This window comes from Mesorhizobium sp. M4B.F.Ca.ET.214.01.1.1 (genome assembly GCF_004791545.1).
GTDB lineage: Bacteria > Pseudomonadota > Alphaproteobacteria > Rhizobiales > Rhizobiaceae > Mesorhizobium > Mesorhizobium abyssinicae.
This window is the reverse complement of sequence record NZ_SRUX01000017.1, coordinates 1-180,416: the sequence shown is the minus strand read 5'-3', so window position 1 is coordinate 180,416 and position 180,416 is coordinate 1. Positions and strand designations below refer to the sequence as shown.

Here is a 180,416-nt window from a genome sequence, read left to right as displayed (position 1 = left end):
CTTGAATTTCTCACAAGGGCAGATTTAGAAGCGAACTTCTTCGTCGCCAGCGGCGAGCCGCCCTCGTTGGTGAGGCGTATATAGTCGCCACCTCTTCATACTGTCAACAGCCTTCTCAGATGTTTTTGAACTTTTTGCGACAGAAGTTTCGGCCCCTGCCTGTTGATAGCCGGCTGCCCCTACGGAACGGGGATAACGCGGATGGCGGCCACCAGGGAGCCCTATTGCCGCCGCATTGCGGTTCGACACCGGCACCAACGAAGGAGGCGCCCGCGCACCCCCGCGCGAGGCCTTCTATAGGGACTGTGGGAAGACCAGTTATAAGAGACGCGCGGTTGGGGATTTCGGCCTAGGCTTGGCGTTTCGTTGACTTAAACCGCCGTGACAGGCAAGTGTCATGCGCACAACAAAAGCGACAAGCCGTTCCGCCCGGGGAAGAAGCAGCCTTTCTGGATGCCAGATACGGAAGATGTCATAGCCGAACTCGGCAACGAGCCGCCGCTGATCGCGGATGGCCGGAGCGGCCCGCCCGATCGGCGCGAGGTATCGGCGCGCTGGCTGTCGGGCACTTTTCTCACCGGCGTGACCTCCAGCGTCCTGATGGGCGTGGCGCTGTTCGCCGCGCTCGACGGGCGTCAGCAATTGGCGACGCCGCCCGAGATCGCCGAGCTCGCCCATATGGAGAACGGCGGCGATTCAGGCGAGATGGCCAAGACCACCAGGCTGGTGGCGCCGCGTCAGATCGCCAAGGCCAAGGACCGCCGGCGCATGGAAGTGTCGATGGTCACCAAGGTCGGCGACCGCGACGTCATCCACACCATGCCTTTCGTGCAGATCAAGATGGCGCTGGCCGCCGGCCACACGACCAACCGCCCCTACCCGCCCTTCGACCCGATGCAGGTGTTCAGCGACGACGGCGACGACAATGCCGGCCAGCCGGCGCCAGCGGCCGTCGCCGGCCAGATCTATGGCGCCAAGGTCGAAAGCGAGATGTCGCTGAAGACCGTCGATTTCCCGATCGAAACGGCGTCCTTCGACGAGAAGAGCGACCTGTCCGCCGACGAGGTGGAAAAGGTGGTGCGCGAGGCCGGCACCGATCTCAGCGACGGCGCCATCCAGGTCGCCTCCTTGCACTATGTCGATCCGCAGCGGTTCGGCGATGCCTTCGCCGAAAGCATGGCCGGCTCCTATGACGTGAAGATCGTGCCCGAGAATGTCTCGGTCTCGCCGCGCGTCGAGGCGGACGATCAGACGCCGGCCTTCGCCGAGGAAATCATCCCCTTCACCAAGGACACCGACATCGCCGAGGCCTTTGCTGATTCGGGCTATACCGGCGGCGACGCCACCGGCATGGCCGAGGCGATCGGCAAGCTTTTGAACGCCCCGGCGCTGAAGGCCGGAACCGTGCTGCGCGTCGGGCTCGAAATCCATGGCGATGCCGCCAAGGTGGTGCGCACCAGCGTCTATGACCGGACCCAGCACATCGTCACCATCGCGCTCGACGATCGCGGCCAGTACGTGCCGGCGCAGGAGCCCGAGCCCAATCCCGAACTGCTGACCGCATTCGACGATTCGCCGCCGGTGATCGTGCGCGGCAACCTGCCCAACATCTATGACGGCATCTACCGCGCCGCCTATTCCTACGGCATGTCGAAGAAGCTGACCCAGCAACTGGTCAAGCTGCTCGCCTCGGATGTCGACTTCCAGTCGCGGCTCAGCCCCTCGGACAGAATCGACGTGCTGTTCTCGCAGCCGGACGGCGACGACCAGGCCTCCGACGAATCCGAATTGCTCTATGTCTCGGCGACCTTCGGCGGACAGCTGCGCAACTTCTATCGCTTCCAGATGCAGGACGGCAGCACCGACTATTTCGATGAGAACGGCTCCAGCGCCCAGCAGTTCCTGCTGCGCAATCCCCTGCCGGCGGGAAAATTCCGCTCCGGCTTCGGCGCCCGCCGGCATCCGATCCTCGGCTATGTCCGCATGCACACCGGCGTCGACTGGGCCGCCCCGATCGGCACGCCGATCATCGCCGCCGGCAACGGCACCATCGAGAAGGCCGGCTGGGCCGGCGGCTATGGCAAGCAGATCATCATCCGCCACGCCAACGGCTACGAAACCTCCTACAATCACCAGACCGCCTTTGCCAAAGGCATCGAGCCAGGCGTCCATGTCCGCCAGGGCCAGGTCATCGGCTATCTCGGCCAGACCGGCCTCGCCACCGGCCCGCATCTTCACTACGAGCTGATCGTCAACGGCACCAAGGTCGATCCGATGCGCGTTCGTCTGCCGGTCGGCAAGGTGCTGAAAGGCGACGACCTGGTTGCCTTCAAGCGCGAGCGCGAGCGTATCGACGACCTGCTCAAGCAGGAAGACAACAATCCGCTCAAGGTCGCCAGCGCCAAGGTCGAAGGATAGGTTGGCGAGCGAATCCGCCTGTCGCCCGCGACGAATCAGTTTCGTGGCGAATCAGCCTGTGGATCATCCGCTCGGCGTGGCCACGGCAGCGCCTGGCCGGAAACCGTCATCCAGGCGATGACGGCCGCAAGCAGGCAGAGCAGCGTGGTGACGGCGGCGACGGCCGCGAAGGCCGCGTCGCTGGCGGCGAGCCTTGCGGCTTCGAGATCCGATGCAAGCCCTGCCGGCGCCTGTTGTCCGAAACCCGGAATGCCGGGCGCAGCGCCGGTGTTCAGTGCGTAGACCCAGGCCGCGAGCGAACCCATCGCCGCAACCGCGATCAGGCCGCCGATGCGCGAGACCGCATTGTTTATGCCCGAGGCGGCGCCGGTGTCCTTGTCCTCGACCGCCGTCATGATCGCGGTCGACAGCGGCGACACGACCAGCGCCATGCCGAGCCCCATCAGCGCCATCAATGGAAAGGTCCCGGTCCAGAAATTATGGATGCCGGCATGGGTGAGCAGCGCCAGCCCGGCAAAGGCAAAGGCAACGAGCAGGCTGCCGGCGGCGATCGGGAATCTCGGCCCGATCTTGTCCGACCACTGGCCGACAGGTCCCGACAGCAGCGCGATCGATGCCGACAGCGGCACGAAAATGAAGCCGACCTCGGCCGTGCTCAGCCCCCAGCCGGCAATCAGCAGCATCGGCAGGTAGAACAGATTGGCCGACAGCGCGAAATAGAGAAAGAAGGTCGCGAGATTGGCGCCGGCGAAGGCGCCGATCCGAAACAGCGACAGGTCGATCATCGGCTCGCGATGCTGGCGCTCGAAGAAAACGAACACGACAAGCAGCACCAGGCCGGCTGCGATGCTCGGCCAGGACATTTGGCCGCCGCCCTCGGCGCTCATCGAGGTCAGGCCGTAGGCCAGCAATCCGAACGCCAGCGTGGCGAGTCCGGCGCCGCCGAGGTCGAGGCTGCGCTTTTCCGTCGCGTCATCGGCCGGCACCTTGGCCAGGAGAAGATAGATCGAGATGAGGCCCAGCGGCAGGTTGATGGCGAAGATCGCTCGCCAGATGCCATTGCCGAAGGTGGACAGCACGAGGCCGCCCAGAACCGGACCGAGCGCGGTCGTCAGCGCCGAGGCCGCGGCCCAGACGCCGATCGCACGGCCGCGCTCCTTCTTCGGATAGGCCTTGGCGATGATGGCGAGGCTGCCCGGCACCATGATGGCGGCGCCGATCCCCTGGATGGCGCGGAAGCCGATCAGCACGCCGGCATTGGGCGCCAGCGCGCAGGCCAGCGAAGCGGCGATGAACAGCGCAATGCCGGTCACGAATGCGCGCCTGAGCCCGAACCGGTCGCCGGCGGCACCGCCTGCCAGGATCAGCGCCGATAGCGTCAGCGCATAGGCGTTGGAAATCCATTGCACCTCGGCCAGGCTGGCGCCGAGATTTTCCCGCAGCGCCGGCATCGCGATGGCCAGGACCGAGCCGTCGATGAAACCGAGCGCGGACGCCAGGATCGCGGCGATCAGCACGAACTTGCGCTGCGCCTGCGGGCAGAACGTGCCGTTCGCACGCTGCGCGGTCGAAAGCGAATCGGCGATGTTTTCGTCCGAAGCTGACATGACAGCCTGCTTAGCTCTGCGGTGAGGTCGCGGCAACAAGCCACAAGATTGCTGTTCTTGAAACCAGATTGCGCTGGCAGGACGGCCAGGAGGGCCGGCACTTATGATGCAAACGAAGCGTCGCGTGCTAGGTTCCGACCCGCCAACCGAACCAGCGCCAAAAGGGGAAACCATGAAGCGACCGCTCGAACCATCGGCAGAAGGACGCGGGCGCATCGTTGGCATAACCGACGGCGTCTTCGCCATCGCGCTGACCTTGATCGTGCTGGAAATCAGGGTGCCGCCGCATGAAGCGGTGCATTCGGAAATCGAACTGCTTGCCGCGATTGCGGCACTCGCCCCGCGCTTCCTGACCTATGCGCTGAGCTTCCTGACCCTGACCATCTTCTGGTTCGGCCAGCAGGCGCAGCATGGCCTGATCGCAAGATCGGACCGGCGGCTGGCAACGCTCAATCTCTGCTTTCTGGCCTTCATCGCGCTGCTGCCGTTCTCCACCGACCTGCTGGCCGATTTCCTCGAATACCGGGTCGCGGTGCTCGTCTACTGGCTGAATCTTCTGATGCTTGGCGTGACGCTTTTCGCCAGCTGGTGGTACGCGCAAAAGAATGGCTTCATCGCCGAGGAGGTCGACGCGGACACGACCCGCACTGTCTATCAGCGCATCATCAAGGCGCAGATCCTGTGGGCGGTCGGCGCGGCACTTTGCCTGTTCAGCCCGCTGCTCAGTATCGCGTTCATCCTGCTGGCGCAGCTGGTGTATGCCGCCGCGCCGCGCGCCTCACTGCTGCGTAAATTCATCGGTTGAGGTCCCGCCGACATCGATGATCGTGGGTCCGCCGACGAACTCCACGGTGACGCCCGGTGACACCAGCTTGGCAAGTTCCCGCGCATCCCAGTTGGTCAGGCGCACGCAGCCATGGCTTTCGGTCTTGCCGATCTTGGACGGGTCGGGCGTGCCGTGGATGCCGTAGGTCGGCTTGTCCAGCGCAATCCACACCGAGCCGACAGGCCCGTTCGGCCCCGGCGGAATGGTCAGGATCTTGTCGTTCTGGCCCTGCTTGAAATTGATGCTCGGGTTGTAGGTGTAGTTCGGGTCGAGCGCGATACGCGACACGGTGTGGATGCCCGACGGCGATGGCGTGTCGGACGAGCCGATGGTGGCCGGATAGGCGGCGACCAGCTTGCCCGCAGCATCATAGGCGAAGACTTCCTTCTTGCCCTTGTCGGCCACGATACGGGCGACCGGCGTCGACACCAGCCTGCCGAAATTGGCAACCTTGATGATCGTGCCGGGGCGGTTGAAATCGAGGCCCTGATTGATCGACTTCAGATAGTTCTCGTCCATATGGAAACGCTCGGCCAGCGCTTCGGTGACGGAGGTGTAGCCCATGCGGTCGAGCTGCGCCTTCTGGCTGTAGTCTTCCGGGATCGACGCGACGTAGGGGCCGGCCGCGTCCTCGGGCGTGATGGTGTAGGAGGCGAACGCATCGCCGCCCGACTGCGCCAGCGCCGACTGAATGCCGACGGCGTCGGTCGAGCGCAGATTGCTGCCGGTGATCTCGTTGTAGGCGGCCAGCGCCTTGTCGACATTGGAGCCGAATCGCCCGTCGATCACGCCCGGCGACGCGCCGGCGCGATCGAGCAGCACCTGCAGCGCCGCCACATCCTGGCGCGCGCCGAGCGACAGCGACGGGTCGACGGTGGCCTTGCCGCCGGTGTCCGGCGGCAGGGAAGCCTGCGTATCCGGATTGGCCGGCTGGTTCGGGTCGATCGACGCCTCGTTCAGCGGTTGGCGCTTGACGGTATTCGGCTTCGGCGCCTCCGGGTAGGTGGCGGTGTTGCCTTCATCATCCGGCACCGGGGGAAAGGCATCCACGGAATTGTCGCCATAGGGATCGTATTCGTCGGCCGGCGGCGGAATCACCCTGCCTTCCTCGTCCAGCTGCCTGCGGCGGAAGCGGGCCATGTCTTCGGGATCGTCGAGATAGTAGCGGTCGTCATCCTCGACCGGCGCGCGGCCGAGCTCCTGCATCCGCAGCTGCCGGCGCAGCGCCCTGCGATCGAGCCTGGTGCCCGGTGGCTGGATAGCGATGACCTTGCCGGTATCTGCATCGACTATGACGCGGTTTCCCCTGGCGTCGTAATAGACGTCGATGTTGCCGTCCTGGGCGAGAAGGATGCCGCCGGGAGCGCGGGCCTCCCTTTCCGCGCCGTCGCCACTCGGCGCCGCGAACGCGCCGGAAGACACCAATCCGGCGACAACAGCCGAAAGGCAGACGATCGTGCGCAACATTGTGGCCAACTCTCCGGTCCGTAATTGCCGCCGCGCGGCATGTCCCTTTGTGGCGAGCCCTTCGCCAGCAAACCATTTACCGAGCTTAAGGTTCCAACATGAACCGGGCATGAAGATGGCGGACTGCCGGCTGCTACAGGCCCAATTCCCTGCGTGTCTGTCTCGTCAGCTTGAGGACGACCAGGCGGTGACTTTCGCCGAGATAGTCCTTCAGCGCCGCATCATCCATGCTCTGGCTTGTCTGGCGCTGGATCCATTTCATGCCGCGCGAGGCAAGATAGGGCGCGGGCCTGCAGCCTGGCTGCTCCTTCAGCACGTCATAGGCGATGTCGGAACATTTGAAGGTGACGAAGAGCTGTTTGCCCTCGTTCCAGCCGCCAATGGCAAACACCTTGCCGCCGACCTTCCAGACGTGAGCGCCGCCCCACTGGACGACATGGGTCGCCCGGGGCAGCGAGGCGCAGAAGCTGTTGTAGTCGTCTAGCGTCATGCGGGCCCCGCCATTTCAAACAAGAAGAACGGCGAAGCCCATTCAGGCTCCGCCGTTCCGGTAAGGCAAGGCGGTTCAGGCCGCCGCCTCGGTCGCCACGACCGTCGGCTTCGAGCGGAAGTTCAGCCGGTCGGAACCTGCGGTGACCTTGACTGTCGAGCCGTCGAGGATCTCGCCGAGCAGGATCTTCTCAGCCAGCGGATCCTGCAGCTCCTTCTGCATCACCCGCTTCAGCGGCCGCGCGCCATAGGCCGGGTCGTAGCCTTTGGCCGCCAGCCACTCGATCGCGTCATGATCCAGCGACAGCGTGATCTTGCGGTCGGCGAGCAGGTTCTCCAGCCGCTTGAGCTGGATCTCGACGATGCGGTCCATGTCCTGCCGGCGCAGCCGGTGGAACAGGATCACCTCGTCGACGCGGTTGAGGAACTCCGGCCGGAACGAGGTCCTCACCACGCTCATCACCTCGTCGCGCACGGCATCGACATCCTGGTCCTCGCCGAGGCCGACGAGATATTCGGCGCCGAGGTTCGAGGTCATGATGATCAGCGTGTTGCGGAAGTCGACCGTGCGGCCCTGGCCATCGGTCAGCCGGCCGTCGTCGAGCACCTGCAGCAGCACGTTGAAGACATCCGGATGCGCCTTCTCGATCTCGTCGAACAGCACGACCTGGTAGGGCCGCCGCCGCACCGCTTCGGTCAGCGTGCCGCCTTCCTCATAGCCGACATAGCCGGGAGGCGCGCCGATCAGCCGGGCGACCGAGTGCTTTTCCATGAACTCCGACATGTCGATGCGCACCAAAGCGTTTTCGTCGTCGAACAGGAAATTGGCGAGCGCCTTGGTGAGCTCGGTCTTGCCGACGCCGGTCGGGCCGAGGAACATGAACGAGCCGATCGGCCGGTTCGGATCCTGCAGGCCCGCGCGAGCGCGCCGCACCGCTTTCGACACCGCCTGCACCGCTTCGCCCTGACCGACGACCCGCTTGCCGATCTCGTCTTCCATGCGCAACAGCTTGTCGCGCTCGCCTTCCAGCATCTTGTCGACCGGAATGCCGGTCCAGCGCGACACGATATGGGCGACGTGGTCGGGCGTGACCACTTCCTCGACCATGCCGGCCTTGCCGTCCTGCGTCTCGGCCTCCTTCAGCTTCTTCTCCAGCTCCGGGATCTTGCCATAGGCAAGCTCGCCGGCGCGCTGGAACTCGCCCTTGCGCTGGGCGATGGCCAATTCGTTGCGCGCCTCGTCAAGCTGCTTCTTGAGGTCGGCGGCGAGGCCGAGCTTCTGCTTCTCGGCCTGCCATTTCGAGGTGAGCTCGGTGGACTCCTCCTCCAGCCCGGCAAGCTCCTTTTCCAGCCTGGCGAGCCGGTCCTTCGAGGCGTCGTCCTTCTCGACCTTGAGCGCTTCGCGCTCGATCTTGAGCTGCATGATGCGGCGGTCGATCTCGTCCAGCGCCTCCGGCTTCGAATCGACCTGCATTCGCAGCCGCGAGGCGGCCTCGTCGACAAGGTCGATCGCCTTGTCCGGCAGGAAGCGGTCGGCGATATAGCGGTTCGACAGCGTCGCCGCCGAGACCAGCGCCGAATCGGAGATGCGCACCTTGTGGTGCTGCTCGTACTTCTCCTTCAGTCCGCGCAGGATCGAGACCGTGTCCTCCACCGTCGGCTCGTTGACGAACACCGGCTGGAATCGGCGGGCCAGCGCCGGGTCCTTCTCGACATGCTTGCGGTACTCGTCGAGCGTGGTCGCGCCGACGCAGTGCAGCTCGCCGCGCGCCAGCGCCGGCTTCAGAAGGTTGGACGCATCCATGGCGCCGTCCGCCTTGCCGGCGCCGACCAGCGTGTGCATCTCGTCGATGAACAGGATGATGCCGCCGGCGGCGGCCGTGACCTCGTTGAGCACGGCTTTCAGCCGCTCCTCGAACTCGCCGCGATATTTGGCGCCGGCGATCAGCGCGCCCATGTCGAGCGCCATCAGTTGCTTGTCCTTTAGCGATTCCGGCACGTCGCCATTGACGATGCGCAGCGCCAGGCCCTCGGCGATCGCCGTCTTGCCGACGCCAGGCTCGCCGATCAGCACCGGATTGTTCTTTGTGCGGCGCGACAGCACCTGGATGGTGCGGCGGATCTCGTCGTCGCGGCCGATGACCGGATCGAGCTTGCCGGCGCGAGCGTCGGCTGTCAGATCCCGCGCGTACTTCTTCAGCGCATCATAGCCCTGCTCGGCGCTCGCCGAATCGGCGGTGCGGCCCTTGCGGACATCGTTGATGACCTGGTTCAGCGCCTGCGCGGTGACGCCGGCCTTGGACAGGATGTCGGCGGTCTTGGCCGACTTCTCCATGGCGAGCGCCTGCAGCAGCCGTTCGACGGTGACGAAACTGTCGCCCGCCTTCTTGGCCAGGTCCTCGGCGGTCGCGAACACCTTGGCCAAAGGCTGCGCCAGGTAAAGCTGGCCGTTGCCGCCTTCCACCCTGGGCATCGCCTCGAGCGCCGCCTCGACGCCCAGCTTGACGTCGCGGGCATTGCCGCCGGCACGCTCGATCAGCGACGCGGCCAGGCCCTCGTCGTCATCGACGAGCACCTTCAGCATATGTTCAGGCGTGAATTGCTGGTGGTTGCGCGAGAGCGCCATTGTCTGGGCGGACTGGATGAAGCCGCGCACGCGCTCCGAGTATTTTTCAAGGTTCATATCTGTCTCCTTCCATCACCGGCCCGCTTTGCGGCACCGGATCAGATTGCGGTGACGGACCCGCTCATTCGAGCCGGATCCTGTTCACGCGAGATATGGTGAAGGGGCACAGGGCTCTCAAGGCGTCCAGGCGGCGCGGGATGCATATTATTCCAGCGCCGCGCAAAACGAAAACGGCGGAGATTTCTCTCCGCCGCTTGATGACCTGAAAACCGGACCCGTTCAGTTGTTGACGTCGGCAGCAACCGGATCGCTGGAGGCGCCGTCGGCCGGCGCCGGATTGTCCTCGGCCGGTGCGGCATTGCCTTCGACAGGGGCGGCATTCACCGCTTCGGCACCGGCATTGTCGCTGCCGGTTTCCACCTGGCTATCGGCCTGGTCGGCACCGGTTTCGTCGGCATTGCCGCGTGCACGGCGCGGACGGCGCTGGCGGCGCGAGCCGCCATTGTCGGAGGCCGCTTCGTTGCGCTCTGCCTGGGCAGCGAGAGCCGCCGGCGAAAAACTGTCGAACAAAGGTGCCTGCTCGGCCGCGACGGCCGGCTCCGCCGGGGAGGCGCTTTCCGGCTGCGCCGGCGCCTCGTTGCGGCGGTTCTGGTCGAAGCGCTGGCCGCCATTTTCGCCGCGCTGGTTATAATCACCGCGCTGGCCGTTCTGGCCGTAGCCGCCGTTCGGGCGGCGGTCGCGGTGGCGCCCGCCATTGTTGTCGCGCTGGCCATTGTCACGGCCGTCGCGCCCACCGCCATCGCGGCTGCCGTTGTCCTGGTTGAAGGCCAGTTCGCCTTCGATCACCGGCTGCGGCCCGCCGCCATGGTTGGCCTGCGCAGCCGGGGCTTCCGCGGTATTGCTGTTGCCGATGTTGTTGTCGAACTCGTCGCGATCCTCGTCCGCATCGTCGTCGAAATCGTCGCGGTTCTGCTGGACGTTCTGGATCGGCATCTGCGCCTGCGCGGCGGCAATGATGCGATTGTAGTGCTCGGCGTGCTGGAGGTAGTTCTCCGCCATCACCCGGTCGCCGGAGCTTTGCGCGTCACGGGCGAGTGCGGCGTATTTTTCGGCGATCTGCTGAGCCGATCCGCGGATCTTCACGTCCGGGCCGTTGCTCTCGTAGTTGCGCGTCAGGGGATTGGGGCCCTTGCGGTTGTTGTTGTTGCCACCGCCGCCGCCATTGTTGTTGCGACCGCGCATGCGCCTGTTCTGCTGTTGTGGCCTCATTCGACTCTCTTCAGTGTGAAATTTTCGAAAACTTTTTTACGAACGGAGGCGCTCATGCAGCCAGCCGTTTCGTTTCTTCACCGGCGTTCGCCCGCATCAATTGCGTTGGCGCCACGTGCCATCCTGTTCCGGTTACATCACTTGCCGGACGATTCCCGCACGAAGCATTGGCGTCGATTGCGCAAGAAGGCAGCTATTTCCAAGGAAAACCGAATCGCTAAGAGCACTGCCTGCTTCGTCTCATCCGGTTACTTCGACCCTAGCTGCATTCCCGGGCATTGCCAAGCCCTATTTCGCACTGCATCAGGGGTTTGCGCGTTCGAACACCAGAACCCTGTCGTTTCCGCCGAGGTCGCAGAACATACCGGACAACCGGTAGCCGGCTGCCAAGAAGATGTCCGTGACTTCGTTCCGTTGCGTGTGGCCGATCTCGACCGCAACCCTGCATTCGGCTTCCAGAAACCTTGTCGCCTCAGCGGCGATGATCCGGTAGGGACCAAGACCGTCCGCGCCGCCATCAAGGGCCAGATGCGGATCGAAATCGCGGACCTCGTCCTGCAGATTTCCTATGTCTCGACTGAGTATATAGGGAGGGTTTGCGGCAATTACATGGTACCGGCCGGAAACTTTTGCAAACCAGTCGGATTCAAGCGTTTCGAACCTGTCGGCCAGGCCCAGTTCGCAGGCATTGCGCATGGCGGTGGCAAGCGCGCCCGCGGCAATGTCGACACCAGTGGCGACAGCGCCGGGAACGGCGCTGAGCAGGGCCAGCGCGATGGCGCCGGTACCGGTGCCGAGATCGAGGATGCGGCATTCGCCAAGCCGCTCCGCTGTCGCCCTGGCGAAGGGTAGGATCGCCTCGACCAACGTCTCGGTGTCGGGCCGCGGCTCCAGCGTTTCGGGTGAAAGCCCAAGCCGCAGGCCGTAGAACTCGCGAAACCCGAGGATACGGTGAACCGGCTCGCCTGCGACGCGCCGTCGCAGGGCCACATCGATTGCCGCAATCGCGTCCTCCCGCACCGTTTGCGACGGCTCGGCGATGGCCTGGGTGCGGGTCGTTCCGGAAAAATGCTCGACCAGCAGCCAGGCATCCAGCGCCGGATCGGCCACGCCGGCGGCGGCAAGACGATGACGCGCCTCCCGCAGCAGCGGCCCGAGCGTGCCGGGCAAAATGTCAGCCATCGAGGCCGATGTCGGCGAGCAGCTTCGACTGGTGGTCGGCGATCAGCGCATCGACGACCTCGTCGAGCTCGCCCATCATCACCCGGTCGAGCTTGTAGAGGGTGAGGTTGATGCGATGGTCGGTGAGGCGCCCTTGCGGAAAGTTGTAGGTGCGGATGCGCTCCGAGCGGTCGCCCGAGCCGACCTGCGACTTGCGCGATTCCGAACGCTCCTCGTCCGCCTTGCTGCGCTCCATATCATAGAGCCGAGCGCGCAGGATCTGCATGGCCTTCGCCCGGTTCTGGTGCTGCGATTTCTCCGCCTGCACCACCATGATGCCGGTCGGCAAATGGGTGATGCGGACGGCCGAATCGGTGGTGTTGACGTGCTGGCCGCCTGAACCCGAGGCCCGCATCGTGTCGATGCGGATGTCTTCGGCGCGGATTTCGATGTCGACCTCTTCGGCCTCCGGAAGCACGGCGACGGTCGCAGCGGAGGTGTGGATGCGCCCGCTGGCCTCGGTCGCCGGCACGCGCTGCACGCGATGTACGCCGGATTCGAACTTCAGGTGCGCGAACACGCCCTTGCCCGAGACCGTAGCGATGATTTCCTTGAAACCGCCGGCATCGCCGTCGCTGGCCGACACTGTCTCGAACCGCCAGCCGCGTTCGGCGGCATAGCGCTCATACATGCGAAACAGGTCGCCGGCGAAAAGAGCGGCTTCATCGCCACCGGTGCCGGCGCGGATTTCGAGGATGGCATTCTTGTCGTCGGCGGCATCCTTGGGCAGAAGCAGGATCTGGATATCCTTCTGCAGCGCCTCGATGCGCTCCTCCACCCCTGGCAGATCCGCCTCGGCGAGCGCCCGCATCTCGGCATCGGTGCCCTTGTCGGCGAGCATCGCTTCGAGGTCGGCCTGCTCGTGCTCGGCCAAGCGCAATTCCCTGACCTTGGCCACCATGTCCTGCAACTCGGCATATTCAGATGCCATCTTAACATAGGCATCCGGCGCCGGGCCGGCCGACATCTGCGCTTCGAGCATCTCGAAACGCTTGACGACTTGATCCATGCGGTCGCGCGGCAGGTTGATCATGGCGGATTCTATAGCGGAATGGAGCGGTCGTCGGCAAAAGCCTGCAGCAGCGCCCGCATCGGCAGCCCTTGCGCCGGCGCCATCAGATTGTCGGCGAAGAAGGCCTGCAATTCGTCGAGCGGCAGTTCCGTCAGCATCGCCTTGACCGGGCCGATCGAGGCCGGCGACATCGAGATCGAGCGGAAGCCGAGGCCGATCAGCGCCATCGCCGATATCGGTTTTCCGGCGAGTTCCCCGCACAACGTCACCGGCGTGTGGTTGCGGGCGCCGGCATCGGCGATCTGCTTCAGCACCCGCAGGAACGGCGCCGACAGCGTGTCGAAACGGTCGGACAATTGCGTGTTGCCGCGATCGACCGCCATGACGAACTGGAACAGGTCGTTGGAGCCGACCGAGACGAAGTCGACCGCCTTCATCAGCTCGTCGAGCTGGAACAGCAGCGACGGCACTTCGAGCATCGCGCCGAGCTTCAGGCTGGTCGGCAAGTGGTGGGCAAAGCGCGACAGATGCCTGACCTCGCGATCGATGATCTCGCGCGCCTGGGCGATCTCGCCGAGTTCCGTCACCATCGGCAGCATCAGCTTCAGCTCGCGGCCGCCGCAAGCTTTCAGCAAGGCGCGGATCTGCGTCCTCAGCAGGCCCGGGCGATCGAGGGTGAGCCGGATCGCCCGCCAGCCAAGCGCCGGGTTCTCCTCCTGCAGAGCGCCCTTGAAGTAGGGCAGCACCTTGTCGCCGCCGATGTCGATCGTGCGGAAGGTCACCGGCTTGCCGCGCGCCGCTTCGAGCACGTCGCGGTAGAGCCGCTCCTGCGCTTCGGCGCGCGGGAAGGTCGAGGCGACCATGAATTGCAGCTCGGTGCGGAACAGGCCGATGCCGGCCGCGCCAGACTCGGCAAGCTGCGGCAGGTCGACGGCGAGGCCGGCGTTCATTAGGAGGTCGACCGCAACACCGTCCTTGGTCACCGACGGCTTCTTGCGCAGCTCGCGATAGACCTCCTGCCGGCGGGCGCGGAAGCGCACCTTCTCGGCATAGGCGGCCTCGAGGTCGGGCTGCGGCCTGAGATGGATCGTGCCCTCTTCGCCGTCGACGATGATGGCATCGCCGTTTTCCGCCATCGAAACGGCGCCCTTCATCTGCCCGGCGACGGGAATGCCCATGGCGCGCGCCACGATGACGACGTGGCTGGTCGCCGCCCCATCCTCCAGCACCACGCCGCGCAGCTTGTCGCGCGGATAGTCGAGCAGCTCGGCGGCGCCCATCGAACGGGCGACGAGGATGGCATCCTTCGGCAGCGACGCCGCGACATCCTCCGGCCCGCGCCCCATCAGCTGGCGCAGCAGGCGGTTGGCAAGGTCGTCGAAATCGCTCATCCGCTCGCGCAGATAGGGGTCGGTCATGTGCAGCATGCGGGCGCGCATGTCGCTCTGCACCTTCTCCACCGCTGCTTCCGCCGTCAGGCCGTTGCGGATCGCTTCCTCCAGCCGGCGCACCCAGCCGCTGTCGTTGGCGAACATGCGGTAGGCCTCGAGCACCTCGCGGTGCTCGCCCTCGAAGGCGACCTCGCGGCGCTCCAGCATGTCGTCGATGGACAGCCTCAGCGAGCCGAGCGAGGCCTGCAGCCGGCGGACTTCCTCCTCGCTGTCCTCGTTGAACAGATTGGTGACGACGATGCGCGGCTCGTGCAGCACGACATGGCCGAGCCCGACGCCTTCGTTGAACGAGAGGCCAGTGAAGCTGACCGGGCGGCGGAGGTCGAGCTCCAGGCCCGGGCGGGTCAGCCTGGCGAGATCGCCGGTGGCGATCATCTCGGCGATGACCATTGCCGTCGTTTCCAGAGCCTCGACTTCATCGTCGCGGTAGTGGCGCATGGTCTTGTTCTGCACCACGAGCACGCCAAGCGTCCGCCCTGCCCTGAGCACTGGCACCCCGAGGAAGGAGTTGTAGATCTCTTCGCCGGTCTCCGGCAGGTAGGCGAAGGCCGGATGCTCCTGCGCGTTGGAAAGGTTGAGCGGCCGTGCGCTGGCGGCGATGGTGCCGACGAGACCCTGGCCGAGCCGCAACTGCGCCAGGTGGACGGCGTTCGGATTGAGACCTTCGGTGGCGTAGAGCTCGAGCACCGAATCGGCGCGCAGCACATAGAGCGAGCACACCTCGGCGACCATGTTGGAGGCGATGTCGCGCACGATGCGGTCGAGCCGCTCCTGCGGCTCCAGCGGCTCCTGCATGAGCTCGCGGAGCCGCTTCAGCAGAACGCGCGGGCCACTGGCCGTATCACGCATCGCGGCTTCTTCTCCAATAGAGTCCTTGCCGGCGCAGTTTCCGCCGCGCCCGGCACTCACGCAACAACTGATTCAGTCTTGCTATTGCTTATCCAGACCGTAGACGGAATGCAAAGTGCGAACCGCCAATTCGGTATACGGACCGTCGATCAGTATCGAAATCTTGATCTCGGAAGTGGTGATGGCGCGGATATTGATCGCCTTGTCGGCCAGCGCCTTGAAGGCGGTGGCGGCGACACCCGCGTGGCTGCGCATGCCGATGCCGATGACCGACACCTTCGACATGCCGGCTTCCGACTGCACCACGTCATAGCCGACATCGGCTTTCAGGCGCTCCAGCACCGCAAGCGCCTTGTCGACGTCGCCCGACGGCACCGTGAAGGTCATGTCGGTGAACTTGCCGTCCTCGGAGATGTTCTGGACGATCATGTCGACATTGATGTTGGCTTCGGCCAGCGGCCCGAAGATGCCGGCGGCAACGCCGGGGCGATCGCCGACGCGGCGCAGCGAAATCTGCGCCTCGTCCTTGGCGTAGGCAATTCCGGTGACGACCTGCTGTTCCACGATCTCTTCCTCGTCGCAAATAAGCGTTCCGGGCGGATTGAGCAAATCCCCCATTCCGGGCGCGTCGGGATCGTCGAAGGACGACCGCACGAAGGTACGCACCCTGTGCACCATGGCAAGCTCGACCGAGCGCACCTGCAGCACCTTGGCGCCGAGCGAGGCCATTTCGAGCATTTCCTCGAAGGAAATCTTGGCCAGCCGCCGCGCCTTCGGCTCGATGCGCGGATCGGTGGTGTAGACGCCGTCGACATCGGTATAGATGTCGCAGCGGTGGGCCTTGACCGCCGCCGCGATCGCCACGGCGCTGGTGTCGGAGCCGCCGCGGCCGAGCGTTGCGATGCGGTTGTCCGGGCCGATGCCCTGGAACCCGGCGATGACGGCGACCTGGCCCTCGCCGAAGCGCTTGATCAGGAAGCCGCCGTCGATGTCGAGAATGCGCGCCGCGCCATGCGCGTTGTCGGTCTTGATCGGGATCTGCCAGCCCTGCCAGGAGCGGGCATGAACGCCCATGTTCTGCAGCGTGATCGCCAGGAGACCGGCCGTGACCTGCTCGCCGGAGGCGACTACGGCGTCATATTCGCGCGCGTCGTGCATCGGCGAGGCCTCGCGCGTCCAGCCGACCAGTTCATTGGTCTTGCCGGCCATCGCCGAGACCACGACCGCGACCTCATGGCCGGCGTCGACCTCGCGTTTGACATGGCGCGCCACGTTGCGGATGCGGGCGATGTCGGCGACGGAGGTTCCGCCGAATTTCATCACGATGCGCGCCATGGAAACGAAATGCCTTTGACTGGATGCTGGGCCGTGGGGCCGAAAAACACGCCGGCCCAGGCCGGGTGCTGAATGCGCGGCCTCCTTAGCCAAATGATCAGGATTTCGCAAGCGATGGCGCGCAACAACGATTCCCGCTGAAAATATCGGGGTTGCTGACAGATTTGAGCACCAGGTCATGCGATAGATGAGCCTGGAAGCCCGACAACGAGGAGGATAGATGGCCGAGACCCTGGAAATCGTCACCTTCCGGCTGAAGCCCGGAGCCGAAGCGGGCTTTGTCGCCGGCAACGGCCTGCTCAGCGACTGGCTGGCGCGGCAGCCCGGTTTCCTCAGCCGCTGCCTGGCCAGGCAGGACGACGGCGGCTGGGTCGATCTGGTGCGCTGGCAGAGCCGCGAGCAGGCGCTTGCCGCTGCCGGTCGGATCATGGCCGAGATCGGCGATTGCCAGGCGATGCGGGCCATCGATCCCGCCAGCGTCGACATGAAGCATCTGGCGGTGGCGCTCGCCGTCTGACCTTGATCCCGCTGCCGGCGAATTCCTGGCCTGCTGGTACGCCGATCCTCATTCCAGCCGCGCCGCGCTTCGCCACAGGCCGGGGTAGTCGAGGACGAAACCAGCCGGTGAAACTTCCAGGATCGCGTTGTAGCCGAACATCGGCGCATCATAGCCGTAACGAGTATCGTCGAGCCGCCAGTAGCTCTGCTCGAGGCGCATCAGCCTGAGTTCGGGAAAGGCCAGATAGGCGGCCGGCGCGGGCGTCGACATGCCGACCCCGAGGTCGAAGCGGCGGATCGCCAGGAGGTTCGTGGCGGGCGTGAAGCCGAGATCGACGTCGATCAGGCCGGCGACCTCCGCCTGGCCGGCGCCGTTCAGCGTCCAGCCGCCATCGGCAAGCCGCTCGATCTCAAAGTGCAGGGTTTCCGCGCCGAGAAAACCGTCGACGCGCGCCGAGCGCGTCCGCCAGCCGGAATCGCAGTCGGCTTCATAGGCGAGGCTGCACGGCTTGCCGTTATGGACGAAGAGCGCATGGCCCCTGAGCTTCCAACCGTCGTCCGCCTCGGAAAGCAGGCAGGCATCGTGCCCTTCCAGCTCGAGCCGCCGCCATAGGATCGAAGTGTGCGGGCGCATGATCACGCTCCTGTTTGAAACATCATGCCTCATCATTCGTCCGTCAGGGCAATGCCGTTGCCGTTGCGGGCCGACGAAACTGCCATGTGCTGACAGAACGCCTCCGCCCGACCGCCGGCGCGCGCAGACTCGCTGTTCGCTCGTGGCAGCAGTCGAAAAAAGCCGCCTTGACATTCGCGGCCCGGCAACCGACTTCCTAGCACTTTGATTTTGCGCATGATCCTTTCCGAAAATCGAATGCGATTTTCGGGGTCATGCGCCAGGAGATCCGCCCATGCCAGAGCCCCGACGGTCGACGATCGATGCCGGAGAAGTGGAACGCTTTTCCGCGCTGGCCGCCGAATGGTGGAACCCCAACGGCAAGTTCCGGCCGTTGCACAAGTTCAATCCGGTGCGGCTTGGCTATATCCGCGACCAGGTGGCGGCGCGCTTCGGCCGCGATCCGCGCGCGGCCAGACCGTTCGAAGGCCTGCGCTTCCTCGACATCGGCTGCGGCGGCGGTCTGCTGTGCGAGCCGATGGCGCGGCTCGGAGCCGAAGTGGTCGGCGCCGATGCCTCCGCCACCAACATCGAAGTGGCGAAGCTTCACGCGGCCGAGGTCGGCGTCAGCGTCGATTACCGCGCCACCACGGCTGAGGACCTCGCCGACGCCGGCGAGACATTCGACGTCATCCTCAACATGGAAGTGGTCGAGCATGTCGCCGACATCGACCTGTTCGTGGCCAAATGCGGCCAGATGGTCAAACCCGGCGGCATCATGTTCGTCGCCACCATCAACCGCACGCTGAAGGCGCTCGGCCTCGCCATCATCGGCGCCGAATATGTGCTGCGCTGGCTGCCGCGCGGCACCCACCAGTTCGGCAAGCTGGTACGGCCGGAGGAACTGGAAAAAGCCCTCGGCGCGGCCAGCCTGACCATCATCGATCGCACCGGCGTCGTCTACCATCCGCTGGCCGACCGCTGGCAGCGGTCGAAGGACATGGACGTCAACTACATGGTCTTGGCCGAAAAAGCCTCGGTCTGACCTCGCCCTGTCAGGCTGCCTGGCTCCGCATCTTCAAGCTCGTCTGGTTCTGCGCCTTTGTGGTGATGAACACGCCGATCGTGATGATCACCGCACCCATCCACGTCAGCAACTGATAGTGCTCACCAAGGAAAACCGTGCCGGCAAACAGGCCGACCGCGGCCGCGACATAGCCGATCTGGCTGAGATAGACCGGACCGCCGACCGCTTGCAGCCGGAAGAAGAAGGCAAACATCGCCGAGGCCGACGCCACCTGTCCGGCGACCACCAGCGGCACGCTGCCGAGCGGAGCGAATGCCTGCCAGCCGAATAGCGTCAGAATGCCGATCAGAAGCAGGGTCGCCGAGGCCAGATGGCTGCCGACGGCAAGCTCGATCGGACCGGTGTCTTCGGGCCAGTCGACGGTGCGGTAGATGTTGCCGGCAGCGAGGCTGACCGGGATCAGCAAACCGACCGCCACCCAGAAGAACTCGGCCGGCTGGCCGGCCTCGCCGCGCGTGACCGCCACCATCACCGCGCCGACGAAGCCGACCGCGATGCCGACGACACCGAGCAGGTTTGGCCGCCTGACGCCGAGCAGGATCGAGAACACCAGCGTGACGACGGGCGAGAGCGTGAACATGATGCCGGTGTAACCGGCTCCCAGATGCGGGATGGCCGAGAACATCAGCAAATTGGGGACCGCATAGGACACGGCGGCGGTGACGAAGAAATAGCGTAATTTGTGCGCCGTCAACCGGATGCGTTCGCCGCGCAGCAGAAGCGCCAGCAACAGCACGCCGCCGGCGCCGAGCGAGATGACGAAAGCCCAGACCATGGCCGGAACGCCGGCCGCCGTCGCCAGTTTGCCGAACGGCAGCGTCAGGCCGAGCAGGCCGCCGGTGACGACCAACAGGCCGGCCGCCGAATCCCAGAGAATTTTCATCGGATGGTCCCGTCGTTCAATCGCAGCGCTTGGCCGCTATTGTGTTTTGCGATAACATAGTGCAAAGATTCTTTATGTCAAGATACTTTTCGGTGAGATAGATGGATCGGGCGGCAAGGGCGATCGAGCAGTGGCAAAGGGAACGGCCGGATCTGGACGTCTCGCCTATGGCCGTGATCGGACGGCTGAACGAAGCCGCCTCGCTGATCTCGCGCGAGCGCCTGGCGCCGCTGTTTGCTCGCTTCGGATTGCAGCAAGGCGAGTTCGACGTGCTGGCGACCCTGCGCCGTTCCGGCACGCCCTACGCCTTGACGCCGACCGATCTCTACGAGGCGACGATGGTGACCTCGGGCGCCATGACCGCCCGGCTGGACCGGTTGGAGAAGGCCGGTTTGATCGAACGCGCGCCGCATCCAAGCGACCGCCGCGGCGTGGTGGTGCGGTTGACCGAAAAGGGTTTGGCCTTGACCGACGAGGCACTCGCCGCCCATGTCGCCAACGAACATGAAATCCTCGCCGGACTGACCGCGCCAGAGCGGGAGACACTGGCCAGTCTGCTTGGAAAGCTGATCGGAAGCCTGAGCTGAATGCTCAGTTGCGGTCGTCGGGAAAGCTGGGGATCGGCATGAACTCGACGCCATCCTCGACCAGACTCTTTGCCTCGTCGACCGTCGCCTCGCCATAGATGCCGCGCGGATCGGTCTCGCCGAAATGGATCTTGCGCGCTTCCTCGGCGAATTTGTCGCCGACATAGTCGGCATTCTCGCGCACCTTCTCGGCCATTGCCTTCAACTGCGCCAACGCCTGCTTCTGCGCCTCGCCCATGGCGAGCGCGATCTTTTCCTGCTTGCGCCCGGTCGAGACGGCCGGCGCCATCAGCGCCTTGTCGACCTTGTGCGAGCCGCAGTTCGGGCAGTCGACGAACCCGCGCTTCTTCTGGGTGTCGAAATCGTCGTTGCTCCGGAACCACGCCTCGAATTCGTGCTCATGCTCGCAGATCAGGGAGAAACGGATCAAGAGGCGGCACCCCTGAGGCGGGGCGCCTCGCCGGCATTGACCGAGAACTCGCGCGCATTCTTGAGATTGGGGATCTTCCTGCGCGCGGCAAGCGACTGCGCCGGGTCGATCTCGGCGACGATCACCGCCGGCTGGTCGTGCGCCGCTTCCGCGACAATGCGGCCCCACGGGTCGACGATCAGCGAATGGCCATAGGTCTCGCGACCGTCCTCGTGCAATCCGCCCTGAGCAGCGGCAATCACATAGGCGCCATTCTCGATGGCGCGCGCGCGAAGCAGCACATGCCAATGCGCCTCGCCGGTCTGCCGGGTGAAAGCGGCGGGCACCGACAACAAGTCGGCGCCGGCCAGCGCCTCGGCGCGGAAGAGCTGCGGGAAGCGCAAATCGTAGCAGACGGCAAAGCCGAGCTTCGCGCCGCCGATCTCGGCGACGACAGCTTCGGTGCCCGGCTCGTAAGCGGCGGATTCGCGCCAACTCTCGCCATTGTCGAGATCGACGTCGAACATGTGGATCTTGTCGTAGCTGGCTATCGTCGCCCCATCCGGCGCGAACAGCAGGGCGCGGTTTGCCAGCTTGCCGTCGGCGCGCAGGATGGCGGTCGAGCCGATATGCAGGAAAATGCCGAGTTCCCTGGCCAGCTTCCTGGCGGTCGAGACGATGATGTCCTTGTCCTCGGAGGTGAAGGAAGCGGCACGCGCCTCCTTGTCGCGCACCAGCGCGCCGGTCATCTCAGGGGTCTGGACATAGCTGGCGCCAAGGCCTGCCGCCTCGCGCACCAGGCGCTCCAGATCGACCGCGTTGCGCTCCGGGCTCTCGCCCGAACGCATCTGCACCGCCGCTGCCTTGAAAACACCCATGGTCAAGCCCTCGAACCGTTGGCAAGCAACACATCGAGCCGGCCCTCCGCCTCCAGATCATGGAGGTCGTCGGAGCCGCCGACATGCGTGTCGCCGATGAAAATCTGCGGAAACGTGGTGCGGCCATGCGCCCGGGAAATCATCTCCTGGCGCAGTTCCGGCGAGAAGGAAGCATCATGCTCGGTATAGGCGACGCCCTTGCGGTCGAGGAGCCGCTTGGCTGCGGTGCAATAGCCGCACATCATCCGGGTATAGATCGTCACATCGATCATCAGTCAGCAATCCTGCCTCTGCATGCGCGCCTGGAGGCGCGTGGCGCTTCCGGGATAACGACATGCACGAAAACAACAATTCTCGCTTTATATAGTCGCGGACTCGTCGGCCCGAAAGTCCCCCGGCAAAACGCGCGCGAAGGTCAGCACGTCGACGGCTCCGGCGCCGCCCTTCTTCAGCGCCTTGGCCACCGACCTCACTGTCGCGCCGGTGGTGTAGACATCGTCGATCAACAGCACCCGGCGGCCGGCGATCTCGATCTCCGCCTCGGTCGGCACGCGGAAGGCGGCGCGCACATTGTCCTCGCGGTCCTGCCGCTCCAGCCCGACCTGCTGGCGGGTGAGCTTCACGCGCCTCACAGCCGAAGGCGAGAAAGGCAGGCCGCTGAGGTGCGATACCGCCCTGGCCAGCTCGGCCGACTGGTTGAACTGCCGCCTGAACAAGCGCCGCCAGTGCAACGGCACCGGCACGACGAGATCGGCCTCCGCGATCAGCTCGGCTCCGGCGCGCAGCATCCAGCGCGCCATCCATGGCGCCAGATCCGTGCGGTCCTGATACTTCAAGCCTTGCACCATCTGGCGCGCCACGCCGGAATAGACGACCGCGGCCCGCGCCCGTTCGAAGGGCGGCGGATCGGCGATCGCTTCGGCCGAGAGGAAGCCTTCGCCCATGTCATGGGTGAACGGCGTGCCCATCACCGCGCACCAGGGCCGTTCCAGCAGCCTGAGCTTCGGCCAGCAGGTCCCGCACAGCACGCCGGGCTGCGAGACATGGCGACGGCAGCCGGCGCAGACCGGCGGAAACAGGATGCGCGCCGGCAAGGCCAGTGCCCGCCGCGCGATGGTCCCGAGTTCAACGGTCTTGATCTTCGGCATTGGATCGGCCACGTGGTTTCGTCGCCGCTCCACTATAATCGGAGCGCGGAAAACAGGAACCTGCCCGTTGCAGCCTATCATCGACACCTCGCTCTGGCTGGCGCGCAAGCGCCGCGCCCTGGCCCACTCCGTGGGCGGCGCCGATTTCCTGATGCGGCGGGCAGCCGATGACCTTGCCGACCGGCTCGGCGCTGTCGAGCGCAGCTTCGGCAAGGCGGCCGCGCTGTTTTGCCAGACGCCGGCGGCAGCGGATGTGCTCGCCGAAAGCGGCAAGGCGGCGGAGATCGCGCGCGTCGAAGCGGACGCGGCTTTCCTCGCAGACAGGGCAGGCCTTGTCGCGCCGCTGGAGACGGTGCCGTTCGAGGCCGAGAGCCTCGATCTGGTTGTCTCGCTGCTGTCGTTGCAGGCGATGAACGATATTCCCGGCATGCTGGCGCAGATCCGCCGGGCGCTGCGGCCAGACGGGCTTTTCCTCGGCGCCCTGGCCGGCGCCGGCACGCTTTCCGAATTGCGCGAGAGCCTGCTCGCCGCCGAGACCGAGCTCTACGGCGGCGCCAGCCCGCGCGTCACTCCCTTCACCGATGTCCGCGACGCCGGCGCGCTGCTGCAGCGCGCCGGCCTGGCGCTGCCGGTCGCCGATGTCGAGACGGTGACGGTCCGCTACGACACTATGTTCGACCTGGTCGCCGACCTCAGAGCCATGGGCGAGACCAGCGCGCTCGTCGACCGCAGCCGGCGGCCCGGCACGCGAAAATTCCTCGCCCGCGCCGCCGAGATCTACGCGCAACGGTTTTCCGACCCCGACGGCCGGATCAGGGCGAGCTTCTCGATTGTATGGCTGTCAGGCTGGGCGCCCGATGCTTCGCAGCAAAAGCCGCTGAAGCCGGGCTCGGCAAAGGTTTCGCTGAAGACGATCCTGGAAGACCCGCAGTGGCGTTGAGACCGATCAGTGCTGGGCGAAGGCGTTGACGAGCTGGCTGTTGGTGTCGCTGAACAGCCACTGTATCGCATTGGCTGCCCTGCCGACGCCGCCGACGATGGCAAGCGACAGCACTGCGGCGATCAGGCCATATTCGATGGCTGTCGCGCCTCTCTCGTCGTGGACGAACTGTTGCAGAAGCTTTTTCATGGTCATCGATCCCTCTTGCCAGGACCATAGCTCCTACCTGTTAAGAAAGGTTAACGGCAAAAGCTTAACAGGCGGTGAAACGGGTCGTCTCTGCGAAATTTGTTAACTATATCAACACTCCCCGCTGCGCGAGCCGTCACTGCGGATCACGCAGACCGAACTGGGCAGAGGCTGCAAGACGCTGCGGCGCAGCGTATAGGTGTCGCGATGGCCGATCGTACCGGTGCTCATCGTGTCGACGCCGGCAAAACCGTCGCGGGCTGACCGGGTCTGGCTGTCGAGCAAAGGCGCGGCGATTAAGGCCAGCGCCACCGCGGCCGAGCCGAACAGAAGCGTGATGCGCAATATGCCCATGCCGGCATCGGCGGCGCGAAAGCCGCGCTCCGGCCGGATCGAGTCCCAGTCTTTGTCGAGGCTCATGCAATCGCTCCCCACGCGAATCGGCCGGGACCCGGCTTTGCCTCAATTTTCCACACCGGGATAAATCTTCCATTAACGCTGGCTAAAACCAGCGCCCAGGCTCTCACAGGAGGTCGATGAGGAACTGGATCAGCGGCGCGTCGGCCGGCGGCATCGGATAGTCGCGCATCTGGCGCGGCCGCACCCATTTCAGCCCCTGCCCTTCCCTTGGCTGCGCGATTCCGCGAAAGCGGCGGCAGACGAAGAGCGGCATCAGCAGGTGAAAATCATCGTAGCTGTGGCTGGCGAAGGTGAGCGGCGCGAGACAGGGGATGTCCGTTTCGATGCCGAGTTCCTCCTGGAGCTCCCGGATCAGGCACTCCTCCGGTGTTTCACCGGGCTCGACCTTGCCGCCCGGGAATTCCCACAGGCCGGCGAGTTGCTTGCCTTCGGGCCGTTGCGCCAGCAGCACGCGACCATCCGCGTCGACCAGCGCGCAGGCGGCGACGAGAAGCAGGCGCTTGCCGGCTGACTTGACCTCGCTCATGCGCCGGGCGGCCGACGATAGTGGTAGCGGTAGACTTCCTCGAAGCCCAGCGAGCGGTAGAGCCCTAGCGCCGGCGCGTTGCCGGCTTCGACCTGCAGCCAGGCCTCCCGCGCGCCGCGCAGCCGCGCCCATTTCAGCGCCGACAGGATAAGGTTGCGGCCGTGGCCTTGGTTGCGCACCGATCTGTCGGTGGCGATCTCGAACAATCCGGCGAGGTCGCCGTCATGGACGCAGATCAGCGTCGCCAGCGGCTCGTTGCCGTCCTCGAGCGCGAACAGCCCGGCCTCGGGCTGGATGGCGCCGATGATCTCCGACAGGCCTGGCCTGAGCGACACGTCCGAGCCGCTGACCTTCAGCGACGCGCCGATGAAGCGGCTGATGTCTTTCAGCGGAATCTGGTCCATGGCCGTGTCGAGCCGGGCGTCGGCCAGCGGCAGCCGCATCACCAGGGATTCGTCGAAGCTGCTCCAGCCTTCGCTGTCGAGATGTCTGGAAAGGACAGGGCCTGACAGCGGCGATATGCGGAACGTCAGCGGCCGGCCATAGGCGTCAAAACGCCGGCTGGCGCGGCCGATGCGCTCGGCGATGTGCTGGGTGTCGCCGGGGTCGAGCGGATTGACGGAGTTCAGCCGCTTGGCCGGATGCCCGGCCGTCAGCCGTACCACCCAGGTGCCGTCATAATGGACGGCGGCCGCCGGCCAGGCGCGGAAACCGGCCGCCTCGTAGCGGCGGACGGTCGCGAGCATGCTTGCCGGATGTCTGGACACCAACGCCCTCAGCTCCGGTAATCGCCGTTGATGGCGACATATTCCTTGGTGAGGTCGCACGTCCACACCGTCGCCTTGCCGCGGCCGATGCCGATATCGGCGCGGATGCGGATATCGTCGCGCTTCATATAGGCCGAGGTCGCTTCCTCGGAATAGGCCGGATCGCGCTCGCCCTCATGCGCCAGCCTGTTGTCGCCGAACCAGATCGACAAAAGGTCGCGGTCGGCGGGCTCGCCGGCCTTGCCGACCGCCATGACGACGCGGCCCCAATTGGCGTCCTCGCCGGCGACGGCCGTCTTGACCAGCGGCGAATTGGCGATCGACAGCGCGATGCGCTTGGCCGAACGGGCCGACTTGGCGCCGGTGACGGTGACTTCGACCTGCTTGCGCGCGCCCTCGCCGTCGCGCACCACCTGGAGCGCCAGCGTCTTCAGCACCTTGCCGAGCGCACGGCGGAACGCGCCGAGCCGCGCGTCCTTGGCATCGCTGATCGCGGGCGCGCCGCGCTTGGCAGCGGCGCCCGTGGCGAACAGCAGCAGCGTGTCGCTGGTCGAGGTGTCGCTGTCGACGGTGACCGCGTTGAAGGTCTTGGCGGTGCCGCGCGACAACAGATCCTGCAGCACGGGTGCGGCGATCGGCGCGTCGGTGGCGATGAAGGAGAGCATGGTCGCCATGTCGGGCGCGATCATGCCGGCGCCCTTGGCGATGCCGTTGATCGTGACGTCGGCGTCGCCAAGCTTCACCGTCGCCGTCGCCACCTTCGGATAGGTGTCGGTCGTCATGATGGCCTTGGCCGCCTCGGTCCACAGGTCGGGCTTGCCGTCCTTGACCAGCCCGGCGAGCAGATGGCTGAACCTGGCCGTATCGAGCGGCTCGCCGATGACGCCGGTGGAGGCCAGGAACACCTCGCTCGTGGCGCATCCGGCCGCCTTGGCCGCCGCCTCGCCGGTCAGCGCCGTTGACGCGCGGCCCTTCTTGCCGGTGAAGGCATTGGCGTTGCCGGAATTGACCACCAGCACGCGCGCCTTGCCGGCGCCGAGGTTCTGCCGGCAGAAATCGACCGGTGCCGACGGGCATTTTGACTTGGTGAACACCCCGGCGACGGCGGTGCCCGGATCGAAGACCATGGCCAGAAGGTCGGTGCGGTTCTTGTATTTGATCCCCGCCTCGGCGGTGGCGATGCGCACGCCCTCGATCGCGGGCATTTTTGGATATTTCTTCGGCGCGAGCGGCGAAATCGTTGCGGACATGAGGACCTCGGGCGGCGGAAACGCTGGGGAAGGCCGGTTTGCCCGATACGACGCGCCGGCGCAAGGGCGTTTTCGTCGCTCCTGCCGGCCGCGCCAACCCGCTCAGCACGCCTACACGGCCGCGCATTTGGGGAGGCCCCGGAACGGGCCGTATCGTTTCACCGAGAAGCCTTGTATCCTGCGGGCAAGACATATCGGCAAGGACAAGGCAGATGGGCGAGGCCGCCGGAACCGGGCGCAGATCGATCGGCGCCAGGCGCAATCCCGACAGCGCCGACGCCATTCTCGACGCCGCCGAGGCGGTGCTGGCGGAGGCCGGCTATTCCGGCTTCTCGATCGAGGCGGTGGCGCGCCGGGCGCGGGCCGGCAAGCCGACCATCTATCGCTGGTGGCCGAGCAAGGCCGCCCTGCTGCTCGACGTCTACCAGCGGCAGAAGCGGGTCGACGTCCCCGACACCGGCAATCTCGAGGACGATCTTGTCGGTTTCCTGAAGAACCTGTTCGCGCACTGGCGCCTGACAGCGTCGGGCAATGTGTTCAGATCGCTGATCGCCGAGGCGCAGTCGGATAGCCACGCTGCGGCGGCCCTCGCCGGCTACGCGACCGGACGCCGCGCCCACACCGGCCAGGTGATCGAGCGCGCCAAGGCGCGCGGCGAGGTCGCGCCCGAAGTCGATGCCGGCATCGTCGCCGACCTCATCGCCTCCTATGCCTGGAGGCACCTTCTTACCAACCGGCTCGACGAGGACAAGGCGACGCTGCGCACTGCCGTCCGCTATGTGATCTCCGGCATTTCCGCCAAGCGCTGAGCGGCCGGGCTCGGGCTGCCGGCACGACACGCTTGCTTCCATCCTCAAACGAAAAGGGCGCCTAACGGCGCCCTTCACATGACTGATGAGCTGTCGCGGGCCTTACTTGCCGCTTTCGATCGTCTCGACCGCCTTCTTCAAGTTGGCGTCGGGGATCTCGACCTTGGCGTCGGCGCGCAGCTGCTTCACCAGCGCGAAATACTTGTCGCGGATGACGGCCTGCTTGGCCTGGTCCTTGACCTCCTCGAAGGCCGGCGGCTGCTTGGCGCGCTTGTCCTCGAGCTTGATGACGTGCCAGCCGAACTGCGACTGCACCGGCTCCTTGGTGTATTTGCCGACCTCGAGCGCGAACGCCGCCTTGTCGAACTCGGGCACCATCTGCCCCGGTCCGAACCAGCCGAGATCGCCGCCGTTGGACTTGCCGCTCGGATCGCTGGTGTGCTCGTTGGCAAGCTTCTGGAAATCGGCGCCGCCGTCGAGCTGCTTGATGATCGCCTCGGCCTCTTCCTTGGTCTTCACGAGGATGTGACGGGCGTGCACCTCGTTGACCGGCGGCGTGTTGGCGATCTCCTGGTCGTAGCGGGCGCGAATCTCGGCGTCGGTCACCTTGTTGACGACGCCCTTCTCGACCATCTCGCCATGCAGCGCGCGCTGCTGCAGGAACGCCATGCGGCGCTGGAAGTCGGCATCCTTGTCGAGGCCGGTGGCGACCGCCTGGGCCGCCATGACGCGGATCTCTATGGCCGCCGAAAGGGCGGCCGCGCGGCGCTGTTCCGGCGGCAGTTGCTGGAACTGCTGCGACAGCTCGCCTTCCGCGAGCCCAAGGTCCGCCTCGGTCAGCGGCTGGCCGTTGATCGTCGCGACCACGGCGTTCGGATCGACAGGCTTGGCGGCCGCGGCCGGGGCAGCCGGCTGGGCCGGGGCGGTTTCCTGCGCCATCACCGGCGACAGCGACAGAGCCGACAATCCGAATGCCAGGCCAAGGCTGGCGAGCGACGCACGGCGGAACGATAAGGTCATCAAGATTAACTCCGGTGGGGATTGCTTTGGCTGAATGGCTTCAGATCGGCCAGATTGTGGCGGAATTTGGCGCGGTCGGCAGGACCAGCGCGGCGTTGACATCGTTTGAGCCCCCTCTTATCTGTCCAACGACTTTGCGTCCAGAACCGTTTTCCGGGCGCTTTTTGCGTTTGTCCGCGTTTCACGCGGATTTGATGGGGCCGCCCGGTGCCTGTCGCAACGATTAAGAATGCTATCGAAAGGGCCATTGGATGGTCAGTCTCGGCGGTCTCGCCCGTAAGGTTTTCGGCTCCTCCAACGATCGCCGGGTGAAGGCGACCCGGCCGCGGGTCGAGGCCATCAATGCCATGGAAAACGAGATGCGGGCGCTTTCCGACGCCGAGCTTCGCGGCCGCACGGAAAAGTTCCGCCAGGATATCGCCAATGGCGCCTCGCTCGATGATCTCTTGATCCCGGCCTTCGCCACTGTGCGCGAGGCCGCGCGTCGCGTGCTCGGCCTGCGTCCTTTCGACGTGCAGCTGATCGGCGGCATGGTGCTGCACAATGGCGGCATCGCCGAGATGCGCACCGGCGAGGGCAAGACCCTGGTCGGCACCCTGCCCGTCTATCTCAATGCGCTCGCCGGCAAGGGCGTCCACGTCGTCACCGTCAACGACTACCTCGCCACCCGCGACTCCGAATGGATGGGCCGCATCTACAAGTTCCTGGGCCTCACCGTCGGCGTCATCGTCCACGGCCTCTCCGACGAGGAGCGGCGCGCCGCCTACGCCGCCGACGTCACCTACGCCACCAACAACGAGCTCGGCTTCGACTATCTGCGCGACAACATGAAATACGAGCGCGCGCAGATGGTGCAGCGCGGTCACAGCTACGCCATCGTCGACGAAGTCGATTCCATCCTGGTCGACGAGGCGCGCACGCCGCTGATCATCTCCGGTCCGCTCGAGGACCGTTCGGAGATGTACAACACCATCGACGCCTTCATGCTCAAGCTCGGCCCGGCCGACTACGAGATCGACGAGAAGCAGAAGACCTCGATCTTCACCGAGGAGGGCACCGAGAAGCTCGAGAACATGCTGCGCGACGCCGGCCTTCTTAAGGGCGAGTCGCTTTACGACGTCGAGAACGTCGCCATCGTCCACCATGTCAACAATGCGCTCAAGGCGCACCAGCTGTTCCAGCGCGACAAGGACTATATCGTGCGCAACGGCGAGATCGTCATCATCGACGAGTTCACCGGACGCATGATGCCCGGCCGCCGCTATTCGGAAGGCCTGCACCAGGCGCTCGAGGCCAAGGAGCACGTGGCGATCCAGCCGGAGAACCAGACGCTGGCCTCCGTCACCTTCCAGAACTATTTCCGCCTCTACGACAAGCTCGCCGGCATGACCGGCACGGCGCTGACCGAGGCCGAGGAGTTCGGCAACATCTACAATCTCGAGGTCACCGAGATCCCGACCAACCTGCCGGTCGTGCGCAAGGACGAGGACGACGAGGTCTACCGGACCGTCGACGAGAAGTACAAGGCGATCGTCAAGGAGATCAAGGACGCGCGCGACAAGGGTCAGCCGATCCTGGTCGGCACCACCTCGATCGAGAAATCCGAGCAGCTCGCCGAGCGCCTGCGCAAGGACGGCTTCAAGAGTTTCGAAGTGCTCAATGCCCGCCACCACGAGCGCGAGGCGGCCATCGTCGCCCAGGCCGGCAAGCCCGGCGCCATCACCATCGCCACCAACATGGCCGGCCGCGGTACCGACATCCAGCTCGGCGGCAACGCCGAAATGCGCATCGCCGAGGAACTCGGCGACCTGCCTGAAGGGCCGGAGCGCGAAGCCAAGGAAAAGGCAATCCGCGACGACGTCGCCCGCCTGAAGGAAAAGGCGCTCGCCGCCGGCGGCCTCTACGTGCTCGCCACCGAGCGCCATGAGTCGCGCCGCATCGACAACCAGCTTCGCGGCCGCTCCGGCCGCCAGGGCGACCCCGGTCGCTCGAAATTCTTCCTGTCGCTGCAGGACGACCTGATGCGTATCTTCGGATCCGAGCGCATGGACGGCATGCTGCAGAAGCTCGGCCTCAAGGAAGACGAGGCGATCATCCATCCCTGGATCAATAAGGCGCTGGAGAAGGCGCAGAAGAAGGTCGAGGCGCGCAACTTCGACATCCGCAAGAACCTGTTGAAATATGACGACGTCTCCAACGACCAGCGCAAGGTGGTGTTCGAGCAGCGCATCGAGCTGATGGACGGCGAAGGCCTGTCGGAAACGGTCGCCGAGATGCGCGACGGCGTCATCGAGGAGATCGTCGCCAAGAACATTCCCGAAAACGCCTATGCCGAGCAGTGGAATGTCGCCGGCCTCAAGGCCGAAGTGGCCGAGTTTCTCAACCTCGACCTGCCGGTCGAGGAGTGGGCCAAGGAAGAAGGCATCGCCGAGGACGACATCCGCGAGCGCATCACCGCCGCCGCCGAGACGGCCGCCAAGGAACGCGCCGAGCGTTTCGGCCCCGACGTGATGAGCTATGTCGAGCGCTCGGTGGTGCTGCAGACGCTGGACCACCTCTGGCGAGAGCACATCGTCAATCTCGACCATCTGCGCTCGGTGGTCGGCTTCCGCGGCTACGCCCAGCGCGATCCGCTGCAGGAATACAAGGGCGAAGCCTTCGAGCTGTTCCAGGGCATGCTCGGCAATCTGCGTCAGGCCGTTACCGCGCAGCTGATGCGTGTCGAGCTGGTCCGCCAGGCCGCCGAAGCGCCGCCGCCCGAGGCCCCTGACATGTTCGGCAGCCATATCGACGGCACGACTGGCGAGGACGACTTCCAGGGCGGCGAGACGGCGCTCCTGGTGCGCCAGGAATCCAATGCGATCGTCGCGGCGGAGGATCGCGACCCGAACAACCCCGCCACCTGGGGCAAGATCGGCCGCAACGAGGCCTGCCCCTGCGGCTCCGGCAAGAAATACAAGCACTGCCACGGCGCGTTCGCTTGAGAGCAATTCCAGGAAAAGTGTGAAGCGGTTTTCCGCCCGGAATTGCGTCAGAACAAGGCGACCTTCCCTTCTCCCCGTTCACGGGGAGAAGGTGGCCCGAAAGGCCAGATGAGGGGCAGCGCGGCCGTTCGCGATCACACCAGTCCTGAAGCGCGCGCGGCGGCGGACGCCTCGCCGCGCGAGACCGCGTCCAGCTTGCCCAGCACCGCCGAGACATGGTGATCGACCGTCTTCGGCGAGATGGTCAGATGCTCGGCTATCCGCTTGTTGGAGAAGCCGCGCTCGATCAGCTGCAGCACCTCCATCTGGCGCTGGGTCAGGCCAGCGCTGTTGGCGCGTGTCGCCTGGCGCGGCCCTCTCGCAATATGGCTGACGCCGCTGCGCCGCATCAGGGCGCGGACATGCTGCGCCACCGGCCTCGCGCCAAGACCCTCCAATATTTCGAGCGCCTCGCGCAACGCCGGCTCGTCGCCATGCAACAGGGCGAGCGCGCGGTCGAAGGGAGCGCCCATCCCGGCCCATAGCGCCGCGGCGCCGCGCCACTCGCCGGCGAGCAGCATCCGGTGCGGTCCCGCCATTCCCGCCGTGTCGCCGGGATCGCTTTCGAGTGACAGGAGCAGCCGCCAGATGGCGAGTTCGCCGAACACCGCCCGCGTCGGCGACAGGCTGTCGGCCAGCTCGATCAAGCCAAGCGCTTCCTGCCTGTCGCCTTGACCGAGCCATGCCCGTTCGGCCATCACCGCCGCGTAGGGCGCCAGCCGCTGCAGCTCCATGCCCTTGTCGAGGAACCGCTTCATCTCTTCCAGCACCGGCTCGGCCGAGGGATCGCCCCGCCTTATGCGCAGTTTTGCCAACGCCACCAGCGAGGGATAGCGCACCAGCGCGGTCGTCGCGTCATTGTCGATGACGTCATGCGCAACAGTGGCTGCGTCGTCCCACAGGCCGCGCCGCACCAGGAGCTGCGCCTGCACGCCCCGCATGTAGTCGCGCCAGGTCGCCAAATCGTTCTCGACGCAATAGGCGATGCCGCGCTCGAGAAAGGACTGCGCCTCGGCGAGGTCCAGTTGGTTCATCTCGATGCAGGCGCAATTGGTGAAGGCGCGCGCCGCATGCTCCTGGAAGTTCTGTTCGAGCGCGAGCTCGAGACTGCGTGCGAGATGCAGCCGGCCGCTGGCCAGATCCAGCCATTGTTCGGCCGAACCCAGATTGTTGAGGGCGTGGCAGACGATGTCCGGCCTGTCCAGCCGCTCCGCCAGCTCGACCGCCCTGCCGCCGAGCAGCAGCGTCTCATCGAGTTTCTCGGCCAGCATCGCCAGTTGCGAGAGATTGGAATAGGCCATGGCAAGCTCTGGTCCGGCGGGCGCCGCTTCCAGCAGTTCCACCGCCTGCGCGCCGAACAAATCCGCCTGCTCGCGGTCGCCGACGAGATAGGCGAAGCGCGACAGGCACCGCAGGCTGTCGCCCTCCCTGAGCCTGTCGCCCAGGGCCTGCTGCAGCCGGCGCGCATGGCCTTGCGCCTCGATGGCCGCGTCGATGCGGCCGATGAGATGACATTCGAAGGCATAGCCCTCATAGAGCCTGGCGCGGTCCTCCATCGACATGGCGTCGGCGTAGCGCAGGGCGACCTCGTAATGCCCGGCGGCATCGCGATGCGCGCCGACGCGCGAGGCCTCGCGCGCCGCCAGCGGGGCAAGCTCGCGCACCGCCTGCAGGTTCTGCGCCTCGACCGCATGATGCACCAGCCTTGCGGTGGCGACGTCGGCGTTTTCCTGCAATGCCGACAGCGCACGCTGGTTGAATGCGCGCCGGTGGCTTGGCGTCAGCATCATCTCGATGGCGCGGCGGGCGATATCGTGCCGGAAGGCATAGCCGTCGCCCAGATCGTCGAGCAGGCCGTTCGACACGCATTCGGCGAGCTGGCCGGCACTGGCGACACCGCACAGGCCGCGCAGCGCCCAGGCATCGGCGCGTCGGGGAAACACCGACACCGCATCGAGCATCGAGCGCGCGCCGGGCGACAGGCGTTCTGCCCGCGCCAGCACCGCGTCGCGCACGCTGGCCGGCGGCGTCGCCACGTTTTCGGCCGCCAGCAGTTCGGTGACGAAGAAGGCATTGCCGGCGGTGGCCCGGTAGATGGCGTCGCCATCGCGGCCCGCGGCATCGGCCAGCGACAGCACCGCCGCCTCGCTGAGCAGCGGCACATCGATGCGCTGGACATTGCCGGATGGAATCTCGCCCAGCGCGCGGCGCACGCGCATTTGCCCCTCGCTGCGGTCGGTGCGCGCCGTGAACAGCAGCAGCATATGCGTGTTGGCGAGGCGCCGGCCCAGGAAACGCACGAAGTCGAGCGTCGCATCGTCGGCCCAGTGCATGTCCTCGATGATCAGCAAGCCTGGCCGCGACCTCGCCTCGAAGACTTCGAGCGCGTCTGAAAACAGCGGCAGCCGCTGTCCCTGGCGGTCGTCGATCGCCCGCGGCAAGGCCCATTGCGCATCACGTGCCAGATCGTAGAGGGGCCCGAGCGGATCAGGAATCGAAAGGTCCTCGCAGGCGCTGCGGAAAACGGCCGCGCCTTGCCCGACGCGCGCGAGGAAAGCCTCGACGAGCGCCGTCTTGCCGGCGCCGGCCTCGCCCAGCAATGCCGCCACATGGCCGCGACCCTGCATCGCCTCCGAGAGCAGCTGATCCAGCTGCCCGAGTTGCGCCTGCCGCTCCAGAAGCATCGTCATTGGCCCATGGTCTCGTCGCCGCCCGGTCCATCCCGCCAGCATACCCAGCCCCGGTATCCGCAGTGTGGCTCCGAGACCAAACGTCGAAAACATAGGGAATCTTCCCGGCAAATATGGGGAAAGGTTCCGATGCGCGTCTTCAACGAGCGTGGTTCTTATCCAATCGCGCTCAAACCGGGCGTGAATCATTTCACAGGAAGGAAGCCATTCCATGCCTCGCTATCTGGTTGAACGGACATTCCCCGACGGGCTCACCGTGCCGATGAACGACGCCGGCGCCACCGCGCTCGGCGGCGTCATCATGCGCAATGCCGAAAAGGGTGTGACCTGGGTGCAGTCCTTCGTGTCGCCGGACAAGAAGCACAGCTTCTGCATCTACGACGCCCCCTCGCCTGAGGCGATCCGCAGCACGGCGCAGAAGAACGCCCTGCCGGTCGACAAGATCACGGAGGTGCGGGTCCTGGACCCCTACTTTTATCATTGATCCAAGGAAGGGCGGACCCGACCATGAGCGTGAAATTGTCCTGGGCGATGACGGTGGGGGCGATGATGGCGGCCGGTTTTCCGGGCTGCTCGATCTCGAAACGGCAGTCCCCATCGCGCTAGCCGGCCGCGCAACCTCCCGGCGCGGTCTCGCATGGCGGATCGTGTCCGCGCTGTTCTCGCCATTGCGAAACCGGCGCCTGCCGCCGCAGGACGATCATCTGAGGCGCGACATCGGGCTCGGACTGCGCGAGCTGCCGCGCGACTACTGGGAATATTGATGGCACCAGCGGTGATCCGCCATCACGGCGGGATCGTTCGATCCCGCCGCCTTCAATGACATGCACAGCGCGGCAGGGTGCGGTCTTCCACCGGCCGGCATTGCTGCTCTCGCGTCCTAGACGAAACGGAGAAGGAAATGACCATTCAGATCTGGACCAGGGGCCTCATCGGCATCCTGACGATAGCCGCGGCCAGCGCCGCCCAGGCGGAGAATGCCAACCCGCTGGCCGACAAGGTGCGGGCGGGCGACAGCCGCTTCGAGGATGTCGCGGTGGCGAAAGCCGAGGGCTATGCGCCGATCCCCTGCGCCAGCGGCATCACCGGCGGCGCCATGGGCATCCACTACGTCAACGCCGCTTACCTGAAGGACGATGCCGTCGACCTCGCCAGGCCCGAGGCGGTGATGTACGAGCCGGTGGCCGACGGCACGCTGAAGCTGATCGCCGTCGAATACATCACCGCGAAGGGTCCGGCTTCGCTCGAGGGTCAGCTGTTCAACTTCAACAGCGCCCCCAACCGCTACGGCCTCGGCGCGTTCTACGAGCTGCATGTCTGGGCCTGGAAGCAGAACCCGACCGGCACCTTCGCCGACATGAACCCCAACGTGTCGTGCGACGCGATGAAGGGAATGTGAGGCGCCTCTTCCTTCTCCCCGTTTCACGGGGAGAAGGTGGCCCGAAGGGCCGGATGAGGGGCGGCGCCGGCGCCTGATGTCTTCTATCGCCTCAGCCTTCTCCGGTTTCGCCGCACGGCAATCCTTCGAAAGCTCTCGCCGCCCCTCATCGCCTGCTGGCACTTTCTCCCCGTATGGTGACGGGGGAGAAGGAAGCGCCCACCCAACCGTTTCTTAATGTGTTTTCGCTAGACCGAAACGCAGGAAACGAGGCGGAAAACGGAGAATAATCGGGGTGCGCTTTTCCGCGGCGACGACTGCCGGGCGGTTTTTGCCGCAGCGCTTGGCGCTGCGCGTGAGCCCGTTGCTTGGCCGCATCGATGCCGTGCTGTTCACCGCCGACGAGCGCGGCGAGGCCGGCCGCATGTCGCTGATCGCCTTCACCATCCGCATCATCAGCGCCGTCATCGCCTTCGTCAGCCAGGTGCTGATGGCGCGCTGGATGGGCTCCTTCGAATACGGCATCTTCGTGCTGGTCTGGGTGACGATGGTGATCGTCGGCAACCTCGCCTGCCTCGGCTTCCACACCTCCGTCATCCGCTTCATCCCCGAATATCGCGAGCGCGGCCTGCTCGCCGAACTGCGCGGCATCGTGATGGCGAGCCGGCTGTTCGTGCTGGTCGCCTCGACGGCCATCGCCGGCCTCGGCGCGCTCGGCGTCTGGCTGTTCTCGCCCTGGATCGAGAACTACTATGTCGTGCCGTTCATCCTCGGCGTCATCTGCCTGCCGATGATCGCGCTGGGCGATCTCCTGCAAGGGCTGGCGCGGGCGAATTCATGGGCGCTGTTCGCGCTGTCGCCGACCTATCTGGTGCGGCCGGTGCTGATCCTGGTGTTCATGGCGCTGATGCTGGCGGCGGGCTATGCGCCCGATGCCAGGACCGCGATCTTCGCCTCGATCGCCGCTACCTACGCCACCACGCTCGGCCAGTTCTTGGGCGTCACAGCGCGCATCGACCGCAAGCTGGCGGCCGGCCCGATGAAGGTCCATTTCGCGCAATGGTTCATGGTCTCGCTGCCGATCTTCCTGGTCGAGAGCTTCTTCTTCCTGCTCACCAATGCCGACGTGCTGATGGTCGGCGCCTATCTCGATCCCGATGACGTCGCCGTCTATTTCGCCACCGTGAAGACCCTTGCGCTGGTGCATTTCGTCTATTTCGCCGTCAAGGCCGGCGTCGCCCAGCGCTACGCCCAGTTCACCCATGGCGAGCCGGAGCGGCTTGCCGCCTTCGCCCGCGAGACGGTGTCGTGGACCTTTTGGCCCTCGCTCTTGATGGCGCTGCTGGTGCTGGCGCTGGGGCAGCCGATGCTGGTGCTGTTCGGCCCCGAATTCACCGCCGGCTATCCGCTCTTGTTCCTGCTCGTCTTCGGCGTCGTGGCGCGCGCCGCCGTCGGCCCCTGCGAGAGCCTGCTCACCATGAGCGGCAACCAGAACATCTGCGCCGGCGTCTACGCCATGACGCTTGCCTTCAACATCGGCCTCAACGTGCTCTTGATCCCGTTCTTCCACCTGTGGGGCGCGGCGATCGCCACCAGCCTCGCCATGGTCTTCGAGGCCAGCGCGCTCTCCTTCACCGTCTGGCGCAAGCTCGGCATCGTCATGTTGATCTTTGCGACCGCCAGGAAAGGGACCGCCTGATGGCCGCCATCCCGTTGCTCGAGGAAACCAGCGGCGGTCCGGCCGGCGCCATGGTGCAAGGCCTTGCCGGCCTGGCGCGCGACGCCGACCCCGCCCATATCGAGATCCTTGCCAACAACCGGCCGGAGCGCAAGCTTGCCATCTATCCGGCTTCCGCCGGCTTCGACCTGGTCGAGGAACTCGACTATCTCTGCACCCGCACCCTCGAGCCCAACGTCTTCTTCAACCCGCGCTTCCTGGCACCGGCCATGCCGAGGCTCGAGGACCGCGAGGTCAAACTGGCGGTGATCCGCGACGGCGACGAATACCGCAACCGACTGCGCCTGCTGGTGCCGTTCTCGGTCGAGCGGCCGGCGATCCCGCTCGGCGTACCCGTCATGCGCACCTGGTCGAGCCCGTTCGGCCCGCTCGGCACGCCGCTGGTCGACCGCGACGATCCGGTCGGCGTCATTGAGGATTTCGTCTCGATGCTGTCCAGGCCGCACCTCAAGATGCCGAAGGTTTTCGTGCTGCCCGACATCCGGCTGGACGGACCGGTGGCGAGCCTGTTGACCACCTTCGCCGACACGCGCGGCCTGACCATGGTCACCACCGGCAAGATGGACCGTCCGGTGCTGGAAAGCGAGGCTGACGCCGAGGATTACCTCAAGGCGTCTCTGCGCTCGCACCATTACCGCGAATTCCGCCGATTGAAGCGCCGCCTTGCCGACCTCGGCCAGCTCGAACATCTGGTCGCGCGCGGTCCGGACGATATCCGCCATGCCATCGAGGCCTTCCTGACGCTGGAGGCGGCCGGCTGGAAGGGCCGCGAGCGCACGGCCATGGCGATCGACCGCTACCGCGCCGCCTTCGCCCGCGAGGCCGTGCACCGGCTGGCCGAGCAAGATCTCTGCCGCATCCATTCGCTGACGCTCGACGGCCGCACCATCGCTTGCCTGATCGTCTTCGTCGAGGGCGGTGTCGCCTACACCTGGAAGACCGCCTATGACGAGACCCTGTCGGCCTATTCGCCGGGCACGCTGCTGATGATCGAGGTGACCAGGCAGAATCTCGACGACCCCAACATCGTGGTCACCGATTCCTGCGCCGTGCCCGACCATCCGGTGATGAGCCGGCTGTGGGTGGAGCGCAAGCCGATGGGCACGCTGGTGCTCGGGCTGTCGCCCGACGCCGACCGCCTCGCCCGCCAGGCGGCCTCGCAACTCCATCTCTACCGCGAGACCCGCAACATGGCGCGCATCCTGCGCAACCGCATGCGCAGCCTGTTGAAAAGGCGCTAGATGAACGCCGGCGCACGGTTTATGGCTGCCGGCGGCCAAATCGGGCCGGCCTCCGCGATAAAGCATTCCAGATGATACGAGCCTTCCTGCGTCATGCCGGCCTCGCGCCGGTTCTCCTGCTTGCCCTGCTGCCGACGAAGGTTTTCGCCGGCTCCTGTCCCGAGGACTGCAGCGAGCCGCCGCCCGTCGACATCTACAGCCATACCGCCGCCGGCGACCTCAGTCCCGCAACTGCGGGTGCGTTGCCGCGCGTCTATGTGCCGAACCGGTCGTCGAACAGCGTCTCGGTGATCGACACGGTGACCCTGAAGGTGGTGGATAGGTTCGGCGTCGGCAGCAAGCCGCAGCATGTCGTCCCGTCCTGGGATCTGACGACGCTGTGGGTGGCCAACAACGGCACCGGCAAGAACGGCAGCCTGACGCCGGTCGATCCGAAGACCGGCAAGCCCGGCCAGCAGATCCCCGTCGACGATCCCTACAACATGTACTTCATGCCCGACGGCAGTTCGGCCATCATCGTCGACGAGGCCTTGCGGCAGCTCGACCTGCGCGACCCGCAGACCATGGCGCTGAAGTCGGTCATCGCCACGCCCGACTGCGCCGGCATCAATCACGCCGATTTCTCGGTCGACGGCTCCTACGCCATATTCACCTGCGAATACGGCGACGGCGGGCTGCTCAAGGTCGACCTGAAGAACCAGAAGGTGCTTGGCCGGCTCGACCTCTCCAGGATGGGCATGCCGCAGGACATAAGGCTCTCGCCCGGCGGCAAGGTCTTCTACGTCGCCGACATGATGAATGACGGCGTCTTCCTGGTCGACGGTGACAGCTTCAAGGAAATCGGCTTCATCGCCACCGGCATCGGCACGCATGGCTTTGTCGTCAGCCGCGACGGCAAGCGGCTTTACGTCTCGAATCGCGGCTCGCACAAGATGGAGCAAGGCCGCGCCAAGGGTCCCGGCAGCGTGACGGTGATCGACTTCGCGACCCGCTCGGTCGTCGCCCAATGGCCCGTTCCGGGCGGCGGCAGCCCCGACATGGGCAATGTCAGCGCCGACGGCAGGCAGCTATGGCTGTCCGGCCGCTTCGACAGCGAGGTTTACATGTTCGACACCACGTCCGGCGCGGTCACCAGGATCCCGGTCGGAGCGGAGCCCCACGGCCTGACGGTGTGGCCGCAGCCAGGACGGTACTCGCACGGGCACACGGGGAACATGCGGTAGGCCATTGCCCTTTTGAGGAGCGGTGACCGCGTCAAGACAAATGCATTCTTCCGCAGCGATCTGCCTAATGATTCGGCAGAATTCCGGAAATATTGAGTAAAATTGCCCCGGCTTCACGCTTTAATTGTATTAGCGATTCCTCATTCTCTTCGACCGAAAGATTTAATCGGCGGAAATGACAATTTTCCCTGTACTATATGGTCATTCCTTGGAACGATAATTTGAACTACAACGTTGGTCCGTAAGCGGTCGCTTGAACTCCCATCGAGCGGCTCGAACAGGCCGGCATTCCGAGGAAGGATCGTCCGATGACCAGTGTCGTCAACGCCAAAGGCATTCCCCTTCCCTACACCGGCGCTTCCACCCATTGGTACTCCGCAACCGGAGCCGGACCGGAGCTGCGCGGCACGTCCGGCAACGATTCATTCTGGGGCGACACCAGCGTCAACGTCACCATGTATGGCGGCGCTGGCGACGACTATTACCACCTCTATTCGACGATCAACCGGGCCGTCGAGCTGCCCGGGCAGGGCATCGACACGATCGACACCTGGATGAGCTACAAGCTCCCCGACAATTTCGAGAACCTGGTCGTCACCGGCGCCAACAAATATGCCTTCGGAAATTCGCTCGACAACATCATCAAGGGCGGCACCAGCAGCCAGACGTTTGACGGCGGCAAGGGCAACGATGTCCTGATCGGCGGCGGCGGCGCCGACACGTTCATCATCACCAAGGGCAATGGCAGCGACCTGATCGCCGATTTCGGCGCCGACGACACCGTTCGCCTCAACGGCTACGACTTCATGTCGTTCGACGACGTCAAGGCGCACATGATCCAGTCGGGGCCGAACCTCCTGCTGAACCTCGGATCGGATGAGGTGCTGGTGTTCAACAACACCACCGTCGACAAGCTGTCGGCCGGCCAGTTCGATCTGCCGATCGACAAGTCCGGCATGACGTTGTCCTTCTCCGACAATTTCAACACGCTCAGCCTTCACAACAGCCAAGGCGGCACCTGGGATACCAATTTCTGGTGGGGGCAGCCGAACGGCAGCACGCTCACCCAGAACAACGAGCTGCAATGGTATATCGACGCCAACTACGCCCCGACGAGCTCGGTCCATCCGTTCAGCATCAACAACGGCGTGCTGACGATCACCGCCGCACAGGCGCCGGCCGACATCAAGCCGCTGATCAACAACTATGAATACACCTCCGGCATCCTGACGACGCACGACACCTTCTCGCAGACCTATGGCTATTTCGAAATGCGGGCCGACCTGCCGGAAAACACCGGCGCCTGGCCGGCCTTCTGGCTGCTTCCGGAAGACGGCTCGTGGCCGCCGGAGCTGGACGTGGTGGAAATGTACGGCCAGAGCCCGAACGCGCTGCTGATGACCGCGCACACAAATCAGACGGGGACCCACACCAAGGTCGGGTCGACGGTGAATGTGTCCGACACCGACGGCTTCCACACCTACGGCCTGTTGTGGACGCCGGACAAGCTGGTGTGGACCTATGACGGCGTGCAGGTGGCGGAGGTGGCGACGCCGTCCGACATGAACAAGCCGATGTACATGCTGGTCGATCTCGCGATCGGCGGTCAGGCCGGCGCACCGCCGGACCATCTCGCCACGCCGGCCGAAATGAAGATCGACTATATCCGCGCCTACACGCTGGACGATTTGCAGCAGAGCCACCTGAGCACGACAGGCGAACACACTGTCTAGGCGGACCGGCGCCATGTCCCGGGGTCATGATCCGTTGGTCGATGCGGGAAAGGCCGGAAGCTCGAGCCTTCGTGCGGTGTTCGTGCGCGCCGTCACCGATGTCGGCCTGTTCTCGCTGCTGATCAACATCCTGCTGTTGGTCATCCCGCTCTATTTGCTGCAGGTCTATGACCGCGTACTGCCCTCCTCCAGCGTCGAGACGCTTGCCTATCTGTCGGTGATCGCCGTTCTCGCGCTCGCCTTCCTCGGCTTCCTGGACGCCGTCCGCGCCATCTACTCGCAGCGCATTGCAGCCACCGTCGACCGGACGCTGGGCGCAAGCACATTCGCCGCCTCGCTCGGCGCCAGATATGCTGGCGGCCTGTCGCCGCTGCGCGATCTTGCCTCGGTCTGCGCCTTCATCAGGTCGCGCGGCGTGGCGGTGCTGTTCGACCTTCCCTTCGCGCCCGCCTTCCTCGCTCTGCTCTATCTCATCCATCCGGTGCTGTTCTGGCTGACGCTCGCCGGCGCCGTGCTCTTGCTTCTCCTGGTGGTGGCGAACCAGCTTGCGATCGGCAGGAACGATGCCTTGTCCGCCGAGCGCTCGGCGCTCGCCAGCCGGGCCGAGCAGGCCTTCGAGCGCAATGCCGAAACGCTGCGCGCCATGGGCATGATCGAGAACGCCGCCCGGGTCTGGGGACGGCACGTCGGGGAAGCGCTCATCCTGCATGACCGCTCCTCGAGCGCCAACGCGATTTTCAGCGGCGCGTCGCGGGCGCTGCGCATGATGCTGCAGCTGGCGATCCTCGGCGCCGGCGCCTGGCTGGTGCTGCAGGGACAGATGACGGCCGGCATGATCTTCGCCTCCTCGCTGGTGTCGTCGCGCGCGCTGCAGCCGCTCGACCAGTTGATCGGATCCTGGCGGCAGATCGTCGACGCAAGGCGGGCGTGGAAGCGGCTGGCGACAGCGCTTGCGGCGCATCCGGCGAAAGCGCGCAAGCTCACCCTGCCCGATCCCTCCGGCGCGATCTCCGCGCAGGATGTTTTCTTCATCGCGCCGAATACCCCGCTAGGCGCGGAGCCCATCCTCAAGCGGCTGAACTTCCAGATCGGCGCCGGCGAAGCGGTCGCCATCGTCGGCCCGAGCGGCGCCGGCAAATCCACGCTGGCGCGATTGCTTGTCGGTGCCGCCCAGCCGACCGGCGGCTCGGTGCGGATCGACGGCGCTGACCTCAGGACGTGGGACGAAAACCAGCTAGGCCGGCACATCGGCTATCTGGCGCAGGAGGTGGAGCTCTTTCCCGGATCGATCGGAGACAATGTCGCCCGTTTCGACCCTGAAGCGGCCGACCCGGCGATCATCGCGGCGGCAGGGCGCGCCGGGGCGCATGAGCTGATCCTGGCGCTGCGCGACGGCTACCAGACCGTGGTCGGTCCATCGGACAGGACGCTGTCGGGCGGCGAGCGCCAGCGGATCGGCCTGGCGCGCGCCTTCTACGGCAATCCGCGCATCCTCGTGCTGGACGAGCCCAGCACCCATCTCGACGGCGGCGGCGAGATGGCGCTCGAGGCGGCGCTTGCCGCAGCGCGGGCAGCCGGCGTGACGACGATCGTGATCACGCATCGTCCTTCGATCGCCGCGGCCTGCGACCGCGTGATGCTTTTGCGCGGCGGCGTGATCGAGGCTTTTGGTCCGAGCGGCGAGGTGCTGCGGCAGCCGGTGACCGGCAAGGGCCCGGCCGCACAGCCGAACACGGTGGTGACCGGATCCTTCGCCTCGACCATCCGTCCGCACAGCATCCGCTTCGGGTCCTAGCCATGGCCGTCGGGCGCCTCACCCTCGAAACGCAGCCCCGCACCGACTTCCGGCGCGTGGCCTTGACTGGCTACGCGGCGACAGCGCTGCTGGCCGGCTGCTTCGGCTATTGGGCCGTGAGCGCGCCGCTTGCCGGCGCGGTGATCACGCAGGGCACGATCGCGGCGACCGGCGGCAACATCCTCATCCAGCATTCCGAGGGCGGCATCATCAATCAGTTGCTGGTCCATGAAGGCGACCGCGTGCGGCAGGGTGAGCCGCTGATCCTGCTTGATCGAACGGCAGCGCAGGCCGACCTCAACCGGCTGACGAGACAGTCGATAGCGCTCAGGGCGAGTGCTGCACGGCTGGAGGCCGAGCGCGACGGACTGGACGGGCTGGCGCCGATCATCGGCGCCGCGCCGGTGCCTTTCCAGCAGGACTTCGAAAATCTGGTGCGGGAACAGCGGAAGGAATTCGCCGCCAGGCTCGCCCGCTTCCGCTCGGAACAAGCGATCCTCGCCCAGCGTGTCGCCATGCATCGCCAGTCCGTCATTGGCTTGAACGCCCAAAAGCAGGCCGTTCAACAACAGGCCGAGGTGGTGAAGAAGGAGCTTGGCATCAAGACCAGCCTGCTGGACCAGGGCCTCACCAATCGCACCGAATATTCGCAGCTTCTGCGCTCGCAGGCCGATCTCGTCGGCCAGGCCGGAGCGCTGGAAGCCAATCTCGCGGCGGCCAACACGCAGATCGTCGAAGCCGAGCAGCAGATCGAGCGGGCGACCACGCAGCGCGTCGAGGAGGCCCTTACCAAGCTGGACGAGGTTCGCACCAATCTGGCCGACATCGAGGAACAGATGCGCGCCGCCGAGGCGGTGCTTCAGCGCACGACGATCAAGGCGCCGGCGGCGGGCATCGTGGTGTCGTCGACCTATAATTCCACGGGCAGCGTGATCGCCCCCGGCGAAAAGATCATGGAGATCCTGCCCACCGCGTCGGGTCTCATCGTCGATGCCAAGCTGCGGCCGAAGGACATCGACGACGTGCGTGTCGGTCAGCCGGCGAAGCTGCGGTTGGCGGCCTTGAACACGCGGCTGACGCCGGAGGTCTCGGCCGCCGTGACGCAGATTTCCGCCGATCGGCTGATCGACCAGGCGACGCACGAGCCCTATTTCCGCGCCAGGCTGAAGATTGCCGACCAGCTGCCGCCCGGCGTGAAAGCGGAGCAGCTTTATCCGGGAACGCCGGTCGAGGCGTTCATCAACACCGGCGACCGGACCTTCTTCGAGTATCTCGCCCGGCCAATGCTCGATTCCTTCGCGCGTGCTTTCACGGAGCGGTAGGTTTGCCGGCCGCAGATCTTGCCCGCACCGGGGCATTGCGGCCCCCTCCTTTTACCGCGCTGAGGCCCGCTGACCCGAATTGTCTATCCGCGCTAGCTCAAGCGGGCGATTTGGCGGCGGTCCATATCGGCTACAAATGACCTGTCGCTTGACGCTGGGGTCATTGGGTGGGCACCCGTCACCGGGTGGGCACGTACGTCAGGCCAGGTGTGCGGTTGGGGTTACGGAAGTCGCAACGTTTTGAAGCTCCGTCCCCGGCCGCACCTTGAGACATCCGCCCGGCTGGCCCCGGGCGGCATCAGCCGTCGTAAGACTGACAGGCCCCCAAAGCTCGCCTGTCAGGGTCCTGTCATTGCCCAGTCGCCATTTGGTTGTGCTGCCACCCGCGAAGGCAGCTCAAGGCAGCGGGGACCAACCCCAAGCCCCCCACCCGGTCCCCGCTGCTCAAACCGCCGTCAACGGTGCCCAGTCAGGCTGCAGCGACGCTCGCGCGGATCTATGGACGTCCCGGGGGCTGCTCCTGCGGAAATTGATCTTCATGGACGATTGCCGCGGCCCGTTCGAGTTTGCCTTTCACCTCGAAACCGATCCAGTGTCCGTCCATCAGGTGTGTCTGTCTCGGACAGGCGAGGAAATAGCTGCCTGTCTGCTGCGCAACAAAGTTGAGCTGTCGCTTCTCATTGATTTTGATCCCCTCCAGCGGGGTGGTGTACGCTCCCCAGATCGCATCCTCGGCCTTCAACTTCACTGGCATCTCCGACTGGGCATAGACTCTGGTCACCATCAGGCCGTGCCAGAAATTCGAGGAGCCATTGATGAAATCGATCTGCACCGACCAGTCTTCCGGCACGATGATCGTGAGATTGCCGCCCCAGTAGCCGTTGAAGTCGATGATGTCGGTCCGGATGTTGTCCCTGCGGTACCGCTCGATCTGGTTCCAGTCGGCTACGATCTCGATGGCCACCTTCTTGGCCGCGGGATCGTTTTTGATCCAGCTTGGGACGAAAGGCTCCCCAGCCAGTGCAATTCCAGGCGACAATCCCAAGGCGAAGACGAGGGCAAGGTGGGCAAAACGCGCCATCGCGAGGTTCCTCCCAAGCGTGGTGCCCGAGTTGACCACAATCGCGGTCGACCGGGCCTATCCCTTGAGGACCAGAATACCATCACAACAAGAACCCCACCAGCAAACCGCGCCTGCTGCAGCGGAACAAAGCCGTCCTCGCCGGAGGCGGTCAACTATGATCAAGCTCGGGCGTTCAGGTGCGGTTCTTGGAACATCTCCCGCGGGGTCTGCTCGACCTCGCTATGCACCTCTCGGGAGTCCAGGTCCTTGAAGGTCTTGCAACGACTGGCGGTCAATGGTGCCCCTAGCCGGGATCGAACCAGCACTCCTTGCGGAACTCGATTTTGAGTCGAGCGCGTCTACCAATTCCGCCATAGGGGCTCAGGCCGGGCGGCCTGGATGGGCGCGGACTATACGGTTGCGGGCCTGTTCGTCAACTGGCGAGTTTCCCGATCCGCATCTTGCCCGCGACCAAACTTCACCTTTCGGTTTCGTGAAGGTGCTGCCATTGTGCGGCGCGGAAAATCTTTCTAGACAAGCGGCGCGCCGATGCATGTCGCCCGACATGCCGGGCCCAGAGCCTGAAGGGCGGCGAAATCACAGGAGAGCCGATGCTTCGCGGACTTTACGACTGGACGCTCTCGCTGGCAGCGCGCAAATCGGCCGAATGGTGGCTGGCCTTCATCGCCTTCGTCGAAAGCTCCGTCTTCCTGGTGCCGGCCGACGTGCTCTATCTGCCGATGGCGCTGTCGAAGCCGGAGCGCGCCTATCGCTATGCCTTGATCGCCACCGTCGCCTCGGTGCTGGGCGGCATTTTCGGCTGGTTCATCGGCCACTACGCCTATGAGGCGGTGGCCAAGCCGATCCTCGAATTCTACGGCAAGTACGACGAGTTCGAGGCATTGCGGACGTCTTCCGGCATCGGCTTCATCATCCTGATGCTGATCACCTCGGGCGCCGCGCATTTGCCGCCGATCAAGGTGGTGACGATCCTGTCCGGCGTCATCGGCGTCAATCTGCTGCTGTTCATCGGCCTTGCCATCGTTGCGCGCGGCGCCCGCTTCCTGCTCTTGGCCTGGCTGCTGCGTCGCTATGGCGAATCGATCAAGGAGTTCATCGAGAAGCGCCTCGGCATGATCGTCGGCGCCGGCGCCGCTGCCCTTATTTTGCTCTATATCCTCGTCAGATACGCCCACGCCTAGCGCAATTCCAGGAAAAGTGCGTAGCGGTTTTCCGTCCGGAATTGCGTCAAAACAAATCTGGAGCCGGATGATTTCAGGACGAATCGACCTGAAATCTGAATCCGGCCCTAAAGCAAAGAGATAGAGCATGATGTCGCCCGAAAAGCGCTTCACACTTTTCGGCATCATGCTCTAGCGACCAAGCCAACGGACCACCTTCGATGACAGCGATCATGAATGCCGACACCGGACGCCAGCGGACGCGGGCGGCGCTGTTTCTCGCCGTCGCCATGGCCGCCACCGTCGGCTCGGCGCTCGCCTTCCAGTACATTGGCGGCTACATCCCCTGCCATCTCTGCCTGGAGCAGCGCACCCCCTACTACATCGGCGCGCCGTTGATGCTGCTGGCGGTGATCGCCTCGCTGCTCAAGGCGCCGGCGTGGCTGACGCGCGGCCTGCTTGGCCTCGGCGGCCTGCTGATGCTCTACGGCCTCTATCTCGGCGTCTATCACTCCGGCGTCGAATGGGCCTGGTGGCAGGGCCCGGCAGACTGCACCGCCGGCGCCGGCCCGGTCGACACCGGCGGCAAGGGCGTGCTCGACGCGCTCGACAAGTTCGTACCGCCCTCCTGCGACAAGGCGGCGCTGCGCATCCTCGGCCTGTCGCTGGCCGGCTGGAACGCCATCGCCAGCTTCATCCTCGCCGCTGTCGCCTTTCGCAGCGCGTTCGCGCGGGATTGAATTGAAGAGCGCAACACGGAGTTCGTCCAGAAATTCGCCAGCCCGGATTGGCTGGTGCGGCTTTCGAGAACCGGAGCGGAGCGTACTTAAGTACGTGAGCACCGGAAGCGCAGAAAGCTGCGGCAGACGGCCGGGCTCGCGGATTTGTGCCGAACTCTAAGGCTCCAGTTCGACATCCCAGTAGAGATAATCCATCCAGCTTTCATGCAGATGGTTGGGTGGGAACAGGCGGCCGTTGTTGTGCAGGTCGTGCACCGTCGGCTGATAGGGCTTTTGCAGCGGCCACATCTTGGCATGCGCCGGCATCATGCCGCCCTTCCTGAGGTTGCAGGGCGAGCAGGCGGCAACGACATTCTCCCAGGTCGTGGCGCCGCCGCGATGGCGCGGGATGACATGATCGAAGGTCAGGTCGTCAGGCGTGCCGCAATACTGGCACTGGAAACGGTCGCGCAGGAAGACGTTGAAGCGGGTGAAGGCCGGATGCCTCGACGGCTTCACATAGGCCTTCAGGCTGACGACACTGGGCAGCTTCATCGAGAAGGTCGGAGAGGAGACGGCATGCTCGTACTCGGCGACGATGTTCACCCGGTCGAGGAACACCGCCTTGATGGCATCCTGCCATGACCAGAGCGACAGCGGGTAATAGCTGAGCGGACGGTAGTCCGCGTTCAGCACCAGTGCTGGAAGCCCATCCGGAGATACGGCAACCGTCACGTCGTTGACCTCCTTGGCTCCGCGCATGACCCCGAAAATCGAAAGGATCATGCGCAACTTCAAAAGTCTTACGGCGTCTTTTTCGCATCCAACCGGATGCGCGGCGCCGTAACCGATCGGCGCGGATACTGTAAGCCCGACATGACAGGGATGTGAAGCGGATTGTCGCGCGCCCGAAATGTCAAAAACGCATGATTTTAGGGCTTTTTTACGGATTTACGCCGGTGGCGCGGCGTCCCTGCCCCGCGTCTCACGGTAGTAGGCCCAGAAAAGCCGCGACGCGACACCTCGCCACGGGCTCCATGATTCGGCGAGGCGGATAAGCGTTTTCTCCGGCGGACGCGGGTCGATGCCCAGCGCGTGGCCGACCGCGCTCTGCAGCGCGACGTCCCGCGCCGGGAAGACGTCGGGATGGCCGGCGGCGAACAGCAGGTAGCATTCCGCCGTCCACGGACCGATGCCGGGCACCGCCGTCATCGCCGTGATCGCCTCATTGGCATCGAGCCGGCAAAGATGATGGAGGTCGAGACCTTCGGCGACAGCGCTGGCGACAGCGATCAGGCCGCGCTGCTTCGGCCGCGACAGCCCGGCCTCGCGAAAGATGTCCTCGCCGGCGGCAAGCACCGCCTCCGGCGTCAGTGGATCGAGCAGCCGCACCAGCCGGCCGAAGATCGCGTCTGCGCTAGCGCGCGACACCTGCTGCGAGACGATGATCGAGGCCAGGCTCCTGAACCCAGGCTCGGAAAGCCTGAGCGGCACCTCGCCCGCCATGCCGCGCACCTTCTCCAGCCGCGGGTCGAGCAGGCAGAGCGCGTCCAGCCCTTGCGCGATATCGTCGAGACTGGCGATGCGTTGCATGCTTGCTTGTTTCCAGGACGCGCACGAAGTGGCAATTGATGGCCGTGCAAAGTAGCAACCGGCGAAAGCGCCGCACAACCCGATTGCCGCCAAAGAGATGACGCTGCTGACATTCCGCTTCGCGCCGAGCCCGAATGGCGACCTGCATCTCGGCCACGCCTATTCGGCGCTGCTCAACCAGAGGTTGGCGGAGACGGCGGGTGGGCGTCTGCTGCTGCGCATCGAGGACATCGACACGACGCGCTGCACGCCGGAATTCGAAGCCGGCATCTATCGCGATCTGGAATGGCTGGGGCTGGAGTGGGAGCGGCCCGTGCGCCGCCAGTCGGACCATTTTGCGGAATACCAGGCGGTGCTCGACCGGCTGGTCGGCGAGGAGCTCGTCTACCCTGCCTTCATGAGCCGTGGCGAGATCAGGGCCTATATCGCCGACAGCGACAAGCGTGGCCGCGACTGGCCCCGCGACCCCGATGGCGTGCCGCTCTATCCCGCCATGGACAAGGCCTTGCCGATCAGCGAACGCAAGCGGCGGATCGCCGAGAACGCCCCCTTCGCCTGGCGGCTGGATATCGAAAAGGCGATGGCGCGTGTCTCGAGCGACCTGTCCTGGACCGAATTCAGCGATGCGACGCTAGGGGCCAGGCGGCGCATCGAGGCGCGGCCGCGCGACTGGGGCGACGTGATCCTGGCGCGGCGCGACATCCCGACCAGCTACCACCTCGCAGTCGTCGTCGACGATGCCCTGCAAGGCATCAGCCAAGTCGTGCGTGGCCAGGACCTGTTCCTGGCGACCAGCGTTCAACGCCTGCTGCAGGACCTGCTCGGCCTCGATCAGCCGGCCTATTTCCACCACCGCCTGATCCTCGGCCCTGATGGTCGCAAGCTGTCGAAGAGCCTTGGCGACACCGGCCTCGCCGCGCTCAGGCAAGCCGGCGCGTCGCCGGACGACGTCCGGCGGCTGGTCGGTCTCTAGGATTCTTCGAGGTGGGTATGCTGAGATTCAGGTCAGGCCGCCTGGCATAAGTGGTACGGCGTCCTTAGCGCGTCCAACAGGACGCACGGCGCCGTACAGGCACAGGAGCCTGCCGTTCGCAGGCCGGCCTCACCTGAATATCACCAACGCGCCAGGCCGGCCTTTATCAGCGCCATGCTGCTGATGAAGGTGAAGGCGCCGCCCAGGCCCCAGGCGACCGCGATCTTGAGGTCCCTGAGGCTGATGCCGTGTTCATTGGCGACGATCACCGCGAGGAAGAAGCCGGCCGTGAACAGCAGCGTGTTGCCGGTCGAGCCGAAGCCGTCGTCCTGCATGATGGCGTCAAGCGCGGTGCCGAAGAAGAAGCCGAAGACGGCGACGGTCGCAACCGTCATCAGCAGCCAGCTCGTGTCGAGATGCAAAAGCATGCCTGCCCATGGCGCGCTGAACGCCATGCCCCTTGATCCATCGACAACTTGTCGGTTGCCGTGGCGCCCTATGTTGAATTCGGATGAGCTTATGGATCAATCGTTTCGTTTTGATTGCCGGATTGAACGGCATTAGAGCAATCTCGCTAGTCACCTCTTCACGAAGCAACAGGCCCTTCCCCGAACATGCACAGCATCAAGCGGTTCATACCCGCCTCTTTCGTCGTCCTTTGGGCGACCGGCTTCATCGGCGCGCGCTATGCCATGCCCTGGGCCGAGCCCTTCACCTTCCTCGCCGCGCGCTTCATCCTGGCCGCCATCCTGCTCGCAATTCTGACGATCGTGCTCGGCTCGAGGAGGGCGAGTCGAGCCGAGGCCTGCCATGCCGCGCTTGCCGGCGTGCTGATGCACGGCGTCTATCTCGGCGCCGTGTTCTGGGCGATCCACAGGGGCATGCCCGCCGGCTTTTCGGCGCTGATCGTCGGCCTGCAGCCGCTGATTACGGCGGTGCTTGCCGGCAAGTTCCTCGGCGAGGCGATCCTGCCGCGCCATTGGACGGGCCTCGCCGTCGGGCTCGTCGGCGTCGTCATCGTGCTGTGGCCGAAGCTCGGAGCCGTTGGCGGCGGCGTCACCGCCGCCACGCTGACCGCCTCACTGATCTCGGTGCTGGCCATGAGCGCCGGCACCGTCTGGCAGAAGCGCTTCGCCTCCGGCGGCGACCTGGTGACGGCGACGATGTGGCAGTATGTCGGCGGCGCCGCGCTGATGGCGCTCGCCTCGCTCGCCTTCGAGACGCGCATCGTCACCCTCAATGGCGAGCTGATCTTCGCCATGGCCTGGCTGGTGCTGGTGCTCTCGATCGGCGCCATCTTCCTGTTGATGGTGATGATCCGCGACGGCGAGATGTCGAAGGTCGCCTCGCTGTTCTACCTGGTCCCGGCGGTCACCGCGGTCATCGCCTGGGCGCTGTTCGGCGAGCATCTCAATCTGCTGCAGATCGTCGGCATGGCGATCGCCACGCTCGGCGTCGGCCTGGCGACCGCGCGGCGGCCAGGACATGATCCGGAACAGGCTCAACTGACGCGGGCGCGCGCCTCGAGATAGCGGCTGATCGCGGCATTGAGTTCGCCGCCGAGGATGAAGATCGCCGAGACGATGTAGAGGAAGACCACCGCGATCATGATCGAGGCAAGGCCGGCATAGGTCGTCACATAGGACGAGAAATGGTCGAGATAGGTGGCGAAGATGGTCGAGCCGATCAGCCATGCCGCGAGCGTGAAGATGATGCCCGGCACGATCGAAAGCAGGCGGCGCTTGCCCGCCGGCAGCCAAAAATGCACCGAGAACAGGCCGATGACGATGACCGTCGAGGCGATGACGTAACGCCATAGCGTGATCGTGCCCATATAGGGCCTGATCCAATCGAGATGGGCCTCGGCCAGCCGCGCCAAAAGCGGCGCGAACACCAGGAGCACGCTGATCGCCAGGAAGCAGGCGGTGGCGATCAGCACGAAGATGATGCTCTGCACGCGACGATAGATGATGCCGCGCGTTTCCGACACGCGATAGGCGCGGTTGAGCGAGGTGCGCAGCGCCTCGATGCCGTTCGAGGCGAAATAGGCGGCAAGCAGCACGCCGTAGGTCAAAAGGTCGGTGCGCCGCACGGTAAGCACGTTCAGCACCTCGCGCGCGATCGGCTTGGCGATCTGCTCCGGCCAGGTGTCAAAGACGAGGTGCACGGCGGTGTCGGCGAAGGCCTGCGCGCCGAGGAAGCTCGCCAGGGTCGTGGCGAAGATCAGAAACGGAAACAGCGCCATCAGCGAGGTAATCGCCAGATGGCTGGCCATCGCCCAGCCGTCATCGGTGTTGAAATGACCGATCGCGTCATAGAGCACGCGGCGCAGGGCGACGATCTTCCGCAACACGTACCGCGTTCCCTTCGATTGTCTCGACGCCGCGAATATGGGAAGTGAATGCGGCAAATGGCAACCCTAGGTCAAACCACGCCGTGAACGCGCCGCGCACCATCATCGTCACCGGCGCCTCTTCCGGCATCGGCGCCCATTGCGCGCGGGCGCTGAAGGCGGAAGGCTGGCGGGTGTTCGCGACGGCGCGCAAGCCGGCCGACATCGCCGCGCTCGAGGCCGACGGCATCGAGACCTTCTATCTCGACTATCGCGAGCCCGCCTCGATCGAGGCGCTGGTCGCCTCGGTGCTGGAGCGCACCGGCGGAGGGCTAGACGCGTTGTTCAACAACGGCGCCCACGCGCAGCCGGGCGCCGTCGAGGACCTGCCGGTTTCAGCGTTGAAGGAGCAGTTCGAGGCCAATCTCTTCGGCTGGCACGACCTCACCCGCCGCATCGTGCCGGTGATGCGCCGCCAGGGCCATGGCCGGCTCGTCCATTGCTCTTCGATCCTCGGCCTGACGCCGGTCCGCTTTCGCGGCGCCTATTCGGCCTCAAAGCATGCGCTGGAGGGCCTGATGCTGTGCCTGCACCAGGAGCTTGAGGGCAGCGGCATCCATGTCTCGCTGATCGAGCCGGGTCCGGTGACGTCGAAGATCGCCTCTAACGGGCTGTTCTGGTTCCTGAAGAACATCGACCACGAGCACTCCGTCCATCGCGCCGCCTATGAGGCGCAACTGGCGAGGCTGAGGGCCGGCGGCAGCGTCTCGCGCCTGAAACCGGGACCGGAAGTGGTTCACACCGCCTTGCGCCATGCGCTTCTGTCGCGGCGCCCGCGCCCACACTATGTGGTAACGGTGCCGGCAAGGATCGGCGTGGTCCTCAAACGCATATTGCCGGCGTCGATGCTCTACCGCCTGCTTGCCAAACGCGCCTGAACGGAACTGATTGGAAACAGACTATGGCAACCGTCTTCAATATCCTCGCCGTCCTCGTCATGCTCGCCGTGGTGTTCGTGCTGATCCGCGGCCTGATCAACATGTTGCGCGGCGGCTCCAGCATGACCTCCAACAAGCTGATGCAGGCGCGCGTGCTGTTGCAGTTCATCGCCTTGGTGCTGATCATGCTGGCGGTGTATTTCACCCGCAAGTGAGGGTATCGGTCGATCGAGCGGTTCAGCTTTTCATAGAATCGCCGACCCGCTCTATCTATTTGTTTTGACGCAATTCCGGACGGAAAACCGCTACGCACTTTTCCTGGAATTGCTCTCGGGAGGGCAGCGCTTGGTCAAGCTCAACAAGATCTACACCCGCACCGGCGATGACGGCACCACCGGCCTCGGCACCGGCGAGCGGCGGCTGAAATCCGACCTGCGCATCGACGCCTACGGCACGGTCGACGAGGCCAATGCCTGCATCGGCATGGCCCGCATCCACACCGTTGACGGCCATCCCTCGATCGACGCCATGCTGTCGCGTATCCAGAACGACCTTTTCGATCTCGGCGCCGATCTCGCCGTGCCGGATGACGGCAAGCCGCTCGCCTATGAGCCGTTGCGTATCGTCGCCTCGCAGACCGATCGCGTCGAGAAGGACATCGACCTCCTCAACAAGGAACTGCAGCCGCTCAAATCCTTCGTGCTGAACGGCGGCACGCCGGCGGCGGCCGCACTTCACCTTGCCCGCACGGTGGCGCGGCGGGCCGAGCGGATCATGGTGGCGCTGGCGCAGGACCCCGGCGAGCCGGTCAACCGCGAGGCGATCAAGTACATCAACCGCGTCTCCGACTTTCTGTTCGTCGCCGCCCGTGCGGTCAATGACAATGGAAAGGCCGACGTGTTATGGGTTCCCGGCAAGAACCGCTGACTCCACGTGGAAGCGGAAGGGCCAGGGTCTCATGTTCATCCCGCTATACGACACCAACAGGCTGCGTCACATCCACCTGCAATATGTGACGATCGGCCTGATCGTCGCCAACGTGCTCGTCTATTTCGCCACCACGCTCGGCGGCGAGGATTTCACCAATGCCGCGGTGCTCGGCCTCGGTTTCATCCCCTCCGTCGTCCATGACAGGGTCGAGCTTTCGCCCGAATTCGTCGTCATCCCGGAGAGCCTGAGCTACCTGACCTATTCCTTCCTGCACGCCGATATCTTCCATCTCGGCGGCAACATGCTGTTCCTGTGGGTGTTCGGCGACAATGTCGAGGATGCCCTCGGCCATATCCGCTATTTGATCTTCTACCTCGCCTGCGCCATTGCCGGCGCCTTCTTCCAAGGGTTGGTGGCCTGGGATTCGCAAGTGCCGCTGATCGGCGCCTCCGGCGCCATTGCCGGCGTCGTCGCCGCCTATCTGATCCTCTACCCAAGGGTGAAGGTCTGGGTGCTCGCCTTCGCCCGCATTCCCTTGCGCATCCCCGCCTTCATCCCGCTGATCCTGTGGATCGTCTTCCAGATCGTCATGTTCGCCGCCGGCGGTGAGGACCAGGTCTCCTGGGCCTGCCACATCGGCGGCATCATCGCCGGCTCCGTCCTGGTGCTGGTCCTGCGCAACCGTGGCGTGCCGCTGCTGGCCGGCGCGGACGGGGAACCCGAACCTGCGCCAGACGTCGAGCAGGCGCCCGTCCCGGCCGAACCAGCCGCCAGCGCTCCAGCTGCGGCGCAGCCCGCGCCACAGTGGGGTCGAGGAGCCGCTTCAAGCCAGGACTGAACCGATTTGAGTGCGTCGCGGATATTGACGCGCCCGATTCCCGCCACTACGGAAACGCCACCGCAACGGCGGATGAAGTCCAGAATTCCGTCTGGAATGTCGGCTTTCGACAACTCTGACCCGGTGCGCGCTGCTATAGCGCGCCCAAAATCTTGAAAGAGGTGACAGGAAAATGAAGATCCTTGTGCCCGTGAAGCGGGTTGTGGATGCCAACGTGAAGGTCCGGGTGAAGTCGGACGGTTCGGCGGTCGAGCTTGCCAATGTGAAGATGGCGATGAACCCGTTCGACGAGATCGCGGTCGAGGAAGCGATCCGGCTGAAGGAAGGCGGCAAGGCGGAAGAGATCATCGTCGTCTCGATCGGCCCGCAGCAGGCGCAGGAAACGCTGCGCACCGCGCTGGCCATGGGCGCCGACCGCGCCATCCTGGTCAAGACCGAAGAGCAGACCGAGCCGCTCGGCGTCGCCAAGGTGCTGAAGGGCGTGGTCGACGCCGAGCAGCCCGGCCTCGTCATCCTCGGCAAGCAGGCGATCGACGACGATAGCAACCAGACCGGCCAGATGCTGGCGGCGTTGCTCGGCTGGGCTCAGGGCACCTTCGCCTCCAAGGTCGAGCTCGCCGGCGATCATGCCAAGGTGACGCGCGAGGTCGATGGCGGCCTGCAGACGGTGGAGCTGAAGATGCCGGCGATCGTCACCGCCGACCTTCGCCTCAACCAGCCGCGCTATGCTTCGCTGCCCAACATCATGAAGGCCAAGAAGAAGCCGCTCGACGAGAAGAGCCCGGCCGATTACGGCGCCGACGTCAAGCCGCGCCTCAAGGTGATCAAGACCGAGGAACCCGGCGGCCGCAAGGCGGGCGTCAAGGTCAAGAGCGTCGCCGAGCTGGTCGAGAAGCTCAAGAACGAAGCCGGCGTGCTGTAAGCGATCGGGAAAGGAACACGACAATGGCTATTCTCCTAATCGCAGAACACGACAACGCCAGCCTTTCCGACCAGACCGCCAAGGCGCTGTCGGCGGCGCTGCAGATCGGTTCGGACGTGCATGTGCTGGTTGCCGGCAAGGGCGCCAAGGCTGCCGCCGACGCCGCCGCCAAGCTCAAGGGCGTCGGCAAGGTGCTGCTCGCCGAGGCCGACGAACTGTCCGAGCGCCTTGCCGAGCCGCTCGCCGCGCTCGTGGTTTCGCTCGCCGGTTCCTATGACACGATCATCGCGCCGGCGACCTCGGCGGGCAAGAACGTCGCGCCGCGCGTCGCCGCCCTGCTCGACGTCGCGCAGGTGTCCGAGATCATAGAAGTCGTCTCGTCCGACACCTTCAAGCGTCCGATCTATGCCGGCAACGCCATCCAGACGGTGCAGGCAACCGACGCCAAGAAGGTCATCACCGTGCGCACCGCCTCCTTCCAGGCGGCGCCCGAGGGCGGCTCGGCTTCGGTCGAGACGGTCAGCGCTGCGGCCAATCCGGGTCTGTCCTCCTTCGTCGAGAACAAGCTTTCCGAGACCGACCGTCCGGAACTGACCTCGGCCAAGATCATCATCTCGGGCGGCCGCGCGCTTGGTTCCTCGGAAAAGTTCCAGGAGGTCATCCTGCCGGTTGCCGACAAGCTCGGCGCCGCGGTTGGCGCTTCCCGCGCGGCGGTCGATGCCGGCTACGCGCCGAACGACTGGCAGGTCGGCCAGACCGGCAAGGTGGTCGCCCCCGACCTCTACATCGCCGTCGGCATTTCCGGCGCCATCCAGCACCTCGCCGGCATGAAGGATTCCAAGGTCATCGTCGCCATCAACAAGGACGAGGAGGCGCCGATCTTCCAGGTCGCCGACTACGGCCTCGTCGGCGATCTCTTCGTCATCCTGCCGGAACTGCAAAAGGCGCTTTGACGCTCTCTGCGGAAGCGTATTAAATTGTGAAGGGCGGGGTAGACGAAGTCGCCCCGCCCTTTTAGTTTGCACTGCACAAAAAGCAGGCCGCAAAGGCCTTTTTCGACGGGATCGCTGTTATGAGCAAGATCGAGACGATCGGCATCGTCGGCGCGGGGCAGATGGGTGGCGGCATCGCCCATGTCTCGGCGCTATCCGGCTACAAGGTGCTGATCTACGATATTTCGCCCGACCGCATCGAGAAGGGCATCGCCACCATCAGCGGCAACATGGCGCGCCAAGTCGGCTCCGGCAAGCTCGAGGAGAAGGCCCGCAACGAGGCGATGGGACGCATTTCGGCGGCCGCCGCGATGGCCGATCTGGCCGGCGCCGATCTGGTAATCGAGGCGGCCACCGAGGACGAGACGGTCAAGCGCAAGATCTACGCCCAGCTCTGCCCGCAGCTCAACCCCGAGGCGATCCTGGCGACGAACACCTCGTCGATCTCGATCACCCGGCTGGCCGCGCAGACCGACCGGCCCGAGCGCTTCATCGGCATACATTTCATGAACCCGGTTCCGGTGATGAAGCTGGTCGAGCTGGTGCGCGGCATCGCCACCGAGGACCAGACCTTCGAGGCCGCCAAGGCCTATGTCAGGCACCTCGACAAGACGGTGACCGTCTCCGAGGATTTCCCCGCCTTCATCGTCAACCGCATCCTGCTGCCGATGATCAACGAGGCGATCTACACGCTCTATGAGGGCGTCGGCACGGTTGACGCGATCGACACCGCCATGAAGCTCGGCGCCAACCATCCGATGGGGCCGCTGCAGCTGGCGGACTTCATCGGCCTGGATACGTGCCTGTCGATCATGCAGGTGCTGCATGAGGGCCTGTCGGATTCGAAATACCGCCCCTGCCCGCTGCTGGTGAAATATGTCGAGGCCGGCTGGCTCGGCCGCAAGACCGGCCGCGGCTTCTACGATTATCGCGGCGAGCATCCGGTCCCGACGCGCTAGGGCAATTCCAGGCCGCCGGATTGCCTGAAAGCCCGGCGCTCCTCAGGACGCCGCGGCGAACGGCTTGGGCGTTTCCGCCTGTCCATCTTGGGTTTCCTCGTCCGGCGCCATGGAAACGCAGCCTCGCCCGGCGGCCTTGGCGGCATAGCAGGCGGCGTCGGCCCGCGCGATGATCTCGTCCACCGCGCCGCAGCCGGGGCGGATCGGGGCGAGCCCGATGCTGGCGCCGATCGAATGCGGCCGGCCGTCCCAGGTGAAATTCAGGCCGCGGATCGCATCGATGATCGAGCGCGCCGCGATCTCGCCTCTGGCGGCCGAGCCTGACTTCAGGATGACGGCGAATTCGTCGCCGCCGAGGCGGGCGACGATATCATCGGGGCCGATCACGCGACGGATGGCATTGGCGACCTGCTTCAGCAGGGCGTCGCCGGCGGCGTGACCGCCGGTGTCGTTGACCTGCTTGAAATGATCGAGGTCGATGAACATGAACTGATGCTCGCCGTCGCCGGCGGATCCTGTCGCGCCGGCTTTGCCGCCGTGATCGACCATCTCCTCCATGACACGGATGAAATTGGAGCGGTTCGCAAGGCCGGTGAGCGCGTCATGCGCAGCCGCATGGGCGAGCTGGCGCTGCAGGGCGCGCGCATCGGTGAAATCCTGGAAGACGATGACAAGCCCGCCGAACTCGGCGCGCTCGTTCATGATCGGCGACACAACCTGCCGGATGCTGCAGCGCGTATCGTCGCGCCGGATAAGCACCGCGCGGCTGTTCTGGTCGGCGGGGCTCGGGCTGCTGGCCGAAGGCCGCGCCACGCCGATCCGCTGTCCGGTTTCCTCGTCGACGGCCCAGTAGACATGGCCGAGCGTCTTGCCGAGCGCCTCGCCGGCCGCGACGCCGGTCAGCTTTTCGGCGACCGGGTTCATGAAGGTGACGCGATTGGCCGCATCCGTGCAGATGACGGCGTCGCCGATCGACTGCAGCGTCACTTTCAGCCGTTCCTTTTCGTCGGCCAGCATCGCCGCTGAGACGATGAGCCGCGCTTCGGCCTCCTTGCGCTGGGTGATGTCGGTAAGGCTGCCGATGGCCCGGGTCAGCCGCCCATCGCCGTCACGCTCCAGGGCCTTGCCGCGGTCGAGGACCCATATCCAGTGGCCATCCTTGTGGCGCATGCGGTACTCGGCCTCGAAAAAGGGCGTCTCGCCGGCGAGATGAGCGCGATCGGCATCGGCCACGACCGAACGGTCATCCGGGTGGATCATCGTCAGCCAGCGATCGGGATCGCCGTCCAGCTCACCATCGGCATAACCGAGCAGCTTCACCCAGGTGGCGGAATAGGTGGTGCCGCCCTTGCGCAGATCGAAGTCCCAGACGCCCTGACCGGCGCTGGCCAGCGCGAAATTCCAGCGCGTTTCGGCCTCCGCGATGCGCGCCTCGGACTTCTTGCGGGCGTCGATGTCCTCGATCTGCGACACCAGGTAGAGCGGCCGGCCGCTGTCGGCGTCGCGGATCACCGAGCCGGCAAGTTGCGCCCAGACCGGTGTCCCGTCCTTCTTGAGGTACCGCTTTTCGAAGTGAAATGAATCGATCTTGCCTTCCTTCAGGCTCACCATGGTTTCCCGGCCGATCTGCAGGTCGTCCGGATGGGTGATCTGGAAAAAGGTCAGCGCCTCGATTTCCTCGCGGCTGTAGTCCCCCAGCATGGCGGCAAAAGCCGGATTGGTCTGCACGATGCGGCCGTCGAGCCCGACGATGGCGACGCCGATCGCCGAGTCCTCCATGGCGCGGCGGAAGCGCTGCTCGCTCTCGGCGATCTGGCGGCGGTCGTCGACGATCTGGCGGATGAAGAAGGCGGCAAGGAACAGCGACGCCGCGATCATGGCGTCCGATACCTGCAGGCTGAGCTTGAGCGTCTCGGCGCTTAGATCGAGGCGCGACGACAGCATCGAGGCCGCGGCGGCGACAAGGCCAACCGCCATCAGGATCAATGCCGCGTATCTGCCGGCCCGCGGGCCCTTCCAATTCCACCGCGTCACAACGCGTTCCACCCCAATGCGCAATTGCACGTCGATGCAACCCTCGCGGATCGATTTTAAGGAAAGGTTGCATGGGGGACGGAAGCGGCGATGCCAACCGGCAAACAATTGCCCGCATGATTAAGGATCGGTATGCGCCGCTACCAGCGTACGAAAAACCGGCCGCCAAGCGCGCCGAGACCGGTGAGGATGACGACCGCGAGCGTATACCAGGTGGCGACGAAAAGCGGCGAGTCGTCGAAGCAATGCGCGGCATAGAAGGTCGCTGAAATCCCGCCGGCGAGCAGGCCGGCGACCGCGCCCGCCAGCACCGGCCGCGTCGGGGCGCCATGGCGCAGCACCCAAAGAAAGACGGCGAGCGGCCCGAGGCCGATCAGCGGGATGAACGCCATGCAGATCATCATGTTGGAGCCGACCAGTCGCGTGCCCCATTCGGCGCGGGGCACCGCGAAAAGCTCGAGGATCACCGCCACGCCCACCAATGCCGGCGCGAGCGCCATCCAGGCCGTTGCCCTGGCCGTCGGCGCGCCGGGGCTCGACAGGGCCCTGATCAGGCCAAACGCGCTGACGCCGAGCGCGATGGTGAAGACGAATTTGGACAGGAAACGCATCGTGTGCATGGCGACCATCAGGTCCGGACGCGGGCCGATGGTCAGCCAGAACATGGCGGCCGCGACCACCGCCGCCACGGCGACGGCCATCCGCCAGGCGGAGCCGAGCGGCATCGCCTTGCTGCGGACGTCGGCGTCGAGCGCCTTGATGAGATCCTCGGTCCTCATGTCACTCCCGCCCGAAGCGTTTGGCGATGGCGGCAAGGCCGCGATGCAGCGACACCCTGACCGCCGTCTCCGTGATGCCGAACTTCGCCGCCGTCTCGCCGATCGAGCGGCCCTCGACCGACACCGACGAGACCACCGAACGCTGTGCCGGCGGCAGGCTCTCAAGCACGCGGTTGATGTCGCGTTCGCTCACCGTCTCCGTTTCCGGCTCGGCGAAGGTCTCGGCGATCTCGTCGATCTCGACCTCGATGCGCCGCCCGCGCCGCCGGAAGGCGTCGATCAGCTTGAAGCGCGCAATGGCGTAGATCCATGGCAGCACCGGCGCGTCCTGGCGCCAGGTATGCCGTTTGACGTGAATGGCCAGCAAGGTTTCCTGCACGACATCCTCGGGGTCGACCCCGCCCTGAACGATCTTGCGCCGGGCAAAGCCGCGCACGAGAGCGGCCGTCCGGGTCAGAAAGTCGGCGTAAGCCCTTTCGTCTCCCGCGATCGCGGCCTTGAGCAACCGGGAAAGCTCGGCCTCGTTGTTGCCGGTCACAAGAGTTTTCTCCCCCGATGTTCGCGCCTCGGCGCTGATTTGTTACGTGGCCGAAGAAATAATGTCCAAGCCAAAGTGCCGCAAAATCACGAAAGGTTGCGCCCCGGCGACCGAATGAAGCAGGCCTGCAATGTTGACTAGCTTAATCAGGTATTGGTAGGTGCAGCCGTGCCAACCAAGACCATCAGATCGAGGACGACGCCCATGAGATTTGCCCTTTCCACGCTTGCCGGCGCCACGGCGCTGGCGCTCGGCCTGCTTGCCGCTCCGGCGCTGGCGGAAGATGCCGGTATCGTCGTCTACAACGCCCAGCACGAGAGCCTGGCGAAGGAATGGGCCAAAGGCTTCACCAAGGAAACCGGCATCAAGGTGACGCTGCGCAATGGCGGCGACAGCGATTTCTCCAACCAGATCGTCGCCGAGGGCGCGGCCTCGCCGGCCGATGTGTTCCTGACCGAAAACTCGCCGGCCATGGCGCTCGTCGAGGCTGCCGGCCTGTTCGCGCCGGTCGATGCCGAGACGCTGGCGCAGGTGCCGCCGGAATACCAGCCGGCCACCGGCAAATGGGTCGGCGTCGCCGCCCGCAGCACGGTCTTTGCCTATGACAAGACCAAGCTCAAGGAAGACCAGCTGCCCAAGTCGCTGCTCGACCTTGCCGATCCGAGCTGGAAGGGCCGCTGGGCCGCGTCGCCTTCGGGCGCCGATTTCCAGGCCATCGTCAGCGCGCTGCTGCGGCTCAAGGGCGAGGCCGCCACGGCCGACTGGCTGAAGGCGATGAAGGAGAACTTCACTGCCTACAAGGGCAACAACACGGTGATGAAGGCGGTCAATGCCGGCGAGATCGAAGGCGGCGTGATCTACCATTATTACTACTTCGGCGATCAGGCCAAAACCGGCGAGAACAGCAAGAACATCGCGCTCCACTATTTCAAGAACCAGGATCCGGGCGCCTTCGTCTCGATCTCCGGCGGTGGCGTGCTGGCTTCGAGCAAGCATCCGAAGGAAGCCCAGGCGTTCCTGAAATGGGTGACCGGCAAGGGTGGCCAGGACGTGCTGAAGAACGGCACCTCCTTCGAATACGCGGTCGGCAAGGGCGCCGAGTCCAACCCCAAGCTGGTGCCGCTGGCCGACCTGCAGGCGCCGAAAGTCGATCCGACGACGCTGAACTCCAAGAAGGTGACCGACCTGATGACGGCAGCCGGCTTGCTTTAGTTCGCGTTCGTCCTAAAAGGGCAACCGACTGCGCTCCTGCGGGACTTCGCTTTCCGCGGGAGCGCTCTGTTTTAGAGATGGCATCGTCTATGACGACAAGCTGCGTTTCTGGCTGCGACAAGCGCACCTTCGGCCACCTTCGTCCGCGGGCCGAAGCGGCGCGGCATCGGGTCTGATGCAAGCGGCGGTCGACCTCACCCGATCAGGCCTGCCGGCCGCCGGACGCGCGCGGCAACGGCGCTCGGCGTCCTGGATCCTGCTCGCCGCCGCCTTGATCTCGCTGCTTGCGCTGCTGCCGCTGGCCTTCATCGTCTGGATCGCGGTACAGACCGGCTGGGAGACCGTCTCGGCGCTCATCTTCCGCGCACGTGTCGGCGACCTCCTGATCAACACCATCATGCTGGTGGCGCTGGCGGTTCCGATCTCCATCGTCCTTTCGGTGGCGCTGGCCTGGCTGACCGAGCGCAGCGACCTGCCCGGCGCCCGCCTGTGGGCATGGCTGTCGGTGGCGCCGCTCGCCATTCCGGCCTTCGTCCACTCCTATGCCTGGATCAGCCTGGTGCCGGGACTGCATGGCCTGTGGGCCGGCGTGCTGGTTTCCGTCATCGCCTATTTCCCGTTCCTCTATCTGCCCATCTCGGCCGCGTTGCGCCGGCTCGACCCCGCACTGGAAGACGCCGCCGCCGCGCTTGGGCTCGGTCCGTGGCGGGTCTTCGCGCGCGTCGTGCTGCCGCAGCTCAGACTGGCCATCTGCGGCGGTTCGCTGCTGGTCGGCCTGCATCTGCTGGCCGAATACGGCCTCTACGTCTTCATCCGCTTCGACACCTTCACCACGGCGATCGTCGACCAGTTCCAGTCGACCTTCAACGGGCCGGCCGCCAACATGCTGGCCGCCGTGCTGGTGACATGCTGCTTCGTGCTGCTCGGGCTTGAGGTTCTGGTGCGCGGCGAGGAGCGCTATGCCCGCGTCGGTTCGGGCGCCGCCCGCCAGCAGCAGCGCGCCAGCCTCGGCCGCGCCACGCTGCCTTGCCTGGCCCTGCCCGCCATCGCCGCGCTGCTTTCGCTGGGCGTGCCCTTCGTCACCATCGGCCGCTGGCTGATCGCCGGCGGCGCCGAGGTCTGGCGCCTCGACGAGATCGGCCTGGCGCTCGGCCAGACGCTTGTCCTGGCGCTCGCCGGCGCGCTGCTCGCCACCATCGCCGCCATGCCGATGGCCTGGATCTCGATCCGCGCGCCCGGGCCGTTGCAGCGCCTGCTCGAAGGCTGCAACTATATCGTCGGCTCACTGCCCGGCGTCGTCATCGCGCTGGCGCTGGTCACCATCACCGTGCGCATCGCCATGCCGCTCTACCAGACCCTGTTCACCATCCTCTTCGCCTATGCGCTGATGTTCCTGCCGCGCGCTTTGGTCAGCCTGAGGGCTTCGATCGCGCAGGCGCCCGTCGAACTGGAGCGGGCCGCATCGAGCCTCGGCCGGGCGCCGCTCAAGGCGCTGTGGTCGACGACCATCCGCCTGTCGGCGCCGGGCGCCGCGGCCGGCATGGCCATGGTGGCGCTCGGCATCATGAACGAACTGACCGCCACCCAGATGCTGGCGCCGAACGGCACCCGCACGTTGGCGATGGCATTCTGGTCCTACAGCGGCGAGATCGACTATGCCTCGGCCGCCCCTTACGCCTTCATCATGGTGGCGATGTCGCTGCCGCTGACCTGGCTGCTCTATGTCCAGTCGAAGAGGATGGCCGGACGATGAGCTTCCTCGAACTCAGCGGCGTGGCCAAGCACTACGGCCCGGTGGCGGCGCTGGCCGGCGTCGACCTCAGCGTCGCCAGCGGCAGCCGCACGGCGATCGTCGGGCCGTCCGGCTGCGGCAAGACCACCTTGCTCAGGCTTATCGCCGGTTTCGAGGCGCCGGACCGGGGCAAGATCGTGCTCGACGGTGAGGTGCTGGCCAATGGCGGCGCCGCCGTGCCGGCGCACCGGCGCGGCATCGGCGTGGTCGCCCAGGACGGGGCGTTGTTCCCGCACCTCACCATCGCCGACAATATCGGCTTCGGCCTGGCGCGAAACGCCGACAAACGCGCCGAGCAGATCGTCGAGCTCGCCTATATCGTAGGGCTGGACAAGGCGATCCTGAGGCGGCGTCCGCACGAGCTCTCCGGCGGCCAGCAGCAGCGCGTGGCGCTTGCCCGCGCCATGGCCATGAAGCCGCGCCTGATGCTGCTCGACGAACCGTTCTCGGCGCTCGACACCGGCTTGCGCGCCTCGATGCGCAAGGCGGTGGCCGAACTGCTGGAACTCGCCGGGATCACCACCATTCTGGTCACCCACGACCAGGCCGAGGCGCTGTCCTTCGCCAGCCAGGTGGCGGTGATGCGCGACGGCCTGTTCTCGCAGGTCGGCACGCCGCGCGAGCTCTATTTTCAGCCGAAGGACAGGATGGTCGCCGAGTTCCTCGGCGACGCCATCATCCTGCCGGCCAGGATCGCCGACGGCTTCGCCACCTCGCCGCTCGGCCGCATCGCCGTCGACACCGCCGAGCGCCGCGATGTCGCCCGCATCATGCTGAGGCCGGAACAGGTGATTTTGAAACGGACCTCGCGCGAAGGCATGTCGGGAACGCCGGACATGCTGTTCGGCGAGGTGACCGAATCAGAATTCGCCGGTTCGATGTGCACGATAGCGGTGCGGCTCCTGAACAGCCCCGATCCGCCCGACGCGGCGGCGATCGGCAACACGCCGCTGATCCTGCGCAAGCCCGGCATCGACGCGCCGGCGCTTGGCGAGATCGTGCGGCTGACCGTCTCCGGCAAGGCGCATGTCCTTGCCTGAAGCTTGCCGCGGTCGTTACCCTACGCGCTGACCGGTCGCCGGCGACCACAGCGGCCAGTTCTCCAGGAAGTCGCAGCTGTGCACGACGACGCGCGCGCCGTCGATCAGGATGATCGAGTAGGCGGGTGGTGCCTGCTCGACCTTCTCGTCGCCGACCAGGTCGAGCATGAAACGGGCATGCAGGCCACGCTGCGCGGAAAACGGAATGCCGGCGACCGTGCCGGCGATGTCGCGATGGACATGGCCGAAGAAGACGTAGCCGACATTGCCGTGCCGCATCAGCACGTCGAGCAGCCGATGCGGCTGTTCGAGCCCGAGCGGATCGAGCAGCTCGAGGCCAAGCTCGACGGGCGGATGGTGCAGGAAGACATAGGCCCGGCGGCCCGCAGCCTCGCCGAGCCTGGCATCCAGCCAGGCCAGCCGCCTGTCGCACAATTCGCCGGTGACGCGACCCTCGGCCAGGCTGTCGAGGAACAGCAGCGATGCCTCCGGCGTGTCGAAGACCGACTGCACGAAACCATTCTCGTCGGTTGGGTTTCCGGCAAAAGCCGCGACCAGGTTGGCGCGCCTGTCGTGATTGCCGGGCAGCAGCCGGTAGGGGACTGAAAGCCGAGCCAGGCCCGATTTGAGGTCGGCATAGCTCTGCGCCTCGCCGGATTCGGTCAGGTCGCCGGTGAAGACGCAAAGCGCCGCATCGCCGTGGTGGGCATTGATATGGTCGATGCAGCGGTCGAGCCGCTCGTGCAGGTCGGCGCCAAAGCGGATCTCCCCGCGCCGGCCGAGATGGACGTCGGTGACCTGGATGATTTTCATTGCGCGACCTTTCTTCGACACGACAGGGAGTTGCCTTGGCGTCCTCGCAGCCGAGCGAGCGCGTGATCAGAGCGCCGGCACCGGCATCGATGCCTTGAAGACGTCGAGGCGGCTTCCCGTCTCGGACGAGAAGAAATGCAGGTCGGCTTCGGAAAACTGCAGCCCGACGGCGCTGCCCGGCGCCGGATGGGCGGTCTCCGACGTCACCACCGAAAACGCCGCGCCGTCGAGATCGACATAGATGACCCGCCCGGCGCCGAGCTCCTCGACCAGATCGACGGTCGCGTCGAGCGCGCCCGGCGTTCCCGGCGCCACCAGGCGCACGGCCTCCGGCCGGATGCCCACCGCGATCTTGCTGCCGACCGGCAGGCCCGCGCGCGAGACGTTGAGCTTGCGGCTGCCGCCGAGCAGCGACAGGCCATCGAGCGTCACCTCGCCTTCCAGCATGTTCATCGCCGGCGCGCCGACGAAGGTGGCGACGAAGCGGCTCGCCGGGCGGCTGTAGACTTCCGCCGGCGTGCCGACCTGTTCGACACGGCCGCCATTCATCACCACCAGCCGGTCCGCCAGCGTCATCGCCTCGACCTGGTCGTGGGTGACGAAGACGGAGGTGGCGCTCAGCCGCCGGTGCAGCTTGCGGATTTCGGAACGCATCTGCACGCGCAGCTTGGCGTCGAGGTTGGAAAGCGGCTCGTCGAACAGGAAGACCTTGGGCTCGCGGATCATGGCCCGGCCCATGGCGACGCGCTGGCGCTGGCCGCCGGAGAGCGCCATCGGCTTGCGGTCGAGCAGGTGCTCCAGCTCCAGGATGCGGGCGACCGCCTGGATGCGCTGGGCGCGCTCGGCGACTGGGACACCCGCCACCTTCAGCGAATAGCCGATGTTCTGCGCAACGCTCATATGCGGATAGAGCGCGTAGTTCTGGAACACCATGGCGCAGCCGCGCTCGCGCGGCTCCAGCGTGTTGACCACCTTGCCGTCGATGGCGATCGTGCCGCCGGAGATTTCCTCCAGCCCGGCGATCATCCTGAGCAGCGTGGACTTGCCGCAGCCCGACGGGCCGAGGATGACGACGAATTCGCCGGACGCGATGTCGAGGTTGACGCCGTGCACGACCTGCATCTTGGCGTAGCTTTTCCTGACGTCGCGGATGGTGATGGAGGCCATCTTTGTCTCCTTACTTTTCTGTCGCGATGAGGCCGCGCACGAACCAGCGCTGCATGGCCACCACGACGACGAGCGGCGGCAGCATGACGATCAGCGTGCCGGCCATGGCGATGTTCCATTCGGGAATGCCGCCGACATTGGGAATGAGCTGCTTGAGTTCGGTCACCGCCGTGGCGTGGCTGGCATCCGTGGTGATCAGCAGCGGCCACAGATACTGGTTCCATGCCCACAGGAACATGATGGTGCCGAGCGCCGCCATGTTGTTGCGCGACAAGGGCAGCAGGATGTCGATGAAGAAGCGCAGCGCCCCGGCGCCGTCCATGCGCGCCGCCTCGGTCAGCTCATCGGGCACGGTCAGGAAGAATTGCCGGTAGAGGAACGTGCCGGTGGCGGTGGCGATCAGCGGCATGATCAGGCCGGTGTAGGAATTGAGCAGCCCGAGGCTGAGCGAGACCTGCACGCCCGATACCTTCTCGATCAGCCAACTCAGGCCCGTCACGTCGAGGATCGCCTGATAGGGCGACATGACGTTGGCGACCACGGCATAGGTCGGCACGATGCGCACTTCGAGCGGCAGCATCAACGTGACGAAGATCAGCCAGAAGATCAGCATGCGGCCGGGATAGCGGAAATAGACGATGGAAAAGGCCGTCAGCGCCGAGATGATCACCTTGCCGGCGGCGACGCCTGCGGCCATGACGAAGCTATTGAACAGCTTCGGCCCGAGGTCGGCCGTCGTCCAGGCTGTCTTGATGTTGACCCAGAACTCGCTGCCCGGCAGCAGCGACATCGGCACGTCGTTGACCTCTTTCAGACTATGCGAGGCGGCGATCGCCACGATCACGAACGGCGCCACGCAGAAAACGAAGCCGACGAACAATATCAGGTGAGTGAAGAAATTGAGGATCGGGGTGCGCTCGACCATGTCCGCCTCACCTGTAGTGCACGCGCCGCTCGATGAAGCGGAACTGGAAGATGGTGAGCACGATGATGAGCAGCATCAGGATGATGCTCTGCGCGGCGGCGCCGGAATAATCCAGGCCTTTGAAGCCGTCGGAATAGATCTTGTAGACCATCAGATTGGTCGAATTCGCCGGACCGCCCGCCGTCATGATGTCGACGATGCCGAAGGAGTCCTGGAAGCTCTCGGTGATGTTGATGACCAGCAGGAAAAAGATCGTCGGCGTGATCAGCGGGAACTGGATATCCCAGAACCGCCTGAGAACGCCGGAGCCGTCCATCGCCGCCGCCTCGATCAGCGAGCGCGGGATGGCCTGGAAAGCGGCGAGGAAGAAGATGAAATTGTAGCCGACATACTTCCACGAGAAGGCGGCGATGATCGATGCCATTGCATCGGTGCCGTCGAGGCCGGGATCCCAGAAGCCCGGCCAGACCTGGTTGACGACGGCCATGAAGCCGGCCTCCGGCGCCAGGATGAAGCGGAAGGCCATCGCCAGCGCCGGCGCGGCGATGCCGTAAGGCCAGATCAGCACGACGCGGTAGAGACGCGAGCCGGCGAGCTGCCGGTCGGTCAAGGCTGCCAGCACCAGGGCGATGACCATGGCAAGGCCGGTGCTGCACGCCGCGAAGACGAGGCTGGCGGTGATCGAGTTCCAATAGTCGGCGTTGGCGAGGATCGAGCGGAAATTGTCGAGCCCGACCCAGATGTTGCCGCCGCCCCACGGCTGCTGCAGCGTCAGCGACCAGTAGACCGCCTGGCCGGCGGGCCAATAGAAGAAGGTGAAGATCAGGAGCAACTGCGGCACCGCGAACAGGATGCCGATCGACCATCTTGAGAAAGTGACGCGTTTTTCCATCGATCCGCCGACGCCGTTGAACCGCCAGCCCGCTTTCCCGGGGTGAGACTAAGGCATGTCTGCCGAAAGTGGGACCCGGTTTCGGGACAAGGACATGCGTAAAATCAAAACTATGCGAAATGGCCGCCCGTCGTTTCCCGGCGGGCGGCCCATGGCGGTATCCGAGATCAGGGCAGCGTCTTGTCCGGATAGGTCTGCTGGAAGCGGTCGAGGATCGCGTCGCCGTTCTTGACCAGCGTGTCGATGCCCTCCTGGACGCTGACCTTGTTGGCGAAGATGGCCTGCATCTGGGTGCCGAACTCGGCGCGGATCTGGGTGAAATTGCCAAGCCGGATGCCGCGGGTGATCTCGGTCGGCTCGGACGCGGTCAGGCTGGCGATGGCGACCTCACGGCCCTTATAGGGCGCCTTGTCGTAGAAGCCCTGGGATTTCATATAGTCGAAGCCCGACTTGGTCACCGGGATGTAGCCGGTGTTGGTCGACCAGAACAAGGCCGTCTTGGGGTCGTGGATGAAGTTGAGGAAGGCGGCCGCGCCCTTGTATTCCGCATCCGACTTGCCCGAAAGAACCCAGAGCGAGGCGCCGCCGACCAGCGAATTCTTGCGCTCGGTGCCGGCATAGGCGGGAAGCTCGGCGACGTCCCACTTCATGCCTTCCTTCTGCGTCTTGCCGACCGTGCCGTGGTCGCCGACCGAGGTCATGATGACCTGGCAGGTACCGGACGCGAAGGCCTGCACCATGTCCTGGCCGAGGTCCTTCGACCTGATCTTGATCAGGCCGGCGTCATACCACTTCTTGAGATCGGTGACGTACTGGACGAACTTGGTCTTGTTCATCTCGAGACGGGCGTTGAGACCGTCATAGCCGTTATTCTTGGTCGCGATCGGCTGGTTGTGGATGGCCGAGAACTGCTCCATCAACTGCCAGCTTTCATTGGCGGAAATGTTGATCGCCATCGGGCAATCGTAGCCGGCGTCCTTCAGCGCCTTGAGGTCGGCGCCGACATCTTCCCAGGTCTTCGGCGCCTCGGTCTTGCCGATCTTGGCGAAAGCGTCCTTGTTCCAGTACATCAGCGGGGTCGAGGAATTGAACGGGAAGGACAGCATCTCGCCCTTCGACGTCGCGTAGTAGCGGGCAATGCCGGGGAAGTAGTCGCTGTAGTCGATCTTGTAGCCGTTCTCCTCCATCAGCTTGTCGGCGGGCTTGTAGGCGCCAGACAGCATCATCGTGGCGGTGCCGACGTCGTAGACCTGGACGAGGGTCGGCTGCTTGCCGGCGCGGAAGGCGGCGATGGTGTTCTGCAGCGTGGCGTCGTAATTGCCCTGGCTGGTGCAGACCACCTCGTAGTCCGCCTGCGAGGCGTTGAAGTTCTTGCACAGCGTGTCGACGACGCGCGCGAGGTCGCCCGAAAGGCCGAACCAGAAATCGAATTTGACGGGAGCAGCGGTGGCGGGCTGCGCCAGCGCGATGCCGAGAGCGCCGGCGGCAAGGGCGGCAAAGCCCTGCTTGATGATCGACATGGAATTCATTCCTCTTGAGTGGCTGATGACATCAGGCTTTGCGCAAGTCCCTTGGCCGCTCTCATAGAGAAGGTATGTGACAGTTCTGTTGTGCCTTTTCAGGCCCGTGTACAGCCCGTCCCTCTCCTCCTTCGACGGCCGCGCCGGTATGAACCTTCACGTCGGCGCCCTGGGTAGCTAGGGCGCCGCGGGGCGGCGTAAAGGCCCGGACGACGCAACTGATTATCCGGCTAAGATGGGGGAGCGAATGCCGGTCTCGCAGACGCTGGCGCTCGTCGGCGACCGGCCGGCGATGCGCGAGAGACGCCGGCACAACCAGCGACACGCGCGGTGGTTGCATGCGCAATAACCGATTCTTCAACCGTACCGCTCTAATCAATTTCATTGCTTGATTGTTGCGGGAAGATCAGGTGAAGCGCGATGTTGACTGTCTATAATTGTATCGTGCACGAGCACGATTTGAGACTGGTCGCGCTGGCAGCCCTTATTTGCGGCATTTCTTCCTTCTCGGCGGTCAATCTGCTTCGCCACGTCGACCGCTCGACCCACAGAAACCGCTATGCCTGGCTGATGATTGCCGCCACCTCGACCGGGTTCGGCATCTGGGCGACGCATTTCATCGCCATGATCGCCTTCTCGCCTGGAATACCCAACGCCTACAACACCGAACTCTCGGTGCTTTCGCTTGCCGCGGCCGTCCTGCTGACGGCCGCCGGCATGTGGATCGCCACCTTGCGCGGCGGCATCGACCACTACCTGGTCGGCGGCGCCGTGCTCGGCGCCGGCATCGGCACGATGCACTACACCGGCATGGCGGCGTTCGAGGTGCAGGGCCGGATCGTATGGGACCACCTGCTGGTCGGCATCTCGCTGGTCGCCGGCATCGCGCTTGCGGCGCTGTCGCTCTTCGTCGTGCTGCGCCGCCCCTCGACACTGGGGACGATCGGCGCCGCCGTGCTTTTGACGCTGGCGATCTGCACCTTGCACTTCATCGCCATGGGCGCCGTGTCGATCTATCCGGATAGCTCGATCGCGATCTCGCAGTATACGATCGAGCCGATGTCGCAGGCCTTCGCCGCCGCCGCCGCCAGCCTTGTCATCCTCGTGCTTTCGGCGGCGGCGCTGTGGATCGACCTGCGCTTCCGCCGCCATCAGGCCGAGGCCGAGCGCATGCATGGCCTGGCCAACGCGGCGGTCGAAGGCCTCATCGTCTGCGACGGCACCCGCATCGTCAGCGCCAACGACAGCATTGCGGCATTGTCCGGCATCGCATCGGCGACGCTCAATACCATGGTGCTTGGCGACCTCTTCGGCGAGCGCGCCGCCACCGCCATGGCGGAAGCCGATGGGCAGGCGCGGGAAACCGAGCTCAAGAGCCATGACGGAACAGCGATCCCCGTCGAGCTCATCGCCAGGACCATCGACTATTGCGGCAAGCCGCACGGCGTGGTCGCCGTGCGCGACATCCGCGAGCGCAAGAAGGCGGAGCAGGAGATCATCCGCCTCGCCCACTACGATCCGCTGACCGGGCTCGCCAACCGCCGCTCCTTCAACAGCCGGCTGGAGGCCGAGATCGCCGCGGCGGGCCGTGGCGGCAAGGGCGGACAGCTCGCGCTCATGCTCCTCGATCTCGACCGGTTCAAGGAGGTCAACGACCTCTTCGGCCATGCCGCCGGCGATGCGATGCTGCAGAAAGTGGCGCAATGCGCCTCGGCCAAACTTCGCCACGGACAGATGCTGGCCCGCCTCGGCGGTGACGAATTCGCCATCATCGCCCCGAACCTGCCGGATCCGCAGGCTGCCGGCCGCATCGCCGAGGCGGTGCTTTCGGCCATGCGCGAGGAGAACCGGTTGTCGCCCGGCGGCGGCCTGGTGTCGGCCAGCATCGGCATCGCGCTCTACCCGCTGGACGCCGACGAGCAGGCCTCGCTCGTCAGCCACGCCGACACCGCGCTCTACCGCGCCAAGGCGGAGGGCAAGGACACATATCGCTATTTCGAAGCCTCGATGGGCGCCGAGGCGCGCGACAGGCGGGTGATGGAGCACGACCTGCGCCAGGCGGTGGCGCGCGGCGAATTCCGCCTCGTCTACCAGCCGCAAAAGGAGATCAGTACCGGCAGGATGATCGGCTTCGAGGCGCTGCTCCGCTGGCACCATCCCGAGCATGGCGACATCTCGCCTGCCGTATTCATCCCGGTGGCCGAGGACAGCGGCGCCATCATCCAGATCGGCGAATGGGTACTTTCGGCCGCGTGCGAGGAAGCCGCCCGCTGGAAAAACCCGCTGATGGTCGCGGTCAATGTCTCGGCCGTACAGCTGCACAATCCGAACTTCAGCCGCAAGGTGCATGAGGTCCTGTTGCGGTCCGGCCTGGCGCCGGGCAGGCTCGAGCTCGAGATCACCGAGACGGCGCTGGTCAAGGACATGCCGCGCGCGCTGGCGGCCTTGCGGCAGATCAAGGCACTCGGCGTCCGTGTCGCCATGGACGATTTCGGCACCGGCTATTCCTCGCTCTCCAACCTGCGCGCCTTCCCCTTCGACAAGATCAAGATCGACGGATCCTTCATCAAGTCGGTCGACAGGAACGGCCAGGTCGCGGCCATCGTACGCGCCGTTCTCGGGCTCGGCCGCGGTCTCGGCCTGCCGGTGCTCGCCGAAGGCGTCGAGACGCTGGGCGAGCTCAAGTTCCTCGATGCCGAGGACTGCGAGATCGGCCAGGGCTTCTATCTTGGCAGGCCGGGCCCGATCGAGGCGTTCGGTGAGCTGACCGGCGTGCCTTCCGAGAAGGAGGACGACGGCGCCGGCAGGTCGCGCGGCGGCGGCAGCATCCTGATGCTGGAACCGGCGGCGGCCCTGCGCTCAGCTTGACGGGCCGAGCGCGGCTTCGACCAGCCGCCTGGCATCCGCTCCCGACCATTCGGCCGGGCCGTTCATATGCGCGATCAGGCAGCCCTCGCCGTCGATCAGCATGGTGACCGGCAGGCCGAGCGCCAGGCCGCGCGTCTTGACGTCGTTGAACAACGCCAGCGTCGGATCCCGGTAGTAGCCGAGCGTTGCGACGCCGATGTCGCTGAGGAACTTCTTCGGCTTGGTGTCGTCGCCGGTGTCGACATTGACCGCGACGACCTGGAAGCGGTCGCTGCCCATCTCCTTCTGCAGCGCGTCGAGTGCCGGCATTTCGGCGCGGCACGGCGCGCACCATGTCGCCCAGAGATTGAGCAGCAGCGTCTTGCCGGCGTGGTCGGCAACCGTCATCGGCTTGCCGTCGGGGCCGTTGAAGGCAAGGCTCTTCAGCGACTGCGGCGGATCGGCCGGCAACAGCGCCGCGACCTGGCCGGTAGCCTTGGCGGCGACCTGCTTGGCGCGCTCGGCCTTGGCCGCGCAGGCGGCATCGTCCTTGCCATCGGATGCCGCGACCTGCGTTGGAACGTTGTTGCCAGAAGCGCTCTCGCTGACATATACCGCCACCGCGCCAGCCAGCACGCCCGCCACCAGGGCGGCGAGGATCAGGCGCGGGGCCGGGAATAATCGACTGCGGTCTGCCATTTTCTTCAAAACTGCTCCGGAGCACGGGTTATAGCGATGAGCGACAAGAAGACCAGCAACCAGATGTGGGGCGGACGTTTTGCCTCGGGTCCGGCCGCGATCATGGAAGCGATCAACGCGTCGATCTCGTTCGACCGCAAACTCTACGCACAGGACATAAGAGGTTCGATCGCCCATAGCGAGATGTTGGCTGAAACGGGCATTATTTCGGCGGCCGATCAACAAAAGATCGCTGACGGGCTGAACACGATCCTGAAAGAGATCGAAGCCGGCACGTTCGAGTTCTCGACCAGGCTGGAAGACATCCACATGAACGTCGAGGCGCGCCTTGCCGATCTCATCGGGGCCGCTGCCGGCCGCCTGCACACCGCCCGTTCGCGCAACGACCAGGTAGCGGTGGATTTGAGGCTCTGGGTCAAGGACGAGTGCTTCCGTGTCGCCGAGGCGCTGAAGGGGCTGATCGCCGCCTTCCTGGAGCGCGCCGAGGAGCATGCGGCGACGGTGATGCCGGGCTTCACCCACATGCAGGCGGCGCAGCCGGTAACCTTCGGCCACCACTGCATGGCCTATGTCGAGATGTTTTCGCGCGACCTGTCGCGTGTCCGCGACGCCATCGAGCGCATGGACGAGAGCCCGCTCGGCGCGGCCGCGCTTGCCGGCACCAGCTTCGCCATCGACCGCCACCAGACGGCGAAGGCGCTTGGCTTCCGCGAGCCGATGCGCAATTCGCTCGACGGCGTTTCCGACCGCGACTTCGCGCTGGAGTTTCTCGCCATGGCCGCGATCTGCGCCACGCATCTGTCGCGGCTGGCCGAGGAGATCATCATCTGGTCGACGCCGCAATTCGGCTTCGTCCGGCTGTCGGACTCATTCTCTACCGGCTCCTCGATCATGCCGCAGAAGAAAAACCCCGACGCCGCCGAGCTGGTGCGCGGCAAGACCGGCCGCGTCAACGGCCATCTCGTCGGCCTTTTGACGGTGATGAAGGGCATGCCGCTGACCTACGGCAAGGACATGCAGGAAGACAAGGAATCGGTCTTCGACGCCGCCGAGACGCTCGACTTGATGCTGGCGGCGATGACCGGCATGGTGCGCGACATGACCGTCAACGCCGCCGCCATGAAGAAGGCCGCCGGCTCGGGCCACGCGATCGCGACCGACCTTGCCGACTGGCTGGTGCGCAATCTCGGCCTGCCCTTCCGCGAGGCGCATCACGTCACCGGCCGCGCCGTGGCGCTGGCCGAGGACAAGAAGGTCGGGCTGGAGAAGCTTTCGCTCGAGGATCTGCAGTCGATCCATCCCGGCATCACGCAGGGCATTTTCTCCGTGCTTGCCGTGCAGAACTCGGTGAAGAGCCGCACAAGCTTCGGCGGCACCGCGCCGTCCGAGGTGCGCAAGCAGATCCGCTACTGGAAAAAGCGCCTGGCCAAGGCGTGAGAGGCTGATTGATGCAAACTGACAAGATTTTAGAACGCTACAGCCACCAGAAATCCAACCTGAGCCTGGCTCTTCTTTCCGACAACGACGGTGGGGATCCAAAGATTCTCATACAAGGCTCGAAGCGGGCGCTGCACCTTCTCGCAGAACTTCTCCTTGCAGTTGCTGATGAGAAAGCCAACGACGGCTTCGGTATGGGGCCAAGAAGTGCCGGAAGTTTCCACTTTTCCGCCACGTCCGAGTTTGGTGTGTATGTCCATCGGCTGGACGAATGACGAATTCTCGGGGCTTGATTTTGCCGGGATGCAATGCGCCGAAAACTCGGCTAAAAGCGCAGCACGCAAACAGTTTCGGACGGATGGATCGATGACCGCAAGCAGGATTTTGGTGACGCTCGCGCTGCTCGCGGCGATGGTTGCCGTCACGGCCTGCGGCCGAAGGACCGGCCTCGACACGCCTTACGAGGCGGCCGTGCAGGCGCGCAAGGATGCCGAGAAGGCCCATCAGCCCGTGCCGCCGGAGCCGGAAAAACCGGTCGAGGACAAGAAGTTCATCCTCGACCCGCTGCTCTAGAGTCGATGAGCTGGGTTTGGTCTTTCCAAACCCGATCTCGTCGTACTCAAACTTGTTCGGAACCACTCTCGTGAACCATTTCGACTATCGCGACGGCGTGCTGCATGCCGAGGACGTCGCCCTGCCTGACATCGCGGCACAGGTCGGTACGCCGTTCTATTGCTATTCGACGGCGACGCTGACCAGGCATTTCCGCGTCTTCAAGGAGGCCTTCGCCGGGCTCGACACGCTGGTCTGCTACGCCATGAAGGCGAACTCCAACCAGGCGGTGCTGAAGACGCTGGCAAGGCTTGGCGCCGGCGCCGACGTGGTCTCGGAAGGCGAGTTGCGCCGCGCCCTTGCCGCCGGCATTCCGGCCAGCAAGATCCTGTTCTCGGGCGTCGGCAAGACGGCGAGGGAGATGGATTTCGCGCTTTCGGCCGGCATCCTCTGCTTCAACGTCGAATCCGAGCCGGAGCTGGAACTGCTTTCGGCCCGTGCCGCCGCGCTTGGCAAGGTCGCGCCCATCTCGCTGCGCATCAATCCGGACGTCGACGCCAGGACGCACAAGAAGATCTCCACCGGCAAGGCCGAGAACAAGTTCGGCATCGCTTGGCAAAGGGCGCGCCAGGTCTATGCCCGCGCCGCGCAACTGCCCGGCATCAGGGTCACCGGCATCGACACCCATATCGGCAGCCAGATCACCGAGCTGCAGCCTTTCGACGATGCCTTCGCGCTCCTCGTCGAGCTGGTCGGCACGCTGCGCGCCGACGGCCACGCCATCGAGCATGTCGATCTCGGCGGCGGTCTCGGCATTCCTTACCGCGTCGACAACAGCCCGCCGCCGCTGCCCGACGCCTATGCCGACATCGTCAGGAAGCACGTCACCAGGCTCGGCCTTAAGGTGATGTTCGAGCCGGGTCGGCTGATCGTCGGCAATGCCGGCATCCTGGTCTCCGAAGTCATCTTCGTGAAGGAAGGCGACGCCAAGAACTTCCTCGTCGTCGACGCCGCCATGAACGACCTGATCCGGCCGACGCTCTACGATGCCTTCCACGATATCCGCCCGGTGCTGCAGCAGCCGGCGGCGGCGCCGCGCATGACGGTCGACGTCGTCGGCCCGGTCTGCGAGACCGGCGACTATATCGGCCTCGACCGCGATCTGCCCAGGCTGAAGGCCGGCGACCTGATCGCGATTGCCACCGCCGGCGCCTATGGCGCGGTGCAGGCGGGCACCTACAACACCCGCCTGCTTGTTCCGGAAGTGCTGGTCGACGGCGACCGCTTCCACGTCGTGCGCCCGCGCCAGACCTATGATGAGCTGATCGGACTGGATTCCATTCCCGACTGGCTGAAATAGGCAGGCGGCCATGAGTTCATTCCGGCTGGCGCGTGGACGACAGCCGGCACGGTTAGGAGGCGAACCATGACCAATCCGAGCATCATCACCCGCGAACGCATCGCCGCGATGGAGCCGCGCATCCGGCCCTACGTGCGCCACACCCCGGTGCTGCGCGTCGACATGGCCGATTTCGGCCAGGCGCCGCTTGCTGTCGATCTCAAGCTCGAATGCCTGCAGCATTCCGGCTCGTTCAAGGCGCGGGGCGCCTTCACCAACCTGCTCGAACGCCCCGTGCCGAAGGCCGGCGTCGTCGCCGCCTCCGGCGGCAATCATGGCGCGGCGGTCGCCTATGCCGCCATGCGGCTCGGCCACAAGGCGACTATCTTCGTCCCCGAAGTAAGCCCGCCGGCCAAGCTGGCGCGCATTCGCGGCTATGGCGCCGAACTGGTCGTCGGCGGCGCGCGCTACGCCGAGGCGCTGGCCGCCAGCGAGGACTTCGCCGCAAGCACCGGAGCACTGCAGATCCATGCCTTCAACCAGCAGGAAACGCTGGTCGGGCAAGGCACGCTCGGCCTCGAGATCGAGGCCGACCTGCCCGAAATCGACACGCTGCTGGTCGCCGTCGGCGGCGGCGGCCTGATCGGCGGCATCGCCGCCTGGTTTGCCGGCCGCATCCGGATCGTCGCCGTCGAGCCGGAGGGCGCACCGACGCTCTATCGCGCCTTCGAGGCCGGCCGGCCCGTCGATGCGCCGGCCGAAGGCATCGCCGCCGATTCGCTGGCCCCGAAGCGTGTGGGCGAAATGATGTTCCCGATCGCCGAGGCCTATGTCGAGCGCTCGCTCCTAGTCAGCGACGATGACATCATCGCCGCTCAGAAAGCGCTCTGGGACCGGGTGCGAATCATTTCCGAGCCGGGTGGCGCTGCAGCCTTCGCGGCGGTGCTCTCCGGCCGCTACCAGCCCTCGCCGGGCGAGCGCATCGCGGTTCTGGTCTGCGGATCCAACACCGATCCCGCAAAATTCTGACCATAAACCGGAAAGAACGGTTCACGTTTTTGGAACCCGCCTCGCCTTTGCCGTGTTTGCTGGTAAACTTCCAGTCCTGAGGTTCGGGCTATCCCGCCCGGACGGGAAGGGCCGATGACGCAACGACCCACTTCCAGCGGCGATCGTGGCCTGGCCGGGCGTCTTGCCCTGAGTCGGCTGGCGACGGGGACCTCCATGCTGGTCGAGCGCGGTTGGCCGCTGCTTCTGCCGCTGCTCGTCCTTGCCAGCCTGTTCCTCAGCATCTCCTGGCTCGGCCTGTTCCCGCTTCTGCCCGACGTTGCGCGCATCGGCGTGCTGATCGTCTTCGCCGGCGCCGCCCTTGCCGCGCTCTATCCGCTGCGCTTCTTCCGCTGGCCCTCCGCCGCAGAGATCGACCGGCGCATCGAGGCGGCCAACGAATTGTTGCACAGTCCGGTGCAGGTGCAGACCGATCGCCCGAGCGGCCACGAAAGCATCTTCTCGCAGGCGCTGTGGCGCGAGCACCAGAAGCGCATGGCCGAGCGCTTGGGCAGTCTTGGCGCCGACCGGCCGCGCGCGCGTGTGCCGGAGCGCGACCGCTGGGGCCTGCGCGCCGTGGCGGCGCTGCTTCTGGTCACCGCCTTCGCCTTCTCCTTCGGCCCCTCCGGCGGCCGCGTAAGCGACGGTTTCGTCGCCCGCGCGGCGCGCGACGCCGTTCCGCCGCGCATCGATGCCTGGGTGACGCCGCCGGCCTATACCGGCAAGCCGCCGCTCTTCCTCACCGCCGACGCCAAACAGGCGGCGGCCACCTTCACCGTGCCGCAAGGCAGCGATGTCTCGCTGCGCGTCACCGGCGGCTCGGGCGAGGAGACGCTGAGCTTTGCCGACAAGGACGGCAATGCCCGCGCCATCGACCCGGCCGCGCCGCAGGCCGCCAAGCCCGTGGCGACAGCGGCGCCAAAGGTGCGCCAGTTCACCGGCAAGCTGACCGGCGACGGCACGCTGACGCTGAAATCGGGCGAGGACGACCTCGGCCGCTGGGCCTTCGCCGTTATTCCGGACAAGCCGCCGACGATCCGCTTCGCCGGCGAGCCGAAGCGCGCCGTCAACGGTGCCTTCGAGCTCAACTACCAGATCGACGACGACTATGGCGCGGCCTCGGCCAAGGCGGAGTTAGCGCTCGCCGACACGCAGGCGCCCAACGCGCATCCGCTCTATGGCCCGCCCGACATGCCGCTGGCGCTGCCGCGGCGCGGCGGCAAGGGCAACGCCGCCAAGACCAGCAAGGACCTGACCGAGCACGTCTGGTCCGGCGGCAGCATCAAGCTGACCCTCACCGCCACCGACGACGCCGGCCATACCGCGACCAGCGAGACCAAGACGCTGGTGATGCCGGAGCGGCCCTTCGCCAACCCCCTGGCGCGGGCGGTGATCGAGCAGCGCCGCATGCTTGGGCTCGACGCCAATTCGAAGCCGCGCGTGCTCGAGCTGATGGACGCGATCACACTGCGCCCGGAGGACACGTTCGACAACATGGCGCATTACCTCGCCATCATGAGTGCCCGCAGCCGGTTGAAGATGGCCGACAATGACGACCAGCTGCGCAATGTCGTGTCCTATCTCTGGGAAATCGCGCTCGGCATCGAGGAGGGCAATCTGTCGGCGGCCGAGCGGCGGCTGCGTCAGGCGCAGCAGGCTCTGCAGGATGCCATCAACAGGGGCGCCAGCGACGAAGAGATCGACAAGGCGATGAAGGAACTGCGCGAGGCGATGAACCAGTTCCTGCAGGAATTCGCCGAGCGCGCCAAGCAGAACCCGAATGCGCCGCAGATGCAGCAGAACGGCCAGGAACTGCGCCAGAGCGACATCGAACGCATGATGGACGAGATCGAGAACCTCGCGAAATCCGGCGACCGCGACCGCGCCCAGCAGTTGCTGTCGCAATTGCAGGACATGATGAACAACCTGCAGGCCGGCCGTCAGCAGCAGGGCGGCGAGCAGGACAGCGAGATGCGCCAGCAGATGGACAAGCTGGGCGAGATCATGCGGCGCCAGCAGGAGATGATGAACGACACCTTCCGCATGGACCAGATGCAGCGCGGCCAGCGGCAGCGCGGCGAGAACCGCGACGAGCAGCTCGGCGAAAACGGCGGCGGCCAGGACGAGGACAGGCCGGGACCGGGACAGGACCGCGATCCGCTCGCCCGCCCGAAGCCGATGACGCCGCAGGAATTCGCCGACGCGCTGAAGCAGTTGCAGGAAGGCCAGGGCAAGCTGCAGAACGACCTCGAGCAGTTGAGGAAGGGCCTGGAAGGCATGGGCATGGAGCCCAACGAAGGATTTGGCGAAGCCGGCAAGTCGATGGGCAATGCCGAGCAGGCGCTGGGCGAAGGCGACGGCGACCAGGCCGTCGGCCATCAGGGCCGCGCGCTGGAGGCGCTGCGCCGTGGCGCCAAGGACATGATGAAGCAGCTGCAGGCCATGCAGGGCGACCAGGGCGGCAGCGAGCAGGGCGGCCGCCAGCAGGACGCCGACCGCGACCCGCTCGGCCGACCGCGCGCCACGCGCGGGCCCGACGACGGCAATTCGGTGAAGGTGCCTGACGAGATCGATGTCCAGCGCGCGCGCCAGATCCTGGAAGCGATCCGCAAGCGGCTCGGCAACGCGCTCAGCCCCGACATCGAACGAAGCTATCTAGAACGGCTGCTGGAACTGAAATAGCCCGCCTCCTCCCAACGGTCGCAACGCCATGCCGAAGCTCGGTGCCGTCACTCCGATTTTGCGCATATTCGACGTCGCCAAGGCGCATGAATTCTATCTCGGCTTCCTCGGCTTCGAGGTGCGGTTCCAGCACCGTTTCGACGACAATGCGCCGCTTTACACCGGCATTGCCCGCGACGGCTGCGAGTTGCATCTGAGCGAGCATCATGGCGACGGTTCGCCGGGCTCGCATGTCCGTGTCGAAGTGGCCGACATAGCGGCGCTGCATCGCGAGCTGACGGCGAAGAAATACCGCTACGCCAGGCCGGGGTTGGAAGAGACGCCCTGGGGAACGAGAGAGGTCACGGTCGACGACCCGTTCGGCAACCGTCTGACCTTCTCCGAGAGCACGCCGGCAGGGTAGGGCGGAGCCGCCGCCCACCGGATTGAAGCAGCGCAAGTCAGCCGTCGAGGAGCGCGCCGGGCGTCAGCGTGAACGCCTCGCGGATCGCATTCTCCATGCTGTCGATCGCTTCGCCGGCGGCGGCCGGATTGCGATGCAGAACGACATTCGAGGAATCGATGTCGCCGAAGCCGTCGGCCGCGGTCAGCTCGCGGCAGCCGGCCGGGATGTTGCTGCGCGAGATCGGCGCGATCGCCAGGCCCGAGGTGACCGCGAGCTTGAGGCCGCCATTGGTGTCGCTGGTATAGGCGACGCGATAGGCAAGGCCGCGCTGTTCCAGCGACTTGATCGCGAAGTCGCGGCACCATCCCTCGCGGCTGTAGAGCGCGATCGGCACCGGCCGCTCCTCGTGCCTGTGGTGCGTCTCGGACGTTACCCAGACTGTCGGATCGTGCATCAGCACCTCGCCCCCCGCGAGATCCTGCCATTCGAACACAACGGCAAGGTCGAGCTCGCCGGCGGCAACCGCCGCTGTCTGGGCGCCCGAATGCGCGTAGCGCACCGTCACCTCGACCTTCGGGTGGCGCTTCGAAAACGCGCCGAGGGCGCGCGACAGGATGGCATGGCCATATTCTTCGGGAATGCCGATGCGCACCGGCCCGCCAAGCGGCGCCGCGGCAATCGACGCTGCCGTCTCGTCGAGCAGCGAAACGATGCGCCTGGCATTGCCGATCAGCTCGCCGCCGCGCCGCGTCAGCGCCACGCCGCGCGAGCCGCGCTCGAACAGGCTGTCGCCGACCATGCCCTCGAGCTTCTTCATCTGCATCGACACGGCCGACTGGGTGCGGCCCGCCTGCTCGGCCGCCTTGGTGAAATTGCCGGTTTCGGCCACCGCGACGAAGGTGCGCAGGAGGTCGCTGTCGAGCGTCGGCTTCATCGCATTTCACCATAAGCAATTTTGATTGCTGGCATCATTCCAATTCGTTTGCAACATGTCAAACGCCGGAGGATAGTCGCCTCACCCATTGGATATGCGGCCCTTCAAACCGGCTGCGGACCAATCGAGTCCTCACTCATACCCGCTGCCCGAAACGGTGGCGGGTTCTTTTTACCGCATGCGTCGGTTTGGGATCGCGCGAACCGGGGAGCAGAATCCTATGCAGAACAGGATGGTGCTTGGCATCCTGAGCCTCTGTCTGGGCGTTCTGGTGTTTTCGCTCCAGGATCCGCTCGTCAAGGCGGTCTCGGGCCTCTACCCGGTCACCGAGGTCATGGCGATCCGCGCCATTGTCGCCCTGCCGATCCTGATCGTTATCGTGCACGCCGATGTCGGGTTGAAAGCACTGCTCTCGAAGCGCTCCGGCCTGCTGACGCTGCGCGCCTTCATCCAGTTCAGCTCCTACACGTCCTACTATCTGGCGATCGCCGCCCTGCCGCTGGCCGACGCGGTGGCTCTCTATTTCATGGCGCCGCTGTGCATCATGGTGCTGGCCGGGCCTTATCTCGGCGAGCGGGTGTCTTGGCAGACGCTGGCGACCGTGCTGATCGGCCTGCTCGGCGTCCTCGTCATGCTGCGGCCGGGCGCCGGGCTGTTCGACTGGGCGGCGTTGCTGTCGCTCGGCTCCGCCTTCCTCTACGGCTTCTCGCAGCTGATGGCGCGCAAGATAAGCGACACCGAATCCTCCACCGTCATGGCGTTCTACCAGAATGGCGCCTATCTGACGGGCGCAGTGTTCGTCGCCGGCCTGTTCCGGTTGGCCGGGATTGAGCACGCCGTCCACCCCAGCCTCGAATTCCTGGTGCGGCCGTGGATCTGGCCGGCATTTCCCGACCTTCTCAAGATGGCGGCCTGCGGCTTCGTCGCCTCGGCCGGCATGATCCTGCTGTCGCAAGCCTACCGGCTGGCGCCGGCCAACCGCGTCGCCACCTTCGAATATACCGGCATCATCTGGTCGCCGCTGTGGGGATTCCTGTTCTTCGCCGAGGTGCCGCACTCGACGACCGTGCTGGGCGCCGCCCTCATCATCGGTGCCGGCCTGCTTGCCTTCCGTACCGAGCGGCGCAGGGCGGCTCCGCCGCTGCTTGTGCCGACCGGCGACACGGCGTGAGCGCCGGCCACGGTTACCGCCGATATGCTGAAGGGCGGCCTGCGGCCCGGAGCCTCAGGCGAAGCAGCTCAAGGCGCGGCCGACGCGAGCGCGAATTTCAGCGAGCGTAAAGGGCTTCTGCATGACATCGAGGATGATGCCGTTGAGCTCCTCGGCGCGCTCGCGCTGATCGGCGTATCCGGTCATCAGCATGATCTTCATCGACGGGAACAGCGCCGCCGCCGCGGTGGCCATCTCGATGCCGTCCATCTCCGGCATGCGGATATCGGAGACGACGAGGTCATAGCCACCCCGCGCCGCCTTGATCAGCTCAAGTCCCTGGGCGCCATCGCAGGCGATGGCCACGCTGTGCCCGTCACGTTCGAGCGCGCGGGCGGCGAGGGTGCGGACGGACTCATCGTCCTCAACGATCAGAAGCTTTGCCATGGCGAGATACATGGCGGGGAAACGTTGACGTTTTCTGAACCGGAACATTGGTCCGGGGGAAATCCAGGGCATGCCGTGTTCGGCGATTCAGTGCTGCCTGATTTGGGGCATGCTTCAGGGGGTGTTGAGATTCAGGTCAGGCCGCTGTTTGCGGCCGGCCTCACCTGAATATCGACATGCCCTAGGCGTCGCCCTTGACGACGCCGACGAAGGGCAATTCCCGGAAAGCATGCGCGACATCCATGCCGTAGCCGACGACGAAATAATCCGGGCAGTCGAAGCCGACATAGTCGGCGTTGAGCGTGGTCTGGCGGCGCATGCGCTTGTCGAGCAACACGGCGATGGCGCAGCTTCTGGCGCCGCGCGACAGCATCAGGTCGCGGGCGAAGGAGAGCGTCTTGCCGGATTCGAGGATGTCGTCGATCAGAAGCACATCGCGGCCGGCGACCTCGTTGTCGATGTCGCGCAGCACCTTCACCTCGCCGCTGGTGGTGCCGGCGCCGTAGCTGGAGATGAAGATGAACTCGACCTCGGGCGACAAGCCGACATCGTGCATGGCGCGGATCAGGTCGGCTGCGAAGACGAAAGACCCCTTCAGCACCGAGATCACCAAGAGGTCATGGTAGTCGCGCCCGGCGATCTCCTTGGCGAGCTCGAGGTTGCGGCGGGCGATCGCCGACGCCGAAAACAGGACCTCGATGTCCTTGCCGCGCACAACTGGCATTTTCGCCCTCCAGGCGTTTTGCCTACAGGACCGCGACCTTCAGGGCCTGCGAAAGCGCTGTAGAACTTCTTGGTTTCTGCGCCGGGTCGCGCGGTTTTGTTTCGCCTTAGCCAGCAAAAGTGACTGAGACGGCTTTGACGCCGTTTCTAGGCACATCGAGGCGGCTGGAAAAGCCAAATCTTTCGCCGGGCGCCAGCGAGCGCCCGGATGTCCCCAGCGTATAGCGGATGATCTGGCTGTCCTTGCCGGTGACACGGATTTCCAGGGGCGGCATTTGCACCGCCTGCGCCCCGTCATTGGCGGCCTCGCCGTCGACGAACAGCACAGGTTTCGGCCCTGATGCGTCGATGCGCGAGGTGATGCCCGAGATGCTAAGCGCGGCCGCCGGCTGCGCGACGGCCCAGAACGGCGATTGACGGACCAGCGCATGGCCGCCGGAGACCCAGAAGGCGGCGAGCGCGGCGCCGACACCGGCAATCCAGAATAGCGGTCCGCCACGCGACGCCGGCCGCCGTTCGGCCACGGCCTCCGGCTTGCGCAGCATGCCCATGCCTTCGATGGCGGCCGTGCTGGTCGCGCGCGAAGGCGGGGCCGGCGGCGCTTCCGGCCTGGCCGAAGGACGCGGCAGCACCTCGTAATCGGCGTCGACGACGTCGATCACCGGCGCGCGCGCTTCCTGCGCGGCACTTGTCCCCAGCCCGGTCATGATTTCGCCGGAAACCGGGCGCGCGGTTCGTTGCTCAGCCATACGGCCTGGTAAGCCCCTGTTCGCTGTTCGTTTCTTTTGGGTAAACGCAAATGGTTAACGCTTCCCCACCGGAACCCCGGTGATGCACCGAAAAGCATCGAAAATTAACCAAGGGTTAACCATGCGGGCCGATGGTCTTTTGAGAGAAAGGGCTGGCGTTTCGCCGCCGAAAGTTCCAGGTCGTCGAACGTGATCCGCTTCGAAAATGTCGGCCTCCGCTATGGCATGGGTCCGGAGATCCTCCGCGACATTTCCCTGCACATACCGGAGCGCTCCTTCCAGTTCCTGAGCGGGCCCTCCGGCGCCGGCAAGACGACGTTGTTGCGCCTGCTGTTCATGTCGCTGAAGCCGACGCGCGGGCTGATCACCATCTTCGGCAAGGACCGCTCGCGCATCTCGCGCAGCGAGCTGCCGCATCTGCGGCGCCGCATCGGTGTCGTGTTCCAGGATTTCCGCCTGCTCGACCACATGACCACCTATGAGAACGTCGCCCTGCCCTTGCGCGTGCGCGGGCGCGAGGAGGCGAGCTACCGCACCGACGTCACCGAACTGCTGAAATGGGTTGGGCTGGGTGAACGCATGCATGTGCTGCCGCCGGTGCTGTCGGGCGGCGAGAAGCAGCGCGCCGCGATCGCCCGCGCGCTGATCGAACAGCCCGAGATCCTGCTCGCCGACGAGCCGACCGGCAATGTCGACCCGCCGCTGGCGCGCCGGCTGCTTCGGCTGTTCATCGAGCTCAACCGTCTCGGCACGGCGGTGGTGATCGCCACCCACGACCTCGGCCTGATGGAGCAGGTCGACGCGCGGCGCATGATCCTCGCCGGCGGAAGGCTGGACATCTATGACTGAGCTCTCCGCCGACCATCTGCATGACCAGCCCGCCGAGATGGCTGGCGTGGTGCAGCGCCCCCAACGCAGGATGGCGCCGATCGTGCCGGCGCAGAACATTGCCGGACGGGCGCTGGTGCTGGTCATAGCTATCATGACCTTCCTGTCCTGCCTCACGTTCGGCGCCGTGACCCTGGTGCGCGACACCGCGTCGGTCTGGGAGAACCAGATCTCGCGCGAGGCGACGATCCAGATCAAGCCGGTCGACGGCCTCGACATGGAGGCGGCATTGGCCCAGGCCTCCCAGATCGCCAGCGAGTTTCCCGGCGTCAAGGGCACCAAGATCATCGACCGCGACGCCACCGCGCGGCTGCTGGAGCCGTGGCTGGGCACAGGTCTCAACATCGATGAATTGCCGGTGCCGCGCCTCGTCGTCGTCACCATCGACGAAAACAGCCCGCCCGACTTTGCCGCCATGCGCGCCGCGATCACGCCCAAATTGCCGACCGCGGCGCTCGACGATCACCGCACCTGGGTCGACCGGCTCGTCACCATGGCCCGCACGACGGTGACCATCGGCATCGCCGTGCTGGTGCTGATGCTGTCGGCGACCGTGCTGACCGTCGTGTTCGCGACGCGCGGCGCCATGGCAGGCAACGGCCACATCATCGAGGTGCTGCATTTCGTCGGCGCCGAGGCGCGCTTCATCGCGCGCGAGTTCCGTTGGCATTTCCTGGTCACCGGCATGAAAGGCGCCGCGGCCGGCGGCGCCGCCGCGATTTTGGTCTTCATCGTCTTTTCATGGTGGTCGTCGCGCAACATGGCGACGCCCCAGGCCGACCAGGCAACCGCGCTGTTCGGCAATTTCGCCATCGGCTCGGCGGGCTATCTCGGCGTCGGCCTGATGGTGCTGGTGATCGGCGCGCTGACGGCGGCGACCTCGCACGCGACGGTTGTAACCTATCTCAGCGACATCGACATGCGCCAGCCGGATGGAGGCTAGGCACGGTTTCAGAAAGCGAAAGCCGGTTCTTCGAGACGATCACGCCATGCAAGAGTATGATCACGCAAGGGAAACTGCCGTAACGCAATGTGCGCCTTCTCATCTATCAAAGGCCGCATTTCAGGATTAACCATAGGATGATGGACGCGCAGGACACGACCGGAACGGCTGGACGGATGCCAGTTGTTGGTGCCCGTGCGCACGGGCGTGGCAATCTGGCCCGCCTTGCCATCGTCCTTCGGATCTTTGCTTTCTCCGTGCTGGCACTTGCGGCTCTGTTTGCCGGCGGCTTCGGCTGGTTCGCCAGCACGGTCAGCCACATGACGACGCCCGCCAACCCCGCCAGGGCCGATGCCATCATCGTTCTCACCGGCGGCCAGTCGCGCCTCGACGCGGCGATGGACCTGCTCGCTTCCGGCAAGGGCGAGCGCTTGCTGATCAGCGGCGTTCATCCTTCCGCCAGCCGCCGCCAGTTGCAGGCCGCGACCGGCGGCGACAAGGCGCTGTTTTCCTGCTGCGTCGACATCGACCGCGCCGCGCTCGACACCATCGGCAATGCCGAGGAAAGCGCCAAATGGGTGGAAAGCCACGCCTATGGCAGCGTCATTCTCGTCACCAACAACTACCACATGCCGCGCAGCCTGCTGGAGATGGGGCGGCTGCTGCACGGCGCCAAGCTGGAGCCCTATCCGGTGGTCAACACCAATCTCGGCAATGGCGGCTGGCTGACCAAGCCGGAAGCGTTGCGCGTGCTTTTGACCGAATACAGCAAATATGTGCTGGCTCTGGCGCGCGGCATCGTCCCGCTGCGCCAGACTGCCGACGGCATCGCCCTGGCGGAAGCCTCGGTGGTCAAGAGCGACAAGCCGCCAGCCCGCATCATCCCTTAGCCTCGACCGCGCGCAGGCGCTCGACCTCCTGTTCGAGGGCCGCAATGCGCCTGTCGCGATCGGCGAGCGCCGCCGCGACGTCCGCAGCATCGAAGCGCTGCGGTATGTGCTGCTGGCAGTTGGCATCCCAGGTCGAGACGGTGAACAGGATCACCTGCTCGGGACGCGCCTTGTAGCCTTGCGGCATCAGGCTCGCCGTCAGTTCGGCGTCTCCCTCGACGACGCGCGCCCTGCCCCAGATCTTGATGCGCTGCCGATGGGCATAGTCGATCAGGAACAGGAAGGCCTGCGCGTTGTCGGCGAGATTGCCCTGGGTGATGAACTGCCTGTTGCCCGTGAAGTCGGCGAAGCCGATCGTCTTCTCGTCGATCACCTTGAGGAAGCCCGCCGGCCCGCCGCGATGCTGGATGTAGGGCTGGCCCTCGCCATTGGCGGTCGCCAGGAAGACGCTGGTCTGCGCCGCGATGAAGGCGGCAAGATCCGGCGTGATCGTATCCCGCCAGCCGCCGCGCTCCTCGACCCGGGAATAGGCATCGCGCGAGCCCTTGCGCGCCTGGATGGCCTTGACGCTCGGCGTGAAGGCGACGTCGCTGGTGAAAGCATGGGCGTTCATATGGCGCTGTCCTCCAAGGGCTGGTAACCCGCCGAATATAAGCCTTCCATATTTCGGATGCAGATGGCATATCTGGAATAGTTCCTTCCATTTTCTGGAAAGATCATGGATCGCCTTGAAGCTATGTCGCTTTTCGTCGCCGCGGTGGAGGCCGGCAGCCTTTCAGCCACGGCGCGCCGCTTCGGCATGCCGCTCGCCACGGTCAGCCGCAAGGTCTCGGAACTGGAACGGCACCTCAACACGCGCCTGCTCGCCCGCTCGGCGCGGCGGCTGACGCTGACCGCTGCCGGGCAGACCTATCTCGCCGCCTGCCGCCGCATCCTGGACGAGGTCGGTGAGGCCGAGCGCGCCGCGGCCGGCGAATACAGCGCGCCCAAAGGCGAACTGGTCGTCACCGCGCCGATCGTCTTCGGCCGCCTGCACGTGCTGCCGGTGGTCGCCGATTTCCTCGCCGCCTATCCCGAGGTCGATATCCGGCTGACGCTGTCGGACCAGATAACGCAGCTGGTCGACGAGCATATCGACCTTGCCGTGCGCATCGGCGATCTGCCCGATTCCAGCCTTGTCGCCATCCGTGTCGGCGCGATCCGCCGCGTCGTCTGCGCAAGCCCACCCTACCTTGCGGCCCATGGCACGCCGCAAACCCCGGGGGACCTGGCCGTGCACAGCTGCGTTACCTTCGACAACCTCTCGGCCCCTGCCACCTGGGTCTTCGCCGGCGGCAAGAGCGAGATCACCGTGCCGGTCCATTCCAGGCTTCGCGTCAACACCGCGGAAGCCGCCATCGACGCCGCGACCGCCGGGGTCGGCTTGACCAAGGTGCTGTCCTACCAGGTCGCCGCCGCGATGCGCTCCGGCGCGCTGCAGGCAGTGCTGCGCGAGTTCGAGCCGCCGCCATGGCCGGTGAGCCTCGTCCATGCCGGGCAGGGCCTGCTGCCGGTCAAGCTGCGCGCCTTCCTCGATTTCGCCGCCCCGCGCCTGAAGGAGCGCCTGACGCAAGCGATGTGGTAGGAAATCGGGATCGGCCCTCGCTCGCTGGCCGTTTCCTTTTTGCCCGCGCTTGGTGTAACCAACGCACTCTTCCTCACCGGGCCTTCCCGCATGCTCTATTTCCGCTCGCTGGCGTTCAACCTCGTCTTCTACCTCAGCCTGGTCGTCCAGATGATCTTCTGGACCCCGTACTATTTCCTGTCGCCGCGCCACCGGGCCTGGTTCGTGCCCAAATTCTGGTCGCGCACCTGCATGTGGCTCTACGACAAGATCGCCGGCACGAAGAGCGAGATCACAGGCGTCGAGAACTTGCCCGAAGGGTCCTTCATCCTGGCGCCGAAGCATCAGTCCTTCTGGGATGCGATCGCCTTTTTTCCCTATCTCGATGACGCGCTCTACATCCTGAAACGGGAGCTGACCTGGATCCCCTTCTTCGGCTGGTACATCATGAAGATGCGGATGATCCCGGTCGACCGCGGCAGTCGCTCCAAGGCGCTGAAGGCGGTCGTCGCCGCCACCAGAGCTGAAATGGACCGCAATCCGCGCCAGCTCATCATCTACCCCGAAGGCACGCGCCGCGCTCCGGGCGACGAGCCGGCCTACAAATATGGCATCGTCGAGATCTATTCGCAGCTTGGCGTCCCGGTGGTCCCGGTCGCCCATGTCGCCGGCCTCTACTGGCCGCGCCGCAAATTCCTGCGCTATCCCGGCACCATCAAGGCCCGCTTCCTGCCGCCGATCCCGCCGGGACTGGCCAAGGACGAGTTCATGAAGCGGCTGATCGGCGAGACCGAGGCTGCCTGCGACCAGCTCCTCGTAGAGGCCTCGCGCGCGCCGAATCCGCCGCCGATGCCGCCGACGGCGGCGAAGCGGCTGGCGGAGCTCGCGGCGGCCGGAAAGGCCAAGGCCTGAGCCGCAGCTCCGTTTCGCCGGCCTAAGGCCACGCCGCCAATGCCGTCGTCAGCACCAGCGTCGCCGCGAAAGCCAGGTTGATGATCCGCGAGGCCAGCGGCCGCCGCAGGAAGCGGGCGAAGGCCGCCCCGGCAAGTAGCCACAGCACATGGATGGCGACGATCATCAGCGTGAGCACCAGGAGCTTGGTGACAACCCCGAGACCGGCGACGCCCGACGAAGCGCCGGCGAACACGGCGGCGATCGCCACATAGGCTTTCGGATTGGCGACAGCGAGCAGGAAGCCGCCCGAGAATGTGGGAGGCGCCATCCCGTTCTCGCGCGCCGCCAGCGGTGGCGCCGTCGCTATTCTGTAGGCTAGGTAGAGGATGTAGATCGCGGAGGCGATCGCCAGCACCGGCGCCATGCCCGGCAGCGAGGCAAAGATCGCCGTCACGCCGGAAGCCACCACCAGCAACACGAGCGTGGTGCCAACGATGATGCCCGACGTGTAGCGCAGCGAGCCGCGCAGGCCGAAAGCAGCGCCTATTGCGGTGACGCTGATCGTCGCCGGCCCCGGACTGCCCATCACGACGGCGGCGGCAAGCACCAGCACCAGCACCTGCTGCCATGGCTGCGAGAGGGTCAAAATTCCGGCCATACGCGTTTTCCGCATCGTGTCGCGATGCGCAAAACGTTATGGCGCAGGGGCCGTCGCCGTCTTGAACGATCGTGTCGAACCGTCCGGCAAGGGCCGCCCCGCTTGCGGCGCGCCGGCAGCGCCGGGCTGGAGCAATTCCAGGAAAAGTGTGAAACGGTTTTCCGTCCGGAATTGCGTCAAGACAAAGAGATAGAGCGGTTCGCCGTTTCCGTGAAACGCTCTAGGCGCTCGCCCGGTCCAGCGCCGCGATGTCGTCGGCGCCGAGCTTCAGCGACGCGGCGCGCACCAGGCTGTCCACCTGCGCTGTCGTCGTGGCGCTGGCGATCGGCGCGGTGACGCCCGGCCGCGCCATCACCCAGGCCAGCGCCACCTCGGCCTGCTTGGCCGAATGCCTGGCCGACACCGCGTCGAGCGCGGCGAGGATGCGCATGCCGCGATCGTTGAGATAGCTGGCGACATCCTCGCCCCGTTCGCTTTGGCCGAGGTCCGCCTTGCCGCGGTATTTGCCGCTCAGGAATCCCTTGGCCAGGCTGAAATAGGTGATGACGCCGATGTCCTCGGCCACGCAGAGATCAAGCAGCGGTCCGTCGAGCGACGAACGGTCGTACAAATTGTATTCGGGTTGCAGCACGTCATAACGCGGCAGGCCGCGCAGGCTCGCCACATCGAGCGCCGCGCGCAGCTGGCCGGCATCGAGATTGGAGCAGCCGACATGGCGGACCTTGCCCTTGGCAAGCAGGCCCTGATAGGCGCCGAGCGTCTCCTCGTAGGGGGTGGCCGGATCCGGCCAGTGCGACAGATAGAGGTCGATCGCGTCGGTCTGCAGCCGCTTCAGCGAGGCGTCGACCGCCTTTTCGATATAGGCGGCGGACAGGTCCCGCCTGCCCTGGCCCATGTCCGAGCCGACCTTGGTGATGACGACGATCTTGTCGCGGTTGCCGCGGCTTTTCATCCATTTGCCGATGATGGTTTCGGATTCGCCGCCCTTGTTGCCGGGAGCCCAGCGCGAATAGACGTCCGCCGTGTCGACGGCGTTGAGGCCGGCATCGGAAAAACGGTCGAGCAGGTCGAAGGAGGTGTTCTCGTCGGCTGTCCAGCCAAAGACGTTGCCGCCCAGGACCAGCGGCGCGATGGAAAGGTCGGTGCGACCGAGACGGCGTTTTTGCAAGACTGATCTCCGTGATGCTTGGGATAATGCCGGGCAGGCCCGGCTGGGGGGCAGCAGCTAACCTAGGTCCTGGATTGCCGAGGTCAAAGGCCTGGCCATTCTTTTCCGGCAGGCCAGCGCTTCACAAAGGCGCGACCCGCCGCGCCACGTCCTCCAGCCAGTGGTCGCGGATGCTGAGCGCCTTCAGGTGCTCCAGAGTGCTCAGCACATAGTCCTCGTTGCGCCCGGATTGACCGACGGCGCCGCGAACGATGCTTGCCGCATGCGCCGTGTCGAGCGCGCCGGTGCATACTGCTCATGCGCGCGGTCGACGATGTAGGCAACCGCCTCGACCCTGCCGTTCGCTCCCTTCCCTGCCCCGTCGAGCCGGATGTCCAACGTGCGTTCGAGATAGACGCTGGTCACCAGCTCGCGCTCGCGCAGATAGGCGAGAACCTCGCCGCGCAGGTCGCCCGGCACCCGGAATGCCAGCCCGACGCAGGAGCCGCCGCGGTCGAGGCCGAGCACCAGGCCCGGCCGCTGGCGCGTGCCGCGATGCACGAAGGAATAGACGCAGAGCGCCCGGCGGTAGCCGTAAAGGCGCGCGCGGCGCGTCTCGACATGCGCGAAACCCGGGCGCCAGATCAGCGACCCATAGCCAAAAACCCAAAAATCGCCCATATCGCCAAGCCTGATCGCGCGAGTCCCGACTCCAGGCCGGAATCGGTGTTTTACGTCTTCCTGCTTGTTGCGTAACAACCGCCCGCCCGCAATATCAGGGGTAATGAGAGCTGCAGCATGACGTCAACTGACGAGCGCCCGCCGAACTTTCGCCGCCGGCTGTTCTGGCTCGCTGCCTTCATTGCCGTGCTGTTCGCCCTCTACAGCGCTGGCTGGTTCTATCTGGCCGATCGCGTCAGGACCGAGGCCGACAAGGCGGTTGCCTCGCTCAACGTCAACGGCATCGAGGCCGGTTGCGCCAACCTGACCGTCAGCGGCTATCCGCTCAGCTTCGCCATCTCCTGCGACACGCTCGCCTATGAGGACGATGCCAGGAACGTCGCCGCCTCGACCGGCAGCTTCAACGCGGTGGCCGAAATTACGCAGCCGCTGTCGCCAGTCGCCGATCTGCGCGGTCCGCTCAGGACCTCAATGCCCGGCATGACGCCGCTGTGGATCGACTGGGACAACCTGCGGGCGGACGCGAAGCTCTCCTGGCCGCTGCCGCGGCGCGTCGCGCTGAAGGCCGAGGGCCTGTCCGGCCAGACCGATCCGGCCGACAACAGCGATCCCGTCGAGCTGTTCTATGCCGGAAAGGCCGCCGGGCAATTGCAGCCGAACGGCCTGGACATCGGCTATGTCGGCAGTTTCAACGATCTCGAGATCGACGCCGACGCGATCGGCGGGCGCGTGCTGCCGCCGCTCGACGGCAGCGGCGAGGCGACGCTGAAGAACGGCGTCGCGCTGATCAGGACGCAGCCGAAGAGCCTGCGCGGCCAGTCAGTCGACATCGCCAAGCTCGACCTGTCGTCGGGCGAAGCGCGCATAACCGTGTCCGGGCCGCTGTCGGTCGATGCCGAAGGGCTCATCGATGCCGAGCTGACGATCAAGCTCAGGGATCCCAAGGCGGTGGCGGCGATCCTCGGCGGCGCCATCCCCGAGCGCAAGAGCGAGATCGAGCAAGGTTTTGCCGGCCTGGCGATTCTCGGCAACGAGCCGTCCATGCCGCTCAGGATCGTCAAGGGCAAGGCCTCGCTCGGCTTCATCCCGCTCGGCAAGATCAAAGCGGTCGATTAGAGCATGGCCCCAATAAGTGGGAACCGGTTTTTGGACAAGACCAGGCTCAGACAAGGGATAGCGATCTGATGGAGAAGCCGGTCAAGCTCCTGAGCGTCGGCGCGTTCACCCTCGATACGATCCTTCGCCTCGACACGCTGCCCGCGCATCAGGGCAAGTTCATCGCCTCCGATGGCGTCCAGATCGCCTCGGGCATGGCAACCAGCGCCGCTTGCGCCGCCCGCCGTCTCGGCGCCGAAGTCTCGCTTTGGGCAAGTGCGGGCGATGATGCCGTCGGCGACCAGCTGGTTGCCGAGATCGAGGCCGAGGGCGTCGATTGCAGCCTGGTCCGACGTGTGGCCGGCGCGCGCTCGGCGCTGGCCGCGATCCTCGTCGACGCGCATGGCGAACGCATCATCGTCCCGTTCTACGACCGCGAGGCGCAGGCCGACCCCGATGAATTGCCCGCCGATCTCTCCGCCTTCGACGCCGTGCTGGTCGACGTCCGCTGGCCGGGCGCCGCGGCGCTCGCCCTGAACGCGGCGCGCGCCAATGACCGGCCTGCGATCCTCGATGCCGATACCGCACCGCTGGAGGTGCTGGAGCAGTTGCTGCCGCTGGCCACGCACATCGTCGCTTCCGAACCCGCGGCGCGCATCGTCTGCGGCCATGCGCTCGATCCGGAAACCGCCTGCGGCGATCTCGCCAGCCGCACCGATGCGTTTGTCGCCGTCACCGGCGGCGCGGCGGGAAGCTGGTGGCACGACCGTTCCATCGGCTCGGTCCGCCATGTCGCGGCGCCGAGGATCAAGGCGGTGGATACGCTGGCCGCTGGCGACGTGTTCCACGGCGCCTTTGCCGTCGGCCTCGCGGAAGCCATGCCGCCCGAGCAGGCCTTGCGCTTTGCCAGCGCCGCCGCGGCGCTCAAATGTCAGCGCTTCGGCGGCCGGCTCGGCGCGCCGGACCGGGCAGAGACGCTTGCCATGATGGCCGCCCATTGGCCCCGTCGAGCTGACTAAGCCTTCGTTTCCGGATGTTCGATAGCCTGGCGGCCGAAGTCCGGCACGTCGATATCCTGCCCGGCGTCGATAATCGAGCGGCGCACCGCCCGCGTGCGCGTAAAGAGGTCGAACAGTTTCTCGCCGTCGCCCCAGCGGATCGCCCGCTGCAGGAAGGCGAGATCCTCCGAGAAGCGCGCCAGCATTTCCAGGATGGCGTCCTTGTTGTGCAGGCACACATCCCGCCACATGGTCGGATCGGAAGCCGCAAGACGGGTGAAATCGCGGAAGCCGGAAGCCGAATATTTGATGACTTCCGTCTTGGTCACCGATTCCAGATCGTCCGCGGTGCCGACGATGTTGTAGGCGATGATGTGCGGCAGGTGCGAGACGATGGCCAAGGTCATGTCGTGATGCTGCGGATCCATCGTGTCGATGTTGGAGCCACAGCGCCGCCAGAATTCCGACAGCGTCTCCAAGGCCGCGGGATCGGTGCCTGGCACCGGCGTGAAGATGCACCAGCGATTGTCGAAGAGATCGGCGAAGCCGGCATCCGGCCCTGACTTCTCCGTGCCGGCCAGCGGATGGCCGGGAATGAAGTGCACGCCTTCCGGCACATGCGGCTGCATCTGCGCGATGACGGACGCCTTGGTCGAGCCGACATCGGTGAGAATGGCGCCCTTCTTCAGCGCCGGCGCGATTTCTTCGGCGACCGCGCCGGAGGAGCCGACCGGCACCGAAACGATGACGAGGTCCGCATCGCGAACCGCTTCCTTCGCGTCGATGGTGTAGGAATCGCCAAGGCCGAGTTGCTCCGCCCGTGCCAGTGTGGCGGGGCTGCGCGTCGAGATCGCGACATGCCGGGCCAGTCCCTCGCGACGGATGACGCGGGCCAGCGACGAGCCGATCAGGCCGATGCCGACCAGCGCGATCTTTTCGAACATCGCAGATGTCATGGCGCTCAACTTTTCAGGAAGGTCGTGAGGGCGGCAATCACGCCGCGATTGGCTTCTTCGATGCCGACGCTCATGCGCAGCGCGTTGGGAAAACCGTAGCCGGAAACCCGCCGCAGTATGTACCCGCGCGCCGTGAGATAGTCGTCCGCCGCCGCCGCCGAATGCTTGCCGTCCTCGGGGAAGTGGATCAGCACGAAATTGCCGACGCTCGGCGTCACGCGCAGGCCGAGCTTGGTCAGTTCGTCGCTCAGCCAGGCGAGCCAGGTTTCGTTGTGCGCCACGCTGCGCTCGACATGGGCGCGGTCGCGAATCGCCGCGATGCCAGCCTCGATCGCCGTCGCGTTGACGTTGAAGGGGCCGCGCACGCGGTTGATCGCGTCGACGATATGCATGGGCCCATACATCCAGCCGATGCGCGCGCCGCCAAGGCCGAGCTTGGAGAAGGTGCGGGTCATCACCACGTTCTCCGCGCTTCCCGCCAGTTCGATGCCCGCCTCGTAGTCGTTGCGGCGCACATATTCGGCGTAGGCCCCATCCAGCACCAAGAGCACGTTCTTCGGCAGGCCGGCATGCAGCCGGCGCACTTCCTGGAACGGCACGTAGGTACCGGTCGGATTGTTGGGATTGGCGAGGAAGACGATGCGGGTCCGCGGCGTCACCGCGGCCAGGATCGCGTCGATGTCGGCCCGCTCGTCGGTTTCCTTGACCGCGACCGGAAGCGCGCCGGCCGCCTGGATGTAGATCTTGTAGACCATGAAGGCGTGTTCGGTGAAAACAGCCTCGTCGCCGGGCGCCAGATAGGTCTGCGCGAGCAGGCCGAGAATCTCGTCGGAGCCGTTGGAGCAGATGATGTTCGCGGGGTTGAGGCCGTGCACCTCGGCGATCGCCTCGCGCAGCCGCCTTGCCGTGCCGTCCGGATAGACATCGAGCTTTCCGGCAACCTCGCGCGCAGCCTCGATCGCCTTCGGCGAGGGCCCCAGCGGGTTCTCGTTCGACGACAATTTATGGACCCTGGCAACACCGGCCGGCGCCGTGCTCTTGCCGGGCACATAGGCTTCGATGTCCATGATGCCCGCGCGGGGCGTCGGACGTGCCTTGTCTGGTGTCTGGTTCATGTCGCAAAAATCCGTCGAGAGAGCCTCCGTCCGGAGGCCGCAGCGGAAATACTAGTCGTGGCCCTGAATGTCGAGAGGCGGCAAGGGCGCGAAAAGCCTGGCCGTTGACGCCGAGCCGCGCTGGCCCTAGAAGGGCAGCGACAGTTCCGTGGTGATTTGGCCGGTCGGCTTGCAGCCACGTTAAACAATTCGCTAAAGGGCCGTTTGCATCCTGTAACCGGCTTTGCGAATGCATTGCCGGTTTTTTGTTGTCCGCCGCCGGCCGGACATTCGCCTGGTCCGGAAATCGGAATCGGTTTTCGGAAACCACGGTGCGTGATGTAAGAGGATGCAATGGCCGTTCTGCGCGCCGCAAAGACCAATAACGAGGTCGACCAGCCGTCGAGCCCGGTGTTGCGCTTTGGCCCCGACAAGCCGCTCAAGCTCGATGCCGGTGCGCTGCTGTCGCCGTTCCAGATCGCCTACCAGACCTATGGCACCCTCAACGACGCCCGCTCCAACGCCATCCTGGTCTGCCACGCGCTGACCGGCGACCAGCATGTCGCCAGCACCAATCCGGTCACCGGCAAGCCTGGCTGGTGGCAGGTGCTGATCGGGCCGGGCAAGATCATCGACACCAACCGCTTCTTCGTCATCTGCTCCAACGTGCTGGGCGGCTGCCTGGGCTCCACCGGCCCGGCCTCGACCAATCCGGCCACCGGCAAGCCTTACGGCCTCGACCTGCCGGTGATCACCATCCGCGACATGGTGCGGGCGCAGCTGATGCTGGTCGACCACTTCGGCATCGAGAAGCTGTTTTGCGTGCTTGGCGGCTCGATGGGCGGCATGCAGGTGCTGGAATGGGCCGCGAGCTATCCGGAGCGCGTCTTCTCGGCGCTGCCGATCGCCACCGGCGCGCGCCATTCCTCGCAGAACATCGCCTTCCATGAGGTTGGCCGGCAGGCTGTCATGGCCGACCCCGACTGGCATGGCGGCAAATACTTCGAGCACGGCAAGCGTCCGGAAAAGGGGCTGGCGGTGGCGCGCATGGCGGCTCACATCACCTATCTGTCGGAAGCGGCGCTGCACCGCAAATTCGGCCGCAACCTGCAGGACCGCGAGGCGCTGACCTTCGGCTTCGACGCCGACTTCCAGATCGAAAGCTACCTGCGCCATCAGGGCATGACCTTCGTCGACCGCTTCGACGCCAACACCTACCTCTATTTGACCCGCGCGATGGACTATTTCGACCTCGTCGCCGATCACGGTGGACGCCTCGCCGATGCCTTCGCCGGCACCAAAACGCGTTTCTGCCTGGTCTCCTTCACCTCGGACTGGCTGTTCCCCACCGAGGAAAGCCGCTCGATCGTGCATGCGCTGAACGCCGCCGGCGCCTCCGTCTCCTTCGTCGAGATCGACACCGATCGCGGCCATGACGCCTTCCTGCTCGACGAGCCGGAACTGTTCGCCGCCATCAGCGGCTTCATCGGCTCGGCCGCGCGGGCGAGAGGGCTGAACGCATGACCCCGGAAAGTTGCAGACTTCCCGGATCAGGATCATGCGCCGAACGGGAGACCAGCCGATGAGCGTCAACCGCGCCCAGCGCGTCGACCTTGAAGTCGTCGCCGATCTCATCCCGCCGCAGTCACGGGTGCTCGATGTCGGCTCCGGCGACGGTCTGCTGCTCGAATTGCTGCAGGAAACCAAGCAGGTCGACGGCCGCGGGCTGGAACTGTCGCAGCGCGGCGTCAACGAATGCGTGGCGCGCGGCCTCTCGGTCATCCAGGGCGATGCCGACAAGGATCTCGAATTCTATCCCGACAAGGGCTTCGATTTCGTCGTCCTGTCGCAGACGCTGCAGGCGACCCGCAATCCGAAGCTGGTGCTCGACGAGTTGCTGAGGATAGGCAACCGCGCCATCGTCTCGTTCCCCAATTTCGGCCACTGGCAGGTGCGCCTGTCGCTGTTCGTCAAGGGGCGTATGCCGGTGACCAAGGATCTGCCCTATTCCTGGTACGACACGCCCAACATCCACTTCTGCACCATCCGCGACTTCGTCAATCTGTGCGAGGAGCTTGGCGCGACGGTGGAAAAGGCGACCGCGCTCGACGGCAACGGCCAGAAGATAGGCCTCTCCATGCCGTGGTGGTTCTGGAATTTCTTCGGCCAGCAGGCAGTGTTTCTGCTGCGACGATAGCAACGATCGCGGCGGTTTCCTTCGCCGACACCAGCACTTCCGCAGATCCCGACGCGACGAAGATTCTCGCAAAAGGAGCTTTCCTGCTTGCTTCTGTTATTTGACAGCGAAAGCCGACCCCTATAGCCACGTCCATTCAAGCAACCTGGTCGAACAATATGAGCGGCGATCGTCCGACTTATTCAATCGTCGTGGAAATGGAGAACGCCAAGTCGATCGACTGGGCGGAGATCGGCGTTGGGCTGAACGCCCTGGCGCGCGAGATCGCCGCGGTTTCCGCGACCGGCTTTGCAAGACCGAAAGTCATCATCTCGCATGGCGGGGAGGAAGAGGACGCGGACTCGCTCCAGCGCAACTTCCATACCCAGGCGCCACAGTTGGAAGAGGTGGCGGAGATAAGCTTCGCAGCTTGTCCCGGCGGCCGCTACTACGACCTCAAGAATAACGGGATCAAACAAACCGAGGGCGAACTGGTCGTCTTCCTGGACTCCGATACCGTTCCGGAACCGGACTGGCTCGCAACCCTGCTCGGCCCGTTTCAGGATCCCGGGATCGTCTGCGTCAACGGCTACACCTATCTCTTGTGCGACGACTTCTTTTCGAGAACCTTTGCCATGATGTGGTTCTTTCCGATGGCCGAGGGTGACAAGAGGTTCGCCGCGAAACGGGCGCTCAACGCCAACAACATCGCCTTCCGGCGCGAGTGGATTTCCAGCCACCCGTTTCCGCAAAACAATGGCTTCAAAGTCTCTTGCACCTTGCTGATGCACGAGCTGCGCCGCCAAGGTCACCAGCCGAGCAACATCAACGCCCGCGTCTACCACTATCCCCCGCGGGGCTGGCGGTTCTTCTTCTGGCGGGCACTGGTGACCGGCCGGGATGCCGACAGGAAATTCGTCGCGCAGCGCTCGCCCACGCGCGGCGCGCGCATCGTCAAGTCGTTCAGCCGCTGGTTCACCATGTCGTGGCGCACGACGCGGCGCATCGTGAGCCATGCCCGCCAAGCAGGCATGCCGGCCTGGCAGATCCCGTTCTCCCTGATCGTCGGCCAGGCGTTCTATGCCTTGGTGTTCTGGGGCCAGTTCAGCTTTGCCGCGGGGATCGTTGGCGACAGGGTCGAGCTGGTGCCGGACTATGTCGGGCACAGCTGAGGCCGGTGTTGCAATTGGGGCGCGGCGTCTCGAAATCTGCCGATTGCAGGCACGGACGTGGGCGGTCGAGGTGACACAGAGACTGCTTTTTTGTAGCGTCCCGCTGAACGCAAGCTTGGGCGGGCATGGAAGGCGGCAACAAATCCATCCGAATATCCCAAAGTCCGGGGCCTGATCGCATGCCGAAAGCGCCCGAGCCGGCCCCGCTCATCACAGTGATCACGCCGACCCACAACCGGCGCAGCCAGGTTGTGCGCGCCGTGGAAAGCGTGCTGGCGCAGACCCTTCCCCGCTTCGAGCACATCGTCGTCGACGATGGCTCCACCGACGCAACGGCGGCAGCACTTGCCGAAATCCGCGATCCCCGGCTGATCTATGTCGGCGCGAAATGGCGCGGCGCCAACGCCGCGCGCAATGCCGGCATCGAGCGCGCGCGGGCACCGATTGTCACTTTCCTTGATTCGGATGATGTCTATCTGCCGGACCGGCTGGAGCGGACGCTGGCGCGCTTCGACGAGAACCCGTCGCTCGAGGTCCTCATCAGCTCCTTCGTTTCGGTGAAGGGCAACCGGACCACCAAATGCGTCAACCGCGAGGCATTCCTGAGCCGCAACATGCTGGAACGGGCGCTGGTCTCCCAGACCATCTTCATCGCCGGTTCCGCGATAACCGCCCGGCACGAATCGCTGCTGGCGATCGGCGGCTACGACAGCGACATCGCGCGTATGCAGGATCGCGAATTGCTGCTGCGCTTCGCCCGCCGCGGCGGCGCGCTGCTCACCGAGGAAATCGACTGGAAGAAATACAATTCGGAAAATTCGATTTCCGGCCGCCGCGACGGCTATGTCGAGGCCTATGCGAACCTCATCGACAAGCACCCCTACATCGCTGACCGCTATCCCGAAATCCCGCCCTATATGATCGCGCGCCAGATCATCGCCGATACGATGAAGGGCAGGGTTTCGCAGGCATTCGCCGGTTATCTGGCCAACCGCTCGTCCAAGTCGCTCGGCTACTCGCTGCCGCAACTGTTGCGCGGCTATGTCGACGGCCGCCGCCGCCGGCGTGACCTTTATGACGAGTTCCGCCAGAAATACGGCGCGCGGCCCGCCTGATCTTGTCGTGCCCCGAACCTGTCGGCTTAGAGCAATTCCAGGAAAAGTGTGTAACGGTTTTCCGTCCGGAATCGCGTAGAACCAAATAGTTAGAGCGGTTCGGCGATTCCTTGAAACGCTGAACCGCTCTAGCGATCGAGTTCCGGGAAATAGGGATCGGAATAGAAACGGCGGTCGCGCTCGCCCTGCAGGCAGTCGATGGGCGGCTCGGCATCGATCCGGACCGCCGCCGTGTCGGCGATGCCGCTCACCTCGAGGATCAGCTTGCGCCGGATGGCGGTCGAGAACTCGGAAGCCGCGTAGATCGGCAGCACGAAGGAGCCGGGCCCACCGGTGACGCATTGGGCGTAGTAGCGGTCGAGATGGCTGAAGGTGGGCGACGGGCTGATCAGGATCGGCAGGCCGTTGACGACGATGCCCCTGGCCAGTGCCGCGTCGCGCTCGGAGGTGACGGGCGGACCGGTGTTGTTGGGTCCGTCGCCCGAGATGTCGATGACGCGCCGCTCGGCCGCGAAGGCGGTTTGCTCGAAAAGCCCGGTGCCAAAGGCGAGCGCGCCGGAGATCGAGGTGCCGCGGAAGCTGCGGAACGGCCGCGCTGCGATCCTGTCGGCGAACACATTGGCGCTGTCGCTGCCGTCGATGATCTGCCAGGCAAGCACCGCGTCGTCGCGGATGGTGCCCGCCCACTCGAAATAGGCGATCGCGATGCGGCCGTTGGTTCCCGCGCGCACCGCCCTGATGAAGTCCGGATGCCTGAGCGCCTCGACGTAGCCGGCGCGCTGCAACGCGAATTCGCGCTCGTCCATCGACGTCGAGATGTCGACCGCCAGCACCAGCTCGACGTCCACGGCGGCAGGTGCGGCGGGCACCGGCACAGGCGCGGCCTGGGCGCAGCCGAGACAGGCAAGCAGGCTGAGCATGTCGAGCATGGCCGCGTGCGTCCGGTTTGACGGGCCTGATCTTCTGCGGTGATCGCGGCGAAATAAAGCTTGGCTTTTACTTCTTCCTGCGCGGCGCCAGCGGCGGCGGCTCGATCGCGCCGGCCCTGACCCGCGCCGGCTTGAGCGCCGATCGGCCAGCATCCTTCACGATCGTCAGCGAGCGCGGGAAGAACTGGTTGTTGTGCTGGCCACGGCCGATGTTGAGGATGGCGGCGTCCGGCAGCCGCTTCTCCAGCATCGCCAGCACGCGCCGCAGCGTCGCGCCGTCGAACGTGTCCATCGCCTCGTCGATGATCACCCATTTTGGCCGCCTGAGTGCCAGCCTGGCGACGGCAAGCAGGCGCTGCTCGTCGTCGGCGAGTTCGTGCTCCCAGCGCGCCGAACGGTCGAGCGAGGAGGCAAGCCGTTCGAGGCCGACCTCCGTCAGCACCGCCGCGATCTCGGCATCCTCGACCGTGATGCCGTCGGCATGGTTAAGCACCTCGCGCAGCGTGCCGAGCGGGAAATAGGGCATGCGCGGAACGAAGACCGGCGCCGCCCCGGCCGGCATGCCGATGCTGCCGCTGCCCCATGGCCACAGCCCGGCAATGGCGCGGAAGAACAGCGTCTTGCCGGCGCGCGGGTCGCCGGTGATCATGACGCGCTCGCCGGGGCGTATCTCCACCTCCGGCTCGGCTAGCCTTGTGCAGCCGTCCGGCGAAGCGACCTCCAGCCTCTCGAAGGTCAGCGTGCCGCCGGCGTTCTCGGTAAAGGTGATGCGCTTTTCGGTGTCGTGGAAAACGTCGGTCTCGCCAAGCGCGATGCGGAAATCGGCGACGCGCATCAGCGTCGCCCGCCAGTCGGCGATGCCGCCTATGTTGTTGATGAACCAGCGCAGCGAGGAATGGACCTGGTTGAAGGCCCCAACCGCCATCATCAGCCCGCCGAAGCTGATATCGCCGGCGAAATAGACCGGCGCCGCCACCAGGATCGGCGCCACCACGGTGATCCAGCCATAGGTGTCGGTAACCCAGGAGAGATTGATCTGGGCGCCGTAGATGCGCCGCATGGCGCCGAGCACCGTGCCGAGGTCGAGCTCGAGCTGCCGCCTGGCGTCGGCCTCGCCATGCGCGAGCGCGATGGCGTCGACATTCTCGTTGACGCGGACCATCGACGACCGGAGCTCGGCCTCGCGCGTGTAGCGGTCGCTGTTGAAGCGGATCAGCGGCCGCCCGACCAGCCAGCTCAGCCACGAGGCGATGCCGGCATAGAGGATCGCCGCCCACACCATGTAGCCGGGGATCTCCAGCGCATGGCCGCCGATATGAAAAACGAAGCCGGAGGAGAGCTGCCAAAGCACGCCGATGAACGACACCAGCAGGATGAAGGACTGCAGCAGCCCGACGCCGAGATCGGTCGACAGGTCGGAGAGATGCCCGGCGTCCTGCTGCATGCGCTGGTCCGGATTGACGCCGATTGCCCCGGCATGCGCCAGGCGGAAGGCGCGCGCCGGCCGCATCCACTCCTCGATCAGGTCGAGCGTCAGCGCCTGGCGCAGCTTCAGCCGGATCATCTGGTTGAGCCAGGTCTGGCCGACATTGAGCACCAGGAGCCCACCGGCAATGGCCGCGAAGACCATAAGCTGGTGCAGGAAACCCGGCAGGTCGCGCCGCGCCAGCGCATCGTAGAAGGGCTGGTTCCAGCGGTTGAGCAGCACCTGGCCGATCGCGGTCGCGACGATGACGGCGACGATGCCCAGGCAGGCCCAGACGAACTGCCTGCGCACCGGCGAGGATTTCAGCGCTTGCTTGATCGTCCTCACCTGGTCGCCGAGGCTGCTGACTTCGACAGACACGGCGGCAGGCGCCGGGCCGGCCTTGTCATCCGCTTGATCAGCCATGTCAGATATCCCTGCTTTCGGAAAAAGGTGCTGAAACCGGCGCGAGCGCGACAGGCATGTCCCTCAGGCCGCGACCCCGCCCCCGACAGATAGGATGAGGCAAGGCGTTGCCGCGATCACGAACGCGTCACTTGGGCTTGCGCCTGGTTCGCGGCCAGCCGCCCGAGCCGGGTGGCGCCTTGCGGCGTCAGCACCGGCACGAAAACGCGGCGCGAGGCGCGCTGCACGACCGGCACGCCCTGGTAGAGCCGCTTCTGCGCCTCGACCACGATGACGCCGGAAAAGATCGGCCAGAACCGCCGGCCGGCGCGCTCCAGCATGTTGTGGAAGCGCATCATGAAGCGCCGCGGCGACGGCGGGAAGAACAGCGCGTCGGACCATGCCGCCGGGGTGAAATTCGCCTCGCGCAGCAATTCGGTCAGCTGGCCGCGCGAGAACGGCCGGCCATTGCCGAACGGCGTATGCTCGAAACGCGCCCAGACGCCGCGCCGGTTGGGCACGACGATAACGACGCGGCCGGCGGGCGACAGCACGCGCCAGATCTCGTTCAGCGTCTCGCGCGGGTTCTCGACATGCTCGAGCGAGTGCACCAGCAGCACGCGGTCGATGCAGGAATCGACCAGCGGCAATTCCTCGTCGAAGACCAGCGCGGTCGCTGTCGGACCGGTCGCCGGCCAGACCACGGCGCCCTGCGTCGCCGGCATGAAGGCGAAGACCCGCTCGGCGTCGGCACCGAACCGCTCCAGCCACGGCAGGGTGTAGCCGAGCCCGACCAGCCGCTCGTTTGGCACGGCCGCCCAGATCGAGGACAGCGCCATGGTGATCGAGCGCTCGGCGAGGCGCCCCAGCGTGGTCGAATAGAAGGAACGGAGGTCGACGATATCGGAATGCATGGCCGGGACGGTAGCTTCGAAGCATTGCAAGTTCAACAAAGGCGGATGACATCGGCGCCCAAGCGCCCTATGTCTGCGGCGACAACTGCATCGGCCCGAAATCGGTTTCGATTTCGGAAAGCGCGATGCAGCAGATAAACAGCTTAGAGCGTCCTTTGTGCGTCCAATTGGACGCACGGCGCTTTGGTGGAGAGACGCGATGCCGGTCGAAATCGAACAGTTCATGTGCCGCAGCGACAATTTCGGCGTGCTGGTGCGTGACCCCACGAGCGGCCAGACCGCCATCATCGACGCGCCAGAGGAGGCGCCGATTCTGGCCGCCATCCAGCGCACCGGCTGGACGCCGACGCTGATCCTGACCACTCACCACCATGTCGACCATGTCGAGGCCAATCTGGCGCTGAAGGAACGCTTCAAGCTGCGCATCATCGGGCCGGAAGCGGAAAAGGAGAAAATCCCCGGCATCGACGAGACGGTCGGCGAAGGCTCCGTCGTCCACCTCGGCGAGGAAAGGATCGACGTCATCGCCACGCCAGGCCACACCGCCGGCCATGTCTCCTACCATCTGCCGGCCTCGAAAGTCGCCTTCACCGCCGACACGCTGTTTGCGCTGGGCTGCGGCCGGCTGTTCGAGTGCAAGCCGCCGGTTATGTACGATTCGCTGAAGAAGCTGGCGGCGCTGCCGGCCGAGACGGTCGTCTATTGCGGCCATGAATACACCCTTTCCAACGCCCGCTTCGCGCTCACCGTCGATCCGACCAATTCGGCCCTGAAGGAACGCGCCGCCCGGATCGAGGCACTGCGCGCCGACGACAAGCCGACGCTGCCGACGACGATCGGCGAGGAATTGTCGACCAATCCGTTCCTTCGCTGGCACGACCCGGCGATCCGCAAGCATCTCGGCATGGAGACGGCCACCGACGCCGAGGTGTTCGCCGAGATCCGCAAGCGCAAGGACAATTTCTGAGCCCCGTGCTAGCTTCCGGTCGATGACCAGTGCCGCCGAAATCATCGCCACGCTCGGCCTGAAGCCGCACCCGGAGGGCGGCTGGTATGCCGAGACTTTTCGCGATGGTGCCGGAGGCGAGCGTGGCCATTCGACAGCCATCTACTTCCTTCTGGAAGAGGATCAGCTCTCGGCCTGGCACCGGGTCGCGGACGCGGCCGAGGTCTGGCACTTCCATGCCGGCGCGCCGCTGGCGCTGTCGATGCATGAGGAAGGCAGCGGCGTGATCGAGCAGGTGCTGGGCATCGCCCTTGCCGCCGGCGAGCGGCCGCAGATCGTGGTGCCGGCCGGCTGGTGGCAGTCGGCGCGCAGCCTCGGCGAATGGACGCTGGTCGGCTGCACCGTGGCGCCGGGCTTCGACTTCGCCGCCTTCGAGCTGGCCGAGCCGGGCTGGCAGCCGCAAGCATGATCCCGAAAAGTGGTTACCGGTTTTCGGAAAAGATCATGCGCGATCAACAACCCCTTAGCCGAGTAGAAAACCCAAGGCGATCGCCGCCTGCGCGGCGTAGTAGAGCGCCCAGACCGCGTAGCGCATCCACACCCGATGCGGGGAAATGGCGGCAAGCAGGAATTTTTCGACGGCGAGCAGCCCGTCGGACGCCATGAACAGTATGGCGCCGCCGATCACCAGACTATTGCTGGTGGTGAGCGCCGAAATCCCCATGGCGAGGATCGCCGCGACATAGACAGCGATCGGCAGGCGCAGGCTCGGGCCGACACGGCGCCAGAGCGCGGCCAGCATGACGATCGCGAATGCCGCCATGGCGAGCGCGATCGCGCCGCGCCAGGATTCGGCGCCGAGCAGGCCTAGCCCGCCGCCGCCATGCAGGAACAGCGGCACGTAAAGGACATGCGCCGTAAGAAAACTGGCGAGCCCGCCGAGGAAGGCCTTCTCGCCGTCGCGCGACAGGAAGGCATCGCCGACGGCGCTGAGCGCGAGCGCCGCGACGAGCAGAAACGGGCCACCCTGCATGACGGCGAGCACCGCCAGCATGGCGACGGCAAGCGTCTTTGCCGCCGAGCGGGCGAGGCTCGGCGGCATGTTGAGCGTGAAAGCGTAGATCACCGCCGCAACCAGCGAGAACACCAGCGTCGCATTGGCATTGGCATCGATGCCGCCGGGAAACGGCATCATGCGTTTGCCTCACCCGTGGCCGCCTTGCGCAGCAACAGCGACTTCGCGGCAAGTGCCGCGCCGCCGGTGATCAGCACGCAGGCGGCGAGGATGCGCAGCGACGGCTCGGCGACGCCGGCAATGATCAGCACCAGCGTCGACAGCAACGGCGCGGCGTAGCTCGCCGCGCCCAGCACCTGGATGTTGCCGCGCTTGACGCCGATGTCCCAGGCGTAGAAGGCGGCCCCTACCGGCATCAGCCCAAGGCCGAGCACGGCCAGCCACTGGCCGATGCCGACGGGCAGCACCGTCTGCTCAAGCAGGAAGTGGCAGGCCAGCGAAAGCACAGACGTCGCCGCGCAGAACCAGGTGACGATCGAGGTCGGCACCGATGGGAAACGCCGCGACAACAGCGAATAGGACGACCACAGGAGGGCGCAAACACCGGCCATCGCGTAGCCGAAGGCATAGCGCGCGTCGAAGGCAAGGCCGCCGCCCTTGGTGACGATGAGGACCGTGCCTGCAAGGCCGAGCAGCGCGCCGACGACGTGGTTCCAGGCCAGCCGCTCGCCCGGCATCAGCGCCGAGCCCAGCACGATCAGCAGTGGCCACAGATAGGCGATCAGGCTCGCCTCCACCGCCGGCGCGTTGCGCAGCGCGGTGAAGTAGAAGAAATGGTAGCCGAACAGCCCGGCAATGCCGATCACCCAGACCTGCGGCGGGATCTTTTCGCTGCGGTCGGCGGCCGGCATCACCAGCCGCGCGGCGAGCCCGACGCAAGTGCCGATGGCGAAGGTGATGGCCGACAGCAGGAACGGCGGCACCTGGCCGGACGCGTCGGTCAACAGCGCCAGCAACGACCACATGGCGACCGCCGAGAAGCCGATCAGTGTTGCGCGCCCCATGCCTGTCTCCGGCGGCGCGCAAACGCGCCTAGTTTATGGCTTCGAACCGTCCGGCGCTGATGGTCAGCGGACCGATCTGGGTCCCGACCGTGGCGCGGATCGGCGCATATACGCCGGTTTGGCCGAGCGGTGCAAACGTCACCATCATGCGGCTCCGGTCCTTGAGGAAATTCAGCGCCTTGCGGCCCTTGCGGTACCCCGCCACCGGCTCGAACCCCATCCGGCAGGTCACCGTGTCGCCCTTGTATCCGCGCACCGAGATCGACCCTTTCGAGGCATAGGTCAGCGTCAGATTGGCGCGCATCTCGCCATCGTAGAACTTGACCGTGCGCCCGCAGACCTGATCGAGGCTGTCGGCGTGGATGACGGTCGCCGCCATCGGATCGAGAACCGACTTCAGGTCGCCCGCGCCAAGCGGCACCCAGCTCTTGGGATCGCGCTTCTTCGGCGCCGGGACGACCTCGGTCGAGGTCACCGCGCCATTGGCGAAGCGGATGTCGACCACCGAGGCCTTCTTGCCCGACGTGTAATCGGCGCGGAAGGCCTGTGGCCGCATCTGCTTGCCTGAAATCGTGCCTTTGGACGAGACCGTGCCCTTGGTGTCGTCGAACAGCTTGGCGAGGCCCGCCGCCGAGACAGTGCCGTTGATCGCGTAATTGTCGCCGTCATAGCGGCTCGAGAATGTCGCCCTGGCCACTGAAAGGCCGAGGAACGACACCGTATACTCGCCCTTGAAAGATTGTGGCGCGGCGGCGGCGAAACTTGCCGTTGGCAAGGCGACAGCCAGCAAGCCGGCGAAGGCATATGACAGACGAAGTACAGGGGGGCGAAGCATGGCGGTCCTCGATTTTCAGCCGGGAAACGGGCAATTCCTGGCTGGCATGTCCCTATGAGGCTGGCTTATAGGGTGAAATCCGGCCTTTATATGGAATATGGCTGGCCGGCCGGAGCTTGACGCGCCGGTGAAATGCCACTATGGAACGCCAACTTTTTCCATAAGGCCGCCTGACCGAGACCGCGCGCCGCCTGGCGCGGGTCGAATGGTTTGGCCGACCGAGAACTGAAGGTTAGAATCATGTCCCGCACCTGCGAGCTCACTGCCAAGGCAGTCCAGACCGGCAACAATGTGAGCCACGCCAACAACAAGACCAAGCGCCGCTTCCTGCCGAACCTGGTCAATGTGACGCTGATCTCCGAAGTGCTGAACCAGAATGTGCGCCTGCGCATTTCGGCCAACGCGCTGCGTTCGGTCGAGCACCGCGGCGGCCTCGACGCCTTCCTGGCCAAGGCCGACGCCAAGGAGCTGTCGCAGCGCGCCCGCCTCTTGAAGAAGCAGATCGCCAAGAAGCTCGCCGAGCAGGCCGCGGCTTAACAGTTTCTGGCGGGACACCGCCTTCGCAGGAGTGTCGTGCGGATTCGGCATGACATTCCGCTGGTTCCATTACCCAGGATAAAAAAATGAATTCCGTCTCGCGATATCTGCCCTTCGTGGCCGCCATGGCGCTCGTCGTCGTGGCCTCCAACATCCTCGTGCAGTTCCCGATGCAGGGTGAGATCAGCGGCCTGTCGCTGGCTGACATCTTGACCTGGGGCGCCTTCACCTACCCCTTTTCCTTCCTTGTCACCGACCTTGCCAACCGCCGCTATGGCCCGACCGTGGCGCGCAGGATCGTCTTTGTCGGCTTCATGACGGCGGTGATCTGCTCGATCCTCGTCCCGCCCTTCCTGTTCCGCCACGGCCTAATCGAATTCGAGACCGCCGCCGACCGGCTGGTGCGCATTGCCGCCGCTTCGGGCGCCGCCTTCCTCACCGCGCAACTGCTCGACGTCACCGTGTTCAACCGGCTGCGCCGGCAGAGCTGGTGGCGGGCGCCGATCGTCGGCACGCTGGTCGGCTCGGTGTTCGACACCGTCGTCTTCTTCGGCGTCGCCTTCTCCGCCGCTTTCGCCTTCGTCGGCCCGAACGACAGCTTCGCGCTGGAGGCGGCGCCGCTGCTGGGTGTGCTGCCGGTCGAGACCATGCGCTGGGTGTCCTGGGCGCTGGGCGACCTCTCGGTGAAGCTGATCATCGCCGTGGTGGCGCTGATCCCCTACCGGCTGCTCGCCGCCCGCTGGAGCCAGCCGGCGCTGGCGACGTAGCCATGATTCCAAAAAGTGGAATCAGGCATTGATCCCTTGGGTCCAGCTCGATTCGGCGAAGACACCGGACGGCGGGCAGGAATTGCGCCTGAAGCAGCGCGGTACTGAATTTTCCATCATGCTGGGCACCAACGAGCTGATGAACAGCCGTCTCAGCGGCTCCGAGCAGGCGCTTGCAAAACTCGCCTGCGAAAGGATCGCCGGTCACCAGCAGCGGAAAATCCTGATCGGCGGCCTGGGCATGGGCTTCACGCTACGCGCCGCCCTTGCCGAACTTGGCCCTGACGCAAGCGTCACCATCGCCGAACTGGTGCCGGCCGTCATCGCCTGGGCGCGCGGTCCCATGGCCGGCATTTTCGACGGCTGCCTCGACGACCCTCGCGTCAGCATCCAGGAAAGCGATGTCGGGCACGTCATCGGCGCCGGGAAATCGGCCTGGGACGCCATCCTGCTCGATGTCGACAACGGCCCGGAAGGCATCGTCTACAAGGGCAACGACGTGCTCTACGGCGCCACCGGCCTCGGCCAGGCACGCGCCGCGCTCCGCCCCGGCGGCGTGCTGGCGGTGTGGTCGCAGGGCCCCGACAGCGGTTTTACGCGCCGCCTCAAGCAAGCGGGCTTCGCCGTCGAAGAGGTCAAGGCGCGCGCCCATGGCAAGCGTGGCGCCCGCAATGTCATCTGGATCGCGACCGCTCCGGAAGCGCGATAGGGAAACCCTGCGCCTCGCGCGGAATGGCCAGCAATTTCCAGATACCGGTCGGGCGCCGGCCGCCAGCTCGCCGCCCCGGCCAACCGTGAAAAGGCAATGCGCCCTATCTCAGTGTGAGCGAGAAGCCGCCGGCGCCGTGGGCATCGAAGTATCGGTACAGGGTGGAAGCATTCCAGCCCTGCGGCGCCTCGCGGCGGACCTCGAGGTGATCTGAGTCCTCGAAGCTCAATTCGGGCGCGGGTCCTTTCAACGTCGCCGCGCTGTAATCCAGGGTCACGGAGTCGCCAGTGTCGGCAAAGGAGATGGTGATCTTGCCGTCGCCATAGCTGATGTCAGCGTCGTCGATTGAGCGCTCGGCGAAGACGATCGTGGTCTCTCCGGCAACGCGGACGACGTCGTTGCCGTCACCGCGATCGAAGAACAGCTTGGCTTTGTCCGTGCCGGTGAGATCGATCCTGTCGTCGCCCAGCCCGCCCGAAATCGCGGCGGCGGTGCCTGCGTTGATCGTGATGGTGTCGTCGCCGCGGCCGCCCTCGACCTGATCGACCTTGGCGGCGGCGATCGTGATGGCATCATCACCATCGTCTCCACGGATGCCGAAGACGGCCTGCCCGCTCGCGACAGTAATGATGTCGGAGCCTTGGCCACCGGAAATGTCACCGACGCTTTGCCCGGCGACAGTGATGATGTCCTGGCCCTGGCCGCCTGAAATACTGCGCGCTTCATTGCCCGCCGCAACGGTGATGATGTCGTCGCCGGCATCGCCGGTAACGTTGTCGATGTTCATTCCAGCCGCGAGGGAAAGCACATCGCGCCCGTCGCCGCCCCAGAGTCCCGAGATATCCCGCCCCGCCGAAACGGCGAGCGTGTCGTCGCCTTCGCCGGCCGAGACGTTATAGACATCGCGTCCGGCGGCAATGTTGACGACATCATTGCCGGCGCCGGCGAAGATGCCGCGACCGCTTGGCACGAAGACCGAGATTTCGTGGTTGACGGCGTTGGATGCCTTCAGCGCCATGGCGCCTGCCGTCGTGCTGCCCTGCCAATAGTCTGAAGTTGCGTCCTCGGTGGCCACCAGATCGAGCCGATCGTTTCCGTCTCCGAGGGAGACGTAGTTCGGCGCGGTGTCGTCGCCGGACGAGGTAATGTCGACCGTGTCGTTGCCGGATCCGGTTTCGATGAACTCTGCGTTGACGGGCATGACGACAAGATAGCCGCCGCTGCTCCAGGCCCCTTCAATCGACAGCTTGACGATCCTTTCCAGCGCGCTTTGCTGGGCGCTGTCGCCGCTGCGAAGGCTCGGACCATCGGTCAGCAGACCGACTGGTTGCGGCGCCTCACCGGGTTCGCCCCTTTGCAGCAATTGCAGGGCTACCTGATGTCGCGATATGGATGGGACGGTCGTCATGAGCCCGGAACCGGTTGCGCGATTCCAGAAAGGCGCCGCCAGACTGAAACCCAGGATTGCATCCGAGTTTCACCGCTCGGGGTTACCAAACCGTGCATGGCGGCCTGGGTCGGGCAGAAATCCGGTATCGGCTCAATCCTCGTGCAGGATGAATTCCAGGTAGAGGTTGCGCTGCAGGATCGAGTGGTTGTCGTCCGACATCAGCGACACCATCTGCGCGCCGTCGTCGCGGGTCCAGACGTCGAGCCCTTCCATATTGTCGATCTGGTAGCCCATGTCGGCTTCCAGCAGCACCGGACCGTCGGCGACGGCGTCCTTCTCGACGCTCTCGCCATAGATCCGCCTCAGCCGCATCTTCACGCCCCCGGCCATCGAGAAGCTGCGTTCGAGCAGCAGCAGGTCGCCATCTGGCAGGAAGGCGCCGTCGGTGATGTCGAAATCGCCGTTGCGCTTGACGGTGAAAACGCCCTTGTTCGGCCCCTCGATGATCGCGGCATAGATGTTGCCGGCCTTGTCGAGGCTCTTTTCCGACACCACGACCAGCCCGCCTTCGTGCTGGCCGTAGGGATTGGCGTGGGTGACGGTCTCGAAGCCGCGGTTCTGGCGCAGCTCCCGGGCCGGCACCAGATAGTCGAGCTCCTTGAACGGCGCCTTCATCTTGTCGGGATCGATCCTGAACTGGGCGACGCGCTGGTTGCGCTCGAAGCCGACCGTGGCGATGCCATCCTTGACCGCGAGGCCTTCCGCATCGACCTCCCATTTCCTTTCGATCGGCTGCCCCGATTGGTCGATCATCTGCTGCATGCGGAAATTCTGGAGGCCCGACGGCCGCTTGTCGGCATCGTGCGCCACGGTGCCGAAGAACCAGAAGCCGGTGTCGGCGACGCCGATGAAATCGCCGCCGGGCTTCAGGAAGCGAAAGGCCGACAGCGCGCCGAAATCGCGCGACGGCGAGGTCATCTCCAGCCCGCCGACGAATTCGAGCGGGCCGAACTTCCTGTCGTCGTGGCCGATGTGGAACTGGTTGATCGGCCGTGCCGAGATCTCGACCGGCTCGATGGAAGCCGGACCGGCGGCGATGGCCGGCGAAAGCATGCCGGCCAGCGCGCAGGCAGCCAGAACCACACGCCGCAAGCTCCGCCCCGAGATCCTCATCCGGCGCGCCGCAGACCGCCACGCCGCATCTCGCGGGCGCTTTCCTCGCCGAACAGCGAAGCCAGCTGCTCGGTCATGGCGCCGGCCAGTTCCTCGGCATCGACGATGGTGACGGCACGGCGGTAGTAGCGGGTGACGTCATGGCCGATGCCGATGGCCAGAAGCTCGACCGGCGACCGCGTCTCGATCAGCTCGATGACCGCGCGCAGATGCCGCTCCAGGTAGTTGCCGGGATTGACCGAGAGCGTGGAATCGTCGACCGGCGCGCCGTCGGAGATCATCATCAGGATCTTGCGCTGCTCCGGCCGTCCGATCAGCCGGCTATGCGCCCAAAGCAGCGCCTCGCCGTCGATGTTTTCCTTGAGCAGGCCCTCGCGCATCATCAGGCCGAGATTGCGCCGCGCCCGCCGCCACGGATGGTCGGCGGATTTGTAGATGATGTGGCGCAGATCGTTGAGCCGGCCGGGGTTCGGCGGCTTGCCGTCCTTCAGCCATTTCTCGCGCGCCTGCCCGCCCTTCCAGGCGCGGGTGGTGAAGCCGAGGATCTCGACCGAGACGCCGCAGCGCTCCAGCGTGCGCGCCAGTATGTCGGCGCAGGTGGCGGCGACGGTGATCGGCCGGCCCCGCATCGAGCCGGAATTGTCGAGCACAAGCGACACCACCGTGTCGCGGAATTTCGTGTCGCGCTCCTGCTTGAACGACAGCGGCTGCATCGGATCGATGACGACGCGCACCAGCCGCGACGGATCGAGATAGCCTTCCTCGAGGTCGAAATCCCACGAGCGGTTCTGCTGCGCCATCAGCCGGCGTTGCAGCCGGTTGGCCAATCTGCCGACGACGCCGGAAAGATTGGCGAGCTGCTTGTCGAGGAAGGCGCGCAGCCGGTCGAGCTCCTCTTCCTCGCACAATTCCTCGGCGCCGACCGTCTCGTCGAAAGCCGTGGTGAAGACCTTGTAGTCGATCTCCTTCGGCAGGTTGGTGAAGGGATTGTCGTTGCGCCGCGCCTCGCCGGGCGTCTCGGCGTCGGAATCGTCCTCGTCGGAGAGGTCGTCGGCGGTGGCGTCGGACGCTTCCGTCTCGGCCGACTGCTCGTCATCGTCGGACGCGTCGGCATCGTCGGACTGCGACTGTTCCGAGCCGGAATCGTCCTCGCCGCCCTCCTCGCTCTGCTCCTCGCCCTGCGGCTCGTTGTCGTCATTGTCCTCGGAGTCTTCGCTCTCCTGGTCGTCGCCGAGCTCCTCGGCCATTTCCATGGAGACCAGCATGTCGCGCACGATGCGGGCGAAGGCCTGCTGGTCGTCGAGCTTGGCCGACAGCCCGTCGAGATCGGCGCTGGCCTTCTCCTCGACCCAGGGGCGCCATAGATCGACCAGGCGCTCGCCGCTCTTCGGGATTGCGCGGCCGGTGAGCTTCTCGCGCACCATCAGCGCCACCGCCTCCTCAAGCGGCGCGTCGGCCTTGTCCTTGACGTCGACGAGGTTGGCCTTGGCGTATTTGTCCTCCAGCATCGAGCCGATATTGTCGGCGACGCCCTGCATGGCGCGGCTGCCGATCGCCTCGACGCGGGCCTGCTCGACCGCGTCGTAGATCGAGCGCGCCAGCTTGCCTTCAGGCGCCAGCTTGTTGTGGATGCGCTGATCGTGGCAGGCGCGCTTCAGCGCCATGGAATCGCCGAGCCCTCGGGTGATGGCGATATCGGCTTTGGAGGCCTTCTTCGGCAGTTCTGGCAGCCGGGCGCGGTTGCCCGCAAGCGCCGGCCGGTCCTTGGCGAAGCCGACCTCGAGGTCCTTGTCGCCGGCAATGGCGCGCATGCAGACGGTCACCGAGCGCTTGAAGCTGTCGGCTTCAGACCCGTTCTTCGGCTTGTTGCGCGTATTGTCGCCCGGACCCGCCATCAATCATCCCTGGAGCATGGTGTCGGCCGAAAAGTCATACGACCTTCCGGAACCATGCTCTTACCCCAGCACCACGTTGGCGGCGGATTCGGGCAAATCTTCGCCGAAGGCGCGCTGGTAGAATTCGGCGACCACCGAACGCTCCAGCTCGTCGCACTTGTTGAGGAAGGTCAGCCGGAACGCCATGCCGATGTCGCCGAAGATTTCGGCGTTCTCGGCCCAGGTGATCACCGTGCGCGGGCTCATCACCGTCGACAGGTCGCCATTGATGAAGGCCGAGCGCGTCATGTCCGCGACCCGCACCATCTTGTTGACGATGTCCTTGCCCTTGCTGTCGCGATAGTGCTTGGCCTTGGCCAGAACGATGTTCACCTCATTGTCGTGCGGCAAATAGTTCAGCGTGGTGACGATCGACCAGCGGTCCATCTGCGCCTGGTTGATCTGCTGGGTGCCGTGATAGAGGCCGGTGGTGTCGCCAAGGCCGACCGTGTTGGCGGTCGAGAACAGCCGGAACGCCGGGTGCGGGCGAATGACACGGCTCTGGTCGAGCAGCGTCAGGCGGCCCGAGGATTCCAGCACGCGCTGGATGACGAACATCACGTCCGGGCGGCCGGCGTCATACTCGTCGAAGCACAGCGCGACATTGTGCTGGTAGGCCCAGGGCAGGATGCCGTCGCGGAATTCGGTGACCTGCAGCCCGTCCTTAACCACGATGGCGTCCTTGCCGACCAGGTCGATACGGCTGACATGGCTGTCGAGGTTGACGCGCACGCAGGGCCAGTTGAGGCGGGCGGCGACCTGCTCGATATGGGTCGACTTGCCGGTGCCGTGATAGCCCGACACCATGACGCGGCGGTTGTAGGCGAAGCCGGCGAGGATCGCCATCGTCGTGTTCTTGTCGAACAGATAGTCGGGATCGACGTCCGGCACATGCTCGGAAGACACCGAATAGGCCGGCACCACCATCTTGGAATCGAAGCCGAATTTGTCCTTCACCGACACTGTCGTATCGGGCAGGTTGGCGATGTCGCGGTCGACCTTGTTCATCTCTATCCACGTCTCCACGGGCGAAATGGCTGATTTCGCCGGCAATCGATTTTGTTCGGGGGCGGTCTTAGAGCCTTTTCCAACCTTATGAAAGTTGGAAAGCGACACGAACCGTGGGGTCGCTCAGCACAAACCCGCCTGCTTGAGCACGCGATAGGCCTGCAGCACATCGCGGAACCGGTCTTCCGAACCTCTGTCGCCGCCATTCGCATCCGGATGGTGACGCTTGACCAGTTCCTTATAGCGCGCCTTGATATCCTTGCCAGTCGCCTTTGTATCAAGACCAAGCGTTTCCAGCGCCTTGGCCTCAAGCGGCTTGGCCTTGCGTTCGCGGGGGGCCTTCGGGTCGTTGAACAGGTTGAAGGGGTCGCGCATGCGGTTGTAGTAGCCGGCGCGGCCGGAGCGCTGCTGGGCGAAGTCCGGCGCCGAACGCGTCGAACCGCCATTGATGCCCATCTTCCATGTCGGTCGGTGGCCGGTCAGCGCTTCCTTCTGGAAGCGGGCGATTTCGGTGTCCGGCACGCCCGAGAAGTAGTTGAAGCCCTTGTTGTATTCGCGCACATGGTCGAAGCAGAAGCGGAAATACTCGCCTTCCTTCAGCCGTCCGACCGGCGCGCGATGGGTGCCGGCCTCCTTGCAGCCGTCCCACTGGCAGATCGGCGCGCGCGACTTCAGCTCCGCATCCTTCTCCGGCCGGATGCGGATTTTTTCGAAATATTTGGGATACGGCTTCATCTCACCCATTTATGGGCTGTTCGCACGTGCGAAACAAGAATTGACATTTCGGCGATGATCGCCCTAACCGCTGAATCGCGGCTTAAAAGCGGTCGAAAATGCGGATTTTGCGGCTCTGCCGTCATGTGGTGAAGGGAAGGTCCAATGTCCATACAGTCGACGATGGAAGACAAGCTGAAGGCGGCATTCTCGCCGGAGCGGCTGGTCATCATCAATGAGAGCCACCTTCACGCCGGCCATCACCATCACGGCTCCGACCATCATGGCGCCTTTGACGGCAGCGGCGAGACGCATTTCCGCGTCCGCATCGTTTCGCCTTCCTTTGCCGGCATGAGCCGCATCGAGCGCCACCGCGCCGTCAACGCGTTGCTGGCCGACGAGCTGAACGCCGGCGTCCATGCGCTGGCGATCGAGCCGGCGGCGCCGGGCGAACAGACGCGCTGGTAAGTCTCAGGCGACCGTCTCCTTCAGGAAGGCCATCACCGCGCCGGTCAGGGCGTCGCCCTCCTCGCCGAACCGGCGGTTGATCGCCATGTGCGAATAGGCACTGCCGTCGAACAGCGTGACCTTGGTGCCGGCCGCCCGCAGCCGGTCCGTGAAGGCATGGGCGACGACCGCGCGGATCGGTGCGTCCGAATAGGCGACAAAGACTGGCGGATGCTTGCCGCTCCCGACATAGGTGACGGGCGACAGCGCGCGCCATTGCGCCGGATTGGGGAAGGCCTGCGCGTAGATCGGCCGCAGCCGGCCGCCCTGCGCCTTGGCCAGTGCCTCGATGTCATAGGCTTCGGTGTCGTCGAGCACCAGCGCGGCGACGCCCGGCAATCCGCCGCGCAGGCCGGTCAGCGCGGCAAGGTGGCAGCCGGCGGAATGCCCCATCACCGCGATGCGGTCGGGGTCGCCGCCATGCCGGGCGATGTTGGCGCGCACATAGGCATAGGCCTTCTCGACGTCGCCCGCCTGGGTGGCGACATCGGCGCCAGGCAGCATGCGATAATCGATCGAGACGAACAGGAAGCCGTTGTCGAGCAGGAAGCCGGGCTTGGCGTTGACATTGTTGCGGTTGCCGAGCCGCCAGGCACCGCCATGGATGAAGAACACGACAGGACAGTCCCTGAAGCCGTCGCGCGTGTAGATGTCGAGCCTGGCCGGCCCGTAGTCGACGGTTTGCGGCTTGGGCTGGCGCGGACGCCATGCGGCGGAGGCACGCGCTGGCAGCAGCGCGGCAAGCGATGCCATGATGAGGCTGCGTCGATCGATCATCACCATCTCCCACCGCCTTGCGACGGCAGAGTGCACATGCGCGCCCCAGGCGTCCAGTTAACGATCGGTAATGGCCTGAGCTTGGAACGCGGCCGATCTGGACAGCATTTACCCGACATCCGGGCATTCGGCACGCCTCCGAATTCCGGCTTGCGAGATGCGAATGCAAAACCAATCGAGGTTAGCCCTTGAAGCGCGCCGGGCAATCACCACGTTATTCTCTAGGCAGGCATTTCGGCAACATCGGATGCCTTCCGGAGGTCAACGCCAGATTGCACGTTTCTTCTTCAATTGAAGGGAACCAACAACGCTTTCCGGCAGTTGAATATGTGATGAGCCGACTGGCAGCCAGAGCGGCTCCGAGGGCACATAATCATGCGCGAGAACCAATCCGACGTCTTCGACCTGTTCTCGGAGATCTATACCCATGCGGCACAGGAAGAGATCAGCCTCCAGCAATTCCTCCTTGCCTGCCGCGAAGACAAATCGATGTACGCCACGGCCCCCGAAAGGATGGTCGCGGCGATTGGTCAGCCAAATCTGATCGACACCAGCAAGGACGAGCGGCTCGGCCGCATCTTCTCCAACCGAACCGTCAAGGTGTACCCATCCTTCGCCGACTTCTATGGCATGGAGGATACGATCGAGCGTATCGCCGGCTATTTCCGCTATGCCTCGCAGGGTCTCGAGGAGCGCAAGCAGATCCTTTATCTGCTCGGTCCTGTCGGCGGCGGCAAGTCTTCACTAGCCGAACGGCTGAAGAAGCTCATGGAGCAGCGGCCGATCTACACGCTGAAGGTCGGCAACCAGATCAGCCCGGTTTTCGAATCGCCGCTCGGCCTATTCAACCCCGACCATATGGGCGACCTGCTTGAGGACAAATACGGCATAGCCCGCCGCCGCCTGAACGGGCTGATCTCGCCATGGGCCGCCAAGCGCCTCGACGAACTGGCTGGAGACATCTCCAAATTCAGCGTCGTCAAGCTGATGCCGTCGCGGCTGCGCCAGATCTGCATCGCCAAGACCGAGCCCGGCGACGAGAACAACCAGGATGTCTCGGCCCTGGTCGGCAAGGTCGACATCCGCCAGCTGGAGAATTTCAGCCAATCCGACCCGGATGCCTATTCCTACAGCGGCGGGCTCAATCGCACGACACAGGGCCTGCTCGAGTTCGTCGAGATGTTCAAGGCGCCGATCAAGGTCCTGCATCCGCTGCTGACCGCCACGCAGGAGGGCAGCTACAACGGCACCGAGAATTTCGGCGCCTTCCCCTACCAGGGCATCGTCGTGGCGCATTCCAACGAATCGGAATGGCAGCAGTTCAAGAACAACAAGAACAACGAGGCCTTCCTCGATCGCATCCTGGTGGTCAAGGTTCCGTATTGCCTGCGCGTCACCGAAGAGCGGCAGATCTACGAGAAGCTGCTGCGCGAAAGCGAATTGGCGGCCAGTCCCTGCGCCCCCGAAGTTCTCGACATCCTCAGCCGCTTCACCGTCGCGACGCGCCTTGCCGAGCACGACAATTCACCCCGCTACACCAAGATGCGCGCCTATGACGGCGAGAGCCTGAAGGAGGTCGACCCGAAGGCGAAGTCGGTACAGGAATACCGCGATGCCGCCGGCGTCGACGAGGGCATGACCGGCGTCAGCACGCGTTTTGCCTTCAAGATCCTGTCGCAGACCTTCAACTACGACACTAAGGAAGTGGCCGCCGACCCCGTGCACCTGATGTACATTCTGGAAGAGGCGATCAAGCGCGAGCAGTTTCCGAAGCAGACGGAGGCAGCCTATCTGGAGTTCACCAAGTCGGAACTCGCCGCGCGCTATGCCGAATTCATCGGCCACGAGATCCAGAAGGCCTACCTCGAATCCTACAGCGAATACGGCCAGAACCTGTTCGACCGCTACATCGCCTATGCCGATGCCTGGATCGAGGACCAGGACTACAAGGATCCCGACACCGGCCAGATCCTCAACCGCGAGGTGCTGGACAACGAACTGTCACAGATCGAAAAACCGGCAGGCATCGCCAATCCCAAGGACTTCCGCAACGAAGTGGTCAAGTTCACCTTGCGGGCCAGGGCGCGCAATCACGGCCGCAACCCGTCCTGGACAAGCTATGAAAAGCTGCGCGAGGTCATCGAAAAGCGCATGTTCGGCCAGGTCGAGGATCTTCTGCCGGTGATCAGCTTCGGCTCCAAGCAGGACAGCGTGACCGAAAAGCGGCACAATGAATTCGTGCAGCGCATGGTCGAGCGCGGTTACACCCAGCGTCAGGTGCGCCGGCTCGTCGACTGGTACATGCGGGTGAACAAGGCGGGTTGAGAACGCCTGGGGGTTCCATGCCGATCTTCATCGACCGACGCCTGAATCCCAAGGACAAGAGCTTGGGTAACCGCCAGCGCTTCCTCAAGCGCGCGCGGGACGAACTGAAGCGCAGTATACGCGACCGCATCCGCACCGGCCGGATCGCCGAAGCGGACAAGGAATATGCCGTGCCGATGCCGGAAAAAGGCACCGGTGAGCCGAGCTTCAACGATGCCAGGAACAGCGGGCGGCGCCAGCACATCCTGCCGGGCAACAAGAGTTTCTCTCCCGGAGACCTGATCCCCAAACCCGGCCAGGGCGGCGGCGCCGGGTCGTCGTCTCCGGGCGACACGGTCTCTGAAGACGATTTCCGTTTCGTGCTGTCGCGTGAGGAGGTTCTCGATCTCTTTTTCGAGGATCTCGAACTGCCCGACATGGTCAAGCTCAACCTCAAGGAAATCCTCGCCTTCAAGTCGCAGCGTGCCGGCTTCGCGACAACCGGTTCGCCGACCAACATCAACGTCGCGCGTACGATGCGCAACAGTCATGGCCGCCGCATAGCGTTGAGGCGGCCGAAGCAGGCGGACGTGGATGCCATCGCCGGGCAGATCGCCGCGCTGGACTCTCAGCCGGTCAGCGCAGCGACGCGTCTGCGTGTCGCGGATTTGCGCAAGGAGTTCGAACGGCTGGAGCGCCGCCGCAAACGCATCGCCTATGTCGATCCGATCGACATCCGCTTCAATCGCTTCGATCCCCGGCCGCTGCCGAATGCCAGTGCCGTGATGTTCTGCCTGATGGATGTGTCCGGATCGATGGGTGAGCGCGAGAAGGATCTGGCCAAACGCTTCTTCGTGCTTTTGCATCTGTTCTTGAAACGGCGCTACGAGCGCACCGAGGTGGTCTTCATCCGCCACACCCACGAGGCCCAGGAGGTGGATGAGGAAACCTTCTTCCATTGCACGCAAAGCGGCGGCACCGTCGTTTCCACGGCGCTCGACGAAATGCGCCGCGTCATCGAAGAACGCTACCCGGCCAACGAGTGGAACATCTACGCCGCCCAGGCTTCGGACGGTGACAATTTCGCCACCGATTCGGAACGCTGCATAGCCTTACTCGACGGCGCGCTCATGCGTCTTTGCCAGTATTTCGCCTATGTCGAGATCATCGACGAACGCGAGAGCCATATTTTCGGAGCCACCGAAAACGGGACGTCGCTGTGGCGCGCCTACAGCGTCGTCGCGCAGAAATGGCCGAACTTCCAGATGACCCGCATCGCCACGCCGGCCGACATCTACCCGGTCTTCCGCCAGCTCTTCGCAAGGCAACCGGCCGCCCGCAAGAGCGCTTGAGAGGGGTGCAAATGGCCAGGCAGGCAAGCAAACCAGCTTTGCTGTTTTCCGGATCTGATTGGGATTTCAAGACGCTGTCGCGGGCCTATGACGCGATCGAGGCGATCGCGCTGGAGGAACTCCACCTCGATATCTATCCGGTTCAGATGGAGATCATCTCGTCCCAGCAGATGCTCGACGCCTATTCGTCGATAGGCATGCCGCTGATGTATCGCCATTGGTCGTTCGGCAAGCATTTCCTTCATCATGACCTTCTCTACCGCAAGGGCGGTCGCGGCCTGGCCTATGAGCTGGTCATCAACTCCAATCCCTGCATCGTCTACCTGATGGAGGAGAACACCATGGCGTTGCAGGCCCTGGTTACGGCGCACGCGGCACTTGGGCACAACCATTTCTTCAAGAACAATCACCTGTTTCGGCAGTGGACCGACGCCGGGGCCATCCTGAGCTATCTCGACTTCGCCAAGGGCTACATCGCCCGCTGCGAGGAGCGGCATGGGCTGGCGGCGGTCGAGGCGGTCCTCGATTCGGCGCATGCGTTGATGGAACAGGGCGTGTTCCGCTACCGCCGGCCGCCGAAGCTGTCGTCGGAGCGGCAGCGCGAAGGCCTGCGCGAGCGCCTCGAATATGAGGAACGCTCCTACAATGATTTGTGGCGCACGCTGCCGGCCTCGCACGAGGCCGGCAAGACCGGCGAGAAGGACGAGAGCCTGGCGGAACGGAAGAAGTCGCTCAATCTACCCGAGGAGAACCTGCTCTATTTCCTCGAGAAGAACAGCCTTGTGCTGGAACCGTGGCAGCGCGAAATCGTCCGCATCGTCCGCATCATCGCGCAATATTTCTACCCGCAGCGGCAAACCCAGGTGATGAACGAGGGTTGCGCCACTTTCGTGCACCACACGCTGATGAACCTGTTGTTCGATCGCGGGCTGATCGGCGAGGGCGCCATGCTCGAAATCCTGCGCAACCATTCCAATGTGGTCTTCCAGCCCGGTTTCGACGATCCCCGCTTTTCCGGCATAAATCCCTACGCGCTCGGTCTCGACATGATGCAGGACATACGGCGCATCTCGACCGAGCCGACGGCGGAGGACCGCGACTGGTTTCCCGACATTGCGGGCCGCGGCGACTGGCGCGAGACGCTGCTCGAGGCATGGGCCGACCATCGCGACGAGTCCTTCATCCGCCAGTACCTCAGCCCAACACTGATCCGGAAATGGCGGCTCTTCGCGCTTGCCGATCGAGCCGACGAACCGCATCTGGAGGTCGCGTCGATCCACAACGAGCGCGGCTATGAGAAGATACGCAGCGCCCTGGCCCACAGCTACGACGTGGGGGCGAACAGGCCCGACATCCAGATTGTCGATGTCGACCTGCGCGGCGACAGGCAACTGCGGCTGCAGCACAAGGTGAAGGCCGGCATCCTCCTTGAGGAAGGCAGCCGCGACGCGACTTTGCGCCATATCCGCAGCCTCTGGGGCTACGAGGTCAGTCTTGCGGCGGTCGACGCCGAAACAGGCGCGACGCTGCACGAGCGCTCGACCAGGGAGATCGTGGAGTAGCGCCGGAGGCAAGCCGCGTCGCTCACCCCGTGTGTTTGATTAAGCGTCGCCCGCCGGCTTTATCCGCAGCCTGGCGATGCGGTTCTTGTCGCGCTTCATGACCACGAAGCGCTTGCCGTGGAAAGTGAAGGCCTGCTTTTCATCGGGGATCGACTGGGTCTCGTGGATGACGAGGCCGGCAATCGTGGTGGCCTCTTCGTCCGGCAGGTTCCAGTCGAGCGCCCGGTTGAGATCGCGGATCGCCACCGTGCCGTCGACCACGACCGAGCCGTCGGCCTCCTGCTTGACGCCCTGGATGTCGACGTCGTGCTCGTCGGCGATCTCGCCGACAATCTCCTCGATGATGTCCTCCAGCGTCACCAGCCCTTCCACTTCGCCATATTCGTCGACGACGATGGCGAAATGCGCCTTGCGGCGCAGGAAGGCGTTGAGCTGGTCCTGCAAGGTGGTGGTGTCCGGCACGAACCAGGGCTTCGACGCGATCTTCATCACGTCGATCCTGGAAAAGTCGTTGCCGACCTCGTTCAGCGCCCTCAGCAGGTCCTTGGCGTGCAGCACGCCGACGATGTTGTCGAGCGAGCCCTTCCACAACGGCATGCGGGTATGCGGGCTGTTCAGGATCTCGCGCACCACCGCTTCCGACGGGTTGTCGGCATTGACCGAGCGCATGTTGGTGCGGTGGACCATGACGTCGGACACTTCGAGTTCCTCGAGGTCGAACAGTCCCTCCAGGCGATTGCGCTCCTCGCGCGCACCCTGGCCGTCGCGGCGGAAATCGTCGGCCGGCTCGCGCGATTGGTCATCAGCGAAACCTTGCGGATCGACTGGCCGCAATTCGTAGCCGAAGGCAGCGAGCAGGCGGGCACGAAACAGCAACGCCAGCAGTACCAGACCGGCAAGGATGGCCGCGACGATCCAGCCGGGCTCGTTCATCCCGGGTGGTTTTCCGCAAGGAAGCCAAGCACTTCCGACGCCGGCACGTCCCTGGCGATGAAGGCCTGGCCGACACCGCGCGTCAGGATGAAGGTCAGCGCGCCGCGGGACACCTTCTTGTCCTGGGCGATGTACGAGAGCAGCGCCTCAGCGTCGGGCAGTTCGCCCGGTATGTCGGCCATCCGCCATGGCAAGCCGACAGCGCGAAGATGCGCCTCGACGCGCCCCGCATCGTCCGGGCTCGCCAGGTTGAGCCGCGCCGAGAAGCGATGCGCCAGCGCCATGCCGATGGCGACCCCCTCGCCGTGGACGAGCCGGGCGCCGTCATAGTGCGTGGCGGCTTCCAGCGCGTGGCCGAACGTATGGCCGAGATTGAGCAGTGCGCGGTCGCCGGTCTCGAACTCGTCGCGGGCGACGACATCGGCCTTGGCGCGGCAGGCCTCGGCGATCGCCTCAGCCCGCGCCGGACCGCCGGCGAACACGTCCTGCCAGTTCGCCTCCAGCCAGGCGAAGAAGGCGGGGCGGTCGATCAGCCCGTACTTGGCGAGCTCGGCGTAGCCGGCGCGGAATTCGCGGATCGGCAACGTGTCGAGCACGCCGGTGTCGGCCAGCACCAGCTTCGGCTGATGGAAGACGCCGACAAGATTCTTGCCGCGCGGACTGTTGATGCCGGTCTTGCCGCCGACCGAGGAATCGACCTGTGCGAGCAGCGAGGTCGGGATCTGCACGAAATTCATGCCGCGCCGCACGATGCCGGCGGCAAAGCCGGCAAGATCGCCGATGACGCCGCCGCCGAGCGCGATAACGATATCGCCGCGTTCGAGCTTGGCGGCGAGCACGCCGTCGACCACCTCTTCGAGATGGGCAAAACTCTTGGTCTTCTCGCCCGCCGGCAAGGTGATTACGGCCGGCTGGATGCCACTGGTCTCGAGACCGGCCTTCAGCGTGCCGAGCTGCGCGGCGGCGACGTTCTCATCCGTGACGACGGCCGCTCGCCTGCCCGGCAAGCGGCGCGAGATCTCCTGGCCGGCGCCGGACAGCAGGCCGGGGCCGATCAATATGTCGTAGCCGCGCTCGCCGAGCCCGACTTCGACGGTGACAGGTGCGATGGCGCTCATGGCCGCGCCTCGTCGCCGGCCGCGACCATGGCGACGCCGAAATGTCCGCAGAGCGCGGCGACGACCTCGGCGGCGATGACCTCCTTGCGGTCGTCGCGGGTCGGCACGGTGACGTCCGATGTGGCGTAGACCGGATAGCGCTCGCCCATCAGCCTTTCCAGCACAGCGCGCGGATCGGGGCTTTTGAGCAACGGCCGGTTCTGCTTCTTGGACACGCGCTCCATCAACAGGTCGAGCTCGGCCTTCAGCCAGACCGACACGCCATGGCCGGCGATCGCCTCGCGCGTTTGCGCGTTCATGAAGGCGCCGCCGCCGGTCGACAGCACCTGCGGGCCGTTTTCAAGGAGCCGCAGGATGACGCGCTGCTCCAGCGCGCGGAATTCCGTCTCGCCATAACGCTCGAACAGTTCGGGCACGGTCATGCGCGACACGCTTTCGATCTCCTGGTCGCTGTCGATGAAGGGCAGCGAAAGCATCGCCGCCACCTTGCGGCCGATCGCCGTCTTGCCGGCGCCCATCAGGCCAACGAAGACGATGGAGCGGGTGCCCAGCCGCTCGAGCAGCTCGGTATGGCCTTCAGCGGGTGGATTTGCTTGTAGCGCGTTCATACGGGCCCCTTTGCCGGCGTTATCGACATCAAAAGCCTGGTTGCGTCAAGCATGGCGCGCAGCTCCCGGAAAAGTGTCATACGGTTTTCCGAACAGAACCCGCGCCAGGACGACAGGCTTCTACCTTGAATTGGACGGATTGGCGTCCCATAAGGGCACAGGGTTTGGAAATGCAGAACAAGAGACGGGCGCATATTGATGCCGACACTGTTTCGCTTTGTCGTGACGCTGACGATTCTGGCCGGCATTGCCTATGGAACGATGTTCGCGCTGGCCATGTTCGTCGAACCGAAAAAGGCCGAAATGAGCGTGCGCATTCCGCCGGAAAAGCTGAACCCCAAGAAGAACTGATGCCCGGGACATGAACAGCGCGGCGCGCATCGAGGCCTTTCTGGAGATGATGAGCGCCGAGCGGGGCGCGGCCGAAAACACGCTGTCCTCCTATCGCCGCGACCTGGAAGACGCTTCGATGGCGATCAGCGGCGGGCTTGCCGCCGCCGCGGCCGCCGACATCCGCGCCTATCTCGACGATATCGCCGCGCGCGGCTTCGCCGCCACCTCGCAGGCGCGCAAACTGTCGGCGATCCGCCAGTTCTTCAAGTTCCTCTACGCCGAGGGCCTGCGCGGCGACGACCCGACCGGCACGCTGGACAGCCCGAGGAAGGGCCGGCCGCTGCCGAAGACGATGAGCGAGGCCGAAACCGGCCGGCTGATCGACCGCGCCGCCACGGAAGCGGGCGAAGCCGACGGCGGCGATCGGCTGGCGCGGCTGCGCCTGCATGCGCTGGTCGAGGTGCTCTACGCCACCGGCCTGCGTGTTTCCGAGCTGGTCGGCCTGCCGGTGACGGTGGCGCTGCGCGACGACCGCTTCTTCATGGTGCGCGGCAAGGGCAACAAGGAACGCATGGTGCCGCTCTCGGCCAAGGCGCGCGCCGCGATGCGCGCCTGGCTTGCCGCCAGGGCAGAGCTGCCGGCGCTCGCTAACAGCCCCTTCCTGTTTCCGGCCGCCTCCGACACCGGCCATCTGTCCCGCCAGGTCTTCGCCCGCGACCTGAAAGGCCTTGCCGCAAGGGCCGGCATCGCCTCGGCCAAGATCTCGCCGCATGTGCTGCGCCACGCCTTCGCCAGCCACCTGCTGCAGAACGGCGCCGATCTCAGGGCCGTGCAGCAGCTGCTCGGCCACGCCGACATCTCGACCACGCAGATCTACACCCATGTGCTGGAGGAGCGGCTGGTGCGGCTGGTCAATGATCATCATCCGCTTGCCGACTAGGCCTCATGTCGCTATGTGAGGACGACGTTCCACCGCCCGGAGCCCCGGTTTTCGAGGGTTTCGCCAGCCACTGCCTTCCGAACTGTCGGTCCGCTCAAGAATGTACAACTACCTCGATTTCGAAAAGCCGGTGCAGGATCTCGAAGGCAAGATCCTCGAGCTGAAGAAGCTTGCCGAGAACGGCGAGGCCGTCGATGTCGGCGATGAGATCAGCCGCCTGGAGAAGCGTTCGCGCGACGCGCTGCGCGAGGCCTACAAGTCGCTGACGCCCTGGCAGAAGGTGCAGGTGGCGCGCCATCCCGACAGGCCGCATTGCGTCGACTACATCAAGGCCCTGCTCAGCGATTTCACGCCGCTCGCCGGCGACCGCAATTTCGGCGAGGACCAGGCGATCGTCGGCGGCTTCGCCCGCTTCCGCGGCGAGCCGGTGGCGGTTATCGGCCAGGAGAAGGGCTCGGACACGGCGAGCCGGCTGAAGCACAATTTCGGCTCGGTGCGGCCGGAAGGCTATCGCAAGGCGGTGCGGCTGATGGAGCTAGCCGACCGCTTCAAGATCCCGCTTCTGACGCTGGTCGACACCGCCGGCGCCTATCCCGGCGTCGGTGCCGAGGAACGCGGCCAGGCCGAGGCGATTGCCCGCTCGACCTCGGCCTGCCTGGCGCTCAAGGTGCCCTCGATCTCGGTCGTCATCGGCGAAGGCGGCTCCGGTGGCGCCATCGCAATCGCCACCGCCAACCGCGTCTACATGCTGGAGCATGCCATCTATTCGGTGATCTCGCCGGAGGGCGCTGCCTCGATCCTGTGGCGCGACACCACCCGCTCCAAGGATGCGGCGACCAACATGAAGATCACCGCCCAGGATCTTTACGAAATGAAGATCATCGACGCCATCGTCCCCGAGCCGCTCGGGGGCGCCCATCGCGCCCCCGAAACGGTGATCGCCGCCACCGGCGACCTCATCGCCAAGACGATGAAGGATTTTGCCGGCGCCAACACCGATTTCCGCGAGCAGCGTCGCGAGAAATACCTTGCCATGGGCCGCAGCCTCTAGTGCCCGGAAATGTGGGCGGTTCCGGGAGGGCTTAAGGCGCGTCGCCTGACTCCGTTTCAGCCCGACGCGCTTTATATCCGGGCAATTCCAGCAAACTTCTGGAACGGTTTTCCGTCCGGAAGGTGCCACCACATCGGTGGTCCAGGGCAACGATCCGGTGGTTCGGAGCGGGGCCGCCATAGACACTTTGCTTTAACGGCTGCTAATTAAGCTTCTCGTTTCGGGGGATTTGAAATGAAGAAATACGAGAAACCCACGCTGATCAAAGTCGCCCGCCTGCAAGCAGTGACGGCTCAACAAGCGACTTCCCAGCCGCCAGTGGAAAACGGCAACAGCAATGGCAGCGGCACCGACATCAACTAGTCCCCGTCAAATCCGTCTCTATCAAAACGTTTGATCGCCTTGGAATAGCTTCGGCCGCTACGCGGCAAAGTGGTGTACGGGCACGATTCCGCCACAAAAATGCCGCCGCGTTCGGCTCAATGAAATTGCCGCGAGGGGTCGTTCGAGGCTTGCGGTAAGGATTTTTCAAGGTTAACGGGCTTACGGTCCGCTAATGTTCAGCGTGCGGGCCTGGCGGTTGAACCCGTGGCCCGAGGGAAAGACTAAGCCGTACCCATGTTTGCCAAGCTTGCCCGCACCGGAGTCCTGATCGCCGCCATCGGCGTCGCCGGCTGCAACGATTCCTCGATGAAGGACTTCGCGCCGGAGGCCAACAAGCCGCTGCCGGACAAGATCCTGGCCGACATGAAGGCCAAGGGCATGGTCCGCACCTCGTCGGTGATGGCCCGTATCTTCAAGGAAGAGGGCAAGCTGGAGATCTGGAAGGCCAAGACCAATGGCCGCTACGAGATGGTGGCCAACTACGACATCTGCAAATGGTCGGGCAAGCTCGGGCCGAAATACACCGAGGGCGACCGCCAGGCGCCGGAAGGTTTTTATACGGTTCGCCCTTCGCAGATGAACCCGCGCTCGAACTACCATCTGTCCTTCAACATCGGCTATCCCAACGCCTACGACCGCGCCAATGGCCGCACCGGCTCCAATCTGATGGTGCATGGCGCCTGCTCGTCGTCGGGCTGCTATTCGATGACCGATGCCCAGATCGAGCAGATCTACGCTTTCGGCCGCGATGCCTTCCAGGGCGGGCAGACCGAGTTCCAGATCCAGGCCTTTCCATTCCGCATGACCGCCGCCAACATGGCGCGTTACCGCAACGACCCGAACTACGATTTCTGGAAGATGCTGAAGGTCGGCTACGACAATTTCGAAATCACCAAGGTGCCGCCGAAGGTCGACGTCTGCGAAAAGCGCTACGTCTTCAATCAAGTGGCGCCGGAGGGCACGACCTTCGATCCCACCGGGCCCTGCCCCGCCACGACGCAGCCGGATTCGCTGAAGAGCGCCTATAGCGCCTATCAGAGCACCTATGACTCGGCCTTCAACGGCGCCGTCAAGTCGAGCGCGCCGGCGCCCAAGCCGACGATTGCCGGCATCAAGGAAGCCAGTATCGTTTCCGACTGGTCGAAGCGCCGGGCCCGCGGCGAGCGCGTGCCGATCGACCCGCCGTCGATGAATGGCGACGGCTCGGTGACCGAGACCGCGCGCATGGGCCGCATCGATTCGCCGCTCGGCCGCAAGATGGCCGCGCTCGACGCCGAGAAGGAAGCCAAGCGCAAGGCCGAGGAACAGCGGCTCGCGGCCATACAGGCAGCAAAGGCCGCCAAGGAAGCTGCCAAGGCCCAGGCATTGGCCGAGGCGGAAGCCGCCAAGCAGGCTGCCCAGCAGCCGGTCACCACCGCGGGCGTCGAAGCGGCCGAGCCGGCAGCCGAAACGCAGGCCGCGAGCGCCGACGACGGCACGGTGACGAAGCTGAAGAAGAAGCTGCTCGGCATGTTCGGCGGCTGAGGCTTTGGCTGATGCATGTCGCCCAAAAGTGTGGGGCGGTTTGAGACAACGACATGCATGAAAAAACAGAAAGCAAGCGCCCTGCCGTCTACGATCTCAAGGGGCTGAACTGTCCCCTCCCCGTGCTCAAGGCGAAGAAGCGCCTGGCCGCGATGCGGCCGGGTAGCCTGCTCTGGCTGGAAACCACCGATCCGCTTGCCGTCATCGACATTCCGGCCTTCTGCTCGGACGCAGGCCATCAGCTCGTCGAAACGGCCGCGGTGTCCGGCGGCCATCGCTTCCTGGTCGAGCGCGGCGACGCCTGAGTTCGCGGTCCTGGCTCCCTACCGCCGCCCGGCTATGGCCAGCGGATTGTCCTCCAGCGCCGCGCGGTCGGGCGTGTCGATCGACGGCCTGTTGGTGAAGGCGGCGAACAGCCGGCGCACATAGTCCTCCGGCATGTCGAGCGTGATCAGCACCAGCCTGGTGCCGCGATTGCCCTCCGGCCAGGCCGGCAGCCTTGCCGGCGGGTGCAGGATCTTCTGCACGCCATGGATGACCAGCGGCCGCGACGGATCCTCCAGCAATTCGATGACGCCTTTCATACGCAGCAGCTTCTCGCCATGCGTCGAGCGCAGCAGATCGAGAAACATCTCGATCGCCGAGAACGGCACCGGACCGTCATGGACCAGCGAATGCGAGCGCACACGCGAATCGTGGCGATGCTGGTGATCGTGATGATGATCGTCGCCATGATGGTGGTGGTGGCCATCATGATCATGGTGATGATGACCAGCCTCTTCGCCCAGCCAGCGCTGCACATCGGCCGATTTGGTTTCGGGGTTGTAGAGCCCGCAGTCGAACAGCGCCGCGGCGCCGGTTCCGCTGTCATCGGCATCGAGCAGAACGGCGCCGGGATTGAGCTGACGCAGGCGCGCTCGCAACGCCGCGACATCGCCGGCATCGGTGACGAGGTCGGTCTTGGTGAGCACGATGCGGTCGGCGACCGCCGCCTGTTTCACCGCCTCGACATGAGCGTCGAGGGTCGCATTGCCGTTGACCGCATCGACCAGAGTGATCACGCCGTCGAGCCGGAAAGCCTGCACCAGCGCCGGATGCGCCATGATCGACTGCAGCACCGGCGCCGGATCGGCAAGCCCGGTGGTTTCTACCACGACGCGCGCCAGCCTGGCGATGCGGCCGGTCTGCAGCCGGTCGACGAGGTCGGCCAGCGTATCGACCAGTTCGCCGCGCACCGTGCAGCACAGGCAGCCGTCGGAAAGCTGGATGATGCCGTCTGAGGCCTGCTCGACCAGCAGATGGTCGATCGCCACCTCGCCGAACTCGTTGATGATGACCGCCGTGTCGGTAAGTTGCGGGTCCTTCAGCAGCCGGTTGAGCAGCGTCGTCTTGCCGGCGCCGAGGAAGCCGGTGAGCACCGAGACCGGGATGGGAAAGCTGCCGCCCATCGGGCTAGTTCGCGGCCTTGACCGGCTGGTCGCCCTGCACGGCAACCGCGGCCGTCCCGCTTGCGGCCGGCTCGGCGCCGGTCGGTGCCGGAATGTCGGGCCGCCAGCTCGGCAGCGGCACATCGGCATATTCCTGGCCCGACTGGTCGAGCATCGCCTTCGGCGTCGGCCCGGTTGCGCCGCCGAGGCCGACGGCGACCAGGGTCGGGTGAGCGAGCTTCACCTGGTAGGGCGACTTCGGCGCATCCTTGGCGGCGACGGCGGGGGCGGCCTCCGACTGCTCCGCCTTCGGCTTCTTCTTGCAGATCTCGTCATGCAGATCGTTGGGCGACAGCGTATCGCCATAAGACGGCAAGGCGGCAAGCGTAGCCGAGCCGGTCGCCGGCGTGTCAAAACCCTGGTCGAGCAGCTTCGCCACGGTCTCGGCGCGGCTGACGGCGGATTTCTCGCCGAGCACCACGGCGACCAGCGTGCGCCCGTTGCGCGTCGCCGAGCCGATCATGTTGAAGCCAGAGGAACAGACGAAGCCGGTCTTCATGCCGTCGGCGCCCGGATAGCGGCCGATCAAGAGGTTGTAGTTCGGGATCGCCTTCTTGCCGACCGCCAGCCCCTCGATCGAGAACCAGGGCGCGTATTGCGGAAACTCGCTGCGGATTGCCGTCACCAGCAGCGCGAGATCGCGCGCGGTGGTGTACTGGTCCGGCGAAAACAGCCCGTTCGGATTGACGAAATGGGTTCCCGTCATGCCGAGGCGCGCCGCTTCCGCGTTCATGCGGTCGGCGAAGGCCGCCTGCGACCCGCCGATATTCTCGCCGACGGCCATGGCGATGTCGTTGGCCGATTTGACCAGCATCATCTTCAACGCATTGTCGAGCCGCATCACCGAGCCCGGCTTGAAGCCCATCTTGCTGGGCGGCTCGCCGGCGGAATGTTTCGTCACCTTGATCGGCGAATCGAGCTGAACCTCGCCGGCGGCGATCGCCCGAAACGTCACATAGGCCGTCATCAGCTTGCTCAGCGACGCCGGATACCAGCGCTTGAAGGCGTCCTGGTGCTCGAGGATCTTGCCGCTCTGCAGGTCGAAAAGGATCACCGGGTTGGCGCGCGCGACGCCCGCCAGCATCGGCAAAGCCAGCGCGCCGGCCAGCAATAGTTTGAGGAAATGCCCGTGCCGCATCATGGAATCCGAAATCGCCTCTTGCCGTAGTCGCCCCTGGCTCCGTAAGATTTCGTTACGCGATCGCCAGCATGGTGCGCCCGGCCCTCGATTCCCCAGGCTGCATTGTTGCGGTGCTATTTACCCTATGTGACGTCAACATGGCAAAGCGCCTGGCAATCACAATTACAATGCAGCAGGCTGGAACTGGCTGCTTCAACGATGAAATGGGACAATCATGCCGATTTTGAACCGCGCCGCCGAGATGCAAGACGAGGTCGCCGGCTGGCGCCGCCATCTGCACCAGACGCCGGAACTGAATTTCGACGTTTTCCGGACCGCCGCCTTCGTCACCGGAAAGCTGAAGGAGTTCGGTTGCGACGAGGTGGTGACAGGCCTCGGCAAGACCGGCGTCGTCGGCATCATCCGCGGTCGCAACGGCGACGGCACGACGATCGGGCTGCGCGCCGACATGGATGCGCTGCCGATCAGCGAGATCACCGGCAAGCCCTATGCCTCGACCGTTCCCGGCAAGATGCATGCCTGCGGCCATGACGGCCACACGGCGATGCTCCTGGGCGCCGCCAAATATCTCTCCGAAACCCGCAATTTCACCGGCTCGGTCGCGGTCATCTTCCAGCCGGCCGAGGAGGGCGGCGGCGGCGGCAACGAGATGGTCAAGGACGGCATGATGGAACGCTTCGGCATCTCAAAAGTGTTCGGCATGCACAACATGCCGGGCCTACCGGTCGGCCAGTTCGCCATCAGGCCGGGCCCGATCATGGCGGCGACCGCCGAATTCACCATCACCGTCAAGGGCCGGGGCGGCCACGCGGCGATGCCGCACGGCACCATCGATCCGATCGTCATCACCAGCCAACTTGTCGGCGCGATGCAGACGATCGCCTCGCGCAGCACCGACCCGGTCGAGTCGGTGGTTGTGTCGGTGACGAAATTCCATGCCGGCGACGCCTACAACGTCATCCCCGAAAGCGCCGAGATCGCAGGCACGGTGCGCTCGCTGAAGAAGGAAGTGGCCAAGAAGGCCGAGGAGCGCATCCGCGCCCTTTGCGACGGGTTGGCCCCCGCCTTCGGCGCCACCATCACCTTCGACTACGAGCCCAACTATCCGGTCACCTTCAACCATCCCGAAGAGACGGTCTTTGCCGCCGACGTCGCCGCCGACATCGCCGGCAATTCCCAGGTTCACCGCGCCATCCAGCCGGTGATGGGCGGCGAGGATTTCTCCTACATGCTGGAAGCGAGGCCGGGCGCCTTCATCTTCATCGGCAACGGCGACACGGCCGGCCTGCACCACCCCGCCTACGACTTCAACGACGAGGTCATCCCGCACGGCATGAGCTATTGGGTGAAACTGGCGGAGACGGCGCTGGCCGCCTGAGGCTGGTTCCGGCAGGGAGCTAATCCTCGGGCACGGCGAGGCGTTGCCCGGGCATGGCGCAGGGACCGGGGCAAGAGTTGTGAGCCCTGCGCGACGGCGCCCCGATTTGCGTTCACTACGCCTCTTGGCGAACCGGTCCGAAGCGGCTATGTGTCGGGCCGCGTGGTCCCGTAGCTCAGTAGGATAGAGCGGCAGATTCCTAATCTGTAGGTCACAGGTTCGATTCCTGTCGGGATCACCATAATTTTCAGGCACTTGCCGAGAAATACGCCGCGTCGCGTCAGGCTTCCTGTTTGCGTGTTTGAGCGACCGCCGCGGATCGCGCGTATCCGTCGTTGGCCGCAACCGCAGCCTCCGGTCCATACTGATTGTGCAAATGAACCGGCCTGGCTTTTCGGCGGTGCAGCATGTTCACGCCTTCGACCGCCATCGAGAAAATCATCGCCGAATAGATGTAACCCTTGGGGACATGGACGCCAAAGGCGTCCGCGACCAACGTCATGCCGATCATGATGAGGAAGCCGAGTGCCAGCATCTTCACTGTGGGATGGGCATCGACGAATTTTCCAACCGGTCCGGCGGCAGCGATCAGGACGGCCATCGACGCGACGACAGCGACGGCCATGACCCAGATCTGGTTGGCCATGCCGACGGCGGTCACGATCGAGTCGATGGAAAACACGAGGTTGATCAGGGCGATCTGCGACACGACGGCTAAGAAACCTGCGCGCACGGTAGCGCCGATGTGGCCCTCTTCTCCCTCGAGACTTGCATGTATCTCCTGGGTGGCCTTGTAGATGAGGAACAGACCGCCGCCTGCCAGGATGAGATCCTTCCCGGAAAAGCCGTGCCCGAAGGCCTCGAACAAAGGCTCGGTCAAGCCGATGATCCAGCCGATGAACAGCAGCAGGATCAGTCGTGGAACCAGGGCCAGCGTCATTCCAAGAAACCGCGCCTTTGGCTGCAGCTCGGGAGCAAGTTTGCTGACCAGAACCGAGATCACGACCAGGTTGTCGACACTCAGGACGATTTCAAGCGCTGTAAGCGTCAGCAGGCTGAGCCAGATTTGCGGGTCGGTTATCATCTTCGCCCTTCCTTCGAGCACCCGGTTGGATTTGCTTTTGGCTTGATCTTGTCGCGCTGCTGGTGACGACGATGAGGAGCGCCGCCCGGCTGGCGCGGAACGGCAAACCGCACCTGAAGTTCGTTTTCAGATGCGGTTTGCCGGCCGCCTGGATGGCGGTGCTGCGGTTTACTCTGCCGCTGCGGCGACAGGCTGGGCGTCGGGCAACAGAGAGACGGGTTCACTCCGCCCCTCGAGGTCGTCCAGCAGCGCCATCCACAGCGAGATGCACAGCCCGACCATGACGACAAGGAAGGGTGCTGCTGCGATGATCGAAGCGGTCTGCAGGCCCTCCAGACCTCCCATCACCAGCAGCACACAGGCCGACGCTCCCGCAAGGACGCCCCACAGGACGACGACGATGCGCGCGGGCTCGAGCGTGCCGCGTGACGACAGCATGCCCATCACGATCGAGGCGGCATCGGCTCCCGAGATGAAGAAGATCGCCACAAGGAAGATCGCGACGAACGAGGTGATCGCTGTTCCCGGATATTGCTCGAGCAGGGCAAACAGCGAGATGGCGGCACCCTTGGTGTTGACCGCCTCGACAAGTCCGCCGACCCCCATCAGTTCGGAGTGCAGCGCGGTGCCGCCCATGATGGTGAACCAGAGAAAGGTCACGCCGCTCGGGATGAGCAGAACGCCGATGACGAATTCGCGGATCGTCCGCCCCCTGGAAATGCGGGCAATGAAAACGCCGACGAAAGGCGCCCAGGAAACCCACCACGCCCAGTAGAAGATGGTCCAGCTGCTCAGCCATTTGCCGTCGCTGAAGGCGGCGGTGCGGAACGACATCGTGACGAGGTTGGTCAGGTATTCGCCGAGCGCTTCGGTGAAGGTGTTGAGGATGAAGACGGTCGGTCCGACGACGGCCAGGAAGAGCAGCAAGGCGGCGGCGACAACCATGTTCATGTTGCTCAGGAACTGGACGCCCTTGCCGACACCGGACACTGCCGAAAGGATGAACAGCACCGACAGCACGGCGATGATCGCAAGCGCAATGCCTGTCCCCTCGCCGGTTCCCCAGAGAAAATTCAGACCGCTGTTGATCTGCTGTGCGCCGAGGCCGAGCGATGTCGCCGTGCCGAACAGCGTGGCAATGAGGGCCAGAATATCGATCGTCTTGCCGATCGGCCCGTTGACGGCACCGCCGAGCAAGGGGGTGAATGCGCTCGATATCAGGATGGGCAGGCCCTTGCGGTAGGTGAAGTAGGCGATCGCCAGACCGACAATGGCGTAGATCGCCCAAGGGTGCAGCGCCCAATGAAAATAGGCATATTCCATCGCGATCAGCGCAGCTTCCTTGGACTGCGGGGCGGCCAGCCCGTGAGGCGGCGCGCCAAAATGGAAAACCGGCTCGGCAACCCCCCAGAACATCAGTCCGATGCCCATGCCGACGCTGAACATCATGCACACCCACGAAACTGTAGTGAACTCCGGCTGCTCGTCGTCGGCTCCAAGCCTGATCTTGCCGAAACGGCTGATCGCCAGGAACCCTGCAAAGACCAGAAACATAGCCGTCGATACGACAAAGCCCCATCCGAAACCATTGATGATGGCCGCGAGCGTGGCGTTCGTCACGGAGGCGAGGCTATCCGGGGCAGCGGCTCCCCATAAAATGAACGCGGCTGTTATGAGTAGGGCCGGCCAGAATACCGCCGTATCTATGCCCCGTAACCTGCTTGTAGTCGACATGCGTGACCTCCCAAATCAATTTCGAAACCAGTTCCTGAAAAACTCCCCTTGGACGTCAAAGACCCCGACCTCCTGCGAGACCAGGGTCGCGGACGGCGCACGCTGAAGCGTCCGCCGTTGGCGCCGTTTCGAAGTGTCGGATTAGGCCCTCCGCCACCACACCCGTCAGGGTAGAAAGGGTGGGCAGGCAAGGATGGGAGGAATTTGGCGGGTCAGTGGGGAACCGGCAGATCCCGGGTAGGGAAGAACCTACCCGGGCAAAGGCACGCCATGCCATGGCGCGTCAAAAACACCCTCTGCGAAACCCTTTGTCGAGCCAGCCGGATTGGTCGCTGCGCAAGCCCGTGGACGCACGCACGGCTGCCTGGCCGAACCTGTCGTCGGCGTGGCAAAACCGATGACGCTTATGAGGCGGCGGGGTATTTCCTCTCCAGCCGTTCCTGCTGCGGGGTTTGGGCGTAGAGTTCGCGGTAGCATTTGGAAAAATGCGACGCCGAAACGAAGCCGCAGGCGGTGGCCACCTCGACGATCGGCACGGATGACTGGATCAGCATATGCCGTGCGCGCTCGAGGCGTATCTCCAGATAGTAGCGGGCCGGGGAGCGCCCCATCTCATCGCGGAAGAGACGCTCGATCTGCCGTCGCGACAGCCCGACCTGCCTGGCAATATCGCTTATCGATATCGGTTCGGACGGATTGGCGTCCATCAGCTCGATGATGGTCAGCACTTTTGAATTCTGAATGCCGAGCCGCGCGCGCAAGGGAAGCCGCTGGCCGTCGCTTGCGCCGCGCACGCGATCGGTCAGCACCTGCTCACAGACGCGACTGACCAGATCTTCGTCGAAATCATCGCCGATCAGCTTCAGCATCATGTCGAGCGCGGCCGTGCCGCCGGCGCATGTGTAGATGTCTTGATCGACCTCAAAGAGGTCGGCAAACACATGCGCATTCGGAAATGCCTCGGCGAAGCCCGGCAGGTTTTCCCAATGGATGGCGCAGCGTTTGCCGGAGAGCAGCCCGGCAGCCGCCAGCACATGGGCGCCGGTGCAGAGGCCGCCGATCGCAACGCCGCGATCATGTTCCTCACGCAACCAGGCAAAAGCCGGCTTGTTCGAATAGCGCTCGATGTTGATGCCGGTGCAGACGATGACCATCGATGGCCTGTCGGGGCCGGCCATCATGCGCCGCTCGTCCTGCAACGACGTGTTCACCGCGCACAACACGCCGCTCGAAGCGGGCACGGGCTGCCCGTCGATGCTGGCCAGCCGCCATTTATAGGCTTCGTAACCGAGCATCCGGTTGGCGATGCGGATCGGCTCCAGTGCAGTCGCAAAGGCGACCATGGTGAAATCCGGCACCATAAAGAAGACGAGCGAGCGCTTGATCGGATGTTGAGACATGTTCACTGAAACTAACGTCCGTGTCGCGAAATGGATATCGCGAATGCGCCATCGTCTCGGAATTTGCTCAGGCTGCTCCGGGATTGGATGTCAGTGGCTTTGGGACGGCCTGAATGCCGTTTTCCCGAAATGCCTGGTGCACGGCGAGTAAAACGGCGCGGCGGATCATGAAATTTCTGCCCGCTTTTGCCTTGAACTTGGCCCGGATAACCAGCGTGCCGTCCTCAACCTCGGCAATTCCCTGGCTCTTGAACGGCTCGAGCAGATCTCCAGCAAGTTCCGGGTTGGCCGAAATATCCTGGCCGATCTTCTTGAAAATCTTGCGGACTTTTTCGACATCGGTGTTGAACGCAACGCGAAAGGTCAGTTTCTCGATCATCCAGTCGCGGCTGAAATTCTGAATCTTGCCAATCTCGCCGTAGGGGATTGTCGCCAAGGCACCGCGCTGATGGCGCAGGGAAACCGATCGGACCGAGATTTTTTCCACGGTCCCCTTGGCGCCTGACGTTTCGATATATTCGCCGAAGCGGAATGCGTCGTCGATCAGGAAAAACAGCCCGGAGACCAGGTCTTTCACCAGCGTCTGCGAGCCGAAGCCGATGGCCAGCCCGAACACGCTCAAACCGGCGATCAGGGGCCAGACATTGATCCCGATCGACACCAGGATCGAGAGCAGTGCCAAGGCCAGAATGCTCGACTTGCCGATCCCGCTGATCAGCGGCACAAGCGTGCCCAGCCGCGAACGCGGCGCACCCAGCATCTCGTCGTCACCAACCGCGGGCAACTCCGCGCGCAAGGCGCGAGCCGTCGCTGTGCCGACCACATTCCACAGAAACGCCGCCACCAACATGATCAGCGCAACCCCGGATGCGCCCTTGGCGACCTCTCGCAGATCTATGCCGAACCCGGCAGCCAGCGGAGTCGCCCATAGCGTTCCCAGCATGGCGATCATGATGGCCACGACGGTGAAGCGGGCTGTCTGTCGCCCTGCCGCTGCCAGGATCGAGATGTCGGGAGACTCCAATCCGCGCTGAGCCCAATTCCCGATCATTGCGTCGAGATGAGGCGCGGCGAGAAACAGCAACGCGGTCAGCAGGACGGCCGGCCCACGAAGCGATGTTCCCAGGGTCAGCGCGGCCTGAGCGCTGAGGAAGGTGACTACCACGAAAGCGATCACCACTGCCGGCCACATTTTGGCGAGACGGGTTCGCCAGCGGCTTCTGGGACGCGGACCGGCGACGGCGGCCGCCATTGTGCGCCTGTGCCGCCATACCGCCCATGCAAACATAAGGTAGGTCGGAATTGCCAAACCTGTCCGCAGCAGATCCCCCAGGGCCGGCCCGACGCTCCAGAGCCGCAACGTCGCGAGCAGCGTGGTGGCGATGATCGCCAAGCCAATGGCAAGCGAGAGGTCGCGCACGAGCGCCGCCAGATGGACGGAGCGCTCCGCGAACTCGGTTCGCCGCGATGCCATCAACAGTGATCTGACGGCGGCGAGGATGACGAAGCCGAGCACGGTAGCCACCGTCCAAAGGCGAAGGGTTTGCAAAGGTGCGCCAGAACCGGCCAGCAGCCGCGCGGCAATGAAACCGACCGCCAGCGCCACCACAGCAGCCGCCACGCCTGCGAAGAATCTGCGCCATGCGCTGCTTGCGGCAGCCGCCTTCTTGAACCGACCGGCGAACAGAATGAACACGCCCGCGACGAGCGCAACAACCAGCACAATCTCGAACAGGAGCGCAAGGAGAGATGTTCCGCTGGCCGCGAGCGAGGCCCTCAGGTTTTCAAACTCGACAGGCACGTCGCTCAAAGCCGCAACCCGCGCGAACAGTCCGGAGACGAAACGCTCGGCCAGCTGTTCGAAGCCCGAAATCAACGAAGTAACGTCCGTTTCTGCCGTCGTGCCCACGATTTCCCCCTCTTCAGCACCTCGCAAGCCAGTTTCGGCGGTCGCCCGACCGTCGAACAATTCGCCGCTCGTCTCTCCGGGCGGTCATGCTGTCGAGCGTGGCGCACGCTCCCTCACGACGAACGCCCGATGCAACGGAAGCCGAGGTGGCAAGTGGACGTATCGACAGCTTGCGCCATGCGCGCGGCCGGCCGGTAACGCCGGCAATAACTTGGCGCGCACAGGAAAGACCCGCCTTTGGTCACCTTGCGCGGAATCCTGATGTCGGGCGTCAGCGGATCGTAACTTGCCTCACGCTCGGCACCGTGCGGGTTGGCCATCGTGCAACAAGGGCTGTCGATGCGGCGGTGCTCCTGGTACCAGTCAGTTGTCCACTGCCAGACATTGCCGGCCATGTCATGGAGCCCATAGCCGTTTGCCGGAAACGAGCCGACCGGAGACGTCCATTCGTAGCCGTCCTCGCAATCGTTGCGGAACGGGAACTCGCCTTGGTAGGTGTTGGCCATATGCTGGCCACCCGGGGTCAGGTCGTCGCCCCATGCGAACTCGGCTCCTTCCAGCCCGCCCCTGGCGGCGAACTCCCATTCGGCCTCTGTCGGAAGCTCCTTGCCTGCCCAGCTCGCATAAGCTTCCGCGTCCTCGTAAGCGATGTGCACGACGGGATGATTTTCGAACCCTTTGAGTCCGCTGGCAGGCCCGCGAGGATGCCGCCAATTCGCGCCGCGCACATAGGCCCACCAGTTGTAGTGATTGCCGCGATCAATGCTGCGTGAAGGCCGGACGAACAAGGCCGAAGCCGGTGCCAACGACTCAAGGCTGGCTCCGGGATAGTCCGCGGCATTTGCCGGTCGCTCGGCCAGCGTGGCGTAGCCGGTGGCCTCGACAAAGCGCCTGAACTCAGCATTCGTGACGGCGGTGCGATCCATCCAGAAGCCGCCGACCACGACACGATGCGCCGGCGCCTCTTCCGGATAGTGGTCGTCGGAGCCCATTAGGAACTCACCGCCGGGAATCCAGGCCATATCGCCGTGCGACGAGATTGCTGGCTTTGCGGTAAGTCGTGCCTCAGTCATCGGGCGTCTCGTCTAAACGGCCGAACTCATCTGCCTTTCAGTCCCCCGCAGCGAACATCTCTTCCGGGCTTGGCGTCACCAACGGTGTGAAGAACGTCAAGCGCATGGCTTCCAGCAGCAACAGCGGGGGTTTCATCTGGGTTGCCAGCTCCGTAATCCTTGCCTGCAACTCCTTGACTTTATCAGGGTTCTTGTCGGCCAGATTGGTGGCTTCCGATTTGTCCTGTGCCAAATTGAAAAGCTCTATCTTTTGCGGCAACGCCGCGGCCCACACCAGTTTCCAATCGCCCTCACGCACCGCGCCGACCATGGGATCCACATTGTAGACAATCTCCGTGCGGGGCGAAGGTTTGCCCTCGCTGATGGCCGGCCACATATCCATGCCGTCCAGGGGTTTGTCCTTGCCGGGCTTGGCTCCAGCCAGCCCAGCCAGTGTCGGCAACATGTCAACGACGTGCATAAGGCCGTTGAAGGCGCCGGGCTTGATCTTGCCGGGCCAGTTCATGAAGGCAACCGAGCGCGTGCCTCCCTCATAGAGAGTACCCTTGCCGTCGCGATAGGGACCATTATCGGCGGGAAGCTTGCCTTCCACCTTGGAGTCACCGGTGAACATCGAATTGACGACGCCGCCATTGTCGCTCATGAAAACGATGAGGGTATTGTCGCGTATCCCCTTCTTCTCGAGCGCGGCCACGACATTCCCAACCTCGTCATCGATCACCGAGATCATCGCGGCATAGGCCCTCCGGTTCTCGTCGGTAATGTTCTTATAGCGGTCGAGATATTCTTTCGGCGCCTGGAACGGCGTGTGGGGCGCGGTGAAGGCGAGGTAGAGAAACAGCGGCTTCTTCTGATCGTGGGCCTTGATGACCCGGACGGCCTCCTGACCGAACAGGGTGTTGTCGAAGCCCGGCTCCTTGATCGGCTTGTTGTTGCGGTACCAGTCCGCGACGCCGTGCGAGGAATGTTTGAAATGGTCGATCTCGCCGACGGTGGCCCCGTAGAATGAATCAAATCCACGTTGTTTCGGCCAGTAGGCCGTCTTGGCATGGCCGAGGTGCCATTTGCCACTCATTGCCGTCCGATAGCCCGCGTCTCTGAGGATTTGCGGAAGGAGGGTTTCGTCAAGCGAAAGACCATAGGTTCCTGCAGCGGGGACAACGCCAACCTGCATGCCATAGCGTAGCGGATAGCGGCCGGTCATGAGGGCGCAGCGCGTCGGTGTACACATCGGCTGCACATAATATTCTTCGAGCTTCGCCCCTTCAGTGGCAAGCTTGTCGATGTTGGGCGTCTTGATGTCTGAGCCGTGGTAGCCGACGTCTTTCCAGCCTTGATCGTCCGCAATGATGAAGACGATGTTGGGCTGCGAGGGCTGGGCTGCGGCAACCTGAACACCGGCGAGGCCGGCGAGTGCGCCCGAAAGACCGGCTGGCGCGGCAAATCGCGAAACGGCAGCCGCCGTGCCGGCCATCAAAGCATCCCGCCGCGTGATCCTGTTGGTTGTACCGGCTTCAGCCGGGAAGTCGCGATCGTTGCTCATGTTGTGCCCCTGCTCTGTGTATACGGACCTACTCAAAACAAATGCGCGTCTGCCGTTCTGTCGCCGATCATTCTCCAGGAACCCAGGAGGCAGCGCACAGGGTTTGGCATCCACACGGCCGCCTGCCTGCGCGAAAATCTCTTGGAGTCCGAAATAGGGTGGCCAACACCGTCATGGCCTGTCCGGGAAGCGGCCACCTCCACAAGGCATGCTTGCTGCAGCGGGCTCGATGTCCACTGCGCATTCTTCCGAAATGGTCCTGCCTGTTCATGCTCCCCACTCGCCGTTGGTCGGCGATACTCCCGCGCTGTTTGATCTCGCGCTATTCGGGCTTAAGCTATTCCTAATACAACCGTACCGCTATCCACTTTGCGCAAAGGATGCATTTTTTGGCTCCCGGCCGGGCATCGCTTTCCCACACAGACGTTGCGCTTCAGCCTTGACGAGCCCGCCGATGCAGCCTCGGGGCAGGTGCGTCCGCAGCCGACGACAAAAGCGGCTTGTTAACCGGCTGAGAAGGACAACCTCACCGGCCTGATGTCCAACTCGCCGAACTTGACGAAACGCATCACCAAGAATTGGCACCTGGCATAGATGAAGTTGAGCCGCGCCGCGGACCAACAACTTCGTGTCAATCCCTTCCTATCCCGGATGGGCTGGCGAGAATTGATAGGTGAGCCCCAATATCGGACCTTGCTGAGTGAGTTTGTTCACGAAGCCGTCGTGGCTGTAATTGTCGTGCACGGCCCGATAGCCGACGAACATGGACATCTTGTCGTTGAACTGATAGCCGGCGCCGCCCATCACATCCCACATCGATTTGGACCCTGCGCCGAAACCACCGACGAGGCCCCAGCCGGCCAGGTAGATTCCATTGCCGACATCGGCCTTGAATTTGGCGCCGATCACCGGATCGACCCACGTATCGCCGTCGCTCGCTGAGCTGCCATCAAGCGCACCGCCGTGGAAGTCGAACTTGTTGTCGACCGACCAAAGGCGGGCGCCGGCCACGAGATCGAAATTCGTCCCATCCTGGTAGTAAACGCTGTAACCGCCCAGCGCCGTCCCCATGAAAGTGCTCACCGTCGCATCGATATTCGAGGCGAGTATTCCTTGCGGGGTGCCGATGTTGGCGTCGAGCTTGGCGTAGACTATGTCCGTGCTGATTGTGAAAGGCCCGTTGCGGGCTTCCGTGAGCCCCATGAACCCGAATTTGAGGTGTTGCAGCACGTCGCTGAAGCTCACATCGACATCCTGAGGCGGGAATCCGAAGAGGCCGCTTTCGCCCTTGATTCCTGATGCCCACAGATACGGGGCGACAGTGAAGGTCCAACCTTCATCCTGTGGCTTGGCGATGTCTGCTGCAAAAACATTGGCCGCACCAAGTCCCAATACACCTGCCATTGCCAGGGCGGCCAAACGAAATTTCTTCATCATCGTCCCCATTTATCGTTTTTGCTGCCCGAACTACGCCAAGCAGAGGTTTCTCTTCCATACTGGATGAACCCTCGCTTTGCGCTCTGTCAACTTGGCCGCATGGTCTATCCCCACTAGGCCGTTCGTCGGGGTACCTAAGTGCCAATTGATCTCGCGCAATTTACGCTTAAGCTAAACCTAATATAGTCGTTCTTCTATCCACTTTGCGCAAAGGACGCCTTGCGTGACCACGTGGCCTTCATCGCCTTCGTACAGGGATGTGCTGCTTGGCCCAGACGACCTGACCAGCGCCGCCTCTGGTCTGCCCGTAGAGGTCGACAGGCTTTCGGCAGGCTGGCGTCCCTCGCGCATCCGGCAAATCCAGTCCCCCGGTAAGTGGGCGCTCGACCTGCCAGAATTCAATTGCGCCTTCCGCGCCAGAGGCGGTTTCGATCCAGGTTCGGTGGCGTTAGTGGCTATCGAGCGGGCCTGTGGGTCGACAATATGCGGCGTTCCGCTCGAAGACGACTTGATCCTGGCAATCCCTGCCGGCACGGGTGTGACGGCTACGGTCCGGCCCGGCCTCACTTACGCTGTCGCCATTGTTCCCACCGCGACCTGGATGGAGATCCAGTCGGTTGCCGCGGGGATGGTTATCGAGAAGATCAACAATCTCCCCTCGGCAATTCGGCTCGCCACCAAGGAAGCGCAAAGAATCCGACGCCAGATGAAGTCGATGGCAGACTACCTCGGGACAGTCGGAAGCGAGTCGGTTTTGCCGGAGCAGCCTCCAGCTGCGTTCGAGGAATATCTGGGGGCAGTGGCTGACGCCTTCGCAGGGGCAGACAGTCGCGGGAGCGGAACAGTCGATTGCGCGAGTCGCCACTTTAGACAAGCGTCGGCGGCCGAGGATTTCATTCGCACTCATATCCGGGAAGACATACCCATTGTTCGGCTGTGCCGGGAAATCGGTGTCAGCCGTCGACAGCTCGAATACGCCTTTCGCACCACGTTCGCGGTAACCCCGCTCGAATTCATAAGAGCGCTCCGCCTCAACGAAGCAAGACGGCTCCTTGTCACGGCTCGCGCCAACGGCTTGAGCGTTACGACGATCGCTATGGACGTGGGGGTCACCCATCTGGGCCGCTTCGCCGCGAATTATCGCCTGTTCTTCGGCGAGTCTCCCAAGGAAACGCTTCAGCGTGCCGGGAGATCGTGACCAAGGCGTAAGGTGCGCCGAGAAATTGCGCCACGTCATCAGTGCAAGCAGTTCGACTGGGTTTGCGCAATCCGGATAGAAGTCGCACTCGAGAATTAGTACATTCTAAAATGCTTATAACGCACCGCCTCTGGCCCGCTGGGTCAGCGAGCAGGTCCGCCGATTTGGGTTGGCGCAGGCTCGCGCCGGGCGCGTGGTCGGCAGCGAGTCAAAACGCACTGAGTGGCGAGTTCTTGGGAGGATGCAAGATGACGAGATCCAGCTTGAGATTGACCGGCGCCGCCGGAATCGTCGTTGCCTTGATGTTTGCCGATCTGGCCGATGCGGTTATCCCGTTCGCGCCCTTCGTTGGCAACGCGCAGGCGAAAGTTGGCCGTCCGCTCACACCTGGCAGTGTCGCAGGGGTCGCGAGGCGTACCACACGCCGAACGATCCGCCGCTCGACGATCTACGTGACCCGGCTCCCGGCAGCGTGCGTGAAGACCGCGATCAACGGCACCGTGCTGTGGCACTGCGGCAGCACGTATTATCAACCCTACGGCGGACGCTACGTCGTCGTGCACATACAGTGAATGAAAGTGGGCCTCGTCCCCTTGGTGGACATGGTGGATCACATTCCGCCAGCAAAGGCTGATCGGCACGGCGTTCGAAAGCCGTGTCGATAGCACCCCGTGTCGATTGGGATGCTCGCAGGTCTTCGATTTGCTCCCTGGCGGCGCTCTGGGCTCCAAAGGATTGATGTTTCCGCCGGTGCGGTGATCGTCCACGCGCGCGGTCGAGATCCTGTTCGAAAGAACTCGGCCGACGCGCCCGATCCCCAACCATCGCCAGCGAGCCGCCGAAGCCTGGCAGGACGCTGCCGCCCACGGCCGCAACCCCCTTCATGACGGTTTGCAGCACGCTGTCATTGACCCGCACACGCCAGTCGGACCGTTCAGGCGTCGTGCGGATCCGGCACACCCAGCGGCGGGTGGATTTCGGCGACCGCAACAGGTTCCGGACTGCCGTTGGCCCGCAGGCATTTTGAGCGCAGCGCGTCGGCGTAGAGTCTGGCAAGCCCGGAATGCCGCCGCCGCAGATAATCCGAGTGATCGAGCCGCCAGCGCCGCTCCATGTCCGCCATGATCGCAGGATTGCTCCAGGTCGCATAACCGCCGGCCGAATAGACGGTGATCTCGCCGGCGTAGAGCCGCTCGCGCGTGACCAGGAAATCGACGCGAACATAATCGAGATCGCCGGCGACACGCGGCGCGATCAGGGCCGCTTGCCTGATCAATTCGACAAGGCCGGCGGTGACGGGCAGCGCCTGATCCTCACGCGGATAGTCGATGTCGCGCCCCGCCAGGGGGTTGCCGTCAGGATCGAACAGCCGCGACTTGAGCGCCTCCTTGTCTTCGGCCCGGACATGGCAGACGACGCCGCTGCAGACCTGGACCTTGATTTCGGTGGCGATCTCACCGCCGGCGAGCGGCAGCATCTCCTCGACGAATACCTCCGGCACGATCGGCCAGTAGGCCCACTCGCTGTTGCGGCGACCCTGGCGCTTGCCCAGCCATCGTCTCAGCTGACGCACGATGGAGGCGCGATCCGGCTGGCCGCCGGAGACGAAGATGTTCATGTCGCAGCCATGGTTGGCTTTGACCACCGCCTCGCCTTCGAGCAGCGCCGACGGGATGTCGTCGGGGTCGCGACCGCGCCACAACGTCTTCGGCACTTCCAGCTCCGGGCAGACGGCGCGGATATATTCCTTCACGGCGAGCTTGTCCGACAGCGTGACGAACAACGGATTGTGGTCGATCAGCCTTCGCCAGAGCATGCATTCATTGTAGCGCTCGGGCGCGGCGGGATTGGGCCAATAGCCCATCTTTCTTGCAAATCGCACCACGAGCAGGGGGTGACGTAGCGTGATCAGCAGCCGTGCCGCCGCCAGGACGAAGCGGTGCCGCGCCGGGAAGTCGGACGCCGACCTCATCGAACGGTTACGATTGTCCGGATGAATTTTTTCCCCGGCGACTGAGATCGCTGATCCACGGCAACCCCGCCCATTGACGGCGCACCTAAGCACCGCCGGCGCGCGCCGGCAAGCTGGCGCTATCGGTTCGAGCGGCCAAGCGCCGTCGAAGCCACCAGGACGCTTCGGGCAGGTCCCGCCTTAAGGCGTTCAGATGCGCTGGCCGGTGTTCGCCGCGAACAGATGGGCGCTGGCGCGGTCGACCTCGATGCGCACCGTTTCGCCCTGCTTCAGCTTAAGCCGCTCGCGGAACAGGCAGGAGATTTCCTCGCCGCCGCAATCAACCGTGGCGAAGATCTCCGAGCCCGTCGCTTCCAGAAGCGTCACGGTGCCGGCAATGCCCTCGCTGCGTGCCCGGATGTGTTCGGGACGGATGCCGTAGACGAGCTCGCCGTCCGGGACCCGCGCCGGGTGGAGGTCATGCGGCAGCGGCAGCGTCAGTCCGCTGGCGCTGCGGAACACGCCTTCCTCGATGCGGCCGCGGATGAAGTTCATCGACGGCGAGCCGATGAAGCCGGCGACGAAGAGATTGGCCGGACGATCGTAAAGGTCGAGCGGCGCGCCGATCTGCTCGACCAGCCCGTCATGCAGCACGACGATCTTGTCGGCCATGGTCATGGCCTCGATCTGGTCGTGCGTGACATAGATCGTGGTGGTGCCCAGCCGCTGGTGCAGCGCCTTGATCTCGCCCCGCATCTGCACGCGCAGCTTGGCGTCGAGATTGCTGAGCGGCTCGTCGAACAGGAACACTTGCGGGTCGCGCACGATGGCGCGGCCCATGGCGACGCGCTGCCGCTGGCCGCCAGAAAGCTGGCGCGGATAGCGGTCGAGCAGCTTTTCCAGGCCAAGTATGCTTGCCGCCCGCTTGACCCGGCTGGCGGTGTCGGCCGGGTCGGCTTTCTTGATCTTGAGCGCGAAGCCCATATTGTCGGCCACCGTCATGTGCGGATAGAGCGCGTAGTTCTGGAACACCATGGCGATGTTGCGGTCGCGCGCCCTGAGCTCGTTGACGACCCGCTCGCCGATGGCGATCTTGCCGGCCGAGATCGTTTCCAGCCCCGCGATCATGCGCAGCAGCGTCGACTTCCCGCAGCCCGACGGCCCGACCAGGATGACGAACTCGCCGTCGGCGATGTCGACGCTGACATCGTGGATGATCTTTGCGGTCCCAAAAGCCTTCTGCACGTTGTTGATGGTCACCGATGCCATTTTATCTCTCCACGAAACGTGTGATGTCGGACCGGCCTCAGCCGCCCTTGACGGCGCCGGCGGTCAGCCCGGCGACGATCTGCCTTTGCGCGAACAGGGTCAGCACCAACACCGGCAGCGTCACCACGAGTGCTGCCGCGGCGAGCGGCCCCCAGCTCACCTGCTCGTAGGACAGCATGTTGTAGACGGCGACCGGCAAGGTGCGCGTCTCGCGGCTGGCGAGCACCACGCCGAAGACGAAATTGTTCCACGAGAAGATGACCGACAGGATGAAGGCGACGACGATGCCCGGCTTGGCGATTGGCAGCGCCACCAGCCGGAACACCTGCCAGGAGCTGGCGCCGTCGATGCTGGCCGCTTCCTCCAGCTCCATCGGCGTCGTCTCGAAATAACCGATCATCACCCAGACGACGATCGGCACGGTCACCACCAGATGGATGATGATCTGCGGCCACAGCGTGCCGAGGATGCCGATCCACTGGAACAGCAGGAACAGCGGGATCAGATAGGAAAGGCCGGGCGTCATGCGGGCGATCATGATGACGACGGCCGAGCGCTCGGCCTTGAGCCGGGCGATGCCGTAGCCCGCCGGCACGCCGATCAGGAGCGCCAGCAGCGTCGCCGTGCCGGTGACCAGCACCGAATTCCACAGATAGAGCAGGAAGTTGTTCTCCTCGAACACCTTCACATAGTTCGACCAGGCGAAGCGCTCGGGGATCAGGATCGGCGGATAGGCGCCGTTGTCGATCTCGAATTTCAGCGACAGCGAGATCATCCAGAGGAAGAACAGGATCGCTGGCGAGACGAGCACCAGGGCCGCGAAGAACAGACCGATCCGGTTGAGGAGCCGCGACGTCATCTATTTGCCCTCCGCGTTGATCCATTGCGAGCGCTGGCGCAGCATCAACAGGACGAAGGACAGCGCCACGATCACGACGAAGAACACCACGGCCATGGCCGAGCCGTAGCCGATGTCGTAGTAGGAGAAGGCGGTGTTGTAGAGATAGATGTTGATGGTTTCCGACGCCGTGCCCGGACCGCCCTGGGTCATGGCGTAGATGATGTCGAAGCTCTTCAGCGCATCGATGGTGCGGATGATGACGGCAATCATCAGGAACGGCGCGATCATCGGCAAGGTCAGGTAGCGGAACTGCTGCCAGGCGTTGGCGCCATCGATCTCGGCGCTCTCGAACGGCTCGCGCGGCACCGAGGCCAGCCCGCCCAGCACGATCAGCATCACCAACGGCGTCCACTGCCAGGTCTCGACCGCGACCAGCGAGGGAATGACGCTCCTGGCGTTGAAGATCCATTCCTGCGGCGGGATACCGACCAGCGACAGGAGATAGTTGAGCACGCCGAGCTGCGGATGAAACATCATCGTCCACACCAGCGCCACGGCGACCGGTGTCGCCATCATCGGCATCACGAAGACGCCGCGCAGCAGGCCGCGCAGCGGAACCTTCGCATCGAAGATCAGCGCCGCGACCGTGCCGAGGAACATCGGCGCGACGACCGACAGGAAGGTGTAGGTAAGCGTGTGCCAGAGCGATTCCCAGAACCGCGGGTCGCCCGCCAGGCGCAGATAGTTGTCCATCCCGGCAAAGCTGCGCGACTGGCCGAGCGTCCAGCTGTTGACGCTCATCCACAGCGTGAATGCCCAGGGAAAGACGATCACCGCGCCGACGACGACGAGCGCCGGCAGGACGAAGGGCCAGTAGTTGGGAGCCAGACGCACCGTCTGGCTCCCTTCCATGGCTTCCATCGTCACCCCGGTCCGTTCTGGGGTGGTGGCGGACATCAGCCTTGCTCGCTCCGGTCCAGGACCGGCTGGAACTGGTCGGTGGCCTTCTTCAGCTCGTCCGCCGGATCGGCGCCGGCGATCATGTTGCTCAGCGCGACGCCATAGATGTCACGGAACTCGGTGACCGGGATGATGACCGGCAGCGCCAGCCGGCTGACATTGCCGGAGCCGACCACGGCGTCGAGCCAGCTTGCCGGCATGGTGACGCCCTCGCGCACCTTGGGATCCTCCAGCACCGATTTGCGGAACGGCACGCCGGCCCCGGCCTGCAGCAGCCGCGCGCCCATGGCCGGCGACACCGCCCATTGGCAGAACAGATAGGCCGCTTCCTTCTTCTCGCTGGCGGCGGTGACGCCGATGCCGTCGCCGAACGTGCCGGAGGCATGCGCCTTGGGGCCCTTCGGCATGACGCCGTAGCCGACCTTGCCGACGACCCGCGACTTTTCAGGATTTTCCATCGGCGGCGCGAACCCGACGCCGTCGAACCACATGCCGATCTTGCCCTGCAGGAAGGCCGACTGCGCCTCGGCCCAGTTGAAACCGGTGACGCCGGGAGGCGCCGATTTGGTCATCAGCCGCTGGTAGAGGCCGGCCGCTTCGACCGCCTCGGGAGACAGCGTGCGCAGCTTGCCCTCGGCATCGAGCGGCGTCATGTCGTAGCCCAGCATCAGCGACGTCCACACCGGCGTGTTGGCGTTCTTCAGCCCGCGGGCGACGAAGCCATAGGTGTTGGCCGAAGGATCGGTCAGCGCCTCGGCCGCCGCCACCAGCTGCTCGAAGGTCTCGGGATATTTCAGCCCCTTGGCCTCGAACAGTTCCTTGTTCCAGTAGACGATCCAGTAGTCGACCGAGAACGGCAGCGAGCGCAGCACGCCTTGCGTATCCTTGGCGAAGACCATGCCGGCATCGGCGAAGTCGCTCTCGACCAGCGCCGGATCGGTGAGCTTGGGATCGGCGAGATAGCCGGAGATGTCGGCCAGCCAGCCGCCCTTCTCGAACTGCCGCTTCTGCACGTGGTAGCTGAGATGCACGACGTCGAAGCTCGGCTTGCCTGAGCTGAGCTCGATCACCGTCTTCTGGCGCTGCTGCTGTTCGGGCGTCGCCTCGGCATTGACCTTGATGCCAGTCAGTTCCTCGAACTCGGCGATATATTTTATCAGCGTGTCGCTGCGCGGGCTCTTGACCAGATTGACGTCGAGCGTGGTGCCGGCAAAGCGCTTCCAGTCGACGCCGGCGGCAAAGCTGGGGCGCAGGCCGGCGAGGCCGGCGGCGGCAAGAGCGGCTGTTCCGGCAAGCAGTTGCCTTCTGGTTGGGCTGAACGGACTGGACGACATTTCTTCCTCCCGGGGTTGCTGTCGTTGTGGATTGCGCCGCTGCCGCGGCGCGGCTCATTTCCCTCAGATCTGCAGCGCCAGCCGGCGCGCATTGTCGATGTGCAGGCTGATCGCCTCGACCGCCTTTTGCGGGTTGCGGCTTTCCATCGCCTCGATCACCGCCAGGTGCTCGCGCATGACCGGAACGACGCGGCCGTCGATGCGGAACCGCTCCTGATGGATCAGCCGGATCTTCACCGAATTGACCAGATAGGCCTTGGCGATGATCTCGTTGTCGAGCGCGTCGATGAAGGTGTCATGCATGGCCCAGTCGATGGTCTGTGCCCTGGCTTCCATCTCCGGCGTCGCCGGCTGCGCCAGCGCCTCGGCGAGCATCTCCTCATGCTCGCGCCGCAAACGGGCGAGCTCGGCATCGGCGGCGCTGACGGTGAACAGCGCTACCGCCTCGCGCTCCATGAACAGGCGGAACTGGAAGGCCTCGCGGATCAGGTTGATGTCGATATGGGCGATCTGCATGCCGCGCTGCGGAATGGTGGTCAGCAGGCCCTCGGCCTCGAGCCGCGGCACGATCTCGCGAATAGCGCCGAGCGGCAGCCCGGTGAAGGCGACCAGCTCGCGCTGCGACACGAACTGCCCGGGCCTCAGGTCGCGCGCCAGCAGATGCCGCGTGAAGCTGGCATAGGCCTTTTCCCTGAGGGTCGCCGGTTCGCTGCCGTCTTCCATTCAGCGCTTCCTTTGCCGGTCAGGCCGGCTCTGTCGCAAACAATTGGTCGTAGGCCGCGGCAAGCTGCTTGCGCCCCTGCTGCGATGTCGGCTCTAGCGGCGGACGAACGGCAAGCCAGCCGTCGTCGCCGGTGCTGCGCGCCAGCATCGCCTTGACCGCCGGTATCACTGGAAACTTGAGCAGTTCGAGCACGAAATTCTCGACCCGGGCATCGTCGCGGCCGTCCACCGCCATGGCGCGGATCTCGCCGGTAACGAAATTGGCCATGCCGGAAATGGCGCCCTGCCCGCCCCGCCGCACGCTCCTCGCCAGATGCCGCTCGTCTCCAATCAGGATCACCAGGTCGCCATGCGCGGCAAGCAGCGCCTCGCTGTAGGTCCAGTCGCCACCCGAATCCTTGACGCCCGCGACCACATTCGGAAAGGCGGCACGCAGCCGGCCAATAAGGCTGAGCGGCAACGGCACCATGGTGACGGACGGGATGTTGTAGAGCAGGACGTCGCGGGCCAGCGGACCGAGTGCCGCGAAGACGGCGGCGAACCATCCGAACAGCCCGTCCTCGCCGACATTCTTGAAATAGCTCGGCGGCGCCAGCAGGATGTTGCGGGCGCCGAGCTGCAGCGCATGCCGCGCCTGCTCGGCCGCGTCCTCGGCCGCGTCGACCAGCACGCCGGAAACGAGCTGATGCGCCGGGATGCCGGCGGCAAGCATGGCCTCGACGATCCGGCGCCGCTCTTCGGTGCCGATCGAGGCGCCCTCGCCGGTGGTGCCGAACAGCGTGACGCTGCCGCAGCCGGCGACAAGGCAGGCCTTGGCCTGCGCGACCATCGCGGGGACCGCGATCTGCCCGGACGCATGAAAAGGCGTCGCCAGGGCGACCGAAAGACCAAAGCGCGAAGTCACTGCGAAAGCTCTCCTATGTCACTATGCAGGCAGCTTTATCACACTAACATGTTAGTTGTAAATGCAGGGTCGCAGGTTTTGGAAATGGCATCCTGGTCAAGTTTGGAAACGAGCGACGGCGCCTTGTCCAAGCGGCAGCGAAACCAGCCTTTGCCTCCGCGGCGCAAACCGCCCTATGCGTTTGCGACCAGTCCCTTCAGGCTACCCGGATATAGCTCGTCATCCCCGACTTCTGGTGCTCGATGACGTGGCAATGCAGCAGCCAGTCGCCGGGATTGTCGGCCACGAAACCCAGTTGAACCTTCTCGTCGGGCTGGATGAGATAGGTGTCGGAGACCAGCGGCTGGACCGGGCGCGTCGACGACGACAGCACCTTGAAGCTCATGCCGTGCAGATGGATCGGATGCGATTGCGGCGTCAGGTTCTCCATGTCGATGACATAGCTTCGGCCGAGCTTCAGGTCGGCCAGCGGCGCGGTCGGGTCCAGCGTGTCGCCCGGCCACGGCACCTTGTTGATCGCCCAGAAACTGTAGCCGAGCGAGCCGCAGATGCCGTCAGCCGGAAGGTTTTCTGCGGTGGCGCTGAGTGCCAGCGAAATGTGCTGGGCGCTGGCGGCATCCACCTCCGCCACCGGATTGGCCTCCAGCGGCGCAAGGTCACGAACGTCGCGCTTGAGCGACTTTCCGATCGCGCGCAGCGTCGCCAGTATCTTGGGCTTGGTGCCCCTGACGTCCCTCAGGCTGACGATGGCGCCCTCGTCGTCGGGCATGCGTATGGCGAGATCCAGCCGCTGGCCAGGTCCAAGCTGCAAGGCGTCGGGCGCGAAGCGTTGCCGCACCGGATTGCCGTCGAGCGCGATCACCGCCGCCTCGGCGCCCTCGACACGGAAGGCGTAGACGCGGGTGACGTCGGTGATGGCGGCCCGCAGCCGCACCAGCCCGCCGGCCGGCGCGTCGAATTGCGGCTGGTCGAGCCAGTTGGCGGTGCGCACCGTTCCATAGGTGCCAGCCCTTGCCGCGTCGCGAGGCCGGAACTGGTCGATGAACTGGCCGTCGTCGCCGAGGCGCCAGTCGCGCAGATTGATAACCATTTCGGCATCGAATTGCGGGTCGCTCGGGTTTTCCACCACGATCACGCCGGTCAGGCCGTGACCCATCTGCTCCAGCGTGTTGCAGTGCGGGTGGTACCAGAAGGTGCCGGCGTCCGGCGGCGTGAACTGATAGTCGAAATGATCGCCCGTGTAGACATAGGGCTGCACCAGGAACGGCACCCCGTCCATCTTGTTGGGAACGCGGATGCCGTGCCAGTGGATCGTCGTCGGATCGTCGATGCCGTTGATCAGCCGCGCCGCGAAGGGCTCGCCCTTCTTCATCCTGAGCACCGGCGGCATGCCGGCCTCGCCATAGGTCAGGACATCCCTGGTCCGGCCGACATCCATCAGCTTCGCCTCGATCCTGGCCGTCTTCAGCGTCACCGGATCGGGCCCGGCCAATGCCCGGCTGACCAACTTCCCCATGGCCGACAGCCCGATCCCTGCCGCGCCGGCCACCGCCGTGGCATTCAGAAATTTGCGGCGCGTCAGCGTCATGTTGCGTTCCAACTCGAAAGACAACCGTGCAGCCGGGCATCGTTGCGGGCACACGCGACAATCCGTGTAGCCTTCGATGCCGGCTGCCGACAACACCATGCCGTTCGATCGGACTGGAAATCACCCTGCCGTGATCGCCCCGGTCGCGACCGGATCGACGCGCTGCTGCAGTGCCGCCACCAGAGAGCGGGTGCTGATGTCCCCGAGGTCAGAGCGCCTGCAGCGCCAGCCCCGCCAGCGCCGATGCAACCAGCGTCGGCAGCATGCCGACCTTCAGCCTCAGCATGGCGACCATCGCCGCCAGCGACAGCAGCGCCGCGCGCCAGTCGAGCGACGCCAGCACCGGGATCTCCATGCCCAGGCCGACGCTTCGCACCGTGCCGAAGATGACATGCAGCGCGAACCACAGCGCAAGGTTCATCACCACGCCGACGACGGCCGCGGTGATGGCGCCGAGCGCCGCCGACAGCGCCTTGTTCTGCCGCAGCTGCTCGATGTAGGGCGCGCCGAGGAATATCCAGAAGAAGCAAGGCACGAAGGTCACCCATAGAGTCAGCAGCGATCCGAGCGACCCGGCAAGCAGCGGGCTGAGCGCGCCGGCATGGCGATAGGCGGCGACGAAGCCGACGAACTGCAGCACCAGGATCAGCGGCCCCGGCGTCGTCTCGGCAAGGCCGAGGCCGTCGACCATCTCGCCAGGCGCTAGCCAGCCGAACGACGACACCGCCGCCTGCGCGACATAGGCGAGAACCGCATAGGCGCCGCCGAAGGTCACGACCGCCATAACACTGAAGAAGCTGCCGAGCTGCGTCCAGACGCTGGCCGGGCCGCCCATCGCCGCGATCAGCGCCACCGGCCCCAGCCAGATCGGCAGCCAGATGGCGATGGTGCGCGGCGCGTGCCATTTCGTCGGCCTGGTGTGTCCGAGCTCGCCGCGCTCGAACATCAGGTCGACAACGCCCCGGCTGTCCTGTTTGGTGTCCTTGCCATGCGCCGATCCGGAAAACAGGCCCGGCGCGAGGCGGTTGCCGACCCAGCCGGTCAGCCCGGCCAGCAGGATGATCAGCGGAAACGGCAGCTTGACGACATAGATGGCGAGGAAGGCGGCGACCGCGATCGCCACCATCGCCCGGTTCTTGAGAGCCCGCTTGCCGATGCGGATGACGGCCTCGACGACCACCGCCAGCACCGCCGCCTTGATGCCGAAGAACAGCGCCTCGATGACCGGCGCATCGTTGTAGAGCATGTAGAAGCTGCTGAGGCCGAGCATCACGAGCGCCCCAGGCAGCACGAACAGGATGCCGGCGACGAGGCCGCCGGCGGTCCGGTGCAGCAGCCAGCCTATATAGACGGCGAGCTGCTGCGCCTCCGGTCCGGGCAGGAGCATGCAGTAGTTGAGCGCATGCAGGAAACGCTGCTCGCCGATCCAGCGGCGCTCCTCGACCAGTTCCTTGTGCATCAGGGCGATCTGCCCGGCCGGACCACCGAAGGAGAGCAGGCCGATCTTCGCCCACAGACGCACCGCCTCCCTGAAGCTCGGCGCCGCCGGCACGGCGGCCTCGGCATCGTCGTCCGCCGCGAGGTCGTTCATGACGGCTTGCTCCCGCTCGGCCAGTTGTGCGTTTCCTCGGTGGCGTCGCGGCACCAGCGGAAGAAAGCGTCATAGAGGAGCATGCCGGCCTCGAGCTGCTCGAGATCGTCGCGGAACATGCGCGACAGGCCGAGCGACGCGGCGAGGAAGCCCGCCGCTTGCGGCACGAGATCGAGCCGCGCCGTGTCGGCCGCACGCACGATGAGCGCCAGGCGATCGAGCGCTTCGGAGGCGAGGCCGAACTCCTCGATCATCGTATCGAAGGTACAGCGCTCGCCGCGATGGCTCCAGAACACATTGTCGATGTCGAAAGGAACCGCCGAAAAGCGGTCGGCCACCGCCGGCACTTCGGCCGCGTCGACGAACAGGAACACCGCTTCGGGATCGACGAAGCGGCGGATCAGCCAGGGGCAGGCGATGCGGTCGACTTTGGGCCGCGCCCGTGTCACCCAGACCGTGCGGCCTTTGTCGTCGCGCGGCGGTATCGCGCCGGCCATGACCAGCGGCGCCTTGGCCGCCGCCCAGGCCTCGAAGCCGCCTTCCAGCGATTCCGCTTCGATGCCTTCATGGCGCAGCCAGGCTGCCACGCCTTGCGAGAGTTTTTGCCCCTTCTGGCAGATGATGACCACCCTGGAGCCGGTGAACTCCCCCGCCCAGTTCGCGACGGTTCTGAAATTGCGCCGGCAGGATGCCGGCAGCAGGCGGGGATCGGCCTGGTAATCCTCGTCGATGCGCACATCGATGAGGACGGGCGCGTCCGGTAAGCCGACGAGGCGGGAAAGTTGCTGTACGGTGATTTCGGTCGTTGACGGCATGGCGTCCACCTCCGGAAAGAGAGAGCTTGGACGCGATCGTTGGGCTGACGCCTCACGGGGTCATCGCGATGAACCCCTTGCCATAATGCTGGAACGATCCTCTCGCCTTGTCAAGAAAGACGCTTTCGCAAACGGCGCCCGCGCCGCGGAGACGGCGCCTACTGCGCCGTCCAACCGCCATCCATCGGCAAGGTCGTGCCGGTGATCTGCTTGGCCGCGTCCGAGCACAGGAACATCGTCAGCGCGGCGAGTTCGTCCACGGTGACGAACTCCTTGGTCGGCTGTGCCGCGAGCAACACGTCGTGCTTGACCTGCTCCTCGGTCATGCCGCGCGCCTTCATCGTGTCGGGGATCTGCTTTTCGACCAGCGGCGTCCAGACATAGCCCGGCGCGATGGCGTTGACGGTGATGCCATTCTGCGCAACCTCCAGCGCCACCGTCTTGGTGAGGCCGGCGATGCCGTGCTTGGCCGAGACATAGGCCGATTTGAACGGCGAGGCGACCAGCGCGTGCGCCGAGGCCGTGTTGATGATGCGGCCCCATTTGCGCGCCTTCATGCCGGGAAGTGCTGCCTTGATCGCATAGAAGGCCGCCAGCAGGTTGATGCGGATGATCGCTTCCCATTTGTCGTCGGGAAACTCGTCGATCGGCGCGACATGCTGGATACCGGCATTGTTGACCAGGATGTCGAGGCTGCCGAACGCCTCTTCGGCCTCACGCACCATGGCGCTGACCGCCGCGCCATCCATCATGTTGGCGTCTGAATAGCAGCACCTGACGCCAAAATCCTTCTCGATGCCGGCGCGCTCCTGCTCGATCGCGGCGGCATCGCCGAGCCCGTTGATGGTGACATTGGCCCCCTCTGCGGCAAAGGCACGGGCGATTGCCAGGCCGATACCGCTGGTGGAGCCGGTGACGAGGGCGTTCTTCGAGGACAGAGAACCCATGATGATCTCGCGGCAGGTGGAATACGATATTGCCGCACATAGTTTGTGCGCCGCAACATAACAATGCCATGGCCATATGTCGGTGCGATTACAATGTTGTGATGCCGTCCGGGAGCGCGCGCGCTGGCGCTCGCCGGGCGTGACATGGCATTGTCATGGTGCCGTGCAACATAATCCTCTTGCGCGTGTCGCGCACCTCGCGCCGCCGGATTGATTGAGCGGATGATCCGGTCTCGGGATCCCCGCCTCGCTAGGTGTGACGGCTTGCCAGACCAACTTGGGCGAGTGATTGATAGTTGGCCTAGCCTGTCGCGGCCGGCGTCAATTCACCTTGGCGATCTCCAGCAGCGACGCCAGCAGCAGCCGGCGCTCGTCCGGCGAAAGCACATCGGAATCAAAGAGATTCATGCTGCGAAGCCCCTCGATGGCGAGAAAGCAGACCAGCAGCGCCTTGAGGTCGTTCGTCTCGCCCTTCAGCCGCTCGAACAGCTGCCGCTTGAAGGATTTTATCGGTGTCAGGAAATCCGGATCCTCGGCGATCGCCGAGAATATCCATGAGGCGGAAGGCTGCGGCTCCTCGCAATCATTGGCCGAAAGCCGGATATAGGCCTCGAGCGGCGTTTCGCCGCCTGCGTCCGCCGTGCGCGTCTCCAGCGCCTGCTCGAACGCCTTCAGATAGTCCTCCACCAGGCCCTGCATCAGCTTGGCCTTGGTCGGGAAATTGTAGAGCAGACCGCCCTTCGAGACGCCGGCGCGGCTGGCGACGGCGTCCAGCGACAGGCTGCCCGGCCCCGCCTCGCGCGCCACGTCGGCGGCGGCGGCGAGTATCCTGTCACGCGAATTTGCTCTGCGGGCTTTCATCGGTGCCTCCCCCTTACATTAGCCTAGGCGGAATTGACAACACCGTCCAGACGGTACAGTAAGATCGCCATCATTTGAAAGCGGGGCCTGTCTTCGATATTTGTCCCGCTGTTCGACGACTATGCCGGACGCCGGCCGAGGGGGACTGTTCGTGAAGCGCTTCTTGATCATCACCGGAATTTTGCTTCTGCTCATCCTGGTGTGCGGCGGCATCGTTGGCTTCAACCTGTTTCGCGACAGCGCGATCAAGCAGTATTTCGCCACCATGAAGCCGCCTGCGGCGACCGTGTCGACGGTCATCGTCAAGCCGTCCGACTGGACGCCCGGCGTCGAGGCGATCGGCACCGTCAGCGCCGTGCGCGGCGTCGATCTGACCGTTGAAACCGCCGGCATCGTCAAGAGCATCATGTTCCACGCCAACCAGAAGGTTGCCGACAACGCCGTGCTGCTGCAGCTCGACGATGCCGTCGAGCGCGCCGATCTCGCGGCGGCCAAGGCGCAGAACGTGTCCGACCAGACGGCGCTGGAACGCGCCATCGAATTGCAGCGGCGCGGCGTCGGCACCGACGCCACGCTCGACACCGCGCGGGCGACCGCGTCGGCCTCCGCCTCGCAGGTCAACAAGCTGCAGGCGGTGCTCGACCAGAAGCAGCTGACGGCGCCCTTCGCCGGCACGGTCGGCATCCCCAAGATCGACCTTGGCCAATATCTCGCCACCGGCTCCTCGGTGGTGACCCTGCAGGACCTCGACACCATGCGGGTCGACTTCTCGGTGCCTGAACAGCAGCTGCCGCTGCTCAAGATCGGCCAGACGGTGCGGCTTGGCATTGGCGGCGGCAGCAGCGACATGCCGTTCGCCGGCGCCATTCGCGGCATCGACCCCAAGATCGACCCGGCGAGCCGGTTGGTCTCGATCCGCGCCGAGGTCGCCAATCCCGAAGGCAAGCTGACGCCGGGCCAGTTCGTCCAGGTGCGCGTCGAACTGCCGGAGGAGCCGAATGTCCTCGGCCTGCCGCAGACGGCCCTGACCTCCAGCCTCTATGGCGACTTCGTCTTCGTCGTCCGTCCGGCAAAGCCCGCGGCCGGCGCTGCCGCTCCGGCGGCCAAGCCCGAAGAGAAGCCGGACGCGACAAAGACCGGCTCAACCCCGCAGGCCAAGCCGGACGAAAAGCCCGCCGATGCCGCGGCCAAGCCGGCGGAGGGCGAAAAGCCGGAGCTCGTGCTTGCCCAGGTCTTCGTCAAGCCCGGCCGCCGCAATGCCGGCATGGTCGAGATACTGGAGGGCATCGCCGCTGGCGATGAGGTCGTCACCGCCGGCCAGAACCGGCTCTTCAACGGCATGTCCGTTGCTGTCGACAACACGATCGATCCGACCAAGCCGGCAAACAAGCAGGCCGCACAGCAATGAATTTCTCCGACATCTTCATCCGCCGGCCGGTCCTGTCGACCGTGCTTGCCTGCATGATCCTGCTGCTGGGTTTCCAGGGCATCTTCAACCTGTCGATCCGGCAGTATCCGAAGGTCGAGGAAACCGCCATCACGATCACCACGGCCTATCCCGGTGCTAGCGCCGACCTGATCCAGGGCTTCATCTCCGCCCCGATCGCCCGCGCCGTCGCCTCGACCGAGAACATCGACTACGTCACCTCTTCGAGCCGGCCGTCGTCCAGCACCGTTGTTGTTCAGATGAAGCTCGGCTCCAATCCCGACGTGGCGCTGACCGAAGTCCTGTCCAAGGTGCAGGGCGTGCGCGGCACTTTGCCTGATGCCGCCAAGGATCCGGTGATCGTCAAGGGCACCGGGCAAGAGTTCGCGATGATGTACATCTCGATGCAGAATCCGAACATGACGAAGGAGCAGCTGACCGAATATATCGAGCGTGTCATCCGCCCGCGCATGTCGACGGTCGAGGGCGTCGCCGACGTGCAGATCTTCGGCGCCGAGGAATATTCGATGCGGGTGTGGATCGACCCGGTCAAGCTTGCCGCGCGCGGCGTGACGGCTGCCGAGGTGCTGACCGCCATCAACGACAGCAACTTCCTGTCGGCGCCCGGCAACACCGAGAACGAATACGTCGTCTCCTCGATCACCGTGCGCTCGACCTTGCAGACGCCGGAGGCTTTTGCCGCCCTGCCGCTGCGCTCCAAGGACGGCAATGTGGTCAGGCTGCGCGACGTGGCGCGCGTCGAGCTTGCCGCGGCAAGCACCGACACCCGGGTGAGCTTCAACGGCAAGCCCGGCACCTTCCTTGCCATCTTCCCGACGCCGGCCGCCAATCCGCTGACCACGGCGGCGGCGATCCACAAGCTGGTGCCGACGATCCAGGAGACGCTGCCGCAAGGCATGTCGATCGAGGTCGTCTACGATTCCACCGAGCAGATCAGCGCCTCGATCGAGGAAGTGTTCAAGACCATCGGCGAGGCGGTGGCCATCGTCATCGTCGTCATCCTGCTCTTCCTCGGCTCGTTCCGCTCGGTGATGATGCCTATCGTCACCATTCCGCTGTCGTTGATCGGCGTCTGCTTCCTGCTGTTTGCGGTCGGCTACTCCATCAACCTACTGTCGCTGCTGGCCATGGTGCTGGCCATCGGCCTCGTCGTCGACGACGCCATCGTGGTGGTGGAAAACATCCATCGCCACATGGAAGAGGATCACATGTCGCCGATGCAGGCGGCGTTCAACGGCATGCGCGAGATCCTGTCCGCCATCGTCGCCATGACCATCACGCTGGCCGCCGTGTTCGCCCCGCTCGCCTTCACCGGCGGTCTCACCGGCGCCCTGTTCCGCGAATTCGCGGTGACGCTTGCCGGCTCGGTTGTGCTTTCGGGCATCATCGCCATCACCATCACGCCGATGATGTCGGCGCGCATTCTCAAGGCAGGCTCGCACAGCCGCTTCCAGCGCATTGTCGACGGCACTTTCGGCCGCGTCGAGCGCGTCTACGAGAGGATGGTCACCAGCTCGCTCAGAAACCGTCCGGTGACGCTGCTGATCGTGGTCGCGCTGGTCGCGCTCACCGGCTTCATGTTCACCAAGACCTCGAGCGAACTGGCGCCGGAGGAGGATCAGGGCTTCCTGCTCTCGATCGTGACCGCGCCGCGCTATGCGACCTCGGATTATACCGAGACCTACGTCAATCAGATCCTCGGCCTGGTCAGGGACATCCCCGAGACGCGCGCGCAGTTCTCGGCCGTCGCCTTCGGCGGCGCCACCAACGGCGCCTTCGTCGGCTTCGCCTTCAAGGACTGGGCCGAGCGCAGCCGCAGCTCGAAGGAGATCCAGGAGGACATCACCGGCCGGCTTGCCAAGGTGGCCGGCGTCGAGGCATTCGTCTTCGCGCCGCCGACGCTGCCCGGTTCGGGCGGCGGCCTGCCGATCTCCTTTGTGGTGCGTTCCACCGGCGACGCCTCCGAAGTCTACCAGGCGGCCGAGGATATCAAGAACAAGGCGCAGGCCTCCGGCCGCTTCATCGTCGTGCAGAACTCGATGTCCTATGACGCGCCGCAGGTGACGGTCACGATCGACCGCGACCGCGCGGCGGCTCTCAACCTGCCGATCGCCGATATCGGCCGCACGCTGACGCTGCTCGTCGGCGGCGCCGAGGTGGCGCAGTTCGACCGTGACTCCAACAGCTACGACATCATCCCGCAGGTGCCGCAGGAATTCCGCGACAACCCGGAAAAGCTGTCGCAGTATTTCGTCCGCAGCGCCTCGGGCGACATGGTGCCGCTGTCGGCGGTGGTGAAGATTTCCACCAACGCGGCGCCCGCCGCGATCGAGCAGTTCAACCAGCTGAACTCGGCGACGATCTCGGCCCTGCCGCTGCCCGGTGTCACAACCGGCGACGGGCTGAAGGCGATCGAGGACATCGCCAAGGAGACGCTGCCCGAAACCTTCTTCGTCGACTATGCCGGCCAGTCCCGGCAGGAGAAGGAGCAGGGCAACACGATCATGATCGCCTTCGCCGCGGCCGTGCTCGTCATCTACCTGGTGCTGGCGGCGCAGTTCGAAAGCTTCCGCGACCCGCTGATCATCATGATGGCGGTGCCGCTGTCGATCTTCGGCGCCATCGTGCCGCTCAATATCGGGCTCGGCACGCTCAACATCTACACCCAGGTCGGCCTGATCACGCTGATCGGCCTGATCACCAAGCACGGCATCTTGCTGGTCGAGTTCGCCAACCAGCAGCGCGAGCTGCATGGCATGCGTCGGCGCGACGCGATTGTCGCTTCGGCCAAGGTCCGGCTGCGGCCGATCCTGATGACCACGGCGGCGATGGCGCTCGGCGTCGTGCCGTTGATCACCTCCAGCGGCGCCGGCGCCGCCGCCCGTTATTCGATGGGCCTGGTGATTTTCACCGGCATCCTGGTCGGAACCATGTTCACGCTGTTCGTGGTGCCGATGTTCTACACCTTCATCGCCAGCAAGGACCTGCCGCATCATGCCGAGAAGCCGGATCCCAACCTGATGCCGGCGCTGCAGGACTGACGGAAACGAAAGACAAAAAAAGAGGCCGGAAAATTCCGGCCTCTTTTTTGGTTGGGCGTTTACCGCGGAAGAAGCAATGCCTCTTCAGGCGGGAGGCGGAACGGATGAGAGGAGGTTTTGCCGACCCTCCTCGCCGCCTTCGACCACAGCCAGCTACTTGACGATGACGATGCTGGTGTTCGACGGGCCGAAGGCCTGGACGAGCTGGTAGAAATCGGCCGCAGCATCCGGGTGCAGCCGCACGCAGCCATGCGAGGCCGGCTGTCCGAGGCGCTTGATGGCATAGGTCGCATGCACGGCGTAGCCGCCGCTGAAGAACACCGAATGCGGCATCGGCGCGTTGTCGTACTTCTTCGAATACCACATCTCGTGCAGGCGGGTCGGCTTGAACGAGCCGGTCGGCGTGACATGCGACCTGTCGCCGGTCGAGACCTTCCAGGCGAAGGTCGGCCGGCCGTCCACCAGCACTTCCATGGTCTGCTGCGAAAGCGAGACGCGCGCCAGGATCTGGTTGGCGTGGGCGGCGCCGCTGCCGGCGCCGAAAAGCAGGGCCGCGCCAGTCAGGGCAGCGGCGGTGATGTTGATAAGCCTGGCGGAAATGGTGGTGCTCATGTTGTCCCCTCTCTCTGCCGGTCGGGGCCGGCTCCAATTCGATGCCGGACTTATCGCTGGGTGATGTTTCAAGCCGATTTCGCTTGATGCTCACATTTGTTTCGAATCTGTTTCCCCTGGTTAACAAGCCCGACGTTGGGCGTGGTCGGGCGCATGCCGTATGGTTAACGCCTGGTTACCGGCTTGGGGCTGCAACCCCCCCAAACGAAAGCCGTATGTCTCTGATATGAAAGCGATACGGCCGACGCCGAAACCAGCCTGCAACAAAGCGCAGCCCGTGCGGCATGATCCCGATACAAGCCGGCAGCACAGTTGACGCAACGGGAACAGACGACAGCAAAACGAAAATGGGCAGGAAAACGAACCTACGCTCCTGGCTTCTCCGGATAAGCGTCGCTGCAATCGTCCTCGGCGGTGTCGGCTCTGTTGCCGGCAACCCGGCGACGACACTTGCAGCCATGAATTCCGGCGAGATTTCGACGCTGCATGCCGCGCTGTTCATCGCCACGGTCTGGATCGTGTCCAGCCTGCGCGTTAACCGGCTGAAGGCCCTCTGGCGGGTCGGCCTTCGGCTGAAGTGGATGCGCGGCGCCTCCGGCTACTTGCTGCCGAGAGGACCGAAGGCCCGCGCCGCTGCGGGGGGCTCCGTGGGCGGCGCGGGCGCTTCGGGGGTTTCCTGAAGCGAAACCGCATAGTTGAAGGGATGGAGCCAATGAACACGAAATCTGCCGCAGCCGTGCTTTCCGCATTGCTCTACGCGCAAGGCCTTCTGGGCTTTGCCGGCCTTGCCACTGTCCTCTTGCGCGACCGTGCCCAGGCTGAGGTGGTCGCCATCGCCAGCGATGCGCCATCCGGCCCATCGGCCATCGTGCTGCGCTGAGCGAGAGCATCGGACCAGAATGGAAACCGGTCCGATGCTGAAACAATCGTACAGTCTGGCTGATTCAATCGACGCGCTGCGTCGGCGGGTCGAACCGGTAGCCGGCGCCGCGTATCGTGGTGATGGTTTCGGTGTCGAGCTTGCGGCGCAGCCGCACGATGCGCGAATCGATCGAGCGGTCGAAGGCGTCGGCGTTTTCGGCCGGCGCCGCGGCGATGATGTCGTCGCGCGTCAGCACCTTGCGGGGGCTTGCCAGAAACAGCTTGAGCAGCGCCACCTGGCCGGGCGAAAGCTGGTCTTCCGCGCCCGAGCGGTGCATGACCATCGCCGACCGCAGATCGACGGTCGCGTTCTCCAGCACGATCAGTTCCCCGGCGGCCCTGCCGCGCCGCGCCAGCAGGCCGCCGATGCGCGCGGCCAGTTCCCTGACGTTGAGCGGGCTCTCGACGACGTCGGCGGCACCGAGCTCGAGCGCCAGCACCTTGTCGACCAGGTCGGCCGGCCGGCAGATCAGGATGAAGTCGGGGCCGCCCTCGCCGCCAAAGCGGCGAAGCAGATCGCGCCCCTCGGCCTGGCTCACACTGTCGCCGACAACCACCACATCGATGCCCTTGGCCGAAAGCAGCGATTCCGCTTCCCAGGGCTGGCGCGCCGCGCGCACGTCATGACCGCGCCGCTCGAGATGGTCGGCAAGGTCGCCCGCCACCACTTCGGCGACGGAAACGAGCGCGATGACGGATCGTGCGGCCATTTTTCTCCACCCTGCGACAGACATCTCAAGATGAGTGCTGGACATCATGTTTATACCCAATCTACTTTCCGCTGAAAGCGGGAGCCAGAGCATAGTGCGGGCAAGAATTGTCGTCGTCGAGGACGAGCCTGACCTGAGGGATGCCGTCGCCGAGTATCTCGGCGCCAGCGGGTATGACGTGGCGACGGCCGAAAGTGCCGCCGCGGCGCGGAACCTGCTTGAGACGCAATCCTTTCATCTCGCCATCCTCGACATCGCCATGCCCGGCGAGGACGGCCTGTCGTTCGGTCGCTGGCTGCGCTCCAGGACCCCGATCGGCATCATCTATGCCACCGCTGCCGGCACCGCGCTCGATCGCATCGTCGGGCTGGAGCTCGGCGCCGACGACTACATCGTCAAGCCCTACGAGCTGCGCGAGGTGCTGGCACGGGTGCGCAGCGTGCTGCGCCGCGTTCCGCAACCGGCGGAGCCCCAGGCGGCCAAGCCTGAAACCGGCACTGGCCGGCGCATGAGCTTCGGCGCCTTCCATGCCGATCTCGACGGCAGGCTGGTCACCGGCGCCAACGGCGCGGTCGTCGACATGGCCAAGAGCGAGTTCGACGTGCTGGAAGTCTTCCTGACCCGAGCCAACCGGCTGCTGACACGGGCCGCGATCTCCGAGGCGATCGGATTCGTCGAGGACCCCGAATCGTCCCGCGCGGTCGACATCCGCATCATGCGGCTGCGCAAGAAGATCGAGGCCGATCCGGCCAACCCGAAGTTCCTGCGCACGGTGCGCGGCGAAGGCTATATCTTCTCGCTCCCCGCCGGCGACGGCAACTAGGCCCGAGCCAGGGCGGCCTGGATCGATTTGAGGTGCCGTCATGTGGCGATGACGGCCCGGGATTTTCCAGATCCGCAACCATCGACGCCGCGCATCCTTCCGGATGCGCAAAGAACGCTGTAGCATTTTGGTCCTGCGTATGGTTCCTGCGGGAAACCGTGGTCGATTTTTCCGAGCCTGTGTGCTCAATTTCATATCTTGCCGATCTGGCCCTGGGTGACGTGTTAGACATGACTGCTGCAGCCGCGCGCACCGACACGCAAGCCACCCGCCAGGGCGCGGCAATGGCGGCTGTCCGCGTCGTGCGCCGGCTCCGAGAGGCCGGCGACTGGCAGCGCGAGATGGACGTCATCCTGGAGACGCTCTGCCGCGCCATGGACTGCCAGCGCGGCATCCTGTTTCGACTGCGCGAGCTTCCCGGCCAGGGCTTCGCCCAGTCGGTCTCGGCCTACTGGATCAATCCCGACTTTGGCGGCGAGCTCGCCTCTCCCACCGTCATCATGCAGTCGATCATCAATTCGGATCCGCTGCTGGAGCGGCTGCAGGAGGACGAGCGGCAAGGCAAGGTGTTTGCCGGCCATACCCGCGATCTCGACGGTTTCCTGAGGGCCGACTTCGAGAAGCAGAACATCAAGTCGTTCCTGTCGGTATCGGTTTTCGCGCACGGTCACCTCTGGGGCACGCTGGCGGTCAACGACTGCGTCGCCGAGCGCGAATGGACCGACGAGGAAGAGGCGACGCTGCACATCATCGCGCTCGCCATCGGCGACGCTATCGAGCATTCGCCCTCCGACGCCCATGCCAGCGAGGTCATCCGCCGCACCATGCTGCAGGCCTCCCTCGACGCCATCGTCGTCATCGACGAGACCGGCTCGATCATCGAGTTCAACCCGGCGGCCGAGAAGATGTTCGGCTTCCAGCGCAGCGACATTCTCGGCAAGGACCTGCTCGACACCATCGTGCCGATCTACTACCGCAAGGGCTATGCCTCAGGCGCCGAATACATGTCGGGCCGCGGTTCGCCGATGGTCGGCCAGCGGCTGGAGACCGTGACCCAGAATTCCGTCGGCGAGGTATTCCCGATCGAGCTGACCGCAACCGAGATGCGGGTCGCCGACCGTCGGTTGATCTTCGGCTCGATCCGCGACCTGCGCGACAAGCTGCGCGCCGAGGAGGAGATCGGCCGCCAGCGTGAGAAGCTGCACCAGAACGAGAAGATGGCGGCCATGGGCTCGCTGCTGGCCGGCGTCTCGCATGAGCTCAACAATCCGCTTGCCGTCGTCGTCGCGCAGTCGACGCTGCTGCATGAGTTCGCCAGCGACCCGCAGACCAAGGTGCGCGCCGAGAAGGTGCGTGCCGCGGCCGAGCGGTGCGGCCGCATCGTCAAGAGCTTCCTGTCGATGGTGCGCCTGCATCCGACCGAGCAGGCCGAGACCGATCTCAACCAGGTGATCCGCGCCGCGCTGGAAGTCACCGCCTATGGCGCGCGCTCCAGCGGCATCATCATCGACACCGATTTCGCCGCCGGCCCGCTGCTGGCCATGGCCGATGCCGATCATGTGACGCAGGTGGCCGCCAACTTCCTCGTCAACAGCCAGCACGCGCTGGCCGGCGTCGCCGGCGACCGGCTGATCAAGGTGCGCACGTTTCGCAGCGAGCGCGGCAATCCGGGCTTCTCCGTCGAGGACAACGGGCCGGGCGTGCCGGACGCGATCCGTTCACGCATCTTCGAATCCTATTTCACGACCAAGCCGGTCGGCGTCGGCACCGGCATCGGCCTGTCGATCTCGAAGTCGATCATCGAGCGGCACAATGGCAACATCTGGTTCGAGGAGGTGCAGCCGCACGGTGCCCGCTTCGTCGTCCAACTGCCGGCGATTACCGCCGGCCCGGCTGCCGGCACGGACAGCCCGACACGTTCGAGCGGCCTGCGCCACGCGCTGATCATCGACGACGAGCCCGACGTCGCCGGCTCGCTCTCCGACATACTGGAGTTGATGGGCGTCAAGTCGCGGGTGGTGCCGGCCTGGACATCGGCGGCGTCGATCCTCAGCGGTCAGATGCCGCCCGACATCGTCTTTTCCGACCTGCGCATGCCCGGCACCAGTGGCATATCGATCTATCGCGAGCTGCTCGCCGAACGGCCGGCGCTGGCGCAGTGCTTCGTGCTGGTCACCGGCGATCTCATCGGTGCCAAGGCCGAGATCGAGGCGCTGAGGCCGCACCAGCGGCCGCAGATCCTGGAAAAGCCGTTCAGCACGCTCGATGTGCGCGGCGTGCTTTCGGCGATAGCCGAGCAGGCTTCCGTCGAGAGCTAGGATTAGGCGCCCTCGGGATCTGTCAGGCCGAGCCGGGAATGGCGGTTTGAGAGAACCGGAACGCAGCGTACTTTTGCTACGCGAGTACCGGTAGCGACCGCCCTACGCAGGCCGGCCTCACTTGAATATCAATAGATCCCAAAAAAGAGGCTCCCAACCGACTATGCGGTGGGAGCCTGACTCGAGCGCAGGAGGAGCGCTCTGGGGAGGTCAAAGCGTGATTGCGAAGCGGGGAACTGTTTCGCGGATCACGTTCGACAAATCAGAAGACGTTCGGCGTGCTGGTCAGCGGAGCGGCATTGGCGATCATGCGCACCGCGCGTTCCCTGTGCTTGCCGGACTGCTCGGCAATGGCGCGCAGGCAGTCGGCGCTCTCGGCGCCCCAGGCCTGGCCCTTGCAGGCGAAATCGATCTGCGGCATCGGCAGACGCCCGGTCTTGATCGTGGTCGGCGCGCCATCGACGACACCGGCCGGCGGGTCGAACGACGCGAAGGCGGGGCCTGCCGCCGGTGTGAAGAACATGCCGGCGAAGGCAATGGCGCCAATCGCCATGAACATTGCCATCGGATGGTCGCTGGCGCGCTGGCGCAGCGCCAGCTTCGGACGCCGGTCGCTGCGCTCCGGAGCCTGGAGGCGCTGGTTGGCGGTCTCGACTTTCGTGAACATCGCAATCCCCTTCGTTGTCTTTCTTTTTTCTATGAAACGAATTTAATCGCACCCGGTAACGGGGGAATGATACGCGAGGCCTGCCCGTGTAACTGGCTTGAAACAGAAAAATCGGGCACGATCGGGCATATTCGGTCATGCGCCGATTTTCGTGTTCGTTTGCGATGCTGTTCCATAAGCGAGACCTGAAAGAGCGACATCACAAGCCGGAGCAATGCGCCGACGCGACGTTGCGGACTATGAGCAACCTCACACTTCGCGAGCGAAATCGCGTCGGGTCATATCGCCGGGGAACTGCCGTTTTCGCGGCCCGGCCTGCTCAATCCGGACGCGGCGGTGCCGGCGTCCGGAACCCCAGTTAACGCTCGGATTTTCCGCGATTTTTCCCAACCAGACGGGCTGAAGATCGACGCAGGCCTTGCGCCGCGAAAATTTCATACTTTCGCAAACCATTGCATTTCAATGGAAAATATGTTTATATTGAATGAGCATTCAACAAAAGAAGAGCCTCCCATGAACCCGCATCTGCGTGACGTGGCGATCCCCAACGATTGGGACCGGCGGGGTTTGCCGGGCTGGAGCTATCACTCCAACGCCCTTCTCGAACTCGAGAAGGAATACGTCTTCCGCAACCATTGGCAGATCGCCGGACATGTCTCCGACGTGCCCAATCCCGGCGACTATCTGACCATGGATGTCATCGGCGAGCGGGCGCTGATCGTGCGCGGCAAGGACGGCGTCGTGCGCGCCTTCAACAATATGTGCCGCCATCGCGGCAGCCGCGTCGTCGCCGACAGCCAAGGCACCTGCAAGAACGCACTTGTGTGCCCGTTCCACGGCTGGGTCTACAATCTCGACGGCACGCTGCGCGGTGCTGCTCGCCCGCGCTCTTTCCCCGACCTCGACAAGACCGAGTTCGGCCTGATGCCGCTCGACCTCGAAATCTGGATGGGCTTCATCTTCATCCGCTTCCGCAAGGGCGGGCCGCAGCCTTCGGTGGCGGAGCTCTTGAAGCCGATCGAGGCCGAGATGGCTCATTACAACGTCGCCGAGATGGTGCCGTCCTGGGGCATCTGGACGCAAAAGTCGCCGGTCAACTGGAAGTCGGTGCGCGACGTCGACAACGAAGGCTATCACGTCGCCATGGCGCATCCTGCGCTGCAGGATCTCTATGGCGCGACTTATTTCGACGAGCCCTTCGTCAACGGCGTGTCGCGCTCCTTCGCCACCTACAACCCGCATGCCGGACGGCGCTGGAGCGTGCGCGAATACATCAAGCTCGCGCCCGACGCCTCGCACCTGCCGGAGCACCTGCGCAAGGCCTGGATCTATTACGGCATCTTCCCCAACAACGCGCTGTCGATCATGCCGGAATCCGTGCAGTTCTATCAGGAGTTCCCGTTGTCGACCGGCGAGACGCTGCTGCGCGGCGCGATCTACCGCTACAAGGACGAGACCAGGGAGCAGGCCGCGGCGCGCTACCTCGCCTACCGCATCGACCGCGACACCATGAACGAGGACGTCCAGCTCTCGGTGTGGTCGAACGAATCCATGCTGTCGGAAGCGTTCGGAGGGTTCTATCTCTCCGACCTCGAATACGGCGTGCGCACCCACCACGACCATCTGCGCAGGCAGGTCCCCGTGCTCGGCCTGGAGACGGCCCCGGAGGAAAAGGACATGTGGGCGCTGAACGACGCGTTGCGGTCGAGGGGGTAGCACCTCTCTTCCTTCTCCCCGTTCCACGGGGAGAAGGTGCCCGAAGGGCGGATGAGGGGCGGCACCAACGCCTTATGATTATGCTTGCTCGCAACCTCAAGGTTGATCGTCAAACTGAAGGTCGTAAGCTGGCGCTGCACGGCGCTGGGCCAGGACGGTTATGATTTCAGGCAGATGAGGTCCTGAACCGCAGCCAATCGCCAATGTCGGCGCCGCCCCTCATCCGCCTGCCGGCACCTTCTCCCCGTGAAACGGGGAGAAGGAAGAAAATCACCCCCGCCAGACGCCCTCTTTCCTGAGATCGTCCATCGTGCGTGAAATGCCTTCGCGCAGGATCGCCACCATGTCGTCGATCTGTTCGCGCGAAATGATCAGCGGCGGCGACATCACGCACATGTTGATCAGCGGCCGGACCAGCAGGCCAAGCTCGTGGCAATGCGCGTCGATGCGTTTTCCGACGTCCTTGTCGAGCTGCAGCGGATTCCTGCTTTCGCGATCGGCGACGCATTCGATGCAGGCCATCAGCCCCATGCCGCGCACCTCGCCGACCAGCGGCAGTTCCTCCAGCGTCTTCAGCCGCGCCTGGAAATAGGGCGCGACCTCGCGCGCGTGCGCCAGCACGCCCTCTTCCAGCAGGTCGAGGTTCTTCAGCGCCACCGCGCAGCCGATCGGATGGCTGGTGTAGGTGAGGCCATGGCCGAACAGCGCGTCCGGATGGTTGGAGCGCCGCAGCTGCTCCAGCAGCCGTTCCGAGATGATGACGCCGCCGAGCGGGAAGTAGCCCGAGGTGACGCCCTTGGCGAAGGTGATCATATCCGGATCGATGCCGAACACGTCGCCGGAGGCAAAGACGTGCCCGAGCCTGCCGAAGCCGGTCACCACCTCGTCCGAAACATAGAGGATGTCGTTGTCGCGGCAGATCTCGCGGATGCGCTGGAGATAGCCTTCCGGCGGCACGATCACGCCGCCGGAAGCCTGCACCGGCTCGCCGACGAAGGCGCCGATCCTCTCGGCGCCGACGCGGGCGATGGTGTCGCGGAACTGACTGACCAGGAAATCGGTGAAGGCAGTAGGGCTCATCTCCTTCGGCCGCCGGAACGGGTCGGGCGAGGAAAGCTTGACCACCAGCTCGTCGGCGCCGTCCATCCAGTCGCGGTCGCGCGGACGGCCATTGAGCGAGGCCGACAGATAGGTCGAGCCGTGATAGGCGCCGCCACGGCTGAGGATCAGCTTCTTCTCAGGCCGTCCCCGCACATTGTTGTAGAACTGCATGAAGCGCAGCGCCGTCTCCACCGCGGACGAGCCGCCGGTGGTGAAGAAGACATGGCTGAGCTCGCCTGGCGCATGGCCGGCGATGCGCCAGGCGAGTTCCGCCGACGGCGCATTCATCGTGTACCACGGCGTGTTGTAGGAGAGCGCCATCGCCTGGTCGTACATCACCCGCGCCAGCTCCTCGCGGCGGTGGCCGACATTGAGGCACCACATGCCGGCCGGCCCGTCGATCAGCCGCTTGCCGGACGCGTCGGTGATGTAGATGCCGTCGCCCTCGCCGATCAGCGCGCGCGCCTCGGCACCGACCGAGCCGGCATACGGCCAAGGCTGGACGAGGTGGCGCTTGGCCAACTCCACGGCATCGTCATCGCCGGCCTCGTTGCCTTCCCGCGCCCTGATCTCCCTTGCAGCCGCCATAATCGCCTCGTGTGGTTGTGGGCCCTTCGGTGGACACAGAATGACGCGACAAGTCCCGGAAAATCGGTCTTTCTTCACTTCATTTTGAATGTCCGTTCAATCAATATTGCAGAAATAGCGCTTGATTTCAATTGGCGGATGCGCTCATGATGAAAGAAAGCCGGCAAGCCAGGGCGCGGCCAGCAAGACGGGTCACCGGTTTGCATTGGGTCGCGCTACAAGGACAAATGGGAACAAGCCGCCGGGCCTGAGAGATGGGAGCCACATGGCGGAATTGTTCGTGCCAGCAAGCGAAATCACGCCCGGAGCGCTGCAATGACGGCGGCTGCCGAAGGGTCGCCTCCGCTGCGCATGACGCAGGTCAGGCGAAGTGCCCTTCTGCAGTCGGAACCCGTCCAGGGCTTTGCCCTGATCAGTCCCACCTTCCTCTATGCCCTCATCCTGCTGGTGCTGCCGATCCTGGTGGTCTTTGCCCACTCCTTCTGGACGCAGAACTACCTCACCATCGACCACACCTTCACGCTGGAGAATTACCGCGTCGCGCTCACCGAGCCGATCTATCGCGATCTGTTATGGCGCTCGCTCTACATTTCGCTGACGGTCAGCGTGCTCACCGTGATCCTCGCCTACCCGATCGCCTATTTCATTTCCTTCCATGGCGGTCGTCACAAGAGCCTGTGGCTGTTCCTCATCACCATCCCGTTCTGGACCAGCTACCTGCTACGGGTCATGTCGTGGAAGGTGATCCTCGGCTACAACGGCGTCTTGAATTCCGGCCTGATGGGTCTCGGCATCATCGATGAGCCGTCGACGGCGCTGCTCTACAATTCGAGCGCCGTCATCATCACGCTGACCCATGCCTGGGCGACCTTCGCCATCCTGCCGATCTTCGTTTCGCTGGAGAAGGTCGACCGTACGCTGGTCGAGGCTGCGACGGATCTCGGCGACGGCCCGCTGCGCTCGTTCCTGCGCGTGACGCTGCCGCTGTCGACGCCGGGCGTCGTCTCGGCGATGCTCATCGTCATGATCCCGACGGTCGGCGACTATGTCACGCCGAAGCTGGTCGGCGGCAAGGACGGCGTCATGATCGCCAACGCCATCCAGGCGCAGTTCGGCAAGGCGTCGAACTGGCCGCTGGGCGCCGCGCTCTCGGTCACCACCATGGTGATCGTGACGCTGATGGCGGGCGCCACGGTGCTGATCATCCGCGCCGCGCAGAGGCTGGCTCGATGATGGCGATCAAACGCTTGCTCCCAGGCGGCTGGCTCTCGGCCTATGCCTTCCTCTATGTCGCTTTCCTCTATCTGCCGGTGATCTTCCTGCCGATCTTCTCGATCAACACGGCAGCGACGCCGAAATTCCCGCTCTCAGGCGTCACGCTCAAATGGTACGAGGACCTGCCGCGCACGCCGGCGCTGATCGACGCCACGTGGAACAGCCTGATCGTCGGCGTCTCCGCTTCGGTGCTGTCGACCGTGCTTGGCATCCTGGCCGCCCGCTCGATCACCCGCTATCGCTATCCCGGACGGCGCGCCATCAACGGCCTGATCATGGCGCCGCTGGTGCTGCCTGAGGTCATCGTCGCCATCTCGATGCTGCTGGTGATGCTGCAGCTGGGCCTCAGCCTGTCGCTGTTCACCGTCGTGCTCGGCCATGTGCTGGTCTGCATACCCTATTCGATGACGGTGCTGACCTCCGGCTTCGAGGGCTTCGACCGCAGCCTGGAGGAAGCCTCCGCCGATCTCGGCGAGAGCGCCTTCGGCACCTTCCGGCGGGTGACGCTGCCGATGGTGATGCCGGCGATCATCTCCAGCCTGCTCGTCTGCTTCACCATCTCGCTCGACGAGTTCATCATCGCCTTCTTCCTGACCGGCACCGAGGCGACGCTGCCCATCTACATCTGGGGTCAACTGCGTTTCGCGGCCAAGCTGCCGGGTGTGCTGGCGCTGGGCACGCTGCTGCTCTTCGCCTCGTTCCTGCTGATGACCATTGCCGAGATCCTGCGCCGCCGCGCGGCCAGCCGCACCCGGAACGAGGGAGGCCTCTATGCCTGAATTGTCCCTGGCCGAACGGCCCCACCAGTCCGAGCGACCCCAGTCCGAGCGGGCCATGATCGAGATCCGCGACGTCACGCGCAGCTACGGCGCCTTCAAGGCGCTGGACGATGCCTCGCTGACCATCAAGGAAGGCGAGTTCTTCTCGCTGCTTGGTCCCTCGGGCTGCGGCAAGACCACGCTCTTGCGCATGATCGCCGGCTTCGACAATCCGACCAGCGGCTCGATCGCCGTCGGCGGCCAGCCGATGGATGGCATCCCCGCCAATCGGCGGCCCACCAACATGGTGTTCCAGAGCTATGCGATCTTCCCGCATCTCAACGTCGAGCAGAACGTCGCCTACGGGCTGAAGCGGCTGAAGCTGCAAGGCGACGAGGAACGACGCCGCGTCGAGGAGGCGCTGGCGCAGGTGTCGCTGACCGGCCTCGGCAAGCGCGGCGCTACCGAACTTTCCGGCGGCCAGCGCCAGCGCGTGGCGCTTGCCCGCGCGCTGGTCATGCGTCCCAAGGTGCTCTTGCTCGACGAGCCGCTCTCGGCGCTGGACAAGAAACTGCGCGAGCAGATGCAGGTCGAGCTGCGCCGCCTGCAGCAGGCGGTCGGCATCACCTTCGTGCTGGTAACCCACGACCAGTATGAGGCGCTGGCCATGTCGGATCGCATCGCCGTGATGTTCGGCGGCAAGATCGCGCAGGTCGCCTCGCCGAAGGAAATCTACCAGCGGCCGGTCAACCGCCAGGTTGCCGACTTCCTCGGCGGCATGAACTTCGTCAAGGCCGAAATCGTCGAGGAGAACGGCGCCTCGCTGGTGCTCGACACGCTGGGCTTTGGGCGTGTGAGGACAGACAAGCCGAAGGCCTTCGTCCGCAACGGCGGCCAAGCGACGCTCGGCATCCGGCCGGAACGGCTGCGCGTGCTGTGGGACAATGCGACGGCGAAATTCGAGGTTGCCGGCAAGGTGGTCGAGCGCCACTATTTCGGCGAGATCACCCACCTGATCGTCGAGATCCCCGGACTGGAAAAGCCGCTCTCGGTGACCGAGACCAACGATTTCGGCGCCGACGACATCCCGGTCGGCGCGCCGATCCGCCTCGCCTACGATCCCGAGGCCCTGGTGGCGATGGCGGACTGAAGGCCAGCCAGGATTTTTCCGGCGGCGATGCGCCCGGCCACGATCGCGCCTTCGACATAGGCGGGGAATGACGGCGACACCTCCGACGAGGCGAAATGCACCGGCGGCGCGCCGGCGAGGATCGTGCGCTCGGCATCCCGCGCCGTCACATCGACAATGAGGTCGCTATAACCACCGCCGCTCCAGCGGTCATCCGTCCAGTCGCGCTGGTTGAAGTCGAGGATATCGGCCGCCTCAGGACCGAGCGCATCCACGAGCTTGGCGGTGACTTCGGCGCGCAGCGCCGCGGCGCCCAGCTTGCGGCAGCGCAGCGCCAGGGGTCCGCCGATGAAGACGACCAGCGCCGCATGCCCTGCATCCTTGCTGGCGTCGCAGGCAAACAGGCCCGGCATGTCGCGCCACATCACCATGCCGCTCAAGTCCCGATCGCGCCAGAACGGCTTGCGGTAACGGACCAGGATCTTGACCACGGCGCCGCTTTCCCAGACGCCAAGCGCTTTCGCCAGCTTCGTCGGCAGGGCGGGCGCGAAATCGATCTTCGCGGCCGTGGCTGGCGGCACCGCAACCAACGCTTGGCGCGCCTCGATCGTACCGCCGGCCGTGGTGACGCGAACGCCTTGCGGTCCGTGCTCGACCCGCGTCACCGGTTCGTTCAATCGCAACCGGTCGCCGAGATCGCCGGCCAGATCCTCGGCCAGCGACTGCATGGTCTCGCGCAGAAAATATTGCAGCTCCGGCACCTCGTTGGTGATGCGGCGATCATTGTCGATCAGATACCAGAGCGGCACCTTCTCCAGCGCCAGGCACCAGAGACCCTCGATCATCGAACGGAAGGCCGCCTTCGCGTCGGCGCTGTCCTTCTGGCGCCCGAGCCAGTCGGCGACGGTCAGCCCGGCAATCGCCGGATCGTCCGGCTCGATCCCGTTCAGCCGGTCGCGGATCGCCATCGCCGCGACATAGGTCCGCTCCGCCTGCGCGGCCGACATCGGTGGATGGGTGATGAAATCGCCATCGACATAGGTCTCGACGAATGTCTTGCCGCGCGCCCTGGCCAGCGCCATCAGCTCCGGCATGTCCTCGCACAGGAACTGGCCGCCACTGTCGATCCGTTCGCCGAGCCCGTTCAGGATGGCCTCGACCCGCCCGCCGACCCGGTCACGCGCTTCGAGAAGCAGGAAATCGATGCCGGCGCGCTTCAGCTCGAGCGCCGCCGTCAGGCCGGTGAAGCCGCCGCCGACGAGGACGACCTCGGTTCTTTCGACTGCTGTCGTCAATAGCCGGCCTTGATCTTCTCGAACTCGGCCACCATCCGCTGCTTCAGCTCCGGCGCCACCGGCTGCTGGAACAGCGTCTTGTCGAGGAACTTGTCCAGATTGTCGAAACCGCGCTCGGCCAGGATCTTGTGGTCGAGCGCCGCCATGCCGGCGGCGTTGCCGTGACCGTAGCCGAAGGTCTTGACCAGATAGTCCGATACGCCGGGCGCGTTGACGGCGCTGAGGAAATCATAGGCCTGGTCGAGCTTGCCCGGCGCGTCCTTCATCAGCACGTAGCCGCACACCCAGGTCGACAGGCCTTCCTTGGTGTCGCGGTTTATCTCGATCGGCATGCCCTGGCCCTTGAGCGTCACATAGGTCTCGTTCCAGCCCCAGACGAGATCCACCTCGTTGCCGGTGAAGGCCTGGTTGAGGTCGGTGTCGTCGGTCCAGTAGAAGCGCACATTCTTGTGCACCTGGCGCAGGAAGTCGGACGCCTCCCTGAACTTGGCATCCGTCATCTTGGTCCAGTCCTTCAATCCGATCACCAGGCTCGCCAGCGCATAGGCGTCGTCGACATTGTCGCCGATGGTGACACGCCCCTTGAACTTCGGATCGGCGAAGATCCTGAGCGATTGCGCTTCTTGCGCCGTCACCTTGTCGATGCGGTAGAGCAGCGAGGTGTTGCCCCAGTCGAAGGGCATGAACCAGGCCTTGCCGTCGGCTGTGGTGGCGAGATCCTTCATCGCCATGATGCCAGGGTTGAGGTCCTTCCAGCCAGCGATGCGGTTGGTGTCGAGCGGCTGCAGCAGGCCTGCCTCGCGCCATTTGACCACGCTTTGCGAGCAGGGATGCGCGATATCGGCCTTGAAGCCGGCGCGCATCTTCTCGAACGCCTCGTCCTCGTCGCCGAAGAAGGAGAAGGTCGGTTCGGCGCCGTATTTCGCCGCGTAGCCGGAATGCAGCAGCGGGTCCTCATAGCCCGACCAGTCGAAGACGATGAGATCGCCGCCGCCCTCCGCAAGCGAGTAGGCCACGCCGGCTCCGACCGTGCAGGCGGCGGCGAGAGCAAGGCGGCGAAGCATGGAATTCATGACGCGAAACTCCCCCATCGCGAATACGTTTCCGCGAGGTTAGGAGAATTGCGGGCCCTTGGCGAGGCCGCTCGCTCCGCTTCAATCTATGGCTGAGATCACGAAATTGTCGAAGTCTGCGCAGCCCCTCATCGCCCTGCCGGGCACTTCTCCCCGTATAGTGACGGGGAGAAGGGGCTGGCCGCAACCTCGTCGCCTTTCCTGAAACGTTAGCGATTGGCGAAACCGGCGATGACAGCGCCCCTCTCCCCGTCACTATACGGGGAGAGCGACTGTCTTGGCTGTCAAGCTGTTTGCCATGGTTTTTGGTCGCGGATGATGGCGTTGAGAATGGTCAGCAGCTTTCGCATGACGGCCACGACGGCGACGATCTTCGGCTTGCCGAC

166 protein-coding genes, 2 tRNA genes, 2 pseudogenes and 1 riboswitch are annotated in these 180,416 nt (G+C 64.9%); of the genes and pseudogenes, 79 read left to right on the top strand and 91 right to left on the bottom strand.

All coding sequences use genetic code 11. From position 1 onward, the window contains the following. The first annotated feature begins 453 nt into the window (after positions 1-453). On the top strand, positions 454-2,418 hold the full coding sequence (locus EN857_RS28365) for a M23 family metallopeptidase (protein WP_187331473.1): 1,965 nt from the start codon (positions 454-456) through the stop codon (positions 2,416-2,418). Positions 2,419-2,453: 35 nt separating this feature from the next. On the opposite strand, the gene EN857_RS28360 is transcribed toward EN857_RS28365, so the two are convergent. Next, positions 2,454-4,025 (bottom strand): MFS transporter, encoded by a 1,572-nt coding sequence (locus EN857_RS28360; RefSeq protein ID WP_127391297.1) that lies wholly within the window; start codon positions 4,023-4,025, stop codon positions 2,454-2,456. A 172-nt stretch (positions 4,026-4,197) separates the two neighbouring features. On the opposite strand from EN857_RS28360, the gene EN857_RS28355 reads away from it, so the two are divergent. Further along, complete coding sequence (locus EN857_RS28355) at positions 4,198-4,830, top strand: TMEM175 family protein (RefSeq protein WP_127391298.1); 633 nt, start codon at positions 4,198-4,200, stop codon at positions 4,828-4,830. Here the strand turns inward: EN857_RS28355 and EN857_RS28350 are convergent. The 8 genes from EN857_RS28350 to EN857_RS28315 form a co-directional block, all read right to left on the bottom strand. Further along, entirely contained in the window at positions 4,804-6,318 is a 1,515-nt protein-coding gene (locus EN857_RS28350) for a L,D-transpeptidase family protein (RefSeq protein ID WP_127391299.1), read from the bottom strand. The two genes, EN857_RS28355 and EN857_RS28350, sit on opposite strands and share 27 nt — an antisense overlap. A 133-nt stretch (positions 6,319-6,451) precedes the next feature. Then, a complete protein-coding gene (locus EN857_RS28345; RefSeq protein ID WP_127391300.1) occupies positions 6,452-6,808 on the bottom strand; it encodes an MmcQ/YjbR family DNA-binding protein in 357 nt (118 codons plus the stop codon). A gap of 75 nt (positions 6,809-6,883) precedes the next feature. Next, complete coding sequence (gene clpB, locus EN857_RS28340) at positions 6,884-9,490, bottom strand: ATP-dependent chaperone ClpB (protein ID WP_127391301.1); 2,607 nt, start codon at positions 9,488-9,490, stop codon at positions 6,884-6,886. Between the two features lie 222 nt (positions 9,491-9,712). Then, positions 9,713-10,675 carry a DUF4167 domain-containing protein gene (locus EN857_RS28335; protein WP_245511353.1) on the bottom strand — a complete coding sequence of 321 codons (963 nt, stop codon included), beginning with the start codon at positions 10,673-10,675 and terminating at the stop codon, positions 9,713-9,715. Positions 10,676-11,005: 330 nt separating this feature from the next. Next, the gene (gene prmC, locus EN857_RS28330) at positions 11,006-11,884 is read right to left on the bottom strand and encodes a peptide chain release factor N(5)-glutamine methyltransferase (protein WP_127392795.1); all 879 of its coding nucleotides are present in this window, start codon (positions 11,882-11,884) and stop codon (positions 11,006-11,008) included. Next, the gene (gene prfA, locus EN857_RS28325; protein ID WP_135859415.1) at positions 11,877-12,956 is read right to left on the bottom strand and encodes a peptide chain release factor 1; all 1,080 of its coding nucleotides are present in this window, start codon (positions 12,954-12,956) and stop codon (positions 11,877-11,879) included. The genes prmC and prfA overlap by 8 nt, the downstream gene beginning before the upstream one ends. 8 nt (positions 12,957-12,964) lie before the next feature. Next, positions 12,965-15,235: a phosphoenolpyruvate--protein phosphotransferase gene (ptsP, locus tag EN857_RS28320; RefSeq protein ID WP_127309169.1), complete on the bottom strand. Its 2,271-nt coding sequence runs from the start codon at positions 15,233-15,235 to the stop codon at positions 12,965-12,967. Positions 15,236-15,316: 81 nt separating this feature from the next. Beyond that, a complete protein-coding gene (locus tag EN857_RS28315; RefSeq protein WP_135859414.1) occupies positions 15,317-16,570 on the bottom strand; it encodes an aspartate kinase in 1,254 nt (417 codons plus the stop codon). Positions 16,571-16,790: 220 nt separating this feature from the next. On the opposite strand from EN857_RS28315, the gene EN857_RS28310 reads away from it, so the two are divergent. Next, positions 16,791-17,087, top strand: coding sequence for a hypothetical protein (locus EN857_RS28310; RefSeq protein WP_135859413.1), 297 nt, complete (start codon positions 16,791-16,793; stop codon positions 17,085-17,087). Positions 17,088-17,135: 48 nt separating this feature from the next. Here EN857_RS28310 and EN857_RS28305 read toward each other — a convergent pair whose 3' ends face one another. Next, the gene (locus EN857_RS28305) at positions 17,136-17,702 is read right to left on the bottom strand and encodes a putative glycolipid-binding domain-containing protein (RefSeq protein WP_135859412.1); all 567 of its coding nucleotides are present in this window, start codon (positions 17,700-17,702) and stop codon (positions 17,136-17,138) included. Positions 17,703-17,734: 32 nt separating this feature from the next. Beyond that, entirely contained in the window at positions 17,735-17,920 is a 186-nt protein-coding gene (locus EN857_RS28300; RefSeq protein WP_135859411.1) for a hypothetical protein, read from the bottom strand. A 56-nt stretch (positions 17,921-17,976) separates the two neighbouring features. Here EN857_RS28300 and ubiG point away from each other — a divergent pair, with 56 nt between their 5' ends. Further along, the gene (gene ubiG / locus EN857_RS28295; RefSeq protein ID WP_135859410.1) at positions 17,977-18,726 is read left to right on the top strand and encodes a bifunctional 2-polyprenyl-6-hydroxyphenol methylase/3-demethylubiquinol 3-O-methyltransferase UbiG; all 750 of its coding nucleotides are present in this window, start codon (positions 17,977-17,979) and stop codon (positions 18,724-18,726) included. Positions 18,727-18,736: 10 nt separating this feature from the next. On the opposite strand, the gene EN857_RS28290 is transcribed toward ubiG, so the two are convergent. Further along, positions 18,737-19,651 carry a DMT family transporter gene (locus EN857_RS28290; RefSeq protein WP_128346958.1) on the bottom strand — a complete coding sequence of 305 codons (915 nt, stop codon included), beginning with the start codon at positions 19,649-19,651 and terminating at the stop codon, positions 18,737-18,739. A 101-nt stretch (positions 19,652-19,752) separates the two neighbouring features. On the opposite strand from EN857_RS28290, the gene EN857_RS28285 reads away from it, so the two are divergent. After that, on the top strand, positions 19,753-20,238 hold the full coding sequence (locus EN857_RS28285) for a MarR family transcriptional regulator (RefSeq protein WP_128346959.1): 486 nt from the start codon (positions 19,753-19,755) through the stop codon (positions 20,236-20,238). 4 nt (positions 20,239-20,242) lie between these two features. Here EN857_RS28285 and EN857_RS28280 read toward each other — a convergent pair whose 3' ends face one another. The 4 genes from EN857_RS28280 to EN857_RS28265 all read right to left on the bottom strand — a co-directional run bounded on the left by EN857_RS28280 (position 20,243) and on the right by EN857_RS28265 (position 22,685). Further along, positions 20,243-20,668: a DUF1178 family protein gene (locus tag EN857_RS28280; protein ID WP_127393319.1), complete on the bottom strand. Its 426-nt coding sequence runs from the start codon at positions 20,666-20,668 to the stop codon at positions 20,243-20,245. Beyond that, positions 20,665-21,525, bottom strand: a complete 861-nt coding sequence (locus EN857_RS28275; protein ID WP_127393320.1) for a carbon-nitrogen hydrolase family protein — start codon at positions 21,523-21,525, stop codon at positions 20,665-20,667. Before EN857_RS28275 ends, EN857_RS28280 begins: the two co-directional genes overlap by 4 nt. A gap of 2 nt (positions 21,526-21,527) precedes the next feature. After that, complete coding sequence (gene grxC / locus EN857_RS28270; protein WP_127286042.1) at positions 21,528-21,797, bottom strand: glutaredoxin 3; 270 nt, start codon at positions 21,795-21,797, stop codon at positions 21,528-21,530. Between the two features lie 87 nt (positions 21,798-21,884). Further along, complete coding sequence (locus EN857_RS28265; RefSeq protein ID WP_135859409.1) at positions 21,885-22,685, bottom strand: ComF family protein; 801 nt, start codon at positions 22,683-22,685, stop codon at positions 21,885-21,887. A gap of 55 nt (positions 22,686-22,740) precedes the next feature. Between EN857_RS28265 and EN857_RS28260 the strand changes: the two genes are divergently transcribed. Then, positions 22,741-23,613, top strand: a complete 873-nt coding sequence (locus EN857_RS28260) for a methyltransferase domain-containing protein (RefSeq protein WP_127393322.1) — start codon at positions 22,741-22,743, stop codon at positions 23,611-23,613. 6 nt (positions 23,614-23,619) lie between these two features. Here EN857_RS28260 and EN857_RS28255 read toward each other — a convergent pair whose 3' ends face one another. The 5 genes from EN857_RS28255 to argJ form a co-directional block, all read right to left on the bottom strand. Next, positions 23,620-23,808: a Flp family type IVb pilin gene (locus EN857_RS28255; RefSeq protein WP_127309173.1), complete on the bottom strand. Its 189-nt coding sequence runs from the start codon at positions 23,806-23,808 to the stop codon at positions 23,620-23,622. Between the two features lie 105 nt (positions 23,809-23,913). Continuing rightward, positions 23,914-24,222 carry a hypothetical protein gene (locus EN857_RS28250; protein ID WP_127285210.1) on the bottom strand — a complete coding sequence of 103 codons (309 nt, stop codon included), beginning with the start codon at positions 24,220-24,222 and terminating at the stop codon, positions 23,914-23,916. Positions 24,223-24,325: 103 nt separating this feature from the next. Beyond that, a complete protein-coding gene (locus tag EN857_RS28245) occupies positions 24,326-24,748 on the bottom strand; it encodes a (deoxy)nucleoside triphosphate pyrophosphohydrolase (protein ID WP_127393323.1) in 423 nt (140 codons plus the stop codon). Continuing rightward, positions 24,745-25,494 carry a GNAT family N-acetyltransferase gene (locus EN857_RS28240; protein WP_127393324.1) on the bottom strand — a complete coding sequence of 250 codons (750 nt, stop codon included), beginning with the start codon at positions 25,492-25,494 and terminating at the stop codon, positions 24,745-24,747. The genes EN857_RS28245 and EN857_RS28240 overlap by 4 nt, the downstream gene beginning before the upstream one ends. 29 nt (positions 25,495-25,523) lie before the next feature. Then, positions 25,524-26,765 (bottom strand): bifunctional glutamate N-acetyltransferase/amino-acid acetyltransferase ArgJ, encoded by a 1,242-nt coding sequence (gene argJ, locus EN857_RS28235; protein WP_128346444.1) that lies wholly within the window; start codon positions 26,763-26,765, stop codon positions 25,524-25,526. 212 nt (positions 26,766-26,977) lie between these two features. Between argJ and EN857_RS28230 the strand changes: the two genes are divergently transcribed. Continuing rightward, on the top strand, positions 26,978-27,574 hold the full coding sequence (locus tag EN857_RS28230) for a TetR/AcrR family transcriptional regulator (RefSeq protein WP_127392143.1): 597 nt from the start codon (positions 26,978-26,980) through the stop codon (positions 27,572-27,574). Between the two features lie 102 nt (positions 27,575-27,676). Here the strand turns inward: EN857_RS28230 and EN857_RS28225 are convergent, their stop codons facing one another. After that, complete coding sequence (locus EN857_RS28225; RefSeq protein ID WP_127392145.1) at positions 27,677-28,594, bottom strand: peptidylprolyl isomerase; 918 nt, start codon at positions 28,592-28,594, stop codon at positions 27,677-27,679. Between the two features lie 251 nt (positions 28,595-28,845). Between EN857_RS28225 and secA the strand changes: the two genes are divergently transcribed. Then, positions 28,846-31,578 carry a preprotein translocase subunit SecA gene (gene secA / locus EN857_RS28220; protein ID WP_127392142.1) on the top strand — a complete coding sequence of 911 codons (2,733 nt, stop codon included), beginning with the start codon at positions 28,846-28,848 and terminating at the stop codon, positions 31,576-31,578. 134 nt (positions 31,579-31,712) lie between these two features. Here the strand turns inward: secA and EN857_RS28215 are convergent, their stop codons facing one another. Beyond that, on the bottom strand, positions 31,713-34,301 hold the full coding sequence (locus tag EN857_RS28215) for an AAA family ATPase (RefSeq protein WP_127392144.1): 2,589 nt from the start codon (positions 34,299-34,301) through the stop codon (positions 31,713-31,715). 217 nt (positions 34,302-34,518) lie between these two features. On the opposite strand from EN857_RS28215, the gene EN857_RS28210 reads away from it, so the two are divergent. The 8 genes from EN857_RS28210 to EN857_RS28175 all read left to right on the top strand — a co-directional run bounded on the left by EN857_RS28210 (position 34,519) and on the right by EN857_RS28175 (position 44,737). Further along, positions 34,519-34,791, top strand: a complete 273-nt coding sequence (locus EN857_RS28210) for a DUF4242 domain-containing protein (protein ID WP_127392141.1) — start codon at positions 34,519-34,521, stop codon at positions 34,789-34,791. A 417-nt stretch (positions 34,792-35,208) separates the two neighbouring features. After that, positions 35,209-35,706, top strand: coding sequence for a hypothetical protein (locus EN857_RS28205; RefSeq protein ID WP_127392140.1), 498 nt, complete (start codon positions 35,209-35,211; stop codon positions 35,704-35,706). A gap of 274 nt (positions 35,707-35,980) precedes the next feature. Further along, positions 35,981-37,384, top strand: coding sequence for a lipopolysaccharide biosynthesis protein (locus EN857_RS28200; RefSeq protein ID WP_127392139.1), 1,404 nt, complete (start codon positions 35,981-35,983; stop codon positions 37,382-37,384). Beyond that, positions 37,384-38,664: a GNAT family N-acetyltransferase gene (locus tag EN857_RS28195; protein WP_127392138.1), complete on the top strand. Its 1,281-nt coding sequence runs from the start codon at positions 37,384-37,386 to the stop codon at positions 38,662-38,664. The genes EN857_RS28200 and EN857_RS28195 overlap by 1 nt, the downstream gene beginning before the upstream one ends. Before the next feature lie 71 nt (positions 38,665-38,735). Further along, a complete protein-coding gene (locus tag EN857_RS28190) occupies positions 38,736-39,887 on the top strand; it encodes a YncE family protein (RefSeq protein ID WP_127392137.1) in 1,152 nt (383 codons plus the stop codon). 308 nt (positions 39,888-40,195) lie between these two features. After that, the gene (locus EN857_RS28185) at positions 40,196-41,620 is read left to right on the top strand and encodes a family 16 glycosylhydrolase (protein WP_128346994.1); all 1,425 of its coding nucleotides are present in this window, start codon (positions 40,196-40,198) and stop codon (positions 41,618-41,620) included. Between the two features lie 13 nt (positions 41,621-41,633). After that, complete coding sequence (locus EN857_RS28180) at positions 41,634-43,415, top strand: type I secretion system permease/ATPase (RefSeq protein WP_135859408.1); 1,782 nt, start codon at positions 41,634-41,636, stop codon at positions 43,413-43,415. Positions 43,416-43,417: 2 nt separating this feature from the next. Further along, a complete protein-coding gene (locus EN857_RS28175) occupies positions 43,418-44,737 on the top strand; it encodes an HlyD family type I secretion periplasmic adaptor subunit (protein ID WP_127392563.1) in 1,320 nt (439 codons plus the stop codon). A gap of 496 nt (positions 44,738-45,233) precedes the next feature. On the opposite strand, the gene EN857_RS28170 is transcribed toward EN857_RS28175, so the two are convergent. Then, entirely contained in the window at positions 45,234-45,818 is a 585-nt protein-coding gene (locus EN857_RS28170) for a sulfocyanin-like copper-binding protein (RefSeq protein ID WP_135859407.1), read from the bottom strand. Positions 45,819-46,096: 278 nt separating this feature from the next. Then, positions 46,097-46,181: transfer RNA gene (locus tag EN857_RS28165), tRNA-Leu, on the bottom strand. 230 nt (positions 46,182-46,411) lie between these two features. On the opposite strand from EN857_RS28165, the gene EN857_RS28160 reads away from it, so the two are divergent. Continuing rightward, positions 46,412-47,002 carry a YqaA family protein gene (locus EN857_RS28160; RefSeq protein ID WP_127392565.1) on the top strand — a complete coding sequence of 197 codons (591 nt, stop codon included), beginning with the start codon at positions 46,412-46,414 and terminating at the stop codon, positions 47,000-47,002. Positions 47,003-47,202: 200 nt separating this feature from the next. Then, positions 47,203-47,721, top strand: a complete 519-nt coding sequence (locus EN857_RS28150; protein WP_127284371.1) for a disulfide bond formation protein B — start codon at positions 47,203-47,205, stop codon at positions 47,719-47,721. A 156-nt stretch (positions 47,722-47,877) separates the two neighbouring features. Here EN857_RS28150 and EN857_RS28145 read toward each other — a convergent pair whose 3' ends face one another. Together EN857_RS28145 and EN857_RS28140 are read right to left on the bottom strand one after the other, a co-directional pair. Then, entirely contained in the window at positions 47,878-48,435 is a 558-nt protein-coding gene (locus EN857_RS28145) for an HNH endonuclease (RefSeq protein ID WP_010911702.1), read from the bottom strand. A 216-nt stretch (positions 48,436-48,651) separates the two neighbouring features. After that, positions 48,652-49,293, bottom strand: coding sequence for a DNA-3-methyladenine glycosylase (locus EN857_RS28140; RefSeq protein ID WP_127284370.1), 642 nt, complete (start codon positions 49,291-49,293; stop codon positions 48,652-48,654). 97 nt (positions 49,294-49,390) lie between these two features. Here EN857_RS28140 and gluQRS point away from each other — a divergent pair, with 97 nt between their 5' ends. Next, the gene (gene gluQRS, locus EN857_RS28135; protein ID WP_127392567.1) at positions 49,391-50,266 is read left to right on the top strand and encodes a tRNA glutamyl-Q(34) synthetase GluQRS; all 876 of its coding nucleotides are present in this window, start codon (positions 49,391-49,393) and stop codon (positions 50,264-50,266) included. Between the two features lie 140 nt (positions 50,267-50,406). Here gluQRS and EN857_RS28130 read toward each other — a convergent pair whose 3' ends face one another. Then, entirely contained in the window at positions 50,407-50,721 is a 315-nt protein-coding gene (locus tag EN857_RS28130; protein WP_245493400.1) for a hypothetical protein, read from the bottom strand. Positions 50,722-50,880: 159 nt separating this feature from the next. On the opposite strand from EN857_RS28130, the gene EN857_RS28125 reads away from it, so the two are divergent. Further along, positions 50,881-51,798 (top strand): DMT family transporter, encoded by a 918-nt coding sequence (locus tag EN857_RS28125; protein WP_128346460.1) that lies wholly within the window; start codon positions 50,881-50,883, stop codon positions 51,796-51,798. Here the strand turns inward: EN857_RS28125 and EN857_RS28120 are convergent. After that, positions 51,768-52,619 carry a YihY/virulence factor BrkB family protein gene (locus EN857_RS28120; protein WP_127284367.1) on the bottom strand — a complete coding sequence of 284 codons (852 nt, stop codon included), beginning with the start codon at positions 52,617-52,619 and terminating at the stop codon, positions 51,768-51,770. The two genes, EN857_RS28125 and EN857_RS28120, sit on opposite strands and share 31 nt — an antisense overlap. Positions 52,620-52,702: 83 nt before the next feature. Here EN857_RS28120 and EN857_RS28115 point away from each other — a divergent pair, with 83 nt between their 5' ends. From EN857_RS28115 to EN857_RS28085, 7 genes are all read left to right on the top strand, one after another. Continuing rightward, positions 52,703-53,536, top strand: coding sequence for an SDR family oxidoreductase (locus EN857_RS28115; protein ID WP_127284366.1), 834 nt, complete (start codon positions 52,703-52,705; stop codon positions 53,534-53,536). Positions 53,537-53,559: 23 nt separating this feature from the next. Then, complete coding sequence (locus EN857_RS28110; protein WP_126058117.1) at positions 53,560-53,751, top strand: twin transmembrane helix small protein; 192 nt, start codon at positions 53,560-53,562, stop codon at positions 53,749-53,751. A gap of 130 nt (positions 53,752-53,881) precedes the next feature. Further along, a complete protein-coding gene (locus EN857_RS28105) occupies positions 53,882-54,463 on the top strand; it encodes a cob(I)yrinic acid a,c-diamide adenosyltransferase (RefSeq protein ID WP_127393212.1) in 582 nt (193 codons plus the stop codon). Positions 54,464-54,494: 31 nt separating this feature from the next. Further along, a complete protein-coding gene (locus EN857_RS28100) occupies positions 54,495-55,304 on the top strand; it encodes a rhomboid family intramembrane serine protease (protein ID WP_127393211.1) in 810 nt (269 codons plus the stop codon). A gap of 172 nt (positions 55,305-55,476) precedes the next feature. Next, positions 55,477-56,226, top strand: a complete 750-nt coding sequence (locus EN857_RS28095) for an electron transfer flavoprotein subunit beta/FixA family protein (RefSeq protein WP_127393210.1) — start codon at positions 55,477-55,479, stop codon at positions 56,224-56,226. A 23-nt stretch (positions 56,227-56,249) separates the two neighbouring features. Continuing rightward, positions 56,250-57,179: an electron transfer flavoprotein subunit alpha/FixB family protein gene (locus EN857_RS28090; protein ID WP_127393209.1), complete on the top strand. Its 930-nt coding sequence runs from the start codon at positions 56,250-56,252 to the stop codon at positions 57,177-57,179. 119 nt (positions 57,180-57,298) lie between these two features. Continuing rightward, entirely contained in the window at positions 57,299-58,177 is an 879-nt protein-coding gene (locus tag EN857_RS28085; protein WP_127284361.1) for a 3-hydroxybutyryl-CoA dehydrogenase, read from the top strand. Between the two features lie 42 nt (positions 58,178-58,219). On the opposite strand, the gene EN857_RS28080 is transcribed toward EN857_RS28085, so the two are convergent. The 3 genes from EN857_RS28080 to EN857_RS28070 form a co-directional block, all read right to left on the bottom strand. Next, on the bottom strand, positions 58,220-60,211 hold the full coding sequence (locus EN857_RS28080; RefSeq protein WP_245511352.1) for a PAS domain S-box protein: 1,992 nt from the start codon (positions 60,209-60,211) through the stop codon (positions 58,220-58,222). Between the two features lie 140 nt (positions 60,212-60,351). Beyond that, positions 60,352-60,990: an NrsF family protein gene (locus EN857_RS28075; RefSeq protein WP_127392319.1), complete on the bottom strand. Its 639-nt coding sequence runs from the start codon at positions 60,988-60,990 to the stop codon at positions 60,352-60,354. 1 nt (position 60,991) lies between these two features. Beyond that, positions 60,992-61,528, bottom strand: coding sequence for a sigma-70 family RNA polymerase sigma factor (locus EN857_RS28070; RefSeq protein ID WP_127284440.1), 537 nt, complete (start codon positions 61,526-61,528; stop codon positions 60,992-60,994). 204 nt (positions 61,529-61,732) lie between these two features. Between EN857_RS28070 and EN857_RS28065 the strand changes: the two genes are divergently transcribed. The 3 genes from EN857_RS28065 (at position 61,733) to EN857_RS28055 (ending at position 65,572) form a co-directional block, all read left to right on the top strand. Next, the gene (locus EN857_RS28065) at positions 61,733-62,740 is read left to right on the top strand and encodes an iron ABC transporter substrate-binding protein (RefSeq protein WP_127392320.1); all 1,008 of its coding nucleotides are present in this window, start codon (positions 61,733-61,735) and stop codon (positions 62,738-62,740) included. 175 nt (positions 62,741-62,915) lie between these two features. After that, positions 62,916-64,493 (top strand): iron ABC transporter permease, encoded by a 1,578-nt coding sequence (locus EN857_RS28060; protein WP_187331472.1) that lies wholly within the window; start codon positions 62,916-62,918, stop codon positions 64,491-64,493. Further along, a complete protein-coding gene (locus tag EN857_RS28055) occupies positions 64,490-65,572 on the top strand; it encodes an ABC transporter ATP-binding protein (RefSeq protein ID WP_127392322.1) in 1,083 nt (360 codons plus the stop codon). The genes EN857_RS28060 and EN857_RS28055 overlap by 4 nt, the downstream gene beginning before the upstream one ends. Positions 65,573-65,587: 15 nt before the next feature. Here the strand turns inward: EN857_RS28055 and EN857_RS28050 are convergent, their stop codons facing one another. From EN857_RS28050 to EN857_RS28030, 5 genes are all read right to left on the bottom strand, one after another. Continuing rightward, positions 65,588-66,385: a phosphodiesterase gene (locus EN857_RS28050; RefSeq protein ID WP_127284444.1), complete on the bottom strand. Its 798-nt coding sequence runs from the start codon at positions 66,383-66,385 to the stop codon at positions 65,588-65,590. A 66-nt stretch (positions 66,386-66,451) separates the two neighbouring features. After that, on the bottom strand, positions 66,452-67,552 hold the full coding sequence (locus EN857_RS28045) for a sn-glycerol-3-phosphate import ATP-binding protein UgpC (RefSeq protein ID WP_127392323.1): 1,101 nt from the start codon (positions 67,550-67,552) through the stop codon (positions 66,452-66,454). A gap of 10 nt (positions 67,553-67,562) precedes the next feature. Beyond that, positions 67,563-68,477 carry an ABC transporter permease subunit gene (locus EN857_RS28040; protein WP_127284446.1) on the bottom strand — a complete coding sequence of 305 codons (915 nt, stop codon included), beginning with the start codon at positions 68,475-68,477 and terminating at the stop codon, positions 67,563-67,565. A 7-nt stretch (positions 68,478-68,484) separates the two neighbouring features. Further along, a complete protein-coding gene (locus EN857_RS28035) occupies positions 68,485-69,369 on the bottom strand; it encodes a sugar ABC transporter permease (protein ID WP_127284447.1) in 885 nt (294 codons plus the stop codon). A gap of 167 nt (positions 69,370-69,536) precedes the next feature. After that, a complete protein-coding gene (locus EN857_RS28030) occupies positions 69,537-70,889 on the bottom strand; it encodes an extracellular solute-binding protein (protein ID WP_135859406.1) in 1,353 nt (450 codons plus the stop codon). A gap of 420 nt (positions 70,890-71,309) precedes the next feature. Between EN857_RS28030 and EN857_RS28025 the strand changes: the two genes are divergently transcribed. Further along, positions 71,310-73,757, top strand: a complete 2,448-nt coding sequence (locus EN857_RS28025) for an EAL domain-containing protein (protein WP_127391824.1) — start codon at positions 71,310-71,312, stop codon at positions 73,755-73,757. On the opposite strand, the gene EN857_RS28020 is transcribed toward EN857_RS28025, so the two are convergent. Beyond that, on the bottom strand, positions 73,749-74,435 hold the full coding sequence (locus EN857_RS28020; protein WP_127391825.1) for a TlpA disulfide reductase family protein: 687 nt from the start codon (positions 74,433-74,435) through the stop codon (positions 73,749-73,751). The genes EN857_RS28025 and EN857_RS28020 overlap by 9 nt on opposite strands. 36 nt (positions 74,436-74,471) lie before the next feature. Between EN857_RS28020 and argH the strand changes: the two genes are divergently transcribed. The 7 genes from argH (at position 74,472) to EN857_RS27985 (ending at position 81,895) form a co-directional block, all read left to right on the top strand. Continuing rightward, positions 74,472-75,872, top strand: a complete 1,401-nt coding sequence (argH, locus tag EN857_RS28015; RefSeq protein ID WP_135859405.1) for an argininosuccinate lyase — start codon at positions 74,472-74,474, stop codon at positions 75,870-75,872. Positions 75,873-75,883: 11 nt separating this feature from the next. After that, positions 75,884-76,147: a hypothetical protein gene (locus EN857_RS28010; protein ID WP_127312130.1), complete on the top strand. Its 264-nt coding sequence runs from the start codon at positions 75,884-75,886 to the stop codon at positions 76,145-76,147. A 91-nt stretch (positions 76,148-76,238) separates the two neighbouring features. After that, the gene (locus EN857_RS28005; RefSeq protein ID WP_127391827.1) at positions 76,239-76,445 is read left to right on the top strand and encodes a hypothetical protein; all 207 of its coding nucleotides are present in this window, start codon (positions 76,239-76,241) and stop codon (positions 76,443-76,445) included. Positions 76,446-76,515: 70 nt separating this feature from the next. Continuing rightward, a complete protein-coding gene (gene lysA, locus EN857_RS28000; RefSeq protein ID WP_127391828.1) occupies positions 76,516-77,784 on the top strand; it encodes a diaminopimelate decarboxylase in 1,269 nt (422 codons plus the stop codon). A 66-nt stretch (positions 77,785-77,850) separates the two neighbouring features. After that, entirely contained in the window at positions 77,851-78,792 is a 942-nt protein-coding gene (locus EN857_RS27995) for a threonine/serine dehydratase (protein WP_127391829.1), read from the top strand. 114 nt (positions 78,793-78,906) lie between these two features. Next, positions 78,907-81,492, top strand: a complete 2,586-nt coding sequence (locus tag EN857_RS27990; RefSeq protein ID WP_128346268.1) for a TIGR02302 family protein — start codon at positions 78,907-78,909, stop codon at positions 81,490-81,492. A 28-nt stretch (positions 81,493-81,520) separates the two neighbouring features. Continuing rightward, a complete protein-coding gene (locus tag EN857_RS27985; protein WP_127391831.1) occupies positions 81,521-81,895 on the top strand; it encodes a glyoxalase superfamily protein in 375 nt (124 codons plus the stop codon). Positions 81,896-81,932: 37 nt separating this feature from the next. Here the strand turns inward: EN857_RS27985 and EN857_RS27980 are convergent, their stop codons facing one another. Then, a complete protein-coding gene (locus EN857_RS27980) occupies positions 81,933-82,811 on the bottom strand; it encodes a LysR substrate-binding domain-containing protein (protein WP_127310756.1) in 879 nt (292 codons plus the stop codon). 220 nt (positions 82,812-83,031) lie between these two features. Here EN857_RS27980 and EN857_RS27975 point away from each other — a divergent pair, with 220 nt between their 5' ends. Then, positions 83,032-83,982 (top strand): DMT family transporter, encoded by a 951-nt coding sequence (locus tag EN857_RS27975; protein ID WP_127391832.1) that lies wholly within the window; start codon positions 83,032-83,034, stop codon positions 83,980-83,982. A gap of 54 nt (positions 83,983-84,036) precedes the next feature. Here the strand turns inward: EN857_RS27975 and EN857_RS27970 are convergent, their stop codons facing one another. From EN857_RS27970 to EN857_RS27960, 3 genes are all read right to left on the bottom strand, one after another. Continuing rightward, entirely contained in the window at positions 84,037-84,408 is a 372-nt protein-coding gene (locus tag EN857_RS27970; protein ID WP_127285006.1) for a response regulator, read from the bottom strand. A gap of 181 nt (positions 84,409-84,589) precedes the next feature. Further along, positions 84,590-85,132, bottom strand: coding sequence for a hypoxanthine phosphoribosyltransferase (gene hpt, locus EN857_RS27965; protein WP_127285005.1), 543 nt, complete (start codon positions 85,130-85,132; stop codon positions 84,590-84,592). Between the two features lie 106 nt (positions 85,133-85,238). Further along, positions 85,239-85,880, bottom strand: a complete 642-nt coding sequence (locus EN857_RS27960) for a hypothetical protein (protein ID WP_127391833.1) — start codon at positions 85,878-85,880, stop codon at positions 85,239-85,241. A gap of 189 nt (positions 85,881-86,069) precedes the next feature. Between EN857_RS27960 and ftsE the strand changes: the two genes are divergently transcribed. The 3 genes from ftsE (at position 86,070) to EN857_RS27945 (ending at position 88,601) form a co-directional block, all read left to right on the top strand. After that, entirely contained in the window at positions 86,070-86,729 is a 660-nt protein-coding gene (gene ftsE / locus EN857_RS27955) for a cell division ATP-binding protein FtsE (RefSeq protein WP_023757234.1), read from the top strand. Continuing rightward, positions 86,722-87,711 carry an ABC transporter permease gene (locus EN857_RS27950; RefSeq protein WP_127285003.1) on the top strand — a complete coding sequence of 330 codons (990 nt, stop codon included), beginning with the start codon at positions 86,722-86,724 and terminating at the stop codon, positions 87,709-87,711. The genes ftsE and EN857_RS27950 overlap by 8 nt, the downstream gene beginning before the upstream one ends. A gap of 137 nt (positions 87,712-87,848) precedes the next feature. Next, on the top strand, positions 87,849-88,601 hold the full coding sequence (locus EN857_RS27945) for a YdcF family protein (RefSeq protein WP_127285002.1): 753 nt from the start codon (positions 87,849-87,851) through the stop codon (positions 88,599-88,601). Here the strand turns inward: EN857_RS27945 and EN857_RS27940 are convergent. Then, positions 88,591-89,214 (bottom strand): pyridoxamine 5'-phosphate oxidase family protein, encoded by a 624-nt coding sequence (locus EN857_RS27940; protein ID WP_127393474.1) that lies wholly within the window; start codon positions 89,212-89,214, stop codon positions 88,591-88,593. The two genes, EN857_RS27945 and EN857_RS27940, sit on opposite strands and share 11 nt — an antisense overlap. Before the next feature lie 105 nt (positions 89,215-89,319). Between EN857_RS27940 and EN857_RS27935 the strand changes: the two genes are divergently transcribed. Continuing rightward, positions 89,320-90,225 carry a LysR family transcriptional regulator gene (locus tag EN857_RS27935; protein ID WP_127393475.1) on the top strand — a complete coding sequence of 302 codons (906 nt, stop codon included), beginning with the start codon at positions 89,320-89,322 and terminating at the stop codon, positions 90,223-90,225. A gap of 90 nt (positions 90,226-90,315) precedes the next feature. Further along, positions 90,316-91,116, top strand: a complete 801-nt coding sequence (locus EN857_RS27930) for a 1-acyl-sn-glycerol-3-phosphate acyltransferase (RefSeq protein ID WP_127284999.1) — start codon at positions 90,316-90,318, stop codon at positions 91,114-91,116. 22 nt (positions 91,117-91,138) lie between these two features. On the opposite strand, the gene EN857_RS27925 is transcribed toward EN857_RS27930, so the two are convergent. The 3 genes and pseudogenes from EN857_RS27925 to EN857_RS27915 form a co-directional block, all read right to left on the bottom strand. Then, a complete protein-coding gene (locus tag EN857_RS27925) occupies positions 91,139-91,756 on the bottom strand; it encodes a LysE family translocator (protein WP_245493341.1) in 618 nt (205 codons plus the stop codon). 220 nt (positions 91,757-91,976) lie between these two features. Continuing rightward, positions 91,977-92,924 (bottom strand): aldo/keto reductase, encoded by a 948-nt coding sequence (locus EN857_RS27920; RefSeq protein ID WP_127393477.1) that lies wholly within the window; start codon positions 92,922-92,924, stop codon positions 91,977-91,979. A gap of 121 nt (positions 92,925-93,045) precedes the next feature. Then, a pseudogene (locus EN857_RS27915) lies at positions 93,046-93,584 on the bottom strand (gamma-glutamylcyclotransferase). Positions 93,585-93,701: 117 nt separating this feature from the next. Between EN857_RS27915 and EN857_RS27910 the strand changes: the two are divergent. Further along, positions 93,702-94,700, top strand: coding sequence for a DUF2125 domain-containing protein (locus tag EN857_RS27910; protein ID WP_135859404.1), 999 nt, complete (start codon positions 93,702-93,704; stop codon positions 94,698-94,700). 68 nt (positions 94,701-94,768) lie between these two features. Next, the gene (locus tag EN857_RS27905; protein ID WP_127392793.1) at positions 94,769-95,698 is read left to right on the top strand and encodes a sugar kinase; all 930 of its coding nucleotides are present in this window, start codon (positions 94,769-94,771) and stop codon (positions 95,696-95,698) included. Here EN857_RS27905 and EN857_RS27900 read toward each other — a convergent pair. Beyond that, positions 95,695-96,633, bottom strand: a complete 939-nt coding sequence (locus tag EN857_RS27900) for a prephenate/arogenate dehydrogenase family protein (protein ID WP_187331471.1) — start codon at positions 96,631-96,633, stop codon at positions 95,695-95,697. The two genes, EN857_RS27905 and EN857_RS27900, sit on opposite strands and share 4 nt — an antisense overlap. Before the next feature lie 5 nt (positions 96,634-96,638). Further along, entirely contained in the window at positions 96,639-97,748 is a 1,110-nt protein-coding gene (gene hisC / locus EN857_RS27895; RefSeq protein ID WP_127392791.1) for a histidinol-phosphate transaminase, read from the bottom strand. Between the two features lie 138 nt (positions 97,749-97,886). Further along, a riboswitch (SAM riboswitch) is annotated at positions 97,887-97,964 on the top strand. A 117-nt stretch (positions 97,965-98,081) separates the two neighbouring features. Here hisC and EN857_RS27890 point away from each other — a divergent pair. The 4 genes from EN857_RS27890 (at position 98,082) to EN857_RS27875 (ending at position 102,190) form a co-directional block, all read left to right on the top strand. Next, positions 98,082-99,251: a homoserine O-acetyltransferase gene (locus tag EN857_RS27890; RefSeq protein WP_127312025.1), complete on the top strand. Its 1,170-nt coding sequence runs from the start codon at positions 98,082-98,084 to the stop codon at positions 99,249-99,251. Between the two features lie 58 nt (positions 99,252-99,309). Next, on the top strand, positions 99,310-99,924 hold the full coding sequence (gene metW / locus EN857_RS27885) for a methionine biosynthesis protein MetW (protein ID WP_127392790.1): 615 nt from the start codon (positions 99,310-99,312) through the stop codon (positions 99,922-99,924). Positions 99,925-100,082: 158 nt separating this feature from the next. Next, positions 100,083-101,075: a glycosyltransferase gene (locus EN857_RS27880; RefSeq protein WP_127392789.1), complete on the top strand. Its 993-nt coding sequence runs from the start codon at positions 100,083-100,085 to the stop codon at positions 101,073-101,075. A 179-nt stretch (positions 101,076-101,254) separates the two neighbouring features. Beyond that, the gene (locus tag EN857_RS27875) at positions 101,255-102,190 is read left to right on the top strand and encodes a glycosyltransferase family 2 protein (RefSeq protein WP_127392788.1); all 936 of its coding nucleotides are present in this window, start codon (positions 101,255-101,257) and stop codon (positions 102,188-102,190) included. Positions 102,191-102,318: 128 nt separating this feature from the next. Here EN857_RS27875 and EN857_RS27870 read toward each other — a convergent pair whose 3' ends face one another. The 3 genes from EN857_RS27870 to EN857_RS27860 all read right to left on the bottom strand — a co-directional run bounded on the left by EN857_RS27870 (position 102,319) and on the right by EN857_RS27860 (position 105,903). Continuing rightward, the gene (locus EN857_RS27870; RefSeq protein WP_127310166.1) at positions 102,319-103,119 is read right to left on the bottom strand and encodes a DUF1194 domain-containing protein; all 801 of its coding nucleotides are present in this window, start codon (positions 103,117-103,119) and stop codon (positions 102,319-102,321) included. Between the two features lie 67 nt (positions 103,120-103,186). After that, positions 103,187-105,010, bottom strand: a complete 1,824-nt coding sequence (locus tag EN857_RS27865) for an ABC transporter ATP-binding protein/permease (protein ID WP_128346338.1) — start codon at positions 105,008-105,010, stop codon at positions 103,187-103,189. A gap of 116 nt (positions 105,011-105,126) precedes the next feature. After that, complete coding sequence (locus EN857_RS27860; protein ID WP_127286021.1) at positions 105,127-105,903, bottom strand: methyltransferase domain-containing protein; 777 nt, start codon at positions 105,901-105,903, stop codon at positions 105,127-105,129. Between the two features lie 199 nt (positions 105,904-106,102). On the opposite strand from EN857_RS27860, the gene gloB reads away from it, so the two are divergent. Together gloB and EN857_RS27850 are read left to right on the top strand one after the other, a co-directional pair. Beyond that, on the top strand, positions 106,103-106,870 hold the full coding sequence (gloB, locus tag EN857_RS27855) for a hydroxyacylglutathione hydrolase (protein ID WP_127392930.1): 768 nt from the start codon (positions 106,103-106,105) through the stop codon (positions 106,868-106,870). Positions 106,871-106,892: 22 nt separating this feature from the next. After that, positions 106,893-107,318, top strand: a complete 426-nt coding sequence (locus EN857_RS27850) for a cupin domain-containing protein (RefSeq protein ID WP_127392929.1) — start codon at positions 106,893-106,895, stop codon at positions 107,316-107,318. Between the two features lie 54 nt (positions 107,319-107,372). Here EN857_RS27850 and EN857_RS27845 read toward each other — a convergent pair whose 3' ends face one another. The 3 genes from EN857_RS27845 to EN857_RS27835 are packed head-to-tail and all read right to left on the bottom strand — an operon-like array spanning position 107,373 to position 109,763. Then, the gene (locus EN857_RS27845; RefSeq protein ID WP_127392928.1) at positions 107,373-108,044 is read right to left on the bottom strand and encodes a lysoplasmalogenase family protein; all 672 of its coding nucleotides are present in this window, start codon (positions 108,042-108,044) and stop codon (positions 107,373-107,375) included. Beyond that, complete coding sequence (locus tag EN857_RS27840) at positions 108,041-108,928, bottom strand: EamA family transporter (RefSeq protein ID WP_127286025.1); 888 nt, start codon at positions 108,926-108,928, stop codon at positions 108,041-108,043. The genes EN857_RS27845 and EN857_RS27840 overlap by 4 nt, the downstream gene beginning before the upstream one ends. A gap of 28 nt (positions 108,929-108,956) precedes the next feature. After that, positions 108,957-109,763, bottom strand: coding sequence for a DUF3108 domain-containing protein (locus EN857_RS27835; RefSeq protein WP_127392927.1), 807 nt, complete (start codon positions 109,761-109,763; stop codon positions 108,957-108,959). A gap of 240 nt (positions 109,764-110,003) precedes the next feature. On the opposite strand from EN857_RS27835, the gene rpmB reads away from it, so the two are divergent. The 3 genes from rpmB (at position 110,004) to EN857_RS27820 (ending at position 111,776) form a co-directional block, all read left to right on the top strand. After that, on the top strand, positions 110,004-110,300 hold the full coding sequence (gene rpmB / locus EN857_RS27830; protein WP_127286026.1) for a 50S ribosomal protein L28: 297 nt from the start codon (positions 110,004-110,006) through the stop codon (positions 110,298-110,300). Between the two features lie 86 nt (positions 110,301-110,386). Continuing rightward, the gene (locus tag EN857_RS27825) at positions 110,387-111,067 is read left to right on the top strand and encodes a queuosine precursor transporter (protein ID WP_127392926.1); all 681 of its coding nucleotides are present in this window, start codon (positions 110,387-110,389) and stop codon (positions 111,065-111,067) included. 28 nt (positions 111,068-111,095) lie between these two features. Then, positions 111,096-111,776 (top strand): hypothetical protein, encoded by a 681-nt coding sequence (locus EN857_RS27820; protein WP_135859403.1) that lies wholly within the window; start codon positions 111,096-111,098, stop codon positions 111,774-111,776. A gap of 103 nt (positions 111,777-111,879) precedes the next feature. Here the strand turns inward: EN857_RS27820 and EN857_RS27815 are convergent, their stop codons facing one another. The 5 genes from EN857_RS27815 to EN857_RS27795 all read right to left on the bottom strand — a co-directional run bounded on the left by EN857_RS27815 (position 111,880) and on the right by EN857_RS27795 (position 118,025). Continuing rightward, positions 111,880-113,184, bottom strand: coding sequence for a hypothetical protein (locus EN857_RS27815; protein ID WP_135859402.1), 1,305 nt, complete (start codon positions 113,182-113,184; stop codon positions 111,880-111,882). Positions 113,185-113,316: 132 nt separating this feature from the next. Next, complete coding sequence (locus EN857_RS27810) at positions 113,317-114,339, bottom strand: esterase-like activity of phytase family protein (RefSeq protein ID WP_135859401.1); 1,023 nt, start codon at positions 114,337-114,339, stop codon at positions 113,317-113,319. Further along, the gene (cobT, locus tag EN857_RS27805) at positions 114,336-116,234 is read right to left on the bottom strand and encodes a cobaltochelatase subunit CobT (protein WP_127393261.1); all 1,899 of its coding nucleotides are present in this window, start codon (positions 116,232-116,234) and stop codon (positions 114,336-114,338) included. The genes EN857_RS27810 and cobT overlap by 4 nt, the downstream gene beginning before the upstream one ends. A 60-nt stretch (positions 116,235-116,294) precedes the next feature. Continuing rightward, positions 116,295-117,281, bottom strand: a complete 987-nt coding sequence (gene cobS / locus EN857_RS27800; RefSeq protein ID WP_127285334.1) for a cobaltochelatase subunit CobS — start codon at positions 117,279-117,281, stop codon at positions 116,295-116,297. Between the two features lie 123 nt (positions 117,282-117,404). After that, on the bottom strand, positions 117,405-118,025 hold the full coding sequence (locus EN857_RS27795) for a J domain-containing protein (RefSeq protein WP_127393260.1): 621 nt from the start codon (positions 118,023-118,025) through the stop codon (positions 117,405-117,407). Between the two features lie 135 nt (positions 118,026-118,160). On the opposite strand from EN857_RS27795, the gene EN857_RS27790 reads away from it, so the two are divergent. Next, the gene (locus EN857_RS27790) at positions 118,161-118,463 is read left to right on the top strand and encodes a BolA family transcriptional regulator (RefSeq protein ID WP_127393259.1); all 303 of its coding nucleotides are present in this window, start codon (positions 118,161-118,163) and stop codon (positions 118,461-118,463) included. A gap of 3 nt (positions 118,464-118,466) precedes the next feature. Here the strand turns inward: EN857_RS27790 and EN857_RS27785 are convergent, their stop codons facing one another. Then, entirely contained in the window at positions 118,467-119,279 is an 813-nt protein-coding gene (locus EN857_RS27785) for an alpha/beta hydrolase (RefSeq protein WP_128346412.1), read from the bottom strand. Positions 119,280-119,654: 375 nt separating this feature from the next. On the opposite strand from EN857_RS27785, the gene EN857_RS27780 reads away from it, so the two are divergent. From EN857_RS27780 to EN857_RS27770, 3 genes are read left to right on the top strand one after another with little or no spacing between them, the layout of a single operon-like run. Then, positions 119,655-121,604, top strand: a complete 1,950-nt coding sequence (locus EN857_RS27780) for a PrkA family serine protein kinase (RefSeq protein WP_127285330.1) — start codon at positions 119,655-119,657, stop codon at positions 121,602-121,604. Positions 121,605-121,621: 17 nt separating this feature from the next. Further along, complete coding sequence (locus EN857_RS27775) at positions 121,622-122,935, top strand: YeaH/YhbH family protein (RefSeq protein ID WP_127285329.1); 1,314 nt, start codon at positions 121,622-121,624, stop codon at positions 122,933-122,935. A gap of 11 nt (positions 122,936-122,946) precedes the next feature. Beyond that, positions 122,947-124,497: a SpoVR family protein gene (locus tag EN857_RS27770; RefSeq protein WP_127285328.1), complete on the top strand. Its 1,551-nt coding sequence runs from the start codon at positions 122,947-122,949 to the stop codon at positions 124,495-124,497. Between the two features lie 39 nt (positions 124,498-124,536). Here EN857_RS27770 and EN857_RS27765 read toward each other — a convergent pair whose 3' ends face one another. The 3 genes from EN857_RS27765 to EN857_RS27755 are packed head-to-tail and all read right to left on the bottom strand — an operon-like array spanning position 124,537 to position 127,156. Next, positions 124,537-125,430 carry a transporter associated domain-containing protein gene (locus EN857_RS27765; RefSeq protein WP_127285327.1) on the bottom strand — a complete coding sequence of 298 codons (894 nt, stop codon included), beginning with the start codon at positions 125,428-125,430 and terminating at the stop codon, positions 124,537-124,539. Continuing rightward, positions 125,427-126,548: a 3-dehydroquinate synthase gene (gene aroB, locus EN857_RS27760; protein WP_135859400.1), complete on the bottom strand. Its 1,122-nt coding sequence runs from the start codon at positions 126,546-126,548 to the stop codon at positions 125,427-125,429. The genes EN857_RS27765 and aroB overlap by 4 nt, the downstream gene beginning before the upstream one ends. After that, the gene (locus EN857_RS27755; RefSeq protein ID WP_127310078.1) at positions 126,545-127,156 is read right to left on the bottom strand and encodes a shikimate kinase; all 612 of its coding nucleotides are present in this window, start codon (positions 127,154-127,156) and stop codon (positions 126,545-126,547) included. Before EN857_RS27755 ends, aroB begins: the two co-directional genes overlap by 4 nt. 198 nt (positions 127,157-127,354) lie before the next feature. On the opposite strand from EN857_RS27755, the gene EN857_RS27750 reads away from it, so the two are divergent. The 6 genes from EN857_RS27750 (at position 127,355) to EN857_RS27730 (ending at position 131,693) form a co-directional block, all read left to right on the top strand. Further along, positions 127,355-127,507 carry a histidine kinase gene (locus EN857_RS27750; RefSeq protein WP_126058048.1) on the top strand — a complete coding sequence of 51 codons (153 nt, stop codon included), beginning with the start codon at positions 127,355-127,357 and terminating at the stop codon, positions 127,505-127,507. Between the two features lie 10 nt (positions 127,508-127,517). Continuing rightward, complete coding sequence (locus EN857_RS27745; protein WP_135859399.1) at positions 127,518-128,429, top strand: site-specific tyrosine recombinase XerD; 912 nt, start codon at positions 127,518-127,520, stop codon at positions 128,427-128,429. A 100-nt stretch (positions 128,430-128,529) separates the two neighbouring features. Further along, positions 128,530-129,480, top strand: a complete 951-nt coding sequence (locus tag EN857_RS27740) for an acetyl-CoA carboxylase carboxyltransferase subunit alpha (protein ID WP_127286898.1) — start codon at positions 128,530-128,532, stop codon at positions 129,478-129,480. 234 nt (positions 129,481-129,714) lie between these two features. Further along, entirely contained in the window at positions 129,715-129,843 is a 129-nt protein-coding gene (locus EN857_RS36230) for a hypothetical protein (protein ID WP_281015756.1), read from the top strand. A 255-nt stretch (positions 129,844-130,098) separates the two neighbouring features. Next, positions 130,099-131,388, top strand: coding sequence for a murein L,D-transpeptidase family protein (locus EN857_RS27735; protein ID WP_127391146.1), 1,290 nt, complete (start codon positions 130,099-130,101; stop codon positions 131,386-131,388). 53 nt (positions 131,389-131,441) lie between these two features. Next, positions 131,442-131,693, top strand: coding sequence for a sulfurtransferase TusA family protein (locus EN857_RS27730; RefSeq protein WP_127286900.1), 252 nt, complete (start codon positions 131,442-131,444; stop codon positions 131,691-131,693). Between the two features lie 18 nt (positions 131,694-131,711). Here EN857_RS27730 and EN857_RS27725 read toward each other — a convergent pair whose 3' ends face one another. Together EN857_RS27725 and EN857_RS27720 are read right to left on the bottom strand one after the other, a co-directional pair. Next, the gene (locus tag EN857_RS27725; protein ID WP_127286901.1) at positions 131,712-132,836 is read right to left on the bottom strand and encodes a GTP-binding protein; all 1,125 of its coding nucleotides are present in this window, start codon (positions 132,834-132,836) and stop codon (positions 131,712-131,714) included. Positions 132,837-132,840: 4 nt separating this feature from the next. Beyond that, the gene (locus EN857_RS27720) at positions 132,841-134,013 is read right to left on the bottom strand and encodes a D-alanyl-D-alanine carboxypeptidase family protein (RefSeq protein WP_127311736.1); all 1,173 of its coding nucleotides are present in this window, start codon (positions 134,011-134,013) and stop codon (positions 132,841-132,843) included. A gap of 217 nt (positions 134,014-134,230) precedes the next feature. Here EN857_RS27720 and EN857_RS27715 point away from each other — a divergent pair, with 217 nt between their 5' ends. After that, a complete protein-coding gene (locus EN857_RS27715; protein WP_135859398.1) occupies positions 134,231-135,394 on the top strand; it encodes a M20 aminoacylase family protein in 1,164 nt (387 codons plus the stop codon). Between the two features lie 164 nt (positions 135,395-135,558). Next, a tRNA-Arg gene (locus tag EN857_RS27710) sits at positions 135,559-135,635 on the top strand. 39 nt (positions 135,636-135,674) lie between these two features. Here the strand turns inward: EN857_RS27710 and EN857_RS27705 are convergent. The 7 genes from EN857_RS27705 to EN857_RS27675 all read right to left on the bottom strand — a co-directional run bounded on the left by EN857_RS27705 (position 135,675) and on the right by EN857_RS27675 (position 145,574). After that, complete coding sequence (locus EN857_RS27705) at positions 135,675-136,478, bottom strand: TerC family protein (RefSeq protein WP_127391148.1); 804 nt, start codon at positions 136,476-136,478, stop codon at positions 135,675-135,677. A gap of 168 nt (positions 136,479-136,646) precedes the next feature. Continuing rightward, positions 136,647-138,212 (bottom strand): BCCT family transporter, encoded by a 1,566-nt coding sequence (locus tag EN857_RS27700; protein ID WP_127391149.1) that lies wholly within the window; start codon positions 138,210-138,212, stop codon positions 136,647-136,649. Between the two features lie 404 nt (positions 138,213-138,616). Beyond that, positions 138,617-139,612 (bottom strand): GlxA family transcriptional regulator, encoded by a 996-nt coding sequence (locus EN857_RS27695; protein ID WP_348630796.1) that lies wholly within the window; start codon positions 139,610-139,612, stop codon positions 138,617-138,619. A 67-nt stretch (positions 139,613-139,679) separates the two neighbouring features. Next, positions 139,680-141,581, bottom strand: a complete 1,902-nt coding sequence (locus EN857_RS27690; RefSeq protein WP_127391151.1) for a mechanosensitive ion channel family protein — start codon at positions 141,579-141,581, stop codon at positions 139,680-139,682. Positions 141,582-141,634: 53 nt separating this feature from the next. Further along, positions 141,635-142,594: a formylglycine-generating enzyme family protein gene (locus EN857_RS27685; RefSeq protein ID WP_245493358.1), complete on the bottom strand. Its 960-nt coding sequence runs from the start codon at positions 142,592-142,594 to the stop codon at positions 141,635-141,637. Positions 142,595-142,631: 37 nt separating this feature from the next. Beyond that, a complete protein-coding gene (locus tag EN857_RS27680) occupies positions 142,632-144,137 on the bottom strand; it encodes an arylsulfatase (RefSeq protein ID WP_127391152.1) in 1,506 nt (501 codons plus the stop codon). Positions 144,138-144,779: 642 nt separating this feature from the next. Continuing rightward, positions 144,780-145,574 carry a hypothetical protein gene (locus tag EN857_RS27675; protein WP_127391153.1) on the bottom strand — a complete coding sequence of 265 codons (795 nt, stop codon included), beginning with the start codon at positions 145,572-145,574 and terminating at the stop codon, positions 144,780-144,782. Positions 145,575-145,797: 223 nt separating this feature from the next. On the opposite strand from EN857_RS27675, the gene EN857_RS27670 reads away from it, so the two are divergent. Both EN857_RS27670 and EN857_RS27665 read left to right on the top strand, forming a co-directional pair. Further along, positions 145,798-146,772 carry a helix-turn-helix domain-containing protein gene (locus tag EN857_RS27670; RefSeq protein ID WP_127391154.1) on the top strand — a complete coding sequence of 325 codons (975 nt, stop codon included), beginning with the start codon at positions 145,798-145,800 and terminating at the stop codon, positions 146,770-146,772. 248 nt (positions 146,773-147,020) lie between these two features. Next, a complete protein-coding gene (locus EN857_RS27665; protein WP_128346335.1) occupies positions 147,021-147,344 on the top strand; it encodes a hypothetical protein in 324 nt (107 codons plus the stop codon). A gap of 362 nt (positions 147,345-147,706) precedes the next feature. Here EN857_RS27665 and EN857_RS27660 read toward each other — a convergent pair whose 3' ends face one another. From EN857_RS27660 to EN857_RS27605, 12 genes are all read right to left on the bottom strand, one after another. Then, positions 147,707-148,744, bottom strand: a complete 1,038-nt coding sequence (locus EN857_RS27660) for an ATP-grasp fold amidoligase family protein (protein WP_127393412.1) — start codon at positions 148,742-148,744, stop codon at positions 147,707-147,709. Positions 148,745-148,933: 189 nt separating this feature from the next. Then, the gene (ugpC, locus tag EN857_RS27655) at positions 148,934-149,992 is read right to left on the bottom strand and encodes a sn-glycerol-3-phosphate ABC transporter ATP-binding protein UgpC (protein WP_127393413.1); all 1,059 of its coding nucleotides are present in this window, start codon (positions 149,990-149,992) and stop codon (positions 148,934-148,936) included. A 37-nt stretch (positions 149,993-150,029) separates the two neighbouring features. Further along, positions 150,030-150,851: a carbohydrate ABC transporter permease gene (locus EN857_RS27650; RefSeq protein WP_127393414.1), complete on the bottom strand. Its 822-nt coding sequence runs from the start codon at positions 150,849-150,851 to the stop codon at positions 150,030-150,032. Continuing rightward, positions 150,852-151,790 (bottom strand): sugar ABC transporter permease, encoded by a 939-nt coding sequence (locus EN857_RS27645; protein ID WP_127282663.1) that lies wholly within the window; start codon positions 151,788-151,790, stop codon positions 150,852-150,854. Continuing rightward, complete coding sequence (locus EN857_RS27640) at positions 151,790-153,127, bottom strand: sugar ABC transporter substrate-binding protein (protein ID WP_135859397.1); 1,338 nt, start codon at positions 153,125-153,127, stop codon at positions 151,790-151,792. The genes EN857_RS27645 and EN857_RS27640 overlap by 1 nt, the downstream gene beginning before the upstream one ends. A 63-nt stretch (positions 153,128-153,190) precedes the next feature. Next, entirely contained in the window at positions 153,191-153,850 is a 660-nt protein-coding gene (locus EN857_RS27635; RefSeq protein WP_127282661.1) for a GntR family transcriptional regulator, read from the bottom strand. Positions 153,851-153,869: 19 nt separating this feature from the next. Beyond that, entirely contained in the window at positions 153,870-154,754 is an 885-nt protein-coding gene (locus EN857_RS27630; RefSeq protein ID WP_135859396.1) for a dihydrodipicolinate synthase family protein, read from the bottom strand. Positions 154,755-154,950: 196 nt separating this feature from the next. Beyond that, a complete protein-coding gene (locus EN857_RS27625) occupies positions 154,951-156,342 on the bottom strand; it encodes a multicopper oxidase family protein (RefSeq protein WP_135859395.1) in 1,392 nt (463 codons plus the stop codon). Positions 156,343-156,550: 208 nt separating this feature from the next. Continuing rightward, complete coding sequence (gene chrA, locus EN857_RS27620) at positions 156,551-157,933, bottom strand: chromate efflux transporter (protein ID WP_135859394.1); 1,383 nt, start codon at positions 157,931-157,933, stop codon at positions 156,551-156,553. Beyond that, positions 157,930-158,748 carry a chromate resistance protein ChrB domain-containing protein gene (locus EN857_RS27615; RefSeq protein ID WP_128274853.1) on the bottom strand — a complete coding sequence of 273 codons (819 nt, stop codon included), beginning with the start codon at positions 158,746-158,748 and terminating at the stop codon, positions 157,930-157,932. Before EN857_RS27615 ends, chrA begins: the two co-directional genes overlap by 4 nt. Before the next feature lie 158 nt (positions 158,749-158,906). After that, positions 158,907-159,695, bottom strand: a complete 789-nt coding sequence (locus EN857_RS27610; RefSeq protein ID WP_127391308.1) for a 3-hydroxybutyrate dehydrogenase — start codon at positions 159,693-159,695, stop codon at positions 158,907-158,909. Between the two features lie 321 nt (positions 159,696-160,016). After that, a complete protein-coding gene (locus tag EN857_RS27605; protein WP_127282655.1) occupies positions 160,017-160,556 on the bottom strand; it encodes a TetR/AcrR family transcriptional regulator in 540 nt (179 codons plus the stop codon). A 145-nt stretch (positions 160,557-160,701) separates the two neighbouring features. Between EN857_RS27605 and EN857_RS27600 the strand changes: the two genes are divergently transcribed. Both EN857_RS27600 and EN857_RS27595 read left to right on the top strand, forming a co-directional pair. Continuing rightward, positions 160,702-161,964: an efflux RND transporter periplasmic adaptor subunit gene (locus EN857_RS27600; RefSeq protein ID WP_245493363.1), complete on the top strand. Its 1,263-nt coding sequence runs from the start codon at positions 160,702-160,704 to the stop codon at positions 161,962-161,964. Then, entirely contained in the window at positions 161,961-165,044 is a 3,084-nt protein-coding gene (locus EN857_RS27595; protein WP_127282653.1) for an efflux RND transporter permease subunit, read from the top strand. Before EN857_RS27600 ends, EN857_RS27595 begins: the two co-directional genes overlap by 4 nt. Before the next feature lie 153 nt (positions 165,045-165,197). On the opposite strand, the gene EN857_RS27590 is transcribed toward EN857_RS27595, so the two are convergent. Beyond that, entirely contained in the window at positions 165,198-165,656 is a 459-nt protein-coding gene (locus EN857_RS27590) for a L,D-transpeptidase (RefSeq protein WP_127311127.1), read from the bottom strand. Positions 165,657-166,003: 347 nt separating this feature from the next. On the opposite strand from EN857_RS27590, the gene EN857_RS27585 reads away from it, so the two are divergent. Both EN857_RS27585 and EN857_RS34940 read left to right on the top strand, forming a co-directional pair. After that, the gene (locus EN857_RS27585; protein ID WP_127282651.1) at positions 166,004-166,336 is read left to right on the top strand and encodes a hypothetical protein; all 333 of its coding nucleotides are present in this window, start codon (positions 166,004-166,006) and stop codon (positions 166,334-166,336) included. A 32-nt stretch (positions 166,337-166,368) separates the two neighbouring features. Continuing rightward, entirely contained in the window at positions 166,369-166,536 is a 168-nt protein-coding gene (locus tag EN857_RS34940) for a hypothetical protein (protein ID WP_187331470.1), read from the top strand. 64 nt (positions 166,537-166,600) lie between these two features. On the opposite strand, the gene EN857_RS27580 is transcribed toward EN857_RS34940, so the two are convergent. Next, positions 166,601-167,287: a response regulator transcription factor gene (locus tag EN857_RS27580; protein ID WP_127282650.1), complete on the bottom strand. Its 687-nt coding sequence runs from the start codon at positions 167,285-167,287 to the stop codon at positions 166,601-166,603. A gap of 46 nt (positions 167,288-167,333) precedes the next feature. Here EN857_RS27580 and EN857_RS27575 point away from each other — a divergent pair, with 46 nt between their 5' ends. Both EN857_RS27575 and EN857_RS27570 read left to right on the top strand, forming a co-directional pair. Continuing rightward, positions 167,334-168,110, top strand: coding sequence for a response regulator transcription factor (locus tag EN857_RS27575; RefSeq protein ID WP_187331469.1), 777 nt, complete (start codon positions 167,334-167,336; stop codon positions 168,108-168,110). Between the two features lie 230 nt (positions 168,111-168,340). Then, positions 168,341-170,428, top strand: coding sequence for a hybrid sensor histidine kinase/response regulator (locus tag EN857_RS27570; RefSeq protein WP_245511351.1), 2,088 nt, complete (start codon positions 168,341-168,343; stop codon positions 170,426-170,428). A 262-nt stretch (positions 170,429-170,690) separates the two neighbouring features. Here the strand turns inward: EN857_RS27570 and EN857_RS27565 are convergent, their stop codons facing one another. Beyond that, on the bottom strand, positions 170,691-171,095 hold the full coding sequence (locus tag EN857_RS27565; protein ID WP_127282675.1) for a hypothetical protein: 405 nt from the start codon (positions 171,093-171,095) through the stop codon (positions 170,691-170,693). A 513-nt stretch (positions 171,096-171,608) separates the two neighbouring features. Between EN857_RS27565 and EN857_RS27560 the strand changes: the two genes are divergently transcribed. Continuing rightward, entirely contained in the window at positions 171,609-172,811 is a 1,203-nt protein-coding gene (locus tag EN857_RS27560; RefSeq protein ID WP_127391306.1) for an aromatic ring-hydroxylating dioxygenase subunit alpha, read from the top strand. Positions 172,812-173,081: 270 nt separating this feature from the next. Here the strand turns inward: EN857_RS27560 and EN857_RS27555 are convergent, their stop codons facing one another. Further along, positions 173,082-174,500, bottom strand: a complete 1,419-nt coding sequence (locus tag EN857_RS27555; protein WP_127391305.1) for an aminotransferase — start codon at positions 174,498-174,500, stop codon at positions 173,082-173,084. A gap of 315 nt (positions 174,501-174,815) precedes the next feature. Here EN857_RS27555 and EN857_RS27550 point away from each other — a divergent pair, with 315 nt between their 5' ends. The 3 genes from EN857_RS27550 to EN857_RS27540 are packed head-to-tail and all read left to right on the top strand — an operon-like array spanning position 174,816 to position 177,683. Continuing rightward, positions 174,816-175,733 (top strand): ABC transporter permease, encoded by a 918-nt coding sequence (locus EN857_RS27550; protein ID WP_127286991.1) that lies wholly within the window; start codon positions 174,816-174,818, stop codon positions 175,731-175,733. After that, a complete protein-coding gene (locus EN857_RS27545; protein ID WP_127391304.1) occupies positions 175,730-176,554 on the top strand; it encodes an ABC transporter permease in 825 nt (274 codons plus the stop codon). The genes EN857_RS27550 and EN857_RS27545 overlap by 4 nt, the downstream gene beginning before the upstream one ends. A gap of 55 nt (positions 176,555-176,609) precedes the next feature. After that, positions 176,610-177,683: an ABC transporter ATP-binding protein gene (locus tag EN857_RS27540; protein ID WP_127391310.1), complete on the top strand. Its 1,074-nt coding sequence runs from the start codon at positions 176,610-176,612 to the stop codon at positions 177,681-177,683. Here EN857_RS27540 and EN857_RS27535 read toward each other — a convergent pair. The 3 genes and pseudogenes from EN857_RS27535 to EN857_RS27520 all read right to left on the bottom strand — a co-directional run. Further along, on the bottom strand, positions 177,647-178,957 hold the full coding sequence (locus EN857_RS27535) for a flavin monoamine oxidase family protein (RefSeq protein ID WP_127287035.1): 1,311 nt from the start codon (positions 178,955-178,957) through the stop codon (positions 177,647-177,649). The two genes, EN857_RS27540 and EN857_RS27535, sit on opposite strands and share 37 nt — an antisense overlap. Next, positions 178,954-180,030, bottom strand: coding sequence for an extracellular solute-binding protein (locus tag EN857_RS27530; RefSeq protein ID WP_127391303.1), 1,077 nt, complete (start codon positions 180,028-180,030; stop codon positions 178,954-178,956). The genes EN857_RS27535 and EN857_RS27530 overlap by 4 nt, the downstream gene beginning before the upstream one ends. A gap of 284 nt (positions 180,031-180,314) precedes the next feature. Beyond that, a pseudogene (locus tag EN857_RS27520) lies at positions 180,315-180,416 on the bottom strand (IS110 family transposase); the annotation flags it as partial.

Coding starts and splice junctions, on each gene's coding strand:
- EN857_RS28365 (WP_187331473.1), top strand. CDS start 454: ATGCCAGATACGGAAGATGTCATAGCCGAACTCGGCAACGAGCCGCCG.
- EN857_RS28360 (WP_127391297.1), bottom strand. CDS start 4,025: ATGTCAGCTTCGGACGAAAACATCGCCGATTCGCTTTCGACCGCGCAG.
- EN857_RS28355 (WP_127391298.1), top strand. CDS start 4,198: ATGAAGCGACCGCTCGAACCATCGGCAGAAGGACGCGGGCGCATCGTT.
- EN857_RS28350 (WP_127391299.1), bottom strand. CDS start 6,318: ATGTTGCGCACGATCGTCTGCCTTTCGGCTGTTGTCGCCGGATTGGTG.
- EN857_RS28345 (WP_127391300.1), bottom strand. CDS start 6,808: ATGACGCTAGACGACTACAACAGCTTCTGCGCCTCGCTGCCCCGGGCG.
- clpB (WP_127391301.1), bottom strand. CDS start 9,490: ATGAACCTTGAAAAATACTCGGAGCGCGTGCGCGGCTTCATCCAGTCC.
- EN857_RS28335 (WP_245511353.1), bottom strand. CDS start 10,675: ATGCGCGGTCGCAACAACAATGGCGGCGGCGGTGGCAACAACAACAAC.
- prmC (WP_127392795.1), bottom strand. CDS start 11,884: ATGGCTGACATTTTGCCCGGCACGCTCGGGCCGCTGCTGCGGGAGGCG.
- prfA (WP_135859415.1), bottom strand. CDS start 12,956: ATGATCAACCTGCCGCGCGACCGCATGGATCAAGTCGTCAAGCGTTTC.
- ptsP (WP_127309169.1), bottom strand. CDS start 15,235: ATGCGTGATACGGCCAGTGGCCCGCGCGTTCTGCTGAAGCGGCTCCGC.
- EN857_RS28315 (WP_135859414.1), bottom strand. CDS start 16,570: ATGGCGCGCATCGTGATGAAATTCGGCGGAACCTCCGTCGCCGACATC.
- EN857_RS28310 (WP_135859413.1), top strand. CDS start 16,791: ATGGCCGAGACCCTGGAAATCGTCACCTTCCGGCTGAAGCCCGGAGCC.
- EN857_RS28305 (WP_135859412.1), bottom strand. CDS start 17,702: ATGCGCCCGCACACTTCGATCCTATGGCGGCGGCTCGAGCTGGAAGGG.
- EN857_RS28300 (WP_135859411.1), bottom strand. CDS start 17,920: ATGCGCAAAATCAAAGTGCTAGGAAGTCGGTTGCCGGGCCGCGAATGT.
- ubiG (WP_135859410.1), top strand. CDS start 17,977: ATGCCAGAGCCCCGACGGTCGACGATCGATGCCGGAGAAGTGGAACGC.
- EN857_RS28290 (WP_128346958.1), bottom strand. CDS start 19,651: ATGAAAATTCTCTGGGATTCGGCGGCCGGCCTGTTGGTCGTCACCGGC.
- EN857_RS28285 (WP_128346959.1), top strand. CDS start 19,753: ATGGATCGGGCGGCAAGGGCGATCGAGCAGTGGCAAAGGGAACGGCCG.
- EN857_RS28275 (WP_127393320.1), bottom strand. CDS start 21,525: ATGGGTGTTTTCAAGGCAGCGGCGGTGCAGATGCGTTCGGGCGAGAGC.
- grxC (WP_127286042.1), bottom strand. CDS start 21,797: ATGATCGATGTGACGATCTATACCCGGATGATGTGCGGCTATTGCACC.
- EN857_RS28255 (WP_127309173.1), bottom strand. CDS start 23,808: ATGACCATGAAAAAGCTTCTGCAACAGTTCGTCCACGACGAGAGAGGC.
- EN857_RS28250 (WP_127285210.1), bottom strand. CDS start 24,222: ATGAGCCTCGACAAAGACTGGGACTCGATCCGGCCGGAGCGCGGCTTT.
- EN857_RS28245 (WP_127393323.1), bottom strand. CDS start 24,748: ATGAGCGAGGTCAAGTCAGCCGGCAAGCGCCTGCTTCTCGTCGCCGCC.
- EN857_RS28240 (WP_127393324.1), bottom strand. CDS start 25,494: ATGCTCGCGACCGTCCGCCGCTACGAGGCGGCCGGTTTCCGCGCCTGG.
- argJ (WP_128346444.1), bottom strand. CDS start 26,765: ATGTCCGCAACGATTTCGCCGCTCGCGCCGAAGAAATATCCAAAAATG.
- EN857_RS28230 (WP_127392143.1), top strand. CDS start 26,978: ATGGGCGAGGCCGCCGGAACCGGGCGCAGATCGATCGGCGCCAGGCGC.
- EN857_RS28225 (WP_127392145.1), bottom strand. CDS start 28,594: ATGACCTTATCGTTCCGCCGTGCGTCGCTCGCCAGCCTTGGCCTGGCA.
- secA (WP_127392142.1), top strand. CDS start 28,846: ATGGTCAGTCTCGGCGGTCTCGCCCGTAAGGTTTTCGGCTCCTCCAAC.
- EN857_RS28215 (WP_127392144.1), bottom strand. CDS start 34,301: ATGCTTCTGGAGCGGCAGGCGCAACTCGGGCAGCTGGATCAGCTGCTC.
- EN857_RS28210 (WP_127392141.1), top strand. CDS start 34,519: ATGCCTCGCTATCTGGTTGAACGGACATTCCCCGACGGGCTCACCGTG.
- EN857_RS28205 (WP_127392140.1), top strand. CDS start 35,209: ATGACCATTCAGATCTGGACCAGGGGCCTCATCGGCATCCTGACGATA.
- EN857_RS28195 (WP_127392138.1), top strand. CDS start 37,384: ATGGCCGCCATCCCGTTGCTCGAGGAAACCAGCGGCGGTCCGGCCGGC.
- EN857_RS28190 (WP_127392137.1), top strand. CDS start 38,736: ATGATACGAGCCTTCCTGCGTCATGCCGGCCTCGCGCCGGTTCTCCTG.
- EN857_RS28185 (WP_128346994.1), top strand. CDS start 40,196: ATGACCAGTGTCGTCAACGCCAAAGGCATTCCCCTTCCCTACACCGGC.
- EN857_RS28180 (WP_135859408.1), top strand. CDS start 41,634: ATGTCCCGGGGTCATGATCCGTTGGTCGATGCGGGAAAGGCCGGAAGC.
- EN857_RS28175 (WP_127392563.1), top strand. CDS start 43,418: ATGGCCGTCGGGCGCCTCACCCTCGAAACGCAGCCCCGCACCGACTTC.
- EN857_RS28170 (WP_135859407.1), bottom strand. CDS start 45,818: ATGGCGCGTTTTGCCCACCTTGCCCTCGTCTTCGCCTTGGGATTGTCG.
- EN857_RS28160 (WP_127392565.1), top strand. CDS start 46,412: ATGCTTCGCGGACTTTACGACTGGACGCTCTCGCTGGCAGCGCGCAAA.
- EN857_RS28150 (WP_127284371.1), top strand. CDS start 47,203: ATGACAGCGATCATGAATGCCGACACCGGACGCCAGCGGACGCGGGCG.
- EN857_RS28140 (WP_127284370.1), bottom strand. CDS start 49,293: ATGCAACGCATCGCCAGTCTCGACGATATCGCGCAAGGGCTGGACGCG.
- gluQRS (WP_127392567.1), top strand. CDS start 49,391: ATGACGCTGCTGACATTCCGCTTCGCGCCGAGCCCGAATGGCGACCTG.
- EN857_RS28130 (WP_245493400.1), bottom strand. CDS start 50,721: ATGGCGTTCAGCGCGCCATGGGCAGGCATGCTTTTGCATCTCGACACG.
- EN857_RS28125 (WP_128346460.1), top strand. CDS start 50,881: ATGCACAGCATCAAGCGGTTCATACCCGCCTCTTTCGTCGTCCTTTGG.
- EN857_RS28110 (WP_126058117.1), top strand. CDS start 53,560: ATGGCAACCGTCTTCAATATCCTCGCCGTCCTCGTCATGCTCGCCGTG.
- EN857_RS28100 (WP_127393211.1), top strand. CDS start 54,495: ATGTTCATCCCGCTATACGACACCAACAGGCTGCGTCACATCCACCTG.
- EN857_RS28095 (WP_127393210.1), top strand. CDS start 55,477: ATGAAGATCCTTGTGCCCGTGAAGCGGGTTGTGGATGCCAACGTGAAG.
- EN857_RS28090 (WP_127393209.1), top strand. CDS start 56,250: ATGGCTATTCTCCTAATCGCAGAACACGACAACGCCAGCCTTTCCGAC.
- EN857_RS28085 (WP_127284361.1), top strand. CDS start 57,299: ATGAGCAAGATCGAGACGATCGGCATCGTCGGCGCGGGGCAGATGGGT.
- EN857_RS28075 (WP_127392319.1), bottom strand. CDS start 60,990: ATGAGGACCGAGGATCTCATCAAGGCGCTCGACGCCGACGTCCGCAGC.
- EN857_RS28065 (WP_127392320.1), top strand. CDS start 61,733: ATGAGATTTGCCCTTTCCACGCTTGCCGGCGCCACGGCGCTGGCGCTC.
- EN857_RS28060 (WP_187331472.1), top strand. CDS start 62,916: ATGCAAGCGGCGGTCGACCTCACCCGATCAGGCCTGCCGGCCGCCGGA.
- EN857_RS28055 (WP_127392322.1), top strand. CDS start 64,490: ATGAGCTTCCTCGAACTCAGCGGCGTGGCCAAGCACTACGGCCCGGTG.
- EN857_RS28050 (WP_127284444.1), bottom strand. CDS start 66,385: ATGAAAATCATCCAGGTCACCGACGTCCATCTCGGCCGGCGCGGGGAG.
- EN857_RS28045 (WP_127392323.1), bottom strand. CDS start 67,552: ATGGCCTCCATCACCATCCGCGACGTCAGGAAAAGCTACGCCAAGATG.
- EN857_RS28040 (WP_127284446.1), bottom strand. CDS start 68,477: ATGGTCGAGCGCACCCCGATCCTCAATTTCTTCACTCACCTGATATTG.
- EN857_RS28035 (WP_127284447.1), bottom strand. CDS start 69,369: ATGGAAAAACGCGTCACTTTCTCAAGATGGTCGATCGGCATCCTGTTC.
- EN857_RS28030 (WP_135859406.1), bottom strand. CDS start 70,889: ATGTCGATCATCAAGCAGGGCTTTGCCGCCCTTGCCGCCGGCGCTCTC.
- EN857_RS28025 (WP_127391824.1), top strand. CDS start 71,310: ATGTTGACTGTCTATAATTGTATCGTGCACGAGCACGATTTGAGACTG.
- EN857_RS28020 (WP_127391825.1), bottom strand. CDS start 74,435: ATGGCAGACCGCAGTCGATTATTCCCGGCCCCGCGCCTGATCCTCGCC.
- argH (WP_135859405.1), top strand. CDS start 74,472: ATGAGCGACAAGAAGACCAGCAACCAGATGTGGGGCGGACGTTTTGCC.
- EN857_RS28010 (WP_127312130.1), top strand. CDS start 75,884: ATGCAAACTGACAAGATTTTAGAACGCTACAGCCACCAGAAATCCAAC.
- EN857_RS28005 (WP_127391827.1), top strand. CDS start 76,239: ATGACCGCAAGCAGGATTTTGGTGACGCTCGCGCTGCTCGCGGCGATG.
- EN857_RS27995 (WP_127391829.1), top strand. CDS start 77,851: ATGACCAATCCGAGCATCATCACCCGCGAACGCATCGCCGCGATGGAG.
- EN857_RS27990 (WP_128346268.1), top strand. CDS start 78,907: ATGACGCAACGACCCACTTCCAGCGGCGATCGTGGCCTGGCCGGGCGT.
- EN857_RS27985 (WP_127391831.1), top strand. CDS start 81,521: ATGCCGAAGCTCGGTGCCGTCACTCCGATTTTGCGCATATTCGACGTC.
- EN857_RS27980 (WP_127310756.1), bottom strand. CDS start 82,811: ATGAAGCCGACGCTCGACAGCGACCTCCTGCGCACCTTCGTCGCGGTG.
- EN857_RS27975 (WP_127391832.1), top strand. CDS start 83,032: ATGCAGAACAGGATGGTGCTTGGCATCCTGAGCCTCTGTCTGGGCGTT.
- EN857_RS27970 (WP_127285006.1), bottom strand. CDS start 84,408: ATGGCAAAGCTTCTGATCGTTGAGGACGATGAGTCCGTCCGCACCCTC.
- hpt (WP_127285005.1), bottom strand. CDS start 85,132: ATGCCAGTTGTGCGCGGCAAGGACATCGAGGTCCTGTTTTCGGCGTCG.
- EN857_RS27960 (WP_127391833.1), bottom strand. CDS start 85,880: ATGGCTGAGCAACGAACCGCGCGCCCGGTTTCCGGCGAAATCATGACC.
- EN857_RS27950 (WP_127285003.1), top strand. CDS start 86,722: ATGACTGAGCTCTCCGCCGACCATCTGCATGACCAGCCCGCCGAGATG.
- EN857_RS27945 (WP_127285002.1), top strand. CDS start 87,849: ATGATGGACGCGCAGGACACGACCGGAACGGCTGGACGGATGCCAGTT.
- EN857_RS27940 (WP_127393474.1), bottom strand. CDS start 89,214: ATGAACGCCCATGCTTTCACCAGCGACGTCGCCTTCACGCCGAGCGTC.
- EN857_RS27935 (WP_127393475.1), top strand. CDS start 89,320: ATGGATCGCCTTGAAGCTATGTCGCTTTTCGTCGCCGCGGTGGAGGCC.
- EN857_RS27930 (WP_127284999.1), top strand. CDS start 90,316: ATGCTCTATTTCCGCTCGCTGGCGTTCAACCTCGTCTTCTACCTCAGC.
- EN857_RS27925 (WP_245493341.1), bottom strand. CDS start 91,756: ATGGCCGGAATTTTGACCCTCTCGCAGCCATGGCAGCAGGTGCTGGTG.
- EN857_RS27910 (WP_135859404.1), top strand. CDS start 93,702: ATGACGTCAACTGACGAGCGCCCGCCGAACTTTCGCCGCCGGCTGTTC.
- EN857_RS27905 (WP_127392793.1), top strand. CDS start 94,769: ATGGAGAAGCCGGTCAAGCTCCTGAGCGTCGGCGCGTTCACCCTCGAT.
- EN857_RS27900 (WP_187331471.1), bottom strand. CDS start 96,633: ATGACATCTGCGATGTTCGAAAAGATCGCGCTGGTCGGCATCGGCCTG.
- hisC (WP_127392791.1), bottom strand. CDS start 97,748: ATGAACCAGACACCAGACAAGGCACGTCCGACGCCCCGCGCGGGCATC.
- EN857_RS27890 (WP_127312025.1), top strand. CDS start 98,082: ATGGCCGTTCTGCGCGCCGCAAAGACCAATAACGAGGTCGACCAGCCG.
- metW (WP_127392790.1), top strand. CDS start 99,310: ATGAGCGTCAACCGCGCCCAGCGCGTCGACCTTGAAGTCGTCGCCGAT.
- EN857_RS27880 (WP_127392789.1), top strand. CDS start 100,083: ATGAGCGGCGATCGTCCGACTTATTCAATCGTCGTGGAAATGGAGAAC.
- EN857_RS27875 (WP_127392788.1), top strand. CDS start 101,255: ATGCCGAAAGCGCCCGAGCCGGCCCCGCTCATCACAGTGATCACGCCG.
- EN857_RS27870 (WP_127310166.1), bottom strand. CDS start 103,119: ATGCTCGACATGCTCAGCCTGCTTGCCTGTCTCGGCTGCGCCCAGGCC.
- EN857_RS27865 (WP_128346338.1), bottom strand. CDS start 105,010: ATGGCTGATCAAGCGGATGACAAGGCCGGCCCGGCGCCTGCCGCCGTG.
- EN857_RS27860 (WP_127286021.1), bottom strand. CDS start 105,903: ATGCATTCCGATATCGTCGACCTCCGTTCCTTCTATTCGACCACGCTG.
- gloB (WP_127392930.1), top strand. CDS start 106,103: ATGCCGGTCGAAATCGAACAGTTCATGTGCCGCAGCGACAATTTCGGC.
- EN857_RS27850 (WP_127392929.1), top strand. CDS start 106,893: ATGACCAGTGCCGCCGAAATCATCGCCACGCTCGGCCTGAAGCCGCAC.
- EN857_RS27845 (WP_127392928.1), bottom strand. CDS start 108,044: ATGATGCCGTTTCCCGGCGGCATCGATGCCAATGCCAATGCGACGCTG.
- EN857_RS27840 (WP_127286025.1), bottom strand. CDS start 108,928: ATGGGGCGCGCAACACTGATCGGCTTCTCGGCGGTCGCCATGTGGTCG.
- EN857_RS27835 (WP_127392927.1), bottom strand. CDS start 109,763: ATGCTTCGCCCCCCTGTACTTCGTCTGTCATATGCCTTCGCCGGCTTG.
- rpmB (WP_127286026.1), top strand. CDS start 110,004: ATGTCCCGCACCTGCGAGCTCACTGCCAAGGCAGTCCAGACCGGCAAC.
- EN857_RS27825 (WP_127392926.1), top strand. CDS start 110,387: ATGAATTCCGTCTCGCGATATCTGCCCTTCGTGGCCGCCATGGCGCTC.
- EN857_RS27815 (WP_135859402.1), bottom strand. CDS start 113,184: ATGACGACCGTCCCATCCATATCGCGACATCAGGTAGCCCTGCAATTG.
- EN857_RS27810 (WP_135859401.1), bottom strand. CDS start 114,339: ATGAGGATCTCGGGGCGGAGCTTGCGGCGTGTGGTTCTGGCTGCCTGC.
- cobT (WP_127393261.1), bottom strand. CDS start 116,234: ATGGCGGGTCCGGGCGACAATACGCGCAACAAGCCGAAGAACGGGTCT.
- cobS (WP_127285334.1), bottom strand. CDS start 117,281: ATGAACAAGGTCGACCGCGACATCGCCAACCTGCCCGATACGACAGTG.
- EN857_RS27795 (WP_127393260.1), bottom strand. CDS start 118,025: ATGGGTGAGATGAAGCCGTATCCCAAATATTTCGAAAAAATCCGCATC.
- EN857_RS27790 (WP_127393259.1), top strand. CDS start 118,161: ATGTCCATACAGTCGACGATGGAAGACAAGCTGAAGGCGGCATTCTCG.
- EN857_RS27785 (WP_128346412.1), bottom strand. CDS start 119,279: ATGATCGATCGACGCAGCCTCATCATGGCATCGCTTGCCGCGCTGCTG.
- EN857_RS27780 (WP_127285330.1), top strand. CDS start 119,655: ATGCGCGAGAACCAATCCGACGTCTTCGACCTGTTCTCGGAGATCTAT.
- EN857_RS27775 (WP_127285329.1), top strand. CDS start 121,622: ATGCCGATCTTCATCGACCGACGCCTGAATCCCAAGGACAAGAGCTTG.
- EN857_RS27770 (WP_127285328.1), top strand. CDS start 122,947: ATGGCCAGGCAGGCAAGCAAACCAGCTTTGCTGTTTTCCGGATCTGAT.
- EN857_RS27765 (WP_127285327.1), bottom strand. CDS start 125,430: ATGAACGAGCCCGGCTGGATCGTCGCGGCCATCCTTGCCGGTCTGGTA.
- aroB (WP_135859400.1), bottom strand. CDS start 126,548: ATGAGCGCCATCGCACCTGTCACCGTCGAAGTCGGGCTCGGCGAGCGC.
- EN857_RS27755 (WP_127310078.1), bottom strand. CDS start 127,156: ATGAACGCGCTACAAGCAAATCCACCCGCTGAAGGCCATACCGAGCTG.
- EN857_RS27750 (WP_126058048.1), top strand. CDS start 127,355: ATGCCGACACTGTTTCGCTTTGTCGTGACGCTGACGATTCTGGCCGGC.
- EN857_RS27745 (WP_135859399.1), top strand. CDS start 127,518: ATGAACAGCGCGGCGCGCATCGAGGCCTTTCTGGAGATGATGAGCGCC.
- EN857_RS27740 (WP_127286898.1), top strand. CDS start 128,530: ATGTACAACTACCTCGATTTCGAAAAGCCGGTGCAGGATCTCGAAGGC.
- EN857_RS36230 (WP_281015756.1), top strand. CDS start 129,715: ATGAAGAAATACGAGAAACCCACGCTGATCAAAGTCGCCCGCCTGCAA.
- EN857_RS27735 (WP_127391146.1), top strand. CDS start 130,099: ATGTTTGCCAAGCTTGCCCGCACCGGAGTCCTGATCGCCGCCATCGGC.
- EN857_RS27730 (WP_127286900.1), top strand. CDS start 131,442: ATGCATGAAAAAACAGAAAGCAAGCGCCCTGCCGTCTACGATCTCAAG.
- EN857_RS27725 (WP_127286901.1), bottom strand. CDS start 132,836: ATGGGCGGCAGCTTTCCCATCCCGGTCTCGGTGCTCACCGGCTTCCTC.
- EN857_RS27720 (WP_127311736.1), bottom strand. CDS start 134,013: ATGCGGCACGGGCATTTCCTCAAACTATTGCTGGCCGGCGCGCTGGCT.
- EN857_RS27715 (WP_135859398.1), top strand. CDS start 134,231: ATGCCGATTTTGAACCGCGCCGCCGAGATGCAAGACGAGGTCGCCGGC.
- EN857_RS27705 (WP_127391148.1), bottom strand. CDS start 136,478: ATGATAACCGACCCGCAAATCTGGCTCAGCCTGCTGACGCTTACAGCG.
- EN857_RS27700 (WP_127391149.1), bottom strand. CDS start 138,212: ATGTCGACTACAAGCAGGTTACGGGGCATAGATACGGCGGTATTCTGG.
- EN857_RS27695 (WP_348630796.1), bottom strand. CDS start 139,612: ATGTCTCAACATCCGATCAAGCGCTCGCTCGTCTTCTTTATGGTGCCG.
- EN857_RS27685 (WP_245493358.1), bottom strand. CDS start 142,594: ATGACTGAGGCACGACTTACCGCAAAGCCAGCAATCTCGTCGCACGGC.
- EN857_RS27680 (WP_127391152.1), bottom strand. CDS start 144,137: ATGAGCAACGATCGCGACTTCCCGGCTGAAGCCGGTACAACCAACAGG.
- EN857_RS27675 (WP_127391153.1), bottom strand. CDS start 145,574: ATGATGAAGAAATTTCGTTTGGCCGCCCTGGCAATGGCAGGTGTATTG.
- EN857_RS27665 (WP_128346335.1), top strand. CDS start 147,021: ATGACGAGATCCAGCTTGAGATTGACCGGCGCCGCCGGAATCGTCGTT.
- EN857_RS27660 (WP_127393412.1), bottom strand. CDS start 148,744: ATGAGGTCGGCGTCCGACTTCCCGGCGCGGCACCGCTTCGTCCTGGCG.
- ugpC (WP_127393413.1), bottom strand. CDS start 149,992: ATGGCATCGGTGACCATCAACAACGTGCAGAAGGCTTTTGGGACCGCA.
- EN857_RS27650 (WP_127393414.1), bottom strand. CDS start 150,851: ATGACGTCGCGGCTCCTCAACCGGATCGGTCTGTTCTTCGCGGCCCTG.
- EN857_RS27645 (WP_127282663.1), bottom strand. CDS start 151,790: ATGTCCGCCACCACCCCAGAACGGACCGGGGTGACGATGGAAGCCATG.
- EN857_RS27640 (WP_135859397.1), bottom strand. CDS start 153,127: ATGTCGTCCAGTCCGTTCAGCCCAACCAGAAGGCAACTGCTTGCCGGA.
- EN857_RS27635 (WP_127282661.1), bottom strand. CDS start 153,850: ATGGAAGACGGCAGCGAACCGGCGACCCTCAGGGAAAAGGCCTATGCC.
- EN857_RS27625 (WP_135859395.1), bottom strand. CDS start 156,342: ATGACGCTGACGCGCCGCAAATTTCTGAATGCCACGGCGGTGGCCGGC.
- chrA (WP_135859394.1), bottom strand. CDS start 157,933: ATGAACGACCTCGCGGCGGACGACGATGCCGAGGCCGCCGTGCCGGCG.
- EN857_RS27615 (WP_128274853.1), bottom strand. CDS start 158,748: ATGCCGTCAACGACCGAAATCACCGTACAGCAACTTTCCCGCCTCGTC.
- EN857_RS27610 (WP_127391308.1), bottom strand. CDS start 159,695: ATGGGTTCTCTGTCCTCGAAGAACGCCCTCGTCACCGGCTCCACCAGC.
- EN857_RS27605 (WP_127282655.1), bottom strand. CDS start 160,556: ATGAAAGCCCGCAGAGCAAATTCGCGTGACAGGATACTCGCCGCCGCC.
- EN857_RS27595 (WP_127282653.1), top strand. CDS start 161,961: ATGAATTTCTCCGACATCTTCATCCGCCGGCCGGTCCTGTCGACCGTG.
- EN857_RS27590 (WP_127311127.1), bottom strand. CDS start 165,656: ATGAGCACCACCATTTCCGCCAGGCTTATCAACATCACCGCCGCTGCC.
- EN857_RS27585 (WP_127282651.1), top strand. CDS start 166,004: ATGGGCAGGAAAACGAACCTACGCTCCTGGCTTCTCCGGATAAGCGTC.
- EN857_RS34940 (WP_187331470.1), top strand. CDS start 166,369: ATGAACACGAAATCTGCCGCAGCCGTGCTTTCCGCATTGCTCTACGCG.
- EN857_RS27580 (WP_127282650.1), bottom strand. CDS start 167,287: ATGGCCGCACGATCCGTCATCGCGCTCGTTTCCGTCGCCGAAGTGGTG.
- EN857_RS27575 (WP_187331469.1), top strand. CDS start 167,334: ATGTTTATACCCAATCTACTTTCCGCTGAAAGCGGGAGCCAGAGCATA.
- EN857_RS27570 (WP_245511351.1), top strand. CDS start 168,341: ATGACTGCTGCAGCCGCGCGCACCGACACGCAAGCCACCCGCCAGGGC.
- EN857_RS27565 (WP_127282675.1), bottom strand. CDS start 171,095: ATGTTCACGAAAGTCGAGACCGCCAACCAGCGCCTCCAGGCTCCGGAG.
- EN857_RS27560 (WP_127391306.1), top strand. CDS start 171,609: ATGAACCCGCATCTGCGTGACGTGGCGATCCCCAACGATTGGGACCGG.
- EN857_RS27555 (WP_127391305.1), bottom strand. CDS start 174,500: ATGGCGGCTGCAAGGGAGATCAGGGCGCGGGAAGGCAACGAGGCCGGC.
- EN857_RS27550 (WP_127286991.1), top strand. CDS start 174,816: ATGACGGCGGCTGCCGAAGGGTCGCCTCCGCTGCGCATGACGCAGGTC.
- EN857_RS27545 (WP_127391304.1), top strand. CDS start 175,730: ATGATGGCGATCAAACGCTTGCTCCCAGGCGGCTGGCTCTCGGCCTAT.
- EN857_RS27540 (WP_127391310.1), top strand. CDS start 176,610: ATGATCGAGATCCGCGACGTCACGCGCAGCTACGGCGCCTTCAAGGCG.
- EN857_RS27530 (WP_127391303.1), bottom strand. CDS start 180,030: ATGAATTCCATGCTTCGCCGCCTTGCTCTCGCCGCCGCCTGCACGGTC.